The 230,686-nt window shown below is 70.1% G+C and carries 178 protein-coding genes, 3 rRNA genes, 1 other RNA gene and 3 pseudogenes (1 of these 185 running past the window's edge); 61 read left to right on the forward strand and 124 right to left on the reverse strand.

Translation table 11 applies throughout. The annotated features are described in order from the left end of the window. Positions 1–218 precede the first annotated feature (218 nt). Positions 219–2,597 (reverse strand): immune inhibitor A domain-containing protein, encoded by a 2,379-nt coding sequence (locus EV375_RS09395; protein ID WP_130299041.1) that lies wholly within the window; start codon positions 2,595–2,597, stop codon positions 219–221. Between the two features lie 311 nt (positions 2,598–2,908). Here EV375_RS09395 and EV375_RS09400 point away from each other — a divergent pair, with 311 nt between their 5' ends. Beyond that, positions 2,909–3,226: a hypothetical protein gene (locus tag EV375_RS09400; protein ID WP_130299042.1), complete on the forward strand. Its 318-nt coding sequence runs from the start codon at positions 2,909–2,911 to the stop codon at positions 3,224–3,226. 94 nt (positions 3,227–3,320) lie between these two features. Here EV375_RS09400 and EV375_RS09405 read toward each other — a convergent pair whose 3' ends face one another. Then, entirely contained in the window at positions 3,321–4,007 is a 687-nt protein-coding gene (locus EV375_RS09405) for an RDD family protein (protein WP_130299043.1), read from the reverse strand. 163 nt (positions 4,008–4,170) lie between these two features. Beyond that, positions 4,171–5,886, reverse strand: coding sequence for an RDD family protein (locus EV375_RS09410; RefSeq protein WP_130299044.1), 1,716 nt, complete (start codon positions 5,884–5,886; stop codon positions 4,171–4,173). A 265-nt stretch (positions 5,887–6,151) separates the two neighbouring features. Here EV375_RS09410 and EV375_RS09415 point away from each other — a divergent pair, with 265 nt between their 5' ends. After that, complete coding sequence (locus EV375_RS09415; protein WP_130299045.1) at positions 6,152–6,628, forward strand: SsgA family sporulation/cell division regulator; 477 nt, start codon at positions 6,152–6,154, stop codon at positions 6,626–6,628. A gap of 232 nt (positions 6,629–6,860) precedes the next feature. Here EV375_RS09415 and EV375_RS09420 read toward each other — a convergent pair whose 3' ends face one another. Both EV375_RS09420 and hppD read right to left on the reverse strand, forming a co-directional pair. Next, complete coding sequence (locus EV375_RS09420; RefSeq protein WP_130299046.1) at positions 6,861–8,228, reverse strand: FAD-linked oxidase C-terminal domain-containing protein; 1,368 nt, start codon at positions 8,226–8,228, stop codon at positions 6,861–6,863. Positions 8,229–8,428: 200 nt separating this feature from the next. Next, a complete protein-coding gene (hppD, locus tag EV375_RS09425; RefSeq protein ID WP_130299047.1) occupies positions 8,429–9,571 on the reverse strand; it encodes a 4-hydroxyphenylpyruvate dioxygenase in 1,143 nt (380 codons plus the stop codon). 134 nt (positions 9,572–9,705) lie between these two features. Between hppD and EV375_RS09430 the strand changes: the two genes are divergently transcribed. The 5 genes from EV375_RS09430 (at position 9,706) to EV375_RS09450 (ending at position 14,219) form a co-directional block, all read left to right on the forward strand. Next, positions 9,706–10,191: an Lrp/AsnC family transcriptional regulator gene (locus EV375_RS09430; RefSeq protein ID WP_130301724.1), complete on the forward strand. Its 486-nt coding sequence runs from the start codon at positions 9,706–9,708 to the stop codon at positions 10,189–10,191. A 129-nt stretch (positions 10,192–10,320) separates the two neighbouring features. Beyond that, positions 10,321–10,968: an ABC transporter permease gene (locus EV375_RS09435; protein WP_130299048.1), complete on the forward strand. Its 648-nt coding sequence runs from the start codon at positions 10,321–10,323 to the stop codon at positions 10,966–10,968. Further along, a complete protein-coding gene (locus tag EV375_RS09440; RefSeq protein ID WP_130299049.1) occupies positions 10,961–12,292 on the forward strand; it encodes a betaine/proline/choline family ABC transporter ATP-binding protein in 1,332 nt (443 codons plus the stop codon). Before EV375_RS09435 ends, EV375_RS09440 begins: the two co-directional genes overlap by 8 nt. Next, complete coding sequence (locus EV375_RS09445; RefSeq protein WP_130299050.1) at positions 12,289–13,212, forward strand: ABC transporter permease; 924 nt, start codon at positions 12,289–12,291, stop codon at positions 13,210–13,212. The genes EV375_RS09440 and EV375_RS09445 overlap by 4 nt, the downstream gene beginning before the upstream one ends. Then, the gene (locus EV375_RS09450; RefSeq protein ID WP_130299051.1) at positions 13,212–14,219 is read left to right on the forward strand and encodes a glycine betaine ABC transporter substrate-binding protein; all 1,008 of its coding nucleotides are present in this window, start codon (positions 13,212–13,214) and stop codon (positions 14,217–14,219) included. Before EV375_RS09445 ends, EV375_RS09450 begins: the two co-directional genes overlap by 1 nt. A 24-nt stretch (positions 14,220–14,243) precedes the next feature. On the opposite strand, the gene EV375_RS09455 is transcribed toward EV375_RS09450, so the two are convergent. The 4 genes from EV375_RS09455 to EV375_RS09470 form a co-directional block, all read right to left on the reverse strand. Then, on the reverse strand, positions 14,244–15,071 hold the full coding sequence (locus EV375_RS09455) for a S16 family serine protease (RefSeq protein ID WP_130301725.1): 828 nt from the start codon (positions 15,069–15,071) through the stop codon (positions 14,244–14,246). 127 nt (positions 15,072–15,198) lie between these two features. Continuing rightward, positions 15,199–15,843 (reverse strand): IclR family transcriptional regulator, encoded by a 645-nt coding sequence (locus tag EV375_RS09460; protein ID WP_055485181.1) that lies wholly within the window; start codon positions 15,841–15,843, stop codon positions 15,199–15,201. Between the two features lie 258 nt (positions 15,844–16,101). Next, a complete protein-coding gene (locus EV375_RS09465) occupies positions 16,102–17,142 on the reverse strand; it encodes a hemolysin family protein (RefSeq protein WP_130299052.1) in 1,041 nt (346 codons plus the stop codon). Continuing rightward, the gene (locus tag EV375_RS09470; protein WP_130299053.1) at positions 17,139–18,467 is read right to left on the reverse strand and encodes a hemolysin family protein; all 1,329 of its coding nucleotides are present in this window, start codon (positions 18,465–18,467) and stop codon (positions 17,139–17,141) included. The genes EV375_RS09465 and EV375_RS09470 overlap by 4 nt, the downstream gene beginning before the upstream one ends. Positions 18,468–18,878: 411 nt before the next feature. On the opposite strand from EV375_RS09470, the gene EV375_RS09475 reads away from it, so the two are divergent. Then, the gene (locus EV375_RS09475; protein WP_130301726.1) at positions 18,879–19,907 is read left to right on the forward strand and encodes a cation transporter; all 1,029 of its coding nucleotides are present in this window, start codon (positions 18,879–18,881) and stop codon (positions 19,905–19,907) included. 479 nt (positions 19,908–20,386) lie between these two features. Continuing rightward, positions 20,387–21,754 carry an MBL fold metallo-hydrolase gene (locus EV375_RS09480; protein ID WP_130299054.1) on the forward strand — a complete coding sequence of 456 codons (1,368 nt, stop codon included), beginning with the start codon at positions 20,387–20,389 and terminating at the stop codon, positions 21,752–21,754. Positions 21,755–22,066: 312 nt separating this feature from the next. On the opposite strand, the gene EV375_RS09485 is transcribed toward EV375_RS09480, so the two are convergent. From EV375_RS09485 to EV375_RS09515, 7 genes and pseudogenes are all read right to left on the reverse strand, one after another. Next, positions 22,067–23,860 (reverse strand): DEAD/DEAH box helicase, encoded by a 1,794-nt coding sequence (locus EV375_RS09485; RefSeq protein ID WP_130299055.1) that lies wholly within the window; start codon positions 23,858–23,860, stop codon positions 22,067–22,069. A 185-nt stretch (positions 23,861–24,045) separates the two neighbouring features. After that, positions 24,046–25,260, reverse strand: a complete 1,215-nt coding sequence (locus EV375_RS09490; RefSeq protein ID WP_130299056.1) for a putative sulfate exporter family transporter — start codon at positions 25,258–25,260, stop codon at positions 24,046–24,048. Further along, positions 25,260–25,862, reverse strand: coding sequence for a cysteine dioxygenase (locus EV375_RS09495; protein ID WP_130299057.1), 603 nt, complete (start codon positions 25,860–25,862; stop codon positions 25,260–25,262). Before EV375_RS09495 ends, EV375_RS09490 begins: the two co-directional genes overlap by 1 nt. A 138-nt stretch (positions 25,863–26,000) precedes the next feature. Beyond that, the gene (locus EV375_RS09500) at positions 26,001–26,906 is read right to left on the reverse strand and encodes a LysR family transcriptional regulator (protein WP_055485187.1); all 906 of its coding nucleotides are present in this window, start codon (positions 26,904–26,906) and stop codon (positions 26,001–26,003) included. A gap of 140 nt (positions 26,907–27,046) precedes the next feature. Further along, positions 27,047–27,419, reverse strand: a pseudogene (locus EV375_RS09505) (type II toxin-antitoxin system death-on-curing family toxin). 10 nt (positions 27,420–27,429) lie between these two features. Continuing rightward, a complete protein-coding gene (locus tag EV375_RS09510; RefSeq protein ID WP_130299058.1) occupies positions 27,430–27,630 on the reverse strand; it encodes a ribbon-helix-helix protein, CopG family in 201 nt (66 codons plus the stop codon). Positions 27,631–27,673: 43 nt separating this feature from the next. Further along, complete coding sequence (locus EV375_RS09515) at positions 27,674–29,296, reverse strand: MFS transporter (protein WP_486588379.1); 1,623 nt, start codon at positions 29,294–29,296, stop codon at positions 27,674–27,676. A 229-nt stretch (positions 29,297–29,525) separates the two neighbouring features. Between EV375_RS09515 and EV375_RS09520 the strand changes: the two genes are divergently transcribed. Further along, positions 29,526–30,401, forward strand: a complete 876-nt coding sequence (locus EV375_RS09520; protein ID WP_130299060.1) for an alpha/beta fold hydrolase — start codon at positions 29,526–29,528, stop codon at positions 30,399–30,401. 54 nt (positions 30,402–30,455) lie between these two features. On the opposite strand, the gene EV375_RS09525 is transcribed toward EV375_RS09520, so the two are convergent. The 3 genes from EV375_RS09525 to EV375_RS09535 all read right to left on the reverse strand — a co-directional run bounded on the left by EV375_RS09525 (position 30,456) and on the right by EV375_RS09535 (position 32,054). Continuing rightward, the gene (locus EV375_RS09525; RefSeq protein WP_486588380.1) at positions 30,456–30,698 is read right to left on the reverse strand and encodes a helix-turn-helix domain-containing protein; all 243 of its coding nucleotides are present in this window, start codon (positions 30,696–30,698) and stop codon (positions 30,456–30,458) included. Positions 30,699–30,700: 2 nt separating this feature from the next. Continuing rightward, positions 30,701–31,432: a DUF2975 domain-containing protein gene (locus EV375_RS09530; protein WP_130299062.1), complete on the reverse strand. Its 732-nt coding sequence runs from the start codon at positions 31,430–31,432 to the stop codon at positions 30,701–30,703. 175 nt (positions 31,433–31,607) lie between these two features. After that, complete coding sequence (locus EV375_RS09535; RefSeq protein WP_207228036.1) at positions 31,608–32,054, reverse strand: thioesterase family protein; 447 nt, start codon at positions 32,052–32,054, stop codon at positions 31,608–31,610. A gap of 252 nt (positions 32,055–32,306) precedes the next feature. Between EV375_RS09535 and EV375_RS09540 the strand changes: the two genes are divergently transcribed. The 5 genes from EV375_RS09540 (at position 32,307) to EV375_RS09560 (ending at position 35,401) form a co-directional block, all read left to right on the forward strand. Further along, complete coding sequence (locus tag EV375_RS09540; protein WP_486588381.1) at positions 32,307–33,131, forward strand: helix-turn-helix domain-containing protein; 825 nt, start codon at positions 32,307–32,309, stop codon at positions 33,129–33,131. Further along, a complete protein-coding gene (locus tag EV375_RS09545; RefSeq protein ID WP_055485195.1) occupies positions 33,128–33,379 on the forward strand; it encodes a DUF397 domain-containing protein in 252 nt (83 codons plus the stop codon). The genes EV375_RS09540 and EV375_RS09545 overlap by 4 nt, the downstream gene beginning before the upstream one ends. A gap of 72 nt (positions 33,380–33,451) precedes the next feature. Next, complete coding sequence (locus EV375_RS09550) at positions 33,452–34,144, forward strand: HAD family hydrolase (RefSeq protein ID WP_130299063.1); 693 nt, start codon at positions 33,452–33,454, stop codon at positions 34,142–34,144. A gap of 118 nt (positions 34,145–34,262) precedes the next feature. Beyond that, positions 34,263–34,715, forward strand: a complete 453-nt coding sequence (locus tag EV375_RS09555) for an NUDIX domain-containing protein (RefSeq protein WP_130299064.1) — start codon at positions 34,263–34,265, stop codon at positions 34,713–34,715. Positions 34,716–34,819: 104 nt separating this feature from the next. Then, positions 34,820–35,401, forward strand: a complete 582-nt coding sequence (locus tag EV375_RS09560; protein WP_130299065.1) for a GNAT family N-acetyltransferase — start codon at positions 34,820–34,822, stop codon at positions 35,399–35,401. Positions 35,402–35,479: 78 nt separating this feature from the next. Here the strand turns inward: EV375_RS09560 and EV375_RS09565 are convergent, their stop codons facing one another. Beyond that, positions 35,480–35,746, reverse strand: coding sequence for a hypothetical protein (locus EV375_RS09565; RefSeq protein WP_130299066.1), 267 nt, complete (start codon positions 35,744–35,746; stop codon positions 35,480–35,482). A gap of 169 nt (positions 35,747–35,915) precedes the next feature. On the opposite strand from EV375_RS09565, the gene EV375_RS09570 reads away from it, so the two are divergent. From EV375_RS09570 to EV375_RS09585, 4 genes are all read left to right on the forward strand, one after another. Continuing rightward, positions 35,916–36,206, forward strand: coding sequence for a hypothetical protein (locus EV375_RS09570; RefSeq protein WP_207228038.1), 291 nt, complete (start codon positions 35,916–35,918; stop codon positions 36,204–36,206). Positions 36,207–36,235: 29 nt separating this feature from the next. Continuing rightward, positions 36,236–37,471 (forward strand): WXG100 family type VII secretion target, encoded by a 1,236-nt coding sequence (locus tag EV375_RS09575; RefSeq protein ID WP_130299067.1) that lies wholly within the window; start codon positions 36,236–36,238, stop codon positions 37,469–37,471. A gap of 32 nt (positions 37,472–37,503) precedes the next feature. Then, positions 37,504–38,634, forward strand: a complete 1,131-nt coding sequence (locus EV375_RS09580; protein ID WP_130299068.1) for a hypothetical protein — start codon at positions 37,504–37,506, stop codon at positions 38,632–38,634. A gap of 65 nt (positions 38,635–38,699) precedes the next feature. Then, complete coding sequence (locus tag EV375_RS09585; protein ID WP_130299069.1) at positions 38,700–39,326, forward strand: type II toxin-antitoxin system HicA family toxin; 627 nt, start codon at positions 38,700–38,702, stop codon at positions 39,324–39,326. Between the two features lie 427 nt (positions 39,327–39,753). Here EV375_RS09585 and mycP (EV375_RS09590) read toward each other — a convergent pair whose 3' ends face one another. From mycP (EV375_RS09590) to EV375_RS09635, 10 genes are all read right to left on the reverse strand, one after another. Beyond that, complete coding sequence (gene mycP, locus EV375_RS09590) at positions 39,754–41,055, reverse strand: type VII secretion-associated serine protease mycosin (RefSeq protein ID WP_486588382.1); 1,302 nt, start codon at positions 41,053–41,055, stop codon at positions 39,754–39,756. Positions 41,056–41,141: 86 nt separating this feature from the next. Beyond that, complete coding sequence (locus tag EV375_RS09595; protein WP_130299070.1) at positions 41,142–42,539, reverse strand: hypothetical protein; 1,398 nt, start codon at positions 42,537–42,539, stop codon at positions 41,142–41,144. Between the two features lie 21 nt (positions 42,540–42,560). Beyond that, positions 42,561–42,884, reverse strand: a complete 324-nt coding sequence (locus EV375_RS09600; protein ID WP_486588717.1) for a hypothetical protein — start codon at positions 42,882–42,884, stop codon at positions 42,561–42,563. Positions 42,885–43,290: 406 nt separating this feature from the next. Next, on the reverse strand, positions 43,291–43,875 hold the full coding sequence (locus EV375_RS09605) for a hypothetical protein (RefSeq protein ID WP_130299072.1): 585 nt from the start codon (positions 43,873–43,875) through the stop codon (positions 43,291–43,293). Between the two features lie 151 nt (positions 43,876–44,026). Next, positions 44,027–46,360: a molybdopterin cofactor-binding domain-containing protein gene (locus EV375_RS09610; RefSeq protein WP_130299073.1), complete on the reverse strand. Its 2,334-nt coding sequence runs from the start codon at positions 46,358–46,360 to the stop codon at positions 44,027–44,029. Between the two features lie 175 nt (positions 46,361–46,535). Then, the gene (locus tag EV375_RS09615) at positions 46,536–48,566 is read right to left on the reverse strand and encodes a 2Fe-2S iron-sulfur cluster-binding protein (RefSeq protein WP_486588383.1); all 2,031 of its coding nucleotides are present in this window, start codon (positions 48,564–48,566) and stop codon (positions 46,536–46,538) included. Beyond that, positions 48,563–49,423: an FAD binding domain-containing protein gene (locus EV375_RS09620; RefSeq protein ID WP_055485309.1), complete on the reverse strand. Its 861-nt coding sequence runs from the start codon at positions 49,421–49,423 to the stop codon at positions 48,563–48,565. The genes EV375_RS09615 and EV375_RS09620 overlap by 4 nt, the downstream gene beginning before the upstream one ends. Before the next feature lie 334 nt (positions 49,424–49,757). Next, positions 49,758–51,530: a beta-N-acetylhexosaminidase gene (locus tag EV375_RS09625; RefSeq protein WP_130299074.1), complete on the reverse strand. Its 1,773-nt coding sequence runs from the start codon at positions 51,528–51,530 to the stop codon at positions 49,758–49,760. Between the two features lie 269 nt (positions 51,531–51,799). Further along, positions 51,800–52,096: a DUF3039 domain-containing protein gene (locus EV375_RS09630; protein WP_130299075.1), complete on the reverse strand. Its 297-nt coding sequence runs from the start codon at positions 52,094–52,096 to the stop codon at positions 51,800–51,802. 11 nt (positions 52,097–52,107) lie between these two features. Continuing rightward, entirely contained in the window at positions 52,108–52,755 is a 648-nt protein-coding gene (locus EV375_RS09635) for a YqgE/AlgH family protein (protein WP_130299076.1), read from the reverse strand. Between the two features lie 370 nt (positions 52,756–53,125). Between EV375_RS09635 and murA the strand changes: the two genes are divergently transcribed. Further along, positions 53,126–54,445, forward strand: coding sequence for a UDP-N-acetylglucosamine 1-carboxyvinyltransferase (gene murA / locus EV375_RS09640; protein WP_130299077.1), 1,320 nt, complete (start codon positions 53,126–53,128; stop codon positions 54,443–54,445). Positions 54,446–54,582: 137 nt separating this feature from the next. On the opposite strand, the gene EV375_RS09645 is transcribed toward murA, so the two are convergent. Together EV375_RS09645 and EV375_RS09655 are read right to left on the reverse strand one after the other, a co-directional pair. Next, entirely contained in the window at positions 54,583–54,864 is a 282-nt protein-coding gene (locus tag EV375_RS09645) for an HU family DNA-binding protein (RefSeq protein WP_028436141.1), read from the reverse strand. Positions 54,865–55,313: 449 nt separating this feature from the next. Continuing rightward, positions 55,314–56,789 (reverse strand): NAD-dependent malic enzyme, encoded by a 1,476-nt coding sequence (locus tag EV375_RS09655; RefSeq protein WP_130299078.1) that lies wholly within the window; start codon positions 56,787–56,789, stop codon positions 55,314–55,316. Between the two features lie 315 nt (positions 56,790–57,104). Between EV375_RS09655 and EV375_RS09660 the strand changes: the two genes are divergently transcribed. Beyond that, positions 57,105–57,311 (forward strand): cold-shock protein, encoded by a 207-nt coding sequence (locus EV375_RS09660; RefSeq protein WP_028433118.1) that lies wholly within the window; start codon positions 57,105–57,107, stop codon positions 57,309–57,311. 208 nt (positions 57,312–57,519) lie between these two features. Here EV375_RS09660 and EV375_RS09665 read toward each other — a convergent pair whose 3' ends face one another. The 6 genes from EV375_RS09665 to EV375_RS09695 form a co-directional block, all read right to left on the reverse strand. After that, positions 57,520–59,964: a UvrD-helicase domain-containing protein gene (locus EV375_RS09665; protein ID WP_130299079.1), complete on the reverse strand. Its 2,445-nt coding sequence runs from the start codon at positions 59,962–59,964 to the stop codon at positions 57,520–57,522. 233 nt (positions 59,965–60,197) lie between these two features. After that, on the reverse strand, positions 60,198–61,487 hold the full coding sequence (locus tag EV375_RS09675) for a uroporphyrinogen-III synthase (RefSeq protein ID WP_130299081.1): 1,290 nt from the start codon (positions 61,485–61,487) through the stop codon (positions 60,198–60,200). A gap of 109 nt (positions 61,488–61,596) precedes the next feature. Then, positions 61,597–63,021: an MFS transporter gene (locus tag EV375_RS09680; protein WP_130299082.1), complete on the reverse strand. Its 1,425-nt coding sequence runs from the start codon at positions 63,019–63,021 to the stop codon at positions 61,597–61,599. A 144-nt stretch (positions 63,022–63,165) separates the two neighbouring features. After that, a complete protein-coding gene (locus tag EV375_RS09685) occupies positions 63,166–64,581 on the reverse strand; it encodes an acyltransferase family protein (RefSeq protein ID WP_130299083.1) in 1,416 nt (471 codons plus the stop codon). Continuing rightward, positions 64,578–66,860, reverse strand: coding sequence for a bifunctional polysaccharide deacetylase/glycosyltransferase family 2 protein (locus EV375_RS09690; protein WP_486588384.1), 2,283 nt, complete (start codon positions 66,858–66,860; stop codon positions 64,578–64,580). The genes EV375_RS09685 and EV375_RS09690 overlap by 4 nt, the downstream gene beginning before the upstream one ends. Then, positions 66,857–67,516 carry a hypothetical protein gene (locus EV375_RS09695; RefSeq protein ID WP_130299084.1) on the reverse strand — a complete coding sequence of 220 codons (660 nt, stop codon included), beginning with the start codon at positions 67,514–67,516 and terminating at the stop codon, positions 66,857–66,859. The genes EV375_RS09690 and EV375_RS09695 overlap by 4 nt, the downstream gene beginning before the upstream one ends. Before the next feature lie 519 nt (positions 67,517–68,035). Here EV375_RS09695 and EV375_RS09700 point away from each other — a divergent pair. After that, the gene (locus EV375_RS09700) at positions 68,036–68,704 is read left to right on the forward strand and encodes a maltokinase N-terminal cap-like domain-containing protein (protein WP_130299085.1); all 669 of its coding nucleotides are present in this window, start codon (positions 68,036–68,038) and stop codon (positions 68,702–68,704) included. A gap of 77 nt (positions 68,705–68,781) precedes the next feature. Here EV375_RS09700 and EV375_RS09705 read toward each other — a convergent pair whose 3' ends face one another. The 7 genes from EV375_RS09705 to ftsE all read right to left on the reverse strand — a co-directional run bounded on the left by EV375_RS09705 (position 68,782) and on the right by ftsE (position 76,190). Then, entirely contained in the window at positions 68,782–69,747 is a 966-nt protein-coding gene (locus tag EV375_RS09705) for an oxygenase MpaB family protein (protein WP_130299086.1), read from the reverse strand. 24 nt (positions 69,748–69,771) lie between these two features. Next, a complete protein-coding gene (locus EV375_RS09710) occupies positions 69,772–70,452 on the reverse strand; it encodes a GOLPH3/VPS74 family protein (RefSeq protein WP_165434705.1) in 681 nt (226 codons plus the stop codon). Between the two features lie 1,273 nt (positions 70,453–71,725). Then, positions 71,726–72,096: a transfer-messenger RNA gene (ssrA, locus tag EV375_RS09715) on the reverse strand. A gap of 475 nt (positions 72,097–72,571) precedes the next feature. Further along, positions 72,572–73,099 carry an SsrA-binding protein SmpB gene (gene smpB, locus EV375_RS09720; protein ID WP_130299088.1) on the reverse strand — a complete coding sequence of 176 codons (528 nt, stop codon included), beginning with the start codon at positions 73,097–73,099 and terminating at the stop codon, positions 72,572–72,574. Between the two features lie 18 nt (positions 73,100–73,117). Continuing rightward, positions 73,118–74,416: a S41 family peptidase gene (locus EV375_RS09725; protein ID WP_130299089.1), complete on the reverse strand. Its 1,299-nt coding sequence runs from the start codon at positions 74,414–74,416 to the stop codon at positions 73,118–73,120. A 68-nt stretch (positions 74,417–74,484) separates the two neighbouring features. Next, positions 74,485–75,396: a permease-like cell division protein FtsX gene (gene ftsX / locus EV375_RS09730; RefSeq protein ID WP_130299090.1), complete on the reverse strand. Its 912-nt coding sequence runs from the start codon at positions 75,394–75,396 to the stop codon at positions 74,485–74,487. Between the two features lie 104 nt (positions 75,397–75,500). After that, positions 75,501–76,190, reverse strand: a complete 690-nt coding sequence (ftsE, locus tag EV375_RS09735; protein ID WP_055485218.1) for a cell division ATP-binding protein FtsE — start codon at positions 76,188–76,190, stop codon at positions 75,501–75,503. Between the two features lie 344 nt (positions 76,191–76,534). Here ftsE and EV375_RS09740 point away from each other — a divergent pair, with 344 nt between their 5' ends. Then, the gene (locus EV375_RS09740) at positions 76,535–76,729 is read left to right on the forward strand and encodes a hypothetical protein (protein ID WP_130299091.1); all 195 of its coding nucleotides are present in this window, start codon (positions 76,535–76,537) and stop codon (positions 76,727–76,729) included. Positions 76,730–76,894: 165 nt separating this feature from the next. Here EV375_RS09740 and EV375_RS09745 read toward each other — a convergent pair whose 3' ends face one another. The 4 genes from EV375_RS09745 to EV375_RS09760 form a co-directional block, all read right to left on the reverse strand. After that, positions 76,895–77,569 carry an LPXTG cell wall anchor domain-containing protein gene (locus EV375_RS09745; protein WP_207228040.1) on the reverse strand — a complete coding sequence of 225 codons (675 nt, stop codon included), beginning with the start codon at positions 77,567–77,569 and terminating at the stop codon, positions 76,895–76,897. A gap of 266 nt (positions 77,570–77,835) precedes the next feature. After that, complete coding sequence (gene prfB, locus EV375_RS09750; protein WP_130299092.1) at positions 77,836–78,954, reverse strand: peptide chain release factor 2; 1,119 nt, start codon at positions 78,952–78,954, stop codon at positions 77,836–77,838. Between the two features lie 321 nt (positions 78,955–79,275). Continuing rightward, a complete protein-coding gene (locus EV375_RS09755; RefSeq protein ID WP_130299093.1) occupies positions 79,276–80,652 on the reverse strand; it encodes a serine/threonine-protein kinase in 1,377 nt (458 codons plus the stop codon). A 120-nt stretch (positions 80,653–80,772) separates the two neighbouring features. Next, positions 80,773–82,476: a serine/threonine-protein kinase gene (locus EV375_RS09760; protein WP_130299094.1), complete on the reverse strand. Its 1,704-nt coding sequence runs from the start codon at positions 82,474–82,476 to the stop codon at positions 80,773–80,775. A gap of 507 nt (positions 82,477–82,983) precedes the next feature. Here EV375_RS09760 and EV375_RS09765 point away from each other — a divergent pair. From EV375_RS09765 to EV375_RS09780, 4 genes are all read left to right on the forward strand, one after another. Next, a complete protein-coding gene (locus EV375_RS09765; RefSeq protein WP_130299095.1) occupies positions 82,984–86,502 on the forward strand; it encodes an FHA domain-containing protein in 3,519 nt (1,172 codons plus the stop codon). 142 nt (positions 86,503–86,644) lie between these two features. Continuing rightward, a complete protein-coding gene (locus tag EV375_RS09770; RefSeq protein WP_130299096.1) occupies positions 86,645–88,069 on the forward strand; it encodes an extracellular solute-binding protein in 1,425 nt (474 codons plus the stop codon). 257 nt (positions 88,070–88,326) lie between these two features. Next, on the forward strand, positions 88,327–89,607 hold the full coding sequence (locus tag EV375_RS09775; RefSeq protein ID WP_130299097.1) for a carbohydrate ABC transporter permease: 1,281 nt from the start codon (positions 88,327–88,329) through the stop codon (positions 89,605–89,607). Next, positions 89,604–90,569, forward strand: coding sequence for a carbohydrate ABC transporter permease (locus tag EV375_RS09780; protein WP_130299098.1), 966 nt, complete (start codon positions 89,604–89,606; stop codon positions 90,567–90,569). The genes EV375_RS09775 and EV375_RS09780 overlap by 4 nt, the downstream gene beginning before the upstream one ends. Positions 90,570–90,705: 136 nt before the next feature. On the opposite strand, the gene EV375_RS09785 is transcribed toward EV375_RS09780, so the two are convergent. Next, positions 90,706–91,671, reverse strand: coding sequence for a class I SAM-dependent methyltransferase (locus EV375_RS09785; protein ID WP_130299099.1), 966 nt, complete (start codon positions 91,669–91,671; stop codon positions 90,706–90,708). Positions 91,672–92,018: 347 nt separating this feature from the next. Here EV375_RS09785 and EV375_RS09790 point away from each other — a divergent pair, with 347 nt between their 5' ends. Continuing rightward, positions 92,019–94,550, forward strand: coding sequence for a glycosyltransferase family 4 protein (locus EV375_RS09790; RefSeq protein WP_130299100.1), 2,532 nt, complete (start codon positions 92,019–92,021; stop codon positions 94,548–94,550). A gap of 2 nt (positions 94,551–94,552) precedes the next feature. Here the strand turns inward: EV375_RS09790 and EV375_RS09795 are convergent, their stop codons facing one another. From EV375_RS09795 to EV375_RS09810, 4 genes are all read right to left on the reverse strand, one after another. Beyond that, positions 94,553–96,658: a hypothetical protein gene (locus EV375_RS09795; protein WP_486588385.1), complete on the reverse strand. Its 2,106-nt coding sequence runs from the start codon at positions 96,656–96,658 to the stop codon at positions 94,553–94,555. A gap of 368 nt (positions 96,659–97,026) precedes the next feature. Next, positions 97,027–102,024, reverse strand: a complete 4,998-nt coding sequence (locus EV375_RS09800; RefSeq protein WP_130299101.1) for an NAD-glutamate dehydrogenase — start codon at positions 102,022–102,024, stop codon at positions 97,027–97,029. Positions 102,025–102,469: 445 nt separating this feature from the next. After that, complete coding sequence (locus EV375_RS09805) at positions 102,470–103,147, reverse strand: HAD family hydrolase (protein WP_130299102.1); 678 nt, start codon at positions 103,145–103,147, stop codon at positions 102,470–102,472. Positions 103,148–103,335: 188 nt separating this feature from the next. Continuing rightward, entirely contained in the window at positions 103,336–103,848 is a 513-nt protein-coding gene (locus tag EV375_RS09810; RefSeq protein ID WP_130299103.1) for a DUF6912 family protein, read from the reverse strand. 460 nt (positions 103,849–104,308) lie between these two features. On the opposite strand from EV375_RS09810, the gene EV375_RS09815 reads away from it, so the two are divergent. The 3 genes and pseudogenes from EV375_RS09815 to EV375_RS29660 form a co-directional block, all read left to right on the forward strand. Next, positions 104,309–104,719, forward strand: coding sequence for an Rv3235 family protein (locus EV375_RS09815; RefSeq protein WP_486588386.1), 411 nt, complete (start codon positions 104,309–104,311; stop codon positions 104,717–104,719). Positions 104,720–104,903: 184 nt separating this feature from the next. Further along, positions 104,904–105,167 (forward strand): annotated as a pseudogene (locus EV375_RS29655) (helix-turn-helix domain-containing protein); the annotation flags it as partial. Between the two features lie 12 nt (positions 105,168–105,179). After that, positions 105,180–105,632 (forward strand): annotated as a pseudogene (locus EV375_RS29660) (IS30 family transposase); the annotation flags it as partial. A gap of 83 nt (positions 105,633–105,715) precedes the next feature. Here EV375_RS29660 and secA read toward each other — a convergent pair. Then, positions 105,716–108,547: a preprotein translocase subunit SecA gene (secA, locus tag EV375_RS09825; protein ID WP_130299105.1), complete on the reverse strand. Its 2,832-nt coding sequence runs from the start codon at positions 108,545–108,547 to the stop codon at positions 105,716–105,718. Between the two features lie 199 nt (positions 108,548–108,746). Here secA and EV375_RS09830 point away from each other — a divergent pair, with 199 nt between their 5' ends. Both EV375_RS09830 and EV375_RS09835 read left to right on the forward strand, forming a co-directional pair. Then, positions 108,747–109,349, forward strand: a complete 603-nt coding sequence (locus EV375_RS09830; protein WP_130299106.1) for a GNAT family N-acetyltransferase — start codon at positions 108,747–108,749, stop codon at positions 109,347–109,349. A 170-nt stretch (positions 109,350–109,519) separates the two neighbouring features. Further along, positions 109,520–110,698, forward strand: a complete 1,179-nt coding sequence (locus EV375_RS09835) for a DNA glycosylase AlkZ-like family protein (RefSeq protein WP_130299107.1) — start codon at positions 109,520–109,522, stop codon at positions 110,696–110,698. 117 nt (positions 110,699–110,815) lie between these two features. Here the strand turns inward: EV375_RS09835 and EV375_RS09840 are convergent, their stop codons facing one another. From EV375_RS09840 to mtnA, 7 genes are all read right to left on the reverse strand, one after another. Further along, on the reverse strand, positions 110,816–111,571 hold the full coding sequence (locus EV375_RS09840) for a response regulator (RefSeq protein WP_055485234.1): 756 nt from the start codon (positions 111,569–111,571) through the stop codon (positions 110,816–110,818). A 140-nt stretch (positions 111,572–111,711) separates the two neighbouring features. After that, positions 111,712–112,413, reverse strand: a complete 702-nt coding sequence (hpf, locus tag EV375_RS09845; protein ID WP_130299108.1) for a ribosome hibernation-promoting factor, HPF/YfiA family — start codon at positions 112,411–112,413, stop codon at positions 111,712–111,714. Positions 112,414–112,674: 261 nt separating this feature from the next. Next, positions 112,675–113,220 carry a ComF family protein gene (locus EV375_RS09850; RefSeq protein WP_486588387.1) on the reverse strand — a complete coding sequence of 182 codons (546 nt, stop codon included), beginning with the start codon at positions 113,218–113,220 and terminating at the stop codon, positions 112,675–112,677. Between the two features lie 327 nt (positions 113,221–113,547). Beyond that, complete coding sequence (locus tag EV375_RS09855) at positions 113,548–115,380, reverse strand: LpqB family beta-propeller domain-containing protein (protein WP_130299110.1); 1,833 nt, start codon at positions 115,378–115,380, stop codon at positions 113,548–113,550. After that, complete coding sequence (gene mtrB / locus EV375_RS09860; RefSeq protein WP_207228042.1) at positions 115,380–117,353, reverse strand: MtrAB system histidine kinase MtrB; 1,974 nt, start codon at positions 117,351–117,353, stop codon at positions 115,380–115,382. The genes EV375_RS09855 and mtrB overlap by 1 nt, the downstream gene beginning before the upstream one ends. A 67-nt stretch (positions 117,354–117,420) precedes the next feature. Continuing rightward, positions 117,421–118,098 carry a two-component system response regulator MtrA gene (gene mtrA, locus EV375_RS09865; protein ID WP_130299112.1) on the reverse strand — a complete coding sequence of 226 codons (678 nt, stop codon included), beginning with the start codon at positions 118,096–118,098 and terminating at the stop codon, positions 117,421–117,423. After that, positions 118,095–119,252: an S-methyl-5-thioribose-1-phosphate isomerase gene (gene mtnA / locus EV375_RS09870; RefSeq protein WP_130299113.1), complete on the reverse strand. Its 1,158-nt coding sequence runs from the start codon at positions 119,250–119,252 to the stop codon at positions 118,095–118,097. The genes mtrA and mtnA overlap by 4 nt, the downstream gene beginning before the upstream one ends. 371 nt (positions 119,253–119,623) lie before the next feature. Between mtnA and EV375_RS09875 the strand changes: the two genes are divergently transcribed. The 5 genes from EV375_RS09875 to EV375_RS09895 are packed head-to-tail and all read left to right on the forward strand — an operon-like array spanning position 119,624 to position 124,991. Continuing rightward, on the forward strand, positions 119,624–120,619 hold the full coding sequence (locus EV375_RS09875) for a DUF7847 domain-containing protein (RefSeq protein WP_486588388.1): 996 nt from the start codon (positions 119,624–119,626) through the stop codon (positions 120,617–120,619). A 4-nt stretch (positions 120,620–120,623) separates the two neighbouring features. Next, on the forward strand, positions 120,624–121,400 hold the full coding sequence (locus EV375_RS09880) for a DUF4129 domain-containing protein (protein WP_207228044.1): 777 nt from the start codon (positions 120,624–120,626) through the stop codon (positions 121,398–121,400). Continuing rightward, positions 121,397–122,686 carry a DUF4350 domain-containing protein gene (locus tag EV375_RS09885; protein ID WP_130299115.1) on the forward strand — a complete coding sequence of 430 codons (1,290 nt, stop codon included), beginning with the start codon at positions 121,397–121,399 and terminating at the stop codon, positions 122,684–122,686. Before EV375_RS09880 ends, EV375_RS09885 begins: the two co-directional genes overlap by 4 nt. Continuing rightward, positions 122,683–123,648, forward strand: coding sequence for an AAA family ATPase (locus tag EV375_RS09890; protein ID WP_130299116.1), 966 nt, complete (start codon positions 122,683–122,685; stop codon positions 123,646–123,648). Before EV375_RS09885 ends, EV375_RS09890 begins: the two co-directional genes overlap by 4 nt. Positions 123,649–123,680: 32 nt before the next feature. Further along, positions 123,681–124,991 carry a DUF58 domain-containing protein gene (locus EV375_RS09895; RefSeq protein WP_130299117.1) on the forward strand — a complete coding sequence of 437 codons (1,311 nt, stop codon included), beginning with the start codon at positions 123,681–123,683 and terminating at the stop codon, positions 124,989–124,991. 99 nt (positions 124,992–125,090) lie between these two features. Here EV375_RS09895 and rrf read toward each other — a convergent pair. The 6 genes from rrf to thyX all read right to left on the reverse strand — a co-directional run bounded on the left by rrf (position 125,091) and on the right by thyX (position 134,434). Then, positions 125,091–125,207, reverse strand: a 5S ribosomal RNA gene (rrf, locus tag EV375_RS09900). Positions 125,208–125,329: 122 nt separating this feature from the next. Continuing rightward, positions 125,330–128,456: ribosomal RNA gene (locus tag EV375_RS09905) — 23S ribosomal RNA — on the reverse strand. A gap of 331 nt (positions 128,457–128,787) precedes the next feature. Continuing rightward, positions 128,788–130,317, reverse strand: a 16S ribosomal RNA gene (locus EV375_RS09910). The 16S, 23S and 5S rRNA genes sit together here, the layout of an rRNA operon. A gap of 391 nt (positions 130,318–130,708) precedes the next feature. Continuing rightward, positions 130,709–132,394 (reverse strand): ribonuclease J, encoded by a 1,686-nt coding sequence (locus EV375_RS09915; RefSeq protein WP_130299118.1) that lies wholly within the window; start codon positions 132,392–132,394, stop codon positions 130,709–130,711. Positions 132,395–132,589: 195 nt separating this feature from the next. Further along, entirely contained in the window at positions 132,590–133,489 is a 900-nt protein-coding gene (gene dapA, locus EV375_RS09920; RefSeq protein WP_130299119.1) for a 4-hydroxy-tetrahydrodipicolinate synthase, read from the reverse strand. Between the two features lie 204 nt (positions 133,490–133,693). Then, positions 133,694–134,434 (reverse strand): FAD-dependent thymidylate synthase, encoded by a 741-nt coding sequence (gene thyX / locus EV375_RS09925; RefSeq protein WP_130299120.1) that lies wholly within the window; start codon positions 134,432–134,434, stop codon positions 133,694–133,696. Between the two features lie 334 nt (positions 134,435–134,768). On the opposite strand from thyX, the gene EV375_RS09930 reads away from it, so the two are divergent. Then, entirely contained in the window at positions 134,769–135,005 is a 237-nt protein-coding gene (locus EV375_RS09930) for a hypothetical protein (protein ID WP_130299121.1), read from the forward strand. A gap of 172 nt (positions 135,006–135,177) precedes the next feature. Beyond that, complete coding sequence (locus tag EV375_RS09935) at positions 135,178–135,759, forward strand: hypothetical protein (protein WP_130299122.1); 582 nt, start codon at positions 135,178–135,180, stop codon at positions 135,757–135,759. A gap of 10 nt (positions 135,760–135,769) precedes the next feature. Here the strand turns inward: EV375_RS09935 and EV375_RS09940 are convergent, their stop codons facing one another. The 6 genes from EV375_RS09940 to eccD all read right to left on the reverse strand — a co-directional run bounded on the left by EV375_RS09940 (position 135,770) and on the right by eccD (position 143,027). Further along, positions 135,770–136,291 carry a tetratricopeptide repeat protein gene (locus tag EV375_RS09940; protein WP_486588389.1) on the reverse strand — a complete coding sequence of 174 codons (522 nt, stop codon included), beginning with the start codon at positions 136,289–136,291 and terminating at the stop codon, positions 135,770–135,772. A 4-nt stretch (positions 136,292–136,295) separates the two neighbouring features. Beyond that, complete coding sequence (dapB, locus tag EV375_RS09945; RefSeq protein WP_130299123.1) at positions 136,296–137,051, reverse strand: 4-hydroxy-tetrahydrodipicolinate reductase; 756 nt, start codon at positions 137,049–137,051, stop codon at positions 136,296–136,298. Between the two features lie 82 nt (positions 137,052–137,133). Then, positions 137,134–138,447 carry a M16 family metallopeptidase gene (locus EV375_RS09950; protein WP_130301737.1) on the reverse strand — a complete coding sequence of 438 codons (1,314 nt, stop codon included), beginning with the start codon at positions 138,445–138,447 and terminating at the stop codon, positions 137,134–137,136. Positions 138,448–138,527: 80 nt separating this feature from the next. Next, positions 138,528–140,780, reverse strand: coding sequence for a polyribonucleotide nucleotidyltransferase (locus tag EV375_RS09955; RefSeq protein ID WP_130299124.1), 2,253 nt, complete (start codon positions 140,778–140,780; stop codon positions 138,528–138,530). A 308-nt stretch (positions 140,781–141,088) separates the two neighbouring features. Then, complete coding sequence (gene rpsO / locus EV375_RS09960) at positions 141,089–141,379, reverse strand: 30S ribosomal protein S15 (RefSeq protein WP_055486267.1); 291 nt, start codon at positions 141,377–141,379, stop codon at positions 141,089–141,091. 178 nt (positions 141,380–141,557) lie between these two features. Further along, positions 141,558–143,027 carry a type VII secretion integral membrane protein EccD gene (gene eccD, locus EV375_RS09965; RefSeq protein WP_130299125.1) on the reverse strand — a complete coding sequence of 490 codons (1,470 nt, stop codon included), beginning with the start codon at positions 143,025–143,027 and terminating at the stop codon, positions 141,558–141,560. Positions 143,028–143,295: 268 nt separating this feature from the next. Here eccD and eccCa point away from each other — a divergent pair, with 268 nt between their 5' ends. Together eccCa and EV375_RS09975 are read left to right on the forward strand one after the other, a co-directional pair. Continuing rightward, complete coding sequence (eccCa, locus tag EV375_RS09970) at positions 143,296–147,237, forward strand: type VII secretion protein EccCa (RefSeq protein ID WP_130299126.1); 3,942 nt, start codon at positions 143,296–143,298, stop codon at positions 147,235–147,237. Positions 147,238–147,478: 241 nt separating this feature from the next. Continuing rightward, positions 147,479–147,733, forward strand: a complete 255-nt coding sequence (locus EV375_RS09975; RefSeq protein WP_130299127.1) for a DUF397 domain-containing protein — start codon at positions 147,479–147,481, stop codon at positions 147,731–147,733. Positions 147,734–147,890: 157 nt separating this feature from the next. Here EV375_RS09975 and EV375_RS09980 read toward each other — a convergent pair whose 3' ends face one another. Genes EV375_RS09980 through EV375_RS10000 form a run of 5 tightly spaced genes read right to left on the reverse strand, consistent with a single transcriptional unit; the run spans position 147,891 to position 151,753 of the window. Continuing rightward, complete coding sequence (locus EV375_RS09980; protein ID WP_130299128.1) at positions 147,891–148,574, reverse strand: hypothetical protein; 684 nt, start codon at positions 148,572–148,574, stop codon at positions 147,891–147,893. Between the two features lie 47 nt (positions 148,575–148,621). Continuing rightward, entirely contained in the window at positions 148,622–149,443 is an 822-nt protein-coding gene (locus tag EV375_RS09985; RefSeq protein ID WP_130299129.1) for a hypothetical protein, read from the reverse strand. Then, on the reverse strand, positions 149,440–150,147 hold the full coding sequence (locus tag EV375_RS09990) for a hypothetical protein (RefSeq protein WP_130299130.1): 708 nt from the start codon (positions 150,145–150,147) through the stop codon (positions 149,440–149,442). Before EV375_RS09990 ends, EV375_RS09985 begins: the two co-directional genes overlap by 4 nt. Continuing rightward, positions 150,144–151,430, reverse strand: coding sequence for a putative T7SS-secreted protein (locus EV375_RS09995; RefSeq protein ID WP_207228046.1), 1,287 nt, complete (start codon positions 151,428–151,430; stop codon positions 150,144–150,146). The genes EV375_RS09990 and EV375_RS09995 overlap by 4 nt, the downstream gene beginning before the upstream one ends. Further along, positions 151,430–151,753, reverse strand: a complete 324-nt coding sequence (locus tag EV375_RS10000; RefSeq protein WP_130299131.1) for a hypothetical protein — start codon at positions 151,751–151,753, stop codon at positions 151,430–151,432. The genes EV375_RS09995 and EV375_RS10000 overlap by 1 nt, the downstream gene beginning before the upstream one ends. 361 nt (positions 151,754–152,114) lie before the next feature. Between EV375_RS10000 and EV375_RS10005 the strand changes: the two genes are divergently transcribed. Continuing rightward, positions 152,115–152,516, forward strand: a complete 402-nt coding sequence (locus tag EV375_RS10005) for a hypothetical protein (RefSeq protein WP_130299132.1) — start codon at positions 152,115–152,117, stop codon at positions 152,514–152,516. A 287-nt stretch (positions 152,517–152,803) separates the two neighbouring features. Here EV375_RS10005 and EV375_RS10010 read toward each other — a convergent pair whose 3' ends face one another. From EV375_RS10010 to EV375_RS10020, 3 genes are all read right to left on the reverse strand, one after another. Further along, the gene (locus EV375_RS10010; RefSeq protein WP_130299133.1) at positions 152,804–153,445 is read right to left on the reverse strand and encodes a hypothetical protein; all 642 of its coding nucleotides are present in this window, start codon (positions 153,443–153,445) and stop codon (positions 152,804–152,806) included. Positions 153,446–153,507: 62 nt separating this feature from the next. Next, complete coding sequence (mycP, locus tag EV375_RS10015) at positions 153,508–154,755, reverse strand: type VII secretion-associated serine protease mycosin (RefSeq protein ID WP_486588390.1); 1,248 nt, start codon at positions 154,753–154,755, stop codon at positions 153,508–153,510. A gap of 164 nt (positions 154,756–154,919) precedes the next feature. Continuing rightward, positions 154,920–156,068: a S8 family serine peptidase gene (locus tag EV375_RS10020; RefSeq protein ID WP_486588391.1), complete on the reverse strand. Its 1,149-nt coding sequence runs from the start codon at positions 156,066–156,068 to the stop codon at positions 154,920–154,922. Positions 156,069–156,125: 57 nt separating this feature from the next. Here EV375_RS10020 and EV375_RS29665 point away from each other — a divergent pair, with 57 nt between their 5' ends. Next, the gene (locus tag EV375_RS29665) at positions 156,126–156,278 is read left to right on the forward strand and encodes a hypothetical protein (RefSeq protein ID WP_486588392.1); all 153 of its coding nucleotides are present in this window, start codon (positions 156,126–156,128) and stop codon (positions 156,276–156,278) included. 48 nt (positions 156,279–156,326) lie between these two features. On the opposite strand, the gene EV375_RS10025 is transcribed toward EV375_RS29665, so the two are convergent. From EV375_RS10025 to eccB, 6 genes are all read right to left on the reverse strand, one after another. Then, positions 156,327–157,820 carry a hypothetical protein gene (locus tag EV375_RS10025; RefSeq protein ID WP_130299136.1) on the reverse strand — a complete coding sequence of 498 codons (1,494 nt, stop codon included), beginning with the start codon at positions 157,818–157,820 and terminating at the stop codon, positions 156,327–156,329. A 40-nt stretch (positions 157,821–157,860) separates the two neighbouring features. Next, complete coding sequence (locus tag EV375_RS10030; protein WP_130299137.1) at positions 157,861–158,190, reverse strand: hypothetical protein; 330 nt, start codon at positions 158,188–158,190, stop codon at positions 157,861–157,863. A gap of 25 nt (positions 158,191–158,215) precedes the next feature. Then, positions 158,216–159,583 carry a type VII secretion-associated serine protease mycosin gene (gene mycP, locus EV375_RS10035; protein ID WP_130299138.1) on the reverse strand — a complete coding sequence of 456 codons (1,368 nt, stop codon included), beginning with the start codon at positions 159,581–159,583 and terminating at the stop codon, positions 158,216–158,218. Positions 159,584–159,722: 139 nt separating this feature from the next. Then, complete coding sequence (locus tag EV375_RS10040; protein ID WP_055486280.1) at positions 159,723–160,013, reverse strand: WXG100 family type VII secretion target; 291 nt, start codon at positions 160,011–160,013, stop codon at positions 159,723–159,725. Positions 160,014–160,104: 91 nt separating this feature from the next. Continuing rightward, positions 160,105–160,416, reverse strand: a complete 312-nt coding sequence (locus tag EV375_RS10045; RefSeq protein WP_055486281.1) for a WXG100 family type VII secretion target — start codon at positions 160,414–160,416, stop codon at positions 160,105–160,107. A gap of 351 nt (positions 160,417–160,767) precedes the next feature. Further along, entirely contained in the window at positions 160,768–162,303 is a 1,536-nt protein-coding gene (gene eccB / locus EV375_RS10050) for a type VII secretion protein EccB (protein ID WP_130299139.1), read from the reverse strand. A 531-nt stretch (positions 162,304–162,834) separates the two neighbouring features. On the opposite strand from eccB, the gene eccE reads away from it, so the two are divergent. The 3 genes from eccE (at position 162,835) to EV375_RS10065 (ending at position 168,778) form a co-directional block, all read left to right on the forward strand. Continuing rightward, entirely contained in the window at positions 162,835–164,160 is a 1,326-nt protein-coding gene (gene eccE, locus EV375_RS10055; RefSeq protein ID WP_130299140.1) for a type VII secretion protein EccE, read from the forward strand. Between the two features lie 32 nt (positions 164,161–164,192). Beyond that, positions 164,193–165,047 carry a hypothetical protein gene (locus EV375_RS10060; RefSeq protein WP_486588718.1) on the forward strand — a complete coding sequence of 285 codons (855 nt, stop codon included), beginning with the start codon at positions 164,193–164,195 and terminating at the stop codon, positions 165,045–165,047. A 407-nt stretch (positions 165,048–165,454) separates the two neighbouring features. Then, positions 165,455–168,778, forward strand: coding sequence for an SCO5717 family growth-regulating ATPase (locus tag EV375_RS10065; protein ID WP_486588393.1), 3,324 nt, complete (start codon positions 165,455–165,457; stop codon positions 168,776–168,778). 85 nt (positions 168,779–168,863) lie between these two features. Here EV375_RS10065 and EV375_RS10070 read toward each other — a convergent pair whose 3' ends face one another. From EV375_RS10070 to rimP, 13 genes are all read right to left on the reverse strand, one after another. Beyond that, positions 168,864–169,895 carry a bifunctional riboflavin kinase/FAD synthetase gene (locus EV375_RS10070; RefSeq protein ID WP_130299141.1) on the reverse strand — a complete coding sequence of 344 codons (1,032 nt, stop codon included), beginning with the start codon at positions 169,893–169,895 and terminating at the stop codon, positions 168,864–168,866. A 54-nt stretch (positions 169,896–169,949) separates the two neighbouring features. Beyond that, the gene (locus EV375_RS10075) at positions 169,950–173,666 is read right to left on the reverse strand and encodes a serine protease (RefSeq protein WP_486588719.1); all 3,717 of its coding nucleotides are present in this window, start codon (positions 173,664–173,666) and stop codon (positions 169,950–169,952) included. A gap of 183 nt (positions 173,667–173,849) precedes the next feature. After that, the gene (locus EV375_RS10080) at positions 173,850–174,638 is read right to left on the reverse strand and encodes a DeoR/GlpR family DNA-binding transcription regulator (protein WP_130299143.1); all 789 of its coding nucleotides are present in this window, start codon (positions 174,636–174,638) and stop codon (positions 173,850–173,852) included. Between the two features lie 4 nt (positions 174,639–174,642). After that, complete coding sequence (locus EV375_RS10085) at positions 174,643–174,915, reverse strand: MFS transporter (RefSeq protein ID WP_130299144.1); 273 nt, start codon at positions 174,913–174,915, stop codon at positions 174,643–174,645. A gap of 5 nt (positions 174,916–174,920) precedes the next feature. Next, positions 174,921–175,955, reverse strand: a complete 1,035-nt coding sequence (gene pdxA / locus EV375_RS10090; protein WP_130299145.1) for a 4-hydroxythreonine-4-phosphate dehydrogenase PdxA — start codon at positions 175,953–175,955, stop codon at positions 174,921–174,923. After that, complete coding sequence (locus tag EV375_RS10095) at positions 175,952–177,328, reverse strand: four-carbon acid sugar kinase family protein (protein ID WP_130299146.1); 1,377 nt, start codon at positions 177,326–177,328, stop codon at positions 175,952–175,954. The genes pdxA and EV375_RS10095 overlap by 4 nt, the downstream gene beginning before the upstream one ends. 187 nt (positions 177,329–177,515) lie before the next feature. Further along, positions 177,516–178,469 carry a tRNA pseudouridine(55) synthase TruB gene (truB, locus tag EV375_RS10100; RefSeq protein ID WP_130299147.1) on the reverse strand — a complete coding sequence of 318 codons (954 nt, stop codon included), beginning with the start codon at positions 178,467–178,469 and terminating at the stop codon, positions 177,516–177,518. Between the two features lie 3 nt (positions 178,470–178,472). Continuing rightward, entirely contained in the window at positions 178,473–178,919 is a 447-nt protein-coding gene (gene rbfA / locus EV375_RS10105; RefSeq protein WP_130299148.1) for a 30S ribosome-binding factor RbfA, read from the reverse strand. Between the two features lie 15 nt (positions 178,920–178,934). Then, positions 178,935–179,231, reverse strand: a complete 297-nt coding sequence (locus EV375_RS10110) for a DUF503 domain-containing protein (RefSeq protein ID WP_130299149.1) — start codon at positions 179,229–179,231, stop codon at positions 178,935–178,937. A 94-nt stretch (positions 179,232–179,325) separates the two neighbouring features. Continuing rightward, entirely contained in the window at positions 179,326–182,415 is a 3,090-nt protein-coding gene (gene infB / locus EV375_RS10115; protein ID WP_130299150.1) for a translation initiation factor IF-2, read from the reverse strand. Between the two features lie 157 nt (positions 182,416–182,572). Then, the gene (locus tag EV375_RS10120) at positions 182,573–182,860 is read right to left on the reverse strand and encodes a YlxR family protein (protein ID WP_130299151.1); all 288 of its coding nucleotides are present in this window, start codon (positions 182,858–182,860) and stop codon (positions 182,573–182,575) included. 60 nt (positions 182,861–182,920) lie between these two features. Then, positions 182,921–183,958, reverse strand: a complete 1,038-nt coding sequence (gene nusA / locus EV375_RS10125) for a transcription termination factor NusA (protein WP_130299152.1) — start codon at positions 183,956–183,958, stop codon at positions 182,921–182,923. A 2-nt stretch (positions 183,959–183,960) separates the two neighbouring features. Continuing rightward, positions 183,961–184,509 (reverse strand): ribosome maturation factor RimP, encoded by a 549-nt coding sequence (gene rimP / locus EV375_RS10130; protein ID WP_130299153.1) that lies wholly within the window; start codon positions 184,507–184,509, stop codon positions 183,961–183,963. Between the two features lie 356 nt (positions 184,510–184,865). On the opposite strand from rimP, the gene EV375_RS10135 reads away from it, so the two are divergent. The 3 genes from EV375_RS10135 (at position 184,866) to EV375_RS10145 (ending at position 187,092) form a co-directional block, all read left to right on the forward strand. Further along, entirely contained in the window at positions 184,866–185,432 is a 567-nt protein-coding gene (locus tag EV375_RS10135) for a hypothetical protein (protein WP_486588394.1), read from the forward strand. Then, positions 185,429–185,908, forward strand: a complete 480-nt coding sequence (locus EV375_RS10140) for a ferritin-like domain-containing protein (RefSeq protein ID WP_130299155.1) — start codon at positions 185,429–185,431, stop codon at positions 185,906–185,908. The genes EV375_RS10135 and EV375_RS10140 overlap by 4 nt, the downstream gene beginning before the upstream one ends. Positions 185,909–186,114: 206 nt before the next feature. Then, positions 186,115–187,092 carry an aminoglycoside phosphotransferase family protein gene (locus EV375_RS10145; protein ID WP_130299156.1) on the forward strand — a complete coding sequence of 326 codons (978 nt, stop codon included), beginning with the start codon at positions 186,115–186,117 and terminating at the stop codon, positions 187,090–187,092. Between the two features lie 76 nt (positions 187,093–187,168). Here the strand turns inward: EV375_RS10145 and EV375_RS10150 are convergent, their stop codons facing one another. Then, a complete protein-coding gene (locus EV375_RS10150) occupies positions 187,169–188,602 on the reverse strand; it encodes a citrate:proton symporter (RefSeq protein WP_130299157.1) in 1,434 nt (477 codons plus the stop codon). Positions 188,603–188,773: 171 nt separating this feature from the next. Here EV375_RS10150 and EV375_RS10155 point away from each other — a divergent pair, with 171 nt between their 5' ends. From EV375_RS10155 to EV375_RS10165, 3 genes are all read left to right on the forward strand, one after another. After that, entirely contained in the window at positions 188,774–189,694 is a 921-nt protein-coding gene (locus EV375_RS10155; protein WP_130299158.1) for a LysR family transcriptional regulator, read from the forward strand. A gap of 129 nt (positions 189,695–189,823) precedes the next feature. After that, on the forward strand, positions 189,824–191,041 hold the full coding sequence (locus EV375_RS10160; protein ID WP_130299159.1) for a CoA transferase: 1,218 nt from the start codon (positions 189,824–189,826) through the stop codon (positions 191,039–191,041). Then, positions 191,031–191,999 carry an HpcH/HpaI aldolase/citrate lyase family protein gene (locus EV375_RS10165; RefSeq protein ID WP_130299160.1) on the forward strand — a complete coding sequence of 323 codons (969 nt, stop codon included), beginning with the start codon at positions 191,031–191,033 and terminating at the stop codon, positions 191,997–191,999. Before EV375_RS10160 ends, EV375_RS10165 begins: the two co-directional genes overlap by 11 nt. 140 nt (positions 192,000–192,139) lie before the next feature. On the opposite strand, the gene EV375_RS10170 is transcribed toward EV375_RS10165, so the two are convergent. The 9 genes from EV375_RS10170 to EV375_RS10210 all read right to left on the reverse strand — a co-directional run bounded on the left by EV375_RS10170 (position 192,140) and on the right by EV375_RS10210 (position 203,716). Beyond that, entirely contained in the window at positions 192,140–193,852 is a 1,713-nt protein-coding gene (locus tag EV375_RS10170) for a proline--tRNA ligase (RefSeq protein WP_130299161.1), read from the reverse strand. Between the two features lie 98 nt (positions 193,853–193,950). Next, positions 193,951–194,523: a GNAT family N-acetyltransferase gene (locus EV375_RS10175; protein ID WP_055486302.1), complete on the reverse strand. Its 573-nt coding sequence runs from the start codon at positions 194,521–194,523 to the stop codon at positions 193,951–193,953. 64 nt (positions 194,524–194,587) lie between these two features. After that, a complete protein-coding gene (locus tag EV375_RS10180) occupies positions 194,588–195,433 on the reverse strand; it encodes a GNAT family N-acetyltransferase (RefSeq protein WP_130299162.1) in 846 nt (281 codons plus the stop codon). A 174-nt stretch (positions 195,434–195,607) separates the two neighbouring features. Further along, positions 195,608–196,771: a flavodoxin-dependent (E)-4-hydroxy-3-methylbut-2-enyl-diphosphate synthase gene (gene ispG, locus EV375_RS10185; protein WP_130299163.1), complete on the reverse strand. Its 1,164-nt coding sequence runs from the start codon at positions 196,769–196,771 to the stop codon at positions 195,608–195,610. Positions 196,772–197,012: 241 nt separating this feature from the next. Then, entirely contained in the window at positions 197,013–198,317 is a 1,305-nt protein-coding gene (locus EV375_RS10190; protein ID WP_130299164.1) for a site-2 protease family protein, read from the reverse strand. Further along, positions 198,314–199,564 carry a 1-deoxy-D-xylulose-5-phosphate reductoisomerase gene (dxr, locus tag EV375_RS10195; RefSeq protein WP_130299165.1) on the reverse strand — a complete coding sequence of 417 codons (1,251 nt, stop codon included), beginning with the start codon at positions 199,562–199,564 and terminating at the stop codon, positions 198,314–198,316. Before dxr ends, EV375_RS10190 begins: the two co-directional genes overlap by 4 nt. Positions 199,565–199,742: 178 nt before the next feature. After that, positions 199,743–201,656 (reverse strand): acyl-CoA dehydrogenase family protein, encoded by a 1,914-nt coding sequence (locus EV375_RS10200; RefSeq protein ID WP_130301740.1) that lies wholly within the window; start codon positions 201,654–201,656, stop codon positions 199,743–199,745. A 283-nt stretch (positions 201,657–201,939) separates the two neighbouring features. Further along, entirely contained in the window at positions 201,940–202,707 is a 768-nt protein-coding gene (locus EV375_RS10205; RefSeq protein WP_130299166.1) for a metallophosphoesterase, read from the reverse strand. Positions 202,708–202,711: 4 nt separating this feature from the next. Then, positions 202,712–203,716 carry a phosphotriesterase family protein gene (locus tag EV375_RS10210; protein WP_130299167.1) on the reverse strand — a complete coding sequence of 335 codons (1,005 nt, stop codon included), beginning with the start codon at positions 203,714–203,716 and terminating at the stop codon, positions 202,712–202,714. A gap of 76 nt (positions 203,717–203,792) precedes the next feature. Between EV375_RS10210 and EV375_RS10215 the strand changes: the two genes are divergently transcribed. Further along, positions 203,793–204,164: a nuclear transport factor 2 family protein gene (locus tag EV375_RS10215; protein WP_130299168.1), complete on the forward strand. Its 372-nt coding sequence runs from the start codon at positions 203,793–203,795 to the stop codon at positions 204,162–204,164. A 156-nt stretch (positions 204,165–204,320) separates the two neighbouring features. On the opposite strand, the gene EV375_RS10220 is transcribed toward EV375_RS10215, so the two are convergent. From EV375_RS10220 to EV375_RS10230, 3 genes are all read right to left on the reverse strand, one after another. After that, positions 204,321–205,775 carry an aldehyde dehydrogenase family protein gene (locus tag EV375_RS10220; RefSeq protein WP_486588395.1) on the reverse strand — a complete coding sequence of 485 codons (1,455 nt, stop codon included), beginning with the start codon at positions 205,773–205,775 and terminating at the stop codon, positions 204,321–204,323. Between the two features lie 375 nt (positions 205,776–206,150). Next, positions 206,151–207,932 (reverse strand): PucR family transcriptional regulator, encoded by a 1,782-nt coding sequence (locus tag EV375_RS10225; protein ID WP_130299170.1) that lies wholly within the window; start codon positions 207,930–207,932, stop codon positions 206,151–206,153. 49 nt (positions 207,933–207,981) lie between these two features. After that, entirely contained in the window at positions 207,982–210,303 is a 2,322-nt protein-coding gene (locus tag EV375_RS10230; protein WP_130299171.1) for an ATP-binding protein, read from the reverse strand. A gap of 303 nt (positions 210,304–210,606) precedes the next feature. Between EV375_RS10230 and gabT the strand changes: the two genes are divergently transcribed. Both gabT and EV375_RS10240 read left to right on the forward strand, forming a co-directional pair. After that, positions 210,607–211,956: a 4-aminobutyrate--2-oxoglutarate transaminase gene (gene gabT, locus EV375_RS10235; protein ID WP_130301741.1), complete on the forward strand. Its 1,350-nt coding sequence runs from the start codon at positions 210,607–210,609 to the stop codon at positions 211,954–211,956. 323 nt (positions 211,957–212,279) lie between these two features. Then, positions 212,280–212,867, forward strand: a complete 588-nt coding sequence (locus EV375_RS10240) for a phosphatase PAP2 family protein (protein WP_486588396.1) — start codon at positions 212,280–212,282, stop codon at positions 212,865–212,867. 162 nt (positions 212,868–213,029) lie between these two features. Here the strand turns inward: EV375_RS10240 and EV375_RS10245 are convergent, their stop codons facing one another. The 7 genes from EV375_RS10245 to EV375_RS10275 all read right to left on the reverse strand — a co-directional run bounded on the left by EV375_RS10245 (position 213,030) and on the right by EV375_RS10275 (position 221,245). Continuing rightward, the gene (locus EV375_RS10245) at positions 213,030–214,397 is read right to left on the reverse strand and encodes an NAD(P)/FAD-dependent oxidoreductase (RefSeq protein ID WP_486588720.1); all 1,368 of its coding nucleotides are present in this window, start codon (positions 214,395–214,397) and stop codon (positions 213,030–213,032) included. A 134-nt stretch (positions 214,398–214,531) separates the two neighbouring features. Beyond that, positions 214,532–215,323 carry an ABC transporter permease gene (locus tag EV375_RS10250; RefSeq protein WP_486588721.1) on the reverse strand — a complete coding sequence of 264 codons (792 nt, stop codon included), beginning with the start codon at positions 215,321–215,323 and terminating at the stop codon, positions 214,532–214,534. 98 nt (positions 215,324–215,421) lie between these two features. Further along, a complete protein-coding gene (locus EV375_RS10255) occupies positions 215,422–216,393 on the reverse strand; it encodes an ABC transporter permease subunit (RefSeq protein WP_130299173.1) in 972 nt (323 codons plus the stop codon). Further along, a complete protein-coding gene (locus EV375_RS10260; RefSeq protein WP_130299174.1) occupies positions 216,390–217,532 on the reverse strand; it encodes an ABC transporter ATP-binding protein in 1,143 nt (380 codons plus the stop codon). Before EV375_RS10260 ends, EV375_RS10255 begins: the two co-directional genes overlap by 4 nt. A 12-nt stretch (positions 217,533–217,544) precedes the next feature. Beyond that, positions 217,545–218,798, reverse strand: coding sequence for a polyamine ABC transporter substrate-binding protein (locus EV375_RS10265; protein WP_130299175.1), 1,254 nt, complete (start codon positions 218,796–218,798; stop codon positions 217,545–217,547). Between the two features lie 73 nt (positions 218,799–218,871). Then, on the reverse strand, positions 218,872–220,386 hold the full coding sequence (locus EV375_RS10270; protein WP_130299176.1) for a gamma-aminobutyraldehyde dehydrogenase: 1,515 nt from the start codon (positions 220,384–220,386) through the stop codon (positions 218,872–218,874). Positions 220,387–220,546: 160 nt separating this feature from the next. Then, the gene (locus tag EV375_RS10275) at positions 220,547–221,245 is read right to left on the reverse strand and encodes a DUF4190 domain-containing protein (RefSeq protein WP_130299177.1); all 699 of its coding nucleotides are present in this window, start codon (positions 221,243–221,245) and stop codon (positions 220,547–220,549) included. A 196-nt stretch (positions 221,246–221,441) separates the two neighbouring features. Here EV375_RS10275 and EV375_RS10280 point away from each other — a divergent pair, with 196 nt between their 5' ends. Continuing rightward, complete coding sequence (locus EV375_RS10280; protein ID WP_130299178.1) at positions 221,442–222,470, forward strand: adenosine deaminase; 1,029 nt, start codon at positions 221,442–221,444, stop codon at positions 222,468–222,470. A 99-nt stretch (positions 222,471–222,569) separates the two neighbouring features. Here the strand turns inward: EV375_RS10280 and EV375_RS10285 are convergent, their stop codons facing one another. Continuing rightward, positions 222,570–222,956 carry a zinc-ribbon domain-containing protein gene (locus tag EV375_RS10285; RefSeq protein WP_130299179.1) on the reverse strand — a complete coding sequence of 129 codons (387 nt, stop codon included), beginning with the start codon at positions 222,954–222,956 and terminating at the stop codon, positions 222,570–222,572. Positions 222,957–223,139: 183 nt separating this feature from the next. Further along, positions 223,140–224,573: a gamma-aminobutyraldehyde dehydrogenase gene (locus EV375_RS10290; RefSeq protein WP_130299180.1), complete on the reverse strand. Its 1,434-nt coding sequence runs from the start codon at positions 224,571–224,573 to the stop codon at positions 223,140–223,142. Positions 224,574–224,711: 138 nt separating this feature from the next. Between EV375_RS10290 and EV375_RS10295 the strand changes: the two genes are divergently transcribed. Both EV375_RS10295 and EV375_RS10300 read left to right on the forward strand, forming a co-directional pair. Continuing rightward, positions 224,712–225,233: an Lrp/AsnC family transcriptional regulator gene (locus EV375_RS10295; protein WP_074466794.1), complete on the forward strand. Its 522-nt coding sequence runs from the start codon at positions 224,712–224,714 to the stop codon at positions 225,231–225,233. Further along, a complete protein-coding gene (locus EV375_RS10300) occupies positions 225,218–226,597 on the forward strand; it encodes an aspartate aminotransferase family protein (RefSeq protein ID WP_130299181.1) in 1,380 nt (459 codons plus the stop codon). Before EV375_RS10295 ends, EV375_RS10300 begins: the two co-directional genes overlap by 16 nt. 64 nt (positions 226,598–226,661) lie before the next feature. Here EV375_RS10300 and EV375_RS10305 read toward each other — a convergent pair whose 3' ends face one another. Next, positions 226,662–228,221: a PucR family transcriptional regulator gene (locus tag EV375_RS10305; RefSeq protein WP_130299182.1), complete on the reverse strand. Its 1,560-nt coding sequence runs from the start codon at positions 228,219–228,221 to the stop codon at positions 226,662–226,664. A 290-nt stretch (positions 228,222–228,511) separates the two neighbouring features. On the opposite strand from EV375_RS10305, the gene EV375_RS10310 reads away from it, so the two are divergent. Both EV375_RS10310 and EV375_RS10315 read left to right on the forward strand, forming a co-directional pair. Further along, positions 228,512–230,002: a sodium:solute symporter family protein gene (locus EV375_RS10310; RefSeq protein ID WP_130299183.1), complete on the forward strand. Its 1,491-nt coding sequence runs from the start codon at positions 228,512–228,514 to the stop codon at positions 230,000–230,002. Between the two features lie 148 nt (positions 230,003–230,150). Beyond that, positions 230,151–230,686, forward strand: partial view of a thiamine pyrophosphate-binding protein gene (locus tag EV375_RS10315; protein ID WP_130299184.1) — the 5' portion only. 1,120 nt of this gene lie beyond the right edge of the window; the window shows 536 of its 1,656 coding nt (coding positions 1–536); it begins with the start codon at positions 230,151–230,153; its stop codon lies beyond the right edge, outside the window.

Raw genomic sequence — 230,686 nt, forward strand, 5'->3', positions numbered from 1 at the left:
CTGGCTGCACGCTGGGCCGGGACCGGAATCGTGAGCGCGACGATCACGCTCCCGTCCGGCAGCTGGACGAATCCGCCTCCAGCCATGATCAAAAACACCCCCGCGAGAACTGTTCCGGTGGGCCTCCGCAGAGGCCCGTCACAGGCATCTAAACGCGATCGGCCGCCGCCCGCCAGGGGGGCAACGGCCGATCATGTTTTGACCTGCAACGATGCAAATTAATTTGTGGAAGGTCTCACCTGGACGGTGATCGTCTCACCGGAACGGGGTTGCTTCACGACCATGATCCGGGTGTTGGTGTCCGGCACCTTGACCCCTTGCGTGGGGTTCGATTCGTACCAGTACGTCCCCTTGTGATCGTCGAAGACGCGAACGCCCTTCTTCGACTTGATCTTGACGGCCTTGCCGTCGTTGTGAAGAGTGATCCCCTTTGTCGCATACTTTCCGAAGGTCGAATCGTATGCCTGCATGCGGTTGCGCAGGGGCTTGCCGTCCGACCACTTCTCCGGTTTCGCGTGCGCGTCGACCGGCAGGATCAGACCCGTGCCGGGGTGCGCCGAGACGTTGTTGTCCAGCTGAGAGGTGTCCCAGAGCCAGACGAGCAGCCCCTTCTCATACGCGTAGCGCTCGACCCAGTCGGGCCGCGTCGAGACCCAACCGAAGTTGTACGGGCCGTAGTTGAGCGACTTGTCGTAGGAGACGTGGTTGCGGTTCTCGGCGATGTAGAACTGCGCGTAGGGCTTCGTGAAGGACTCCCCGATGCGCGAGAACCCCTTCGTCGCCCAGCCGTTGTCGTCGTCGCCCTCGGCGCCGTCCTCGAAGATCTTCTCGCCGTCCGCGGTGATGCTCAGAGCGTCCGCCGCGAACCCCTTCTGGGCGACTCCACCGTCCGTCAGATAACGGAAGCGAACATCAATCTTCTTACCCGCGAAGTCGTCGAGGGGGTAGGAGAGATCGCGGTACGACTCCGACACACCGTGCAGCGCCGGCTGGTCGCTGCCGTCGCGCGGGATGGGCTCGCCGTCGGCCGTCCCGTCGATCGGCGTCCAGCTCTCGCCGCCGTCCTCGGAGACCTCGGTGTAGAGGTAGTCGTAGTTCTCCTCGATGTCCCACCAGCCCTGAAGGTCCAGCGACGCCTCGGACTTGCCCGTCAGATCGACGCTGCGGGAGAGGGTGTTGCGCAGATCGTCACCACTGCCGCTCCACCACTGCTTCTCGCCCTCGGCCGGCTTGGTGATCGTCGTCGTGACGTCCTTCTCGGGCAGTTCGACGATGAGCGCCTGCTTGTTCTTCGTCTGGTACGAGTGCGTGCCCAGCTTGTGCTGCGACTTGGTGGCCGCCTTGGCCTTGTCGTAGTCCAGCCAGCCGAGTTGGAGCTTGTCCCACGCGTTCATGTCGCCGGCCGAGTCGCCGATGGCGTCCTTGCCCTTGTTGAGCCAGGAGCCCACGGACATGATCGACCAGAAGCCGACGGAGTTCTCTCCGCCCTGGGTGTCGTAGTGGTCCGGCAGACCCAGGTCGTGGCCGTACTCGTGGACGAAGACACCGAGTCCGCCGTTCTCCGGCTGCGCGGTGTAGTCGCCGACCCAGACGCCGCTGTCGCCGATCTGGGTGCCGCCGGCCTTGTTCTCCTCCGGGCCGGTCTTGCCCGCGTCGCTGCCGTACGCGTACCAGCGGTGCGCCCAGATGGCGTCCTCGCCCTGGGCTCCGCCGCCGGCCGACTCGTCCTCACCGGCGTGCACGAACTGGAAGTGGTCGATGTAGCCGTCGGACTCGTTGAAGTTGCCGTCCTCGTCGAAGTCGTAGCGGTCCCACTTGTCGTACTCCGCCACCTGCGCCGCGATCTCCGCGTCGCTCTTGCCGGCTGCCTTCTGGTCCTCCACCCACTTCTCGACGCCGTCCCGGATCGCGTCCCACACGGTCGGGCAGTTGCTGTCGCCGCAGTAGTTGGAGCCGTAACGCGCCTCGTTGTAGTCGACCTTGACCCAGTCGGAGACGGTGCCCTCGACGGAGTAGCGACCGGAGGACTGCTTCTCGTAGTAGCTCCTGACCGAGTCCTCGGTCTTGTCGGAGAAGTACGTCTTCTGGAAGTGCTCCCTGTTGAAGTCCTTCTTCCAGAAGGTGGAGTTGTCCTTCTTGCGGTCGGGCGCGGGGATCTTGTTGTGCAGAGGGCCCGGGTCGCCGCCGTACTTGTCGTCGATCTTGTCGCCGAACTCGACGAGGATGGTGAAGATCTTGTCCGTCTTCTCGCGCGCCAGCTCCACGTACTTGCCGTCGTCGAGCTTGACGACCTCGGAGCCCTTGCGCTGGACGGTCTTGGCGTCACCCTGTGCCAGCTTCTGCAGCGCCGCCTGACGCTGCTGGTTCTGCTCCTTGTCGAACGGGCCCTTGAGGTTGTCCTTGCTGTGCCCGTCCTGGCTCCCCCCGGGCGCCCCGGGCTGTGCTGCCGCGGACTGCGGTGCCGGATGTGCCGCCGGCGCCGGTATCTGCTGAGCCTGCGCCGCACTTGCGGGTATCAGTGCGGTGGCGCCGAGGGCCGCGACGGCTGTTGTCAGCGCGGCCACTCTGGATCTTTTGGATCTCCGTCTGCCGTTCACCTCTGAGGTGCCCTCCCCTGTGGAGTGTCATGGGACAGGAGGTATTGGACAGCAGAGGGGAGAGAAAAGACAGACCCTGATGCGTACATTCGTGCTGGGCACGCAAGCTTCCACGGCTGTCCGCCAATTGGGACGATCAGAGGTCGTGCGACCGTGCGCCCCCTGTGCGACTTCGACGTGGGTCAGGTCACGCTTACCGTGGTGTTCGTCCGGGAATCCCGGACCGTAGAGTCGTTCGACGGGCACCGCGTGCCTCCGTGCGGCTAGACCGACGGCCCCTCCCGACACGTCTTCTGAGGACGGATCACGCCATGCCGCGTCCGACCCCCGCACAGCTCGCATACGGTTCGGTCACCGTCGTCTGCTCGACCCTCGCGATGCTCCTGCTCTCCCGGACCCAGTCAGGGCCGGGAGTCGCACTGATCGCGGTCGTCGCACTGGCGGTCGGTGTACTGGTGGCACTCACAACTCCGGGAGTGCAGACGGTCCGTCGAGTGCGTACACGCTCACAGGCACGCGCGGTCGCGCTGCGGGCCCGGACCTCCTCGCCCTCCCGCGTCCACGCGCGGCACGACGCCGCCGCGGCGCGGGCCGCGAGGCGGGTGGCGGAGCCCTCCCTGCGTTCCTGACCGGGCAGCCGGACGTCGGTGTTCCCGGCCGGGCAGCCGGCGACCGCCCGGCCGCCGTCCGCGGCACGCAGCGCACGGCCCGTCGTTCCGCGGTTCACGCGGGCCGATCGGCGTCCACCACCACGGTCTTGGCCGCCTTGTCGTGCAGGCACTGCCGGTACGGCTTGTCCCACGTGCAGAACAGCACGTTCACGAGCCAGAAGATGAAGCCGATGCAGGGCACCAGCGGCGGCACGTGGTAGACCGCCGAACGGAGCCACCCCGGCACTCCGCTCGGCACCGTTCCGTCGGCGAGCACGGCGACCCTGATCCCCATCACCTTCTTGCCCAGCGTCTGCCCGGAGTGAGTGAGCATCAGCCCCTCGTAGACCAGATAGACGACTGTGTAGACGAGTTGCTGGCTCGCCGTACGACCGCTGTCGTCCGCGTTCCACCACCCTTGCGCCAATCCCATGACGACGAAGACCGGAATGCCGACGATGAGCGCGTCGATGATCCGCGCGAGAAGCCGCCTGCCGCGGGACGCCAGGGGCGCCATGCCCTCCAGGGGGTCGGCTGCTCCCGTCATGTCGCCGTACGGGTTGGAGGTGTAGGGACCTCCGCCGTACGGGCCTCCCGTGCCGCCTCCGTACGGGCCTCCCCCGGGGCCCTCGCCGCCGCCGGGCGGCGGGGGCGGACTGCCGTACGGATCCGCCGAATCGCCGTACCGGGGCGGCTCCTGCCCTTCCCCGGAGGGCTCCTGCTTGCGGAACGGGTCGTTGCCGGGCTGATCCGTACTCATGCGCCGAGTGGACCGCGCCCCGCTCCGCCTCGCACCCGGCGGGGCGTCATCGGAGTGACCGGCGCGACGACCGGGCGGGCACGGCGCACCGCCGGTCCGCGCCCGTGCCTCCTCGGCGGTCGGTCTGGTTCAGAGACGGATCTCGCTCAGGGACGGACCCCGCTCAGAGACGGATCTCGCCCGAGTCCTTGGAGACGAAGGTGCCCGCCAGCTTGTCGTGCCAGCACTGACGCCAGGGACGGTCGAAGAGGCACCACAGAACGTTGAGAACGCCGATCACCAGGAGCGACAGCACGCCGTACGTCAGCCAGCGCGTCAGGGCGCTGCCGAAGCCCGGCTTGTCCTGCTGCTCCATCGTCAGCACCCTCAGCCCGAACAGCTTCTTGCCCAGGGTCCGGCCCCATCGCCCCGTCGGAAGCACCTCGTACAGCAGGCCGAACAGGAGCAGAGCACCGAGGACCAGGGCGAGATAACCGCCGGTCGTGCCGTCGATCAGCCATACCGTTCTGGTCTCGCCCGCGTCCCGGACCGCCTGGATCTTCGCCTCGACATGGTCCACGGACGGGCCGATGAAGGGGAACGCGACGGCGGTTGCCACCGCCCCGGTGAGCAGGCCGTCGACCACGCGGGCGCCCAAGCGCTTGCCCAGGGCCGCGGGACGCGCCTCCCGCTGCGCCTGCGCGAAGGGGTCGGCGGCCGGAGGACGCCAGGCCATCGCGGCCTCGGCACCCGGAGCGGCCTGCGCGTCGGGGCTGCCGCCGGGGGCGCCGCCGGCCAGGTCGTGCACTTGCTGGGCCCAGGACGGCTGCGCGGGTGCGGGCGCGGCGCCCTGATGCGGCGCGCCCTGATGCGGCGCGCCCTGATGCGGCGCGCCCTGATGCGGCGCGCCCTGATGCGGCACGGCCGGAGGGGCCTGGGGTGCCGCGCCGGGGGCGGGCGACTGCGGCTGCGCAGGCGAGCCCTGACCGGGAACGGAGGGAGACTGCGGCGCGGCCGGGGAGGCCGGCTCGGCCGGGGAATACGGCGTCTGTCCGCCGCCGCCCGTGCCGTACTGCTGCACGTCCGCGCGGCGCAGCCCGACGGTGTGCTCGGGCACCTGCGCTCCGGCGGCGTAGCTGCCGGAACCGCGCGCCTCCTGCGCCTCCTGCCTGAACGCCTCGGGGCTCATCGCCCGCATCTGGAAGGTGCCGTCCCGGGGAGGCGACCCCGCGGCGTCCCCGCCGGTGGCGGGGGGCACGGGGGCACTGGGCGAAGCGGAAGATCCGGGGGCGGCGGCCGCGCCGCTGTCCGTGGGCCCCTCCGGGCCCGTTTCACCAGCGGGCCTTCCCCAGCCGCCGCGCGGGTCGGCGGCGGCGTCCGCGGGGGCTGCCGTTCCCTCGCCGCCCTCACTGCGGCCCCACGAGATGCGCTCGTCGCTCCGGCCCGCGAAGCCGCCCTGCCGAGCGGCGTCGGCCTGCCACGCCGACGCCGGTTCCGGGCGCTGCCCGTGGAGCCGGCTCGGATCGTCCCAGTCGATGGCCCCCGGGGCTGCGACCTCGCCGCGCGGGCGCACCTCGGGCAGATGCGAATCGTCGCCGGGGCGGGCGGCGGGCAGCTGCGACTCCGGGCCGGCACCAACGTCCGTCGCCTCGTCGAGGAAGACGGGGCCGGTCTCCTCCGCCGGCGCCGGCTCCTCCCGGGTGGGCGGGGCGACCGCCGACGACGCGGCGGCGGACGACGGCGGCGTGGGCATCGCCTCGCCCTCCTCGGGCTCGGGCCGGCTGGTGCCGGGCACCCACGAGGAGCCGTTCCAGTAGCGGATGTAGCCGGGGATGGACGGATCCGGATAGAAGCCGGGGGCAGGGCTTCCGCCGGCGGATCCTGAGAGGGGCGCGCTCATAGTGTCCAGGTCCCGTATCTGTTTCGACTGTTGTGTCGTCTTGTGACGTACGCACTCCGCGGTTGACCCGCGCGGCGCAACCGAGAAGCGTAGTGTCCACATCTACCAGACAGGGCCGACAACTTGCCCACCCGTGCTGGACGCACCTGCCCACTCTGAGGAGAGAATGACGCGAACACGCGTAACCGGCCACGGCCTGGGCCCTCTTCAGTGCACGCCAAGACAGGCAGCGCGACTGATCACAGGATCACGAAAGGGCGGTCCGATGAACCTCGTCGTCGAATGCGAGCTCGAGATCAGGCTTGTGCTCTCGCCCGAGCACAGCCTTCCCGTACAGGCGCGTCTGACCTACCTCGCGGAGGACCCCTACGCCGCGCACATCGCCTTCCACGTGGGCGCGGGTGCGCCCGTCACCTGGACGTTCGCGAGGGAACTGCTCGTCGAGGGCGTCTTCCGCCCGTGCGGAGAGGGGGACGTGCGGGTGTGGCCCGCGAAGGTTCAGGGGCGTGACGTGATCTGTATGGCGCTCTCCTCCCCCGACGGCGACGCCCTGCTGGAGACACCGTCCGGGGTCGTGTCCGGCTGGCTGGAGCGCACGCTGCGCGCCGTGCCGGCGGGCAGCGAGAGCGAAGTGCTGGGCGTGGACGCCGGGTTGGCCGAACTCTTGCGGGCGGGGCACGGCGACGGGGTGTGCCTGACCGACCAGTCACCGTCCGACGAGGCAGGCGACGCCGAGATGTGAGGGTGATTTTCCCTCAGACTTTCACTCGATCCGACGAATGTGCGTCGAGCCTGAACATCCCTCGCGCGGTGGGGAGTTCGACGGATCACCTCGTCGCCCGACCGGTCCGTCGGCCGGGAGCGCCGGCCGCCGCACGCCCGGTCGGTCCGGCAGGCGCACGGCCGGTCGGTCCGGACCGTTCGCCCCTGCCCGTCCTCCTCCGTCCCGTACGCCCGTTCCGTGACGGGGCGTCTCAGAAAAGCTTGCCGGGGTTCAGCAGGCCCAGCGGGTCGAGGACCTGCTTGATGCCGCGCTGCATCTCCAGCCCCACCGGGCCGAGTTCGCGCGCCAGCCACTCCTTCTTGAGGACGCCCACGCCGTGTTCGCCGGTGATGGTGCCGCCCAGCTCCAGGCCGAGCGCCATGATGGCGTCGAACGCCTCGTGCGCGCGGCGCGTCTCGTCCTCGTCGTCAGGGTCGAAGCAGACGGTCGGGTGGGTGTTGCCGTCCCCCGCGTGCGCGCAGACGCCGATCGTCAGCCCGTACTTCTCGCTGATGGCGGCGGTGCCGTCCAGCATGTCGGCCAGCTTCGTCCGGGGCACGCAGACGTCGTCGATCAGCGTCGTGCCCGGGAGGGCCTCCAGTGCCCAGTGCACGCTGCGCCGCGCCTGGAGGAGCAGCTCCGACTCGGCGGGGGTCTCCGCCGGTACGACCTGGCTCGCGTCGGCGGCCTCACACAGCTCGCCCACCGCTGCGAGGTCGGCGGCCGGGTCGTCCGTGTCGAACGCGACGAACAGCAGTGCCTCGGTCGACTCCGGAAGTCCCATGTCCTTCAGGGCGTTGACCGCCCGCAGCGTCGTGCGGTCCATCAGTTCCATCAGCGACGGGACGTGACCGCGCTCCATGATCCGGCCGACGGCGTCGCCCGCCGCGGCGGCGGAGGGGAACTCGGCGGCCAGCGCGAGCTGTTGAGGCGGCTGCGGCTTGAGTGCCAGCACGGCACGCACGACGACGCCGAGACTGCCCTCGGAGCCGACGAACAGCCGCGTCATGTCGTAGCCGGCGACGCCCTTCGCCGTGCGGCGCCCCGTCGACATCAGGCGTCCGTCGGCCAGGACGACGTCAAGGCCGAGGACGTACTCCGCCGTCACCCCGTACTTCACGCAGCACAGGCCGCCGGCTGCCGTGCCGATGTTGCCGCCGATCGTGCACTGCTCCCAGCTGCTGGGGTCCGGCGGGTAGTGCAGGCCGTGCTCGTTGACGGCGCGGGAGAGGGCGGCGTTGACGACGCCGGGCTCCACGACCGCGATGCGGTCGACCGGGTTGATCTCCAGGATGCGGTCCATGCGTATCAGGGACAGCACGATGCAGCCGTCGGAGGCGTTGGCCGCGCCCGACAGGCCGGTCCGGGCGCCCTGCGGCACGACGGGGACGCGCAGGGCGGTCGCCGTGCGCATCACGTGCTGCACCTCTTCGACGGTGCGGGGCAGCACGACGGCGGCCGGTGTGCCCGCTTCGCAGAAGTCGGCCATGTCACGGGAGTAGGAAGCGGTGACGTCGGGGTCGGTGACCACGGCGTCTCCGGGCAGGCCGTCCCTCAGCCGCTGGATCAACTCGCTCATCGACTCAGCGTCGCACCTGCCCGCACCGTCGGGAAGGCCGGGCTTCCGGAACAGGCGCGACGGCCGCGCGTGCGGCCCCGTCAGCAGCGGATGCGCGCGCCGTCGGGACGTCGGGACGTCGGGACGTCGGGACGCGGAGGGTGCCCGTCCCGGCGCGCGTCCCGGCAACCGGGGCCGCGCACCGGGCCGCAGGCGTACCGTCAGAGGTTGCCGCGCCGCTCCTGCTCGCGCTCGATCGCCTCGAAGAGGGCCTTGAAGTTGCCCTTGCCGAAGCCCATGGAGCCGTGCCGCTCGATCATCTCGAAGAAGACGGTCGGACGGTCCTGGACCGGCTTGGTGAAGATCTGCAGCAGATAGCCGTCCTCGTCGCGGTCGGCGAGGATCTTCAGCTCGCGCAGCGTCTCCAGCGGCACCCGCGTCTCGCCGACCCACTCGCCGAGGGTGTCGTAGTAGGAGTCCGGGGTGTCCAGGAACTGCACGCCCGCGGCCCGCATCGCCCGTACCGTCGCGACGATGTCGTTCGTGGCGAGCGCGATGTGCTGGACGCCGGCGCCGCCGTAGAACTCCAGGTACTCGTCGATCTGCGACTTCTTCTTGGCCACCGCGGGCTCGTTGAGCGGGAACTTCACCTTCCGGTGGCCGTCGGCGACGACCTTCGACATCAGGGCGCTGTACTCGGTCGCGATGTCGTCGCCCACGAACTCCTTCATGTTCGTGAAGCCCATGACCTTGTTGTAGAAGGCCACCCACTCGTTCATCCTGCCGAGTTCGACGTTGCCCACGCAGTGGTCGATGGCCTGGAAGTTCCGCTTGCCCGGCTCGACGACGGGCTCGGCGGCCACGTACCCGGGCAGATAGGCGCCGGAGTAGCCGGAGCGCTCGACGAGGGTGTGCCGGGTCTTGCCGTAGGTGGCGATGGCCGCCAGCACGACGGTGCCGTTCTCGTCCTTCTGCTCGTGGGGTTCGACGATGCCGGTGGCGCCCTGGGCGACCGCGTACTCGTACGCGGCGCGCGCGTCCGGCACCTCGATGGCCAGGTCGATGACCCCGTCGCCGTGCGCCGCGACGTGGTCCGTCAGGAAGCGGCCCCAGTCGGTGACGGGCTTGACGACGGAGGTGAGGACGAAGCGGGCGCCGCCCGATTCGAGGACGTAACTGGCGGTCTCGCGGCTGCCGTTCTCCGGTCCGGAGTAGGCGACGAGCTTCATGCCGAACGCCGTCGAGTAGTAGTGGGCCGCCTGCTTGGCGTTGCCGACGGCGAAGACGACCGCGTCCATCCCCTTCACCGGGAAGGGATCGGCCTGCCTGGCAGTGTCGGGGGCTGCGTGGGTGGTCTCAGTCATGCCTCAAGGCTCCCCCCGTTCCACAAGGTGCGCAATACTTCTCGTATTCACTGGACATCTTGAACAGCATGACCGCCCTGATGGCGGACGATCTGTACAAGATGCTCAGAAGTCTTGCTACTGAGAGGGAGCCCGTGGGTATCGACCGGCTCGACGGACGACTGCTCGAACTGCTCGCGGCGGAGCCCAGGATCGGCGTACTGGAGGCATCCCGGCGGCTCGGCGTCGCCCGCGGCACCGTGCAGGCCCGGATGGAACGCCTCCAGGCCACGGGAGTGATCCGCGGCTTCGGCCCCGACGTGGACCCGGCGGCGATCGGCTACCCCGTCACCGCCTTCGCCACCCTGGAGATCAAACAGGGCCAGGGCGCCGACGTACGGGCCCACTTGGACTCCGTACCGGAAGTGCTGGAGCTGCATACGACGACGGGGCACGGGGATATGCTCTGCCGCCTCGTCGCACGGTCCAACGCGGACCTGCAGCGGGTGATCGACCGCGTGGTGGGCTTCGAGGGCATCGTGCGGGCCTCGACGGCCATCGTCATGGAGAACCCGGTGCGGCTGCGGATCGTGCCTCTGGTCCGTCAGGCGGCAGACGGAGACGGAGCGCCGGTGACGTGAGGAACCCGTGATCGGTGCGTCATTCCGGCGTCGCCGGGCAGAAGAGGTCGCGGCACGACAGGGCAAGCCCGCACGTGAGCGGCGGGCAGGAACGGACGGAGCGGCTTTGAAGAGGCGAGGGACGCCGGAATGAGCTTCTGGGAGTATCTCGGCAACCGGCACATCCAGTTGCTCGCGGATTCGTTCCAGCACGCGAGCGCCGTGTTCCAGTGCATCGTGGTCGCGACCCTCCTGGGGGTCGCGATCGGTGTGCTGACCTACCGCAGCGAGTGGGCCGGCGACGTGGCCACCACCACCGGGTCCACGATCCTGACGGTGCCGTCGCTGGCGCTGATCGGTCTGCTGATCCCCCTCGTCGGGCTCGGGGTGGCGCCCACCGTGACCGCGCTGACGCTGTACGGGCTGCTGCCCATCGTCCGCAACACGATCGTCGGGCTCCGCGGCGTCGACCCCGCGCTGGTCGACGCGGCACGCGGCATCGGAATGTCACGCACGAGGCAGCTGCTGAGGGTCGAACTGCCGCTCGCCTGGCCGCCGATCCTCACCGGCATCCGCGTCTCCACGCAGATGCTCATGGGCATCGCTGCGATCGCCGCCTTCGCCTCCGGCCCCGGTCTGGGCAACACCATCTTCCGCGGCGTGGCCTCTCTCGGCAGCGCCAACGCCCTCAACCAAGTGCTCGCCGGGACTCTCGGCATCGTCGTGCTCGCCCTGCTCTTCGACGGCGCGTACGTCGTCGTCGGACGACTGACCACCCCGAGGGGGATACGTGCCTGAGACATCCGCAGCATCCGGCTCCGGGACCACACCGCGGACGGACGGAAGCAGCGGGGCGGACCCGCAGGCCGGCGTCGCCCCGCAGCCGGGCGCACCGGCCGCCGCTTCCGCCGCCAGCGGCGCGACCATCCGCCTCGAGGGCCTCACCAAGCGCTACTCCGGCTCGTCGGTGCCCGCCGTGGACGACGTCAGCCTGGAGATCAAGGCCGGTGAGACCGTCGTCCTGGTCGGCCCCTCCGGGTGCGGCAAGTCCACGCTGCTGAAGATGATCAACCGGCTGATCGAGCCCACCTCGGGCCGCATCCGCATCGACGACGAGGACGTCACCGGCATCGACGCGGTGAAGCTCCGCCGCAAGATCGGCTACGCGATCCAGTCGTCCGGTCTCTTCCCTCACATGACGGTCGCGCAGAACATCGCCCAGGTGCCGAAGATGGCCGGCTGGCCCAAGGCGAAGGTCACCGCGCGCGTCGAGGAGATGCTCGACCTCGTCGGGCTCGACGCCGCCGAGTTCCGGGGCCGCTACCCGCGCATGCTCTCCGGAGGACAGCAGCAACGCGTCGGCGTCGCCCGGGCGTTGGCCGCCGACCCGCCCGTGCTGCTGATGGACGAGCCCTTCGGGGCCGTCGACCCCATAACCCGCGACCATCTGCAGGACGAACTGATCCGTCTCCAGCACGAGTTGCGCAAGACCATCGTCTTCGTCACCCACGACTTCGACGAGGCCATCAAGCTCGGCGACCGCATCGTCGTACTGCGGGAACAGTCGCACATCGCCCAGTTCGACACCCCGGAAGCCATCCTCACCAACCCCGCCGACGACTTCGTCTCCGGCTTCGTCGGCGCCGGCGCGGCACTCAAGAGGCTCAACCTCACCCGCGTACGCGACGTGGAGATCGTCGACTTCCCCACCGCCACCGTCGAGGAGCCCCTGGAGGCGATCTCGGAGATGCTCGGCGCCGGCACGACGAACGAGGTGCTGCTCCTCGACCCCAAGCAGCGCCCGTACAAGTGGCTGCGGCGCGGCGACCTCACCCACGCCAAGGGCTCGCTGGCCCGGGCGGGCACGCTCGTGAACGACACCGTCACCCGCGACGCGACGCTGCGCGACGCGCTGGAGGCGGTGCTCACCGACAGCGGCGGCCGCGTCGCGGTCACCGGCCGGCGCGGCGAGTACACCGGGGTCGTCGACCTGGAGACGCTGATGAACTGCGTGCACGAACTCCTCGACGCAGACCGGCTGGAGGCCATCGAGCACCGCCACAGCCTGAGCGAGACGCAGGCCAAGCGCACGTACGCTGCGCAGGAAGGCCTCACGTCGTGAGCGGAACGACCAACGGAACGACCGACGGCACGGCCGACGGCGCGGCCCGCGCGGCGGCCACCGGAGCCGACCAGCCGCACACGGCCGCCCCTCAGGACCGACCCGCGGACCAGGACCAACAGGCCGCGCCCGGCGAGGAGTCGGCACCCGCGCCGGCCGCGCACGGCGGGGAACGGCTCCGCGACAGGCTCACCTGGCAGAAGCTGACGATCCTGCCCGGCGTGCTCGCCATAGTGCTGCTGGGCACCTGGCTGTGGTTCCGCGGCGCCGAACTCGACACGATCGCCCGCAACTCCCTCACCGGCGGGAATGTCACCCTCCGCCTGCGCCAGCACATCGAGATGACCGTCATCTCCACGTTCTTCGTGCTGATCATCGCCATACCGCTGGGTATCGCCCTGACCCGTAAGAAGCTGCGCAAGGCCACACCCGTCGCCATGGCGGCCGCGAACCTGGGCCAGGCCGTCCCCTCCCTCGGGCTGCTGGTGCTGCTGGTGTTCTGGCTCAACATCGGCCAGACCACCGCCGTCGTCGGCATGGTCGTCTACGCGGTGCTGCCGGTGCTGGCCAACACCATCACCGGGCTGCGCAACATCGACCCCGCACTGACGGAGGCCGCCAAGGGCATCGGGATGTCGCCGCTGGGGGTGCTGACGAAGGTCGAACTGCCCCTGGCCGTACCGCTGATCCTCGCCGGCGTGCGCAACGCCCTCGTCCTCAACGTCGGCACGGCCACGCTCGCCACCTTCATCGGCGGCGGCGGACTCGGCGACCTGATCTCCTCCGGCATCACCAACCAGCGGATGCCGGTGCTGATGCTCGGCTCGGTGCTCACCGTCGCACTGGCGCTGCTGGTCGACTGGCTCGCCTCACTCGTCGAACTGCTGCTGCGCCCGCGCGGCTTGGAGGGATCGTCCTGATGCGCACCCCGCGCGCCTCACGCGCCCCGCGCCCGCTGCGCACGCTCGCCGCCGGCCTGACGGCGCTCGCCCTCACCGGCACGCTCGGCGGCTGCGGCCTCGTCAGCGGCAGCCCGATGACCGACAAGGTCCGGCCCGGCGAAGTGGGAGGCGGCCGGCCCCTCGAAGGGGCACAACTGACCGTCACCTCCAAGGAGTTCACCGAACAGATCATCCTCGGCAAGATCATGGGGCTGATCTTCCGAGCCGCCGGCGCCGACGTCGTCGACCGCACCGCGGTCCAAGGCTCCATCGGCGCACGCTCGGCCGTCGAGACGGGCACCGCCGACGGCATGTACGAGTACACCGGCACGTCATGGATCACCTACCTCGGCCACACCAAGCCCGTGCCGGACCCCGTCGAGCAGTGGGAGGCCGTACGCAAGGAGGACCGGGCCAAAGGCGTCGAATGGCTGGAACCCTCCACCCTCGACAACACATACGCCCTCGTCGTCAGCGACAAGCTCCAGAAGCGGTACGGCACCAAGACGCTCTCGGACGTCGCCGAACTGTCCCGCAAGAACCCCGACGCGGCCAGCATCTGCGTCGAGAACGAGTTCGCCTCCCGGCAGGACGGGCTGAAGGGCATGGCGAAGAAGTACGGCATGCGCTTCCCCGCCGGGCAGGTGCACAAGATGGCCGGCGGCGTCGTCTACACGCAGACCGCCCACGGCAAACCGTGCGTCTTCGGTGCCATCGCCGCGACCGACGGCCGCATCCCCGCACTGAAGCTGAAGATCCTCGAGGACGACAGGAAGTTCTTCCCGAACTACAACGTCGCGCCCGAGATGAACAGCGAGACGATGAAGAAGTACCCGGAGATCGCCGGGCTGCTCGCCCCCGTCACCAAGGCGCTGAACAACAAGACGGCGCAGAAACTGAACGCCAAGGTGGACGTGGACGGCCAGGACCCCCACGACGTCGCCAAGGACTGGCTCGTACGGAAGGGCTTCATCAGGACGGGCTGAACCGACGGCGGCCGGGGCCGCAGATCAGCAACTCGGCACCCGGCCACCGTCCTTGAGCGCGTCGAGCGCCTTCAAGGCGCCCGCGAGAGTCTCCACCGGCACCAGACGCAGGCCCTTCGGCTGCTCCACCTTCGCGTCGGCGCACTCGGCACGCGGCACGAGGAAGACGCTCGCCCCGTCACGCTTCGCCGCCCTCGTCTTCAGCGGCACTCCGCCGACGGGCCCCACCTTGCCGTCCGCCTTGATCGTGCCCGTACCCGCCACGACGCGGCCGCCGGTCAGGCCACCACCCCGGCCGTCCCCGACGACCTTGTCGACGATGCCGAGCGAGAAGAACAACCCGGCGCTCGGCCCGCCCACGTCGGCGAGGCGCAACGAAACCCGCACGTCCCGCGGCGACTTGCGCATCTGCCTCAGCGCGGCCTTGACCGCCGCGTTCTGCGACGACCGCATCTCGTCCTGGTTGTGCTTCTCGACCTCCTTGAGGCTGTCACCCACCGGGTAGACCGCCTCGGTCGGCATGGCCGCCCTGTCCGTACGGAACCAGTTCTCCACGACCTGCGGCAGCCGTACCGTCGCCCCGGGCGGCGTCGCGGCGATCGTCGTCATCAGCAGCTTGCCGTCGTCGGCTCTCGCTTCGCCGCTCCCCGGGCCGGAAACCGTGATGACCGGCTTGTCCTTGCTGTCGCCGAGCACGTTCGCGGTGAGACCGGGCTGCGCCAGCACGAACGGCAGCGGCGCGAACGCCGCCACCGCGAACAGCGCGACAAGCGGCACAGCACATACGAGGATCGTGCGCTGCCGCACCGAGAGCCGTCGCGGGCGGAGGCGCGCGCCGAGCCGGGAGAACAGCGAGGAAGGCGGGGCGGGTGTGTTCACCCCGGCAACCTAACAACCGCGCGGGGGCGCGCCCGACGCGCGGGCGGTGGCCGCCGTCCGGTGGGCGGACGGGACACGGTGCCGGCCGTGGGCCCGAGGGTCAGCGCAGCGCGTCGGCGACTTCCTGCGCCGCACGCACCACGCGCTCGCCCACCTGCGGCGGGACCGCGTCCGTCAGCATCACCACACCCACGCTGCCCTCGATGCCCGTCACGCCCCGCACCGGAGCGGCGGCACCTCCGGCACCGGCCTCCAACTCGCCGTGTGTGAGGACGAATCCGGGGCCCAGCTCGCTGTCGGGCCCCCGCCCCGCGAGGATCGCGCGTCCCGCGGCGCCCTTGTCGAGAGGGTGGCGGAAACCGGTGCGGTACGCAACGTGGTAATCCGTCCAGCTCGGCTCCACGACCGCCACCGCGAGCGCCTCCGAACCGTCGACCAGCGTCAGGTGCGCGGTGGCGCCGATCTCCTCGGCCAGGGACCGCAGCGCGGGCAGCGCCGCCTCCCGTACGAGCGGATGCACCTGCCGCCCCAGCCGCAGCACCCCCAGCCCGACGCGGGCACGCCCGCCCAGGTCACGGCGTACGAGGGCGTGCTGCTCGAGCGTGGCGAGCAGCCTGTAGACGACGGTGCGGTTCACGCCGAGCTTGTTGGACAGCTCCGTCACGGTCAGGCCGTGATCGGTGTCGGCGAGCAGCTTGAGGACACGCAGTCCCCGGTCGAGCGTCTGAGAGGTCTCCGCAGTCACGACGCGCTCCTCATCGGGTCAGTGGGGGCGGCACCGGGTGGGGGCGTAGCGGTGGGGGGCTCAGCCGTGGCCGGGATCGCGCTGTGCGTTGAACCTAGCGACCCGCTCCGCTGACCGGAAGAGTGCGTCCAGAATCCGGTCACTTCTTCTTTGCGCTCGGGGTTCGCGGTGGGGTGTGTGGTCGGTTCGTGGTGAGATGGGCCGTCGGTGCGTGCATGGTGCGTGATCCCTGCAGGGCAGGGGGTTGCAGACGCCCGGCTACGAAACCGGATGTCCCGCGCTCTCGGTCGCGGGCGGACCGACCAGCTCACCGAGCACGTCGTCCATGGTGACGAAGCCGAGTACGGTGCCCTTCTCGCCGGTGACTGCTGCCAAGTGGGTGCCGGCAGCGCGCATCACGGTCAAGGCGTCGTCCAGGGGGGTGTCGATCTTCACGGGGATGACGGTGTGCAGCGCCTCCCGGGGGAACGGCTCCTCACGGTGGGTCGCACCGAGCGCGTCCTTGATGTGCAGATACCCCAGGACCGTCTCACCGGGCCCCGTCACCGGCAGCCGCGACAACCTCGCGGCGGCAGCCGCCCGTTCCAGCCCCCGCGGGCTGATCAGGTGGTCGACGGTGACCATCTGCGCCAGCGGAACCATGACCTCGCCCACGGGGCGACTGCCCAATTCGAGAGCGTCACGCAGCCGTTCGCCGTCTTCCGGCTCCAGCAGCCCGGCGGCGCTGGAGGCCATGACGAGGTCGATGAGCTCATCGTCCGTGAAGACCGACTCGACTTCGTCTTTCGGTTCGACTCGCAGCAGCCGAAGAAGGGCGTTGGCGAAGGCGTTGATCCCGAAGGTGACAGGCCGCAGTGCCTGGGTGAGGCCGACGAGTGCCGGACCCAGCACCAGCGCGGTGCGAGCCGGAGCAGCCAGCGCGATGTTCTTGGGCACCATCTCGCCGATGAGCATGTGCAGATACGTCGCGACGGTGAGTGCGAGCACGAACGCGATCGGGTGGGTCAGAGCGGCCGGCACACCGATCGCCTCGAACCCGGGTTCCAGCAGGTGGGCGATGGCCGGTTCGGCGACCGCACCCAGTACGAGGGAGGAGACGGTGATGCCCAACTGTGCTGTGGCCATGGCTGCGGAGACGTGCCTCAACCCCCACAGGACGGTCTTCGCCCGCTTCTCGCCTGCTTGTGCAAGCGGTTCGATCTGGCTGCGTCGTACGGAGATGAGGGCGAACTCGGCTCCCACGAAGAAAGCGTTCGTGACCAGGGTGAGCGCACCGATGATCAGTTGAAGGTTGGTCATCGGGCTTCCTCGTCGGACTGCTCGGCGGGCGCGGTGATGTGTATCCGGTCGGCACGGTGCCGGGCGGCGTGCACAACCGCGAAGGACCAGCCTCCTGCCTCGAGCCGGTCGCCCGCGACCGGAATACGCTCCAGGCGCGTGGCGACGAGACCGGCGAGGGTCTCGTAGGGCCCGGCGGGGGCGGAGAAGCCGAGCTCCTCGAGCTCGTCGAGGCGGACACTTCCATCCGCCTCCCACGCCCGGCGGCCGTCGCCGGAAGGAGTCAGCGGAGTCAGGTCGGGAAGATCCTCCGGGTCGTGCTCGTCCCGCACTTCACCGACGACCTCCTCGACGATGTCCTCCATGGTGGCGACACCGGCGGTACCGCCGTACTCGTCGACCACGACGGCCATGGTGTGAGCGCGGCGCAAAGGTGCCAGGAGCCGATCGACCGGAAGCGAGTCGGGCACCCGAAGCGGATCGGTGATCAGGTCGGTGATCCGTACGTGGGGGCGTGACTGCTCATCGAGGGCCAGAACGTCCCGGATGTGGACGGTGCCCACGACGTCGTCCAGGGTGTCCCGGTAGACGGGGAAGCAGGAGAGGCCCGTGGCCAGCGAGAGACCGGCTGCTTCCTCGGCAGTGGCGTGAGCCGCCAGAGCGTGTACGTCCACGCGCGGCGTCATGACGTTTTCAGCTGTCAGGTCTGCCAAGTGCATGGTGCGGACGAACAACTCGGCCGAGTCCTGTTCGATGGCTCCCTCTCGCGCCGAGTGGCGGACGAGGGCCACCAGTTCCTCCGGTGAACGCGCAGAGGCGAGCTCCTCGGCGGGTTCGAGACCGACACGGCGGAGCAGCCGGTTGGCCGTGTTGTTGAGGTGCCTGATGAGCGGGGTGAAAGCGGCCGTGAAACCCAGCTGAGGACCGGCGACGATGCGGGCCACGGCCAGGGGCCTGGAGATCGCCCAGTTCTTCGGGACGAGCTCACCGACCACCATGAGGAAGATGGTGGAGACCGTGACACCGAGCACCGTCGACGTGCCGGCCACGGCGCCCTCCGGCACGCCCGCCGCTGTGAGGGGACCTTTCAGCAAGGAGGCCAGTGACGGCTCGGCCAGCATGCCGATCACCAGTGACGTGACGGTGATCCCGAGCTGCGCGCCCGAGAGCTGGAAGGTCAGCCGCTGCACTGCTCGCAGGGCATGGGAGGCGCCACGTTCGCCTGCCCGCGCAGAACGTTGCAGCTCGTTCCGTTCCACCGTCGTGAGGGAGAACTCGGCCGCGACGAAGACGGCGCACGCGAGAGTCAGGGCGATCGCGGCCAGGAGGAGAAGCACTTCGGTCACCGTGCCACCCCCGTCCGCGTAGGCGTGGGCGCAGGGATGGCACGGCAGGGACTGGGAGGCTCACCCATTACGGGACCGCGGCTCCTTCTCCGAGTGGACGGTTCGCCGGCGGTCGGGCCCGCCGGTGCAGTAAAAGGATAGTAAAGTGTATCGGTCCGGCCGCGTCAGGGACTCTTCGCATCCCCCTCCGTCACGGGCGTCTGCTCGCAGGTTGTGTGCGGGCCTGCGGCGGAACGGACCGGCTCGGGCAGCTTCTTCCCACCGGAGATCACACGCAGCGGGCGCGGCCCGAACGGAGATTTGTTCCGGCCGCAGCGCGCCATGGCCCTCCACACGCCGGCGGATGTTCTTCTTCCGTGAGAACCACAGAGCAAACCCGTCGTAGCCGAGCAAGGGAGCGTCGTGCTCGCACTGCTGGACGGCCGGTGGCCGGTGACCTGGAGTGTGGTGGCGCTGCTGTCGGCGGGCCTGCTCACCGTTGTGTGCAGCATCCGCCTCGCCACTCTCGGCGACGTCCTGGCAGACCGGACCGGCTGGGGCGAGGCCATCTTCGGTGCCGTCCTGTTCGGGCTTGTGACGTCGCTTTCCGGGATCGTGATGACTGGCGTGAGCGCAGCGGACTCGGAGCCGCAACTTGCGTACAGCAACGCAGTCGGAGGCATCGCCGCCCAGACTCTCGCCGTCGTGATCGCAGACGTCTTCCACCGAAGAGCCAACCTGGAACACGCCACGGCTTCGCTGGAGAACATCCTGTTCGGCTGCCTCCTGACAGGGCTTCTCGGTATCGCCCTCATGGCCTCCTTCAGCCCCCAGGTCACCGTGCTCGGCGGACATCCGGCCTCGGCTGTGCTCGTCCTCTTCTATGCGGGCGGTCTGCGGCTCATGCACAGCAGTGAACTGCCCATGTGGCGACCGGTACGCACGCAGGAGACGGTGCCGGACACGCCACAGCCACCGGGGAAGGACAACGAACGCGCGACCGGGCTGCTGTGGGCCGAGTTCCTCGCAGTCGCCCTGATCGTGGTTCTCGGCGGCTGGGCCGTCACCCACGCAGCCGAAGGGATCGTCTCGGGCACGGGCCTCACCCCCGGCCTGGTCGGCGCGGGCATCATGGGCGTCATCAACGCCCTGCCGGAAACGGTGACCGCGATCGCGGCAGTGCGCCGCGGCGCAGTCACCCTTGCCATCGCGGCAATCCTCGGCGGGAACTGCCTGGACGTGCTGAACCTTGTCGTAGGCGACATCGTCTACCCGGGCGGATCGCTGTACCACGCCGCCGGCCGCGACGAACTCTTCCTCACCTGCGGAGCGTTGGTGATGACGACGATCGTGCTCGGCGGGCTCCTCGTACGTCAGCGGCGAGGCTGGTTCGGACTCGGCTTCGACGGCACCCTGCTCATCGGGATCTACGCGACGACGCTGGTCACGCTGGCCTTCTGATCTCACTGCCGACATCGCTGACACGCGGCAGGCAAGTTGAGCCTGCGCGAGTGACCCGAAGGGCCACCGACGGGGCAGCCGCCCTGAGGCCAACCGGACTCCCGGAGGGGAGAAGGGAACGAGAGCGGCAGACGCCAGACCGGCGGGAGGGGGCGGGACGTGCAGGCGGGGGGCACGGGGCTCAAACATGATTTGCGGACCGGCATATGGGAGGCAGCACGAAAACCCGAACCGGTCCAGGGAGGTAAATCATGCCGCCCCGGGACACCCGCCGGAACGGCCCGCCCCCGCACCACCACGAACCCCACGCGCACCCCCGCACCCCCGCACCCCCGCACGCGAACAACAGCCACCCCCCGGCACCCGCCGGCCGACGCCCAGCCCCCGCGGGCCCTCGCCCGACCGGAACCCCAATGATTGCCGCACCTCTGCCGGGTACCCGGAGGCTGATTCGGGACAAGCGAGCAGGAGTCGGAACCGTGTTCTTCGTCGACACCCTGGAGACCCAGGGACTGGGCAATCGCAGCTATCTCGCGGGCGGCCCCGTGGCCGCAATCGCGGTCGACCCGCCGCGGGACGTCGACCGGGTGGTCACCGCCGCGGCCCGCCGCGGCGTCCGCATCGCGTACGTGGCGGAGACCCACGTCCACAACGACTACGTCACCGGCGGCCTGGAACTGGCCCGTGTCACCGGTGCCCGCTACCTTGTGCCCGCCGGCGCGGACGTCTCGTTCGCCCGTACACCCGTCGCGGACGGCGACACCGTCACCGTCGACGGGCAACTGACCGTGCGCGCCCTGTCGACTCCCGGTCACACACCGCACCACATCTCGTACGTCCTGGAGGAGAACGGCCACGGCGTCGCCGCGTTCACCGGAGGGTCGCTGCTGATCGGAACGGTCGGGCGGCCGGACCTGGTGGAGCCGCGGCTGACGGAGTCGCTGGCCAGGGATCAGCACCGGTCCGCGCACCGGCTGGCCGGCTCGCTGGACGACGACGTTCAGGTGCTGCCGACCCACGGTTTCGGCAGCTTCTGCTCCAGCGAGCAGGCGGCCGGGGAGTCGACCACGATCGGCGCCGAGCGCAAGGAGAACGACGCGCTCACGCTCGACGTGGAGACCTTCGTGTCGAGGCTGCTCAAGGGCCTGGAGGACATCCCGGCCTATTACGTGCACATGGGCCCCGTCAACGCGGCGGGTCCCGATCCGGTGGATCTCACGCCGCCGCAGCAGGCCGGCCCGGAGCAGATCGCCGCCCGCCTGGCGGCCGGTGAGTGGGTCGTGGACCTGCGTGACCGCACGGCCTTCGCCGCCGGCCATCTCGCCGGTTCGTACAACTTCGAGGGCGACGGGCGGCTCGCGACCTATCTCGCGTGGCTGATCCCGTGGGGGAAGCCGGTGACGCTGCTGGGTGAGAGCCCGGAGCAAGTTGCAGAAGCGCAGCGTGAGTTGACCCGCGTGGGCATCGACCGCCCGGCGGCCGCCGCCAGCGGCGGCCCGTCCGACTGGGCGCGCGGCGCGGATGAGGTCGCCTCGTTCCCGCGTGCCGGTTTCGACGAGTTGAGTGCCGCCCTTGCCGGGGGCGAGGTGCCGGTGGTGCTGGATGTGCGCCGCGATTCCGAACGCGCCCGCGGATACGTCGGCGGGTCGGTCCACATCCCCGTGCACGAGCTCCACGGCCGGTTGGCGGAGGTGCCGCCCGGCGTGGTGTGGGTCCACTGTGCGACGGGGATGCGCGCGACCATCGCGGCTTCCGTGCTGGACGCCGCCGGACGCTCCGTGGTCGTGATCGACGACGAGTTCGCCTCACCGGCGGCGGAACGGCTCACCGTCGTCCCGGCGGGCTGAGTACCTGCGGTCGTAGGGCGCGGCACCGGCCAGCCGCGTCGGAACACCCGGAAAGCCCCCGGAAGCCGCCGGGAATCCGACCGAGAGCCGATCACCGGAACCGACCGGGGGCCGATCGCCGGAGCCGACCGCCGGAACCGACCGGGAGCCGATCACCGGAACCGACCGTCGGAGCCGCGAAAACCCCGGGCCCCGCTGATCACGGAGGCGGGCAGCCGCTGGCGCGCGGCGCTCGCCGGCCGCGGCCCCGGAGCCTCGCGCCGGCCGGAGCGCCGGCGCCGGCCCCGGGAATCCCCGTGCCGCACCGGACGCTCAGCGCATCCGCGTCGCCCACTCCCGCACCTTCGTGATGCGCTGTTCGATCTGGCCCGCCGTGGCCTCCGCGCTCGGCGGGCCCCCGCACACCCGGCGCAGCTCGTTGTGGATCACCCCGTGGGGCTTTCCGCTCTGGTGGACGTACGCCCCCACGAGCCCGTTCAACTGCTTGCGCAGTTCCAGCAGTTCCTTGTGCGTGACGACGGGGCGGCGGTCCGCGGGCAGTTCGATCAGGTCCGCCTCCGCGTCGGGCCTCTTCCTGCTGTGCGCGATCTGCCGCGCCTGCCGCTTCTGGAGGAGGGCCTGCACCTGGTCCGGTTCCAGGAGTCCGGGGATGCCGAGGTAGTCCTGCTCCTCGTCGCTGCCGGGGTGGGCCTGCATGCCGAATTCGGCGCCGTCGTACATGACCCGGTCGAAGACGGCGTCCGACTCCAGTGCCTCGAAGGGCAGTTGATCCTGCTCGCCGGTGTCCTCGTCCTGTTCGCGTTCGGCCTCCTCGAGGAGGTCCGCCTCTTCGGCGTAGGGGTCGTCGTCCGCGTCCTTCTTCGGCTTGTCGAGCACGTGGTCGCGCTCGACCTCCATCTCGTGCGCGAAGGTCATCAGCATCGGGATGGTCGGCAGGAAGACGGACGCGGTCTCGCCCCTCCGACGCGACCGCACGAAGCGGCCGACGGCCTGCGCGAAGAAGAGCGGCGTGGAGATCGTCGTGGCGTACACGCCGACCGTGAGGCGGGGGACGTCCACGCCCTCGGAGACCATCCGCACCGCGACCATCCACCGGTCGTCGGAGTTGCGGAAGTCCTCGATGCGCTGCGAGGCGCCGCTGTCGTCGGAGAGCACGACCGTGGCGGCGGTGCCGGTGACTTCGCGGAGCAGCTTCGCGTACGCACGGGCCGAGTCCTGGTCGCTGGCGATCACCAGGCCGCCCGCGTCGGGGACGGCCTTGCGCACTTCGCTCAGCCGCCGGTCGGCGGCGCCGAGGACGGACGGCATCCACTCGCCGTGCGGGTCGAGGGCCGTGCGCCACGCCTGTGAGACGGCGTCCTTCGTCATGGGTTCGCCGAGGCGTGCCTCGATCTCGTCGCCCGCCTTGGTCCGCCAGCGCATGTTGCCGCTGTAGGAGAGGAAGATGACGGGGCGCACGACGCCGTCGGCGAGCCCGTTGCCGTAGCCGTAGGTGTAGTCGGCGACGGAACGGCGCACCCCGTCGGCGTCCTCGGCGTAGTCGACGAACGGGATGGGGTTGGTGTCGGAGCGGAAGGGTGTGCCGGTGAGGGCGAGCCGACGCGTGGCCGGCTCGAACGCCTCCTGGCATGCCTCGCCCCATGAGCGGCTGTCGCCGGCGTGGTGGATCTCGTCGAGGATGACGAGCGTCTTGCGCTGCTCGACCCGGTTGCGGTGAAGCATCGGCCGCACGCCCACGCCCGCGTACGTCACCGCGACGCCGTGGTACTCCTTGCTGAGCGGTCCGGCGCTGTAGTCGGGGTCGAGCTTGATGCCGATGCGCGCGGCCGCCTCGGCCCACTGCTTCTTCAGGTGCTCGGTCGGCGCCACGACGGTCACCTGCTGCACGACGTGGTGGTGGAGCAGCCACGAGGCGAGGGTGAGCGCGAACGTCGTCTTGCCGGCGCCCGGCGTCGCCACGGCGAGGAAGTCCCGTGGCTGCTGCTGCAGATACGCGTCCATCGCCGCCTGCTGCCACGCGCGCAGCTTGCCGGCCGTGCCCCAGGGGGCGCGGCCGGGGAAGGCGGGCGACAGGTGGTGGCTGGTGGAGGAGGTGCTGGTAGTCACGGTCTCCGGGTGGGTCGGTGGCGTGGTCGTCCGCTGTGGTGCGAGGGCCGCTGTCGAGTGCTGCCGGACAGCACGGCGAGGCTGCTTCAGCCTACCGGCGGCCGCTGACGGTCTCCGTGGGGAGTCCGTTTCCGGCGGATCCCCGGGCGTGCACGGAAGTTGCGCGCGCAGCGCCGCCGGGCGCGTCACGCGGTCAGCAGCACGCCCCCGTACGAGACACCGGCGATGACGATCCACGAGCACAGCCCGAGCGCGGCGACCCTGCTTCCCGTGCGGGCGAGCGTGGGCAGATGGACGGCGCTGCCCAGCCCGAACAGGGCGGCGGCCAGCAGCAGTTCCTGCACGGTGGCGGCGGCGCCGAGGGCGTCCGCGGGGAGCCGTCCCGTCGTGCGGAGGAGGACCATGAGGAGGAAGCCGGCGACGAAGAGCGGCACGAGAGGCGGACGCCGGCCCGCCGTGCCGGTGCCGGTGCCGGTGCCCTTGCCGGTGCCGGCGCTCTTGCCGGTGCCCTTGCCGTCCTTGGCGCCGTCGGGCCGCACTTCGGCGCCGGCGTCCCGGGAGTGCGCGTGGCGTGCCCGCACGGACAGGACGACGGCCGCCACGAGCGGCGCGAGCAGCGCGACGCGCATCAGCTTCACCAGCACCGCCTGGCCGAGGGCGTGCTGCCCGGCGGTCTGGGCGGTCGCCACGACCTGGCCGACGTCGTGCACGCCCGCGCCGACCCAGCGTCCGAACTGACCCGCGTCCAGGCCCAACGGCTGGTGCAGCAGCGGCAGTACGGCGATGGCGAGCGTGCCGCAGAGCGTGACGAGGGCGACGGACGTGGCGACGTCGCGCTCCTCGCTCTCCCGCACCTCGCTGACGGCGCAGATCGCGGAGGCGCCGCAGATCGAGTAGCCGGTGGCGATCAGCAGCGGCTGGTCGCCGGGGAGGCCGAGCCTCCTGCCGAGCCACAGCGTCCCGGAGAAGGTCGCCGCGACCACGACGAGCACCATCGCGACGGTCGCCCAGCCGAGACCGGCGATGTCGCCGACGCTCAACTTCAGCCCGAGCAGCACCACTCCGACCCGCATGAGGCGCTTGCCCGCGAACGACAGACCGGGCCGGGCCGTGCCGCTCACCAGCGTCCGCGCACCGGGCAGGTGGGCGGCGAGGATGCCGAGGACGACGGCTGCCGTCAGCAGCGGCACGGCCGGCACCAGCAGATGCACGGATCCCGCGGCGGCGACGCCCAGCGCGGCCACCCCCAGGCCCGGCAGCGGGCCGGTGGTGAGCGGTCCCGCCGGGCGGGCGGTGCCGCCGCGACCGGCTTCCGTGCGGGAGGGCCGGACCGTGCCCGCGGCGGAACGCGCGGGCGAGGGGGCGGGGGACACCGGTGGCCGGTCCCCCAGCAGCGCCATCAGCGGTCCGCCGGCAACTCGTACACGCGGCGCACGCTGCTGCCCAGGCGTGAGATGTCGGCGCCGTAGACGTGCAGCGAAATCGCCTTCTCCCCGCAGCCGTTCCACACCTTGTGTATGTCGCCGGGCGGAGCGAATCCGCACACGGCGCCGACCGGGTTGACCACGTCCTCCGTCGCGACGAGCCGCGCGCTCCCGCCCGGTTCCTCCGCGGGCAGCAGCCGGTAGCGCCGCTCGTGCTCCTCGCCTTCGTGTACGCCGGTGACGCACCAGGAGACGTGGTCGTGCACCGGTGTGCACTGGCCGGGCAGCCACACCAGCGCGACGATCGAGAAGCTGCCGTCGTGCTCGGCGTGCAGCAGGTGCTGGCGGTAGCGGCCGGGGTCGCCCTCCTGCTGCTCCGGAGTGAGGAGGGCGCCCGCGTCACCGGTGCCGAGGTGCGGTGCGAGCTTCTCGCCGACGAGGTACGCGGTGACGTCCGGCGCCATTCCGCGGCCGACCACTTCGCGCACTTCTCCGACGAGGGCGTCGAGCCGTGCGGTGGTACGGGGCACGGTGCCGGCGGCGGTCTCCGCGGGGTGGTGCTGCGTCGAAGTGGCCATGTCCGCAGAGTGAGGCCCCGGAACCATCACGTCCAACGAGGGTTTCTTCACCCTTCCCCAACGAACGCTTATGGAAGGCGAGTCCGCCGGGCGGGTTCACAACTCACGCCGGGGCACCGCCCGGGACATGAGCGGCGTTCAGCACCCGACGCGGTTCGCGGCGGCCGTCCTCAGTTCGTCCAGCACGAGCGCGGTCGTGGGGATTTCGAGGTGCTCGCGCAGCACGTACGCGGAGACCTGCCGCCGCGAGGGCGGGTCCAGGGCCCGCCCGGTGACCTTGCGGTGCACGAGGAAGGAGAGCACCAGCCCCGGCATCATCGCGATGCCGAGCCCTTCGGCGACGAGGCTCTGCACCACGAGAATGTCGTCGGTGGTGAAGGCTATGTCCGGCGCGAAGCCCAACTCGGCGCACTCGTGCAGGAAGTTGGCGCGGCAGCGCAGGCAGCCCGCGATCCACCGCTCGTCCGCCAGCTCGGAGAGCCTGACCGCGCGGCGGCGCGCCATCGGGTGCCCCGTCGGCAGCAGCACGGTCAGCTGGTCCTCCATGAGCGGGATCTCGACCAGCTCATCAGGGACCTGGGCGTGGAGTCCGGGATAGGTGAAGGCCAAAGTGATGTCGCACTCGCCGTCGGCGACGCGCCGCATCGAATCGGGCGGCTCCGCCTCCTGCAACTCGACCCGCACGCCCGGGTGTCCGTCCGCCAGGCGCGCCAGCGCCTCCGGTACGAGCGTCGCACCCGCGCTGGGGAACGCGCACATCCGCACCCGCCCGGCACGCAGCCCTGTGATCGCCGACATCTGCTGCTGCGCGGCCGCGATCCGGTCGAGTATGACGCCCGCGTGCCGCTCCAGCGCCTCGCCCGCCTCCGTCAGCCGCATCTGCCGCCCCACCCGGACGAACAGCGGTGTGCCGACGGACCGTTCGAGGGCCTTCATCTGCTGCGTGATCGCGGGCTGCGTGTAGCCGAGCGTCCGCGCGGCCGCCGAGTACGAACCGACCCGCACCACTTCGTGGAACGTCCGGATGTGCCGCGAGTCGAACATGCCAGAACCATAAGCAGAATTTGGACCCGGGCGACACACCGGCACCGGAGCTTGGATTCACCGACGGGCAGGGCACGACCGCGCGCAGCAAGAGCAACGGGGGCGCCAGCCTCTCCGGCCACCCCCGCATCCACACCTGCTTACGCGTCGTCCCGCAGAGCGCGGAGTCCTTCTGTGGTGATCTTCACCTCGTCGCGATCCTGCCCGTCACGACTCCGATGACCAGCCTCTCGGCTGCATCGATGTCGGGCCGCAGGCTGACGCCGTTGAGCGTCAGGAAGGTGACGCAGGACAGCCATGCCGTGCGCTTGTTCCCGTCCACGAGCGGATGGTTGAGGGCAGCGACTGGAGAAGCGAAGCCGCGTTGTCCAGGAGGTCCGTGTAGGCCTCTTCGCCGAACATCGACGCGGAGGGGCGATGCACTGCCGACTCCAGGAGACCGGCGTCCCGCACCTCGACTTCCACACCACCGCATGCGGCACGAGCGACGGTCGAGACCTCCTCGGCGGCCAGTCAGAGGAGGTCACTTGAGCCGCTCCATCAGCTCGTGCCACTTGGCGGCTTCCTTGGTCGCGGTCTCCCGCACCATGGCTTCGCGCGCGTTCCGCGCCAGATAGCGCTCCACAGCCCTGAGCACTACTGCGTGCATACTGCGCCCTTCGAGCTCCGCCTGCTTCTTGAGTGCTTCGGTGAGCTCGTCGTCGAGACGAAGGTTCATAGCCATACCAAAACGGTGCGTACGACCTGGGGTCAAGGCGATACCGAGCTCATGCCCGCTCCCGCAGCCGCCCCGCGACGGCCACGCCCAGCGCGCAGACCGCTGCCGCGATCGCGTAGACCGCGACGAACGCCAGCGGGCGGCCCTCGGCCGCCGCGGCCCCCGCAGCACCGCTCCCCGCGACGCCCACGCTGACCGAACCGCCTCCGCACAGCGCGAACGCCGCACCCGTCGCCGCGAGCAGCACCACGTTGGAGAGGCTGTCGGACATCTGCAACGCGGCCGAGTTCTTCCCCGCCTCCTCCGGGGCGGACAGCTGCAGCAGCAGCACGCTCGTCGAGGAGATGACCAGGCCCATGCCGTAGCAGCCCACTGCCATCGCGACGGCCAGCGTCCACACGGGCACGCTCTGCGCCAGCGCCGCCGGCGAGTAAGCCACGCCCGCCGTCACCAGCACCATCCCGATCCGGGCCAGCCGTTCCCGGTACGGCGCCAGACGCTGCCGCGACTGCGTGAACGAACCCAGCGCCCAGGTCGCACCGCCCGCCGCCAGCGTCAGCCCCGCCATCGTGACGGACAGTCCGCGCTGGCTGACCAGCATCAGCGGCACGAAGCTCTCCGCCACCACGAATCCGCCCGCCGCGATACCGCGCAGCAGCACCACCGCGGGCAGCCCGCGCGCCGCCCGGTACGTGCCGCGCGGAAGCAGCCGCAGCGCCGCCGGCACGAGCAGCGCGGCCCCCGCGACGGCAGGGAGCACCGCGAAGAGGGTCAGCTCCTGTCCCGCGTACTGCAGCAGGCCCGCACCGGCGGCCAGCACCACGGCAAGCCTCAGGCGCCGGCGGTCGGCCGGTCTCTTGCCTCGGCGGTCGGCGGAGGCCGCGGAGTTTGTGGAGTCGGGGGCGGGATCACCGGGCGGCGGCCCCGACGCGGCGCGCCGCACTGCCGGCAGCATCACGGCGAGCGGCACCGCCACCAGGAGCGGAACGCCGAGGAACACCCAGCGCCAGCCGAGATGCTGCGTCACCGAACCGGCGATCAACGGCCCGACGACGGCGGGCACCACCCACGCCGCGGCGAAGCACGCCAGCACCGTGGGCCGCAGCTGCTCCGGGTAGGCGCGGCTGACGGTGACGTACAGCGCCACGATGACCAGCCCCCCGCCGATGCCCTGCACGGCGCGGCCCGCGACGAAGATCCCCATGGTGGCGGCCGTGCCCGACAGCAGCAGCCCCGCGGCGAACGACCCGATCCCCCACGCCAGCGGCGGCAGCGGCCCGCTCCGGTCGCTCCACTGTCCGGAGACGACCATGCCGAGCAGGGAGGTGGTGAAGAGCGCGGAGAAGGCGAAGGCGTAGACGGAGACACCGTCGAGTTCGTCGGCCGCCACGGGCATCGCCGTGCCGACGGCGGTCGCTTCGAAGGCGATGAGGAAGACGACCGACACGATGCCGAGCGTCAGTGCCAGATAGCCGCGTCCGAGGACGCTCTGCGTCCGAGGAAGACCGGCGCCGCTCTGCGTCCGAGGAAGACCGGCGCCGCTCTGCGTCCGAGGAAGACCGGCGCCGCTCGGCGGCCGTGGCAGTCCGGCAGCTGCGTCGGCTGCCTCGGCTGCGTCGGCCGGAACGGGCACGGGAACGGGGAGGTCCGACGACGGAGCGGTGGTCCTCACGGGTGCCGGGTCCTTCACACCTCCGGGCTCCCGGGCGCCATCCCCAGATGCAGTCATACGGGAACGGTAAGGGCCACGACTGACATTGGCACCTGTCAGTGGTCCCGGTGCCGTCGTCCGTTCGACCTAGGCCGGATCTGCCACGCCCCGGACCGGGGCGGACGGTCACGACCCGGACCGGGGCGGACGGTCACGGCTGTTCACCCCTCCTTGGGGCACGCTGAGGGGTATGCCGTACTTCACCTCGTACGACGGGACCGAACTCAGCTACCGCGTCCTCGGCGACGCTCCCACGAGCTGGGACCGTCCGCCCCTGGTCTGTCTTGCGGGCGGTCCGGCTCGCGACGCCGCCTATCTCGGCGACCTCGGCGGGCTGAGCGCGTACCGGCGCCTGATCGTTCCCGACTCGCGCGGCACCGGCGGTTCTCCGGCCGCCTTGGACCCCGAGGAGTACGCCTTCCCACGCCTCGCCGAGGACGTCGAAGCCCTGCGCCGGAAGCTGGGGTTCGACCGCTTCGCCCTGCTCGCGCACGACGCGGCGGCGGCCACCGCCCAGACGTACGCGGCGGCGCACCCTGCCCGTCTCAGCCATCTCGTACTGCTCAACCCCGGCTCGCGGCTGCAGGGCGAACTCCCCGACGACGCACGGGAGATCTTCGAGTCGCGGGCGGGGGAAGGGCCTTGGTGGGAGGAGGCGCGAGAGGCCGTACGGCTGCTGGAGAACGCCACGGATCTCACGCAGATCCGCGAACTGCTGCTGCGTGCCGCGCCGATGGGCTACGGACGCTGGGACGCACCGCAACGCGCGCACGCCGCCACCGAGAGCGACCAGCTCAACCCCGTGCCGCGGGCGGGCTTCTGGCAGGGCATCGACGAAGCATCGCGGCTGACGGTCCTGGAGGCGCTGGCCGACGTCGACGTCCCCGTCCTCGTCGTCACCGGCGATCTCGACGCGGTGACGGGCATGCGCGCGGGGGAAGCGGTGGCCGAGTCCCTTCCGAACGCGCGACTGCACACCCTCAAGGGCGTGGGGCACTTCCCCTGGATCGACGCCCCGGGCTCCCTCACGCGCCTGCTGAGGGACTTCCTCTCGGAAGGGTCGTGAACGGGACCGTCTCAACTGTCCGTGGACGCAGGTCCGTTCGGGCCCTGACCGGTCTCAGCCGGACGCAGCGTCCGGCGGGCGGACGATGAGGACGTCGCCCGGAGTGCAGTCCAGAACGTCGCAGATCGCCGTCAGCGTGGAGAACCGGACGGCCTTGGCGCGGCCGTTCTTCAGCACCGACAGATTGACCAGGGTCACCCCTACCCGGTCGGCCAGTTCGGTGAGCGTCATTCCCCGTTCGGCGAGCAACCGGTCGAGGTTGCAGGCGACGCGGTGCTGATCTGCGGGAACCGCCACGTTCAGACCAACCCGTCGACGTCCTGGGCCAGTTCGGTTCCCCTGCGAAACGCCTCGGCCAGTGCGAGGAGCAGCAGCGCGGCGAGCAGCGCGGGGAGGGGAGCCGAGAAGGCCGCGGCGGTGACGGGGCTGTCGGCGCCGTCCAGCCCGACCCGCTCCAGAACCAGGCCGGCAGCGAAGCCCGGGGCCAGAGCCGCACCACAGGACCCGACAGCGGTCAGGGCGGCGATACCCGCGATCCGGGCGGCATTCCCCTTGCGGAACGCCTCGCCCTCGGCGATGGAGAGCAGCAGACGCCGCAGCAGCAGGGCACTCCCACCGAAGCCGAGACCGAGCAAAGCGGAGTCCGCCCGGCTCAGCAGTTGCTCGGTGACGGTGGACCCCCAGGAGCGCAGCTTCAGCGAACCGGTCTCCGCCTCCAGCCGGTTGCCCTCGTCGAGGCCCGGGATGTAGAGCCTGATCTTGTCGTCCGCACCGCTGGGTTCGGCGAGCGGGACCTGCGTCGCGGAATCGCCCTGCACCGAGGCCGGCACCCTCAGTCCCTCCGTGGTGCGGGCCTTGACGTCCACAGTCACGTGGGCGTCGGCCTGGGTTGCTCCGTTGACGGCATAGGCGACACCGCCGCCGGCCGCGAACAGCCCCAGGAGCAGCATCAGCCCGGCCAGGAAGCGGATCAGCCGGGTACTCGCGAAGCGACGGGGCTCGCTCCTGCCTGTTCGTTCGGCTGTATCCATGAGGAATCCTGGGCTCGGGCCGCGGCTGTGGAGGTCCGCGAACGGTGTCGGACGGCGGTCGGGGACGACGCCGGGCAACCCAACTTATCGTTTGTCGATGTTATCGGCAAGCGATAACCGTGCGGCCGGTGGCGGACTCGGCGTCAGCCTGCCGCCGGGCCCGTCCGCCCCGAGGTCAGATGCCGGGGTCGAAGTCGGTCACGAGCGCCCTCGCCCTTGTCAGTTGCTCGTCAGGGAACGGGCAGGAGCGCCGCCGCTCCGTGTCGAAGTGGACGCCTGTCAGCACCGTGACGGCAGCCAGTTCCCCCGTGGCGGCGTTCTCCATCCGGTGACAGAAGCGGATCACCTTCTCCCGCACCTCCAGCACCGCCGAACGCACCACGACGATGTCCCGGGCCAGCAACTCCCGCCGGTACGAGATGCGTTGATCGACGGCGACCATGCCCCGGCCACCGGCCCGCAGATACTCGGGCGTGATGCCGAAACTCGCGAAGAGCTGCCAGGTGGCCTCGTCGAACTTCCCGACGTACCACATGACGTTCATGTGGCCCATCTGGTCGCAGTGCCAGGGATAGACCGTCCCGCGGTACATCACTTCGAGACCTGCGGCGTCGGTGGTCATGGACGTTTCTCCCTCGCTCAGTGGCGTGCCGGCCCGGCACGTTAGCCGACGTCGATCACTACATCAGCGTGACCGAGCAGCTCGGAACCGAGCCGCAGCTGCATCTCCTCCGCCGCGTCCGCCATCGCATCGATCAGTCCGTCGCCGCCGAGTTTCACCATCCATGCCTCAAAGGTGCTGACCTGCACATAAGCTCAACCAGTAACGGCAGCGTTGCACAGTGTGACGCATCGCAGGGGAACGGTGAGCACCATGACCATCGACGGCACGACCATGACCCAGCCACCCATCGCCTGGCGCTACTGCGGCAACCAGCTCAAGCGCTGGCGCAGCGAGACCGACGTCAGCCGCGAAGACCTCGCCCGCGAGGCGGGCTACAGCTACGAGGCCATCAAGTCCATGGAGCAGGGCCGCCGCAAACCCACGCGGCACGTTCTCGACATCGCGGACGACATGTGCGACGCGAGAGGCAAACTCCGGGCTGCGACGGACTACTTGGAGCCGGAGAAGTACCCGGCACGTACCCACGAGTTCATGCAGGCGGAAGCGTCGGCGATCGCGCTGCACTCGTACCAGCCGTTGCTCGTGCCCGGGCTGCTCCAGACCGAGGAGTACGCACGGGCTCTGCTCGACGGGCACTGCCCACCACTCGACGACGAGACGATCGAGCAGCGACTTACGGCGAGAATGCAGCGCCGGGAGAAGCTGGAGAGCAAGCCCACGTCGCTCTTCACGTTCGTCATCTACGAGGCAGCGCTGCGCACCTCGGTGGGCGGGCGGGAGACGATGCGCCGCCAGCTTGAACACGTGGCGGACATGGGTCAGTTGCGCAATGTCTCCGTCCAGGTGCTTCCGGCCGACACCGGTGCACATGCGGGTCTCAACGGGGCTTTCGTGCTCCTGGAGACCGAGGAGCGCGAGCACTATGCGTATGAGGAGAGTCACGAGATGCGGTTCCTCTACGGTGACCCGGAAAAGGTCCGGGTGCTCAGGGAGCGGCATGGAATGATCCGCATGCAGGCTCTGAACGCAGAGCAGTCGGCACGGTTTCTCAGAAGGGTGACAGCCGAGCTATGAGCAGCGAACCGACCTGGTTCAAGTCGAGCTACAGCGGTACGGAAGGCGGGGACTGCCTCGAAGTCGCCGTCACCTGGCGGAAGTCGAGCTACAGCGGCACCGAGGGCGGGAACTGCGTCGAGATCGCGCAGTGCCCCTCCACGGTCCACATCCGCGACTCCAAGCACGCGGACGGGCCCGTACTCAGCGTCGCCCCGGCCCGCTGGGCGGACTTCGTCGGATACGCCACTGCCACCCACCCCGCCTGAAAACCACTGGCAGGCAGGCCGCACCGCGATTACCGTCCGGCAGGGACAGTGGGGCGACTCGGGGAGGTCGGGGTGGGACACAGCCGCCAAGTACTCGTCTTCGACGCGGACGACACCCTCTGGGAGAACAATGTCCTCTTCGAGCGCGTCATCGAGGACTTCCTGGACTGGCTGGCCCATCCCACGCTGGACAGGCGCGAACTGCGGACCGTACTGGACGACATCGAGGCGGCCAACACCGTCACGCACGGATACGGCACCCAGTCGCTGCTGCGGAGCCTCACCGACTGCGTGGAGCGGCTGCGCAGCAGGCCGGCGACGGACCGGGAGCACGAGGAGATAAAAGAGCTGGCCGCGGCGCTCGTCGACCACCAGGTCGAGCTGATACCGGGAGTCGCCGAAACCCTCACCGCGCTCGGCGAACGCCACGACCTGCTCCTGCTCACCAAGGGCGACCCCGAGGAGCAGCAACGCAAGATCGACATGTCCGAACTGGCCCACCACTTCCGGGAGATCGGCATCGTCCCGGAGAAGAACGACGCGACCTACCGCCGGCTGATCCGCTCCCACGGACTCACACCCGCCACGAGCTGGATGATCGGCAACTCCCCCAGGTCAGACATCCTGCCGGCACGCCGGGCCGGCATGAACGCCGTCTTCATCCCCAACCAGCACACCTGGGTCCTGGAGCACGACGAACTCGACCACGCCGACGAACAGGTCCTGCACCTGGAGACGTTCCACGAGCTGACCCGTTACTTCTGACACACGAACCGCCGCCGGAGAAGCGCCGGCTCAGCAGGCACCGACGGCCTCCGACGAACCAACTGCCGCGCCGGCAGAACGAGGCACTTCCGAAGCAGCCGCCCGACGAGCAGGAGCCATGAGCGCGACACCACCGGCACTTCCCCGTGACAGGGCACTGACGGCACCCACCGTCTCCTGTGTCTTCGTCTGCCACGACGCGGCGGGCCGGGTGCTGCTGGCCCGTCGCAGCGCGGGCGCGCGGGACGAGCCGGGCACCTGGGACACCGGTGCCGGCGCCCTCGAACACGGCGAGACGTTCGAGGAGGCCGTGACCCGCGAGGTCCGCGAGGAGTACACGGCGACTCCCCTCGCGATCGAGACCGTCGGCGTCCGCAACATCCTCCGCGGCAACCCCGTCTCGCACTGGGTGGCCGTGATCTTCGCCGTGCACGTCGACCCCGGACACGTGGCCATCGGCGAACCCCACAAGTTCGACTCCCTGGGCTGGTTCACCCCGCGCGACCCGCCCCGGCCACACCACTCCCAGCTTCTGGAAACCCTCGCCCTTTTCCGTACGTACAGGACCTGAAGCAGGGCCGAGCACGGGGACAAGAACTACTGGCAGGACTCGAACTATGGGCGGCGGGACATGACTTCGCGCCGCCCACCGCCGTCATCGATCGTGGAGGAACCATGTACGCGGTACCGCTTGGCATCGACGGCGCCGAACTGCGGCTGCTCGAACCGTGGCACGCCGAGGAGTTCCTGCAACACATGGACCGGGGGCGGGAGTTCATCGGGCAGTACATCGGACTGCCCGACGTCGTCACGGACCTGGAATCCAGCCGCGCGCACCTCCAGCGCTACGCCGAGAAGGCCGCCACCGACACGGGCCGCATCCACGGCATCTGGCTGCACGGGACACTCGTCGGCGGAGTCCTCTTCCGGGTCATGGACGTCGCCCAGGGCACCGCGGAGGCGGGCTGCTGGCTGGAACCGTCGGCGGCGGGCAAAGGCCTGGTGACCAGGGCATCGCGCGTGATCATCGACTGGGCGGTCGAGGAACGCGGCATCCACCGGATCGAGTGGCTCGTATCGGTCGGAAACGAACCGAGCATCGCCGTGGCCCGCCGCCTCGGTATGACGAAGGAAGGCGTCCTCCGCGAGCTCTACGCGTACCGGGGCAAGCGCCACGACATTGAGGTCTGGTCGGTGCTGGCCCCCGAGTGGCGCAAGCACCGGGCGGCCGCCCCGCTGGAAGGCTCGACGGGCTGACAGTCCGGCGGCCGTGGGTGGGTGCCGGGCGGCTCGCCCAGCCTCAACTGGTAAGGCACTGGGCGCAGTTCAGCCGCATCAACCACTCACGTACCGGCTCAGCGCCAGCGCAGCCAGCAGCAAACCAAGTGCGGCGCCCGAGAAGACCACCTTCCGACGCCGCCATCCAAGGAACCCGAGCACGGCAGCGCCGGACACCAGCAGGGTCACGAGCAGACCGCCGAACGTGAAGCCGCCGGTGAGCAAAGCGGCGACCAGAGCCGCCCAGTACCCCATGGCGAACAGCGCCCCGGCGGCGAACCCGGTCAGAAAGAGGTACCGATAGGGGTCCTCGTCGCGGTTCATCTTCTGGCTCCTTCGGGTCCGGATCACCGGTCAAGGCCCGCGGCGCACCGCACCCTTCGGGCCAACTACTGGCGCATGAAGGGGCCTTGAGAGTACAGCTCCCCCCTCATGTAGCGTCTGGCCCGCAGAGGCCTCGACACACCGACGGCAACTAACGGGGAGAGCAGCGGTGAGCGCAGAGTTCCGGATCGACATCCCGCGCGTCCAGAAGATGGTCGACAAACTGGGTGAATCCACCGAGCGGATGCAGCAGGCGAGGACTCGGCTGAAGAAGGTCGGCCCCAAGACCCTTGGCACGGACGGCCTGGACGAGGCGTGCGACACCTTCCAATCGGAATGGGAGGACGGCATCAAGCGCATCGAGGACAGCGCCAAGGACATCAAGGACCGCCTGCAGACGACAGTCGACGCCTACAAGGCCGGCGAAGACAAAGAAACCAAGAGCTACGGGCAAGGCTAGAAACGGGGGAAGACATGTCCTGGCGCAGCATGTTCATCGAGGACGACGGTAGTTGGCCGGGCCTCGGGTTCAACCCGGCCAAAGGAGATGCCGAAGCGATCGACCTTCTCGCCTCTGACGTGAAAGCCGTCGGCGACGAACTCGAAGAGCTCAACAACCTGATCAAGTCGGTGGGCGAGCGCGGCGGCGCCTGGGAAGGCGAAGCCGCCGAGAAGTTCACCCAGAAGCTGGGAGAACTCCCCAAATACCTCAAGCAGGGCACCGATTCCATGCACGACTGCGCGAAGGCGCTGCGTACCTGGCACGGGCGGCTTCAGGACTTCCAGCGGCGGGCGGAACGCACAGAGGCTGACGCGGTCGAAGCGCGCAAGCAGGCCGACCGCGAGGCGGAGCAGTACAACGCGCTGAATCGCCGGTACGCGGGCGTGATGATGGAAGCCGACCAGGTCAAGCGCGTCAACGCCATGCTGGAGGACGCCAAGACAGAGACCGACCGCGCCAATGACCGCGTTGAAGAACTCATCCGTGAGGGCGAGAAGATCCTCGCGAGCTGGAAGGACCGTGCAGGGGAAGCCGAGCGCGCCATCCTCAAGGCGTCCGAGAACCACCCGCCGGACCTCGGCCTGTGGGACCGCATCACGGACGCACTCTCGGAGGGCTGGCGGGACTTCAAGGAATGGCTGATCGACAACGCAGACGCCTTGTCGAACTGGTCGGCAGGACTCGCAGCGGCGGCAATTGCGGTGAACGCCATTCCGGTCGTCGGGCAGGCCGCCTCCGTCGTCCTGGCGGCTGCGTCTTCAGTCTGTGCTGCCGGCGCCATGGCTGGTCACTGGATGGACAACGCACGTGGCGGGAAAAGCTCCGGATGGAAGATTGCCCTCGACGCAGCGGGGGTCATCCCCGTCGTGGGCGGGGCGGTCAAAGGAGTCACCGCAGGAGTCAAGGGAGCCTCCGGCGTAGCAGGCAAAGTCGCCGGAGGAGCACGAGGCCTGACCGGCCGTGAGGTACTGGAGAGCGGGCAGAAGATCAACCACATCTATCAAAAGGTGGAGAACCCGCTTACCACTCAGGCCATCAACGGGGGCCTCAAGAAGATGTTCGGCAAGACCGAAGACGTGCTGCCGGCCGGGCCGACCACGATGGTCATGAAGGGCGCTACGGCCGTGAAAGGTACATGGGACCAGTTTCAATCTTCCAAGGAAGATGCAACGTCCGTTGTCGCCCCGTCCAGCAGTCGGTTCCATCAAGCCCTCGCGGCTTGAGTCTTCAACTGGGCCAGCAGAGAGGCAGCGGAATGGAGTTCATGGAGACTTCACAGACACAGTCGGCCGCAGCTCAGTCGCCGCCCACTGTCAATGCAGCGCGTCCCGGCCGACTCCGCGCAGGGTGGATCACGCCTCCGTTTTTCCACGAACTGCCTGTAGACGCCCAGGATGCAGACGCCGCTGCAGAACGCCTCCACGCCATCGCCACGTCGGTACTGGCTGATCACACCACCGAGGACCAGTTCGCCTTTGCACTGACTCTCGGCGCTCAACTGGAGCCGATGATAGATGCGAACGTGGTCTACGCAGGCTTGTGTTTCTTGGAGGTAGAGGGTCAACCGACCGCTTCTACCATGATTGTCACGCGACTTCTGCACGACGGCAGCGACGAGAGTATTGTTCAAACCCTGTTGGACACACTGCGTGGCGCGTACCCGCGCGACGAGGTCGAGCGAACGGACTTGCACTGTGGCCCGGCAGTCTCCAGAATCGGGCCTTCCCCAATCGCCGTCGAGAACACATCGACCGGCGAACTCGACCCGGTGCAGCGGCACCTCATCCAAACTTACGTACCGCTGCCCGGAACCGCCGAGATGCTTGTGTTCGAACTCAGTGTGTTCTCGGCAGAAGGCTGGGGACTGCATTCCGAGGTGTTCGCGGAGATCCTCAAGACGATCGATTGGGCTACCGACCAGGAAGTCGAGGAGGCTGCGATGCTCGCCCAGCACAGCCGGCAGCCCAGAGCAGAGGTCGTGCTGGATCAAGCGGTGAAGGTCGAACTCCGCCGCATTTCCTCCGAATTGCTGAGCGCAAGCACAGGACGGGCACACTCCGTGCCGGAACAGGAGCGGTTTTCCTCGACGGTCTGTCCCGACTGCTGGCACAAGGGGCTGAGGTCACCTTGCCTACCACAGCACATATGGCGGCTCAACGATCTTCCCGACGAGGAACTGACCTCTGCTCTGCCACGCATCGGTGCACACTTCTCCCAGCTCGGTTGGCAGATAGAAGACCAGCACGCCCAAGAGGGCTTTCAGGCACAGAAGGACGGACATAGGATCATCGCCTCCGTCGTACCTGAGGACGCAGGACTGCTTGTTGAGGTCTCGTCGGTGTGTACTCGAACGTCCAACGACACCGTGGCAGACGACTTCGGCTGATCGTCTCAAGCTGCGCCAACGACCGAGAGTCAGACGGTCACGCGACCGGCAGGAAAGGACAGATCATGGCCCCGAAGAAGCTCTTGCAACGCGCCCACGAAGCCGTACCGCAGGCCGACGGCTTTTGGGCAGCCTTCGAGTCGGAGCCGTCGTACGACTCTCCCAGCAAGAAGAAGCCCATCGCCCCCAATGAGCACCGGCCTCATGTGTTTGATGGCATGACACAGCCCAGCGACACGTGGGGTGTCTTCCTGTCCGTACTCGCCAAAATCATCACCGCCGAGATCTCCCCCAGTGCGGCCCCAGTGTTCAGTGATCCAGCCCAACGCGAGGAGTGCAAACAAAAGGGCCGGTCGTTCTACGGAGGTTGGACAAGCCAGGCGGGCCAGTTCCTGGCCGCGCTTCAGCCCCGTTCCAAGACGGGGGTCATCAGTCTTCTCGCCCTGACGAGCAGCGGACTCCGAATCGTCTACATTCAGCGTCGCAGGGGAAGCACGTACCGGCTTCGGAGAGGCACGCAGCTGGGGTGGCAGCTGCCCTTCGAGGGGCTTTCGTGGGTACGTCAACGCGCCGGTAAAAACGTTCAGTTCGGCTTTCCTGACGGCTCCTGGGCGACTGTCGTCGTGCACACCAACGATGACCTCAAGCAGTACTTCCCCGACATGCTTCCCCAGACCGCGGCGATTCCTTGATCACGTAGAGGCGCCGGGCCTCGCGAGGCTGAATTGGGCGAGCACGGCGACAGTCTGACCTTCGGACTGGTGGGCCAGGGACTCCGCTCTGCCTGCCTGGGCCGATGCGCGTGGCGGATCAGTGGTGCGGCGGCCAAGGCGCTGGGCACCTCCCTGAAAAGCAGCACAGCACGCTACTGCGAACTCGGGTGGGTACGTCCAGCCGCTCGGACATCCACGTCTCCTCATCCTCGACGTGGTAATCCAAACGCTCGCCCTGGCTGCTGTCGCACTGCTTGCACCGGAAACCCCCGACCATACTTCGCCGGGCCGACGACGACGGCCCCAAGGGCTCCACGGTTTCGGACCGTTGTCCGGGCTGCTCGCACCCTCATTGCGGCGTGAGCAGCCCGAGCAGGCATTACCCGAGAAGGTCGCTATCAGTCCCTCAGTGGCGCGGCGGCTGCTGCGGCGGAGCCGTCGGCTGCGGGGCGTACGGCTGCTGTTGGTGCGGAGGCTGCCCGAAGCCGGGGGCCTGTCCCGGCGGAGACGGGTAGCCACCACCCGGACTACCGGGGCCACCAGGGCTGTTGCTCCGGCTCTTCTTCCGGCGAGACCTCACGATGAGTAGCGCGACGAGTGCGACCAGAAGTAGGGCCACGACGCCGATGACGGACCAGATGATGACGAACTTCTGGTCGGCCTGCTCCTGGAGCGCCTGCGACTCCTTCTCCTTCTCCGCTTCCTTCTGTTCGTTCTGGATCTGCCGAGGAAGGGAAAGCGGGCCGTACTTGGAACCCTTGGGAACGTCTTCCTGCAGCGCAGCGAGGGGACGAATAGCGCCGTAGCCATACCGCTCGTCCGGGAGCTTCGCCCCCTTGTCGACTGCGGGCATCTCGGCAGTCCTGGTCAGACGGTTGACAACCTGGCCAGCCGTCAAGTCAGGGTATTTAGCCTTCACGAGAGCAGCCGCAGCAGATGCGTAGGCTGTGGCATCAGAAGTTCCGTCACCGATCCCATAGCCGTTCAGGTTGCTCGGCCCGCCTGCAGTGACCACATCCGATGCTGGGGCGCTCAGCAGGGTTTGCTTGCCCCTGTTGGATTTCCTCCAGATCGTTCCGTCCTTCTGGAGACCGCCGACCGGCACAATTCCGGGGTATGCAGCCGGATATTCAACTGCCTTGCCTGAATTGCCTGTTGCGGCAAAAATGGGCACGTTCCTCTTCAGAGCATAGGCAACAGCCTCTTCCACATCAGTGGAATAATCTGAGCCACCTTGCGAAATGTTGACCACGGAAGCTCCCTGATCAACTGCGTACTTGATTGCTGGGATCAGTTGTTCCCGAGCAGAGGCATTAGCACGGATCGACAAGATTTTGGCTTCTGGGGCCAAGCCCATAACGCCGTCTTGGTTTCCCGCCCCGTGACCATGGCCTGCGATGATCCCTGCCATGCCCGTGCCATGGTCGTCGCCCTTTTTCGGGGCAGTGGAACCACCATCGATGAAGTCTTTGCCCTCCAGGACATTGCCCTTGAGGTCGGGATGGTTGACGTTGACACCGTCATCGATGACAGCGACCGTTTGGCCTTTGCCCTTCGTGGTCTGCCAGACGGACTCGGCATCCAAGGATTTCAGAGCCCACTGGTCGTCTCTGACCTGATCGGCTGCGGCGTTCGGTGCTGAGGTGATGACCATCGCCCCAGCCAGCACTGCGCCGCTGAATACGCGCACGATCCGCATGATGCCCATCTGTCGAGTCTCTTTTCCGGCGTAGGGGTGCGGCCGTGCGGCCGCACCCCTGAGCGTGTGGCACCTCGTAGGGTGCCGGTACTTCGTCAGCCGATCGTGGGCGGGGCTACGTCCCGCCGCTTAGGCATCCAGGTCTCCTCGTCCTCGACGAGGTAGTCCGGACGCTCTCCGTGGCTCTTCTCCTCCTCATTGCGCCGGGCGTTGTTGCCTGAGACGCCGCCGCCCATAAGGCTGGTGCCACGACCGCGCTCTCCGGCCATGTGGCCGCCGCGGCTGGAGTGCAGCCCTTGGCCACCCTGCCGTGCAGCACCCTTGCCCTGCTGTGGGGTGTCGAGAGTGCCGCCCCTCTGACGGGCCAGCGGTCCGCGACCAACGGCGGCGGCTGCGCCCTTTCCTCCGGCGCCACCTGCTCCGAGACCCCCGGGCACACGCCCGCCGGCACCCCTGCCCGCACCAACACCCTTACCGGCGACACCACCTCTGTTGCCAGACGCCTGACCGACATAACCCGGGCCACCGGGAACGCCACCAGTACCGCCGGCTGCTCCGGCAGCACCGCCGCCCGGAACAGGACCACCGGAAGGTGTGCCTGTGTTCGTGCCCCCGGGGCGCGGGGTGGTCGCAGTTCCACCCGAAACACCGTCCACCTTCGTGGCTGCTGCCGACGTGCCGGTACTGGGTGACGTCGACCTTGGTGCGCTCTTCCCGACTGCGCTGCCAGCTCGCGACGCGCCCGCTACTGCTCCCCCAGGCCCTCCGCCGTCAGGGGTTACTGCAACAGGGACGGGAGCCACGCCGCCTGGCTCACCCGGGTAGTCCTCACGTGGCTCCCCCCTTCGCGGCGGCTCCCGCCTGCTCCACGACCCCATCGTCTTCGTCTGCGACGAATACGCAATGGCCAGAGTCTCCATGTGGGCAGCGGCCTTGAGCTGCTCTTCCTTGCCAGCCGAGAGGTCGTCGTCGTGGTTGTCCAGGGCCTTTTGCGCGCCCTGATTACCCTGGATGTCGCCCTTCCACTTACTGTCGTCGCGAGAGAAGCCATCTCCAAGAGCGTTCATCGCACTTGAAAGTTTGCCGGGCTTCTCGATCGCGTCGACCTTCGGCTTGATCTCGCTCAGCTTCTGGCCGGCGTTGCGCATGGCGATCGATGTGTAGTTCGCATACGTGGCGCAGTCAGAGATCTGCTTGCTGATCCTCTTCGCCTTCTTGGCGAACTCGTCAGCGGACTCGCCCTCCCAGTGCTGCAGCACGTGCTCGACAGCCCTGTCGAAGTCGCTCTTCACGCTGTCGCCGCCGCTCACCAGGTGATCGTGGATGTTCTTCCACGCGTCGGCTACGTCGAGGACCTGCTCCGGCTTGGCATTCGCGAGCATCTCCTTCATCGAGTCGATGCTCTCCCCCGTCGCGAACGGCGTCTTCACCTCGCCCGCGTAGCACATGTTGCCGGTGTCGGTGTACTTGTCCAGCCCAGTTCCGTCGCCCATGTCGTCCTCGCCCCCTGACCGTTAGTTCCCGGATCCTGAACGGCCGGCGTCCATACCGTGCTTCGCGTCGTGCTCCGCATTCTGGTACTTGCCGTGCGCCTGCTTCGTCTTCGTGCCGAAGTCGTCAATCACATCGTTGATGACGCGGATGATCTCTTCGATGTGAGCCTTCATGTCCTTGTGCGCGGAGTTGAGTTCCGTCCCCTCGATGAACCGGTGGCTGCCGAGCGCTCCGTCGGGCAGGTAGGTGTTGTACTTGCTCTTGGTCACCGACTCGCCCATGGCGGTCGTCACGCGACCGAGCTTTCGTACCGTCTCCTCAAGTTCACTGAGGTCGACTCGCATCTCACCCACGGTTGCGCCTCCCCGTTCCTTCTCCGTCATGCGGCCGCCGCCGCTTCACCCTGCACACCGCCAGCATCTGTAAGGCCGCCCCTGTCGCCGCGAAGCGAACAGTCGTCCACCATCGTGCCTCACTTGCGTACCAGGTACACCCTAGTAACTGCCGCTGACAACACGTCATCGCCCCCGGCCTGATGCCGCTCGCACCCTCGGAATCCGGCCGTCGGGACGGTTCCGGCCTCACAGTGCGCAAACCAGCATGTCGTAGCGGAAGCGGACTACCGCCTCACTGTGGCAAGGGGTGCAACAGCGATGCTCCGCAGCCCGGTTGACCGCTCAGCGATACCCGATCGTGATGTGAACTGACGCCTTCCACGACAGCCGTCATCGGCAGCACCCCTCAGGCTCCTCACCTCACGATGCCCGCGACGAGCAGCCCAACCAGGCCGATACCCACCATGGGGAAGGTGATCCAGGAGAAGGCGGGGTGCATGGAGCGCAATGTGCCGGCAGCGCGCGGCCCCGGCCATCGGCCGACAAAGAGGCAGAAGAAGGCCGGGCCCAGAGCGCAGAACCCACCGAAGAGGTAGCGGAGTCCCGAGGCGACGGCGCTGACGACAGAAGTCCCGTAGGAGTCGCCACCGATCTGCAGGGCGTCAATGTGATGCCCCTCCGGATACGGGTCGTCGGTCGGGATGTCTGCGTACGGATCTTTGATCTTGCCGTCTGTCGAGGTGAAAACCCCTTCACACTCCTCCGGTGACCTCTTGCCGTCGTTGTGCGAGCAGTGCTCGACCGTAACCGTCCCGGGAGTCGCTTCTGCGAAGGGCTCGTAGAGCCCGGAGACCACGCCCGCGTATCCCAATCCGAGGCCGAGGGCCAGCAACAGCACCCCTACGAGCCGGACCCCGAAGGCGCGTGCACCACGGCCATGGTCCGACTGCATCCCGGAACTGCCGGGCACGGCCGCGTTCTTCTCGAGATCGGTTGCCACCGTCTTCTCATCTCCCCCGTGATACCGCTGGTTCGGACGTCCTCATCCCACGGCATGGCGTGCGCAACCATGCCACACCAGTGTGAGCCGGAATCACATCAGGCCGTGAGTACGCCGAATCGGCCATCGTCCGCGCCGACCAGGCGCCCCCTCATCCCCCCACAGCCGTCTGCGGCCTGATCGGAAGGCGGTTGACCGGCATGCCCGTGGCCGCGCGGACCGCCGCCGCCACCGCCGCCGGGGAGGTGACCACCGGTACCGCCGAGGCGGCCTTGGCTCCGAAGGGTGCCACCACGTCCTGTTCCTCGATGAGTTGGACGATGCGGATGTCCGGGGCGTCCAGGGCCGTCGGCAGGGCATAGCCCGTGAAGTCGGGCTGGCGTACGACGCCGCGGTTGATGCGGAGGTGTTCGGTGAGGGCCGCACCGACTCCCTGGGTGACGCCGGCCTCGATGCGGGCGTTGAGCTGGCGGGGGTTGAGGACGCGTCCCACGTCCTGCGCGATGGCCATCTCCACCACGCGGATCGAGCCGAGTTCGACGTCGACGTCGACGACCGCGCGTACGGCGGCGAACGCGAGCCCGACGAAGGCGTCGCCCTGCCCGGTGTCGTCGAGCGCCTCCGTGGGGTGCGGACGGCACTGGGCGGTGGCCCACAACTCCTTGTCCTCCAGGGCCTCCGCGACCGTCGTGGAGAGGACACCGTCGTAGGAGGTGATCTTTCCGTCGGCGATCGTCAGCAGCTCCGTGGACATCCCGAACTTCGCGGCCAGGGGCTGCAGCAGCTGCGTGCGCACCATCTTCGCCGCCCGTTCGACCGCGCCGCCCGAGACCCAGGTGTGCCTGCTGTGCGAACCGGCGCCCGCGGGCGGCTGGTCGGTGTCGACCGGCGCGACGTGCACCTCTTCGATGCCCAGCGTCTCCTGCACGATCTGACGGGCCAGCGTCGTGAAGCCCTGCCCGGTCTCGACGGCGGCGCACATCACCGTCGCAACGGGCCCGTCGACCTTGACCGTGGCCGTCGAGACCTCGTCGGCGCCCTCCGCGCCGAGCATGTGGACCATGCCGAGCGCGTAGCCGACTCCTCGGCGCACGGCGCCCGGTTCGCCCGCTCCCTCGGGGCCGCCCGGGAGCAGCCAGTCGCGTTCGGGGCTGTCCTTGGGCAGCGGCGGCAGCGGCGACTCCCGTACGGCGGTGAGGAGTTCGGCCACGGGTGCGGGGCAGGTGACGGTCTGGCCGGTGGGCAGCAGGTCGCCGGTGGCCAGTACGTTGCGCATGCGCAGGTCTGCCGGGTCAATCTGCAACTGGGCGGCCAGCTTGTCCATTTGGCCCTCGTACGCGGCACACACCTGCATCGCGCCCTCGCCGCGCACATGGCCGGACGGGGGGTTGTTGGTGCGCACGGCCCAGCCGTCGATGGTGGCGTGCGGCACGACGTACGGGCCGGCCGCGAAGGAGACGGCGGCTGCGAGCGCGTCGGCGCTGGTGTCCGCGTAGGCGCCGGCGTCGAGGAGGATCTGTGCCTCGACCTTCACCAACCGGCCCTCGCTGTCGGCGTGATGGCGGTAGCGCAGCAGGGTGGGGTGTCGGTGGGCGTGCCCGAGGAAGGACTCCTCGCGGGTGGCGGCGATCTTCACGGGGCTGCCGGTCTTCATCGCCAGCAGGCCCAACGGCACCTGAAGGCCGGTGTCTTCGCGGTCGCCCATCGCGCCGGGGACGCCCGTCACGACGACCTTGACCTGTTCGGGGGGCAGTCCGAAGCAGGCAGCGGCCAGGTCGCGGTCGGTGTGCGGGTCGGTGGACGCGGTGTAGATCTCCACGCCGCCGTCGGGACGCGGCACGGCGAGGCCCGCCTCGGCGCCGATGGGTGCCGGGTCCTGGCGGCCGATGCGGTAGAGGCCGTCGACGACGACGTCGCCGGTGATGTCCTGGTCGCCGAAGCGCAGCGGGATGTGACGGATCAAGTTGCCGTCGGGGTGCAGGGGTTCGGCCTCGAAGGACTTCTCCGGGTCGGTGACGGCCTCCAGCGGCTCGTACTCGACGGAGACCGCAGCGGCCGCCAGCCGTGCCGTGTCCGGGTGGTCGGCGGCGACGGCGGCGACGGGCTCGCCGAAGTAGCGCACGACGTCGCGGGCAAAGGCGGGCTGGTCCGCGACCTTGCGTCCGTGGCCCGCGTCGCCGGGGACGTCCTGGTGGGTGACGACGGCGTGCACTCCGGGGAGCTCGGCGGCCTGCGTGGTGTCGATGGACACGATCCGGGCGTGCGGGTGCGGCGACCGCAGGACCGCGGCCCACAGCAGGCCCTCGGCCCACAGGTCGGCGGCGTAGGGGAAGGTGCCCTCGGCCTTGGCGGGGGCTTCGGCCGAGGGGAGGGACGCGCCGATTCCGTGCGTGACCGGGCCGCTGTCGGCGGGTTCGTGCGAAAGCGGTGTGCCCTGTGCGGGAGTCGCTGTGACGGCGCCGGGGCCGTCGGCCGTGCTGGTCATGCCGCTGCTGCCTTTCCGCGCCGTCCCTGCACGCGGTGATCCTTTGCTCCTCGACCCGTTACGTGCCGCTCCCGTACCGGATGGTCCTGCATGGGCCGTCTCCATGGGCGGTGCCCGTTCCGCTGCCCGCTCACGCTGCACCCGTCAGGGAGGGCCGCCACGGACTCCCCGACCGTCATGCGCCGCCACCTCCCGGGTAGTACGCGCCGCCCGCGCCCGGGCCCGCCTGGTGCGGGATGCGCGCGGGCCCGCCCGCCAACTCCTGTTCGTACGCCTCCGCTTCGGCTTCCGCCTCCGCCTGCTCCCGTGCGGCCTGTTCGGCGCGCTCGGAGACGACGGTACGCACGGCGTCGAGCACCCCGCGGTAGCCGGAGCAGCGGCACAGGTTGCCGCAGATCGCCTTGCGGGTCTCGAGTTCGCTGGGCGCGTGGTTGCCCTCCAGCAGGTCGTGCACCGTCATTGCGAGGCCGGGCACGCAGAATCCGCACTGGACCGCGCCGGACTCGGTGAGCGCACGCTGCACGTCGGAGGGGACGCCGTCGACGGCAAGGCCCTCGACCGTGCGGATCTCGCTGCCCGCGGCGGTCGCCGCGGGGACGAGGCAGGAGGCGACGAGCCGGCCGTCGACCTGGACGGAGCAGGCGCCGCACTCGCCCTGCGAGCAGCCGTCCTTGGCGCCGGCGAGGCCGAGGCGCTCGCGCAGGACGTAGAGGAGGGATTCGCCGATCCAGGCGTCGGTGACGGGACGGTCGATGCCGTTGACGTGCAGCACGTAGGAGACGTGGGGGTGTTCGCCGCCGAGCTCGGGTGCGAGCTGCAACGGCGGTTCCTCGGAGACCTCGGAGTCGGTGGCCGCCTCCGCGTCGCCGCGGTCCGTGGACGTGGCGTCGTCGCGGCGCGGTCCGCCGCTGCCCGAGGGTGTCTCCTCCGCTGTTTCCCCGGACGTGGGGGCGGTTGCGCCTCCGGGGGCCGGAGGTACGGCCCAGCTGTCGCCTGCCGTGGCGGCGCCGTGGTCCGCGCCGTGGTCCGCGTCCGGCTGCTGCTCGGGCTCCGGGCCGCCGGTGCCGGGGCTGTCGGTGCCGGGGCTGTCGGTTCCGGGGGCGCTCGTCGCGACGGCGGGGCCCGACGAAGGCGTCCACGGCAGTCCGGAACGCACGGTCCCCATCGCGGGTCGCGCCTCGGTCTCCTCCGCCCCGGTCTCCTCCGCCTCGGCCCCGTCCTCGGTGGTTCCGGCGCCGACGTCGTCGGCGGTGTCACCGGCCGGTGGTGCCTCGCTCGTGTGCGGCGCGGCGGCCGCCTCGACCGGTGCGGCGCCCCCGGCGGAAACGTCCGGCACGGCCTCGTGACCGTCGAAGGGCACCTGCCTCCGTGCGTGCGCCTCTTCGTAGTGGGCATCGCCGGCGGTGTCCTGCTGACGCTGCCCGGGAGTCTGCCGCGGTGCCGCGGGGACGCTGAACTGCCTGCCGGTTCCTATCGGTTCCGCTTCGTCCGCGGTGACGCCGCCGCCCGTGCCGAGGGGACGTCGCTGCGTGCGGGCCTCGTGCGAGCCCGCGAGCGCCGCCGCCGCGCCCTGGCCCATGGCCGAGGCGGGGCCGGGGTCCTGCCGTTCGTGCTGACCGCCCGGCTCCGTGCCCGGTCCGCCGAAGGCCCCGTGCCCGCCGGGCTGTTGGCCCTGATAGTGCGGATACCGCCCCTCGTAGTGCTGACCGTACGAAGCGGGGTCGTACCCGTCCGGGGCACCTGCACCCTGCCCGAACGGCATCGCCCACTGACCGCCGGCGGTGTCGTCCGGCGCTCCAGGCTGCTCGGCCGGCTGCGGCCCGGTGACCTCGGCGGGGTCGAAGGGCGGCGGCGTGTAGCCCCCCTGCCCCGTGCCGGGCGCGGCCAGCGGCCCCCAGGCGTCCGCTCCGGCACCGGGACCCGGCAGCGGACCGGCGGGCAGCTGGACGAAGGCGGTGGCGTCCTGGTCGGACTCGCCGCCCCAGCCGTCCTGCGGATACGAGCCGTCCTGCGGATACGACGGATAGTGCTGCCGGCCCGACTGCTGTGCCTGCGGCGGCTGTTGGCCGTATTCGCCCCAGCCGCCCTCGTCGCCGTACTCGCCGTAGCCGGCGCCGTAACCGTCTCCGTACTGCTGCCCGTACCCCTGCCCGTATCCGTATCCCTCGCCCTGTGCGTCGGGATCGTGCGGGCTGCCGTTGCTCATGCGAGCGCCCTCCCGAGTCCTCGGCGGGCCAGTGTTGCCACCGTACGCCGCAAGTGGAAGGCCGCGGGCGGAAGTGCGGGAGCCTCACCGCCCTCTTCCGGCGGGGCGGGGTCGGGGATGCATGCCATGGCGACATAGTCGCCGAATGCCGCGAGTGCCTCGGGGGCGAGTCCGCGCTGCCCGTCCCAGTCGATGAGCGAGGCGATCCAGCGCTCCGCCTCCAGCGGACGCAGCGGCATGGGCGCCACCGCGCCGACGGCGCAGCGCACCCCGCGCCGCACCGGGTCGAGCACGACGGCGACGGAGGCCATCGCACGGCCCGGGCCGGTGCGGCCCGTGGCCTTCAGAAAGGTCTGCGGTGCGTGCAGCAGCGGCACGCGCACATGCCCGACGACCTCGCTGGGCCGCAGCATGTCCACGTTGGCGAGCAGATGGCTCACCGGGATCTCACGCCGCGCGCCCTCCGGGCCCGCGACAATCAGCGTGGCCTCCAGCGCCGCGAGCACCGGCAGGGTGTCGCCGGTCGGGTGGGCGCTGACGACGTTGCCGCCGAGCGTGCCCGCGTTGCGGACCTGCGGCGGTCCCGCGGCGCGGGCACTGGCCGCCAGCGCGGGAATGAGGGCTGCGAAGTCGGGCCGTCCCATGCGCGCGTGGGTGAGGCCGGCGCCGAGGAGCGCCTCTCCGTCCAGGTACTGCCAGCCGCGGATCTCGCTGATCCTTCCGAGGCCGACGAGGGCGGCGGGCCGTAGATGGCCGGCGTTGATGCCCGTCATCAGGTCCGTGCCGCCCGCCACGGGCACCGCCGCGGGCACCGCGGAGAGCGCGGCCACGGCCTCGTCGAGCGTGGTGGGCAGCATGACCGACGGCACAGCCTGTGGCGCATGGTGTTCATGCTGTGCTTGCGTGCTCAATCCAGCCGCCCCTTCCCCGGTCGACCCGGCTGCTGTGCCCGTACGGTACGTGCTCACCGGCCGGACGAGGCAACTCTGGCACATCTCGGCGGGCGGTCGGACCGGGGGCCCGGTATGGGCTGTTCCGTCAGCTGACATCACTCTCGTCCCTGTCCGGAACGCGGGCCCGTAATCCCCAGCTCACACGGGCAAGCGCGGAATTGCCACCCTCGGGGACTCTTGTGCGGATCTCCGATCCTGTGCGGACTTTCGTGCTACGGAGCACCCCCGTCCCGTGCGGTCACGCGGAGCGGCCCGGCCCGTCCTGCGGCCCGTCGAGCGGGCGGCCCGCGATGCCCGGGCGGCGCTGCCACGGATGCGGGCCGCCGGGCGGCCGGAAGTCGACGCCCATTGCCTCCAGGCGCGCGTAGTGCCCCTGTGTCATGCGCCGTTCGAAGCCGGCGAAGTCCCTCTCCCCGGCGGAGGCGGGCAGCGGCGACCAGGCGACCTCCGCGAACGCGGCGAGGCGGGGGAAGGTCTGGTAGTCGACGCGCTGCTGGTTCTCGGTGCACTCGGTCCACATGTTGGCCTGGGCGCCGAGCACGTGCCGCTCGTGCGGCGTCCCCGCCAGCTCCGGCGGTACGGGCTCGAACCGGTAGACGTCGCGGAGCGTGCGCACGTACCCGAGCGGCACCGGCTCGCTCGCGCCGGCATCCTGCCGGTGGTCCAGGTACAGCTCCTGCTCGGGGCACATCACGACGTCGTGTCCGGCACGCGCGGCTGCGACACCGCCGGCGCGGCCGCGCCAGGAGGAGACGGCTGCGCCCTCGGCGAGGCCCCCCTGAAGGATCTCGTCCCAGCCGATGAGGCGGCGGCCCCTTGCGGTGAGCCAGCGGTCGAAGTGCTTGAAGAACCACGCCTGAAGCGCTTCTCCGGCGGCTTCCGGGCTGCTTCCCTCACCGAGTCCCGGTCCGTGTCCCTGTTCACGCATGCGCGCCCGTGCGGCGGGCGATGCGAGCCACTGGTCCTTGGGGCACTCGTCGCCTCCGAGATGGATGAAGCGGGAGGGGAAGATCTCCAGGACCTCCTCCAGCACGCCCTCGTAGAAGCGCAGCACGTGATCGCCGGGGGCCAGCACGTTGGGGCTCACGCCCCAGTCGGTCCACACCCCGAGCGCCGACGTGTCGACGACGTCGCTGTTGCCGAGTTCCGGGTAGGCGGCGATCGCGGCCTGGGAGTGTCCGGGGATGTCGATCTCCGGCACGACGGTGATGTGGCGGTCCGCGGCGTACGCGACGATCTCCCGCAGGTCCTCCTGGCTGTACCAGCCGCCGTGCGCCCGCTCGTCCCACAGCTGCGGTGCCCCCGGCCGCCCGCCGCGCCCGACGCGGCTGCGGGCTCGGGTGCCGCCCACCTCGGTCAGCCGCGGCCGGCTCCGGATCTCGACGCGCCAGCCCTGGTCGTCGGTGAGGTGCAGATGCAGGACGTTGAGCTTGTGCGCGGCGAGCAGGTCCAGGGTGCGCAGGACTCCGTCCTTGGGAGTGAAGTGCCGTGCCACGTCGAGCATGTAGCCGCGCCACGCGAAGCGCGGACCGTCCTCGACGAGCAACGGCGGCACCCGCCAGGTCACCTCGCCGCGCGCCGTGCGGGCACGCCGGAACGCGGCGGGCCCGAGCAGTTGCCGCAGCGTCTGCGCACCCCGGAAGACACCGGCGGGTGCGCCCCCGGTGATGCGAAGGCTCCCGCCGCCCGCGCGGAGCACGTAGCCCTCCGGGCCGAACCGGGCGGCGACCGCCTCGTCCGTGCGCAGCACCAACTCCGCGCCCTCGCCGCCGCGTTCGGCCTCGCCCGCGCGGGCTCCAGCCGCGCCCGCTCCGCCGCTGCCGCCCGGCCCGCCGGGCGGCAGCGGCGCGCCCGTTGCGGGGGTGAGCGTGGCGCGCAGCCAGCGGGCCGTGTCGTGCGTGCCGGGCCCGGCGTCGAGCGTGGTGTGCGCGTCCAGGACGAAGTCCGGCCCACTGCCGTCGGGTTGGGGCGTGACGGAGCGGGGCGCGGGGAGCAGGTCCGTGTACGGCATGTGCGACGCCTCTCGTCGGTCGGCCGGTGGGTGGGTCCCCGGGTGACGTTCAGTCCTCCCGGCGCGCGCACGGAAGCACGCGGAGCGAGACCCGCCCCCGAACAACCCAGCGCGCCCCGTCCGTCCCGGAAAGCGGAACGGACGGGGCGCGCTGTGAGCCTTGCACGGAAAGCCGGAACACGGATCCGGCGGAGAGGCGAAGGACCGGACGGGCCGTGCGGTCCTGCCAGGAGGGCCGGCGCCGCCGCTCCCGCGTCGGCGCCGGGCGGCTACTTGTCGCCGCCCTTGCCGTCCTTGCCGCCGCCCTTGCCACCGCCGGAGCTCATCGTCTCGTAGATCTCCTTGCACATGGGACAGACCGGGTACTTCTTCGGGTCACGACCCGGAACCCAGACCTTGCCGCAGAGCGCCACCACGGGAGTGCCGTCCATGGCGCTCGCCATGATCTTGTCCTTCTGGACGTAATGGGCGAACCGTTCGTGGTCGCCGTCTCCGTGCGACGTCTGCGGGGTCGGCTCGACGAGCGTGCCGGTGCCCGTACCGCGCTCAGGCTCAAGAGTGCTCATGCGGACCAAGCCTAATTCAGCGACGCATCGTCCGGGTATGTGGCCACCATCGCCAGTTCGCTGCGCTGCCGCCGCAGGACGGACCGCCACAGACGCTCCGGCGACGGCGAGGAGACGTCACCCGGTTCGGACTCGACGACATACCACGCACCTTCGGACAATTCCTTCTCCAGCTGCCCGGGACCCCAGCCCGCGTACCCGGCGAAGATACGCAAGGAGCCCAGCTCCGCGGCGAGCAGCTCCGGCGGCGCCTCCAGGTCGACGAGGCCGATGGCACCGTGCACGCGGCGCCAGCCCAGCGGCCCGTCGCGCACTTCCCCGTCGGCCTCGCCCGGGGGCCCGTCGCCGTCCCGAGCAGCCCCGGGGCGCTCCCCGGCCGCGTGCCCGCGGCCCTGCGACGCGGGAACCACGGCCACGCCCAGCGCGGCGTCCAGTGAGACGGGGCCTCCCTGGAAGACGACGCCGGGCTCGCCGGCGAGCGCGGCCCAGGGCTCCAGGATGTCGACGACGTCGACGGGCGTCGGGCGGTTGAGCACCACACCGAGCGACCCCTCCGCGTCGTGGTCGAGCAGCAGCACCACGGCCCGGTCGAAGTTCGGGTCGGCGAGCACCGGGGTGGCGACCAGCAGCCGCCCGGTGAGCGAGGACACCTGGGTCATGCCGCAATGATCCCGCACGTCGGCCTTCCGTGGGAGCCAACGGCCGGATCAGGAACCCCGGGTGGGACGTCTGCCCTGGTCACGGCGCATTCACCGGATCCGCGCAGATTCCGCGCACCCGCTCCCGCAGACCCACGCACAATCCGGCCGGTATCGGCAACCGCGGTCACGTTCCGGGCACTTTCCCTGCACACACCGTGATACGGCCCATCCGGTGCTCGGCCGGCGCCCCCACGGTCCGTGCGCGCCGGTGAATCCGGACCATTACGATTGTCTTTCGCCTTCGCCCCAGAGCTGCTCCAGGGGCCGGCCCGGCCCACGAGGCCTCGAACCATCTGCCCCGAACCCGTCTTCAGGAACGCGGAGATCCATGACCGATGACGTCCTGCTCGTCCACGGCGGCACACCGCTCGATGGCGAGATCCGTGTCCGTGGCGCGAAGAACCTCGTTCCGAAGGCGATGGTCGCCGCGCTGCTGGGAAGCGAGCCGAGCCGGCTCCGCAACGTCCCCGACATCCGCGATGTGCGGGTGGTGCGGGGCCTTCTACAACTTCACGGCACGACCGTGACCGCCGGCGAGGAGACCGGCGAGCTGGTGCTCGACCCGTCGTACGTCGAGAGCGCGAACGTCGCCGACATCGACGCCCACGCGGGCTCCTCCCGCATCCCGATCCTCTTCTGCGGCCCGCTGCTGCACCGTCTGGGGCACGCCTTCATCCCGGGCCTGGGCGGCTGCGACATCGGCGGCCGTCCCGTCGACTTCCACTTCGACGTGCTGCGCCAGTTCGGCGCGACGATCGAGAAGCGCGCCGACGGCCAGTACCTGGAGGCACCGCAGCGGCTGCGCGGCACCAAGATCCGCCTGCCGTACCCGTCCGTCGGCTCCACCGAGCAGGTGCTGCTCACCGCGGTCCTCGCGGAGGGCTCCACGGAGCTGAGCAACGCCGCCGTCGAGCCCGAGATCGAGGACCTCATCTGCGTTCTGCAGAAGATGGGCGCGATCATCTCGATGGACACGGACCGCACGATCCGCATCACCGGCGTCGACAAGCTCGGCGGCTACACCCACAGCGCCCTCCCCGACCGCCTCGAGGCCGCCTCGTGGGCGAGCGCGGCGCTGGCCACTCAGGGCAGCGTCTTCGTGCACGGCGCCAGCCAGCGCGAGATGATGACCTTCCTCAACACGTTCCGCAAGGTCGGCGGCGCCTTCGAGGTCCTCGACGAGGGCATCCGCTTCTGGCACCCGGGCGGTCCGCTGAAGTCCATCGCGCTGGAGACGGACGTGCACCCCGGCTTCCAGACCGACTGGCAGCAGCCGCTGGTCGTCGCCCTCACCCAGGCCACGGGCCTGTCCATCGTCCACGAGACGGTCTACGAGTCCCGCCTGGGATTCACCTCCGCCCTGAACCAGATGGGCGCCCACATCCAGCTCTACCGCGAGTGCCTCGGCGGGTCCGCCTGCCGCTTCGGCCAGCGCAACTTCCTGCACTCCGCGGTGGTTTCCGGGCCGACGAAGCTGCAGGGCTCGGACCTGATCATCCCCGACCTGCGCGGCGGCTTCTCGTACCTGATCGCCGCGCTCGCCGCCCAGGGCACCTCCCGCGTCCACGGCATCGAGCTGATCAACCGCGGCTACGAGAACTTCATGAACAAGCTCGCGGATCTCGGCGCCAAGGCCGAGCTCCCGTAGCGCCTGCCCGGCCCGTACGGGGCGGCTCCGCGCCGTACGGGCCGCCCCGAGCGGACACACGAAGGGCGGTCACCCTCTGCGGGTGACCGCCCTCGTGCGTGGCCCGGGAGGGCCGTGAGCCGTCCCGGAAAGCGCCGTTACTTGCCCTTGGCGGCTTCCTTGAGCTTGGAGCCGGCCGACACCTTCACGCTGTACCCGGCCGGGATCTCGATCGGGTCGCCGGTCTGCGGGTTCCGCGCGGTCCGGGCCGCACGGTGCGTGCGCTCGAAGGTGAGGAAACCCGGGATGGTGACCTTCTCGTCGCCCTTGGAGACGACCTCGCCGATGGTCTCGGCGAGAGCTGCCAGAACGGCGTCGGCGTCCTTACGGGTCACCTCGGCGCGCTCGGAGAGAGCGGCCACCAGCTCACTGCGGTTCATAACTCGTTACTCCCGTGTTCTTCTTGCCGATGAGGCGTGAGATCGAAGCCGATGCTGCCAGGGCCCTCGGACAGTCCCCTGACCAGGGTCTGCTTTGAGACCCTCCCGCCCCTTTGGGGAATCCCCAGGACGAAGTCCCCCGGGAACGAATCCTGCCCCTACGTGCGGCGGGAAAGCCAATCCGGAACGTACTGACAGCTGCGGAGTCACACGAGCGGCGGCGATGTCCCCGCTGTGCTGACGCCCCACAGGCTTGTGTCTGCCGCAACCCTAGAGGGGGCGTCGTGACCCTGCACCTCGCGACGCGCCGTGCCGCCACGGGGTGAGCGCCGTCACCCCGGACCGCTCACGGTCCGAGCTCACCACGCCGCGCGTACCCTCCGAGGGCCCGGCAAACCACCGGAGGCGTGTGAGGTGGACCCCTGCCCGCCGCCGCGCGCCGGGTGTGCTCAGGCCACGGGACCCTCCGCCGCGGTGGCGGCGGTCGCCGTCGTCGTCGCCGGCGCGTGCGTGACGGCCGCCTCACCTGCGGCGCGTGCCGCGTCCCGGACCGCGCCCGCAACGGCTCCGGAGACCTTCTCGTTGAAGACGCTGGGGATGATGTAGTTCGGGTTCAGCTCGTCCTCGAGCACCACGTCGGCAAGCGCGCGCGCCGCCGCGATCATCATCTCGTCGTTGACGACCCGCGACTGTGCGTCCAGCAGGCCGCGGAAGACGCCGGGGAAGACCAGCACGTTGTTGATCTGGTTCGGGAAGTCGGAGCGCCCCGTGGCGACGACGGCGGCCGTCTCGCGCGCCACCGCCGGGTCGACCTCGGGGTCGGGGTTGGCGAGAGCGAACACGATCGCGCCGTCCGCCATTCGCGCCACGTCCTCGCCGCCCAGCACGTTGGGGGCGGAGACGCCGATGAAGACGTCCGTGCCTACCACGGCGTCCTTCAACGTGCCCGTGAAGCCTTCAGAGTTGGTGTTCTCCCCGATCCAGCGCAGCGGCGACCCCTCGGCCGCGTTCACGAGGTCCTCGCGGCCGTCGTGCACCACACCGTGGATGTCGGCGACGATCGCGTGCTTGACGCCCGCCTCCAGCAGCAGCTTCAGGATGGCCGTCCCGGCCGCTCCCGCGCCCGACATCACCACGCGGATGTCCTCGATGCGCTTGTCCACGACGCGCAGCGCGTTGTAGAGGGCGGCGAGCACGACGATGGCAGTGCCGTGCTGGTCGTCGTGGAAGACGGGGATGTCGACGAGTTCGCGCAGCCGCGCCTCGATCTCGAAGCAGCGGGGCGCGGAGATGTCCTCCAGGTTGATTCCGGCGAAGCCCGGAGCCAGCGCCCGCACGATCTCCACGATCGAGTCGGTGTCCTGGGTGTCGAGGCAGATCGGCCAGGCGTCGATCCCCGCGAAGCGCTTGAAGAGGGCGGCCTTGCCCTCCATCACCGGCAGGGCGGCCTGCGGGCCGATGTTGCCCAGGCCCAGGACCGCCGAGCCGTCCGTGACGACGGCGACGCTGTTCCGCTTGATCGTCAACCGCCGCGCGTCCTCGGGGTGTTCCGCGATCTGCGTGCACACACGGGCCACGCCCGGGGTGTAGACCATGGAGAGGTCGTCGCGATTGCGAATGGGGTGTTTCGACGACATCTCGATCTTGCCGCCGAGGTGCATCAGGAACGTACGGTCCGAGACCTTGCCGAGGGCGACGCCCTCGATACCCCGCAGCTCGGCGACGATCTCGTCGGCGTGAGCCGTGGACGAGGCGGCGATCGTGACGTCGATACGCAGCCGCTCGTGGCCCGAGGCGGTGACGTCGAGGCCGGTGACCGAACCGCCCGACGACTCCACGACCGTGGTGATCTGGCTGACCGCGGTCCCTCCGGCGGGGACCTCCAACCGGACAGTCATCGAGTAGGAGACGCTGGGCGCGCTCATTGCCGACTTCCCTCTGCTTTCCCTTGACGCGTTGGTGCCGCACCGAACCGCAGCGCCGAAGTATCGGCTCCCAGGTGTGGGGCACGTCAACAGATCGTCCCACCTACCACCCGGTACGGGGTAACCCGTGGACCACCCCGGCTTTGGGTGCGGAAAGAGCCTTCCACAGTACGAGATGCCCGTGATCGTCTTCCTTCGGCCCCTTCTTTCGGCACCGGCGCGAAACTCTGTGTCTACGCCCCAAATCACTTCAAAGCGCCCCATCTCAGCCTAGGATCGGCCCGCAAACCCCATATGCATACAGGGAGACCAGGAATGGCTCAGGGCACCGTCAAGTGGTTCAACGCCGAGAAGGGCTACGGCTTCATCGCCCAGGAAGACGGCGGACCGGACGTATTCGTCCACTACAGCTCGATCCACGGAGAGGGCTACCGCAGTCTGCAGGACACCCAGCGGGTCGAATTCGAGATCGCGGAGGGCCGCAAGGGCCCGCAGGCGGAAGGGGTCCGCATCATCGGCTGAAGGCCGAGGACACGAACCCCAACGGAGAGCTTCACCGAAGCGGAAGCTCGAGAAGTCTTTGGTGACACCGACCCGCCAGCTCGCCTCGCGGCAAGTGGTCGCTCGAAGCGACAATGGTTGGGCCCGGGGGCATGGATCGGGCCGGTGCCACATCCAGGCTAACAAACAGCCCCCACCGGGCGATTCCCTTCCCGGGGGGCGATTTCCTTCAGTCTCTGAGCAGTTCCGGTACACCGCCCGCATCGGGCCGGTCCGCCTCCGCCGACAGCACCGTCAGCCGCTGCGTCGCCCTCGTGAGCGCCACGTAGAGCACCCGCAGCCCGGCCGTGCCGGCACCGCCCTCCCCGTCCCGGGTGGTGCCGGCGATCCCGGCGGGCGAGACCACGAGCGTCGCGTCGTACTCAAGTCCCTTGGCCTCCAGGCTTCCCAGCGCCACCACCCGGTCGCCGAGCCCCGCCAGCCACTCGCGGGCCTCGTCCCTGCGGCCCATCGGGACGACGACGCCCACCGTGCCGTCCACCTCCGCCAGCGCACGCTCCGCCTCCTCACGCACCGCCGCACCCAACTCGCCCCGCACGGCGGCGAACCGGGGGCGCAGACCCGTGGAGCGGACCGCCTTCGGGGGCGCCGTGCCCGGCATCGCGAGCGCCAGCACGCGGTCCGCGAGCTCCGCGACCTCGGAGGGGTTGCGGTAGTTGACGGTCAGTTCGAAGCGGCTGCGGGGCCGGGAGCCCAGGGCTTCCGCGCGTGCCGCGTCCGCCTCCTCGGTGTCGGGCCAGGAGCTCTGGGCCGGGTCGCCGACGACCGTCCAGGTGGCGTGCCGGCCGCGGCGGCCGACCATCCGCCACTGCATGGGCGTCAGGTCCTGGGCCTCGTCGACGATGATGTGCGCGTAGTCGGTCCGCTGCTCCGCCTGCCGCTCCGCGCGATCACGCCGGGCGGTGGGATCGCGGTCGGCGGCCGTCGTCAACTCGTCCAGCCCGGTGAGCTGTTCCAGGGGGTCCGCCCAGGCGGACACGTCCCCGTACGGGGAGTCCGTCTCACGCCTGCGGGGCTTCGGAGGTGTGCCGAGTACGACGCGCAGCTCGTCCAGGAGCGCCACGTCGTGCACGGAGAGCGGGCCCTGACCGTCGGCGTCGAGGCGGCGCAACGAGGCGGCGACGGCCCTGGCCTCGTCCGCGTTCAGCAGGCGGCGGCCGCGGCCCCGGCCCGTCGATCCGCCCCCGTTCCGCGCCCGGGCCGACCGGGTGGATGTGCCCGCGGCGCGCGCGAGCGTCTCCTCGTCCGCGAGAGAGGCCAGCACCCGACGGGGCGTCAGCTCCGGCCACCACGCGTCGAGGAAGGCGATGAAGCCTTCCTCGGAGGAGATGTCCTCGTCGAACCCCTCGCGGGCCTCGGCCTCCAGCTCCGGATCGGTGTACCGGCGTCCGGCACCCGACTTCTCCCACAGCGCGTCCAGCAGGAACCTGCGGGCACGGGGACGCATGAGGTTGACGGGCGCCGTGCCACTGAGGACCTGCTGCCGTACGTGGCGCAGTTCGGCGGCGTCCAGTTCGACGCGGCTGCGGAAGGCCACCACCCGCAGCACGTCGGGCGCTTCGCCGGTCTCCAGCGCTGCGCGCGCCGCCCTGTGAAGGACCTTCGCCATGCGCGCCGAGCCCTTGACGCGGGCCACGTGCTGTTCGTCGTACGTCCCTGCTTCGGCGCCCTCGACGAGGCTCCCCAGCGCGCGGATTGCGACCTGGCCCTCCTCGCCGAGCGAGGGCAGCACGCCCTCCGTGTAGGAGACGAGGAGCGGCGTCGGGCTGACGACGAGGATGCCGCCCGCGTACCGCCGCCGGTCCTGGTAGAGGAGGTAGGCGGCGCGGTGCAGCGCCACGGCGGTCTTGCCGGTGCCCGGGCCGCCCTCGACCTCCGTGACGGAGGCGGCGGGCGCGCGGATGACGAGGTCCTGCTCGGCCTGGATGGAGGAGACGATGTCCCGCATCGCGTGGCCGCGGGCCCGCCCGAGCGCGGCCATCAGTGCGCCGTCGCCGATGACGGACAGCTCCCGGCCGTCGAGTCGTGCGGTGATCCCGGGGCGCAGGAGGTCGTCCTCGACACCGAGGACCTTGCGGCCCTTGCTGCGGATGACCCGGCGCCGTACGACGCGGCCGGGCGCGACCGGCGTCGCTCGGTAGAACGGCGCGGCGGCGGGTGCCCGCCAGTCGATGACGAGGGGCGTGTAGTCGGCGTCGAGCACGCCCATCCGTCCGACGTGCAGCGTCTCGGCGATGTCGGCCGTTCCGTCGGTGCGCACGGCGCCCTCGGCGGGTTCGACGGAGGTGTACGCGCCGTCCGGGCCCCTCTGGGCGTCCGCTCCGGGGAGCAGGTCGATGCGTCCGAAGAGGAAGTCCTCGAACTCGCGGTTCAGCCTGTTGAGGTGCACGCCGGCGCGGAAGACCTGCGCGTCACGCTCCGCCAGCGCTCCGGGGGTGCCGACCTGCGCCCTCTTGGAGGCGTCGTCCATCAGGAACTCGGCCTCGTGGATCTTCTCCTCGAGCCGGCGGTACACCCCGTCCAGGTGCTCCTGCTCCTCGCGGATCTCCCGCTCCCGGACGGAGTCGTGCTGCGCTGCCAACGACGCGGCCCCCTTCTGCTGATTCAGGCCCATGCGGGGCCCGGGGCGAGGACGGATGCCGCGCCTGACCGCGGCCTGCTTCGTCTTCTCGGGCTCGCCCAAGGGCAGCCGTCAACCGTACGCGAACGACCACCGGGACGCACCTGCCACGGCGCGCGGCAGCGGTAACAGGGCAGGGCAAGGGGCAGGGGCAGGGGCAGGGGCAGGGGCAGGAGGACGGGGCTCCGTCGACCGCGTCAGAACGCGGGGCCGTGGAGCTCCAGGGCTCAGGTACCGGACCCGGGCCCCGTGGCGGGCGGCGGTCCGTCGTACTTGCCGCTGTCCGAGGCGGCGTCGAGGGCGAGCCGGTAGCCCCGCTTGACGACGGTCTGGATCAGCTTCGGGGCGCCCAGCGCGACGCGCAGCCGCGCCATGGCGGTCTCCACCGCGTGCTCGTCCGTTCCGGAGCCGGGCAGGGCCCGCAGCAGCTCGGCCCGCGGGACGACCCAGCCCGGGCGGCGGGCCAGCGAGCGCAGCAGCGCCATCCCCGCGGGCTGCACAGTCCGCAGCTCGCCGTCAACGACGACACCCCGCCCGCGGATCTCGACCCGGTGCCCCGCTACGGGCAACGCCCTCTGCCGGCCCGGCAGTTCGGTGCACAGCAGCTGGACGAGGGGGCCCAGCCGGAAGCGTTCCGGCTGCACCGTCGGCACGTCGTGGGCCTCCAGCGGCGCCGCCGTCACGGGCCCCACGCACGCGGCGAGCACATCCGTGCGCATCGCCTCCAGCAGCGGCTCCCGTACGCCCCGGCGCCCGGCACGCTCCAGCAGCGACGCGGCGGCGGGTGCGCTGGTGAAGGCGAGGGCGTCGACGCCGCGGGCCAGGATCGCGTCGATGAGCCGGTCGACGGGGGCGATGTCCTCCGGCGGCATCCAGCGGTAGACGGGCACGCCGACGACCTCCGCGCCCGCCGCCCGCAGCGATTCCACGAAGCCGGGAAGCGGCTCGCCGTGCAGCTGGAGCGCGATGAGCCGTCCGTCCACGCCCTGTGCGAGCAGCCGGTCGAGCACTTCGGCCATCGACTCCGACTCCGGCGACCACGTCTCTTTCAGGCCCGCCGCGCGGATGGCGCCGCGCACCTTCGGGCCGCGGGCGAGCACCTCCACCTCTCCCAGGGACTTGAGCAGGTCCGTGCCGAAGCCCCAGCCCTCGGCGGCCTCGATCCAGCCGCGGAAGCCGATCGCCGTCGTCGCGATCACGGTGTCCGGGGTGCGCTCGACGAGGGCCCTGGTGGCTTCGAGGAGTTCGGTGTCGTCCGCGAGGGGAACGATGCGCAGCGCCGGTGCGTGCAGCACTTCCGCGCCGCGGCGCTCCAGCAGTGCGCCCAGTTCCTCGGCGCGGCGGGCGGCGGTGACGCCGACGGTGAACCCGGCGAGCGGCTGCGGCTTCGCGTGCGGGCCGGGCCGTGTGCCAGGGGTGCCGGGCCCTGACGCCCGTGGGCCACGGGTGTCCGGCCCGGGCGGCGTTTCCGGCCCGGGTGCGTCCCGTGCCGCGCCCCGCTCTGTCTGCTCCCGCATGTCCTTCTCGCTCCGCCCCTGCTCGTACGGAGCACCGAGCCTGTCAACAGTGGATGACGGGCCCGGTACTCCGGGGTTTCCCGGTTGTTACGCCGGGAGCTCACGCCCCTCACACCTCGGCGTAGGCGACGGGCCGGTTCTCCCGCCCCGCCGGCGGCGCGGCCGGGCCGTCGCCGTCCTGTCCGTCGTCCGGCACGGTCCGGCGCCGCAGATAGACGGCCCAGGTGACAGCGCAGCACACACCGTAGAACCCGAGGAAGGTGAGGTATGCCGCCGTTCCCGTTCCCACCGTCTCAAACGACTGCCGGAAGGCCAGGTTGATGCCCAGCCCGCCGAGGGCGCCGACCGCGCCGATCAGGCCCATCGCCGCGCCCGACAGCCGGCGGGCGGCGGTGGCGGCGGCCTCACCGCTCCTGCCGTCCGCCAGCGCCTTCGCGTGGAAGATCGCCGGGATCATCTTGTACGTCGAGCCGTTGCCGATGCCGCTCAGCACGAACAGCGCGGTGAAGCCGGCGAGGAAGGCGGGCAGCGACTCGCGCAGCGAGGCCGCCACGACCACGAGCGTCGCCGCGCCCATCGCGGCGAAGTTCCACAGCGTGATCCGGGCCCCGCCGAAGCGGTCGGCGAGCTGCCCGCCCAGCGGACGCACGAGCGACCCCAGCAGCGGTCCGAGGAAGGTGAGCGAGGCGGCCTGGAGCGGCGTGCGCGCGAACTGCGTCTGCAGCACGAGCCCGAAGGCGAAGCTGTAGCCGATGAAGGAGCCGAAGGTCCCGATGTACAGGAAGGACATGATCCAGGTGTGGGCGTCCCGCACCGCTTCCTTGGCGGCCCCGGCGTCGTTGCGCACGGGTGCCAGGTTGTCCATCCAGCGTGCGGAGCAGACGGCGGCGAGCACGATCAGCGGGATGTAGATGCCCAGCAGGACCCGCGGATGGCCGGCTCCGGCCGCGGCGATCACCCCGAGGCCCGCGAGCTGCACGACAGGCACGCCGATGTTGCCGCCGCCCGCGTTGACGCCGAGGGCCCAGCCCTTGCGGCGCAGCGGGAAGAAGGAGTTGATGTTGGTCATGGAGGAGGCGAAGTTGCCTCCTCCCACGCCGGTGAGCAGCGCGACGACCAGGAACGTCGTGTAGGACGTGCCGGGTTCCATCACGATCAGCGCCGCCACTGACGGCACCAGCAGCATCGCCGCGCTGACGACCGTCCAGTTGCGGCCGCCGAAGCGGGCGACGGCGAAGGTGTAGGGCACGCGGGCCACGGCGCCGACGAGCGTCGCCATGGAGATGAGCAGGAACTTCCCGGCCGGGTCGACTCCGTACTCGGGGCCCATGAACAGCACGAGCACCGACCACAGCGTCCACACGGAGAAGCCGATGTGCTCGGAGAAGACGGACAGCAGCAGGTTGCGGTGCGCGACGCGCTCGCCGCTCTCCCTCCAGAACGTCTCGTCCTCCGGGTCCCAGCGCTCGATCCAGCGGCCGCTCCTGCGCGGGGTGTCGGGTGTGCTGCCGGGCGGTGCGGTCGCAGCGGTCATGGCGCCTCCACAGGTTCCGGGTCGCGGACCGGCGGTGTCATGACCGGCGTCGCTGCCGGGCGTCACTGCCGGATGCTGCACCCGAAGCTATGAGCGGCACGTTTCGGTGCCGTGCCGCGAGGTGTCGTCCAGGAAACCTTGCGCTCACCTGCGGGAGCCGTCGCCGGTGAGAGGGGCCGCCGGGGGATACGGCGTCCCGGGTACGGGTTCCGGCCCGGGTCCCGCACCCGGGCCAGCACCCGGGTCCGGGGCCTGGGCCGGGGCCCGGCCGGGAGCTTTCGGGCCGGGCGCGTCCGGTGTCCTCGTACGCGGCCACAGCCGTGGCCGGCGCCGCGCGGCCACGTCCTCCGCCCATCCGAACGCCGCGATCAGCAGCGCCACCAGCGGCCACACGGTCAGGAACATCAGCGCCCCGGACCAGCTCTCCAGCGCGGCCGACAGCGCTTCCGAATCGCCGACCGCCGGTATGCGCCACAGCAGGTCCAGCAGCGGCACCGTCGCGACCAGCGCCGGCTGATGCCACAGATAGAGCGTGACGGCACGGGAGTTGGCCAGCGTCACCGGCCGCTCCAGGCGGCCCAGCGGCCCCGGCAGGCGGTGCCAGGAGGGGCTGACGCGAAGCAGCAGCAGACAGAAACCGAACGACCAGAGGGCCTGGCCGAGCGGGATGTCGTTCAGGTCCCAGCCGTCCTCGCCCGGGTGGGCGCCGGCCCACCACAGGCCTGCCGCCATCGCCACGGGAGCCGCGAGTGCCACGCCATACAGGGGAACGCGCCGGAGCAGCCCGTCGTGGTGGGCGAAGCCCAGCATCCAGCAGGAGCCGTAGACGGCGAAGTCCATGACGGCCTCGCCGGTCTCGCCGGGAACCGTCACGACACCGGTGCCGACGGCGGCGGTGAGCGCCAGCGGCGTGAGCAGCGTCGGCCACGGCAGCCGCCGGAAGGCGCGCAGCAGCAGCGGCGAGGCCAGCACGAACCACAGATACGCCCGCAGGTACCACAGCGGGCCCGCCGTCTCCACTGCCCAAGTGGCCTCCAGCAGACCGGCGTTGCCGCCGATCTTCTCGGGGTGCGGCGGGGTGCCCAGCGGTACGAGCCAGCACAGCATGCGCAGCCAGGTCCCCGCGCTGTGGCCGGGCCGCCACCCCTGCGCGAAGAGCACCGTGAGCAGCACGGCTCCGTACAGCCAGAGCGGCGGCAGCAGCCGGCGCGCCCTGCTGCGTACGACGGCTGCCGCGGGCCGTCCCAGTGACCGCGCCATCAGCGAACCCGCGAGGGCGAACATCACGCCCATGGACGGGAAAAGGAACGTCAGCCAGGCCCAGTTGAAGGTGTGGTAGACGACGACGCGCACCAGGGCGACCGCCCGCAGCAGGTCCAGGTAGCGGTCCCGTACGGGCGGTGCGGCCGCGGAGGCACCCGGCGCGGCGGCGGTGGCGGAGGAAGCGGCGGCCGGGGACGCCCCCGTGGCAGCGGCAGGCCCCGCGTCCGCGGAGACAGGCCCCGTGTCCGGGGGTGACCCCGTGTCCGGGGGCGACCCCGTGTCCGGGCGAGCGGTCATCCGACGGTGCTCTTCTCTCTGGTCTCCGTGGCGCCCCCGCCGGCCCGCAGGCCGGCCACGGACGCGGCCTTCGCACCGGGAGCGGCGTGGGGAGCGGCGTTCAGCAGGCCCGTACGGCGCAGCTTCTGCCAGCCCAGCCGCCCGCCCGTCAGCGCGGTGATCCACGACTGCATCAGCACCACGTACATCAACTGCCGGTAAAGCAGCTGCTGAAGGGGCAGCGTCAGCAGCGGCGCGAGCCGTTCGCGGTCCAGCCGGAAGGCGTACGCCGCGCATGCGCCCTGCACCAGCAGCACGGCCAGCCACGCGGCCGCCGTCCGCAGCGCCGGCCCGAAGAACAGGCCGTAGACGAGGAAGACGTCGATGAGCGGCGCGAGCATGGGTGCGAGCACCGTGAAAATCGTCACGAGCGGCAGCCCGACCCGTCCGAAGCGACCCGACGGTCCGCGGTCCAGTACGGCCCGGCGGTGCTTCCAGATCGCCTGCATGGTGCCGTAGCTCCAGCGGTAGCGCTGCGACCACAGTTGCTTGACGGTCCCGGGCGCCTCGGTCCAGGCCCGGGCGCGCTCCGCGTACACCACCTGCCAGCCGGCGCGGTGCAGAGCCATCGTCACGTCGGTGTCCTCGGCCAGCGTGTCGTCGCTCATGCCGCCGACGCTTCGCAGCGCGGTCCGCCGGAACGCGCCCACGGCGCCGGGGATCGTGGGCATGCAGCGCAGCACGTCGTACATGCGGCGGTCGAGGTTGAAGCCCACCACGTACTCGATGTGCTGCCACGCCCCGACCAGCCTGCGGCGGTTGCCGACCTTCGCGTTGCCGGCGACGGCGCCGACGCGCGGATCGGCGAAGGGCTGGACGAGTTCCCGCACCGTCGAGGGTTCGAAGACGGTGTCGCCGTCCATCATCGCGATCAGTTCGAACGTGGCATGCCGCAGGCCGTTGTTGAGGGCCGCGGCCTTGCCGGAGTTGCCCTGGCGCAGCACGCGCACGCCGGGCAGGCCGAGCGATTCGACGATCTCGGCGGTGCCGTCGGTCGATCCGTCGTCGATGACGATCACCTCGACCGGGTGGTCGCTCGCCGCGAGGGAACGCACGGTGCCGGCGATGCATTCGCGCTCGTTGTACGCGGGAACGAGCACGGTGACGGGCTCCGTGACAGGCACCCCGGAGACCGGCACCGGGGCCGCCCCCGCGTCCGGTCCCGCGTCCGGTCCCGCGATGGGCGCGGCCCGCGGTTTCCGTCTCCGCCTGCCGGGCCTGACGCGCCGCACGTGCACGGTCGACAGGACGAGCATCAGCACGAACCGCCCCAGCACAAGTGCGCCGGCCACGATCAGCGACACCGTGAGCACACCCATGACGCTTTCGGAGACGCCGACCGCGGCGACGAAGGCCCGGCTCTTCCACAGGTCGGGCCCGCGCACGGCGGTGTGCGGGCCCGACGAGCCCAACGCCTCGGTCAGCCCCGGGAATCGGTAACCCTGCGCCTGGAGCCGCGGCAGCATCCGGTCCAGTGCGGCCACCGTCTGCGAACGGTCGCCACCCGAGTCGTGCATCAGCACGATCGCGCCCTTGCCCGGCTGCGGCGTGGCGCGGCGCACGATCTCGTCCACGCCGGGACGCGCCCAGTCCTCGCTGTCGGTGTCGATGAACGCGGTGATGTAGCCGCGTTCGGCGATCTGACGCGTGACCGGCCACGACTTGTTGTCGAGCGCGTCGACGGTGGAGGAGTACGGCGGCCGGAACAGCGACGTGTGCACGCCCGCCGCACCGGCCAACGCAAGCTGGCCTTGCGCCAGTTCACGGTGGATGCGCGAGGACGACTGGAAGGAGAGATCCGGGTGGTTGAAGGTGTGCAACCCCACCTCGTGCCCCTCGTCGACCATCCGCCGCACCAGCTCCGGGTGGCGGGAGGTCATGGTGCCGGTGACGAAGAAGACGGCGTGCGCGTCGTGTTCGGCGAGCTTGTCCAGGATCTTCGGCGTCCACTCCGGGTCGGGGCCGTCGTCGAAGGTCAGCACGACGTTGCGGTCGGGCACGCGGTAGCTGGCGGGCTCGGCACCGCGTGCGTCGAGGACCGGGCCTCCCGAGAGGACCTTCCCGGGCACGGCGTCGGTGGCGGCCGGCGGCCGTACCCGGTGGTCGGCGAGGAACTCGCTGTGCACGTAGCCGCGCAGCAGCATCATCACCACGACGACGGCGAGCAGCACCGACGGGAGCAGGTAGCGCAGCGGCAGGCGCCGCCTGCTCCGGGCGGCGCCTGCATGCTTGTTCCTCACGCGGAACCCGTGCTGGTCGTGCCTCCGCCGAGCGCGCCGAGGAGCTCGTCCAGCAGTGAGGTCCCGGACGCCCCGGAGGACTCCGTCGGGTCGGGGTCCGGGTCGGCCGGCGTGCCGGGCGAGCCTGTGGCGCCGCCGGCGGGCTCGGTGGACGGGTCCGCGGGCACCGAGCCGCCGGTGCTGCCCGAACTGCTTGTCTTCCCGCCCTTGTTGACCGTTCCGGCGCCGCCGTCACCGGTGCTTCCCGGCTTCTTCGCCTTCGTGGCCCCCGTCCCCGCGGAGGCGCTTGCGGCAGGTGAGGGCCCGGACGAGGCCTCGGGCGTGCGCACGCTGCCCGCACCCGGCGCGTCCTGTGTGGCGGAGGCTTCGGGGCTCGGCTCGCCCAGGCGGGCTCCGTCGGACCAGGGGGACTTCGTCCGCGACCGGTCCTCGTCCGGAACGACTCGCGCCGCCCCGTCTTCCGCTCTCGGTATCAACACCCCCCAGGGCGCCTCGGCGTTCCCGCCGATCACACTCACCGCTACGACCAGCGCATATCCGCCGCCGGCGACCCCCATCGCCAGGCCGAGGCGGCGCCATCTGCGGCGCCGGCCTCCGCTGCTGTCCACAAAGACCGGAGCGCCGCTGTCCGGCTGTCCCTCCGAGTGTTCACCCATATCAATTCGCGCGCCCCCTCGTCGGCGAGCGCACCCCCTGCTCATCGAAGGAGAAAATGTAGCGTGAACGTGAAGATATAAATGTGACTAGTCGTTGTTTTTGCTGACTCATTGGACGGTGCTGTGACAACACGGTGACAACCAGGAGTCGGCCCCGACGGCTTCGTCCGGTTTCAGCCGGGCGTACCGCTCCCCGTCCACGACATCCCGTCCACGACCTTGCGCAAGGGGACCCGGCCCCAGCACGTGAACGTCTCCAACTCCCCCTCGACCCATAGGACTTACGAGGCCCGGCCTTCGCCGTCCACGCCCGTCCGGCGCTCGGTCGGCGATTGGGGGGCGGCGAACCGACCGGCGGCCAGGTGCCACCGCCGGTCACGGAAGTAGGCTTGCCGGTCACTGTGAGGGCGGCCGAGGAGCCATGACGGCTCGTTGTTCCATCGGACCGGGCCGCCCTCGCGGCCCACCACGAGGGGAAGTCGTGACGATCGCATCCGCTCGACGAAGGAGAACGTCCGCATGGCGATCATCCACCGCACCACCGTCAAGCCGACCAAGCTCGAACTCCTCACCTCCTGGCTCCCCTCCCGTCCGTGGTACCAAGGCAGCGCGGGCGCACCGCAGTTGGCCAAGGCCGGCGGCTTCCGGCTGGACGATCCGCAGGGCGAGGTGGGGATCGAATTCATGGTCGTCGCCGACACCTCCGGCCACGACCCGATCGCCTACCAGGTACCGCTGACCTATCGCGGTGCTCCGCTCGACGGGGCGGACCACGCCCTCATCGGCACGATGGAGCACGGGGTGCTCGGGCAGCGCTGGGCCTACGACGGCTGCCATGACCCGGTGATGGCGGAGCAGTTGCTCGCCCTGATCGAGGGCCGTGCGGAACCACAGGCCCAGAGCGTCAGCGACACCGTCGACCGGGAAGTCACCCGCTCCTTCACCGGCGACGTCCCGCCCCGCAGACACGTCACGCCCGCCGGCCCCACCGACCATCGGACGAGCACTGAGCTGCCCGGTCCGACCGGAGGAACCCTCCGCGTGCACCGGGTACTGCGGCCCGACGCGGACGGCGGGTCCCAGCGGCCACAGGGAGCATCAGGCCACGTCGCCGGGGCCTGGCAGCTGCCCGACGGCACGCGCACCGGGGGCCTGTTCGCCGTACTCCACGACGGAGTTCACATCTAGCGCGTCCACGGCCAGGGACCCCGCCGGCCGTCGCCTGCCCCCCGGTCAGGCCACGCCCGTGTCTCAGGGCGCAACGATCAGCGGGCGTCGTGCACGGCGGGCGGCACATAGTGCTTCGGCGAACCGCGCTCCTCCGGCGGCGGCGAGTTCCGTACGGGTGACTCCACGTGGGGAGCGCCGGCGGCCCGCAGCCCGGCCTCGCGCTCCCACCCGGCGCGTGCCCGCGGGTGGTAGCGGTATCTGAACGGGACAAGGCGCCACGCGTGATGGACGAGCCGCCCGATGCGCCGCAGTCTCCGCTCGTCCCGCACCGTCCAGCGGTGGCCGAGCCGCTCGCGCACCGGGGCGGGAAACAGCCCGACCGTGAACCACACGGTGAAGCGGGCCTGAGGCCCGCGCAGCGCACGCCACACGAAATGAGGCATCCACGAGAAGGCGGGCGGCCTGGCGATGAAACGGATGTCGAGCACGTCGCGGGCCGGCCGGTTGTCCTCCAGCACCTCACGGGCCATCCGGTCCCAGTACGCCTGGAAGTCGGACCAGCTCTCGGGCACCGGTCGCATGCTCATCCCGTACAGCCGCCACCAGCGCACATGTTCGTCGAAGAGCTGCCGCTTCTCGTCCTCGCTCAGGCCCGGCCCGAGGCGGTCCGCCACGAGAACCGTGAGCATGAAGAACGTCGAGTGCGCCCAGTAGAAGGTGTCCGGGTCCAGAGCGTGGTACGGGCGGCCCCGCTCGTCGACGCCCTTGATCATGTCGTGGTACCCCCGCACCTGGCATGCGGTCTCCGCCGCCCGCGGGCCGTCGTAGACGACGCCGCCGATCGGATACAGCGACCGGAAGAGCCGCTGCCACCGCTCCTCGAAGAACCGGGAGTGCTCGGCGACTCCGGCGCCCAGCCCGGGATGCATGTTCTGCATCACGCCCGCCCAGGGCGCGAGCAGCACCCCGCGCCAGTCGCCGAAGTACTTCCACGTGAGCGAATCAGGGCCCAGCGGCGTCCGGTCGGCGGGGCCGGGCCACGCGTGAGGCTGCTGTTCCATCCGCCGTTCCCCTCCCCGCCGCGGTCACTGGGTGCTGATGGTGGCCGCCGCTCCGATGGCCGTCGCGGTCGCGATCTGCATCTCCTGGAGCGCCTTTTTCAGGGCGGGACCGGCCTCACCGGCACGCTCCGTCAGCGCCTTGATGCGTTCTTTGTGCTCGCGCCTGTCCTTGCCGGAGGTGACGGTCGGCAGCCCGCCCACCGCGGCGAGCGCGGTCAACGCGGCCTGGCGGGTCGTGAACTGCTCGACGGGACGGCCTCCGGTCAGCGTCTCGACCGCCTCCCCGCGCAGCCGCCTCGCCAGGGCGGTGTCCTTCACGACCACTGTGTCCGGGAGCCACGTACGCCGCTCGATCCGGATCATCCGGGCCTTCTCCAGCTGCTGCTCCACAGCCTGGAAGGTGCGCTTGCGGTCCCGCTGCACCAGCACCTTCCACTTACGCGGGCGCCGCTCGTCGGCTATCCCCCGCAGCGCCTCGTCGAGCAGCGGATCGCCGGTGCGCCTGTCGCCGACGGTGCGTACCCTGCCGTCCTCGTCGGTGAGGCAGCCACGGTCGGTCAGCTCGACGAGCACCGCGGCACGCAGCACGCTGCCGAGCACGTCCCTCTTCGTAAGCCTCTGCTTCTCCGTGTCGCACGCCAGCAGGTACAACTCGGCGGGGAGGCTGAGCCGCCCGTCCCCCGGATTTTTGTCCATACGGTCCATGTCCCCATCACAGCACGGAAGCCAGGCGCGACCGAAGCCCCGGTAACCGCCTTTGTCAGGGCGACGAGGGGCCTGCACCCGGTGCCTCACCGCCTCCACCGAGGCGGCCACCGGACGGGTGGGGGCCGGGTGCGCCGGATTGCGCCGGATTGCGCCCGACGATGGCATCCGCCGAGGCCCCCGCCCCCGCCCCGACAGAGCCGGGGGCGCATCTCCGCTGGGACCACCGGACCACCGGACCACGCACCCGAGCCGGGCAGGGGTCGGAGGCGTGCGGGGTGCGGCTCGGGTGGGTGGTGGGTGCGCCTGGGGTGGGTGCGGGGTGCCGGGGGCGTGCCGCTCCGGGAGGCAAGTCCGGGCGGCATGATTTACCTCCCTGAACCGTCACGGGCCTTCGTGCTGCCTTCCATATGCCGGTCCGCAAATCATGTTTAAGCCCGTCCATGCCCCCCTGCGCGTCCCGCCCCCTCCCGCCGGTCCAGCGGCTCTCCCCCGGGGGCCACCAAGACCCCCCAGTTCTCCCGGGAGCTGTGGGCCCGTGCCCATCGTCCTGGATGAGCGCGGCCGATCGCGCCGCACGCGGCTCTCCCCCGGGGGTCCTTGAGCCCCCTCTTCCACACCGGGCTGTGGGCCCGTGCCCATCGTCCTGGATGAGCGCGGCCGATCGCGCCGCACAGGGGGGGACGGACACCGGGCCCGCTCGCACCACGTCCCGAGGCTCGGTGAACCCGTCCGCAGGGCAGGGGAGTTGAGCCATCGGACGAGCCTGCGCGAGTGGCTCAGAGGGCCGCCGGTGGGCGGGGCCCTCCATCCGGACCGCCCGGGAGACCGAGGAGGTCGGACGAGAACGGCAGACGCGAGACGGGCGGGAGGGGGCAGGGCGTGCAGGCGGGGGTAACGGGGCCATTGGGGTCTCCCCAGCGAAGCGTGGGGAAGTGATTTGCGGACCGGCATATGGGAGCCAGCACGAAGGCCCGAACCGGCACAGGGAGGTAAATCATGCCGCCCCGGGACACCCGCCGGAACGGCCCGGACCCGCACCCACCACGAACCCCAGGCGCACACCCGCCAACCCCGCCGGGCGGTTCCGAGAGCGCAGCCCCCGCCAACGGCCGCACCGGACCACGCACCCGAGCCACAACCGGGGGTGCCGGGGGCGCAGACCCCGCCGGGGGTGCGGGTGGCGGAGCCCCCGCTCCGCGAGGCGAAGCCTCGCAAAAACAACGAGGGCGACCCGGTCCGCGCTTTCCGCGGACACAGATCACCCTCGAACTCGTGGAGATGGCGGGAATCGAACCCGCGTCCAACGGAGCAGAAGAAGGGCTTCTCCGAGCGCAGTCCACTTCGATTTTCTCGGCCCCGGAGATCACGTGGACAAGTCTCCGACGGGCCCAGTCACTGTTGGATGTCCCGGCAGGCCCCGTGACCGGGCCTACGCGGTGAGTTCCCTAGCTGATGCCAGGATCCGGGGTGGGAACTTACCCGGGCTGACACTTCACACTCGCTGCTTAGGCAGCGAGGGCGAAGGAATCGCGCTTCTGATTGGCGATTATTTTTTTGCGGCACATGGTTAACGAGATCATTGCCGCGTTCCTCGGCTCGCTTCACCTGCTTCGACATCCGCTGTCGAAACCGATCATCCCCATGTTGAGTTGACAACCCACCGCCCTCGCGGACGGCGCTGCGACCATCGTACGTGACCTGGTCACACCAAGGCCAACTCTTTTGCTCCGCCGCGTATTCCCGGCCGGACGGCCGGGGCGGGAGCCTCGGCGGCGGACCCGGGAGGTCGCCGTCGCGGTCAGCCGTTTCACACAGACTGCTGGGGTTCCCTTGCGGTCCGTGTGCAACCGCTCGCGCCACCCGCTTCCCGCGGGCCGTGCTCTCGGCGAAGAGCCCAGGCGTCCGCCCCGGCCCCGGAACGGGACAGCCCCTGCGAGCCGGCCCCTCCACCCGCGGATTCCTCAACCAAGAGTGCCCGCACACGCACAATCGGTGTCCACACGCACACTCCGTGTCCACGCACGGGCCTCGCAACCCACCAGCCCCGGCAGCCCGCCCGCGTACGGCAGTCGTGCGTCCTGCGTGCGGCCTCTGCTCAGACCTGTGCGGCCTCCGCTCAGACCTTCGCCCGCTGCCGCCGCCGCGCCGCGGAGATCGCCCGGTCCGACTCGCGCCGGTCCTGCTTCTCCCGCAGCGCATGCCGCTTGTCGTACTCCTTCTTGCCCTTGGCCAGCGCGATCTCGACCTTCGCGCGGCCGTTCAGGAAGTACAGCTGGAGCGGAACCAGCGTGTGACCCGTCTCCTGGGTCTTGCCGATCAGCTTGTCGATCTCGTAGCGGTGCAGCAGCAGCTTCCGCTTCCGCCGGGCCGTGTGGTTCGTCCACGTGCCCTGTGCGTATTCGGGGATGTGCACGTTGTGCAGCCAGACCTCGCCGTCGTCCAGCTGGGCGAACCCGTCGACCAGCGAAGCGCGCCCCTCGCGCAGCGACTTGACCTCGGTGCCTGTGAGCGCGATGCCGCACTCGTAGGTGTCGAGGATGTGGTAGTCGTGCCGCGCCTTCTTGTTCTGCGCGATGAGCTTGCGCCCGCTCGCGTCCTTGGCCTTCTTGGCCTTGCTCTTGTTCTTGTCGTCCTTCTTCGCCATAGCCTGGTCATTCTCCCACTACGACCGGGCCTCCAGGCCACTCAATACTGTGCGTGCACGAGCGGCGGCGTCCCCCGGATCGTCGATCGGCAGGTCCGGCGTGATGCCCTCACCGTCCAGGGAACGACCCGAGGGGGTGGCGTAGTGCCCGACGGTCAGCTCCGCGACCGAGCCGTCCGGCAGCTTCCGCGGCATCTGCACCGACCCCTTGCCGAAGGTGCGGGAGCCCACGACGACGGCCCGCCCCCGGTCCTGGAGCGCGCCGGTCAGCAGCTCGGCGGCGCTCATCGTGCCGCCGTCCACGAGCACGACCAGCGGCTGCTCCGCCCTGCCGTCCGTCGCCGCACCGGGGTGGGCGTCCGCGTAGAGGGCGCGCTGGGTGCCGTGCTGCTCGTACGTGGCGACGAGGCCGCCCTTGAGGAAGACGGACGCGGCGGTGACCGCCTCGTTGACCAGTCCGCCCGAGTTGCCGCGCAGATCGAGCAGGAGGCCGGTGCCGGCCGGGACGCGGTCGACCGCTTCCCGTATCTGCCGCGCGGCGCCCTTGGTGAAGGAGGAGACCTTGATGCGGGTGACGGTGGGTCCCATGCGTTCCACGGTCACGGCGTCGGTGCTGAGCCGCGCCCTGCGCAGGGTCTCCTTCCACTGCCGCCCGTCGCGCTCCATTTCGAGGTCGACGGTGCTGCCCAGCGGTGAAGGCTCCGCGGAGCGGCCACCGGCCTCGGACCCGCGCAGCCGTGCCACCACGTCCGTGACGGGATGGCCGGAGACGTCCTCGCCGTCGACGGCGCGCAGCCGGTCGCCGCGCCGAACACCCGCACGGGCGGCGGGACTTCCGGGCGCGACCCGCGCCACGGACACGGACGGCGGGCCCTGCGCGTCGCGTTCGCGGCGTACGGAGATGCCGACGCCGACGTATTCGCCGTCCAGGGTCCGCCGGAGACCCTCGTACTCGCGCGCCGTGTACGCGGAGGACCACCGGTCGCCACTGCGGCTGACCAGTTCCTCGGCCGCTTCCCCGCCCGCCGTGGAGCCATCTTCGCGGGTGCGCTCCACGTCCTCGTGCAAGCCGGCTGCTCTGCTGCTCGCAGTGTCTCCGTAGGTGCCGCCGCCGAAGTTCGCGTCCATCGGGGACTGCCCGGCCGCCTGGTCACGTGAGCCCGCGAAGGCCCGAACGCCGTCGCCCCAGGCACCGGTTGCCGCTCCCGTCGCCAGTACGCTCGCGAAAACCAGTGCCAGACCCGCTCCTCGGCGCAGTTGCCGGGAGCTCCCCCTGTGTTTGTCGGGGGATGGGGCGGAATACCACGAGTCCGACATGATTCGGAGTCTAGGCCAGACGAGGGGCGCCGCACGGCCCGTTGACCGTACGGCGTCCGCGTCATGCGTCACACCTTCAAGTACTTGCGGAGCGTGAAGAACGCTGCCACCGCGGGCATCAGGACTCCCACCGCGACGAGCAGGGGCAGAACCTTGAACACCGCGTCCCAGCCGATGAAGTTGATGAGTGCGATCTTCTCCGCGAGCCAGCTGTCGATGAGGAAGAACTTGCCGCCGACGAGGAGCACGCACGCGAAGCCCGCCCCGATGAGGCCGGCGATCGCCGCCTCGAGGATGAACGGCATCTGGATGTAGAAGCTGGAGGCGCCGACCAGCCGCATGATGCCCGTCTCACGGCGGCGGCTGAACGCGGAGACCCTGACCGTGTTGACGATCAGGAGCAGCGCAACGATCAGCATCAGCCCCATCACGAACAGCGCTGCGATGTTCATGCCGTTGAGCAGGTTGAAGAGGTTCTCCAGCAGGTTCCGCTGGTCCTGGACCTCCTGCACCCCCGGCCTGCCGGAGAACGCCGTTTGCAGCACCCGGTACTTGGTCGGGTCCTTGAGCTTGACCCGGTAGGACTCCTGCATCTGGTCGGGAGTGAGGCTGTCGGCGAGCGGAGAGTCCTTGAACTGCTCCTGGTAGTGCTTGAACGCCTCGTCGGCGGACTCGTGGTAGACCTTGTCGACGACGCGCAGCTTCTTCAGCTCGGTGCGGATCTGCTCCTTCTGCTGCGAAGTCACAGCGCCCTTGGCGCAGTTCGGGTCGGAGTCCGCGTCGTTCTCGTTGCACAGGTAGACCGACACCTGAACCTTGTCGTACCAGTAGCCCTTCATGGTGCTGACCTGTTCGCGTGCGAGCAGGGAACCGCCGGCGAGGGCCAGAGACAGGGCTACCGACACGATCACCGCGAAGGTCATCGTGAGATTGCGGCGGAGACCGACGCTGATCTCCGACATTACGAACTGGGCGCGCATGGCGTCCTTTCAGTGTGTTGCCGTCTCAACTGCTCAGACTGCTCAGACTGTTCGCCTGCGGGTTCGCCGGCCGTCGCGGCGCCGGCGCTCGCCCGCCGGGCCGTTCAGTGCTGGTAGCCGTAGACACCGCGCGTCTGGTCACGCACGAGCCGGCCGCGCTCCAGCTCGATGACGCGCTTGCGCATCTGGTCGACGATCTGCTGATCGTGCGTGGCCATCACGACTGTCGTGCCGGTCCGGTTGATCCGGTCCAGCAGCTTCATGATTCCGACGGAGGTCTGCGGGTCCAGGTTGCCGGTCGGCTCGTCCGCGATCAGCAGCATGGGACGGTTGGCGAAGGCCCGGGCGATGGCCACCCGCTGCTGCTCACCTCCGGAGAGCTCACCCGGCATCCGGTCGTCCTTGCCGCCCAGGCCCACCAGGTCGAGCACTTCCGGGACGGTCTTGCGGATCTGCACACGGGACTTGCCGATGACTTCGAGCGCGAACGCGACGTTCTCGCCGACGGTCTTGTTCGCCAGCAGCCGGAAGTCCTGGAAGACGGTGCCCAGCTGGCGGCGCATCTGCGGCACCTTCCAGTTGGACAGCCGCGCGAGGTCCTTGCCCAGTACGTGCACCTGACCGTGGCTGGCGCGCTCCTCGCGGAGGATCAGCCGCAGGAAGGTGGACTTGCCGGAGCCGGACGATCCCACCAGGAACACGAACTCACCGCGCTCGATGTCCAGCGAGACATCGTGCAGCGCCGGGCGGTTCTGCTTGGGGTAGGACTTGGAGACGCTGTCGAATCGGATCACGGGTACACCACGTCGGCCTGGGGTAGGGGCAGCGGAAGCCGCGGTGCGGCTCCCTGAGGTCCTCCCGGCGTCAGCCGGGGACCGGTGTGGTGACCCTACGCGAACCGGCGCACGGTGCGCAGTCGGCGTCCGTTGTTGGTGGTCTTGGTCACGCACCCTTTCGGACAAAGCAGACTTCTGCGGTCCATTCCTCCCCGCTTCCGGACCGGACGGTCACGCCGGGCGACGGACAGGGACGAGCCTCTGCACGCGCGCGCGGATGCTGGCACAGTGGAGGGGAGGAACGCATCCTTCGGGGAACCGATCACTCCCCGGCGTCGTTTGGCAGACTGAGAGGAGTTCGCATGACATGCGACCGACTGGTGTGTGCCAACTGCGCCGGCCCCGTCAGTGAGGGCCGCTGCTCCGTCTGCCGTGCCCATCGTCAGCGTCTCCACCGTGAGTCGCCCTTCGCGAGCCTCTCCCCCACCGCGCTGTTCGCGCTGCTGCTGGCGCTGCTGACCGTGGCACTCGTGGCGCAGCGGATGGCGACGGCGTAACCGGGCGGGCACGCCTGGTGCACCTTGCCCGGCGGCCGCCGGGAGCTGATCACCTTCAGACGTACGGCCCGCCTTCGGGCATACGGCCTTCAGACATACGAGGGGCCCGGGAAGCGCTGTGCGCTGCCTCCCGGGCCCCTCGTCCGCCTACGTACGACCCGTGCCTCAGGCGGCCGTACGGCGGTTGATCATGCGCGGCATCATGCGGAACGCCACACCGCCGGCGATCATCGTCGCGGCACCGACCAGCAGGAAGGTCGTCTCGGCGGAACCGGTGTCGGCCAGCTCCTCCTTCGGACCCTGCGGCTGCTGCTCGACGGGCTGGCTGCCGGTGCTGTCGGGCTGGGTGCCACCCTCGCAGTCGACGCTGTCGTCGTTCAGGTCGCAGGTGTCGTCGCCGCCGCCGGAGCCACCGATGGTTGCGGGCTCCTCGCCACCGTCGTCGCCACCGGTGCCGCCGGTGTCGCCGCCGGTCGTGGTGGTGCTGCCGCCGTCGGTGCCCTCGGTGGTGTCACCGGTGTCACCACCAGTGGTGCCCTCGCTGGTGTCGCCGGTGCTGCCCTCGGTGTCGCCACCGATCGTGGTGGTGCCGCCGTCGGTCTCACCACCGGCGTCGCCACCGGTCGTGCCCTCGGTGCCACCCTCAGTGTCGCCACCGCCGTCGCCGCCACCGATGAGGCCACCGATGACGCCGCCGAGGAGGCCGCCCTCCTGCGTGGTGGCGGCAGTGTCGGCCTCGGCGGCCTGCGCAGCACCCGTAGCGGTGAGCGAGGCGCCGACGGCGAACACGGTGCCGGCAGCGACGCGCGCCACGCGCAGCCGCGTCTTGGATTTGATCATTGGCCAACTACCCCCAGTAGTTTCATTTTTCGATGGAGCAGCTGTGTGACGGGCTGCGGAGCCTCTTGCCGGGACACGGAACTGTCCGTTCACTCAACCCCCGCACGCGCCCCTGACACAGGCATGCGAGCGCACAGCTTTCCTAGTTTTCACACCTCAGTCAAGCGAGGATGGCGTGAATTGGCCGTGCAGCCCTGTGAGTTCGGGACAGTCAGCCGAATCGTTATGCGGGAACGGCTAGTTCAGCGGCTTCTCCGGCGACTTCTTCAGCCTTCGTCCTGCTGCTCCTGCTGCTTGCGCCAGCGGATGCCCGCTTCGAGAAAGCCGTCGATATCTCCGTCGAGAACGCTCTGGGGATTGCCGACTTCATGTTCTGTCCGCAAGTCCTTCACCATTTGATACGGGTGCAGGACGTACGAACGCATCTGACTGCCCCAGGAGTTGCCTCCGTCGCCCTTGAGCGCGTCCATCTTCGCCTGCTCCTCCTGACGGCGGTGGGCGAGCAGACGTGACTGCATCACGCGCATGGCGGCGGCGCGGTTCTGGATCTGCGACTTCTCGTTCTGGCAGGAGACGACGATGCCCGTCGGGATGTGCGTCATACGGACCGCGGAATCGGTGGTGTTGACCGACTGGCCGCCCGGGCCGGACGAACGGAACACGTCGATCCGCAGTTCGTTCTCCGGGATGTCGATGTGGTCGACCTGTTCCACGACGGGCAGCACCTCGACGCCCGCGAAGGACGTCTGGCGGCGGCCCTGGTTGTCGAACGGCGAGATGCGCACCATCCGGTGCGTGCCCTGCTCGACGGAGAGCGTGCCGTAGGCGTACGGCGCCTTGACCGCGAAGGTCGCGGACTTGATGCCCGCCTCCTCCGCGTAGCTGGTGTCGTAGACCTCCGTCGGATAGCCACGGCGCTCGCTCCAGCGCAGATACATGCGCATCAGCTGCTCGGCGAAGTCCGCGGCGTCGACGCCCCCGGCCTCCGCGCGCACGCTGACGACCGCCTCGCGCGGGTCGTACTCGCCGGAGAGCAGCGTGCGGACCTCCAGTTCGTCCACCGACTTGCGGAGAGACTGCAGTTCACGCTCCGCCTCGCCGCGCGCGTCGTCGTCGCTCTCGCTGACGGCGAGCTCGAAGAGCACCTCGACGTCGTCGATCCGCGAGCGCAGGTCCTCGACCTTCCGCAGCTGGCCCTGGAGATAGGACAGCTTGCTGGTGATCTTCTGCGCGTTCTCCACGTCGTCCCACAGATCGGGGGCCGCCGCCTGCTCCTCGAGGGAGGCGATGTCGGCCCTCATCCTGCCGAGGTCCATCACGGCCTCGATCGACTCCATGGTGGAGCGGAGGGACTTGAGCTCTTCAGGAAATTCGGGGATCGCCACACCTCCACCCTAACGGCTGGGCGATGAGGCCGTTCCGCGCCGGGGGACGGGCGGGCCGGCACGTGCGCGCAGTGCCTGTCGGCCGGGCTCCGCGCGGTGGCGCCGGGGCCCGCGGGTCAGGTGTCCGGGCCGATGGCGGGCGCCGGGTGGTGCCCCCGGAGAAGCCCCCGGGCCGGTCCGGGTCGGCTCTCCCGGTATCCCGGCCAGGTCTCCCGGTCAGGATTCCGGATCACGGTTCCGGATCAGGGTTCCAGATCACGGTTCCGGATCAGGGTTCCAGATCACGGTTCCGGATCAGGGTTCCAGATCACGGTTTCCGGATCAGGGTTCCGCGGGGTGCTCGACGGCGGGCGCCGGCTGCGTGGTGTCACCGTCGTCACCGGAAGCCGCGAGCCAGCCCCCCACGCCCGCCACCGCCGCGATCACCGCGGCCCCGGCACCCAGCTTGATGCGCCGCCGCCGCGCTGCGGCCGCCGACAGCCGGTTGCGCGCGGAGCCGGCGCGCGGCTCGCCCGCCGCGCGGGGAGTACGGGCCGTGCCGTGAGCCCCTCCGGCCAGCTCGTCGGCGCCGGGAACGCGCATGCTCGTGTGGGTGTCACGGTTGGAGTCGGGGCCCGCGCCGCTGTGCACCAGGGGCACCGCCGCGCGCCCGGAGCGCGTGGAGTGCCCGCCGCCGTCACCGCCGTGGGACGCGGCCGCCGGGCGGCCGTCCTGCCCGCCCGCAGCGGGCGCGCCCGCGTGCCTGCCCGCGGAGGCGTGCCCGCCGCTGCCGGGCTCGCCCGGCCCGTGGCTGCCGTACGAGCCGTCCTGTTCCCCGTACTCGTACGGCTCGTAGACCTCCTCGGGCTGTTCGTCGATGTCCAGCGTCGGCAGCCCCTCCAGGTCCGGCAGCAGCTCGCGCAGCCGCGCCGCCACCTCGACGGCGCGCAGGCGGGAGGCGGGGGCCTTGGCCAGGCACTGGTGGATCAGCAGCCACAGCTCGTCCGGGATGCCGGGCAGCGGAGCGACCGACTCCGTGACGTGGCGGCGCAGCACCGCCCCGGGATGTCCGCCGCCGAACGGCGTGAATCCCGCGAGGAGTTCGTAGAGGACGGTGGCCAGCGCGTATATGTCGACGGAGGCGCGGGGCGGCAGGCCCTCCACGATCTCCGGCGCCAGATAGTCGGGGGTGCCGATGATCGACGTGGCCCTCGTCGTGCGGGGGGAGTCGATCAGCTTGGCGACCCCGAAGTCGGTGAGCAGCGCGGGCGGCGCACCGCCGGGACCGGCCGGTGCCAGCGCGTCCAGCAGTACGTTCTCCGGCTTGACGTCCCTGTGCACGATGCCCGCCGCGTGGGCCGCCGCCAGTCCGTCCGCGACGTCCGCCGCGATCGCCACCGCGGGCTGCGGAGCGATGCGGCGGTCGTGCTCGAGGCGTGTACGCAGATCCGTGCCGCGGACCAACTGCATGACGAGCGCGAGGTCGTTGCCGTCCACGACGAGATCGCGGACGCCGACCACACTCGGGTGATCCAGGCAGAGCAGGGCGCTGCGTTCCTGCACGAAGCGCTCCACCAGATCGCTGTCCGAGGCGAGGTCCTCGCGCAGCAGCTTGACCGCGACGGGACCGTCGGGGCCTTCGCCGAGCCACACCGTGCCGGCGCTGCCGCGTCCAAGGATCTGGTGAATGCTGTACCGGCTGCCGATCTTCCGTGCCATAGCGACAAAACTACGCGGAAGAAGGGGCGTTGAGGCACCGGAGCGCGCCAACCGTCACTTTCGAGGGGGAATTCCCGCCGAGGAAGTCGACAAATCTCCGAACTCGCGTACAGGAATGAGCTATTGGGGAGCGCTGTCGATCAGATTCCCGATCTTGCCGAACAGGTTCTCGACCGACTCCCAGAAACTCTTGCCCTGCTCCCACCACTCGGGAAGCGGAGTGAGATTCCACACCAGCACGGCCGCGACGACCATGAGCACGATCATGAACAGACAGCCCTTGAGGCAGCCGAGCCCAGGAATCCGCATCGGGTTCGCGCTGCGCTGCCGCGGCTCCCGACGGGGCCGGGGCTCGCGTCGCGGCGGGGGCTCCGGTTCGTAACGCTGCGGAGGCGGCTGGGCCGGACGCCGCTGCTGCCGGCCGTAGTGCTCCGGCGGCGGAGCCTGACGGCGGCCGGGGGGCTGCTGCGGCTGGCGCTGCGGGCGGCGGCGCAGCGGGTCCATGCTCGGGTCGAGCGGCTGGACCTGCGTCTGCTCGTTCCGGTCGCGGGCCGCACGCATCTGGTTCTCCCAGGGATGCGGACCGTCGGGCCCTCCGACGTCGGGAGACTGCGAGGGCGGCCCTCCGGGGACGGGCGGCATGACCTGCGTCGGATCCGCGTTCGGGCCCTGACCGGCGCCCTGGCCGCCCTGGCCCCCGGACTGCGGCATATAGCTGGTGGCGGCGTTCGGGTCGTACTGGCTCCCGCCGGCGCCCTGGCCCTGCGCCTGGGCGGACGGGGAGTTCGGCAGCATCTGCGTGGGGTCCGCGCTTCCCGCGGCGGCACCGGCCGCCGCTCCGGCGACCGCTCCGCCGGCGGCCGCGGCGGCGGCACCGCCCGGGCCGCCGCCGGTCTCCGGCACGGACGCCGGAGCCGGGTCGGGCGCGAGCAGACCGGCGACACCCATCGCGGCGGCCGCCTGCTCCGGCGTTGCGCCGGCACCGATGCCGGAGGCGACCGTACGGAGCGCGTTCGCGAGGCTCACGGCGCTGGGCCGCTCCTCGGCACGCTTGCGCAGGCACCGCTCGACGACGGTCCACAGCGGGTCGGGCATGCTCGGCGGCCGCGCCGGCTCCTCACCCAGGTGGCGGTGGATCACCTCGAGCGCCGAGCCTCCGGCGAAGGGCGGCCGCCCGGTCGCCAGCTCGTACAGCAGGATGCCCGCGCCGTAGATGTCGACGGCGGAGGTCTGTGGGTGACCCTGGGCCGCCTCGGGCGCCACGTAGGAAGGCGTGCCGACGAACTCCTGGGTGCGTGTGAGCCCCGGCGAATCGGCGAGCCGCGCGATGCCGAAGTCGGTGAGCATCGGGCGCATGCCCTCGGGGCCGTTGGCCAGCAGCACGTTGGCCGGCTTGAGGTCCCGGTGCACGACACCGTCGGCGTGGCTCGCGGCGAGCGCGTCGGCGACCTGGGCCGTCACCAGTGCGGCGGCCACCGGCGCGAACGGTCCGTTCTCCCGCAGGTAGCGGTGGAGGTCGGGCCCGTCGATCAGGTCCATGACCAGGGCGAGCAGATCGCCCTCGACGACGAGGTCGCGGGTGCGGACGATGTTGTGATGCGTGAGGCGGAGCAGGACGGAGCGCTCCCGCAGAAAGCGCATGACCACATCGGGGTCGTTGGCCAGCTCCTCCTTGAGGACCTTGATCGCCACCGTCTCACCGGGCTGACCGGCGACGGCCGCTTCCGCGCCCGCTGTCTCCCGCTGCCTCGCCCGCCACACGGTTCCGGTGGCGCCGCGGCCCAGCGGTTCCTCGAGCAGGTACTTGCTGCCTACCGGCCGCACGTCATGCGCTCCCTGGTGTCGTACTGCAATCCCGCCCACAATAGTGCCGCCTCGCCACGGGTCGACGTCGAGTGCGAACTGACGGGCGACTTCCGGCAAGGACGCGCCGTGCGGCGAGGACGGTTGCGCGTCGCCGGCACACAGCAGCCGCGGGCGGGGCCCGTCCTCATGCGAGCCCCGTGCGAGGCCCCGGAACGGCACCCCGCCCCGGGGCGGGGATCGTATCCGGCGGAGTGTCCGGACGGGCCCTCTTGCGCACCACGGCGAAAAATCAAGATCATTGAGCGCCGCGAGCGGGACGCGATGTCGGTGACGGGTGCGAAGATGCTCACGGCATCGACAGCACTGTGCGCGGACGCGTGGATCGGCGGGGCCGCAGAGCCCCTTCCCGGACGGCGCATTCGCGGGTGCTGTGCCGTGTGACATGTGCGCCGGGCGCGGAAGCCGGCGAGGGTGACCGCCTCGCCGCGCGTGGTCGGCACACCGTGGTTGGGACCGGGAGGGCCGATGCAGATCCGGCTGACTGTCACCCTCGGGCCGCGCGCGAGCGGCCCGGGTGCGGCTGGCGCGGCGGGTGCGGCGGGTGCGCCGAGCGGCGGAGCAGCGTGCGACGTGCTCGTCACCGCCCCCTCGGGGACGCCGCTGTCAGCCGTGACGGGCGGTCTCGTCTCCGCTGCGGCGGCGGCGGGCGGCTCGGCCCCCGGCAGCGCCGGGGCGGGCGCTGCGCAGGGCAGCGGGACGGAGCCCGCGCCGGATTCGGCCGCGACGGTGTACGCGGGCACGGAACGGCTCGATCCGCACCGTCAGTTGCTGGGCGAGCCCCCGCTCCTGGACGGTGCCGTCATCTCCCTGCACGGCCCGGCGGCGATGCCCGCCCTTTCGGCCTACGGCTCGGCGAGGGCCCGGCTGCACGTGATCTCGGGTCCGGACGCGGGCGGCATACACCTCCTCCAGGGCGGCAAGGTCACGCTCGGCCGCTCCGCCGAGGCGGACGTGCCGCTGGACGACCCGGACGTCTCCCGGCGGCACTGCGCGGTGACGGTCTCCGACGGCGGCGCCGTGACGGTCGCCGATCTGGACTCCACGAACGGCACCATGCTCGACGGCGCTCCCGTCGGCGGCCGTCCGGTGCTCTTCCGCCCGGGTTCGACGCTGCGCGCCGGAGAGTCGGCGCTGCGCGTGGAGACCTCGGCGCTCGGCGTCGCCCCGGACTTCGAGCTGGCCGGCGGTCCCAAGGCCACCACGCCCCTGCCCGCATCCCTCCCCACGCAGCCGGACGGGAAGGGGCAGCTGCGCCTGACGGCCCCGGAGGGCGGCCCGGCGGGCTCACGCGACGACCGGGACAGCGCCACCCCCGACCGGGACGGCTCCGCCGCAGAGGCCCCGGGAACAGCCGCAGGGCACCCCGCGGACGGTTCGGCGGGGATCCCGCACGGGTACGCGCCGGGCGGACCGCTGCCCGACGGCAGCACCACACACGGTTCGGGCATCGCCCAGCACGCCCGCTACGCCCAGCAGTTCACCACCGGCCCGTCCGGTACGGACAGCGCGCCCCGCAGGCCGGGCGCCCCCGCCGAGGCGGAGCCGGGGCGTCCGCGCGCCCGCGGGCTGGGGGCGTGGGCGCGACGCTTCGCGGGCGGCCAGAACGAGGAACCCGCACGGCCGCTCGCGGGCACGCCGGGCACCGCCCCGGCTCCCGGGTCCGGCGGCACCGGTTCCGCCCGGACCCCGTCCGACGACGAACGCCGCCCCGACCCGGCCACGATCCTGCTCACCGCACTCGGCCCCGGTCCGCGCCTGTGGGAGCGCGAGCCGGGTCATCCGGAGGCGCTGACCGTACGGATCGGCACGGCGCACCGCGGCGACGGCCGTCCCGGCGCACCGGTCACCGTCGGCCTGCGCGAAGCGGGCGCGCTGGGCCTGGCAGGGCCTCGCCCGCGCCTGATGGGCCTGGCCCGTTCGGTGCTGGCGCAGCTCGCCGCCCTGCACGGTCCGAGCAGCCTGGAGATCGTGCTGATCTCGGCGGACCGCTCCCGTGACGTCGAGGCCCGCATCCGGGAGTGGTCCTGGCTGGGCTGGCTGCCTCATCTGCGTCCGGCGCACGGGCAGGACTGCCGTCTGCTCACCGCCTACGACCGGGACCAGGCGGCTGCGCGCGCCGCCGAGCTGACCCACCGCCTCGACGAGTCGCGTCAGCACGCCGGGCGCGGCGAAAGCCCGTCCGGTCCCGGCCCGTTCACCTTGCTCGTCGTCGACGGCGATCCCGGATCGGCCTCCCTGCGTGACGCGGTGGCGCGGCTGGCGGCCGAGGGGCCGCGGGCCGGCGTCCATCTGCTCTGCCTTGCGGAGACGCCCGCGGCGACGCCCTCCTCCCCCGTCTCCGAGACGGTGCGGGCCGCGTACGCCACGTCCGCCGCGTTCCGCGAGTGCGGTGCGCTCGCCCTGCTCAGCGGTGCGGTCGCGACGGCGGTCCGCGTGGTGCGCCGGGACAGCGCGGCGACGGGCGGCCCGGAGGCGGCGGGCCCGGAGGCGCCGGGCAACGCGACAGCGGGCACGCGGACGGAGTCGCCTGCTGTCGCGACGCCGGGCAATGCGACGGCAGGCACCCCGGGCACCGTCTGCACGCTGGACGCCGTCTCTGCCGCCTGGGCGGAACGCTTCGCCCGGGCCATGGCTCCGCTGCGCGAGTCCGAGGGCACGCCCCTGCGCACAGGCTCGGCGGCCCGCTCCGCCGTGACGCTCCCCCGCAGCTCCCGGCTCCTGGACGAACTGGGCCTTGCCCGCGCCACCCCCGCCGCACTGCTCGCACGCTGGGCCGGACCCCCCGCGGACGACGCGGCAGGCGACAAGGCCGGCCCGGCGGCAGCCCGTGCAGCCCTGGTCTTCGGCGCGGGGCCGCGCGGCCCTCTGGAGGCGGAGCTGGGCCCCGGCCGCGGGCACGCCCTCGTGACGGGGCCGCCCGGGTCCGGCAAGACCGAGTTGCTGTGCTCGCTCGCCGCCTCCCTGTCCGTCGGCAGTCCGCCCGACCGCCTCCGGCTCGTCCTCCTCGACGGCAACGGCGGATCGGGAGAGGGACTGCACACGTGCCTGGAGCTGCCGCACGCCAGGCATCACCTGGCGGCGAACGACGTAAGCCTGATGCGCGAGTTCGCCCAGTCGATCAGCGGGGAGCTCAAGCGCCGCGCGGAATTGATCGGCCCCGAGCGCACGTACGAAGGATTCGTGCGCCAAGTCGCCCGCGCGGGGCACCGGTTGGCCGCGCAGCAGCGTCGCCGGGCGCAGCCCGCGGGAGCGATCGACCCGGCTCCCGTCAGCGAGCAGCGGGACGAGCCGGGCACGCTCCGCCTCCGCACACAGACGGGCCCCGCACCGGGCGCGGGAGCGGACGGGACAGCCGGCGCCACGACCAGCAACAGCGAGGCGATCGTTCAACACTTGGACGCACAGCCTGTTTCTCTCCCCAGAATCGTCATCCTTGTCGACGATTTCGACACACTCGTCGATCCCTCGCTCGGCAACCCTGGACGCCCCGCGGCGGGTTCGGTCATGCGCGCCCTGGAGAGCGTGGCGAAGGACGGGGCCCGTCTCGGGATGCACGTCGTCGCGGCGAGCGGCCGGCCCGACCGCACGGCGGCGACGGCGGTCGCCCAGGCGGCCGCGCTGCACGCCGAGCTGACCTTCCGGAGCGGCGGTGAAAGGCCGGGCGGCGAGGACCCGGTCCCCGGCCGCGGCATGCTCATCGACGCTGACGGCACGGCCACGGCCTTTCAGGCGGGCCGCATCACGGGCCGTATCCCGCGCACGGCGACGCAGCGTCCGACGGTCGTCCCGCTGGACTGGACGCGCGCGGGCGACCCGCCGGCGAGGCGCCCCGTACGGGAGCTGGGCAACGGCCCGACGGACCTCGCTCTGCTGGCGAGCGCGGTCGGCCGGGCGGCGCAGTCTCTCGGGGTGGACCGACAGGAATCGGGCACGCCCGCTTCGAACACATCACGGAGTGGTCAAGATGAGGTTCTTGAAAGCTGACAACGTATTGCGGGCTCTCCGCGTTCAGGCGTAGGACTTTGCCACGGGACTGAGGGCGTGGACCAGAAGCCCTCTGCCTTGTGACCACCACGGCGCGGTGACCGGGATCCGGGGCCGCGCCTCCGATGGGACGGCGGGAGCTATGCGTAATACGGTCCGTGCGACTGGTGCAGCAGGCACTGGGAACAACGGCATCTTCAGCAAGACCGGCACCAGGTCGGCCGCACGTGGCGCGGTAGCGCTGTGCGCCGTCGCCGCGCTGTCGCTCACGGCCGCCTGCGGTGGCGGCGGCAGCGAGGACAAGGGGGAGGGCGGTGGCTCTGCCCAGGCGGAGAAGAACACGGTGAAGCTCCCCGATCTCAAGGGTGAGAAGCTTCAGGTCGCCGCGGTCTGGACGGGCGACGAGGGCAAGAACTTCACCAAGGTCATCGAGGCGTTCGAGGAGCGCACCGGTGCCGACGTGAAGGTCACGCCCACGGGTGACAACGTCGCGACGTACCTCGGCTCGAAGATCGAGGGCGGATCGCCGCCCGACGTCGCGATGCTGCCGCAGGTCGGTGTGCTGAACCAGTTCGCCGAGAAGGGCTGGCTCAAGCCCCTCGACGACGCCACCAAGAAGGAGCTCGGCAAGAACTTCTCCAAGGGCTGGCAGGACCTCGGCGCCAACAAGGGCAAGCAGTACGGCGTCTACTTCAAGGCCGCCAGCAAGTCCCTGATCTGGTACAACGCCGGTGCGTACAAGAACGCGGGCGTGGGCGAGGCGAAGACCTGGCCGGAATTCGTCAAGAACGCGCAGACGATCGCCGACTCCGGTGTCGAGCCGGTCTCCGTCGGCGGCGCCGACGGCTGGGTCCTCACCGACTGGTTCGAGAACGTCTACCTCTCGCAGGCGGGCCCTGAGAAGTACGACAAGCTCGCCAAGCACGAGATCAAGTGGACCGACCCCTCGGTGAAGAAGGCGCTGACCACTCTCGCCGAGCTGTTCGGGAAGAAGGAGCTGCTCGCCGGCGGCAACAAGGGCGCGCTGCAGACCGACTTCCCCACGTCCGTGACCAAGGCCTTCGACTCCACGGACACCCCGAGCGCCGCGAGCGTCTTCGAGGGTGACTTCGTCGGCATCAACGTCGCGAACGACACCAAGGCGAAGATCGGCAAGGACGCGAAGGTCTACCCGTTCCCGGCGGTGGACGGCGACGCCCCGGTGGTCACCGGTGGCGACGCGGCCGTCGCGCTGAAGGACAACAAGGCCGCTCACGCCCTGCTGACCTTCCTCGCCTCCCCCGAGGCCGCGGCTGTCTGGGCCCAGGAGGGCGGCTTCGTCTCGCCGAACAAGAACCTGGACGGCGAGGCGTACCCGAACGATGTCCAGCGCAAGATCGCCAAGGCCCTGGTCGCAGCGGGTGACGACTTCCGCTTCGACATGTCCGACCAGGCCCCGGCGGCGTTCGGCGGCACCAAGGGCAAGGGTGAATGGAAGGCTCTCCAGGACTTCCTGAAGAACCCCAAGGACGTGGCCGGCGCCCAGAGCGCGCTCGAGGCGGCTGCCACGAAGGCGTACGAGAACTGACGTCCGCGCCGGCTCTCAGCACGCTCTGAGAGCCGGCGACTCGTCGAACGGTGCCGGGTACGTCGATGCGGACGGGCCCGGCACCGGCGGCTCCGCGCCACCCGGCCCACCCCCACCACGACTTCCGGCCCCGGACAAGGGACACCACTGTCATGCCCACCCCTACTGCGCCACCGCCGACGCCCCCTGAAGGGGCGGCCACTTCCGCGGCTCCGGCCGCCTCGGCGGCCAAACCAAAGAGCGCCTCCGTCTCCGTGATGCGTTCACGGCCCTGGATCGCCTTCACGTTCCTGATGCCGGCGTTGGTGCTGCTGAGCGCCCTCGTCATCTACCCGATCTTGTACTCGGTCTTCAGGAGCACCCTCGACGCCTCGGGATCGGGTTTCGTCGGACTCGGCAACTACGTCGAGGTCTTCACGGACGACGACATCCTGACCGCGTTCAAGAACAACATCATCTGGGTCATCGTCGTCCCGTCGGTGTGCACGGCGCTGGGTCTGATCTTCGCCGTCCTCACCGAACGGGTCCGCTGGGGAACGGCGTTCAAGCTCATCATCTTCATGCCGATGGCCATCTCGATGCTCGCCGCGGGCATCATCTTCCGGCTCGTCTACGAGCAGGACCCGCAGCAGGGCGTCGCGAACGCCGTCTGGGTGGGCGTGCACGACACGTTCGCCGAGTCCTCGGCCTGGCCAGGCGCACGTCCCCGGCCCAACGCGGATCTGGCCGAGTCGGGCAAGGGGGCCTTCACGACCAAGTCGGCCGTCTCCTCGTCCGATCCGGCCAACCTCGCGCTCGTCGGCGTCCCTCCGAAGGACGTGGCCGGCGCGGCCCCCGCGGAGTCGGCGCCGCCCGCCAAGGCCGGCGGCATCAGCGGCACCGTCTGGCTGGACTTCTCGCCGGGGGGCGGCGGCAAGCCGGACGTCGTCGACCCGAAGGAGAAGGCTCTCAAGGGCATCAAGATCGAGGCAGTCAAGGGCGGAAAGGTCGTCGGCACGGCGGAGACCGCGAAGGACGGCACGTTCACACTGCCGTCCAAGGCCGACGGCGCAAAACTCCGCCTGCCGGCCTCGAACTTCGCGGAGCCCTACAACGGCATCGACTGGCTCGGCTCGACCCTGGTGACGCCCTCGATCATCGGCTCCTACGTGTGGATGTGGGCCGGCTTCGCCATGGTGCTGATCGCGGCCGGACTGGCGGGCGTGCCACGCGAGTTGCTGGAGGCCGCGAGGGTCGACGGCGCCAACGAGTGGCAGGTCTTCCGCAAGATCACCGTGCCGGTGCTCGCCCCGGTCCTTGGAGTCGTCGTCGTCACGTTGATGATCAACGTGCTGAAGATCTTCGACCTCGTCTACATCATCGCCCCCAGCGCCAGCCAGAGCGAGGCCAACGTACTCGCCCTCCAGCTGTATCTGTCGTCCTTCGGCGCCGGATCGAACCAGGGCATCGGCAGCGCGATCGCTGTCATTCTGCTCCTGCTCGTCCTCCCGGTGATGGTCGTCAACATCCGTCGCCTGCGAAGGGAGACCCGCCGATGACCGCCGTCAGCGCGGCCCAGCCCGAACCGACTTCCGCCGTCGCCCCGCCGGGGGCGAACACGCCGCCGCCGTCCGAGGGGAAGAAGACCTCGGTCGCCGGCCGGCTGGTGAGCCTCACCGGCCACTGGGCGGTACGTCTCGGCCTCGTCGTCATCGCCCTGGTGTGGCTCATGCCGACCGTCGGACTGCTGAGCTCGTCCCTCCGCAACCCGGAGGACATCGGCGTCTCCGGCTGGTGGACGGTCTTCGAGCTCAACTCCAGCTTCCCGTGGGTGATCGACGCGGGTCAGCTCACCGGCGAGAACTACGACGCCCTGCTCTCCAACGACCTGGTGACGGGCTCGCTCTTCACGACCCTGCTCATCACGATCCCCTCCACGCTCACCGTCGTGATCATCGGCGCGCTCGCGGGTTATGCCTTCGCCTGGCTGGACTTCCCCGGCCGCGACTGGTTCTTCCTGGTGGTCGTGGGGCTGCTCGTCGTTCCGGTGCAGGTGGCCCTCATTCCGGTCGCGAAGCTCTTCGGTGCCATCGGGCTGTTCAACACCACACCCGGCGTCGTCCTGTTCCACACGGCGTTCGGTCTGCCGTTCGCGGTCTTCCTGCTGCGCAACTTCTTCGCGGAGATCCCCCGCGAACTGCTGGAGGCCGCGCGACTCGACGGTGCGGGCGAAGTACGCCTCTTCACCCGCGTGGTGATGCCGCTGGGCGGGCCGGCCATCGCGTCGCTCGGCATCTTCCAGTTCCTGTGGGTGTGGAACGACATGCTCGTCGCGCTGATCTTCGCGGACAACAGCAATCCGCCGATCACGGTGGCTCTGCAGCAGCAGGTCCGCCAGTTCGGCAACAACATCGACGTGCTGGCGCCGGGCGCCTTCGTGTCGATGATCATCCCGCTGATCGTCTTCTTCGCGTTCCAGCGTCAGTTCGTCACGGGAATGATGGCCGGCGCCGTGAAGTAGCGGCGGCGGTAAGGCCGGACAGTGCCGTGCAGCGGCGACGGCACCGCAACGGCTCGCCGGCACGGGAGCCGGACAGCACAACGAGCACGGCAGAGCACAACAGCACAGCGGACGACGCGGGGAGTGTCCCTCCCCGTCACCGGTCCCGGGCGCCGCGCAGCACCCGGGCCAGGTGCCGGGACACCACGGGGGGCAGCACCTCGCGGGCGGTGCGGCGGGACAGCGCGGAGAGCGCCGCGCCCCTGCCGCCCCGCGCACCGCCACCTCCGGAATCCCGGGCTCCGGCCCGGGATTCCGCATGTCGGGAGTGCGGCAGCCGCGGCGGCGTCGCCTTGTCCGCGCCCACCAGCAGCAGCCGGTGCCCGGCCACCTCCTGCCACTGCAGCCAGCAGTCGCCGCGCTCCCGGAGGGCCGCGTGCAGCTCGTCCTGTACGGGGCCGGGGTCGCCCCAAGTGCCGTAGAACTTCTGAGCGCTGACACAGACCGGCCGCAGTCCGTCCTCCAGCACGGCCTGCCACGTCGCACACGCCACCCCGGGCGTGTGCGAGGAGCGGTAGTCGTCCAGGACGACCAGGCCGTCGGGCCCGAGCGCGGTACGGGCGGCCGCTATGTCGGGGCGCACATGCTCGTAGAGGTGGGACGCGTCGACGTGGACGAACCGGCAGCTGGCCGCCTCGACTTCGCCGGGGACGACGGATGTCGGTGCGTGCAGCACGCGCGGCAGTTCGTCGTGGAAGGAGAGGAAGTTGCTCTCGAACCCCCGCCGCGTCAGCGTCGAGTACGAGCCGCGCATCTCGCGTTCGTTGCCCTCGCTCGGCGCCTCCGAGCCGAACAGGTCGCAGACCGTGAATGTCTCGCCGGGCCTCAGGTACGACTGGAGCATGATGGCGCTCTTGCCGAGGTAGGCGCCCATCTCCAGCAGATCGCCGCCCTGTTCGAGCCTCTCCTGCCGCGACAGCAGCCAGTCGAACAGAACGATGTCGGTGTTGTAGAACCAGCCGCGTACTTCGCGGAAGGAGCGGGGCCGCGGCAGCTTTTCCTGCCCGCCCTCCGCTTCGGTGTCGTGTGCGTCCGTGGCGCGGGGCGTGGAGGCGGAGGTCATAGGAGCGCTTCTCCTCGTGCTGCGGAAGGGCTGAACAAGGCGCCCCGGACCGACGAAGATCGGCGGGTTCCGCGGCACCCACCGCCCTGTATACGAGCCCGCCACCCCCGTGTGCACGCCCTGAAGGCACGTGTGAACAGGGCTTCCGCCGACCGACGTCCCTCGTCCACCGATGGTTCAGCCGATGTTGGGAGCAGACCACGGCCGGTGCCGCCGGCAGGCATCGTCCGTCTGAACACGTCGACTTCGCCCCTGCTGGCTATTTTCACATCACATATGGACAATACTGCCGATATGGTGCATTTCGGATGTCAATTTTCGAGCGGCGGCTGTGAGGAACGGGCCAGATGAAAATCGCTTTTCTGCTGGACAACGCCTACGGAATCGGGGGAACGATCCGCTCCACGGTGAATCTCTCCCGAGCTCTCGCCGATCGCCACTCGGTGGAGGTCGTCAGCCTCCGCCGTACGGTCCGTGACACCTCCCTCAACTTCGACCCCCGGGTCACCATGACCCACCTCCTGGAACTGCGCCGCAGCGAGCGCGGCTACGACGGCGACGACCCCCGCTTCCGCGAACCCAGCCACCGCTTCACCGAGGGCGCCGACCACCTGGAGCGCGGAGTCGCCACGCACCTCGGGGACGTACGCATCGAGGAGTTCCTGCGCGGCACCGACGCCGACGTCGTCATCGCCACCCGCCCCAAGATCAACGACTACCTGGCGGCCTACGGAAGCGACCGGTACCTGCGCATCGGTCAGGAACACCTCACCCACTCCATGCACAGCGACCATGTGCGCTCGCACCAGGACGCCGCGATTCCGCTCCTCGACGCCTTCGTCACCGTCTCCTACGCCGACGCCGAGAACTACCGCGCCGCCATCACCGGTTCCGGCACCGAGACGGCCGACGGTGACGCCCTCATCACCTGCATCCCGAACGCCGTACCGGCCGTGGACGTCGAGCCGTCCGACGGAGAGAGCAAACTGATCGTCGCCGCCGGGCGGCTGATCAAGGTGAAGCGCTACGACCGTCTCCTCAAGGCGTTCGCCCTCGTCGCCGAGAAGCACCCGGACTGGCGGCTGCGGCTGTACGGACGGGGGCGGCAACAGGCCGCGCTGCGGGCGAGGATCGACAGGCTCGGCCTCTACGACCGGGCGTTCCTCATGGGCCCGCACGCCCCCATCGAGGCCGAGTGGGCGAAGGGGGCCATCGCCGCCGTCTCCTCCGACGCCGAGTCCTTCGGGATGACTCTCGTCGAGGCCATGCACTGCGGAGTTCCGGTCGTCAGCACGGACTGCCCCTACGGTCCCGGGGAGATCATCGACAACGGGCAGGACGGCCTGCTCTCACCGCTCGGCCCGACGGAGAAGGACAGCGTCCGTGCCTTCGCGGACGCGCTGATCCAGCTGATCGAGAACCCCGAACTGCGGTACCGGATGAGCCAGGCCGCGCTGGCGAAGGCCGCCCGCTACTCACCGGAGCGCATCGCCGGCGAGTACGAGCAGCTGATCGAGAAACTGCTGGAACAGCGACGGAACAGAGGCGCACACCCGGATCGGGTCCTGGCGGGGAGCCAGGTCGCCTCGCGGCCCGGCGCCGAAGCCGCCACCGAGGCAGACATCGAAGCCGGCACCGAGGCAGGCACCGAGGCAGGCGCGGGAGTGGTGGCCCCGGCTCCGGCCGCCGCGTCCGGACCCGAGCTCTCCCCCGGTGCGGCGGAGGCTCCCGCGCAGGGCTCACCGCCGGGCAGGGCACCCTCCCCCACGTCCGCACCCTCGGCCTCCGCTCCGTCCTCCCTCCAACCGCCGCAGCCCGCAGCGAAGAAGAGCCCGAAGCCGGCCGCTGCCGCCCCGGCCCCGGCCCCGTCCCGTCCCTTCCGCCGCTTGGCGCTGCGCGTCGCAGGGCCCGTGCTGCGTCCCGCCGTACGAGCCTGGCGCAGCCGCCGCGACGCGAACCGTCCGGCCGCCAAACTGCGCCGCCCCATCGCTCGCACCCGCGTCGCCAATGACGGTTCGCTCGTGATCCGCCTGCTCGCCAAGCGGCTGCCGAAGACGCGGTCCGTGCTGCTCGTCCGCTCGCGGCGCGACAGCGGAACGCCGCACCGCATCCCGATCCCGCCGCGCGCCGAGGCCGTCGACGGCTGGGTCGAGGTACGGCTCGAACGCACCGAGCACCCGCTGACGGAGGACCGCTGGGACACGTACGTCGAACGGGTCGCGGACCGCAAGCGCAAACGGGTCCAGTCCGAACTCGTCGAGACGGCCCGGCTGCTGTCGATGCCCGCGCCCGTCGACAAGGACGGCGTGCTCACGCCCCGCGTGCCGTACACGACCCTGGACGGCTACCTGGCCGTACGGGCCTGGCACCGGCACGGGCACGCCGAGGTCACCTCCGTCGAACTCGGCAAGGAGGGCTGCACCCTACGCGCCGAGTTGTACGGGCTCGCCGCTCAGGCAGCGGACGAGGACGGCGGCTCCATCGTCGGCGTCTCCCGCTCTGCGACGGAGCCCGGGTTCGAGCTTCCCTTCGAGCTCACCCCCGGGCTGGTGCCGTCGATCTCCTTCGAGCTTCCGTACGAACTGCCGGCCGCTCTGGACTCCGGGGACCTGAAGGGCGTGTGGGATCTGTGGATGCGGATCGGCGCCGCGAAGGACGGGCGGCGCGTACGCCTCGGACGGCTGCTCGGCGACCTTGCCGACCGCAAGAAGACCGACCTGGTGCCCCGCGTCCGGCTCGGTGAGACGGAGACAGGGGTGTGGTTCTACTTCTCTCTGGTCAACGACCTGGTGGTGGCCCTCCAGCCGTTGCCGCTGGAGAAGCCGCTGGAGCCCGCGGCGACGAAGGGAACCGCGCCCTCCGCGGCAGCCGGGACCTAGAGTCAGAGCGCCTCGTCGTCGCCGACCGCGTCGCCCGGTCCGTCGGCCGACCCGTCCGCCGACGCGTCCGCCGGGGGCCGGCCGGTACGCCCGCGCCGGGCCGACGGGCCGGCCGGCTCCGTCGGCCCGGCCGTCACATCCGCCGTTGGCAGCCCGGAGCCGCGCGCCTGATGGGCCCGCGCCTCGGCTCGCAGCGCATCCACTGCCCTGCCGAAGCGGACGGCTGACGGCGGCTCGTCCGGGCCCAGCAGATACGCCTTGAGTTCCGCACGCACCGGCCGCAGCACATCGCGGGCAGGCTCGCGTACCGACTCCAGCAGGGCGGGAACCCCCTCCGCCTCCGGCGTCAGGACGGTGGCCGCGCGCACGGTCGGGAAGCCGGCCCGGAACTCCTCCTCCGTCAGCCCTGTCGTGTTCACGACGGCATACGGCTTCTCGCTGCTCAGATAGTCCGACACCACACTGGAGACATCGGAGACGAGCAGGTCGGCCTGGTTGAAGCACGAGTGGATGCCCGGCCGCCCGCCCGCGAGCACCAGGTGCTCCGCCGGGTCGCAGGCCCGCCAGTAGCACTCCTCCCACGCCTCCACGGCGTCGAGCACCGTCGCGGCGGACGGCCATGCTCCGGCGTGCTGCCGAAGCATGCGCTCCGCCTCGTCCCAACGGTTCCGGGACGCCTCCTTCTCGAGTGCGGTCAGTTCCGCCTCGTGCTCCTCCAGCTCCGCCGCAGCCTCCGCATTGCCGGCATGAACGACGCGACGGGACGTGTTGGCTGCGGCGATCTGCGCGCGGATGCGCACGTCCGCTTCCTTCATCGCCGGGTCGACCGAACCCGTCATCGGATGCGGCTTGTAGAGCAGCCGGACCCGCTCGTCCGCGAGCAGCGCGGCCACGATCCGCTCACCCGCCGGCAACAGCGACGTGTTGCCCGGCTCGTCGGTCCACCCCTCCCAGGTGGGGGCGTACAGGACGGTCGTGTACTTCCCCGCCGGAGGACCCGCGTACGGGCGGATGGCCTCCAGCTGCGGGCGGCCGACCTCGATCACGTCCTCGTCGCGTACGCCGATGCCGGCCAGGCGGTAGCGCTCGCGGGCGGCGGGCCCGGCGACCCAGACCTGGTCGTAGGCCTTGGCGTAAGGGTTGCAGGAGGAGAGCTTGTCGCTCTCGCCGTGGTTGATGAAGGCGTGCTTGATGGTGGGGATGCGCAGCACGTGGGAGGTCTTGCCGGAGTTCGCCGGATGCAGCAGCACGGGAAGGCCGGACTGTTCCAGGCGCATCAGGTGGGCGACCTTCGGGATGCACACGATGGGGACGTCGGTCGCGTCGATGCGCCGCACCATGAACCGCTCGCGCAGCACGATCAGCGGGCGTCCCTCCAGCCGGGCGAGCATCGGAAGCCACATGTTCGCCTGGTACGCGGAGGACGTGCCACCGGAGAAGTACATTCCGACCGTGGGCCGGTACGCCGCCAGCCAACCGTCGAGCCAGGCCAGGACCTCCTCCTCACCGGCCGGACGCCGTCCAGGCAGCAGTCGGCAGGCCAGGTGCACCACGCCGGTCAGCAGCACCGCCCAGCACAGCAGAGCCGTCAGGGCGCCCCAGCGTGCGTTGCCCGTCATCGCCGTGGCCGCTGCCCCGACGGTGACGAGCGCACTGCACAGCAGCAGCCGGAGCGTACCGTTCCGGCCGAAGAGCACCGGCGGAGTGGGACCGATACGCAAGGCGGAGACGTCGATGTTCCGAGTGACCACGGGCAGCCTGCGTGAGCGCCGTACGCGTGCGGCCACCGCCTGGCACAGGAAGTGCGCCGCCCAGCAGCCGAGCACCGCGATCAGGAGCCAGGCCGCGTAGTGGGCGGGGCGCAGCACATCGAGCCGTGCCAGGCCGCCGAGGAGAAGCGCGTCCCGCAGCAGCTGCCGCACGGGGTGGTGAAGCTGGGCGCCGCCGAGGCTGCGGGCCAGGGCCGGTCTGCGGCCGAGCAGCCACGACTCGGCCGCGATGCCGAGGGCGGCGCCCGAGACGACGAGGGTCGTCCCCGCCAGCAGCAGGCCCAGCAGCTGAAGCACATATCCGGCAGCCAGCGGAACCAGCCCGGTGGCAGCGGCCACCAGAGACCCCGGGAGCCGGCGGCCGGCCGGTGCGGGGGCGGGCCCGGCAACGGCGGGCGGCGAGGGGGCTGCCGAGGGCCCGGAATCGCGCGGGTCCGGGCCCGGGGCTGATCCGGACACTGAAGCGGAAGCGGCGTTCGGCTCGGTACGCATGGGCCTCCCCTGCGGTCCTCTCCAGTGAAGACCGGCAGGGCGCACGGTGCGCCCTGGGTACGGCCGAACGCGTGCCCCATGTCCGCCCCCGGACAGGGGGCACGGGGCCTGACGGGAGCGGGCACGCATGCGGCGGTCCCCGTACGGGTGACCGCACGGGGACCGCCGGGCCCTCCGGGGCTTCCCCGGCCTGGGCCTTCAGCTCTCCGGGGTGCTCACCGGTTGCTGCGCAGCAGCGTGCGCATCGTCCGCATGGCGACCGAGAGGTTGGCCAGGTCGAAGGTCTCCGAGGCCTGGATCTCGTCGAGGGTGGCACGGGCACGCGAGAGGATCGTCGCGTTCTTCTCCTCCCACTTCTCGTACCGCTGCTCGGGCGTCGCCGTCCCGTCGCCCTCCGAGAGCACGTCCGCGGCGATCAACTGGTGTGCCGCGTACAGGTCTTCGCGGATCGCCGAGCGGGCCATGGACTGCCACCTGTCGGCACGCGGCAGTTCACTGACCCGCTCCTGGAGCTGTGTGATGCCGAGCCGGTCCGCCAAGTCGTAGTAGACGGCGGCGACGTCGAGCAGCTGCACGCCCGTACGGTCGGCGACGGCCACCACGTCCAGGCCGGAGAAGGCCGCGGAGAACCCGGCCACCCGCATGGCCAGTTCGGACGGGACGCCGGCCTCGGCGAGCCTGTCCAGGATCGCCTGGTGCCAGACGCGGTCGTCGCCCTTGAGGAGCTTGGGCAGCTCGTCCCACACGGCCGCCACCCGGTCGCTGAACAGCTCGATCGTCTCGGCGAGTTGCAGCGGCTGCGGCCGGTTGTTGAGCAGCCACCGCGTGCCGCGCTCGACGAGGCGGCGCGACTGGAGCCTGATGCTGGTGAGCACATCCGCGGCGACGACATTGTCGAGCGCCTCCGCCTCGTCCCAGATCTCGCCCAGCCGGAAGATGGCGCGGGCGGCGGTGTGCGCGCGCACGACCTCCTCGGTCGACGCTCCCGTCTCCTCCTTCATGCGGTGGGCGAAGCTGGAACCGCCGGTGTTGACCGTGTCGTTGACCAGCAGCGTCGTGACGATCTCGCGGCGCAGCGCATGCCCGATGATCTCCTCGGGGAACTGCTCGCGCAGCTGCCGCGGGAAGTAGGCGTGAGCCAGCTGCTGGAGGTACGGATCGTCGGGGAGCTGGGTGCCGATCAGGTCGTCCGACAGCGTGATCTTGGTGTACGCGAGCAGCACCGCCAACTCCGGCTGCGTCAGGCCCTCTCCGGCCGCGAGCCGGTCACGGACCTGCTTGTCGCTGGGCAGGAACTCCAGCTCCCTGTTGAGCCGGCCCTCCTTGGTCAGGCGGCGCATGTGCCGGTGGTGCGCCTGAAGCAGCCCCGGTGCGACCTCGATCGAGTTGGCCAGCGCGACGTTCTGCGCGTAGTTGTTGCGCAGGACCAGCTCGCACACCTCGTCGGTCATGTCCGACAGCAGGCTGTTGCGCTGCTTGACGGTCATGTCCCCGTTCGCCACGACGGCGTTGAGCAGGATCTTGATGTTCACCTCGTGGTCGGAGGTGTCCACGCCCGCACTGTTGTCGATGGCGTCCGTGTTGACACGGCCGCCGTTCAGGGCGAACTCGATGCGGCCCCGCTGGGTGAGGCCCAGGTTGCCGCCCTCGCCGACGACCTTCACGCGCAGGTCCTGGCCGTCGATGCGGATGGCGTCGTTGGCCTTGTCGCCGGCGTCCGCGTCGGACTCCGTCGACGCCTTGACGTACGTGCCGATGCCGCCGTTCCACAGCAGGTCGACCGGGGCACCGAGGATGGCCCGCATCAGCTCGGCCGGAGTGACCTTGCCGGCCTTCGACTCGATGCCGAGCGCCGATCGCACCTGCGGAGTGACCGGCACCGACTTCGCGGTGCGCGGATAGACGCCGCCGCCCGCGGAGATCAGCGAGGTGTCGTAGTCCTCCCAGGAGGAGCGCGGCAGGTCGTACAGCCGCCGGCGCTCCGCGTACGAGGTGGCCGCGTCCGGATCGGGGTCGAGGAAGATGTGCCGGTGGTCGAAGGCCGCGATCAGCCTGATGTGTTCGGACAGCAGCATGCCGTTGCCGAAGACGTCGCCCGACATGTCGCCGACGCCTACGACCGTGAAGTCCTGCGTCTGGGTGTCGTGATCCAGCTCGCGGAAGTGCCGCTTGACGGACTCCCAGGCACCGCGGGCGGTGATGCCCATGCCCTTGTGGTCGTAGCCGGCGGAACCGCCCGAGGCGAAGGCGTCGCCGAGCCAGAAGCCGTACTCCTGCGCGACCTCGTTGGCGATGTCGGAGAACGTGGCGGTGCCCTTGTCGGCGGCGACGACGAGGTAGGTGTCGTCCTCGTCGTGACGGACCACGTCCTCGGGGTGCACCACATCTCCCGCGACGAGGTTGTCCGTGATGTCGAGCAGACCCGAGATGAAGGTCTTGTAGCAGGCGATGCCCTCGGCCAGCCACGCGTCCCTGTCCTCCGCCGGGTCGGGGAGCTGCTTGCAGACGAAACCGCCCTTGGCCCCGACCGGCACGATGACCGTGTTCTTGACCTCCTGCGCCTTGACCAGGCCGAGGATCTCCGTTCGGAAGTCCTCACGCCTGTCCGACCAGCGCAGACCGCCGCGCGCGACCTTGCCGAAGCGCAGGTGCACACCCTCGACGCGAGGCGAGTACACCCAGATCTCGTACTCGGGGCGCGGCGCCGGGAGATCGGGGATGGCCTGCGGGTCGAGCTTGACGGACAGGTACTCGTGCGGGCCGGCCGACGGGTCCTTCACGCCTCCCGCCCTGCTGCCCGCACCGGCACTCTGGAAGTAGTTGGTACGCAGGGTGGCCCTGATGACGGTGAGGAACGAGCGCAGAATGCGGTCCTCGTCGAGGCTCGCGACCTGGTCCAGCGCGCCGTCGAGCTCCTCCAGCAGGCCGTCCGTCAGCTCGTGCCCGGCTTGTGAGCGGCTGGGGTCGAGCCGGGCCTCGAAGAGGTTCACCAGCAGCCGGGTCGTGTGCACGTTGTGCCGGAGGGTGTCCTCCATGTACGTCGGGCTGAAGGTGGCACCGGCCTGCCGCAGATACTTCGCGTAGGAACGCAGCACCATCGCCTGCCGCCACGTCAGACCGGCGGAGAGCACAAGGGAGTTGAGCCCGTCGTTCTCCGCGCGGCCCGTCCATACGGCGGTGAAGGCGTCCTGAAAGCGTTCGCGTGCGTCCTCACCGAGGCCGTGCGCGTGGGAGACGGGCATGCGCAGGCCGAAGTCGTAGATCCACGCCCTGCTCTTGTCGCTGCAGCGCAGCTCGTACGGACGCTCGTCGACGACCTCGACGCCCATGGCCTGGAGCGCCGGGAGGACGGCCGAGAGCGAGACGGGCTCACCGATGCGGAAGATCTTGAATCTGCGCTCGCCCGGACCGGCGCCGACCGGTTCGTACAGGCTGAGTGAGAAGTCGGCGGTGCCCTCGCCTCGCGCGAGTCTGTTCAGATGCTGAAGATCCGCGACGGCGGCACGCGGCGGGAAGTCGGCCTTGTACCCCTCGGGGAAGGAGTTGGCGCTGTAGAGATGACCCAGCTCCGCGGCCTGCTCCTCACCGAACTCGGCCGTCAGCGCCTCCGCGTAGCCGTCGGCCCAGGAGCGCGCGGCCTCCACCAGGCGGCTCTCGATCCGGGTCACCTCGGCGTCGGTCAGCTCGGGCAGCCGTGAGCCCGGCTTGAGCCGGATCACGAAGTGCAGCCTGGTCAGCACCGATTCGGTGTTCCAGACGCTGAAGTCGACGTTGGTGCCGCCCAGTTCCTCGGTGAGGATCTCCGTCAGCCGAAGCCGGACCGTCGTCGTGTAGCGGTCGCGGGGCAGGTAGACGAGCGCCGAGTAGTACCGCCCGTACTCGTCCTTGCGCAGATACAGCCGCAGCTGGCGGCGCTCCTGCAGATAGAGCACAGAGGTGGCGATGGAGCGCAGCTGGTCGACAGGGATCTGGAACAGCTCGTCGCGCGGATAGGTCTCCAGGATCTGGAGCAGGTCCCGGCCGGCGTGGCTGTCCGGAGCGAACCCCGCGGAGCTGAGCACCTCGGCGACCTTGCGTCGGATGACGGGCACACGGCGCACCGACTCCGTGTACGCGGCGGAGGAGAAGAGACCGAGGAAGCGCCGCTCCCCCACGACGTTGCCCTCGGCGTCGAACTTCTTCACACCCACGTAGTCGAGGTACGACGAACGGTGCACGGTGGCCCGGCTGTTGGCCTTCGTCAGCACCAGCAGGCGGTGCTCACGGGCCTTGGCGCGGGCGTCCGCGGGAAGGCGGCTGAAGGACGGGGAGACCGGATGGCCCTCGTCGCCGGAGGTCTGGTGCGGGTCGGACCGCAGGATGCCCAGCCCCGTGCCCGGCACCGGGGTGAGCGTCAACTCCTGGTCCCCGTCGGGAACTTCCTCCGTCAGCTCGTACTCGCGGAAGCCGAGGAAGGTGAAGTGGTCGTCGGCGAGCCAGCGCAGCAGCTCCCGCGCCTCCTCCACTTCCTGGTCGGGCAGGTCGGGGGCGGTGGGCTCGGAGTCCAGCTCATCGGCGATGCCGAGCGCCGCGCTGCGCATCTTGCGCCAGTCCTCGACGGCTTCGCGCACGTCGGAGAGGACGCGCAGCAGATCGTCCGTGATCTGCTTGAGGTCGTCACGCTCGGTCTCACGGTCGACCTCGACGTGGATCCAGGACTCGGTGAGGGCGTCGTGCGGCAACTCCCGCACCGGCGGGTGACCGAGCTTGTTGCGCCCGGCGTCCATCACCTCGAGCAGCTTCCCCGCAACGTCGCGGCGCACGATCACCTGGGGGTGGATCACGACGTGAATGCCACGGTGCTGCCGGGACAGCTCGTTCGTGACGGAGTCCACGAGGAAGGGCATGTCGTCGGTGACGACTTCGATGACTGTGTGCGTGCAGGTCCAGCCGTTCTCGTCCACCGACGGGGTGTGCACACGCACGCTGGCCGTGCCCTGGGGCCGCTCCTGCGCCAGACGGTAGTGCGAGAACGCCGCACCGAGGATGTCGACCGGGTCACGGTCCTTGAGGTCCTCCGGCGCGGTGTGCAGGTAGTAGCGCTGGAGGAACGCCCTGAGCGCTCCGTTCTCGAGACCCCGCGCCGGGTGCTGTCCCCCGGCCGGGCTCTCCTCAGCTACCCGGGCGGCTTCTTCCAGCCGCTCGGCCTTTGCTTCGTCCAGCTTGGTCTGCATGTCCTGTGGCTCCTGTCGCGCGCCGTTGCGTGACGTGAAATGGCGTGGGCTTGTCCGGACACGGCATCGGAACGCGGGCGGTTGCCCGGGGCTCGACGCGTGCCGTGAAGAACGACCAGCGGCGGCCCTCGGCGCTGTCGCGCAACGGGCACCGGGCGGGGGCCTCGCGGCCCCCGGGAGATATCGCGCTGATCACGCCCCGTAGGCTACAGCCACCGCACCGGGGGCCGTCATAGACCTTATGTGTACAAAATCGGGGGTTGGTCTTGGACGGAGTGGACAGCGACGAGAACCGCCCGCCCCGTGTGAAGCGGCCTTACGGCCGCCCCTTCTGTGCCGTTTCCTCACCCGCCCGGCTCCCGGTTCCCTCCCCGCCCGTTGCCGCACCGGCCGCTCCGACTGCCGTACCGGCGGACCCTGTTGGCGCCGACCGCCCCGACCGCGGCTATGCGGTTATCTGTTCGGCCGTCTCGACGGCCTCGGCCAAGGTGTCCACCACGGGCACGCCGGCCGTCTCCAGGCTCGCCCGGCTGTGCGAACCGCCCGTGTAGAGCACGGCACGGGCGCCCACGTGCGCCGCGGCCTTCGCATCGTCCACGGCGTCCCCGATGACCACCGTTCGTTCCGCCCGTACGCCGTGCAGGGACAGCAGATGGCGCGCCATCTGCTCGGCCTTGCCGCTTCCGTTGGGCCCCCTCGCGCCGTCGACACGGACGAAGTGCCCGTCGATCCCGTGTGTCCGCAGGAGCGGGACGAGCCGGTCGTGCGGAGCGAGCGAGCACAGCGACTGCGTGTGCCCGGCCGCAGCGAGGTTCGTGAGCAGTTCCGCCGCGCCGTCGGCCAGGCCCGCGTGCTCCGCCTGCCGCCAGTAGTGCCGGTGAAAGGTCTCGTCCATCACCTCCCATTCCTCCGCGCTGGGCAGCCGCCCCATCAGCCGCTCGTAGAACCGCGGGACGGGAACGCAGTACAGCTCGCGATAGCGCTCCAGCGTGATGGAAGGGTGCCCGAGCTCGGCGAAGGCGGCGTTCGTCGCAGCGATGACGGCGTGAATGTCGTGCAGCAGCGTGCCGTTCCAGTCCCAGACGATGTGAGCGGACCGTCTGTGTTTTTGTCCCAGACCCATGCATACGACGGTACGTCCGGGGTGTGACAACGCGATACCGGATTCGGCCGTCCTGACGCTTCGCCGCGTTCCACCGCCGGCCTACCGTCGTGGCACCGGCCCGGTTGCGATGCACCGGCGGCGTCCGGTTGCGGCCGGTCCCACCGACTCGCGTGAACCGTGGCTCTCAGTGATCCACGCCGCCCTCGTCAGTCGGTCAGGTGCGGGATCTCCTGTGTGGCGAACCAGAGAAGCTCGTGGTCCTCGGCCCCGTCCACCGTGAACCGGGCGTCGTCGTCGCCCATGTCCGCCGCGCCGAGCGCATCGGCTGCAGCGGCCACGTCCGCCTCGGCCTCGCCGGAGTCCATGTGCACGGCCGCCGCCTTCGACAGCGGTACAGGGCCCTCGATGCGCACCTCCCCGAGGGATTCACGGTCCAGGCCGCGGCCGGGGTCGAAGGAGACCGCGGCGTCCGCGACGTCGAGGGCCAGCACTACGCGGCGGCGGGACACCTCCGGCCTCACCGCCAGCAGCCGCAGCGAGGCCTGGGCCGCGCGGTTGAGCGCCGCGTACTCCAACTCCTCGCTGTCGTCGGAGAGATACCACTCACGCAGGCCCGGCGTGACCGCGTACGCGACGGTGCCGCCACGCTCCGGCGCCAGCTCACCGGCCCGGTGGGCGTCACGCAGCGCTGGGAAGGTCAGAGGCACGTAGACACGCATGGGCTGCCGCTTTCGTGTATCGCCGGAGGGTGTGCCACGCCAGGATACGGGCCGCAGGCCTCCTGCCCGCCCTCCGGCTTCCACGCAAAGCCGCAGGTGAGAGGGGCCGCGTGTCAACCCTGCCCCGCTGGCCGTCCTGATAGGTGAATCGCACGGGCGGCCCGCCGCACGCTTCGTCACGCATTGCGACCAAACGGTCACCCAGATACAACCGTGAGTGAAGCTACCGCTCGGTAGACACCGGCGCCCGGCGGCCCTCCCATGGCCGTCCACCGCTGCTTCTCATGACCGCTCACCGCATCTCGCCACTCGTCGGGGGACCCCAATGGACACCACACCCACACCACCCGCGGCCGCCTCGCCCCGGAGCCGCCGGGCCGCCGCCCGCAAGGCCCCGCCCGGCCGCCGGGACTCGCGCCGCCCGGAGGCCCGGCGCCCGGGGCCCGTCACGGCCCGCCCCGTGAGCGACCGCACCGCCGCTTCCCCGTCGGCATCCGCGCTGCGGGCCGCCGCCGCCAGGGAGCGGGAACGACAGCCGCCCTTCTGGTTCGCCAGCCGGCTGGTCCTCGTACTCAGCGGACAGCGGCCCGTCCACTCGCTCCTGGGGCACATCCGCAGCTCCGCCTATGAAGAGCTCTCCGGCCTCGCCTCCCACGCTCCGCTGCGCCCACGCGGAACGGACCGCACGAGCCCGGCCGTGCTGGATGCCCGCGGTACCCGCCCCCGCGACGGAGTCATCGAGGCGTTCGCGCGGATCGTCACGGGCAACCGGCAGCGGGCCATGGCCTTCCGCCTGGAACTCTGCCCGGACCGCCGCTGGCGCTGCGCGGCGGTGGAACTGGACGGGCAGTCGCCCTCGGACCGGCCCTGACGCAGCGCCCGCGGGCCGCCGGTTCCGAGCCACAGCGCTGCGCCCCGCCGGAAGATCCTTGGGTTCCAGTGGTCGTCGCAACACCCCAGCTCAAAGGGGTGCGATGGACTTCGAGATCCGCAAGGACAGAAGTGGTGGGGCCGGCCGTCGCCTGACTCGTGAGCGGGAGGTATATCTCCAGCTCATGAGTCAGGGCTACGGCAACGCGGAAGCATGCAGGATCGTGGGGGTCAACCGGCGGACCGGCAAGAGATGGCGCAACGGCTACCACTCACCGACCTACGGCAGGCCGAAGCCACCGATCTCGGCCGGCTCCCCGGCTGCTGGCCCCTCCCGCTACCTCCGGGAAGCGGACCGCATCCACATCGCCGACCGGCTGCGGGAGAAGGCATCCGTCCGGCAGATCGCCGCTGAGCTGGGCCGCAGCCCCTCGACCATCAGCAGGGAGATACGCCGCAACGGCGCGCTCTGGCGAGGCAAGGACAGTCGCTCCGCCATAGGCACCCTGGTGGAGCGGGCCACCCGCTACGTGATGCTCGTGCACCTGCCGAACGGCCGGAACACCGAACTGGTCCGCGACGCGCTCGTGGAGACCGTGAAGACCCTGCCGGCCCACCTGAAGCGGTCCCTGACCTGGGACCAAGGCAGCGAGATGGGCCGCCATCACGAATTCACGCTCGCTACGGACATCCCCGTCTACTTCTGTGATCCGGCCAGCCCCTGGCAACGCGGCTCGAACGAGAACACCAACGGCCTGTTGCGGCAGTACTTCCCCAAAGGCACCGACCTCTCCCGTCACCCGCGCGAGCACCTGGACGCCGTGGCCACCGAACTCAACGGCCGCCCACGCAAAACACTCGGCTGGGAAACCCCAGCCGAGCGCCTCGCTAAGCTCCTGGCAACAGCCAGTTGATCAACTTGTGTTGCAACGACTCCTAGAATCCGCCATCTCCGGCGGGGCGCAGCACAGGACCGCCCTCGGTCAGCGGGCGCGGCTCACTTCTTGCGCCGCTTGCCCTTCTGCGCCTTGCGGCGCTCCGCCCGGGTCATGCCGTCGGCCTCCGAACGGACGGGGCCGCCGTTCCCGGTCTCCAACTCGCCCTCCTCGACACCGCCTTCGGCGGTCGGCGCGGAGTAGTGCAGCCGGTCCGGACGCTGCGGTGCGTCCAGACCCTTGGCCCGGATGGCAGGAGCGCCGCCCGCCGCCGCACCCGCGGGAACCACCTCTTGCGGTTCCTTCTCCAGCGAGGCCTTCTCATCGGGACGCTTCTCCTGGACGGGGACCTCCTCGACCTGCTGCTCCACCTGGACCTCCAGGTTGAACAGGTAGCCGACGGACTCCTCCTTGATCCCGTCCATCATGGCCTGGAACATGTCGAAGCCCTCGCGCTGGTACTCGACCAGCGGGTCCTTCTGCGCCATGGCGCGCAGGCCGATGCCCTCCTGGAGGTAGTCCATCTCGTAGAGGTGCTCACGCCACTTGCGGTCGAGCACCGAGAGGACCACGCGCCGCTCGAGCTCACGCATGATCTCGCTGCCGAGCTCCGCCTCACGCGCGTCGTACTGCTCGTGGATGTCGTCCTTGACGGAATCGACGATGAACTCGGCGGTGATGCCCTCGCGTTCCCCGGCGGCCTCTTCCAGTTCCTCGATGGTCACCCGCACCGGGTAGAGCTGCTTGAACGCGCTCCACAGCCGGTCCAGGTCCCACTCCTCGGCGAAGCCTTCGACCGTCTCGGCCTGCACGTACGCCTCGATCGTGTCGTCCATGAAGTGCCGCACCTGCTCGTGCAGGTCCTCGCCTTCCAGGACGCGGCGGCGCTCGCCGTAGATGACCTCGCGCTGCCGGTTGAGCACCTCGTCGTACTTCAGGACGTTCTTGCGGATCTCGAAGTTCTGCTGCTCGACCTGGGACTGCGCGGAAGCGATCGCCCTGGTCACCATCTTGTTCTCGATGGGGACGTCGTCCGGCACGTTCGCCATCGCCATCACGCGCTCCACCATCTGCGCCTTGAACAGGCGCATCAGGTCGTCGCCCAGCGACAGGTAGAAGCGGGACTCGCCCGGGTCGCCCTGACGGCCCGAGCGGCCACGCAGCTGGTTGTCGATGCGGCGGGACTCGTGCCGCTCGGTGCCCAGCACGTACAGACCGCCGAGTTCCTTGACCTCGTCGACCGCGTCCTTGACGGAGCGCTCCGCCTTCTCAAGGGCGGCCGGCAGGGACGCCGCCCACTCCTCTGCGTTCTCGACCGGGTCCAGCCCGCGGTCGCGCAGCTCCTTCTCCGCCATGCCCTCGGCGTTGCCGCCGAGTTTGATGTCGGTGCCGCGGCCGGCCATGTTCGTGGCGACCGTGACGGAGCCCTTGCGGCCCGCCTCGGCGACGATCGCGGCCTCACGCTCGTGGTTCTTCGCGTTGAGGACCTGGTGGCGTACGCCGCGCTTGTTGAGCTGCTCAGAGAGGTACTCGGACTTCTCCACCGAGGTCGTGCCGACCAGCACGGGCTGGCCCTTCTCGTACTTCTCCGCGATGTCGTCGACGACCGCGTCGAACTTGGAGACCTCGGTGCGGTAGATCAGGTCGGCCTGGTCGGCGCGGGCGAGGGGGCGGTGCGTGGGGATCGGGACGACACCCAGCTTGTAGATCTGGTAGAACTCGGCGGCCTCCGTCATGGCCGTACCGGTCATGCCCGAGAGCTTGTCGTAGAGACGGAAGAAGTTCTGCAGGGTGATCGTGGCGAGAGTCTGGTTCTCGTCCTTGATCTCCACGCCTTCCTTGGCCTCGATCGCCTGGTGCATGCCCTCGTTGTAGCGGCGGCCGGCGAGGATCCGGCCCGTGTGCTCGTCCACGATCATGACCTCGCCGTCCATGACGACGTAGTCCTTGTCCTTGTGGTAGAGCTCCTTGGCCTTGATGGCGTTGTTCAGATAGCCGACGAGGGGCGTGTTGACCGACTCGTAGAGGTTGTCGATCCCCAGCCAGTCCTCGACCTTGACGACGCCCTGCTCGTGGATGCCGACAGTGCGCTTCTTCTCCTCGACCTCGTAGTCGCCGGTCTCGGGCTTCTGCGTGCGGGGGTCGCCGGCCTCGCCCTTCTCCAGGCGCTTCACGAGCTTGGCGAAGTCGCTGTACCACTTCGTGGCCTGGTCGGCGGGCCCCGAAATGATCAGCGGCGTGCGCGCCTCGTCGATGAGGATGGAGTCGACCTCGTCCACGATCGCGAAGCTGTGGCCGCGCTGGACAAGTTCGTCCTTCGACCAGGCCATGTTGTCGCGCAGGTAGTCGAAGCCGAACTCGTTGTTGGTGCCGTAGGTGATGTCGCAGTTGTACTGCTCGCGGCGCTCCGCCGGCGTCATGTGCGCCACGATGCAGCCGACGCTCAGGCCGAGGAAGCGGTGGACGCGGCCCATCCACTCCGAGTCCCGCTGGGCGAGGTAGTCGTTCACCGTGATGATGTGGACGCCCTTGCCCGATACGGCGTTCAGGTACGCGGGCAGCGTGCCGACCAGGGTCTTGCCCTCACCGGTCTTCATCTCCGCGACGTACCCGAGGTGCAGCGCCGCACCGCCCATGATCTGGACGTCGTAGTGACGCTCGCCGAGTACGCGCTTCGCGGCCTCCCGCACGGTCGCGAAGGCCTCCGGCATCAGGTCGTCGAGGCTTTCGCCGTCCGCGTACCGCTCCTTGTACTCATCCGTGAGGGCCCGGAGCTCGGCATCGGACAGGTCCACGAAGTCCTCTTCGATGGAATTCACCTGCCGCGCGATGCGGTCCAGCCTGCGCAGGATCTTCCCTTCACCTGCGCGCATGAGCTTGCCGAAGACGGACACTTAGGGTGGCTCCTTGCCGGTCGAACCTGGCACGGTCAGTGCGCGGACACGGCGATACCGTCGCGGCCGCACCGGCCATCGTATGCGAGGGACGTACGCCCCTGTACCCCTAACGGTCCGGAGTGCTGGAAGGTGCCGCGGCAGGCGGCCGGCCGGGTATCGCCCGCCCGGCCAAAGGGCCCGGAGGCACAATCACCCCATGGAGCCCACCACCCTCACCACCGAACGCCTGCTGCTGCGTCCCTTCGACGAGAGAGACGTGGAGCCGGTCCGGGCAGCCTGCCAGGATCCGGAGATCGTGCGCTGGATACCGGTGCCTGATCCCTACAGGCTCAAGGACGCGCAGGACTTCGTGTTCGGCGTCAGCCGGGCGGGTTGGCGGGAGGACACGATGTACAACTTCGGCGTCTTCACGAAATCGGGTGTCCTCGTCGGCTCGATGGGCCTGGTCCGGCTGGCCCAGCTGCGCACCCCGGAACGGCAGGCGGAGCTGGGCTTCTGGGCGGTGAAGGAGCACCGGGGCAAGGGCTACACGGTGGAGGCGGGGCGCGCCGTGATCAGCTGGGCGTTCTCGGAGCTCAAGGCCGAACGCCTGGAGTGGGTGGCGGAGGCCGGGAACGTCGCGTCGCGGGCGGTTGCCCTGCGGCTGGGTTTCGTGATGGAGGGGACGCAGCGCGCGCGGATCGTCCAGCGAGGCACGAGGCGGGATGCGTGGGTGGCGACGCTGCTGCCCGTCGATCTGGGGCGGCAGATGGAGACGCCGTATCTGCCCGCGGCCGGCCGGTCGGCCGCCGGCGGCTGACCGGCCGGCCGCGGGCACGTGAGCGCGGGGCGCGGGCGGGTACGGGTGCCGGTGACCGGCGGTCCGCATCGGGTACCGGCTTCTGCCGGGGATGCGGGGGCTCTGATCCCGGAGGAAGGTTCCGTTCCGCCGTCCCGGCGTGTCAGTGGGTGCGTCTATGGTTCTGCGGCATGACGACTGTGGATGTGTCGCTCTCCGCCGACGAGGCCCGCAGGGTGGCCCTCTCCGCGCAGGGGCTGCTGGGCGCGCCGGACCGGCGTGCCGGGGTGCGCGGTGTGCTGCGGAGGCTGGGCGCCGTCCAGTTGGACACGATCTCTGTCCTGGCCCGCTCGCACGAGCTCGTTCCGTACGCACGCCTGGGCGCCGTCGGCCGGTCCGCCGTCGAATCCGCGTACTGGACGGGCGGCCACAGCTTCGAATACTGGTCGCACGCCGCGTGCATCCTGCCCGTCGAGGAGTGGCCTCACTTCGCTTTCAGGCGCCGTGAGCGGCGTGCCCGCGGGCACCGCTGGCACATCCTGGAGGACCGGGAAGCGGCCTGTGCATTGGTGCGGGACAGGCTCAAGACCGACGGGCCGCTGACCACGACCGAGCTGGGCGGCGGGAAGAACGGCGGCGAGTGGTTCGACTGGTCCGAGACGAAGATCGCCGTGGAGTGGATGCTCGATACGGGCGAGGTGGTCTGCACCGAACGGCGCGGCTGGAAGCGGGTCTACGACCTCGCCGAGCGCGCCATCCCGGACGAGTTGCTGCACGACGACATCGACGACCGCGAGTGCATGCGGCGTCTCGTCGCGCAGGCGGGGGTGGCGATGGGCGTCGCGACACGCGCCGACCTCGCCGACTACCACCGGCTCAAGGGAGAGCAGGTGGACGCGGTGCTTCCGGACACGGATCTGGTTCCGGTGGAGGTCGAGGGCTGGGGGAAGCCTGCCTGGGCCGACCCGGTCGCCCTCGATGCCTCGCCCCGGGGGCGGCACCGTACGACGCTGCTCTCGCCCTTCGACTCCCTGGTCTGGGACAGGCCGCGTACGCAGCGGATATTCGGCTTCACGCACAGGCTCGAGGCGTACGTGCCCAAACCCAAGCGGATACACGGCTACTTCGCGATGCCGCTGCTCTCGGGGGGCAGGTTGCTGGGCCGGGTCGACCCGGGGCGGGAGGGCAGGACCCTGCTTGCCCGCCAGGTCTCCATGGCCGGCCGCAAGGCTGTCGCGCCGATGGCCAAGGCCCTGTGGGAAGCGGCCTCTTGGGTCGGTTGCGAAGAGGTGCGCGTGGAGCGCTGCGACGACGCGAAGCTCGCGGAAGCACTGGCTCATGCCCTGACGGAAGGGCCAGAGGGAGTGTGAAGGAGGCCCGGTCGGCGCGGCCGGGCTTCTCGGGACACTCCTCACGCGGTCCCCGGTCCGCGGTCCGCGGTCCGCGGTCCGCGAACGCTGCCCGCTGGGCTCCCGCGCCTGCTCCGGTCAGCGGATCTCCAGGATCTTCTCCCGCATCGCGTAGACCACGGCCTCCATGCGTGAGTGGAGCTGGAGCTTCTCCAGGATGTTGCGCACGTGGTTCTTGACGGTGTTCTCGCTGATGAAGAGCTCTTTCGCGATGTCTCGGTTGTTCATGCCGGTCGCCACGAGCTTGAGCACTTCCAGCTCGCGGTCGGTCAGTTTCGGGGCCGGTACCAGCTTGCTCTCATCGGTGCGCTGGATCATCGACTTGAACTCGGTGAGCAGCTTCGCGGCCATCGACGGGCTGATCTGGGACTGGCCGTCGGCCACTGCGCGGATCGCCGCCGACACCTCGTCCGTGGAGATCTCCTTGAGGAGATAGCCGGTGGCTCCGGCCTTGATGGCGTCGTAGAGGTCGGCTTCCTCGTCGCTGATCGTCAGCATGATGATCTTCGCGCTGGGTGCCACCTCCTTGATGGAGGTGCAGGCCTCGATGCCGCCGCGCTTGGGCATCCGTACATCCATCAGCACGATGTCGGGCAGCAGGTCGGCGGCCTTCTCGACGGCTTCTGCCCCGTCTCCCGCCTCGCCGACGACCTGGATGTCCTCCTCCTGGGCGAGGACGATCTCCAGTCCGCGCCGGAAGAGTTCGTGGTCATCCACGACGAGCACTCGGATCGGCTCCGGCTGCTGCCGCTCATGCGGGGCGCCGTCCTCCAACGCGCCCCGTACCGGGCGCGCTTCCGCCATGGGCATCACAGGCCCGAAGCTTTCCGCCATCAATCCTCCCCCTGCAGGCTATGCCGCGCCAACCGCGCTGCACAGGGCACAGGTTGACGAGTGAGGCCATAATTCCACGTTCGCGCCCCCGGCCGGGTTCTCGGCCCGGCCGGGGGCGTGGTCTCAACGGTTCCGGACGGTCAGCCACCAAGTGCGCCGCCGGCTTCAGGAGGCGGATCCACGGCGAACGGATCCGGGTCCAGATGGATCACGCCGTAGTCGTAGCCGTGCCGGCGGTAGACGACGCTCGGCTGCTTGGTCTCGGAGTCGACGAAGAGGTAGAAGTCGTGGCCGACCAACTCCATTTCGTAAAGAGCCTGATCCAAAGCCATCGGCGCGGCAGCGTGGGTCTTCTCGCGGACGACGAGCGGTCCGTCGCCCTGGACTTCCAGCGGGCCCACCCTGGTGGTCATCGGCTTCTCTTCGGCCTGCGCCGGTGCGGAGGCCGCCGCCGCCGCGGCGTCGAGCTGTCCGTTGAGTTCTGCCGCGAGGTGTGCGGTGGCTGCAGCCACACTGATCGGCGCGCGGCTCCCTCCACGGTGTACCCGGCGCTTGTCGTGCTGTTTGCGCAGCCGTGCCTCGAGCTTTGCTGCTGCCAGGTCGAGTGCAGCGTAGGGGTCGGAGGCCGCTGCCTCCGCACGAATGACCGGCCCGCGAGTGCGGAGGGTGATCTCCACCCTCTCGGAACGGTCCGCCTGCCGGGGATTGTGTTCCTTGCACACCTCGACATCCAGGTTGATCACCTTTCCGTCGAGCTTCTGGATCTTCGCCAGCTTCTCGGCCACGTGCTTCCGGAACCTCTCAGGCACCTCTGTCTTGCGGCCCTTGACGACGATGTCCACGCAGAACTCCGTTCCCGAAGCACTCCGCCTTAGCTAAACGGAGTGCCTCCTTTGTGCACTGACACCGGAGGCGGGACCGGCCTTTGCCGCCAGCCTCCGGAACCTCGGCTTGCGACTTTCACCTCCTTCTCCCCCTTGGGGAAGATCGTCACCCCACCTCGAACGTACCTCCACGGGAGGATGCTGGGCACCCCCTACTGGCACGTACCTACGTTCAGGTATCAATTTGCGACAACGACCCGCGAAAGCACTTGACGCCTGCTAATTGTTCGCGGCATTCCAAGGCGGTTTTTCAGCTTTTCGTCTGAACGCGACAACGGCCGCCGCGCTCACCGTCCGTGCTCCCTCCGCGAGGGCGCGAGCCGCCTCGGCGAGAGACGAACCTGTTGTCATCACATCGTCGACCAGCAGCGTCTCCTCTCCGGTCAGCAGCTTCGCGCTGCCCGGCACCAACTCCAGCGCGCCACTGAGGTTCACCGCCCGCTCCCGCGCCGTCAGCCCCGCCTGATCGGCCACCGTGCGTCTCTGCCTGAGCACAGTCAGCACGCGCGCGGGCAGCCCTTCCCTGCGCAGCTCACGGGCGGCCGCCAAGGCGACGCGCCGCACCGGATCATGGCCGCGGCCCGCAACCGCGAGCCGCGCCGACGGCACCGGCACGAGCGTCAGCGGCCTTTTCTGTTCTTCCCCCACCCCTTTCCCGGGTGCTCTCCGAGCATGTATGCGGGCTTCGCGCACCGCCGTTGCCAGCAGTCCACCGAGCGGACGCGCCAAGCGCAGCGCCCCGCGCTCCTTGTGAGCAAGCAGCACGGCCCGAGCAGCTCCGTCGTACGGCACCGCCGCGTACACGCGGGGAAGCCAGGGCGGAACGGGCCAGGGACGCACCCGACTCGGCCGAGCACCGGCAAGCGCTCCACCGCACCGCGCGCACAATTCCCCGCGCACCCGCGGCAGTCCGCACCCGGCGCACTCGGACGGAAGCACCAGACCTGCGAGTTCCTGGTTGAGTCCTTGCCACAACTCCCGCACGGCGACCACTTTCCCAGCGGCAGCATTGGCCCGCCAGGCCTGTGGAAAGCTCGCGGACCAGCGCGGACGGATGTCCGGGGCTGTGGCCGGGAAGGTCCGGCCACAGCCCTAGCCGGGGTAGGCGGGGCTGGTACCGCTGTCGGTCAGCGTCTTCCAGTTGGCGTCGGGAGGCAGCCGCAGGATGCCGTCCTCCGAGTCGGCCAGCAGAGGCTTGCTCTCGTCCTCCGAAGCGGCAACGCCCGTCACGTCGTTGATGCCGGGAAGGGTTGGCTGGTCCGAGGTCGAGCCGTCGGTCTCGATGTACTGCATCTGCTGCACACTGCCGGATTCGCGCCCGACGACCACGAGTCGGCTGCCCCCCGCCCAGGACATCGCCGCGACGTCCTCGAACTGCGGTGCGAGAGGCCGCAGCGCGGTCACCCTCACACGCGAACCGTCGGCCGTCCTCTGGCGCTGGACGCGGCCGAGCCGCAGATCCCGCGAACCGTCCTTCTGCCGTATGTGCAGCGCTATGCGTACACCGTCCGAAGCGATCCGGAGCGAATCGATCCGCTCCCCCTCGCGCAGACCCGGCACATCGACATCTTCGGGCTTCTCCTTGCCTCCTGCCAGACGCAGCAGGCGCGGGTGGTCCGGGTCGCGGTCCGCGATCCACAGGTCGCCCAGGCCGTCCCAACTGGGTGCCGTCAGCCGTTCGTTCTCGCGCTTCGCCTTGCTCGTCAGCACGGGCTCGCCCAGGTCGGCGCCCTCCCTGAGACGCGTGACGTACAGAGACCGGCGCGCGCGGGAGACCGCCGCGCCCTCCTGCTCGGCGCGGTTGACGGAGACGGCGCCCATCTCCGTCTCGCCCTTGCCCAGCGCCCCCGCGACCGGCCGCGGATCCTCGCTGTCCTCGTCGAAGAACGAGACACGGTGATCGCCGTCGACGAAGTACTGGTGCGACGCACGGCCGTTGAGCCGCCCCGGCTCGTTGTCCTCGGCCTGTTCGCGAGTGCGCTCGCACCGCGTGCGGCCCTCGGGGCCGGCGAGCACCACCTTGCTGACCTTCGCCGACGCCTGGTCCTGCACCGTGTGCAGAACCTGCGTCGCCATGCGCACACAGCGCCGCTCGCCCACGCCGGCGCCCTTCGAGTTGAGCCGTACCGTCAACGCTCCGGCGTCGTCCAGGGACAGACGCTGCCCCCGGGCGAGCCGCGTGCCCCGGGGGAAGGCCGAGCGCACCACCGGGTCGATCCAGCCGGTCGGGCCTGCCAGCAGTGCGTCGACCGTCGCCGTGACGGGATCTATCCGGCGGCGCAGGAACACCGGATCGGCCACCAGTACGTCCCTGCCGCCAGTGATCGACTCGGCGTCGCTGCCCAGTTCCGCGTAGTAGTAGTTGTTGATCGGACGGTAGATGCGCTGGAAGTCGGACTCGCCGAGCACCAGCCCGTCCGGGAGGTGGTTGATCCGCCACTCCCCGTGGTCCTTGGAAAGGTGGAAGGCCTCCGCGTATTCGCCCTCGTCGGGCGAGTACGCGTGAGCGGCGTCGACCTCGGCGACGCGCGTGCCGGTCACCCGGACGGTGAAGCCGCTGCCGCCGCTCGTGTCCTTCCGCGCGGTGCCCGGGCTCGGCCCGCCCGAGACGACGCTCGTACCGGCGAAGGGATCCCAGTCGTCCGCCGCTCCGTCGGTGAGGTATTCCTTCGCCGTCGAGAAGGCCGCCTCGTCGCTCGTCGTCGCCTCGAGGAAGCCGCGGACGATCTGCTGCGGCTTCTCGCCCTTCTGCGGGCTCACGCCGAAGACGCGCACCTGCGAGTCGGGGTCGGCGCGGCGCGAGGAGTCGACGTGATCGACGGTGCCGTCGTCCGGCATGGAAGCGCAGCCCGACAGCAGCAGCGCGACCGCGGTCAGCTGTACAGCCGCGGCCCTTGGGCCGCGCCTTCGCCGCTCAGCACCCATCAACGTTTCCCGTCCTCGCTCCTCGGCTCGTCCTCGGCACCCGAAGCGGCGGCGCGCTGCGCGGCGAGCGCTGACGCGGGCCGCCCGGCAGCCGCTCCGGCCGCCGGGGCCGGCTTCGGAACCGGCACCGGAGCCGGTGCCTCCGCCCCGTCCGCCCGGGACGGAGCCGCCGCTTCCTGCCGTCCCTGGGCCGGTACCGAGCCCTTACGGCCACGCCGCCCGCCAGCAGACCGCTTCCGGCGGGCATCCGCGGGCTGGAGCGGGATCGGCGAGGAGCGCAGCGTCTCCCCTGCCGTACGGGGCAGCGTGAGGCGGAACTGCGAACCGCCTCCCGGAGCGCCCCACACCTGGAGCCAGCCGCCGTGCAGCCGGGCGTCCTCGAGCGCGATGGACAGGCCGAGGCCGGAGCCTCCTGTCGTACGGGCCCGCGCCGGGTCCGCCCGCCAGAAGCGGTTGAAGACCCGCTCCGCCTCGCCGCTGCTGAGCCCGACGCCGTAGTCCCGTACCGCGACCGCGACCGCTCCGCCTCCGGATGCCAGCCTGACCACCACGTCGTGGCCTTCGCCGTGCTCTATGGCGTTGTCGACGAGGTTGCGCAGCACCCGCTCGATCCGGCGTCCGTCCGCCTCCGCGACCACGGGGTGCTCGTCGCCGCGCACCAGGATGCGGCTTCCCTTCCGGTCGGCGAGCGGTTCGCACCCGTCGACGACGCGGCGCACGATGTCGCGCAGGTCGATCGGGTCGGCCTCGAGATTGGCGGCTCCGGCGTCGAACCGGCTGATCTCCAGCAGATCGCCCAGCAGGGACTCGAACCGGTCGAGCTGCCCAAGCAGCAGCTCCGAGGAACGCGCGGTGACGGGATCGAACTCGTCCCGCGCCTCGTGGATCACGTCCGCGGCCATGCGGACCGTGGTGAGCGGTGTGCGCAACTCGTGGGAGACGTCGGAGACGAAGCGGCGCTGCATGCGCGAGAGCTCCTCCAGCTGCTGGATCTTCACCTGGAGGTTCTGCGCCATCTTGTTGAAGGACTCGCCGAGCCGGGCGATGTCGTCCTCGCCCGTGACCTTCATCCGCTCCTGGAGCCGACCGGCCGCCAGCCGCTCGGAGATTCCCGCGGCCATCCGTACGGGTGTGACGACCTGGCGCACCACCAGCCATGCGATCGCGCCCAGCAGCACGACCACGAACACCCCGGCCGTTGCCAGAGTGCCCTTCACGAGGTTGAGCGACTCCTCCTCCAGCGTGAAGGGGAAGACGTAGTACATCTGGTACGGAGCTCCGCCGGCGTCGTTGAGCCGCTTGCCGACGATGAGTCCGGCGGTGCTGCTCCCGTCCTGTCGGACGACCTTCGCGTAGCGCTGATGGGTGCCGGGCTGTTTGTCCAGAGCCCTGCGCAGGTCCGCGGGGATGCTCTCCTCGGGACGGATGTCGCCGGAGGCACGCGGTCCGCGTGTGGTGGACCGGCCGTTCCCCAGGAACGGCGATTCGTCGTTCTGGGAGCCGAGCGCAACGACGGAGTAGACCCCCTGGCCGCCGCTCGCGAGCTGTTCCACCAGGTTGTTCAGCCAGGTGCCCGTGTTCTGCGTGCTGCGGCCTCCGCTGCCCGGGCGGCCCTGTCCCGCGCCGCTGCGTCCGCTGCCTGCGCTGTCGGCCATTTCCTGGGCGGCCGCGAAGCCGCCCGCGGCCTGGCTCTGGGCCGTCTTCTCCTTGGCGTCCAGCAGGCCGTTGCGCACCTGGCCGATGACGACGATGCCGAGCAGCAGCACCACACCGAGTGACATGAGAAGCGTCGCGGCGACGACGCGCAGCTGGATGTTCCGCCGCCACAGCCGGAGCACGGGCAGCAGGGGACGACGGACCCAGCGGATGAAGAAACGGACCGCGGGATGCGCACGCGGCCCGGTCGTGCCCTCGGGGAGCAGGCCCTCCGAAAAGAGCGCTCCGCTTCGCCACAAGCGCCGGAATTTGGACATTTCGGACTCGTGTGGTGCGGCTCCGTCCACACCGGCGCGCTGCTGGGCGGAGCCGTCCCGCGTCATCTCAGCCGGGCCCGGCCTTGTAACCCACTCCGCGCACCGTCACGACGATCTCGGGCCGTTCCGGATCACGCTCGACCTTGGACCGCAGCCGCTGCACGTGAACATTGACCAGGCGCGTATCAGCAGCATGCCGGTAGCCCCACACCTGCTCCAGCAGCACCTCACGCGTGAAGACCTGCCAGGGCTTGCGGGCCAGCGCCACAAGAAGATCGAACTCGAGGGGCGTGAGCGCTATGGACACCCCGTCCCGCTTCACGGAGTGCCCGGCGACGTCGATCACCAGGTCGCCGATGGTCAGCTGCTCGGGCGCGGGGTCGTCCGACCGCCGCAGCCGAGCGCGGATTCTCGCCACCAGCTCCTTCGGCTTGAACGGCTTGACGATGTAGTCGTCGGCACCCGACTCCAGTCCCACCACGACGTCCACCGTGTCGGTCTTGGCGGTCAGCATGACCACCGGGACCCCGGATTCCGCACGGATCAGGCGGCACACCTCGATGCCGTCCCTGCCCGGGAGCATCAGATCAAGCAGCACCAGGTCCGGCTTGGTCTCGCGGAACGCGGCAAGAGCCTTGTCACCGTCCGACACGAACGACGGTTCAAAGCCTTCGCCGCGCAGCACAATCCCGAGCATCTCCGCCAGTGCGGTGTCGTCGTCGACGACAAGGACGCGTCCCTTCATGCGTTCATCATCCCACTACCCCATCGTGACTTCGTCGTTCGTGACGGGGAACACAGCCCCGCGACAGTTTCGCTGGTGACGGGCGAGATCACACCCCGCTCCGTGACGATGGCCGTCACCAGCTCCGGCGGGGTCACATCGAAGGCCGGGTTGTAGGCATCGGCCCCCGTCGGGGCCACGGGAATGCCACCGCCGCCTCCGCCGCGCTCCCCCTGTGTCTCCGGATGGTACGGCGCGTACGGCGAAGAGACATGCGTCACCTCCTCCGCCGGCCGCTGCTCGACGACGATGTCAGCGCCCCGATTCGTCGCCAGGTCGACGGTGGTCACCGGAGCCACGACCACGAACGGCACCCCGTGGTGCCGTGCAAGCACAGCGAGCGGATAGCTGCCCACCTTGTTGGCCACGGAGCCGTCCGCCGCGATCCGGTCCGCGCCGATCAGCACCGCATCCACCTCGCCGGCCAGAAACAGCGACCCCGCCGCACCGTCCGCGAGGACGCTGAAGGGCATCCCCTCCCGGGTGGCCTCGTACGCGGTCAGCCGTGCCCCCTGCAGCAGCGGCCGGGTCTCGTCGACCCACAGCCTGCGCAGCTCCCCGGCGGCGTGCACCTGCGAGACGACCGCGAAGGCCGTGCCCCGGCCGCCGGAGACCAGGATTCCTGTGTTGCAGTGCGTGAGCAGGCGCATCGGCGTCCCGCGAACCAGGTCACCGAGCAAGCCGTGCCCCAGCTGTGCCATCCGCTCACTGGCCTCGGCGTCTTCCATGTGCAGCGCCCTGGCTTCGGAGAGGGCGGCGGCCGCCGCGTGCTCGGCACCCCCTCCCTCGTCGACCGCATCCCGGTACGCACGCTCCACCCTGCGGACCCCGGATGCGAGATTCACCGCTGTCGGCCGGGCTGACGCCAACCGGTCCGCGGCGTCGGCCACATCGTGACCCCGTGCCGCTGCGAGAGCGACGCCGTAACCACCGGCCACACCAAGCAGCGGCGCCCCCCGCACAGACAGTGCCCGGATCGCCACCACCAGGTCCTGTGCGTTCCGGCACGCGAGTTCGGTCTCCTCGGCGGGCAGCCTCGTCTGGTCGAGAAGCGCAAGAACCGGCCCCTCGGGGGTATCGGCCCAGCGCACCACCGGGACACCATGATCTGCCATTCGCACAGTCTGCCTCGTCCGGCATCGACTTCTGAAGGTGATCCGAGAAAGCCGGGGGCCGCCCGCCGGCCCTTCGAAGCGTGGGACGATGGAACGCAGTCAGGCGACGAGCGACCGAGACCTCGAGGTGACGACAAGTGAACGACTCTCCGGGCTGGACCTCGCCCGGATCTCCTTCCCCCGATCGCTCGCCTGACGGCGAGAAGTCCGCTCAGGTGCCCGGGAGCACACCGGATCCGGCACCCGCGAACGATCCGCCGAGGAACTGGTCCGCGCAGCAACCGCCTGCCCAGCAGGGCCCGGGCTGGGGCGCTCCTCCTCCCGGCCGCCCCGGCTGGGACAACTGGGGCGGTCATTGGAACCAGCCGCCCGTGGCGAAACCGGGGATCATCCCGCTGAGGCCGCTGGGCGTCGGGGAGATACTGGACGGCGCCGTGACCACGATGCGGGCACATTGGCGCACCGTCCTCGGTATCTCTCTCGCCGTCGCCGTGGTCGTCCAGTTCGTGGCCACCGTCGTCAACGGTCTGTGGCTGGAGAACGCAGCCGACCTCAGCGCACTGTCCAGGGACCCGCAGCCCAGCGCTCAGGAGTTCTTGGATGCCATGGGCGGATCGGTGCAGCTCACCGGAGTACGCGCGCTCGTCGAGACCCTCGGCACAGTGTTCGCCACCGCCATGCTGACGATCGTGATCAGCCGCGCCGTGCTGGGCCGTTCCGTCACCACCGGCGAGGCATGGCGGGAGTCGCGCCCTCAACTGCTGCGTCTGCTCGGCCTGTTGTTCCTCCTTCCCCTGCTCGTCGGCCTGGCCATGTTCGTCGGCGCCGCTCCTGGGGGCGTGCTCCTGGCGGCCGGTTTCCGCGCTCTGGGCATCGCCCTGCTGCTCGTCGGCCTGCTGGGGGGCCTCGTCGCAGCGGTGTGGATCTGGGTGCGGTTCAGCCTCGCCGCTCCTGCGCTGATGCTGGAGAAGCAAGGTGTCATCACGGCGATGCGCCGCTCCGCGAAGCTCGTCCGAGGCAGCTGGTGGCGTGTCTTCGGCGTGCAGGTGCTCGCGACGGTCCTGGTCGTCATCGTCGCATCGGTGCTCCAGATGCCGGCGACGCTCGTCGGAATGTTCGCCAGCGGCCAGGGCCTCTCCGCCTTCGCCGAAGGAACGCCGCCCACGGGCTGGTCCTACCTGATCGCCGTTGGTATCGGCGCTGTCATCGCATCGACCGTCACCTTCCCGATCCGTGCAGGAGTCACCGCCCTGCTCTACCTCGACCAGCGCATCCGCCGCGAGGCCCTCGACCTCGAACTCGCCCGCGCCGCAGGTCTCCCGGGTTACGGCGACCCGAAGTCCGACCGCCCGACTCCCGGGGGCTGAGCCGATGCCGGGGGATGTGGCAACCGCGGCAGCGGCCGTGGCCGCCGGCCCGCTCTTCGCGGCTCCTGCTGACGACGGCGGCCCGCCGGTGACCACCCCGCGCATCCCCGCACGTGAAGCAGCCGAGCGGGAGCTGTCCAGGGGCGAATACCACAGGGACGACCCCGGTCTGCTCAACCGCATCCTCAACTGGCTGTGGGACCACATCAGTTCCCTGCTGAACTCGGCGGCACAGGCGTCACCCGGGGGCTGGGTGGGCCTCACCGTCATCGCCCTGCTTCTGGTGCTCCTGGCCGTCGCCGTCCGGCTGCGGCTGGGCGCACTTCGGCCAGGACCTTCCTCCGAGGGCGGGACTCTCTTCGACAAGGGCCCCCGCAGCGCGGCCGAACACCGCACGGCAGCAGAGACACATGCCTCTGCCGAACGGTGGAACCAGGCGCTCCAGGAACGGATGCGGGCCGTGGTCCGGTCACTCGAGGAACGCGCCCTGCTCGACCACCGCCCAGGCCGCACCGCGGACGAAGCCGCCGTCGAGGCCGGGCGGGCGCTTCCAGGGCATGCGGACGAACTGCGGTCCGCCGCCCGGGCCTTCGACGAGGTGACGTACGCGAACAGAGACGTGTCCGCCTCCGCGTACGAGGCCGTCCGCGAGCTCGACTCCGCCCTCCAGCGTGCTGAACCCCTCCTCCCGGGAGCGGGCCAGGAGCAGGCCACGGGCACCCTGGTCGCACGGGGAGCACGGAGCAGCGAAGCCACCGCCTCGGAGGGAGGGAGCAGTTGAGCGAACCGTCCGGCACATCTGTCTCGCCCACCGCCCGGCAGCTGTGGACGCGCGCCCGTGGACTTCTGCTCGCCGGGGCGATTCTCGCCATTGCAGGGGTCGCCATCGCAGCGGTGCGCTCCTCGGACGAGTACGGACTTCTCGATCCGCGTTCCACGTCCGCCAACGGCAGCAAGGCCATCGCGCAGTTGCTCGGGGACCGAGGCGTGGACACCAAGATCGTCACGACAGCGGCCGATGCTGAGAAGGCCGCCGGCCCCGGCACGACCCTCCTCGTCAGCGACCCGGATACCCTCACCCGGCACCAGACGGCCGAGCTGCGTGGAGCGCTGGGGCGCGGCGGGCGGACCGTCCTCGTTTCCCCCGGCCCCTCTCCGACGAAGGCCCTGGTCCGCGGAGCAAAGGCAGCGGCGCCCGCCAACACACAGCCCACGCCCCCTGATTGCGACTTTCCAACCGCCGAACGGGCGGGAGACGCCGAGATCGGCGGCCTCCGCTACGCGGTCGCCGACGACCAGGCCGACCTCTGCTACCTGCACCAGGGGCTGCCCTCCCTGCTGAGGATCCCGGACGAGCCGGACGACGACCCCGGGCGGGCCCGCGCCCAGGGCGACACAGTGCTGCTCGGCACGCCCGAACCCCTCTACAACCAGCGACTCGACAAGCACGGCAACGCCTCCCTGATGCTGCAGCTCCTCGGTTCCCGCCCGCATCTCGTCTGGTACATGCCCTCCTCCGCCGACACCTCCGCTCAACAGGGCGGGCAGCGAAGCTTCCTCGACCTCGCACCGGCAGGCTGGACCTGGGCCACCCTCCAGCTGTCGATCGCGGCCGTACTCGCCGCCCTGTGGCGTGCACGCCGTCTGGGGCCCCTGGTGCCCGAGCAACTCCCCGTCTCGGTACGCGCATCCGAGACCACCGAGGGCAGAGCTCGCCTGTACCGGCAGGCCAATGCACGGGACCGCGCCGCCGATGCCCTGCGCTCCGCCACGCGCGGACGCCTCGCCTCTCTGGCCGGCGTCAGCCCCGCGGAGGCCGACTCCCCGCAGGCTCTGCTCCCCGCCCTGTCGACAACGGCCCGTCCGGGCACCCGTCCGGATGCGACTGCCACGACCGGTACGGATTTCAGTGCCACCGCACGCCTTCACTCCCTCCTCTTCGGCGCAGCCCCCACGACCGACTCGGAATTGATCCAGCTCGCCGACGAACTCGATCACCTGGAACGTCGCCTCAGCGACGCCGCTGCCTTCACCCGCCTACCGACAGAGAAGGAACGCACCCAGTGAGCGCCCCCTCGCCAGACAGCGCCCGCAGTGCCCTCGAGGCCCTGAGGCTTGAGATCTCGAAGGCGGTCGTCGGCCAGGACGCCGCCGTGACCGGACTGGTCGTAGCGCTGCTCTGCCGCGGCCACGTGCTGCTCGAAGGCGTGCCCGGCGTAGCCAAGACACTGCTCGTGCGCACGCTCGCCGCGACCCTCGAACTCGAGACCAAGCGCCTGCAGTTCACCCCCGATCTGATGCCCAGCGACGTCACCGGGTCACTCATCTACGACGCCCGAACCGCTGAGTTCTCGTTCCAGCCCGGCCCCGTCTTCACCAATCTCCTCCTCGCCGACGAGATCAACCGGACGCCTCCCAAGACGCAGGCGTCCCTTCTCGAAGCCATGGAGGAGCGCCAGGTTTCCGTCGACGGCACCCCCCGTGCCCTGCCGGACCCCTTCCTGGTCGCAGCCACCCAGAACCCGATCGAGTACGAAGGGACCTACCCCCTGCCGGAAGCTCAGCTGGACCGCTTCCTGCTCAAGCTGAACCTGCCGCTGCCCTCGCGAGACGACGAAGTCAACGTCCTTACCAGGCATGTCGAGGGCTTCGACCCCAGGAACCTCGACTCTGTTGGCGTCAGCGCGGTCGCGGGACCGGCAGAGCTCGAGGCGGCACGGAAAGCTGTCGCTGAAACCGCTGTCGCGCCCGAAGTCATGGGCTACGTCGTCGATATCTGCCGTGCCACTCGCGATTCCCCCTCGTTCATGCTCGGCGTCTCACCCCGTGGCGCCACCGCTCTACTCGCCAGCGCCCGCGCCTGGGCCTGGCTCACGGGACGCGACTATGTGATCCCCGACGACGTCAAGTCCTTCGCCCTGCCGACCCTTCGCCACCGCGTACAGCTCCGTCCTGAAGCGGAGATGGAAGGCGTCACAGCCGACAGCGTGATCAATTCGATCCTTGCCCATGTCCCCGTCCCCCGTTGAATCTCAGTGAGCTGATTGGCGAGCCCTGATTCATGGCACTCACCGGCCGTACAGCCCTCTGCGCCGCCCTCGGCGCCATCCTCGTCGGGCTGCTGCTTCCCAGCTGGACCGGCGTGCTCGTCGTCGAACTCCCGCTGCTGATGGCGATCCTCTACGACCTCGCCCTCGCGGCGCCAGTGAATCAGCTTCGCTTCACACGTTCCGGTGATACGTCAGTTCGGCTCGGCGAACACGCGTACGTGAACGTCCTCGTGGCCAACCCGACGCGACGCACGTCCCGCCTCCAGGTGCGGGACGCATGGCCCCCGAGTAGTTGGGCGGAGGGCTCGGCGGAAGCGGCAAGCCGCCACCGGGTGCGCATCGGCTCCGGTGAACAGCGCATGCTGACCACGGTGCTTCATCCCACCCGCCGCGGCGACCGGCACTCCGAAGGCATCACGGTCCGCTCGTCCGGCCCACTGGGCCTGGCCGCCCGCCAAGGAAGCCACTCCGTCCCCTGGACGGTGCGTGTACTCCCAGCCTTCAACAGCCGCAAGCACCTGCCGGCCAAGCTGGCCAGGCTCCGCGAACTCGACGGCCGCACAAGCATTCTCACCCGCGGCGAAGGCACCGAATTCGACAGCCTCCGCGATTACATCCCCGGAGACGACACCCGGTCCATCGACTGGCGTGCCACCGCCCGGCAGTCGACAGTCGCCGTCCGCACCTGGCGTCCCGAACGCGACCGCCACATCCTCGTCGTGCTCGACACAGGCCGCACGTCAGCGGGCCGCGTGGGTGACGCCCCCCGGTTGGACACCGCGATGGACGCGGCCCTTCTCCTTGCGACGCTGGCCTCGCGCGCCGGAGACCGCATCGACCTCCTTGCCTATGACCGCGCGCCACGAGCAACGGTCAAGGGACGTGCGGCACATGAGGTCCTGCCGGCCTTCGTGTCAGCGATGGCCCCGATCGAGCCCGCCCTCGTCGAGTCCGACACTCGCGCCCTGGCATCGACAGCACTCCGCATGGCCCGGCACCAGTCGCTTCTGATTCTGCTCACCGGTCTGGAAGCCTCTCCGGTCGAGAACGGCCTGCTTCCGGTGCTTCCCCTTCTCACAGAGCGCCACACGGTCCTTGTCGCATCGATCGCCGACCCCCATATCTCGGAAATGGCAGGTTCACGGGGCGACGTCGATGCCGTCTATCGAGCCGCGGCGGCAGCACGAACGCAATTGGAGCGCAAGCAGACGGCTGACCGGCTCCGCCGGCACGGTGTCGTCGTTGTCGATGCTCTGCCCTCCGAACTCGCGCCCGCTCTCGCCGACGCCTATCTCGCACTCAAATCAACAGGCCGCCTCTGACAGCGGGTTCGAAGAACTCGCCGTCCGTCATGTGGGCATGAAGAAGCCCCGTTGGTGTGGTGGCTGTGCCACCCTCCAACGGGGCTTCTCCTACAAAGAGTTCGGCGGTGTCCTACTCTCCCACACGCTCCCGCATGCAGTACCATCGGCGCAGTAAGGCTTAGCTTCCGGGTTCGGAAAGTAACCGGGCGTTTCCCTCACGCTATGACCACCGAAACACACCCCCCACCACAGCGGGGGAAACCTGTGTACCAGTACACACTGTTCAATTCAGGATTCTCAAACAACCATGGTTGTTGTTTCAGATACCGCACAGTGGACGCGAGCAAAAAGAATCTGTGGTCAAGCCCTCGGCTTATTAGTACCGGTCAACTCCAACCCTCACGGGTCTTCCATATCCGGCCTATCAACCCGGTCATCTCCCGGGAGCCTTAACCCCACACAGGGGGTGGGAGTCCTCATCTCGAAGCAGGCTTCCCGCTTAGATGCTTTCAGCGGTTATCCCTCCCGAACGTAGCCAACCAGCCATGCCCTTGGCAGGACAACTGGCACACCAGAGGTCCGTCCGTCCCGGTCCTCTCGTACTAGGGACAGCCCTTCTCAAGACTCCTACGCGCGCAGCGGATAGGGACCGAACTGTCTCACGACGTTCTAAACCCAGCTCGCGTACCGCTTTAATGGGCGAACAGCCCAACCCTTGGGACCGACTCCAGCCCCAGGATGCGACGAGCCGACATCGAGGTGCCAAACCATCCCGTCGATATGGACTCTTGGGGAAGATCAGCCTGTTATCCCCGGGGTACCTTTTATCCGTTGAGCGACGGCGCTTCCACAAGCCACCGCCGGATCACTAGTCCCGACTTTCGTCCCTGCTCGACCCGTCAGTCTCACAGTCAAGCTCCCTTGTGCACTTACACTCACCACCTGATGACCAACCAGGCTGAGGGAACCTTTGGGCGCCTCCGTTACATTTTAGGAGGCAACCGCCCCAGTTAAACTACCCACCAGACACTGTCCCTGATCCGGATCACGGACCCAGGTTAGACATCCAGCACGATCAGAGTGGTATTTCAACAACGACTCCACCCACACTGGCGTGCGAGTATCACAGTCTCCCACCTATCCTACACAAACCGAACCGAACACCAATATCAAGCTGTAGTAAAGGTCCCGGGGTCTTTCCGTCCTGCTGCGCGAAACGAGCATCTTTACTCGTAGTGCAATTTCACCGGGCCTATGGTTGAGACAGTCAAGAAGTCGTTACGCCATTCGTGCAGGTCGGAACTTACCCGACAAGGAATTTCGCTACCTTAGGATGGTTATAGTTACCACCGCCGTTTACTGGCGCTTAAGTTCTCAGCTTCGCCACACCGAAATGTGACTAACCGGTCCCCTTAACGTTCCAGCACCGGGCAGGCGTCAGTCCGTATACATCGCCTTACGGCTTCGCACGGACCTGTGTTTTTAGTAAACAGTCGCTTCTCGCTGGTCTCTGCGGCCACCACCAGCTCCCCCAGCACGTGGGATCACCAGCCGTGGCCCCCCTTCTCCCGAAGTTACGGGGGCATTTTGCCGAGTTCCTTAACCATAGTTCACCCGAACGCCTCGGTATTCTCTACCAGACCACCTGAGTCGGTTTAGGGTACGGGCCGCAACAGCACTCGCTAGAGGCTTTTCTCGACAGCATAGGATCATCCACTTCACCACAATCGGCTCGGCATCAGGTCTCAGGCACATGCCGTGCGGATTTACCTGCACGACGCCCTACACCCTTACCCCGGGACAACCACCGCCCGGGCTGGACTACCTTCCTGCGTCACCCCATCACTCACCTACTACAGGATCGGACCGCCGGCTCCACCACACCCACGGGCATCCGAAGACACACCACGGGGGGCTTCACGGGCTTAGCATCACCTGATTCAGCGCTGGCGCACTGCCACGGGTACCGGAATATCAACCGGTTATCCATCGACTACGCCTGTCGGCCTCGCCTTAGGACCCGACTTACCCTGGGCAGATCAGCTTGACCCAGGAACCCTTAGTCAATCGGCGCACACGTTTCTCACGTATGTATCGCTACTCATGCCTGCATTCTCACTCGCATACCGTCCACAACTCGTTTCCACGGCTGCTTCACCCGGCACACGACGCTCCCCTACCCACCCACACACCCGTTAAGGCACATATGTGAGTGACACGACGTCGGCGGTGTGCTTGAGCCCCGCTACATTGTCGGCGCGGAATCACTTGACCAGTGAGCTATTACGCACTCTTTCAAGGATGGCTGCTTCTAAGCCAACCTCCTGGTTGTCTCTGCGACTCCACATCCTTTCCCACTTAGCACACGCTTAGGGGCCTTAGTCGATGCTCTGGGCTGTTTCCCTCTCGACCATGGAGCTTATCCCCCACAGTCTCACTGCCGCGCTCTCACTTACCGGCATTCGGAGTTTGGCTAAGGTCAGTAACCCGGTAGGGCCCATCGCCTATCCAGTGCTCTACCTCCGGCAAGAAACACACGACGCTGCACCTAAATGCATTTCGGGGAGAACCAGCTATCACGGAGTTTGATTGGCCTTTCACCCCTAACCACAGGTCATCCCCCAGGTTTTCAACCCTGGTGGGTTCGGGCCTCCACGAAGTCTTACCTCCGCTTCACCCTGCCCATGGCTAGATCACTCCGCTTCGGGTCTTGAACACGCTACTCAAACGCCCTCTTCGGACTCGCTTTCGCTACGGCTCCCCCACACGGGTTAACCTCGCAACATGCCGCAAACTCGCAGGCTCATTCTTCAAAAGGCACGCAGTCACGACACGCCAAGCAAGCTTGACGTGCGACGCTCCCACGGCTTGTAGGCACACGGTTTCAGGTACTCTTTCACTCCGCTCCCGCGGTACTTTTCACCATTCCCTCACGGTACTATCCGCTATCGGTCACCAGGGAATATTTAGGCTTGACGGGTGGTCCCGCCAGATTCACACAGGATTTCTCGGGCCCCATGCTACTCGGGTGATCCTCAAACGAGTTGCTGACATTTCAGCTACGGGGGTCTTACCCTCTACGCCGGGCCTTTCGCATACCCTTCGCCTACATCAACAATTTCTCACTCGCCGACCGGCCGGCAGACCGATCAAGAGAACTCCCACAACCCCGTACATGCAACCCCTGCCGGGTCTCACACACATACGGTTTAGCCTCATCCAGTTTCGCTCGCCACTACTCCCGGAATCACGGTTGTTTTCTCTTCCTGCGGGTACTGAGATGTTTCACTTCCCCGCGTTCCCTCCACACACCCTATACATTCAGATGCGGGTGACAGCCCATGACGACTGCCGGGTTTCCCCATTCGGACACCCCCGGATCACAGCTCGGTTGACAACTCCCCGGGGCCTATCGCGGCCTCCCACGTCCTTCATCGGTTCCTGGTGCCAAGGCATCCACCGTGCGCCCTTAAAAACTTGGCCACAGATGCTCGCGTCCACTGTGCAGTTCTCAAACAACAACCAGCCACCCACCACCCCGAACACACAGTCCGAGTACACCAGGGCCGGCAACCAAGAGACACAACCCAACGGCCGCACTCTCAGACACCCAACAGCGCGCCCAACACCACCCCGCAAAACCAGTTGCTTTCCACGCCGAAGCAGTACTCACAACCGTCCACGAAGACGGCACTGAATAGTCAACGTTCCACCCATGAGCAACCAGCACCGGACATCCGCCGGTGTACTGGCCTCTGCAGCCGCCCTCCCGCACCACCAACGGTGGAGAGTGACAACTGAAGATGCTCCTTAGAAAGGAGGTGATCCAGCCGCACCTTCCGGTACGGCTACCTTGTTACGACTTCGTCCCAATCGCCAGTCCCACCTTCGACGGCTCCCTCCCCGCAAGGGGGTTGGGCCACCGGCTTCGGGTGTTACCGACTTTCGTGACGTGACGGGCGGTGTGTACAAGGCCCGGGAACGTATTCACCGCAGCAATGCTGATCTGCGATTACTAGCGACTCCGACTTCATGGGGTCGAGTTGCAGACCCCAATCCGAACTGAGACCGGCTTTTTGAGATTCGCTCCACCTCACGGCATCGCAACTCATTGTACCGGCCATTGTAGCACGTGTGCAGCCCAAGACATAAGGGGCATGATGACTTGACGTCGTCCCCACCTTCCTCCGAGTTGACCCCGGCAGTCTCCCGTGAGTCCCCAGCACCACAAGGGCCTGCTGGCAACACGAGACAAGGGTTGCGCTCGTTGCGGGACTTAACCCAACATCTCACGACACGAGCTGACGACAGCCATGCACCACCTGTACACCGACCCAAAGGGAAACCACATCTCTGCGGCGATCCGGCGTATGTCAAGCCTTGGTAAGGTTCTTCGCGTTGCGTCGAATTAAGCCACATGCTCCGCCGCTTGTGCGGGCCCCCGTCAATTCCTTTGAGTTTTAGCCTTGCGGCCGTACTCCCCAGGCGGGGCACTTAATGCGTTAGCTGCGGCACGGACAACGTGGAATGTCGCCCACACCTAGTGCCCAACGTTTACGGCATGGACTACCAGGGTATCTAATCCTGTTCGCTCCCCATGCTTTCGCTCCTCAGCGTCAGTATCGGCCCAGAGATCCGCCTTCGCCACCGGTGTTCCTCCTGATATCTGCGCATTTCACCGCTACACCAGGAATTCCGATCTCCCCTACCGAACTCTAGCCTGCCCGTATCGAATGCAGACCCAGGGTTAAGCCCCGGGCTTTCACATCCGACGTGACAGGCCGCCTACGAGCTCTTTACGCCCAATAATTCCGGACAACGCTCGCACCCTACGTATTACCGCGGCTGCTGGCACGTAGTTAGCCGGTGCTTCTTCTGCAGGTACCGTCACAAAAGCTTCTTCCCTGCTGAAAGAGGTTTACAACCCGAAGGCCGTCATCCCTCACGCGGCGTCGCTGCATCAGGCTTCCGCCCATTGTGCAATATTCCCCACTGCTGCCTCCCGTAGGAGTCTGGGCCGTGTCTCAGTCCCAGTGTGGCCGGTCGCCCTCTCAGGCCGGCTACCCGTCGTCGCCTTGGTAGGCCATCACCCCACCAACAAGCTGATAGGCCGCGGGCTCATCCTGCACCGCCGAAGCTTTCCACCCGGTAGAGATGCCTCCCCGAGTCGTATCCGGTATTAGACCCCGTTTCCAGGGCTTGTCCCGAAGTGCAGGGCAGATTGCCCACGTGTTACTCACCCGTTCGCCACTAATCCACCCCCGAAAGGGCTTCATCGTTCGACTTGCATGTGTTAAGCACGCCGCCAGCGTTCGTCCTGAGCCAGGATCAAACTCTCCGTGAATGCACTAGACACCACGAAAGAGCGGCACAACCAGGAGGAATAATCCCGGCGTGCACAGCATCCTCGCTGTCAATCAAAGAAATCCCACGCCTCCACAAAACGTGAAGACACGAGGGTATCAACATATCTGGCGTTGACTTTTGGCACGCTGTTGAGTTCTCAAAGAACGGACGCTTCCATCACGACCCTCACAGGCCGCTCCGGGCGCTTCCCTCTCGGTGATTCCAACCCTACCAGGGAACTTTCCGAATCCGTTTACCGGACCGTCGAGTTGGATCTGGTTGCGGATGCTGCGGCCGAAGATCGGCCGGTACCCGCTGAGTTGGAGATGTAAACGTACTGGAGCGGAGCGCCTGGACGCAAATCGAGGCGCTCCGCCCTGCGTTGGGGCTCAGACCTCGACGACCACGGGGAGGATCATCGGGCGGCGGCGGTAGGTGTCGGAGACCCACTTGCCCACGGTCCGCCGCACCAGCTGCTGGAGTTGGTGAGGTTCGGCGACGCCGTCCTGTGCCGCCTTGCCCAGCGCCTCGTCGATCTTCGGGACGACCTGCTCGAAGTCGGCCTCGTCGATACCCGAACCGCGCGACTGGACATGCGGTCCACCGACGATCTTGCCCGTGCTGCTGTCGACGACGACGAAGACCGAGATGATTCCCTCGTCGCCGAGAATGCGGCGGTCCTTGAGGGAGGACTCCGTCACATCGCCGACGGACAGGCCGTCCACGTACACGTAACCGGCGTGCACCTTCCCCGCGATGGTGGCCTTGCCGTCGACCAGGTCGACGACCACGCCGTCCTCGGCGATGACCACCCGCTCACGCGGAATGCCGGTCTGCGCCCCCAGTTCGGCGTTGGCCCGCAGGTGCCGCCACTCACCGTGGACGGGCATGAGGTTCTTGGGCCGGCAGATGTTGTAGAAGTACAGCAGTTCGCCGGCGGAGGCGTGCCCGGAGACGTGGACCCGGGCGTTGCCCTTGTGCACGACGTTGGCGCCCCAGCGGGTGAGGCCGTTGATGACGCGGTACACCGCGTTCTCGTTGCCCGGGATGAGGGACGAGGCAAGGATCACCGTGTCGCCCTGGACGATGCGGATCTGATGGTCGCGGTTGGCCATGCGGGACAGCGCCGCCATCGGCTCACCCTGCGAACCGGTGCACACGAGCACCACTTCCTCGTCCGGAAGGTCGTCGAGCGCCTTCACATCGACGACGAGACCGGCGGGGACATTGAGATAGCCGAGGTCGCGGGCGATGCCCATGTTGCGGACCATCGAGCGGCCGACGAAGGCGACTCGCCGTCCGAACTCATGGGCCGCGTCGAGGATTTGCTGGATACGGTGCACGTGGCTGGCGAAGCTCGCCACGATGATGCGTTTCTGCGCGCTCCCGAAGACCTGGCGGAGGACGTCGGAGATCTCCCGCTCGGGCGGGACGAAGCCAGGCACCTCGGCGTTCGTCGAGTCGCTCAGCAGGAGGTCGATGCCCTCCTCGCCGAGGCGTGCAAAGGCGCGCAGGTCCGTGAGGCGCCCGTCCAGCGGAAGCTGGTCCATCTTGAAGTCGCCGGTGTGCACGACCAGGCCCGCGGGCGTACGCAGGGCGACGGCGAGCGCGTCGGGAATGGAGTGGTTGACCGCGACGAACTCGCAGTCGAAGGGGCCGATGCGCTCGCGGTGGCCTTCCTCGACCTCCAGCGTGTACGGCCGGATGCGGTGCTCCTGAAGTTTCGCCTCGATCAGCGCGAGGGTCAGCTTGGACCCGATGAGCGGGATGTCGGCCTTCTCACGCAGCAGGAACGGTACGGCGCCGATGTGGTCCTCGTGCCCGTGCGTCAGGACGATGCCGTCGATGTCGTCGAGGCGGTCCCTCAGGCTTGTGAAGTCGGGAAGGATCAGGTCGATCCCGGGCTGCTCCTCCTCCGGGAAGAGGACGCCACAGTCGATGATCAGCAGCCGGCCGCCGTATTCGATGACCGTCATGTTGCGGCCGATCTCGCCGAGCCCGCCGAGGGGCGTGACGCGCAGGCCGCCTGCGGCCAGCTTCGGCGGCGAGCCGAGTTCGGGATGCGGATGACTCAAAAGACTCTCCTCACCACGCGCGCGCCACGCTCCCCGTGCCTCCGGCATGGGGAACCCCACTGGCCTCCGGGTGAGGGGCCCCGTGGGACACGTGGCGCGCGCGATATTCGTGAATGGGTTTGAATGCTTTTCGCTCGTACTGACTATGTCTGGGTATTTCCGATGGTGCCCTTTATGCAGTTATGGCGTCGGTGTTCAGATCTCCACGCCGCCGTGGGCCAGGTCGTGCCGCAGCTGCTGGGTCTCCTCCGGGGAGAGCTCCACGAGCGGCATGCGCAGCGGTCCGCCCGGCAGTCCGCGAAGGGTGAGGGCGGCCTTCGTCGTGATGACACCCTGCGTGCGGAACATGCCCGTGAAGACGGGCAGCAGCTTCTGGTGGATCTCGGTGGCCTTCGTCACATCACCGCTCAGATGCGCCTCGAGCATCGAACGCAGCTCGGGCGTGACCAGGTGCCCGACCACCGAGACGTAGCCGATGGCGCCGACGGAGAGCAGCGGCAGGTTGAGCATGTCGTCGCCGCTGTACCAGGCGAGCCCGCTGGTGGCGATGGCCCAGCTGGCACGTCCCAGGTCGCCCTTGGCGTCCTTGTTGGCGACGATGCGCGGGTGCTCGGCGAGCCGGACGATCGTCTCGGTGTTGATCGGTACGCCGGAGCGGCCGGGGATGTCGTAGAGCATCACCGGGAGTTCGGTGGCGTCGGCGATCGCGGTGAAGTGCCGGAAGAGGCCTTCCTGCGGCGGCTTGCTGTAGTACGGCGTCACCGCGAGGAGACCGTGCGCTCCGGCCTTGGCCGCGTCGCGGGCGAGCTCGAGGCTGTGCGCGGTGTCGTTCGTACCGGCTCCGGCGACGACGTGGGCGCGGTCTCCGACCGCCTCGACAACTGCCCGCACGAGCTGGGCTTTCTCGACATCGCTGGTCGTCGGGGACTCGCCGGTGGTGCCGTTGACGATCAGGCCGTCGTTGCCGGAGTCCACGAGGTGAACGGCGAGCTGCTGCGCGCCGTCGAGGTCGAGTGCGCCGTCTGCGGTGAACGGCGAGACCATCGCTGTGAGGACCCGCCCGAAGGGCGTGTGCGGTGTGGAGGTCGGAGCCATGAGGTCCACGCTACTCGCAGGCCGGGCCGTCGTGCTCCCTCGGGGCCATGGTCATGGTCATCCGGGAGGGGAACAAGGCGGTGTCCAAGCCCGTCGAGGGTCGCTGGGCGAGGGAGACCCGGCACTGCCTGCTCGGGGGTTCAAGCAGTGCCGGGCCGTGATTTCAGCGTAGACGCACTACGCGAAAGCGTGCAATCCGGGCACTTACGGCGCGACCCGGCCGTTGGCGTTGAACGCCTCGTAGGTCAGCGGCATGAGCTTCGCCCACTGCTCCTCCATCAGTTCCCCCACCATCTCGATCTCCCGCTGCGGAAAGGACGGCACCTTCGCGTTCTCGTGCTGGGTGCGCAGCCCGAGAAAGTGCATGAGGGAGCGGGCGTTGCACGTCGCGTACATCGAGGAGTACAGGCCGACGGGGAGGACGGCGCGGGCCACCTCGCGGGCGACTCCGGCGTCCAGCAGACGCTGGTAGGTCTCGTACGCCTGGCGGTAGGAGTCCTCCATCGCGGAGACCGTCAGCTCGTGCTGCTCAGGAGAGCCCTCGACGAACTCGTACTTCCCCGGCCGGCCCTGCTGCACGAGCTTGCGGGTGGGGCCGGGGGTGTAGAAGACGGGCTCGAGACGGCGGTAGCGGCCCGATTCCTCGTTGTAGGACCAGCCGACGCGGTGACGGTGGAACTCCCGGAAGACGAAGAGCGGAGCACTGACGAAGAAGGTCATCGAGTTGTGCTCGAAGGGACTCCCGTGACGGTCGCGCATCAGGTAATTGATCAGGCCCCTGGAGCGTGCGGGGTCCTTGTGCAGCTCCTCCAGGGATTTCTCGCCCCCGGTGGAGACCCGGGCCGCCCACAGCACGTCGGTGTCGGCAGCGCTGTGCTTGACCAGCTCGACGGTCATGTCTCCGCGGAAGCTCGGGGCTGCGGAGTTGTCTGGGGTGTCGGTCACGGAGGTCCTCCGGGTCGTGCGGCTGCCGGGCGCGCCCAGCCTACGGCTCACCACCGACAGCTCCTGTCCCGTGCCCCGGGGGTGCCCGGACTGTTCCGGCGTGCGGGGCAGCCCCCTGCACGTGCTGACTCCGTGCGCCCGCTTTGCCTGGCAGACGGCTTCTGTCCGGACAAAAGAGGGTGTCTGGCCCGATAAGTGGGGTCGGTGCGTGAAGGCGCCCGCCCGCTTGATATTTTTTGAGGCACGTCCCCATTCACCCGGCACTTCTCAGCCGTCAGGGGCGTTCTACCTACGAAACCCTTTCAGAAACGATCTCGACAGGAGCCTCCTGCCCATGTTCCGCCGCGGAGAGTCTGTACCGTTCGCGTTCCTCGCCGACGCCGACCGGTTCCGCAGCAATGTCACGCCCCCGCCTCGTGCCCAGCGCAGTGTCGCCGAGAAGGCAGGCGGCGCGCTGTTCGGCCTGACTGTGGTGGCCGGGCTGGCCGGATCGCTGATCCTGGGCGTACCCGCGCTCGATCCCGAGCGTCAGTCGCAGAACCACGGGCCCGCCGCGGCCGAGAGCCGCTGACGCTTCCGCTCTCCTCCGGCCGGGCCCTGCTGTCCGGCCGGTCCTCGGTTCCCCTTCCTCCCCCGACGCGCCGCGCTCACCTGCCGGGCTGGCCGCGTCCCGCACACCTCGCTAGTGTCCACGCGCATCACCCGATCCACCCGATCGAGACCGTTCAGAGCGAGGACCACCAGTGCCCCTGCCCTTCATGACGGCCGCAGGACGACCCGGCGCGGCCGAGCACCCGGAGCCCGCCCCGCTTCCGTACGACGTCCGCGAGCACTGGCGCCGCCCGTACCGTCCCGGCCCCTGGAGGGTCGGTGGCGCCGCGGTGATGCTGCTGCTCGCCTCGTACATGCTCTTCTCCGCCCTGATCATCGCCCTCGCCGGAGCTGTGCCGGGCGCCCTGATGTGCCTGGGCGCCGCGCTGGCCGTGATCGCGCTCGCGCTGCGGCTGCTGCGCGTGGGGGTGTGGGTCTCGGCGCACGGGCTGCGACGGGTCGGTCTGCTGAACACGGTGACGCTGAGCTGGACCGAAGTGGCCGCAGTACGCACGGTTCAGCAGCCCGTGCGGTGGCTCGGGCTCCCGCGCACCGTGCAGGGGCAGGCGCTGGACGTCGTACGGGCCGGTGGCGGGGAGCCGCTGCGCACGCTGCTCACCGACCACAACGCCGACTTCCTGGCGCGGCCCGAGGCGTTCGACCGAGCCGCGGACGTCATAGAGGGGTGGGCGGCCGAGTCACAGCCCGCCGGCCACGGAACTGCGCGCCAGTAGGGGCCTGCCGTCAGGGAGCGCCGTCGCCGCTGGATCCCTTCGGGGCCCGGTCGTCAGGGGGGTCCCCGGCGTGTTGCTCGTCTCGCCCCTGCAGGTCCCGGCTGTGCAGCGTGATGGCGTGCTGCATGGCCTTGCGCGCGCGAGGGGTGTCACGGGCGTCGCGGTAGGCGACCGCCAGACGGAACCAGGACCGCCAGTCGTCGGGAGCGCGTTCGGTCTCGGCCTTTCTGCGGGCGAACACCTCGTCCGCGGAGTCCCGGTCGATGCGGCCCGAAGGCGTGCGCCGCAGCTCGTCGTGCGGCAGGCCGCCCTCCGCTTCCAGCTGCCGCGCCAGCCGCTCCGCGTTCCGGGCGAAGCGGGTCGTATGCCACAGGAACCAGAGGCCGATCAGCGGCAGGACGAAGACCGCGAGACCGAGGGCCACGGTGACCGGCGTGCCGTGGCGGACCAGCAGCACTCCGCGGCTGCCGACCAGCACGAAGTAGACGACCAGCACGCCGGCCAGCGTGAAGTACGTGATCTTCGCCCGCACGCCGTCACCCGTCCAGGTCGAGGAAGTGCTCCAGACCGTAGGTGAGTCCCGGAGTGGAGCCGACGCGGCGTACTCCGAGGAGCACACCGGGCATGAACGAGCTGCGGTGAAGCGAGTCGTGCCGGATGGTGAGGGTCTCTCCCTCGCCTCCGAACAGCACTTCCTGGTGGGCGACGAGACCGCGCAGCCGGACGGCGTGCACCGGGACGCCGTCGACGTCGGCGCCGCGCGCACCGTCCAGGGAAGTGGTCGTGGCGTCGGGCTGGCCGGGCAGGTCCGCCTCCTCGCGTGCGGAGGCGATGAGCTGTGCGGTGCGCACGGCCGTGCCGCTGGGTGCGTCGGCCTTGTTGGGATGGTGCAGCTCGACGACCTCGACGGATTCGAAGAACCGGGCGGCCTGCTGCGCGAACTGCATGGTCAGGACCGCGCCGATGCCGAAGTTCGGGGCGATGAGGACGCCGGTCCCCGGCGAGGCGGCGAGCCAGCCCCGTACGGCTTCCAGCCGTACGTCGGTCCAGCCGGTTGTGCCGACGACGGCGTGGATGCCGGACGCGACGCAGTGCTCCAGGTTGCCCATCACCGCGTCGGGGTGCGTCAGGTCGATGACGACCTCGGCTCCGGCGCGGGTGAGGTCCGCGAGGTCACCGTCGCGGTCGAGGGCGACGGCGAGTTCCATGTCCTCGGCGGCTTCGACGGCCCGTACGGCCTCGGAGCCCATGCGTCCTTCGGAGCCGAGGACGGCCACGCGCAGCTTTCTCATTGTTCGTTCCTTCGGGACTGACCGGACCGGTGGTGCCGCCGGGTCCTGGCGGGGGACGTGGGACGGGAGTGCGGGGCGGCTGTCAGGCGACCGCCTCGTGGAGCTGGGTCGTCTGACGGTCGGTGAGGGGTCCGATGACGGCGAGCGAGGGACGCCGGCCGAGCACGTCCCGTGCGACCTCGCGTACGTCGTCGGGCGAGACCGCGGAGATTCTGGCCAGCATCTCGTCGACCGACAGCTGTTCACCCCAGCACAGTTCGCTCTTGCCGAGACGGTGCATGAGTGCCCCGGTGTCCTCCAGACCGAGGACAGTGGCGCCCGACAACTGGCCGATGGCGCGGCGCAGTTCGTCGTCGGGGAGACCGTGGGTGGCGGCCTGGTCCAGCTCGTCGCGGCAGATCTTGAGCACATCCGACAGCTGCCCGGGCCGGCAGCCCGCGTAGACGCCGAACAGGCCGCAGTCGGCGAACCCGGAGGTGTAGGAGTACGTGCTGTAGGCCAGGCCGCGCTTCTCGCGGATCTCCTGGAAGAGCCGGGAACTCATTCCGCCGCCGAGTGCCGCGCTGAGCACACCGAGCGCCCAGCGCCGGTCGTCGTTGCGCGAGTAGCCCGGCATTCCCAGGACGAGGTGAGCCTGTTCCGTGCTGCGGTCGGCGATCTCCACGCGGCCGCGAGCACGCAAGGGGCGTGTTCCGGTGCGCGGGCCGACAGGCTCCCGGCCGTCGGCACGTTCGAGCGCGCCGGCCCTGTCGAAGGCCGCACGCACCTGGGTCACGACGGTGTCGTGGTCGAGGTTGCCCGCGGCGGCCACCACCAGGTGCGGGGGGTCGTAGTGCTTGCGGTAGAAGCGTGCCAGACGGTCGCGTGTGAAGCCGTTGACGGTCTCGACGGTGCCCAGCACGGGGCGGCCCAGCGGCGAATCGCCCAGCAGGGCGCGGGCGAAGAGGTCGTGCACGCAGTCGCCGGGATCGTCCTCGGTCATCGCGATCTCTTCGAGGATGACGCCTCGCTCGGCCTCCACCTCGGCCGCATCGAGGACCGAACCGGTGAGCATGTCACCGAGAACGTCGATGGCCAGCGGCAGGTCGGAGTCGAGGACCCGTGCGTAGTAGCAGGTGAACTCCTTGGCGGTGAAGGCGTTCATCTCGCCGCCGACGGCGTCCAGCTCGGCCGAGATGTCGAGGGCGCTGCGCCGCCTGGTGCCCTTGAAGAGCAGATGCTCCAGATAGTGCGTGGCGCCGCCCAGCGCCGGCGTCTCGTCACGGGAACCGACGTGCGCCCAGATCCCGAGGGTCGCCGAGCGGACGGTGGGCACCGTCTCGGTGACGACGCGCAGCCCGCCCGGCAGGACCGTCTTGCGGACCTCGCCGCCTGTCTCCGGGCGGCCGCCTGACATCGCCTTCACTCCCGATGGTGTACGGGCGACGGCCCGCCCCACCGCGGTGGTGGGGCGGGCCGTCGCACGGTGAGCATGTGTCACTTGTCACCCGCGGCGGCCTCGGCCGACGCGGAGTCCTTCTGGTCGGAGTCGCCGGAGCCCTCGGACTCCTCGTCCTCAAGGACGGGGATCAGCGAGAGCTTGCCCCGCTGGTCGATCTCGGCGATCTCGACCTGGACCTTCTGGCCGACGCCGAGCACGTCCTCGACGTTCTCCACCCGCTTGCCGCCGGCGAGCTTGCGGATCTGCGAGATGTGCAGCAGTCCGTCCTTGCCGGGGAGCAGCGAGACGAAGGCGCCGAAGGTGGTCGTCTTCACGACGGTGCCCAGGTAGCGCTCGCCGACCTCGGGCATCGTCGGGTTGGCGATGCCGTTGATCGTGGTGCGGGCGGCCTCGGCGGCGGGGCCGTCGGCGGCACCGATGTAGATGGTGCCGTCGTCCTCGATGGTGATGTCGGCGCCCGTGTCCTCCTGGATCTGGTTGATCATCTTGCCCTTGGGGCCGATGACTTCGCCGATCTTGTCCACGGGGATCTTCACGGTGATGATCCGCGGGGCGTTGGGGGACATCTCGTCCGGCACGTCGATGGCCTCGTTCATCACGTCCAGGATGTGCAGACGTGCGTCACGGGCCTGCTTGAGCGCCGCGGCGAGAACCGATGCCGGGATGCCGTCCAGCTTGGTGTCGAGCTGGAGGGCCGTCACGAACTGCCTGGTGCCGGCGACCTTGAAGTCCATGTCGCCGAAGGCGTCCTCCGCACCGAGGATGTCGGTGAGGGTGACGTAGTGGGTCTCGCCCTCGATCTCCTTGGAGATCAGGCCCATGGCGATGCCCGCGACCGGCGCCTTGAGCGGCACACCGGCGTTCAGCAGCGACATGGTGGAGGCGCAGACCGAGCCCATCGACGTCGATCCGTTGGAGCCGAGGGCCTCGGAGACCTGGCGGATCGCGTACGGGAACTCCTCGCGCGTCGGCAGCACCGGCACGAGCGCACGCTCGGCGAGCGCACCGTGGCCGATCTCGCGGCGCTTCGGGGAGCCGACGCGGCCCGTCTCACCCGTGGAGTAGGGCGGGAAGTTGTAGTTGTGCATGTAGCGCTTGCGGGTCACCGGCGAGAGGGTGTCCAGCTGCTGCTCCATGCGCAGCATGTTCAGCGTCGTCACACCGAGGATCTGCGTCTCACCGCGCTCGAAGAGCGCCGAGCCGTGGACCCGCGGGATCGCCTCGACCTCGGCGGCGAGCGTACGGATGTCCGTGACGCCGCGGCCGTCGATGCGCTTCTTCTCCTTGATGACGCGTTCGCGGACCAGTTCCTTGGTCAGCGTCCGGTACGCGGCGGAGATCTCCTTCTCGCGGCCCTCGAACTGCGGGATGAGCTTCTCGGCGGCCAGACCCTTCACGCGGTCCAGCTCGACCTCGCGCTCCTGCTTGCCGGGGATCGTGAGGGCCTGGGCGAGCTCGTCACGGACCGCTGCGGTGAGGGCCTCGAGAACGTCGTCCTGGTGGTCCAGGAAGACCGGGAACTCGGCGACCGGCTTCGCCGCCTTGGCGGCGAGGTCGGACTGGGCCTTGCACAGCACCTTGATGAAGGGCTTGGCGGCCTCCAGGCCGGCGGCGACGACCTCCTCCGTGGGGGCCTCGGCACCGCCCTTGACCAGCTCGACGGTCTTCTCGGTGGCCTCGGCCTCGACCATCATCACCGCGACGTCACCGTCGGGGAGGGTGCGGCCGGCGACGACCATGTCGAAGACGGCGTCCTCGAGCTCCGTGTGGGTCGGGAACGCGACCCACTGACCGCGGATGAGAGCGACGCGCGTGGCACCGATGGGGCCCGAGAAGGGCAGGCCCGACAGCTGCGTGGAGCAGGAGGCGGCGTTGATGGCGACCACGTCGTAGAGGTGGTCGGGGTTGAGCGCCATGATCGTCTCAACGATCTGGATCTCGTTGCGCAGGCCCTTCTTGAACGAGGGGCGCAGCGGGCGGTCGATCAGCCGGCAGGTGAGGATCGCGTCCTCGGACGGACGGCCCTCACGGCGGAAGAAGGAGCCGGGGATCTTGCCGGCCGCGTACATCCGCTCCTCGACGTCCACCGTGAGCGGGAAGAAGTCGAGCTGGTCCTTGGGCTGCTTGGATGCGGTCGTGGCCGACAGCACCATGGTGTCGTCGTCCAGGTACGCCACTGCGGAGCCGGCTGCCTGCCTGGCCAGCCGGCCCGTCTCGAATCGGATGGTGCGGGTGCCGAAGGTGCCGTTGTCGATGACGGCTTCGGCGTAGTGGGTCTCGTTCTCCACCAGGGATATCTCCTCGTATGCGTCCGGCACCCGTGTGGTGCGGACCGGCTGCGGAGGAGCGCTCCGTGTGCGGGCCGGTCTTCGATCGAAGCACCCGGAACGTCTGTCCGGGGGCCACTACCGAGGACCGGCTACGGGCGGGGCGCTCCTGCCGCGTCTGTTGCCTGTGTCTGTGTCCGACCGCGTTCCAGTGATGGCGGTCTTCGTGTTGTACGTCGTGCAGGGACCAGCCTACAAACCAACCGGTCCCTTCAGGTACGGCGAAGGGAGCGGCCCCCTGAGATGGGAACCGCTCCCTTCATCACATGTCAGCGGGCGCCCGCCGCGCCGCGGCGGATGCCGAGGCGTTCGACGAGGGCGCGGAAGCGCTGGATGTCCTTCTTCGCCAGGTACTGCAGCAGGCGGCGGCGCTGGCCGACCAGCAGCAGCAGACCACGGCGGGAGTGGTGGTCGTGCTTGTGGGTCTTCAGGTGCTCGGTCAGGTCCGAGATACGGCGGGAAAGCAGTGCCACCTGGACCTCGGGGGAGCCGGTGTCACCTTCCTTGGTGGCGAACTCGGAAATGATCTTCTTCTTGGTCGCGACATCGAGAGACGACACGCGTACTCCTCATGGGTTCTGCCCGCGAGCGCCCCTGGTCTTCGCCTCAGGGGATGCTTCGATTACTCGGAGGGCCGGCCCAGCCTACCAGCGCCGCCGCATGCCTCCGCCCGCCCCCTGTGCAGCTGTTGGGGACGGGCGGAGACGGAACCGGCGCGGGGGCGGTGGCGGGGCCGGGTCAGCCCCCGATGGACCCGCGGACGCGGGCGTAGACCTCGAGAACCGCGAGGCAGAGCGGGATCAGCGAGAGCAGCACGAAGGTCTCCGTCAGCTCCATGAACCGGCCCCAGAACGGGGTCAGCCCCGTCCGCGGCACGATCAGGCCGATCGCTGTGACCAGCGCCGCCGCCACCGCGATCGATGCCGCGATCCAGACCGTGCGGATGTCGAGCCCGGCGCTGTCGCCGGTGGCGAACTCCCGGACGAGCTGCGCCGGCGGGTTGAGCGACAGCCCCAGCGCGAGCAGCGTGAGAGCGCCGAGGCCCGCGACGAGCGCGCAGGAGACCTGCGCGGTGTAGCGGAAGAGCCGTGCCCGCAGCAGCATGGCGATGCCCGTCGCGAGAGCGAGCAGCTGGCCCCAGCCGCTGTCGGAGAAGCCCAGCACCGCCGCGGAGCCCACCACGGCTGCGCACCAGCCGCCGACGAGGCCGACGAGCATCTCGTGACCCCGGCGGGCCTGGGCCGCGATGCGTTCGGCGTCGACGGGACCCTGGGCACCACGGGAGCCCTCCTGACCGTCGTCGTAGCCGCCGGGACCGCCCGCGCGGGGCTCGAAGCCTATGGGCAGCCGGGCGAAGCGGGCGGAGAGACCCGGCAGGAAGGCGATGGTGCCGACGGAGACGGGGGCGGCGACGGCGGCCGCGTCGACCGGGCCGATGTCGGCGATGACGGCGATGAAGGTGAAGACCGTGCCGACGGCCGAGACGATGGCGGAGGCGACGAACGGACCGTCACCCCTCGGCGTGATCGCGATCAGCACCGCGGAGGCCAGCAGCACCGCGACGCAGCCCAGCAGGAACTGGAGGCGGCCGACGCCCTGGCCGTCGGGGAGCGGGAGCACCCCGGACCCGGCGATCATGATGTGCGGCATCGCGCCGAGGCCGAGGGCGATGGACGAGGCCCTGTCGTCGTACACGCGGGCGCGGACGCACGCGAGAGCGACGAGCAGGAGCCCGGCCGCTGCGGCGATGATGCCGGGCAGTCCGTGCATGTCGTGTTCGACCGGGTCGGCGAACCACAGCGCGAAGGCCATGAGCACCAACAGCACGCCGCCGCCGACGAGTCCGGCCACTCGCATCCGCTGTTCGTTCCACAGGGCGCGGTCGCGCCGTACCGACGCGGCGACCGCGTCGCTGACGTCGTCGAAGACCGCCGAGGGCAGCGAATCGGCGAACGGCCGCAGAAGCAGGACCTCGCCGTCACGGATGGCGTTGCCCGCCAGCGAGAGCCCCGACTCGAGGACCCGCCCGTCCCGGCGCACCAGGTGATAGCCCGACAGGGAGCCCTCTCCGGGGCTGCCTCCGGAGAGCCGGGCGATCTCCGGATAGACGTCGGACAGGGGCACGTCCTCGGGAAGCGCGACGTCGATCCGCCCCCCAGGAGCAACTACCGTGACGCGGCAGAAGCCGGTCGCTGCGGTCGTGGCCACCTTGTTGTTCCCCCTTGCTCACTGCTCGGACTCGGCGTCACGATGGAATACAGACATCTCGGGCTGATGGATTGCCCCAAGCTTCCTGACTACGGAAGCAGTTGGGAAGATTGCGGGTCACCTTACCGTCCGCGGCGGACAGTCGGTCCTCCCGGATCCCGGAGACTCTCATACCTACTAGGATCAGCGTCTGCATGACCGGTAGCTGTTGCGATGGCGGGGGCGTCGGTGCGTAATTGCGAATTTATCGTGAAGGACTGATGAAACGGTGAGTGTGGTCATCGTGAAGCGGCAGCCACGGGTCATGCCGCCGACCGTGCCCGAGGGGGAAGTCAAGCTCGAATCCCCACCAGAACTGCCGCGCGACGGTGACAGCGACATCTGGATGAATCTCCTGCCCGTGATGGGCATGGGAGGTTCGGTCGCATTCTTCTTCATGCCGGGCTCGCAGCCCTACATGAAGGTCGTCGGCGGCCTGATGGCCGTGTCCACGGTCGCCATGGCGATCGCACAGGTCGTCAAGGCACGGCGCGGAGGCCGTGCCCAGATGGGACAGGCGCGGAGGGACTACTTCCGCTATCTCGACCAGATCCGGAAGGACGTGCGGAAGACTTCCGAGGCACAGCGGAGCGCGCAGCTCTATCAGCATCCGAGTCCGGACCAGTTGTGGGCGATCGCCGGTGATCCGAAAAGACTGTGGGAACGGCGACCGTCCGACAACGACTTCTCGTCCGTGCGAATCGGCACGGGCTGGCAGCAGTTGAGCACTCCGCTCGTCGCACCGGAAACGGCACCCAAGGACGAACTCGAGCCGCTCACCGCGGAAGCGATGAAGTCCTTCCTGAACATTCACCGTTCACTTCCGGACCTCCCCATCGCGGTGAGCCTGCGGGCCTTTTACCACGTGGTCGTCACCGGAAGCACGGACGAGGTGTACGGCAATGTACGTGCCGCCGTCGGTCAGCTCTCCTCGCTGCACTCCCCCGAGGAGTTGATGATCGCGGTCGTCGCCCACCCCGGCTCGATGGCCGAATGGGACTGGACGAAGTGGCTGCCGCACGCCCAGCACCCCTCGCAGTCCGACGGCGCCGGCCAGGCGCGGCTGTTCTACGACGACCTGGGCCAGCTGGAGGAGGCGCTCACCAGCCAGCTCGACGGACGCGCCCGCTGGAACCGCGACGGCACGCCCGTGGCCGACCAGCCGCACATCGTCGTCATCCTCGACGGCGGTTCGATACCGCCCGACTCCCAACTCGCGGGCGCCGAGGGCCTGCAGGGCGTCACCTTCATCGAGGTCGCTCCGGGCACGCTGGACGACCAGATGTCCGGCGGCCTGACCGTCCACGTACGGGAGAACGCCCTCGAGCTGTACGTCGGCCGGGAGTCGGCCTACTCCGGCAGGCCCGACCTGCTGAGCTACGAGCAGGCCGAGGCGCTGGCCCGCCAGCTCTCCCCGATGCGGATGGGCAGCGGAGAAGAAGGCGAACCGCTGCTGTCCAACCTGGACTTCACCGACCTCATGGGCATCGGCGACGCGGGTTCCGTCGACGTGGCGCGCACCTGGCGGCCGCGTTCGCTGCACGAGCGGCTGCGTGTGCCGATCGGGATCGGCGGCGAGGGCGAACCGGTCATGCTCGACATCAAGGAGGCGTCGCAGGAGGGCATGGGCCCGCACGGCCTCTGCGTCGGTGCGACCGGTTCCGGCAAGTCGGAGCTGCTGCGCACGCTCGTGCTCGGCCTGGCCGTCACCCACTCGTCCGAGACGCTCAACTTCATCCTCGCCGACTTCAAGGGCGGTGCGACCTTCACCGGCATGGCCGACATGCCGCACACCGCGGCGGTCATCACCAACCTCGCCGACGAGCTCACCCTCGTCGACCGCATGCGGGACGCGATCACCGGTGAGCTGAACCGCCGTCAGGAGACGCTGCGCAGGGCGGGCAACTACGCCAACATCACCGACTACGAGAAGGCCCGCGCGGCAGGCGCCGCCCTGGACCCGCTGCCGTCCCTCGTCCTGATCATCGACGAGTTCAGCGAACTCCTCACCGCCAAGCCCGACTTCATCGACATGTTCATCCAGATCGGCCGCATCGGCCGTTCCCTGGGCGTGCACATGCTGCTGGCGTCGCAGCGCCTGGAGGAGGGCAAGCTGCGCGGTCTGGACACTTTCCTCTCGTACCGGATCGGTCTGCGTACGTTCTCGGCCGCCGAGTCCCGCACCGCGATCGGCGTCCCGGACGCCTACCACCTGCCGAACGTCCCGGGTGCCGGCTTCCTCAAGTACGACACCGAGACGATGGTGCAGTTCAAGGCCGCCTACGTCTCCGGTGCCTACCGCACGGCCGGCCCGACGCGGGTCAGCCAGTCCACGCAGACGCGTCCCGTGATGTTCACCGCCACGCCGGTGGCATTGCCGGCCATGCCGGAGCCGGAGGCGCCGGAGACCGAAACGGTCGACGACGCTCTCGCCGACACCGTGCTCGACGTGATCGTGCAGAAGATGGTGGGCCAGGGCCCGTCCGCACACCAGGTGTGGCTGCCGCCGCTGGAGGAGCCGCCGTCCATCGACCAGCTGCTGCCCGCGCTCGCCGCCACCCCGGAGCGCGGCCTGACGGCACCGGAGTACACGGCCCTCGGCCGCCTGGCGGTGCCGGTCGCCCTGCTGGACAAGCCGTTCGAGCAGCGGCGCGACGTGCTGTACCGGGACTTCTCCGGCGCGGCCGGTCACGGCTTCGTCATCGGCGGACCCCAGTCCGGCAAGTCGACGCTGCTGCGCACGCTGATGACGTCGTTCGCCCTCACGCACACGCCGTCCGAAGTGCAGTTCTACTGCCTGGACTTCGGCGGCGGCTCGCTGCTGTCGATGGAGGAGCTGCACCACGTCGGCGGCGTCGCCAACCGTCTCGACGGTGAGAAGGTGCGACGCACGGTCAGCGAGGTCATGTCGATCCTCAACGAACGTGAGGAGTACTTCCGGACGCACAACGTCGACTCCATCGCCACGTTCCGGCAGCGCCGCGCCGCCGGGCAGATGCCGGACCAGAAGTGGGGCGACGTCTTCCTCGTCATCGACGGCTGGGCGACCTTCAAGAACGACTACGAGATGCTCGAGAGCGACGTCACCGACATCGCGACCCGAGGACTCGGCTTCGGCATCCACCTCATCCTCACCGCCTCGCGGTACACGGAAGTGCGTCCAGCGCTCAAGGACCTCCTGCAGAACCGCGTGGAGCTGCGGCTGGGCGACCCGTCCGAGTCCGAGATCGACCGCAAGGTCGCGGCGAACGTCCCGGTGGCCATGCCGGGCCGCGGCCTCAGCCCGGACAAGCTGCACCTGATGACGGCGCTGCCGCGCATCGACGGCTCCGCCACGCTGGAGGACCTGCCGGACGCGACCCGGCAGACGATCAGCGCGATCAACGAACACTGGAAGGGCGAGCCGGCACCCGCGGTCCGGCTGCTGCCGACCCTGCTCGAGGCGTCCAGGCTGCCCAAGGGCTCCGACTACCCAGAGCACGGGCTGGCGTTCGGCATCGACGAGAGTTCGCTGCGGCCGGTCTTTGTCAACTTCGAGACCGACCCGCTGTTCGTGATCTTCGGTGAGAGCGAGTCCGGCAAGAGCGCCCTGCTCCGGCTCCTCATGCACCAGATCACAGAGCGCTACACGCCGGACAAGGCCAAGATCGTCGTCGGTGACTACCGGCGTGCGCACCTCCAGGGCGTTCCTGAGGCGCACCTGTCGCGGTACTGCGCCGCGTCACCCGCGCTGCAGGAGACGCTCGAGGGCCTGGCCGGCTCCATGTCGCGGCGCATGCCGGGGCCGGACGTCACACCGGAGCAGCTGCGCAACCGCAGTTGGTACAACAGCCCGGACGCATTCGTCGTCATCGACGACTACGACCTGGTGGCCACCGGGCAGAACCCGCTGATGCCGCTGCTGGAGTACCTGCCCTTCGCACGGGACGTGGGGCTGCGCGTGATCCTCGCACGCTCGTCCGGCGGCGCCAGCCGCGCGCTGTACGAGCCGGTGATGCAGCGGATCAAGGAGCTGGGCGCGCAGGGCGTCGTCCTCTCGGGCGACAAGTCCGAGGGCGCGCTACTGGGCAACATCTCCCCGACCCAACTCCCGCCGGGCCGTGGCTACTTCCAGACGCGGCGCCGGGGCGGGCAGCTCGTCCAGACGGGGTGGCTGCCGGCGAACAACTGACGGGCTTCCCTACGTGGGAGAACCGAATGAACGAAGCCCGTGCAGGGAGTTGGAACCCTGCACGGGCTTCGTTCATTCACAAGCGACTGGATGCCCGCACGGGGCTGACTCGATCCGGTCTGCGCGGTCAGGGGTGCGTGGGAGGATGACGGGGCGGCGGCGGGAGGGGCCGGACCGGTGGGGGTTCGCGGCCACGTCGACGTACATTCACGCCGCGGTGCGAAGAAGGGAGCATGCGCCCATGGGGACGCAGCAGGAGAAGGACGAGCTGTACGCGATGGACATCTCCGACGCCGTCTGGGAGTCCGCGCCCGGCGACCCGGAGGAGGAGAAGGTCGAAATCGCGCACCTCCCCGGCGGCGCCGTCGCGATGCGCAACTCCAAGGACCCCGGCACGGTGCTGCGTTACACCGCAGCGGAATGGCGTGCCTTCGTACTGGGCGCGCGGGACGGCGAGTTCGACCTGGAGCCGACGCCGGAGAACGGCGGAAAGTGAGACGGCGGGCCGGGGGGAAGTGAGACGGCGCGGACGGGGCGCCGAGACCGCGGCCGGAGGGGTCGCCGTCAACGGCGTCCGGGGCGGGGGGTGTTGCCGGACGGAGGGCCCGGGGGCCGGGGGCCGGGGCCCTCTTGGAGCTCAGCCGCGCCCGGGGTCAGCCCCGTCCAGGCGCGGCGGCGAGGATGCGCGCGTGGTCGGCCTTGGCCGAGCTGTGTTCCATCGTGAGCACCTGCGTCCTGCGCCGTACGGTCATCAGGCCCCTGCCGCCGGGCAGTGCGAGGACACCCCCGATCTCGACATCTCCGGCGTACCAGGCACCCCGCTCCATCGATGCGTCCCAGCGGTTCCAACGCAGCGGATTGCGGGCGGACATGGTCTGGGACCAGACCGAACCGTCGTCGTCCACGTATGCGTTCTCATCCGCAGCTTCCGCCCCCGCATCGTCGGGGAGCCGGAACTGCACGGGCACTCCTGTCGCTTCCTTCGTGCCGGACAGCTTCCGCACCGCCGGGAAGGACCGCCACGGGTACGCCTCCAGAATGCTGCGGGCCTTGCGCAACCGGGAGAGCGCGCCACAGCAGGTGTACAGGGCGAACGGGTAGGTCAGGAGAGCCAATCCGCCGATGAGACCGCCCACGCTGTTGTCGCCCCGGGCGTTGTCGTCGTCCCACCGCACCTCCGCGAGCACACCGCTCAGCGCCAGGGCGGCGAGGAACAGCACGCTCCACAGCGACAGCTTGAGCACGACCCGGCGACGCGTCGACTTCCACGTCGCCTGTGTGGCCGGATCGTCGAACGCCACTCGGGCCAGGGGCAGTCGGGGCTCGGTGTCTCCCACTTGCGAAGGTCCTCTCCTTGTTCCTGCGGTCCCGTTCCGTGAACGCTCTACAGCGAACGCCGGATGAGACCGGCGCGCGCGGCTTTCTCACGGCGCTCGGCGTCGGCTCGTCCCCGCTCTGTGGCAAGTTCGTCCCACTGAAGCGGTTGTACACGCATCAGCTCGCCGGAGCCGGGGACCATGAGGACCCCTCCGAAGATCTCATCCCCGGCGAACCACACGCCGTCCTCGATGTTCTTCGGCCACAGCTTGCCCAGGGGCTGGTGGGCCGCAAGTTTCAGGGACCGGCCATCGCCGCCTTCCCCGCCGCCGAGGCGCAGCGAACGCTTGCCGGAGGCCCGCAGGTTGAGCTTCTCCACGGGGGCGCGGAAGGTGAAGTCGTACCCGTCGAGCACTCGGGCGGCGAGCCGCACCGACCGCATCTGCTGGCCCCAGAAGGCCGTCCCCAGCGTGAAGGCCACCACTGCCGTGGGAGCAGCCATGACCGCATAATCTGACTTGGTCACGAACACAAGCGCCACCATCGCGGCGACGAAACACAGAAGCAGCCCGTACCGCCGCAGCAGGACGTTGCGGTGGAAACGCACCACTCCCCGACGGTCCGATCCGTCTGTGGCGTACGGGGCATCGCCACGGACGGGTTCGTAGAGCAACAAGAGCACCGCGGTAGAGGTCAGTGCCAGCAGGCCGATCAGTCCCGGAACAGCCAGGACCACGAGGTAGTCGGTCAGCACCGTGAGGGAGAGCCCATAGGCGACGGCGAAGGCCAGAGCCCACTTCGCCAACATCGCCGACCGGGATGGAGGTTTCGACTTGCCTGACTTCGCCGCTGCCTCGGGCCCGCCGCCGACCGGCTTCTCCGCGCTCAACCGAAATCGCTCCTCACTGCTTCAGCCGCGGAGCCCGGCTCCGGCGACTCATCACCCGTGCGGTCAGCGAGCGCGGGGTCGGTGAAGCTCACCGTGCGGCCGATGCCAACGAGCACGCCTCGGTAGTCGTCAGCAAGATGCACTGACGGCGAAACGAGCTGTATGGCGATGATTGCCGACGCACGGGTGTCCGGGATCGCCAGCAGGCCACGCCAGACCGGCGCCTCGTCGACGCCGCCGTCTTCCTCCGTCGGCGGCACACCGGGCGGCACGGGCCGCTCCACGGACTGTGTCAGGAAGGCGGGCCCACACGGCAGTTCGACGGGAACGATGCCGCTCTCCTGGGTCTCCCCTGCTCCGGAGCTCAGCAACGCCGCCAGCACCGCCTTGGGGTTGACGCCCGGTGAGTCCACACTGGACACGGTGAGCACGGACATCGCCGCGCCGTAACGCTCATCCGGGTGCAGGCCGAGCGCGCAGCCCTGTACGCGATGTTTCTGCATCTCGTACATCACGAGGGCATACAGGCGAAACACCTGATCCGCACGCTCCCGGACGTCCTCCGGGAGGGCGAGAACCTCCCGCGCCAGCGCCTCCATCCGCTCGGCGGAGGGGTATACCTCCAACTGGGCGTAGCCGTAGGGGATTTCGTACCAGAACTGCGGCCGCAGCTTGACCGCGGCATCTTCCTGAACGCTGCTCACAACCGCAGCCCGGCGACCAGTTCAGTGATGCCGTGAGCAGCATCCCCGATATTTCCGGGAGCCCCCGTACCCGCGATGGTGGCCTTGGCCCCCTCCGCGCCGTAATGTCCGGCGCCGTCGTCGGGCAGCACATTCATCGTCTCCAAGGAAGAGACCGTGTTCGCAGCGACGTTGGCGCCCTGGAGTCCGTAGTCGAACAAGCCGGTGGCCGGGTCCGTGGCCGTGTCCAGCGCCTTGAAGTTGAACGCCTCGACGGTCTCCCGTCCAAACGTGGCGGCCTTGGAGCCGACAGACATAGCCTCACCGCCCTCCCTGGCGGCACCCGCCAACATGGCTGTCTCTCCGCCGCCCTTGGCAAGCGCGCCCACGCCGGGCACCATGCCCAAGGTGTCGCCTGCCACGGAGCCCCAGGCGGTGAGGCCCTGGCCCCATCCGTACTTGCCCGTCAGCGAATCTCGGAAGTCCTCACTGGCAAGGTTCTTGCTCAGCGAGGCAGCGCTCGCGACCACCGCGATACCGGCGAAAAGCGGAGCCAGCGGCGTCGGGAAGAGGGCCAGCAGGCCGGCGATCGCGCCGATGGTGCCCGCGTGGTCGAGCAGGAACTGGCCGGCCGCCGCGAGGCCGTCGCCGATCGCACTGAGGGTCTTGCTGAACCAGCCGGGTTCCTCAGGAGCGAGATCGTCGTCAGCCTTGTCGAGCTCTTCCGCGACTTTGTTGGCCTCGCGTTCGTGCTCCTGCTCCAGCTTCTTCGCCTTCTCGATGACGTCGTTGTACGCCTCGTTGGCCTTCTCCAGGCTGGCCGAGGCCTCCTTCAGACGGCCTTCGGCCGCCCGGAGCCGCGACGTGGCCGCGTCCGCCTCTGCCTGACTCGGATACTCCTTGCCGCCGAGGTTGAGATCCGGGTCCTTCTGGGCGGTGTCCTGACGCTCCTTGGCAGTGCCCGCGGCTTCCTTCTTCTCTTTGGCCTCGTCGTCGTACTTCTTGGCGAGCTCTCGGTTCGAGGTCAAGTCGCTGTCCCACTTGGCAAGTTGGGCGGCGGCCTTCTCCATGGAGGTAGCGGCGTCCTTCATGTACTTGGGCAGATCACCGTCGAGCTTGTCGCGGAAGGCGTCCGCGGCGTCACCCTCCCAGTGGCTGCTCTCACCCAGCAGGCGCTCGATCTGCGTGTGGCAACTGCGCAGCGCGGACGCCGCCTTGGTGACCTTGGTCTTGAGGGACTGGACTTCGGAGGGGATGCCGGGAACCGGGTTCCAGCCGAGGTGCGGATAAGGATTCGCCGCCATCACTTGCCCCCGCCGGCCGAAGTGCCCTGCTGTTCCATCTGCTTGAGCGCCTTCTCCAGGTTCGTTTCCATCTCCTGGTAGCTCAGCTTGTTCGCCTTCACGCCCTCCTTGATACCGCCGATCATCTCGCTCATCTGCTCGGAGCCGTACTTCCAGTGGTCCTGAAACTCGTCGCAGGCTTTGTCGAGCCGGGATGTGCCGATCTGGTCGCCTCGGACGTGCGACAGCGCCGACCGGGCCTCATCAAGATCCTTGACGCTGCTGTCCAACGTCTTCACGAACTGATCAAGCTGATCGACATCCGTCTTGAAGTGGTCCCCCATGAAATGTCTCTCCTCGGTGGTGAAGGGAGCGAACAAGCCGGACGAGAAGGGCGCCAGCCGGGGCAATTCACCTCTGGTGGTGATGGCACCTCTCTCAGCAGCGGAGATTATATGGCAGCAGCGGCTCCTCAGAACCTGGTCGCCCCAGGCTCCGGGCCCCGGAAGCCGATTGCGCGCCGGACTGCGACTGCCGTACGCCGACAGGGAGTTATGGAGGCCGTTGAGGAGTTGCAGGCAATCGCCACCCTTGGCATGACCCATCGGGAAGCTCCACAGGAAATCCACACAGCCCTGTGGCGCAATGTCCGAGCCCCCGTACCGTATGGGTGGGGCGAACCGCCTCCCAGGACTTCCGGCAGCAATGCAGAAGGGCTCCCGCGTGATGAACCACCCCCGGAACGGGCGCACCACCGATGGACGTTCGCTCAAGAAGCTCGAACTGATCTGGTTCGTCTCGCTTCTCGCCGGAGGAGTGGCTGTAGTCCTTCTGCTTTCCCTCACCGACACGACGACCCCCGAAACGGCGATCAACATCGTGGCGTGGACCTTCCTCCCCCTCGCTGCGGTGGTCGGCATCTGGGTCCGCCGCCAGAGGCAACGCACAAATTCGATGTCTCTCGACGACGTGCGCGATCGCATCGACGCCGATGCCGTGCGCTCGGCGAGGGCCAGCAAGGGCGAGGTCCATGCCGTGAAGGTGCTGCGCCGTCAGGAGCCGCGGCTTTCGCTGAAGGACGCGGTGGAACTGGTCAGGAGCCTCTGAGCCGCGTCGCTGGGCTACAGCCCTCACCCAGTCCTTGAGACGGCCGCCGGGTCGGTTCAGGTCGCCCAACCGGCGGCGTCAAGGGGGTTTGAAGGCCTCATGGATGCTCAATGCGACCCCACGCGCTGACGGCGCTGGACCTCGGCATTGGACTATACGGCCGGACTTGGCCTCCTTGTGAGCATGGGGTGCGATCTCGGCCCTGGTGACGAACGGGATGAACTGAGAACTCCCAACTGCTGGACTGCCGGGCCGCTCAGTTGCCAGTCTTGCCGACTGCCGTGCCCCTACCGTGGCTTGTCTGCAGTCGGACGGACATCGGCCAGAGCTTTCCACTGAGGGCCGGCAGCGAACACGTCCACCCAGGAGCCGTCCCGGAAGTGCCAGCGAAGCGTCGCTCCGCGAGCATCCGCGCTCCTCCACGTCGCCATTTCCACATGAGACACGTCGGTAAGGGGCCGCTCCCATGCGACCTCCGAGTCGTCCTCACCCGCGTACACCAGCGTCGCGTTCCGCTCGCCCACGACGAGCACCTTGTCACCGGCGATGCACAGGCAGGCGTTGAGACCGCCCGCGAGGCTTTTCCAGCCGCCCTTCAGCTGCGTCATCCGCAGACGCGTCTTCCGCCTCCGGAAGATCCAGCGCATCAGCGAGTCGAAAGCCTCACCGACGAAGTTCAGCGGGTCAGTCGCCCACGCGACGAAGCCCAGGACCCCGTCCCGCAACTTGTGGCGCCACGGCTTCCGCTGACCCTGCGGCGCCCGCAACACGGTGGAGCGAGGGCGGTAACGCCTCGGGCATGTCTTGGCGTGCGCCCCTGGCCTCACCCGACAGAAGGCAACGACTTTGTCCGAGCCCTGCAGCAATGAGGCGATCAGCAGCGCGAGTTCGTCGTCCCGCCGCGGCTCCAGCTGCCCTTCAGTGGCCACAACTCCCCCCTTTTTCCTGCGAGCCCTGGACACAGGGCTGTCGAAGGACCAAGTTCCGCTGCTCATCGCCATGGAGGTGGAGTCTGATTCGGCGGCGGGGGCGGCGTGGTGGGAGGCCCACCGAACTGCCCTGCCGGCGCGTGGGGTTGCTGACCCGGGTACTGCGGCGGCACGCCCGGGGCGTTGCCCGAACCCCACGGGTCACTGACCCGGTCCCGGCGGTCCTTCCTCTTCACCAGGACGACAACCAGAACCGCGACACCGATCAGGACGACGAAGATCAGCCCAAACAGTACGATCGGCGGACCCAAAATAAACATCCAGCCCCTTGAGTCCTCGGAGGAAGACGAACCGGAGTCGGCCTCACCCGCGGCGGTTCCCGAGGGCTTGTCCGACTGAGCCAGCGGGCCGGCCTTGGGGCCAGCTGGAATGTCGTAGGTCACGGCTCGGTAGGGCCTGACGACGCCGTAGCCGAACTTCTCATCCGGCAGTTTCGGGTTGCTCGCTTCTTCAGGTCCAGGCACCTTCGCAGTCTTGATCAAGCGGTTGATCACTTGGCCTGCGGTGAGCTCAGGATGTTTCTCACGCACCAGGGCCGCGGACGCAGAAACGTATGCCGTGGCATCAGAAGTTCCGGTCGTCATGGCATAACCAGAAGCGGACGTGGTGTCAGCACCGACATTCTTAGTCGCAGGAGCGATCAATGTTGTGTTCGACCCCCACGATGAGTTCTCCCAGACGGCCCCCGTGTCATCCACCCCCCCAACCGAAACGACGCCGGGATACGCGGCCGGATAGTTTGTCTTCTCCTTCCCATAATTACCGGCTCCCGCAACAACGACCACATCTTTCTTTATGGCATACTCGATTGCCTGTTGTTCAGCAGCACTCTTCGTCGTCACGATCGAGAGATTGATGACGTCTGCTCCGTGATCGACCGCGTAACGCACGCCGTCCGCCCAGGAAATGCCCAACTCGCCATCTTCGTGTTTGAATCTGATGGGGAGAATTTTTGCCCTTGGCGCAAGCCCCATGACCCCAGCGCTACCCCCCGGGCCATGTCCTCGACCAGCGATCAAGCCAGCCATACTGGTTCCATGCCCGTCTGTGTCCTCCTGGGCACTTCCACCTTCCTTGGTGAAGTCTTTCCCCTTGAGGACCTGCCCTTTGAGATCTGGATGCGAAGCATCGACGCCCGCGTCAACTACGGCGACCGTGACGCCCTTGCCTGTGGACTTTTCCCAAATCTTGTCCGCATCGAATGCAGACAAGGCCCACTGGCGGTCGCGAATGTCGTCCGCCAAAGCCACGGGAGCGGATCCAAGGAGCAGGGCTCCCGTCAACACCCCTACGCCAGTGGCACACAGTGCTCTTCGAAGATGCATTTCCCCTGATTACCCGTCAACAGGACGTGCCCCGGCGGCTCCGTATGGGACCTGAAGCCGCCGGGGCACAAGCGTTTCGTTCTCTTACCTCACCGCGGCGGCTGGTTGGGTGGCGGGGGCGGCGTGGTGGGAGGCCCACCGAACTGCCCTGCCGGCGCGTGGGGTTGCTGACCCGGGTACTGCGGCGGCACGCCCGGGGCGTTGCCCGAACCCCACGGGTCACTGACCCGGTCCCGACGGTCCTTCCTCTTCACCAGGACGACAACGAGAACCGCGACACCGATCAGGACGACGAAGATCAACCCGAACAGCACGATCGGCGGACCCAGCGCAAACATCCACCCCCCAGAGTCCCCAGAGGACGACGATCCCGAATCGGAACCGGGACTGGTGTCACCCGCCGCCGAACCTGACGACTTCTCCGGCTGCGCCAAGGGGCCTGCCTTGGGACCGGCCGCGTAGTCATACGTCACCGCCCGGAACGGGCGAACCACGCCGTAACCGAACTTCTCATCCGGCAACTTCGGCGAATTGCCCTTGGCGTCCGCCAGCGGCTTGGCCGACTTGATCAGCCGATTGATCACCTGTCCAGCCGTGAGGTCAGGGTGCATCTCCCGCACCAGAGCCGCAGCGGCAGACACGTAAGCGGCAGCGTCCGAAGTGCCCGCCGTGTATCCATAACCGGACTCATACTTCTTGTTCGGAGTAACGTTCTTCTCGCCCGGGGCCACCAGTGTGGTGTTCGAACCCCAAGACGACCCCTCCCACAACGTCCCGTCACGCCCCAACGCGCCTACGGACACCACGCCGGGATAGGCGGCTGGGTACTCCTTGTGCTTTCCCGGCACGTTCCCAGTGGCCGCCACAACGACGACATCCTTGGAGATGGCGTAGCGGACGGCCTCTCGCTCACCCTGATCCGCAGGGCCCCCGTAAGAAAGATTGATCACTTTGGCGCCGTGATCAACCGCGTACCGGATTCCCTGTGCCTCGGCAGACTTCGCCGAACCAATCTGCGTCGTGATGGGCATGATCTTCGCACCAGGTGCGAGACCCTTCATGCCCGACCCGTTAGCCGCGCCGTGCCCTCGTGCGGCGATCAAACTGGCCATGGCCGTGCCGTGGCGTCCCTTGTCCGAGGTTCCCTTTCCTTGCGTGAAGTCCTTGCCCGGGACAAGGGACTGTTTCAGGTCAGGTTGCGAAGAGTCCACTCCGGTGTCGACTACTGCAACGGTCACGCCTTTCCCAGTAGCGTGTTCCCAAATGTCTTCTGCGGCAAAGAAGTTTAGGGCCCATTGCCGATCGCGGATATCGTCTGCGGAAGCCACGGGAGCGGATCCGAGGAGCAGGGCTCCCGTCAACGCTCCGGTGCCCACCAGGTGCAGCACTCGTCGGAGGCTCAACTCCTGCTCCTCTTCGTACTCTCGACGATGGCCCTCGCGAAGTAGCATCCGCGAGGGCCATCTGTGATCTTCAGTGGCTACCCGCCACCGTTCCTACTCGATTGTCTTCGGAACGCTCCGGCCGTCCTCCGGCGTCCAGGTCTCTTCATCCTCGACCAGATAGTCGGGGCGGCTTCCCTGGTCGCGTTCCTCGTCGCCCGGTCGCTGGCTCGTGCCTCGAGCCCCGCCGCCGAGCATTCCGCCGCGTCCAGCAGCGCCCGGCTCGCCGCCACGGCCCCTGCCAAGCCCCGTGCCGCCAGGAGTAGCGGGGCTGCCGCCACTGATTCCCTTGGGAGCTCCGGCGACGCCGCCCCTCGCCTTGGCAAGAGCCCCACGACCGGCAGCACCGGCCGCTCCCCTGCCTCCTGCGGCCGCACCGCCGCCTCCTCGGCCGCCCATCGCACCGGCACCGCCGATGCCAGCACGACCGGCGGCGCCACGAGCAGCGCCTGCTCCGCCAGCCATCAGGCCGCCACCAGGGACGCCGGCAGTAGCGCCGGCGTTACCTGCTCCGATACCGCCGCCCGTGCCGGGACCGGAAACGCCACCGCTGCCGGGAACGCCGCTCGTCCCGCCGCCAGAGATTCCAGACGGCAGGCTGTCCACCTTCGTCTGGCTGGCAGGTACTTGTTGACCGCCGGAGATACCGGGGTCACGGGGCCCGGTCGTCTCCGGCACCTTGGTGGTACCTGCCAAGCCTGCCGAGGTCCTCGCCCTGCCGCCTGCCGACGGAACTGATGCAGAACCAGAGGGAGCCGGGATCGGGGTCGGCATCGGAGTCTCCGGGTTGGAAGGGGGCACCCCTCCATCGTCCTCGTTGTGCGGGGCCCGGATCCTCCGCGAATACCCGACGTAACTCCGCCCCAGGTTCTCCATGATGGCGACGGCCTTGAGCTGCTCTTCCTTCTCAGCGCCGATGTAGCCTTCGTTGGCCTCCGCGATCAGGTCCTTCGGGATATTGCCGCTTTTTACGTCCGCTTCCGTGTACTTGTCATCACGCCCGGAGTCGGTGACGAGGTCCCACGCCTTGCCGAACCAACTGGGCTTCTCGATCTTGCTGATCGCATCCCGCTGTGTGCGGAGGTCGTCCGCGGCCTGAGTCATCACTTGGGACACGTTCGAGGCATGCGCTGCGCTGTTGGCGATCTGCTGAAGAATCTTCTCAGCCTTGGCCTTGAACTGGTTGGCGCTTTCTCCCTCCCAGTGCTCCAGGACGTCATCGACAGCCTTCTTCAGCTGGCCGTAGGCACTGTCGCCGGAGGGAGATCCGCCTCCTTCGCCCACGAGCCTGTCGTGAACCCGCTTCCAGTTCTTGCCGATCCCGTCCACGCCATCGGGGTTGGCGTGTTCGATCATGCCCTTCAGCTGATCGATGTCATGAGCCGTGAAGTTCGTCTGGAGGGGGAACTGCTCGTTGGCCTTCTTGTAGTCCGAGATCTCCTTCTCGTGACCCTCGAGACCCTCGTCGTGCGACTCCTTCTTGGCACGCTCCATCGCTTGCCGCTGAGCCTCGATCTGCTCAGGTGACTGGTAAGCCGGATACCCCATCAGCTGCCACTCCCCACCGTTGAGTCCTGGTCCACACGCATCACTTGCCGCCGCCGGCTTCCGTTGAGACTCCGTGCTTGGTCTTCTGCTCCTGGTCGTCGTAATTACGGCGGACCTGGGACGTGTTGGAGCTGAACTGGGTGATCAATTTCTGCAACTGCTTGATGTAACCCTCGATCGCGTCCTTCATCCCTTCGTGCGCCCCGCGGAAGCCCTGCTCCTCGCTGAAGCCCTTGCCCAGCCACCCGGGCGGGAGGTACGTCTCGTACTTGGCGCACGTGTGCGGGCCGCCCATGTCGTCGACGACCCGGTTCAGCTTCTTGATGACCTCGTCCAGGGCGCTCAGATCGACCTTGTATCCGCTGCTCATGCCCCGTCTCCTCTCCCCCTGCTGCCTATTGCCTCGTTGAAGTTGTGGTCTCCGCCGGGCTGCCCGCCGTCGAGCGCTTGCGGCGGTGGTCGCGGGCTGCGACAGCGGTGCCACCGATGAGAATCGTCAGTACGGTGCCTGCGGCCATGACGTAGACCGAGAGGCGCTGCGTGCGTTCGGTGTCGCTCTCGCCGACCGTGAGGGACATCGGAGTGACGCGGCGACTCTGCTGCGCCTGGTCACGCCTGGGCTGGTCCTGAGGCTTGCCGTCACCCGAGAGGGCCGCGACTGGGTCGACGACGCCCCAGCCGAGTTGCGGGTCGGGGCCGGCGCCGGGCCTGTTGGCCGTCTGCTGAAGGCGCGCGGTGATCTGCTGGGCGTTCCAGTTCGGGTACCTCTCGTACATCAGCGCGGCGACGCCGGCGACGTACGGCGCCGAGAAGGAGGTTCCGTCGGCGGAGCACTGTCCGCCCTTGGGCACGGTGGAGACCATGCCGACGCCGGGGGCCGCCACATCGACGAAGTCCCCGGACTGGGAGAAGAAGGCACGCTCGTTGTTGCGGTCCGAGGCGCCGACGGCGAGGACACCCTCGTAGGCGGCCGGGTAGGTGTTCTCGAGCTTGCCGTCCGCGCCGTCGTTACCGGCGGCGGCCACCACCAGGATGTCCTTGGCGACCGCAGCGTTGACGGCGGCCTCGAGCCCGGGGTTGGGCTTCTTCGCGACCGTGTCGGAAGAGATGTTGATGACGTCCACGCCCTTGGACACCGCGTAACGGATGGCCTTGGACATCGTCTCGGAGTTGCCCTGCTTGTTCTCGGCACCCGTGTACCGGAGCGGCAGAATCTCCGCGCCCGGCGCGATGCCCGAGAACCCGCTGCCGGGGACCTTCTCGGCGGCGATGATCCCGGCCACGCGTGTCCCGTGGCCGTTGACGTCGGTCGTGCCGTTCGTCTTGCCGACGAAGTCGTCACCGCCCGGGCTGAGCGCGGGACGGATCTGCGAGTTGCCCTTGTCGACACCCGTGTCGATCACTGCGACCGTGACGCCCTTGCCGGTCGCCTTGCTCCACAGCTCGTCCAGGAGTACGCGCTGGAGCGACCACGGGGTGCTCTTGATGTTCTTGCCGCCGAACTTGCACTCGCTGCTGCTGTCCAGCCCCTGGTCCTGGCCGGCCCTGCCGGGCGAGTGGCCGGAGGAGGAACTTCCGCCCTGCGAGGGAGACATGGGGGCCGCGGCGGCGGGTACCGCGGAGCCGGCGGCGCTGAGACTCAGCGCCGCGAGCAGGACGAAGGCCCGCTGGGCACAGCGGGTGCTCCGGGGCCGTTGCGCGTCGCGCTCGTCGGCCCCAGAGGTCAGGACTTCGGCGTTGGATCCAGTGACAGCCTTGGACATTTGTGTTTCTCCCCCGGGGACGCCGGTCCGTGCCGACGTGCCTGCCCCGGCCCGGCCGGACGCCCTTGACGCAACGGCAGGAGCGGGCCGGCCGGTGAGAGGCCGGGCCCACTCCTCGTACGGGCGTTGCCGGTTGTGTTCAGCCGCCCCAGACGTTCGCGTTGCTCTTCTCGGTGGACTGGTAGTTGTCAGCCGAGTTCTGCAGCGCGGTCGAGATCTTGAGCAGAACCTGGTGCAGGTGGTCCGCCGTCTGGTCCCACTGGCGCTGCTTGGCCTGGTAACCCTCCTGGGCGGAACCTTCCCAGGTGTTGGCCACGCGCTTGACCATGGCCTCAAGGTCGTCGAGCTGGCTCTTGATGCGGCCGGCCGTGGACCTCACGTCCTGCGAGGCCTGCGACACAGTCTGGAAGTTTACGAGAATTCCGGACACTTACGACTCCTCCTTCAGCGATTCTTCGGTAGTAGTAGCTGTGAACTCAGGGGTTGAACGGACGAGTGCCGATCGGGCAACTGGCCCTGGATCAGCCGAAGTCCGACATGATCTTGCTGACCTCGGAGTTCTGCTGCTCTTCCGTCGCCGAGTAGTTCTGACGGGTGGAGTCGACCGCTTCCTTGATGTCGGTGAGGATGTTGTTCATCTTGCGCGCATCCTCGTTCCACTGCTGCTGCAGCCGGTGGTAAGCGCTGGCCGCCTGGCCCTGCCAGCCGCCGGCGATCTGGCTGATCACACCGTCGAGGCGCTTGACCTCGCCCTGGACGGAGCTGTTGACCTCGCTGATCTTCGACGACAGAGCGCGGAGCTCGTCCTCTGTTACCCGAAACTGTCCTGCCATGGCGCACCTTCCCCCATGCTATTCCTGTGAACGTCTCAGCAGCCCGGATCGGGCTGGTGGGTCACCCTATGCCACGCGCAGAACGGGCCGTCAGCTGACACCGTGAGAACACTACCTTGCCCCACCGACACAGCCGTTCGCATGCCATTACCGTCACGTGGTCAACACACCGCTGCGACCAATCCGTGATCCCCGCGGTCGGCGCCTCGCGCACCGAAGTCACCCTGCCCCCCGTCGCCCCCCTGAAACGCCCGGAACCCCGAACCGGGAAATACGTAACTCCCGCCCTGTGGACGGGAGTTACGTTCTACCCGGGATTCGGCCCAGCGATGCGTGCGGAGTATCCGGCCGTCACAGCCCCTGTTCCTGCGAGGCGCTCCTGGTGTCGAGCGTGGGGCCCTTGGGCAGCAGCGACGACCAAGTCTGCGGCACCGGGGCGATCTTGGCCTTCTCGTAGCCGAGGCGCGCAGTCGGGCTCTTCTCGCTCGCGCCCGCCGCCTGCTGTTCGTCTCCGCCGCCCTTGGGCAGGGCGTAGCGCAGACCCGAGTCGGTCAGCAGGAACTGGGCGCCGCCGCCGCCCCTGCCGCTGAACTCCCGGTAGAGCAGACCGGATCCGGGACTGACGTATGCGTTGGCGGCACCGTCGACGATATTCGCCGGGTAGTCGGGCCCGGCCCAAGCGGCCAGTTTCGGTGCGCCGTTGGCCATCTTGCCCGTGTAGACGCTGCAGGAGACCTGACGTGAGGTGGAACCGAACTCCTCGGGCGGGCGGTTGACGTGCTTCAGGACGTTCTCGGGCCAGCCCTTGCCTCCGGTGTCCATCTCGTCCGACGCTCCCGCGCCGGCCACCTCGACGTTGCTGACCGACACGAGCTTCTCGCCCTGTTGCACCAGGTACAGCCGCGCCACCAGTGGAGTCACACGCTGCACCCTCTCCTTGAGCACCATGTAGTAGTACGTGACACCGCCGGAGCTGGACTTCAGCACCTTCCCGACTGAGCGGGCCTCGGCGGGCAGCGAATCGACGCCCTGGAACGCGGGGTCAGTGCCCTGCGGGGCGTCCAGCTTCGGGAAGACGATGTCGGCACCGCTGTTCAAGGTCTTCAGCCACTGGCCGGAGACCTTCTGCGGCTCCCCGGGGTCGCGGAGCACCTGCTTGGTCAGCACGTTGCGTTCGGCGAGCTTGGCCTGGGTCTTGCCCTGCGGCCCGTCGAGGAGGAGTTTCGTGCCGGTGCCGTCGATCACGTAACGGTCGCCCGTCCGGGCGTCCTCGACATACATGCCCTCGCCCCGGTCGAGCCGGTACTTGTTCTTGAGGGTGTTCTTGTCACGGCCGCCGAGTACGAAGACGCCCTGCTGCGGCTCGCCTTCACCGCTGGGGCCGGGCTTTTCGCAGACCGCCCACTCCTTGGCCGATTCGGCGTCGGCGTCGGCCGGCAGCCGGTCGGGGGCGTACGGGATGCCGATGGTGGCGCCGCGCGGGATGGGGCTCGCGTCGATGTCCTTGCCGGAGACCTCTATGACCTCGCCCTTGCCCTTGTCCAGGACGAGCTTGGCGGAGGCGAAGTTCAGCACAGGGTGGAGCTGCTTGGTCTTCTTGCCGGTCTTCGTCTTGTGCGGCAGGACGACGTACCGCGTCGTCGAATCGCTGTCGACGATGATGTGTTCGCCCGGCTTGTCCCAACCGGGCGGCGCGCTGGGGGCGATGGCGCCCCATGCGATGCTTCCGGCGATCAGCACCACGCCCACGACGATGCTGGGCATCATCGCGCGCACGGGACGCGGGGCCTCCTCGTCGGAGACTCTCGAATCCGGCTGCAGAAAGGCCGCAAGCGTGCGCTTCCGCGCGAAGGTGTGGGCGCTGAGCTCGTCCCGCCGCGTCGACATCGGTCCCCGTCTCTTCCGTTCCCGTGCTGATGAAGTAACCGGTGAGGGTGGTGCCTTGGTGGCGCCGGGCGGTCACGAAGACCGGTGTCACATGCTCCGCGTCGCCCTTTCCGGTACGGCGCCGGCCCCCAGGTCCGCCTCCCCCGGCGGCACTACTATGCCGCCCCACGGTGCGTGCGCAAACGCCCGGGTGGGAGCAGAGGTCGCGGTATCCGCACAATGCCCTCACTCACCCTGCTGTCGGCCGCCTGCGGGACCGAGTCCGCGGTGAGTATCCTGACGTCCGGCCGGCATCCGTCGCGGTGCAGGCCGGTCCGGCTCCCCGTCCCGCACGGGGCCGGCGAAACGACGGCACAGCAGGGGGCGACCGCAGACGCCGGAGGGGCGAGGCCGAACCGGCGGAACCACCGAAGGCATTGCGCAGAAACCACCCGTGCGGCGCGGCCCTGTCCGGTGACGCGCACCGCACTCGGAATCGGCGACTGTGGTCAGCAGCCGTGCAGATGACACCTCGAAGGGGAATTACGGGGGATGACGAGCGCCACCCGCAGCCGGTCCCGGAACCAGCGCGTCCCGTCTCAGCGGAATGACGGGCAACAGGCCCCGGCCGCCTCTCAGGCACCCACCACAGCCACTCTCCGGCTGAGCAGCAAGCCCGGCAGTTTCGGCCCGGTGCGGCTTCAGCAGCTGATCCTGATCGAAGTCGCGGCAGGGCTCGTGCTGGTCGCCTGGATCGCGCAGAAGTGGCTGGTGCTTCCGGCCGCCGTGGTGGCCGGACTGCTGACGCTGTTCGCGCTGGTGCGCCGGCGGCAGCACCCGCTGTCCGAGTGGTACGAGTTGAAGCGTTCGCTGCGGCGACGCAAACGCGGGGCGAAGTACCCGGTGCCCGCCGGAACCGATCCCAGTCTCGCGCCGGTCGTGGAGTGCGACGAGGCGGTGCAGACGTCCACCTATGTGACGCGTGAGGACCGTGCTGTCGGCATGGTCGGCGACGGCACGTTCCTCACGGCCCTGATCGCCGTGGAGGGCAAGGACGCCCCGCTGCGCCCTGGGCGCACGGGCCGCGTCGAGCGCCCCGTGCCCCTCGATGTGCTGCACAGCGCGCTGACGACCGACGACATCCGGCTGGAGTCCGTCCAGATCGTCCAGCACACGCAGGCCGCTCCGGCGCCGCATCTGCCGGAGCAGTCGGTGGTGGCCCGTTCGTACGGCTCGCTCCAGGAGGCCTCGGGCATCCCGTCGCTGCGGATGACCTGGGTGGCGCTGAAGCTCACACCCGAACTGACGCCGGAGGCCATCGAGGCGCGCGGAGGCGGGCTCGGGGGCGCGCAGCGTTCCCTGGTGCGCGCCGCGGACCAGCTCGCCAGCCGGCTCGAGGGCGCGGGGTTCAGCGCCTCGGTGCTCAACGAGACGGAGGTCATCCAGGCGCTCGCCACCTCAACATGCCTCAACCCCCGTGCCAGCAACGCCACTTCCCATGACGGCCGTCAGCCGCAGCGGCGCACCGAGGAGTCGGTGCGCGGCTGGCGCTGCGACGACCGCTGGCACGCGACGTACTGGATCAGCCGGTGGCCGCAGGTGGGCCCGAACGCCGTGAGTTCGGCGCACCTCGCGTCGATCCTCACCTCGCTGCGGGTGTTCACCTCCGTCTTCAGCATGACCATCGGCCCGGGCGACGGGCGTTCCGCCTCCATCGCGGGGCACGTGCGCATCGTCACCCGGAGCGAGAACGACCTGTCCACCGCACGGCGCGAACTGCAGCGCACGGCGAGCCGGGCGAAGACGGGGCTCGTCCCGCTGGACCGGGAGCAAGTGCCCGGCGTGCTTGCCACTCTGCCCCTCGGAGGCACCAGCTGATGTCCACTCCGATGATGCCGAGACAGACCGGCATGCCCGGTGCCGGCCTGGGCCGTCAGCAGCCGCAGGGCGGCCTCGGCCAGGACGGCGAACCGGCGCAGCCGCGTCACGTGGCGACCGCGACCGACACCGGGGTCATTCCGGTCTTCGGGCGCGACGACGAGTCGCAGCAGCAGGCCGCACGGCCGCGCCGCCCGGGGTTCGGCCTGCGCGGTCCGCGCCATCTGCGTCACAGGGTCGCGGTGGAGCAGCTCGCCGCGATAGGTGTTCCGCTCGGCGACGACGGTGTCGTCATCGGCACCGACGCCCAGCGGCAGCCCGCCGTTCTCGGGCTCAGCCGGCGCACGGCGTACGACGTCCTGCTGATCGGCGGTCTGTGGACGGCGCAGGTGCTCGCGCTGCGTGCGGCGGGCACGGGGGCGCGCGTCGCGGTGGAGACGGGCCGTGCGCACGTGTGGACGGCGCTGGTGCGGGCGGCCGGTGCCGAGCAGCAGTGCATGACGCTCTACGACGTCGGCCATGTGCCCTCGCTCGGTCCGTCCGTGAGCAGTCCCGTGGTCATCATCCGCGACTGCGGCATGAAGCCGCCGCGCGGGCGGGTGTCTTCGGCGCCGTGGCAGTCCGTGGTGACGCTGCTCCCCTACCTCAGCCCGGCCGCGCCGAGGCTGCTGCAGACCTCGTCCCTCGTGGGCATTCAGCGGGTCTCGCCGGACGAGGCGGCGCACCTGTCGCGGACGATGCGGCTGCCGCGCGAGGAGACCGAGGCGCTCTCGACGCTGGGTGACGGCGTCACCCTGTGGTGCACGCGCAAGGACAGGTACTACTCGCTGACGCAGCCGACGGACGCCGAGACGGGGCTGCTCGGCAATCCCCGGCGCCTGGACTGACAGCGGCGCGAGGCAGTCGTGTCCGGCGGGGCCGAGTCCTGCCGAAGTCCTGCCGGACACATGCCGGTTCGGGGCGTTCCGGGACGGTTCGCGGCGTCGGTGCGGTGACTGCCCGGTCGGCGCGTTCTCCTGGCGCTCGTCCGTCCGCCCGTCCCGCCACGGGTCAACGCACCTGGGTACAGCACCGACAGCAGTCGTGAACCGGGGAGAAGTTGACCGCCCGGCAGTGCGCTCCGAGACTGGAGCGAGACCTTCGACTGGTTGAGTCGGGTCGTTCGAACAGAAGCGGCCCCCCGGGCTATCGCACCGGGCGCGAACGGGCCCGCAGTGCCGTGCCTTGAGGCGCCGAGATTAGGCTGGGGCACTGCGCCACAAACGGGGTGTGCGACCACACAGCAGGAGGCATTGTGAGCAGCGATCGGGACGAGATCCGCTGGGGCAGGACGGCGCCCGATGCCGATCGAGGCGACGCGGATTCGGCGCCCGAGAACGACACGGAGTCGACGGGGCAGTTCACCATCGACTACACGCCCCCTGCCTGGTACACGCAGGACGCCGACAGTGCCGCCGCCCCCAACACCCCTGGCGTGGGGGGCAATCCGAGCGGTCCGACGACCCCGCCTCCGTTCCAGGCGACGACTCCGCCGCAGCCGCTGCCGGGGCCGCCGCAGGAGCAGCCTCCCGGGCCGGGCCCGGCCGTTCCGGAGCCGCCGCAGAACCCTCCCGCGCAGCCGGGGCAGTTCTCGCAGCCTCCCTCTTCCGGCGACGCGTACGCCGACCCCCGGAGCGCGTCCACCGGGGGCCACGAGTGGCAGAGCGACGGGTTGGGCCGTCCCTCTCCCGCGCCCGCAGATGCCACGCATGTGTTCCCGTCGCTGCGGCAGTGGGACGCACAGGGCCGTCCCGCCCAGCAGGACCAGCAGGACCAGCGGGACGAGCAGGAACAGCAGTCCCGCACCGGGGAGTTCGACGAGGCACAGGGCGACTCCGGGCAGCGGCCGGACTGGAGCGACGGGGCCGGCACCTCCACACCCGGGCCGGCGGCGGACGAGACGGGTGCCGGGGCGTCGGACACCTCCGCGGCCTCGACGCCCTCGTTCCCGTCCTTCCCCTCTTTCCCGTCCGTTCCGGAGCCGGAGCCCGCCGACGGCGCCTCGGCGCGTGCGGAGGGGGCCGGGGACTCGGAGCCGGAACTGCCGGACGACGAAGGCCCCTCCTCCGTCGCCGCCGACGCGCCGCATGCCACCGACGACGACGCACAGCAGGAGGCCGTCGAGGGAGCCGCCACTGACGGCGCCGGACCGGAGTCGGCCGAGGAGCCCCGCGCCTTCGGCACCTCGTCGGACGGTGATGGAACGGACGTGCGTGACGCGGGCGACGGTGACACGGCCGACCGCGAGGACACGGCGGAGCCCGGGACGTCCGGGCAGCCGGCTCCGGAGGTTTCCGCCACCGCGGACGACGACAATGCCGCCGACATCACCGGCGCCGCCGACCCCAGGACCGAGGAAAGCACCGCTTCCGCGGCGACGCCGCTCCCCCAGCAGGGCGCCCCCTGGACGCCTCAGGGCAGCGGCACCGGCACCGGCACCGGCCAGTCGGAACAGTCCGGTGAACTTCCGCCGCTCCCACCGGACTTCCAGCCCGCGGCGTCGGGATCGGGCACCTCACCCGTTGCGGGGAATCCCCCCGCCGTACCATCTCAGGAGACCTCTGCCCCGGGTACGCCCGCGGCCGGTACGCCGGCGCAGGTCCCGCAGCAAGGCGGCTACGGATACCCGCAGCAGGCGGGAGGGCAGCAGCCCGGTTACGGCTACCCCCAGCCGGGACAGCAGCAGCCCGGTTACGGCTACCCCCAACCGGGAAACCAGCAGCCCGGGCAACAGCCGCCCCAACAGCAGCCGCAGGGCTACGGATACCCCCAGCCGGGACAGCCCCAGCCCCCGCAGGCGCAACCACCCCACCAGCAGCCCGGGCCCAACCAGCAGACGCCGCAACCCGGTTACGGCTACCCCCAACCCGGACAACAGCAGCAGCCGGGCGAGATGCCGCCCGCGGCGGCGGGCGGGCAGGCGCCGACGCCCGGTTACGGCTACCCGCAGCCCGGGCAACAGCCGCAGCAAGCACAGTGGCCCCCGCAGGCGCAGCCTCCGCAGCAGCAGCCCGGGCCCAACCAGCAGGCAGCGCAGCCCGGTTACGGCTACCCGCAACCCGGCCAGCAGCAGCCCGGGCAACAGCCGCCCCAGCACCAGCCGCAGGGCTACGGATACCCCCAGCCGGGACAGCCCCACCCCCCGCAGGCGCAACCACCCCACCAGCAGCCCGGGCCCAACCAGCAGACACCGCAACCCGGTTACGGCTACCCCCAACCCGGACAACAGCAGCCACAGCCCGGCCAGCCACAGCAGCCACAGGGCTACGGCTACCCCCAGGGGTGGCAGTCCGGCCAGCCTGCGCAGCAGGACCAGCCGCCATACCAGGCCTATCAGCCGCCGCAGCCCGGCCCCGCCGGGCAGGGTGCGCCGCAGGGCCCGCAGCCCGGAGCCGGTGACCCGGGTGCCATGGGGCCCGGTCAGTCTCCGGCCGAAGATGCGCGGCGCCAGGGTCACGGCGGCAATCCGCTCGGCTACACGGCCGCGGTCGAACTCTCCTCGGACCGGCTGGTCAACAACCGGAAGAAGCCGCGTTCCCAGAACCCGGCTCTCGGCGGCAAGTTCCGCTTGGGCGGCAAGAAGGAGGAGGCGGAGCGGGAGCGCAAGCTGAACCTGATCCGTACGCCGGTGCTCTCCTGCTACCGCATCGCCGTCATCAGCCTCAAGGGCGGCGTGGGCAAGACGACGACCACGACGGCGCTCGGCTCGACGCTGGCGACGGAGCGGCAGGACAAGGTCATCGCGATCGACGCGAACCCGGACGCGGGCACCCTGGGACGCCGCGTGCGGCGTGAGACGGGCGCGACGATCCGTGACCTCGTGACGGCGATCCCGTACCTCAACAGCTACATGGACATCCGCCGCTTCACGTCGCAGGCGGCGTCGGGCCTGGAGATCCTGGCGAACGACGTCGACCCGGCCGTCTCCACCACGTTCAACGACGATGACTACCGCCGCGTCATCGACATCCTCGGACGGCAGTACCCGATCATCCTCACCGACTCGGGCACGGGGCTTCTGTACTCGGCGATGCGCGGAGTGCTCGATCTGGCCGACCAGTTGGTCATCATCTCCACCCCGTCCGTGGACGGCGCGAGCAGTGCAAGCACCACACTGGACTGGCTCTCGGCGCACGGCTACGGGGATCTGGTGCAGCGGAGCATCACGGTGATCTCCGGCGTCCGCGAGACCGGAAAGATGATCAAGGTCGAGGACATCGTGGCGCACTTCCAGACGCGCTGCCGCGGGGTGGTGACCATCCCGTTCGACGAACACCTGTCGGCGGGCGCCGAGTTGGACCTGGACATGATGCGTCCCAAGACCCGTCAGGAGTACTTCAACCTCGCCGCTCTCATCGCCGAGGACTTCGCGCGTCAGCAGCAGGAGCAGGGCCTCTGGTCCGGGAACGGCAACAACCCGCCCGCGCAGATGGCACCGCCGCTGCCGGGCCAGCCGGGCTACGGGCAGCAGCCACCGTTCCCCCAGCAGCAACCGCCTCAGCCGGGGCAGCAGCCGTATCCGCAGCAGGACGGCGGCTGGCCGCAGCAGCCTCCCGGGCAGGTGCCGCCCCAGCGGTAGCGGGCGCGGCGGGACGATCACAAGGCCGGCCCGGGGATCACCACCCCGGGTCGGCCTTCGTCATGTCCGCTGACGCCCTGCCGTTTCAGGACGTGCCGGTCTCCCCGGACCCTGCCGTCTCCACGTCACCCTCCGCGTCGCCGTTCCCGTGGGCCTCTGCCGCTGCCTCTGCCTCTGCCTCTGCCACGAGGGCACGGCACCGCTCGACGTCGTGCCCCATCCGCGCCAGCAGGGCGTCCAAGGTGTCGAACTTCTCCTGTCCGCGGATGTACTTAAGGAAGTCGACGGAGACATGCTTGCCGTACAGGTCCAGATCGACGCGGTCGATCGCGTAGCCCTCGACGGTTCGTTCCGTGCCGTCGAACTGCGGGTTCGTGCCCACGGAGATCGCCGCGGGCATCCGCTCGCCGTCGGCGTTCAGCCACCCCGCGTAGACCCCGTCGGCGGGCACCGCCGTGTGCGGGACCGTCTCCACGTTGGCCGTGGGGTAGCCCAGTTGGCGACCGCGCTGCGCGCCGCGCACGACCACGCCTTCGACGCGGTGCGGCCTCCCCAGCACTTCGGCGGCCCCGCCCACGTCCCCGTCGGCGACCAGGCCCCGGACCAGCGTGGACGAGAAGGGCTCTCCGCCGCCGGCGGAGCCGCGCTCGTAGAGATCGACGACGATGACCTCGTAGTCGTACGTCCGGCCGAGTTCGGTGAGGAAGGTGACGTCACCCGCGGCCTTGTGCCCGAAGCGGAAGTTCGGCCCCTCCACCACGCTGACCGCGTGCAGCTTGTCGGCCAGAACCTTCGCCACGAAGTCGGCGGGCATGAGTTTCGAGAAGTCCGCGGTGAAGGGCAGCACCAGTACGGCGTCCACGCCGAGCTCCCCCATGATCTCCGCGCGCCGCGGGTGCGGAGCGAGCAGCGGCGGGTGGCTTCCGGGGCGCACGACTTCGCTCGGATGGGGATCGAAGGTGACGACGACGGCGGGCACTCCCAGTTCGCGGGCGCGTGCCACCGTCCTGTTGATGATCAGCTGGTGCCCGCGGTGCACCCCGTCGTACGAGCCGATGGTGACGACGCTGCGCCCCCAGCCCTCCGGGATGTCCTCCAAGCCACGCCAGCGTTGCACGTCCCTGCTCCTCGCCGATGCCGATGGTCCGCCGGTCCAAGGGTGCCATGGTGCTCAACGGCTCACGCAGGGGACCCGCGCCTGAGCAGCGCCCGTCGACGCCCGTCCGTCGCCGGGGGCACCGACGGGGCCCGGGCCCAGTACGGCCGGCTGTACCGGCGGCTGCTCCGGTGGCCGTGCTTCCGCGCCGCGCTCGCCCACCGCTCCGGTGTCTCCCGCGTCTCCCGTTGCGTGCCCCTCCGTACGGCGCTCGTTCCGTGTCCCGTGCGGCATGTCGTCCTGCGCCGCCGCCAGCACGGCAGGGTCACGCTCGCCGAGCAGCAGCACGCCCAGCAGTTCCCGGGGCACCGGCCCGCCGAGCCCGCGGAGGACGCGGGCCAGGCCGGCCCTGAGGGGCGCGCAGGGCGTGCGCTGCAGCGCGCCGACCAGCATCTGGACGCCCTCGCAGCCCTGTGGGCGGTACGCGAGCCGGCGCCGTACGAACGCGGCCAGTGCCTCGCCGGCGGTCTCCGGCCGCATCTCGGCGTAGTGGCGCATCACTTCGGCGGTCGGTACGGCGAGCTTCGCGACGGGCACGGCGGCGAGCGCTTCTGCGAGGTGGTGCGCTCCACCGCCGGGCTGTTCGCACAGGTGCGCCCGGAAGGCGGCGAGTGCGGGGGCGGGCCGGTCGGCGAACTCTGTGACGAGTGCGTCCGACAGCTCTGCCGATCCCGTCGTGGCGAGGAGGCCGACGGCGGCTTCGAGATGCCGGTCCCGCTGTGTGCAGGCAACCGGCGCACCGGCGTCCGGGGCCGTTCCGGACGTTCCGGACGTTCCGGATGGGCCGTGCGACAGTCGCAGCAGCATGGCCAGTGCTGCCGGGCCGTGCAGGGAGGAGCCGCCGGGGATGCGCAGCAGGGCGTGCGCCGCGTGCCGCAGACGTGCACGGTCGGAGTCCGAACGCACGTGCCGCGCCATCACAGGCCCGTACTCGGCGGCCGCGATCTGCCGCAGGGTCCGGTCGTCGTGCGCCCAGCGTTCGACCGCGCGGCACAGCGCGGAGGGCTCCTCCTGCGCGAGTTCACCGAGGAGCTCGTCGGCGCGCGGGTGACAGGCGTCTGTCAGCAGGTCCAGCATCATGTCGACCGACTGCCCTCGGTGCGTGTACAGCAGGGCCTGCGCGGCCGACGCGACCGTCGGCCGGGGCAGCTCGCGGTCGTCGTGACTGCCGGTGTCCGCCGGCTCGGCGAGTCTCCTCCGGTCGGTGAACCATCCGCACAGCAGGGGCTGTACGGCATGCGGCTCCGCGGCCAGTACCTCGGCGACGACGTGGAGGTACCGCTCCTCTCCCCGATCCTCCGTCGCCGAGTGCGGCGCGTCGGCCGGAAGCAGGAGGCGCAGCAACCCGACCCGCTGGGCGGTCGGCAGGACCAGCCGGCGCCAGAACGACGGCCCGAACATGCCCGCGCCGTCGCGTCCTTCGGCCCCCAAGCGCTCCGCGAGCCCACGCAGAAGGCCGTAGTACGGGCGGACGTCGGGCACGCGCAGCAGGGTCTCCCGCAGCAGACGGCCTGCCCACCACACGGTTTCGTCCTCCTCGCCGGAGGAGACCGCGTCCGCGAGCGGCCGCAGCCGCCTCTCCAGCGCGTCCGCTCCCTCGAGCCTGCCGCACAGCACCAGGGCGTGCACCACCGGGCCGATCCGGTGCCGGGGCACGAGAGCTGCTCCGTGAGCCTCGTGGGGCCTGTCACCGGACTGCCGCGGATGTACGAGAGCCTCCAGGGCGGCGTCGACGTCGAGATGGCGGCCTTGCATCCACTCGCCGAACTCCTCGTCTGCGAAACGGAATTCCTCCCCAGCCGCCTCCAGCACGCCGTCGGCGAGCACCGCTTGCGCCCAGCCGGCCGAGGTCGGGAAGATCTCCTCGAAGTCGCCCCGGCTCAGGGCGCCCTGTCCCGGCCCGAGGCTGCGCCGCGCGGCTTCGTGCAGCGCACCTGCCGTACGCGTCGCAAGCCGTCGTACCGCACCGGCTGCACCTCCGGGGTCGAGCATGCGCGCGATCCGCAGGGCGACGAGGGCGAGATACGCGGAGAAGATCCCGTCCCGGGTCGGTGGCAGGGGAGACGGCCCCGCGACCCGGTCCCGTCCCGCCCGTCCCTCTCGTTCCTCCTGCTCCGCGTGCCCGGGCTCCTGAGCGGCGCGGATCTCCGACAGCATGCGCAGGGCCAGTGGATGCGCGGCGTCCGCCGGGGCGAGGTCTTCGGGGCCGAGACCGTACAGCTCACGCGCCCGCGCGGCGTGCGGGGCGGACAGGTCGCCGAGCCGCACGTGCGGGGGCGCATCGGACGGGCAGGGCCGGCCGCCCTCGCCGAACAGCATGTCGCGGGGGAACAACTCCCCCAGTTCCGCCCACTGTTCGGGCCCGCCGGCGATCAGCAGCCTTGCACCTGCCGCTCGGAGCCAGCCCGACGTGCCCGCCGCCCAGCGGCGCAGGTCCCGGGCGAGCCCGGCGGGCATTTCCTCGGGCCCGTCAAGCAGCACGAGCAGCGGACGCCGGGCATCGCGCGCCAGCCGGGCGACGACGTCCGCGCAGGAAGCGTCGGCTCTCCCCGCGGCGGGGCCGTGCGCCTCCGCCACCGGGCCGAGCACCCGTCCCAGAGCTTCCCTGAGGCTGCCGTCGCCCTCGCGCAGGTGCGCGCCGCGCAGGCGGACCGTGGGCGCGGGCGCCGCTCCGCCGGCTCGTACGGCTGCGAACGCGGCGAGTTCCGTCGTCCGTCCTGACCCGGCGCGCCCGACCAGGGCCGCCACCGAGGCTCCGCTCGCGCAGAACTCCCGCAGGGCTTTGGTGACTTCGGGGCGTTCCACCCGGCGGGACGCGGACATGGCGCCCGGCTCGCCGCCGGGGGGCCGGGTCGCCGCGGCCAGCCGCAGTGCACCGGCGAGGTTGAGGTCCGGGCCGAACCCGGGGACGGTCGCACTGTTCCGCGCGAGCAGCGACCCCAACTGCCCCTCCGCGTCCCACAGTCCGGCCGTGTGCAGCGGTACGGCGAATGCCGCGCCGCGGCCCGCGTGCGGCGCGTGAAGCGCGGTGCCCAGTACGGCCAGCACCGCGCCGGTCGCTTTGTCGAGGACCGGTGAGCCGGAGGCCGGACCGTTCAGGCGGAGGCGGGCCGCGGCCGCCTCGGGCAGCGTCAACTCCAGTGCCCCTTCCAGGTCGTGGAAGCGGTCGGTGGAGGTGTAGGTGACGGTGGTCGGCCGCCCGGACAGTTCGGCCGCGGTCCAGCAGCCCCGCTCCCGCAGCCGAGGCACGGCGACGGCGCCTTCGGCGTCGCCGGTCGCGTCTCTTCCGCCGAAGTCCCCGCCGAGGTCACCGCCGAAGTCCCCGCCGAGGTCACCGCCGAAGTCCCCACCGAGGTCACCGCTTTCGCCGGCGTCCCCGCCATGACGGTGCGCGCCGCAGTCACCCTCGCGGTCCCCCGTGAACAGCCGGACGTGCGTGCTTCCGGCGGCCGGTCTTCCGGCGCCGATGAGTAGGGGAGCCACGCCGAGTCCCGTCGTACGGATCAGGGCGAGGTCCCATTCGGGGAGCCGGGTGACCGCGTCGGATTCGGCGAGGTGGCTGCGTTCGCGGCCTGCGCCGCCCGCGTGCACGACGACGCGGCCGAGCCCGTCCACCGCCTCATGGCTGGTGATCACGGTGCCCGTGCCGTCGGCGACGAATCCGGTTCCGCGCACCCGTCCCGCCAGATCGCAGATCCGCACCAGCGCCTGCTCCGCGAGCACCGCTCCCATCACGCACCGTTCCACCTCGCCCGACCGAACGGCCCGACGGTAGAGGGAAGTTGATCAGCGGCGACAGTGCCTGCGGGAAAAGCGCCCCCGCCTGCGCCGCCGACTCACCCCGAGCGCCCGGCCGTTGGAGTGAATACCGCGACGTGCGGGAATGAGCGCAGGGCGGTGCGGCAGCGCGACCGGTTACGCGGTCAGCACTTCGCACTCGCCGCCCGCGGTGAACTCCGTCAGTCGCCCGGGGGCGGCGCCGGCGTCCGTGACGAGCGTCCACGGGCCGCGGTGACGGGCGTGGTACGGGAACGGGCTGCGGCCCAGTTTGGAGGCGTCCGCCAGCACGAACACCTCGCGCCCGCGTTCCGTCATCAGCTCCTTCGAATGTGCCTGTTCGAGCGTGGGGCAGGAGAGGCCGTCGCTTGCGTGCAGCCCGTCCGCCCCGAGGAAGACCACGTCGGGGGTGAGCCGTCGCAGGGTCTCTTCCCCCTCGGGGCCGAGGATCGCGCCGTTCGGACGGCGCACGCGGCCGCCGAGGACGATCAGTTCGATCCCCTGCGCCTCGGCGAGATGCCCCAGGGCGATGGTCGAGTTGGTGACGACGGTCAGCGCGGTGCGCGCCCGCAGGAGACGAGCCAGCCGCCCCGTCGTCGTGCCCGCGTCGAGGAGGATCACGTCGCCGTCGTGCACGTGCTCTGCCGCCGCCCGCGCGATGGCCTCCTTCTGCGCGGTGTTGCCGGACTCCTTCTCGTTCAGGGTGCGTTCGGCTGCGTGACCGCCCGCGACTGCGCCGCCGTAGGTGCGGTGGATGTGCCCGTCCCCTGCCAGCTGCTGCAGGTCACGGCGGACCGTGGAGACGGAGATCCCGAAGCGGGCGGCGAGTTCGGCTATCTCTCCGTTGCCCGCGAGCACCTCCCGCAGGATGTCGTCGCGGCGCCGCGCGGTGCCACGGCGGGGTGCGCGCGGACGGGCAGCAGTCATCGGGTCATCGACCTCCGTCCGCAACGGACTTCACCTTGCGAGCCTCGTCGCTCGTCCAGTCGCCCGGCCCCTCCCCCGGCGCGTCACTCGCGACCGGGACGGCGGCCGGCGCCGCCGTGGCCGCCTCGGCGGACGGACGCAGCCCGGCGGCCACGGCGAGGCATCCGGCGGGCACCCCGAATCCGGTCGCCCTCGTCTCCGAGCTGTCCGTGGGCCGGCCCACCAGGTACGGGCCGACATGACCCCCCGGGTTCCCGAGCGCATTGATGAGGCCCATGGACGTCAGGCCCCTGCGCCGCCGTAGGTCTCCCTGATCCGTGCGGCCGAGCCGCTGAAGTCGACTCCGGCTCGGAAGGCGGCCGCCATGGTGCCCGGCGACGCCTTGCCGGTCCCGGCGATGTCGAAGGCCGTGCCGTGGTCGACGGACGTACGGAGAATCGGCAGGCCGACCGTGACCGAGACCGTTCCGTCGAAGTCGACGGTCTTGGCGGGGATGTGGCCCTGGTCGTGGAAGTGCGAGAGCACCCCGTCGAAGCGGCCCTGAAGCCCCTGGTGGAAGACGGAGTCCGCCGGGATCGGGCCGACGACGTCGAGCCCCTCGGCCGCTGTCCTCTCCACCGCGGGGCGCAGCGCGGTGATCTCCTCGTCCCCGAAGTGGCCGTTCTCGCCGCCGTGCGGATTGATGGCGGCGACGCCGAGACGCGGCTCGTCGTGGCCGAAGACCCGCAGCGCGGTGACGGCGTGGCGGATGCTGGCCGCCACGCGCTCCTCGTCGATCTGGTCGAGCGCCTTGCGCAGGGAGACGTGCCGCGTCGTGAAGAAGATCTTCAGCCCGCGGACGACGAACATCGTGTCGAAGTGTGCTGCGCCGGTCAGTTCGCCCAGCATCTCGGTGTGACCGAGGTGTTCGGCACCCGCGGCCCAGACCGCCTCCTTGTTGATGGGCGCGGTGACGATTCCGTCGACCTCGCGCGCCATCGCGGCAGCGGTGGCCGCCTCGATGGCGGCCACCGCCGAACGGCCCGCCACGGCACTGACCTTGCCCCATTCCAGGTCGTCGCCGGCGATGCCCAGGTCGAGGATGTCGATGGTGCCCGGCGCGAAGCGGGCCTCCGCGACCGAACCGACCGCGTTCACCCCGACGTCCAGACCGCACACCTTGACGGCCCTGCGCAGCACGGCGGCGTCTCCGACGGCGATGCCGCGCCCGAGTTCCGCGGTCCGTGGGTCGGCGAGGGTACGGGCGGTGATCTCCGGACCGATGCCGGCGGGGTCGCCGAGGGTGACGGCGAGAACGGGAAGCGGGCGGCTGGTCATGGGGAAACCCCTTCTGCTCTGCGGTGGTTGGAACCCGGTGTGGAGTCGTGGGCGGTGCCGGGGCCGGCCGGGCCGGTGTCCGCGCCGCCGGGAGGACCGGGGTGACCGGGAGCTCCCTGGCCCGGGGGCTGGCCGCGCGTGTGCATGGCGCGCAACCGCTCCAGGCAGGCCACGGCGGCATCGGGGCCGCCGATCAGTCCGCCCTTGGTGGCGAAGGGCAGGCCGCTGTGGGGGCCGCCGACGAGATGACCCGCCACCGCCAGCGGCAGGACCTCCGCCTCGATCGCGAAGCCCTCGGCGCCGAGCGCGCCGGTGACGGCTGCGGCCACGTCGCCCCCGGAGGTGTACAGACCGCCCGGCTCCAGGACGTCGACGGCCTGCGCTGCGACCTCGGCAAGGCAGCGCAGGATGCGCTCCGCCGCGGCGGGATCGCGTACGGAACTCGGCGCCACCCGTACGCCGAGCACGGCGGTCCCGGCGTCGGCCGCGGTCCGCAGTTCGCCGACGATCCGCTGCGGAGCGGGAGCGGGGTCGTCCGGGTCGATCCGAACGTAGTGCGCGCCGAGCGCCTTCTCGGTCCTGGCGAGCTGCTCGTGCGTGGCCTCGGTGACGCTGCCGACGATCGCCAGGATCCGGTGTGCGTTCCCGGCCGTACGGACGCCCAGCTCCGCGGCGAGGGCCGCCCCGAACGGGCCGGAGTCCAGAGAGACCCAGCGTGTGCCGTCCTCGGCGGTGAGGCGGGCCGCCGCGGCTGCGACGGTACGCAGGTGCTCGTTGTCGGTGGCGTCGCAGACCAGGACAGCGGCCGGCTGCCGCAGCGCGTCGAGCACGCTGCCGGCGCCGTCCTCGACGACGTCGAGCGGCACTTCGGCGGTGGTCAGCGCGCTCTGCTCACCGATGACGGAGGCGACCCGGGAGTACCGCACCGCGCTGAACAGGTCCTGGGCGACGGGCGTCCGGGTCAGCGGCACGCCGTCCACGAGGTGGATGCCCCCCACCGTCGTGCGCCCGGCGTCGGGGAAGGCGGGAACTGCCAGTACTCGCACGGGCGTTGAGACGTCGCGAGCTGTGACCGCGTCGACGACTGCGTCCAGTTCACGGCCGGGGTTGCCGCGCAGCGTGGTGTCGACGCGCTTGACGACGAGGCCGTCGCCCGCCGCCGCGGCGGCCGCGGCGTGTACGACGTCGTAGCTCTCCGCGGGCGGGAAGCGGCGGGACCCGGTGTTGACCACGAGGACGTCGACGGCCCCGGCGTACCGCGGCACTTGCGCGGGTTCGCTGACGGTGACGGTGTGCAGGCCCAGCCGCGCGAAGAGAGCGCCCGTGGCGTTGCTGCCGGTGAGGTCGTCGGCGATCACGAGTATCTGCGCCACGACGCCCCTTCCGCCCTGCCCGCCCGCTACATGACCGATCCACGCAACAATTCCTGCGCGTTCCGCTCAACGAAGCCTCGTTGTCGCGCATCGCGGCTGTCAAGGGACGCAAAGAGCAGAATCGGGTGGAGCTCTCGCGCGAACCGTGCAACTTGACGCGTCGCCGGTGCTGTTGCTGGACGAAGAACTACTGCCGGGCGAACACGGCGAGGCTCTTCGCCCTGCCCTGACGCTCCTCGACGAGCGCCACCAGGTCGCCCCCGGGGCCGAACACGGCGACAGGCGCCGGGCCTTCGCTTCCCGTGGACGCGGACTGCGGTGCCGGCATGCGCAGTTGCACGCCGTTGCCGATCATCCGTGCCTGTTCCTCGTCGACGTCCCAGCGGGGGAAGGCCACGGCGGCGGCCTCCGCCAGCGGCACCGACGACAGGCCTTCGCCGCTGTCCGCCTCGCTCTGCAGCGCCTCCAGGGAACGGGCCTGCGCCAGCCGGTAGGGACCGACGCGGGTGCGGCGCAGCGCCGTCAAGTGCCCGCCGGTACCGAGGGATTCGCCCAGGTCGCGCGCCAGCGCCCGTACATAAGTGCCGGAGGAGCACACGACCGAGACCACCAGATCGGTGACTTCGGTGCCGTCCTCGGCCCTCTCCCCGCGGCGCATCTCGTGCACGTCGAACGTGGAGACGGTGATGTCGCGGGCGGCGAGTTCGACGTCTTCGCCCTCGCGCACGCGCTGGTAGGAGCGCTTGCCGTCGACCTTCACCGCGCTCACCTTCGACGGCACCTGCCGGATGCGCCCGGTGAGCTTGCCGACGGCCGCCCCGACGGCCTCGTCCGTGAGGCCGGAGGCTCCTTGCGCCTCGGTCACCTCACCCTCCGCGTCGTCGGTGACGGTGCTCTGCCCGAGCCGGACCGTCGCGACGTACTCCTTCTCCGTCAGGGCGAGATGACCGAGCAGCCGTGTGGTCTTCCCGGTGCCGACGACGAGCACGCCGGTGGCCATCGGGTCCAGCGTTCCGGCGTGTCCGACGCGCCGGGTGCGGGCCATGCCGCGCAGCTTCGCCACGACGTCGTGCGACGTGAAGCCGGCGGGCTTGTCGACGATGACGAGCCCTCCGGGATCCTGGTCCTTCTTACGCGCCACGGCTCATTCGTCCTCGGCCTGCTCGCCCTCGCCCGGCTTGCGGTAAGGGTCCGCTCCGCCCGCGTAGTCCGCACCGGAGGAGGCCTTGCGGACCTCCTCGTCGGACGCCTTCGCACGCGCGAGCAGATCGTCGATCGTGCGGGCGTTCTCCGGGAGGGCGTCCGCGACGAAGCTCAGGCTGGGGGTGTGCTTCACACCCGCCGCAGCACCGACCGCGGTGCGCAGCACGCCCTTCGCGCTCTCCAGCCCGGCGGCCGCCGCCTTGCGGTCCTCGTCGTCGCCGTAGACGGTGTAGAAGACCGTCGCCTCCCGCAGGTCACCGGTGACTCGGGTGTCCGTGACGGTCACATGTGTGCCGAGCCGCGGGTCCTTGATCCCCCGGTGCAGCTTCTCCGCGACCACCTCACGGATGAGGTCGGCAAGCCTCTTAGCCCGTGCATTGTCGGCCACTGGTCCGTCTCCTCGCTAATCGTCTTCTTCTCCGTGGAAGCGCCGCCGCACCGACAGCAGCTCCACCTCCGGGCGGGCGGCGACGAGCCGCTCGCACCGGTCCAGCACGTCCGTCACGTGCGCCGCGTCCCCCGAGACCGCCGCCAGACCGATCCTGGTACGGCGGTAGAGATCCTGCTCCGCGACCTCCGCCACGCTCACCGCATACTTGCGCTGCAGTTCGGCGACGATGGGGCGGACGACGGAGCGCTTCTGCTTCAGCGAACGGACGTCGCCCAGCAGCAGGTCGATGGAAAGAGTCCCCACATACACCCGGAGATCGTAGAAGATGCCGCCGGGGCCGATCGACGGAGTTCCTCCGCCGACCGGCCCCGGAACGGCTCAACCCGCGTACTGCGGCGCCGCGTCAGGCGCGGGGCTTCTCCCGCATCTCGTACGTCGCGATGACGTCGTCGACCTTGATGTCGTTGAAGTTGCCGAGGTTGATACCACCCTCGAAGCCTTCACGGATCTCGGTGACGTCGTCCTTGAAGCGGCGCAGCCCCTGAATGCTGAGGTTCTCCGCGACGACCTTGCCGTCGCGCAGCAGGCGGGCCTTGGTGTTCCGCCGCACCTCACCGGAGCGGATGAGGACACCCGCGATGTTGCCGAGCTTGGAGGAGCGGAAGACCTCTCGGATCTCCGCCGTGCCGAGCTCGACCTCTTCGTACTCCGGCTTGAGCATGCCCTTCAGGGCCGCCTCGATCTCCTCGATGACCTGGTAGATCACCGAGTAGTAGCGCACGTCCACGCCCTCACGCTCGGCCATCTGCGTCGCACGCCCCTCGGCGCGGACGTTGAAGCCGATGACGATGGCGTCGGAACCGGTCGCCAGGTCGATGTCGGTCTCGGTGACCGCACCCACACCGCGGTGCAGGATGCGCAGATCGACCTCTTCGCCGACGTCCAGCTGCAGCAGCGAGGACTCCAGGGCCTCGACCGAACCGGACGCGTCGCCCTTGATGATGAGGTTGAGCTGCTGCACCTCGCCCGCCTTGAGCACCTTGTCCAGGTCCTCCAGGGAGACCCTGCGGGTGCGCTTGGCGAACGCGGCGTTGCGCTCACGGGCGGCACGCTTCTCGGCGATCTGACGGGCCGTGCGGTCCTCCTCGACAACAAGGAAGTTGTCGCCGGCACCGGGAACGTTCGTCAGACCCAGGACGAGGACGGGAGTCGCGGGACCCGCTTCCTTGATGTTCTCGCCCTTGTCGTCGAGCATCGCGCGGACCCTGCCGTAGGCGTCGCCCACGACCATGGTGTCGCCGACGCGGAGCGTGCCCCGCTGGACCAGCACGGTTGCCACGGCGCCACGGCCGCGGTCGAGGTGCGCCTCGATCGCGATGCCCTGTGCGTCCTGCTCCGGGTTGGCCCGCAGGTCGAGCGCGGCGTCAGCGGTCAGCACGACCGCTTCGAGCAGCGCTTCGATGTTCTCGCCCTGCTTGGCGGAGATGTCGACGAACATCGTGTCGCCGCCGTACTCCTCGGCCACCAGGCCGTACTCGGTCAGCTGACCGCGTACCTTCGTCGGGTCCGCGCCCTCGACGTCGATCTTGTTGACCGCGACCACGATCGGCACCTCGGCCGCCTTGGCGTGGTTCAGCGCCTCGATCGTCTGGGGCATCACGCCGTCGTTCGCCGCGACCACCAGGATCGCGATGTCCGTCGACTTGGCACCACGGGCACGCATGGCGGTGAACGCCTCGTGACCGGGGGTGTCGATGAAGGTGAGCCTGCGCTCCTCGTCGTTGACCTCGGTCGCGGCCTGGTAGGCACCGATGTGCTGGGTGATGCCACCGGCCTCACCCGCGATGACGTTGGTCTTGCGGATCGCGTCCAGAAGGCGCGTCTTGCCGTGGTCGACGTGACCCATGACGGTCACGACCGGCGGACGCGGCATGAGCGCCCTCTCGCCGCCCTCGTCCTCGCCGAACTCGATGTCGAAGGACTCGAGAAGCTCGCGGTCCTCCTCCTCCGGGCTGACGATCTGGACGACGTAGTTCATCTCCTCGCCGAGCAGGCCCAGCGTCTCGTCGGAGACGGACTGCGTCGCGGTGACCATCTCGCCCAGGTTGAACATCACCTGGACCAGCGACGCCGGGTTGGCGTTGATCTTCTCCGCGAAGTCGGTGAGCGAGGCGCCGCGCGAGAGCCGTACGGTCTCGCCCTTGCCGCGCGGGAGCATCACGCCGCCGACCGACGGCGCCTGCATCTGCTCGTACTCCTGGCGGCGCTGCCGCTTCGACTTGCGGCCACGCCGGGCCGGACCGCCGGGGCGTCCGAACGCGCCCTGCGTGCCGCCGCGGCCACCCGGACCACCGGGACGTCCGGCGAAACCGGGACGGCCACCGCCGCCGGGACGGCCGCCGAAGCCGCCGCCACCGCCACCGCCACCGGGACGGCCACCGCCGCCACCGCCGGGACGACCGCCGAAGCCGCCGCCACCGCCACCGCCACCGGGACGGCCACCGCCGCCACCGCCGGGACGCGGACCGCCGCCCGGGCCTCCGCGGCCAGGCCCCGGACGCGGAGCGGCAGCGGGACGCTGCGGCATCATGCCCGGGTTCGGCCGGTTACCACCGCCGCCGCCGGGACGCGGACCGCCGGCCTGGCCGCCGCCCTGCGGGCGCGGCATGTTGCCGGGAGTGGCACGGCCACCCGGCGCCTGCGGACGCGGGCCGCCGCCCTGGCCCTGACCGGGCTTCGGAGCGCCCTGGCCGGGCTTGGGGGCACCACCGGGACGGGGCGCCTGCGGGCGCGCCATGCCGGTCGAACCACCGGACGTGAAGGGGTTGTTGCCCGGACGCGGACCGGACGGACGGCCACCCGGCTTGGGTGCGCCCTGGCCCGGACGTGCGCCCTGGCCGCCGCGGCCGCCCTGACCCTGACCCTGACCGGGCTTCGGAGCGCTCTGGCCGGGCTTGGGACCCTGGCCGGGCTTCGGAGCGGTCGCGCCGGGCTTGGGTGCGGCGTCCGCCGAACTGGGCGCCGAGAACTCCGGCTTCGCCGGGCCGGGCTTGGGTGCACCCGGCTTGGGGGCCTGCGTACTGCCGGACGCCGGTGCCGCCGGGGTGACCGGGCCGCCGGTCTCTCCCTCTGCCGCAGGAGCGGGCGAGACGGGGGCTTCCGGTGCCGGCTTGGGGGCGCCCGGCTTGGGCGCATTGGACTGGCTCGCGGCTCCCGCACCCGGCTTGGGTGCGGCCGCACCGCCCGGCTTGGGGGCGGCGGGCTTGGCGGCTGCCTTCTTCGGCGCCGCCGGCTTCGCCGCGGACTTCTTGGCGCCGGAAGCGCCGGCACCGCCGTCCGCGTCGAACGCGTCGGTCAACTTGCGTACTACGGGCGCCTCGATCGTCGAGGACGCCGAGCGGACGAATTCGCCCAGTTCGTTGAGCTTGGCCATGACGACCTTGCTCTCGACTCCGAGCTCCTTCGCGAGCTCATAAACCCGGACCTTAGCCACTTCGCTCCTTACGGTCCGGGGGGCTCATCCGCCGCCGGACCTTCGCTACTTATGCATGGGCGTACTCATCGCGTACTCATCGAGTGCTCATCGCAATCTCGACCTACTTCCGACTCGCGAGGTACCTCTCCGAACGGAGGGTTCCGAACGGACTGTCTTACGGTTCCGCCTGATCGATCTGCTCCAGCTGACGCCGGACCTCTGTCACGTCGAACGGCCCCGGGCCGCGGAAGGCCCTGTTGAACGCCCGCCGCCGGACGGCCTGGTCGAGGCAGAACGACGTGGGATGCACGTACGCGCCCCGGCCGGGCAGCGTACCGCGAAGATCAGGGACGCAGTGGCCCCCGCTCTGCACCACACGCAGCAGATCGGGTTTGTCCGAGCGCTTCCGACAGCCCACGCAAGTGCGCTGCGGGCATGCTCGGACTCGCGTCCGGCCAGACACGTTAAGTCTACCTCCCCGTACTGTCACACCCCTTCGGGGGTAACAGGCACCCTCATGGTTTCAGCCCTGCTCGGCAGCGTCTCCGGGCGCCCTCTCCGGCTCGGCCGAGACGGCTTCGCCGGCGTCCGCGGTGTCGGGACGGATGTCGATGCGCCAGCCCGTGAGCCGTGCGGCGAGGCGGGCGTTCTGACCTTCCTTGCCGATCGCGAGGGAGAGCTGGTAGTCGGGCACCGTCACGCGCGCGGAGCGCGCCGCGAGATCGACGATCTCGACCTGATTCACACGTGCCGGGGAGAGCGCGTGCGCGACCAGATCCGCAGGGTCGTCGGACCAGTCGACGATGTCGATCTTCTCGCCGTGCAGCTCCGCCATGACATTGCGCACACGGCCGCCCATCGGGCCGATGCAGGCGCCCTTGGCGTTGAGACCGGAGCGCGTCGAACGCACGGCGATCTTCGTGCGGTGACCCGCCTCGCGTGCGATGGCGGCGATCTCGACCGATCCGTCCGCGATCTCCGGAACCTCCAGCTCGAAGAGCTTCCTGACCAGGTTGGGGTGGGTGCGCGAGAGCGTCACCGAAGGGCCGCGGACACCCTTGGCGACCCGCACGACATACGTGCGCAGCCGGGTGCCGTGCGCGTAGTCCTCCCCCGGGACCTGCTCCTGCGGCGGAAGGATCGCCTCCAGCTTGCCGATGTCGACCAGCACGCTCTTCGGGTCCTTGCCCTGCTGGACCACACCGGCGACGACGTCGCCCTCCCGCCCCGCGTACTCGCCGAACGTGACCTCTTCCTCGGCGTCACGCAGCCGCTGGAGGATGACCTGCTTCGCGGTGGTCGCGGCGATGCGCCCGAAGCCGGTCGGGGTGTCGTCGAACTCGCGCGGTTCGGCTCCCTCCGGCAGCTCGGTCGGGCTCTCCTTGGCCCACACCGTCACGTGCCCGGTCTTGCGGTCCAGCTCGACGCGGGCGTCGCGGTAGCTGCCCTCCGTGCGGTGGTAGGCGATGAGGAGGGCCGATTCGATCGCCTCCACGAGGAGATCGAGGGAGATCTCCTTCTCCCTCACCAGCCCCCGCAGGGCACTCATGTCGATGTCCACGGCTACGCCTCCTCCTTGCCTTCGTCGTCAGCGGCCGCGGACCCGTGCTGCGCTCGCTTCTCGGCGGCCTTGCGGTTGAACTCGATCTCCACGCGGGCCTTCGCGATGTCGCCGAAGGCGAGCCGGCGGGTGGTGGGCCTGCGTCCCTTCACGCCCGCGACCTCCAGGTCGATGCCCTGGTCGTCCGCTCCCGTGATGCGTGCGGTCACTTCGCCGCCGCCGGCGGCCTCCGTGAGATTCGCCTTGACCAGCCGGCCCAGGGCACGGCGGTAGTGACGCGGCTCGGTCAGCGGGCGGTCCGCCCCGGGTGAGGTCACTTCCAGCACGTACGGGTTGCCGCCCATGGCGTCGGATTCGTCCAGCACTTCGGAGAGAGCACGGCTCAACTCGGCGCACATGTCGAGCTCGACCCCGTCGTCGGAATCGACCACCACGCGCAGGACCCGCCGTCTCCCGGCGGGTGTCACCTCGATCTCTTCGAGATCCAGCCCCTTCTTGCTCGCGAGTGGCTCGAGCAGTGCGCGCAGCCTCTCGCTCTGGGTGGTGCTCATCCGGGTGACTCCTCGGCCGCGTGTGCTGTTGTGGGGGTGCCTGTAACAGGGGAGGTGAACTGGGTCGTGTACCGGTCCAAGCCTAACGTCTGCCACGGGCGGCGCCGACCAGACGGGCGATCCGGGCGGGATGTCAGGGACGTACGGGTACTCATGCGATAGCGAGGGTGGCCCGTCGATGCGTTCGAATGGACGCGGGTACGCTCTCGGGGCGGTGATCACCGTAAGTGGTGTCCGCCGCAGAGATTCCAGCGATGTGCCGACGCCGCTCAGGGAGCCCGATGCCGCCCACGCCTCCCCCAGATCCTCCGGCCCGGGGGCGCCCCCACCCGCCGGCGGGCCCGCGCAGAAGGTCGATGGTCGCGGGGACTCTGAGCACTCTGGCCCCTCTCGGGGCTCTGACGACGCTCGTCGCAGGTTGTTCGGGGGGCGGGAGCGGCACGGACGCCGAGCAGAACACCGGCGAGGACAAGCGCCTGCGGCGCGAAGCCACCAAGCAGAGCCTCGAGTTGCTGGCCCGCTACGACGCCACCGCCGACGCGCACTCGGGCCTCGCGGACCGGCTGCGTCCGCTTCGCGCGGCGACGATGCGGCACGCGGAGGTGCTCAGCGGCGAGGACGACGGCAAGAGCGGCAAGAGCGCCGACGGCCGTGGCGGCAACGGCGACAGGAGCGGCGGCGACGCCACCGGAGAGGCCGGTGCCGGGAAGAACGGCAGGCACGGCAGGCCGCGGGTTCCGGGTGACGAGAAGGCGGCGCTGACGGAGCTGGGCGACGCGGAGCGCCGCACGGCCCGTGCCCGCACCGAAGCGCTGGTGAAGGCACCGCCGGAGACCGCCCGGCTGCTGGCGTCCCTCGCGGCGGCGGGCGCGGCACACGCCTATCTGCTCGGGGCCGAGGACGGGAAGGACGGTGGCTCATGAAGAAGCTGGTCGACGCCGTGCAGGCGGCCCTCGCGGCTGAGCACGCCACTGTCTACGGCTACGGCGTCGTCGGCGGTCGCATCGATTCGTCCCGTCAGGACGAGGCGCGCAACGCCTACGACGCGCACCGGGCACGCCGCGACGCGCTGCGCCGGGAGGTGCGCGACCTGGGCGGCGAACCGGAACCGGCCGCCGCGGCGTACTCGCTGCCCTTCGCGGTGCCGGACAGCGCCGCCGCGGTGCGGCTGGCGGCCGAACTCGAGGACCGGCTGGCCGGGGTGTACGCGGACCTCGTGCGGGTCGGTGAAGGTGCCCGCAGGCGGGAGGCGGCCGCGCTGCTGAGCGAGGCTGCGGTCCGGTCGGTGCGGTGGCGGCGCACAGGCGTAGCCTTCCCTGGTCTCTCCGAGCGCTCCGGCTCCGACGGCCCGGTGCCTTCGGGGTCGCCGTCGCCCGGTGGGACATCCGGTTCGCTCTGACCGTCCCTGCGGGGGTTCAGGCGAACCGGAACCGAGCACCAGACACCGGGCACGGGCAGTCGTTCGCACGCACACCAGCACGCACACCCGCACGCGCACTGACCGACCCGTGCCGCACCGGCACGGCACAGCACTGCACGCCCCGCTGCCCGCTGCCCGCTGCCTGCCGTCCGCCGTCCGCCGTCCGGAAAGGTCCACGTCACCGCATGCCTTCTGCACTGCCTCTCGATGCCCCGCAGCGGCTTGTGCGCACCCTCGCCTCTCAGCACGGCCACGCCGGTGAGGAGTTGGGCCGGGCCGGCGAGGAGTGGCTCGAGGAGTTGCCGGCGACTCTGGAGCGGATGCTCCAGAAATGGGAGCTGACGCCCGACCGCGTGGTCTCGCCGGGTGGCCGCAGCAGCCTGGTGACCCTCGTGCGTCAGGCCGACGGCACTCCGGCGGCGCTGAAGCTGCTCGCCCCTTACGTCTACGGGGCACGGGAGCGCACCGAGCGGGAGGGGGCCGCTCTGGCGCAGTGGGACGGGCGGGGCGCCGTGCGGCTGCTGCGTCGCGACGCCGCGGAGGGCGCGCTGCTGCTGGAGCGGCTGCACGGGGAGATGTCGCTGCGGTCGCTCCCGGAGGCGAAGGCGACGCTGGAAGCCGCTTCGGCGGCACGCCGGCTGTGGGTTCCGGCCGCGGCAGTCCGCGACGGCACGGAACCCGGGGTGGACTGCCTGCGCACGGTCGCCGAGCACACGGCCGCGAGCTGCGCCTTCCTGCGTTCACCCGCGACGCCGCCGGAGGTGCGGCCGCTCCGCGACGAGGCGCTGGAGCTGCGGGACGCGCTGCTCTCCGACCCTCCCGAACAGGTGCTGCTCCACGGCGACTTCAGACAGGGCGCGGTCCTCGCCGCGGACGCCGGCCGGGCGCCCTGGCTCGTGACCGGCCCGGATCCGCTGCTGGGCGAGCGCACGTACGACCTGGCGCGGCTGGTGCGCGACCGGCTGCACGATCTGCTCGCCTCCCCCGGCGCCGCCTCGGCGACCAGGCGCCGCCTCAACAAGCTCGCCGACTCCCTCGAGGTGGACCGCGAGCGGCTGCGGGGCTGGTCGCTCTACCGAGCGGTGGAGTCCGGCGTACGGCACGTGAGCAGCGGAAACCGGGAGGACGGGGAGCTGCTGCTGGAGTTCGCGGGCTGGCTCTGACCGCGTGATGCCGGGCGGAGCGCCTGCCGGGGGCGCTCCCCGGCACGTGCTCCGCCCGGCATGACCTGCTGCTTGCTCAGAGAGGTACGGCACCCGTCAGCATCGCCGCTGCCGTCATCACGAGGGTGGTCGCGAACGCCCAGCCGAAGATGAAGCGCTGGTGCTCACCGAGCTGGACGCCGGTCATTCCCACGAGGATGAACGTCGCGGCCGTGAGCGGGCTGAGCGGAAAGCCCGTCGTCATCTGGCCGAGGATTGCGGCCCGGGCGATCTCGGCCTCTCCGGTGCCGAACCCCTGCGCGGTCTCCGAGAGCACCGGCAGCACGCCGAAGTAGTACGCGTCGGGGGTCAGGGCGAGGCTCAGCGGCATGCCCGTGACGGCCACGGCTCCGGGGAGGTGGCCGCCCAGCGATGCGGGGATGACGGAGACGAGCGCCTGGGCCATCTCGTCGATCATCTTGGTGCCGGTGAGGATCCCCGCGAGCACCCCGGACGCGAAGATCATGGTGGTCACCAGGACGACGTTCTTGCCGTGCCGGTCGAGCAGCGCTTGCTGATCCTCCCACCTGGGGTGGTTGACGAGCAGGGCGAGGGCGAACCCGACGACGAACAGCACCGGCAGCGGCAACAGTTGCAGCACAAGACAGACCAGCAAGGTCAGGGTGAGCACCAGGTTGAAGACCGTCAGCCATGTCCGGGGACGGGCGGGTGCGTCCAGGCCCGAGGCCGCAGCGGTGGACGGGGTGGCTGCGGCCGAGGTGGCGGTGGCCGCCGTGGCCGGGGATTCCGCCGTGGCGGTGGGCCCGCTCTCCGGCCGTGCGGCATGCGCCGCGTCGACGGCGCCCTCGCCGGGGCCTTCGCCGGCACCGGCTGCGGGCTCCTTCTCCGCGGACAGCTCCCCGAGACGCTTCCGCTCGCGCCGGCCGATGAGGTACGAGGCCAGCAGAACCCATGCGATTCCGCAGCCCATCGCGGGGAGGACGGGCACGAAGATCTCGGAGGTGTCGAGCTTCAGCGCGGCGGCGGCCCGCGCGGTCGGACCTCCCCAGGGGACCATGTTCATCACGCCGGCACCCAGACAGATGATTCCGCTGAGGACGAGCGGCCGCATGCCCAGTCGCCGATAGACAGGCAGCAGTGCGGAGACGGTGATGAGGAAGGTGGAGGCTCCGTCGCCGTCGAGTGACACGCACATCGTCAGCACGGCGGTGCCGACGCAGATCCGCAGCGGGTCCCCGCGGGCGATCCGGAGGATGCCGCGTATCAGCGGGTCGAAGAGACCGGCGTCCACCATGAGGCTGAAGTAGAGGACCGCGAAGGCGATCATGATCCCGGTCGGCGCCACCGTGGCCAGGCCGTCGAGGACCATGGCGCCGAGCTTGTCCCCGAATCCTCCGGCCAGGGCCGCCAGCACAGGGAGCAGGACCAGTGCGACAAGCACGGACAGCCGCCTGGTCATGGTGAGCAGTAGGAAGAGTCCGATCGTGGTAAAGCCCAGTGCTGCCAGCATGATCTCTCGCTCTCGTGTCCCGGGCCTGGCGGCGGGCGACTCATGGACGTGGGGGCGTCGCGTTGCCCGAGAGTTTCCGAGCCGGATCGAATGGGTGTCCAGCATTGAACGGGGATCCACTCATGCGATCTGTGCATGAGTTCGCGCTGCTCGCGCCTATGCTCACCGCCCATGGACGCCACACTCCGCCAGCTTTCCGCGTACGCCGCCGTGGCCCGGGCGGCGAGCTTCACCGCCGCCGCCTCACAGCTTCACGTCTCGCAGTCGTCGCTGAGCCGGGCGGTCGCCGACCTCGAACGGCTGCTGGGAGCCCAGCTGCTGGAGCGCGACACCCGCAACGTGCAGCTGACCGCGGCCGGTACGGAGGCGCTGCGGATCGCGGACCAGATCCTCGGTGCGCACCGGGCGGGGATGAAGGAGATGGAGCGCTTCCTGCTCGGCGAGTCCGGGACGGTCGCCGTGGCGACACTGCCGTCGGTCGCCGCTGTGCTGCTCCCGCAGGTCATCTCCCAGTTCCGCAGACAGCGGCCCCACGCGTCCGTACGGATCATGGACGGACCGGAGCGCACCGTACTGGCCCACGTCACCTCCGGCGACGCGGACTTCGCGATCACGACGGGTGAGCCGTCGGCGCAGCTGGAACACCGGCCCCTGGTCCGCGACCGGTTCGTAGCAGTGCTGCCGCCCGAGCACGAACTGGTGGAACGGGACGAGGTGACCTGGGAAGATCTCGCGCGGCACCCGTATCTCGCCATCGGCCGGGACTCCAGCGTGCGGCGGCTGGCCGATGCCACCTTCGCGCAGATCGACGCCCGGGTCGCACCGGCGGCGGAGGCGGGGAGCGTGGCGACGGTCGGGGGTCTGGTCGCCGCCGGACTGGGGGTCTCGGCGATGCCTGCCCTCGTCCTTCCGCTTCTGGGGAGCGGCCCCTTCGCCACCAGGCCGCTCTCCCGGCCCGTGGTCCACCGGCGTCTCGACGTCGCCATGCGGACCAGGCGGACGGTGCCTCTCGCGGCCCACCGCTTCCTGGAGACTCTCGACGCGTTGCGCGAAGAGGGCAGCGGCCTCCCGGACGGCGTCTCGTGGGCGTGAGGCGGCTCATGGAACAGCCATGCGAAAAGCGCATCGATTGATGGTCCTTTCTTGCTGGACAGGCATTTCTCGCTCAGAGACGCTGAAGCGGAAGACACCCGCGACCAGGCCGAACGAGGGAGCCGCTCCGTGATCGACGACCACCACACCTCCGGACGCCGCGGCCAGCTGTGCGACCTGAAGGTGGTCGAGTTCGCCCATGTCGTCGCCGGACCGCTGGCCGGCTCGATGCTGGCGGACCAGGGCGCGGACGTCGTACACGTCGAACCCCCGGGCTCCGGTGACGCGGCCCGGGCCATGGGGCCCCGGCGCGACGGCACGCCCCTGTGGTTCAAGGTCGCCGGACGCAACAAGCGGTCCGTCACCCTCGACCTGCACCAGGAGGACGGACGCCGGCTCGCACACCGCCTCGTCGCCTGGGCCGACGTCGTGATCGTCACGCTGCGGGCGGGACGCCTGCGCGAGTGGGGTCTCGACTGGGAGTCGGTGCACCGGCTGAACCCGAAGGCGGTGCTGCTGCAGATATCGGGCTACGGCGCGACATCGTCACTGGCCGACAGCCCCGGTTTCGGCAAGATGGGCGAGGCGCGCAGCGGAGTCGTTCATCTGACCGGCTTTCCGGACGGCCCTCCGGTCCACACCGGCTTCTCACACGGCGACGCGGTCAACGGGCTGATGGGTGCCTACGCCGTGCTGGCCGCCCTGCACCGCCGCGAACGTGACCCGGACTTCGACGGGGAATGGATCGACCTCGCCCTCTTCGAGCCCCTCTTCCGCCTCGTCGAATGGCAGGTCATCGTGCACGACCAGCTGGGCACGGTGCCCGAGCGGTCGGGCAACCAGCTCGCTGTCGCGCCCGCTGCGGTGATCAACACCTACCGGTCCGGCGACGGCGAGTGGATCACGGTCACCTCCGCGACACTGCGTTCGGTACGCAACGTCGCTGTCCTTCTCGGCCTGCCCGAGGAGGAGTTCGCCACCGCCGAGGCGCAGCAGGCCAGGCGCGACCAGCTCGACGCGGGGCTGCGTGAGTGGGTCGCGCAGCGCTCCACGGACGAGTGCCTGGAGCTGTTCGCCCGCAACGAGGTGGTGGCCTCCCGCGTGTTCGACGCCGCGGACATCGCGGCCGACCCTGTCTACGCGGAGCGGGAGGACATCGTGACCGTCGAGGACCCGGAACTCGGCCCCGTTCGGATGCAGGCCGTCATTCCTCACTTCCGGCAGAACCCGGGGCGGGTGTGGCGCACCGGGCCGGCGCTCGGCGAGGACAACCGCACCGTCTACCAGCACTGGCTCGGCATCGGGGACGAGGAACTCGCGGAGCTGGAGCGGCACGGTGTCGTCTGAGCCGGACGGTCCGTCCGGGGTCAGGCGGGCACCGCTGCGCTCGCTGCTGTTCGTCCCCGGCACGAAGACGGAATGGCTGGCCAAGGCCGAGGCGTCAGGCGCCGACGCGGCGATCCTCGACCTGGAGGACGCGGTGGCAGGCCAGGACAAGCAGACCGCCCGTGCGCGCGTGGCCGAGGCCGTCGCTCGGCACGCCGCGCCCGGTGACCGCGGAGACGGCGGGATGGAACTCTTCGTGAGGATCAATCCGCTCAGCGAATGGTCCGCCGCCGAGGAACTCCGGGCCGCCGCCCGGCCCGGCCTCGCCGGAATCGTCCTGCCGAAGGTGTGCTCCGAGGAGGACATGAGGATCACCGACCGCCTGCTGACGTGGTGCGAACACGAGCACGGCCTGCGGGCGGGCACCTTCGCGGTTGTCCCTCTGCTGGAGACGGCGCGGGCCCTGCGCAACGCGCACGACATCGCAGCCGCCTCCGCCCGCGTGGCCTACGCGGGCGCGCTCACCGCCCCCGGCGGCGACGTCGAACGGGCGGTCGGTTACCGCTGGAGCCCCGAGGGCAGCGAGACACACGCCCTGCGTTCGCGCGTCCTGCTGGACGTGCGTGCCGCCGGCGCCGAACACCCCGTCGGCGGTCTGTGGACGGACATCGGCGACCTGGTAGGCCTGCGGCGCTTCGCCGAACAGAACCGGGCACTCGGCTACACCGGCATGATGGCGATCCACCCCTCGCACGTTCCCGTGATCAACGAGGTCTTCTCCCTCGGCGCGGACGAACTCGCCCGCGCCGAGCGCCTGATCGCCGCCGTACGCGACGGGCAGGCACGGGGCGCGGGTGCCGTGACCTTCGAGGGCCGGATGGTGGACGAGGCGATGGCCGCCAACGCGGAGCAGGTTCTCCTGCGGCACGGGCGGCGTGAGCCGGGTCCGGATGCCGTGGAGGGCACGCCTGGGCGCTGAGCACGGCTGGGGCAGCGACCCGGCCCCGGAGCACGGCCGGCACGGCGCGTGGCGGCGCAGGGCGTCGCGGAGCAAAGGGGGGCGGCGGCCCTCGCTGCCCGGCACCCGGGCGCGCGGGCCGCCGCCCCTCGCTGCCCGTGTCAGGCGGCGGACGAGAGACGGGCGACGGCGTCCGCCACCGTCAGCTCCTCGCGCTCGCCGGTGCGGCGGTCCTTCAGCTCGACCAGGCCGTCCTTCGCGCCACGGCCCACGATCAGGATCGTGGGGACGCCGATCAGCTCCGCGTCGGTGAACTTCACACCCGGCGACACTCCCGCGCGGTCGTCCACGATCACGCGCACACCGGCCGCACCGAGCTTCTCCGCGACGTCGACCGCGAGCTCCGTCTGCAGCGCCTTGCCCGCCGCGACGACGTGGACGTCGGCGGGCGCGATCTCCCGCGGCCAGCACAACCCCTGCTCGTCCGCGGTCTGTTCGGCCAGCGCCGCCACGGCGCGCGTCACGCCGATGCCGTACGAGCCCATCGTCACGCGCACCGGCTTGCCGTCCTGGCCGAGCACGTCCAGCTCGAAGGCGTCGGTGTACTTGCGGCCGAGCTGGAAGATGTGGCCGATTTCGATCGCCCTGTCGAGGACGATGCCGGAGCCGCAGTTCGGGCAGGGGTCTCCGGGCTCGACGACGACCACGTCGAGGTAGTCGTCCACCTCGAAGTCGCGTCCGCAGACCACGTGCCGCGCGTGCTTGTCCGGCTTGTTCGCACCCGTGACCCACTCGGTGCCGGGCGCGACGCGGGGGTCGGTGATGTACCGGAAGGCCTTGCCGGCCATGCCGTCCTGCGGGCCGACGTAGCCGCGCACCAGGTCGGGCCGGCCGACGAAGTCCTCCGCGGTGACCAACTCGACCTCGGCGGGGGCGAGATGCTCGCCGAGCTTGCCGAGATCCACGTCGCGGTCGCCGGGGACGCCGACGGCGGCGATCTCACCGTCGATCTTCACCAGCAGGTTCTTCAGCGTGGCCGAGGCCGGGATGCCCAGGTGCTCGGCGAGCGTCTCGATCGTCGGGGTGTCCGGGGTGTCGAGTTCCTCGATCGCGGGATGCCCGGCCGTCTCCGCGGGCACCACGGGGACCGACAGCGCCTCGGTGTTGGCCGCGAACCCGCACGAGGGGCACTGCGCGTACGTGTCCTCACCCGCGGCTGCCGGCGCGAGGAACTCCTCCGAGGCCGAGCCGCCCATGGCGCCCGAGACGGCGGAGACGATGCGGTAGTCGAGGCCGAGGCGCTCGAAGATGCGCTGGTACGCCTCGCGTTCGCGCGCGTAGGACTCGGCCAGGCCCTCGTCGGAGACGTCGAAGGAGTAGGCGTCCTTCATCGTGAACTCACGTCCGCGCAGGATGCCGGACCGGGGACGCGCCTCGTCCCGGTACTTCGTCTGGATCTGGTAGAGCGTGACCGGCAGGTCCTTGTACGAGGTGCACTGGTCCTTGACGACCTGGGTGAAGATCTCCTCGTGCGTCGGCCCGAGCAGATATCCGGCGCCCTTGCGGTCCTCCAGGCGGAAGAGCAGGTCGCCGTACTGGTCGTAGCGTCCGGAGATCTCGTAGGGCTCCTTGGGCAGCAGCGCGGGAAGCAGCACCTCCTGGGCGCCGATGGCGTCCATCTCCTCGCGTACGACCCGGGTGACGTTCTCCAGCACCGTGAGCCCGAGCGGCAGCCACGTCCAGATGCCGGCGGCCGCCCGCCGCACATATCCGGCGCGCACCAGCAGCTTGTGGCTGGTGGTCTCGGCATCGGCCGGGTCGTCGCGCAGCGTCTTCAGCATCGACCGGGACAAACGCTGGACTCGGGCTGCCATGGAATTCTCCGTGCGGTGGTTGAAAGGAGTCGGAAACAACTGAGGAGGAGGGTATCCGGCCCCGTACACGGCACGGAAATGCGATTCCCCCGCAACCGTCAGGAACGCCTCAGCGGCAGCCACGCCCCCATCACCGCGTACGGGCTGGGCGCGCTCGGGAAGTGCACGTTGCGGGCCAGGTCCCGGTAGCCGAGCCGGTGGTAGAGGTGGCGGGCGGGGCTGTCGGTGTCGATCGCGGAGAGCAGGGAGCGCGGCTCCGCGGCGGTGTCGGTGAGCATGGTGATCAGACGTCGTCCCAGGCCCCGCCGCTGGTGGAGGGGGAGGACGTGGAGTTCGGTGATGACGAACGAGTCGTCCAGCCAGTCGCCGCAGCCCGCCGCGCGCAGATATCCGGCGACGACGGTGGACCACCACTGGGTGCGGTCGTTGGGCATTCCGTAGACGAAGCCGATCAGCCGGCCTTCCGGTGTGCGCGCGCCGAGCGCCCGCGCTCCCGGGGACTTCATGTGCCGCAGCACGATGTGGCGCCGCACTGCGATCTCCTCGTCGCTCAGCCCGAAGGCGACGGCCTGCACGGCGAGCGCATCGTCGACGTCCGCCTCCAGGTCGAGCGGTCCGACGAGGGGTTCGCGGGGGTCCTGGGGTGATGGTCCCCCGGCAGAATGCAGCATGCCCGGGAGGCTACTAGGAGCTACTGGCAGTCAACGCCCCCACCGACCGCCGTGGACACCGGTCTCAGAAGAGGACGCTCATGAACGCGCCGGTCTCGCGGAAGCCGACACGTCTGTACGCGGCACGCGCCGCCAGGTTGTAGTCGTTGACGTAGAGGCTCGCCAGGGGCGCCACTTCGTTCAGCGCGTAGCGCAGCACCGCCGCCATGCCGCAGACGGAGAGGCCTTCGCCGCGCCGCTCGGGGGTGACCCAGACGCCCTGGATCTGGCAGGCATGGGGCGTGGCAGCGCCGATCTCGGCCTTGAAGACGATCCGGCCGTCCTCGACGCGGGCGAACGAGCGTCCGGAGCCGACGAGTTCGGCGACCCTCGACTGGTAGACCAGGCCGCCGTCACCCGCGAGCGGTGAGACACCCACCTCCTCGGTGAACATCTCCACACAGGCGGGGAGCACCAGTTCCATCTCGTCCTTGCGGATGCGGCGCACCCGAGGATCGGGGCGCACGTCCCGCGGGACCTCCTCGGTGATCATGAGCGGCTGCCGGCGGCGGACCTCGCGGGCGGGGCCCCAGTGCGGTTCGAGGTAGGACCACAGGCCGGCGGTGGAGTCCGCCGGGCCGACGATGGAGGAGCAGCGGCGCCCCTGCCGGCGTGCCCTTTCGGCGAAGGCGCGGACGGCCTCCGGTCCCGCGCACAGCGGCACGAGGTTGGCCCCGGCGTAGCAGAGGGACTTCAGCCGGCCCCGCTGGTACCAGCCCCACATCTCACCGCCGAGACGCAGCGCGTCGAGCCCGGCGGCGTGGACGCGGGAGGCGATGAAGGCGTTGTTGACAGGCTCACGGCGCAGCACGGCGAGCACGTCGTCGAGTTCGGCGGGGTCGACAACCCTGGTGGAGGTGGTGGTCAACAACGTGTCGGCTGCCTCACCGTGACATGCCCCTGAGGACGGAAGGGAGGAGTGGGGGCTTCTCCGACTGTACCTGCCACGCGGTCGGCTCGACTGCGGCACCGGGCCCCGTCAGCCATCGGCGACGGGGCCCGGTTCCAGGCGCTTGCGCGGACGTCCGTAGACGTCCGCGGCGGTTCAGCCGCTGACGGCGACCTCGGGTTCACCGGAGGCGACGCCGTCCTTCTCCATCTTCTCGGCGATCTTCATCGCCTCGTCGATGAGCGTCTCGACGATCTTGGACTCGGGGACGGTCTTGATGACCTCGCCCTTGACGAAGATCTGCCCCTTGCCGTTGCCCGACGCGACTCCGAGGTCCGCCTCGCGGGCCTCCCCCGGGCCGTTGACGACGCATCCCATGACGGCGACGCGGAGCGGAACCTCCATGCCCTCCAGGCCCGCGGTGACCTCGTCGGCCAGCTTGTAGACGTCCACCTGCGCACGTCCGCAGGACGGGCAGGAGACGATCTCGAGACGGCGCTGGCGCAGGCCGAGCGACTCCAGGATGGAGATGCCGACCTTGCACTCCTCGGCGGGCGGCGCCGACAGCGAGACCCGGATCGTGTCGCCGATGCCCTCGGCCAGCAGGGCGCCGAAGGCGACGGAGGACTTGATGGTGCCCTGGAAGGCGGGACCGGCCTCGGTGACGCCCAGGTGCAGCGGGTAGTCGCACTGGGCGGCGAGCTGCCGGTAGGCGTTGATCATCACGACCGGGTCGTTGTGCTTGACCGAGATCTTGATGTCGCGGAAGCCGTGCTCCTCGAAGAGGGAGCATTCCCACAGCGCCGACTCGACGAGCGCCTCGGGGGTGGCCTTCCCGTACTTCTGCAGCAGCCGCTTGTCGAGGGAGCCCGCGTTGACGCCGATGCGGATGGGCGTCCCCGCGGCGGAGGCCGCCCGCGCGATCTCCTTGACCTTGTCGTCGAACTGCTTGATGTTGCCCGGGTTGACGCGGACGGCGGCGCAGCCCGCGTCGATCGCGGCGAAGACGTACTTCGGCTGGAAGTGGATGTCGGCGATCACCGGGATCTGCGACTTGCTCGCGATGGTGGACAGCGCGTCCGCGTCGTCCTGCGTGGGGCAGGCGACCCGCACGATCTGGCAGCCGGACGCGGTCAGTTCGGCGATCTGCTGGAGAGTCGAGCCGATGTCGGCCGTGCGGGTCGTGGTCATCGACTGTACGGACACCGGTGCGTCACCGCCGACCGCGACCGGACCGACGTGGATCTTCCGGCTCTTGCGGCGGTCGGTGAGCTTGGTCGGTACGTCCGGCATTCCGAGCGAAATCGCTGTCGCTGTCATCAGGCGTGCAACCCCAAGGTGTGGATCGAGAAGCCCCGGGAGATCGACGGGCTCCGGCCCCCGAGATTACGGCACCCCCACCCCTGGGAGCACATCCCTCTCCCGCGAAGCGGGTGAAGCGTACATACGGAGCAAAGGCCTCGCGGGCGGGACCGGCCGCCGCGTTTCCGGCGGCGGCGACGGCCCTGCCCCCGCCTCTCCGTGCCCGTCCTTGCCGCCTGCTCTCCCCCGCTATCCCGCGCTATCCCGCGAGTCTCACCGGGTTGACCACGTCGGCCACCAGCACCAGGAGGGTGAAGCAGATGAAGATCCCGGCGACCACGTACGCGACGGGCATCAGCTTCGCCACGTCGAACGGTCCGGGGTCTGGTCGCCGGAAGACCTTGGCGAAGGCCCGCCGCACCGACTCCCACACGGCGCCCGCGATGTGGCCCCCGTCCAGGGGCAGCAGCGGCAGCATGTTGAAGAGGAAGAGCGACAGGTTGAAGCCCGCGACGAGGAACAGCATCGTCGCCACGCGCTGCGTCGGCGGGATGTCGAGCGAGAAGACCTCGCCGCCGACGCGGGCCGCGCCCACGACTCCCATCGGCGAGTCCTGCTTGCGCTCGGCGCCGCCGAACGCGGCGTTCCACAGGTCGGGGACCTTCGAGGGGAGGGCGACCAGCGCCTGCACGCCGGAGACCATCATGTCGCTCATCCGGTCGACGGACTGCGGGAAGGTCTGCGGGACCACGCCGCTGGCCGGCGTGAAGCCGAGGAAACCGGCCGTCACGTACTCGCCCTCGACGTAGCCGCCGCGGCCGTCGGACTTGGCGACCTTGTTCGGGATCAGATCGGCCTGGAGCGTCTTGCGGCCGCCGTCGCGCGCGACGGTGATGGTGGCGGGCCCCGTGGTGTCCCGGATCTGCTGCTGGAGAGTGCCCCACTCGGTGACGCGCTTGCCGTCGAAGGCCACGATCTTGTCACCCGGCAGCAGACCGGCCGCCTTTGCCGGCGAGTCCTTCGCGCCCGCCGGGCACTTGTCGGACTTCGACGACGCCGGGATGACGCACTTGGACACGGAAGAGACCGTCGTGGTCTGGGTGTTGATACCGAAGGACATCAGCACGACCAGGAAGATCACGACGGCCAGGATCAGGTTCATGAACGGCCCGGCGAACATCACGATGACGCGCTTCCAGGGCGCCCGCGTGTAGAACAGGCGCTTCTCGTCGCCCGGCTTCAGCTCCTCGAAGGCCGCGGCACGCGCGTCCTCGATCATGCCCCGGAACGGCGAGGTCGAGCGCTGGCGCAGCGCCCCGTCCTCGCCGGGCGGGAACATGCCGATCATGCGGATGTAGCCGCCGAGGGGCACCGCCTTCAGGCCGTACTCCGTCTCGCCCCTGCGGCGGGAGAAGATCGTAGGGCCGAAGCCGACCATGTACTGCGGCACGCGGATGCCGAACATCTTCGCCGTCGAAAGGTGCCCCAGCTCGTGCCAGGCGATGGAGAAGAGCAGCCCCACGATGAAGACGACTATGCCGAGAATCGTCATGAAGGTGATCACGCGCGGGCCTCCGCTGCTGCCGTCGCCAGTTCACGGGCGCGTGCGCGCGCCCACGTCTCCGCGTCGAGGACATCGTCGAGCGTGAGCGCCGCCTCGGCAGGCGTCCCGTGCTCCTCGACCACAGCGGCAACCGTATCCACGATGCCGGGGAACGGCAGCCTTCCGCTCAAGAACGCCTCGACGCATTCCTCGTTCGCTGCGTTGTACACGGCCGGTGCGGTTCCTCCGTACCGGCCCACCTGGAAGGCGAGCGGCACGGCCGGGAACGCCTCGGCGTCCAGCGGGAAGAAGTCCCACGACATCGCACGCGACCAGTCGAAGACCGGGCCCGCGTCCGGAACCCTTTCGGGCCAGCCGATCCCGAGCGCGATCGGCAGCCGCATGTCCGGCGGCCCGCACTGGGCGAGTGTCGAGCCGTCGGTGAACTCGACCATGGAGTGCACGGCCGACTGGGGGTGCACGACCACCTGGATACGGTCGAAGGGCAGGTCGTAGAGGAGGTGGGCCTCGATCACCTCCAGGCCCTTGTTGACGAGCGTCGCCGAGTTGACGGTGATCACCGGGCCCATGTCCCAGGTGGGGTGGGCGAGCGCCTCCTTCGGTGTGACGTCGGCGAGTTGGGCCTTCGTACGGCCGCGGAAGGGCCCGCCTGACGCGGTGATCAGCAGCTTGCGCACCTCCTCGTGCGTGCCGCTCATCAGGGCCTGGAAGAGGGCGGAGTGCTCGGAGTCGACGGGCACGATCTGGCCGGGTGCCGCCAGCGCCCTCACCAGGGGGCCGCCGACGATCAGCGACTCCTTGTTGGCCAGGGCCAGCGACCGGCCCGCCTTCAGGGCCGCGAGTGTGGGGGCCAGCCCGATGGAGCCGGTGATGCCGTTGAGCACCGTGTGGCACTCGCTCGCCGCCAGCTCGGTCGCCGCGTCCGGCCCGGCGAGCACCTCGGGAATCGCCTTCCCCGGCCCGTACTCGGCGCGCAACGTCTCCCTCAGCTGCACGGCCTTGTCCTCGCGGGCGACGGCCACCGTCCGCACCTGGAGCCGGTGCGCCTGCCCGGCCAGCAGCTCCAGCCGGCCTCCGGCGGCCGACAGTCCGGTGACCCGGAACCGGCCGGGATTGCTCAGTACGACATCGACCGCCTGGGTGCCGATGGAGCCGGTCGATCCGAGGATGACGATGTCGCGCGGCCCTTCCGGCACGTCCGGCGGCACGGAGGACCGAAGGTGCGGATCAGCAAGGGATTGGGTCATGGCCCCATTCTGACGGTTCCTCTGCCTGTCGCATTCACCGCCTGCTGCCCCCGGCCCACCGGATGTCCGCCGGCAGGCCGCGACTTCGCTGCGGGTCCGCCGTGCGCATCGGCGCGGGCGCCCGGCGCGCGTGCCCGCGCCGGGCGCCCACCCCCTCCCACGCCGGATCAGCGGTGCTTCAGCCGATCCGCCTGTGCACGTCCTTCTTCTTCGAGGGCCCCGGCACGGCCTCGGCGATCCACGGGCCGTCCGACGAGGAGTCGATGACGCCCTCCTCCAGCCACGTGTAGGCGCCGTCGAGGATGCCGTTGACGACCTTGCGGTCCAGGTCGTCCGTGTTGTGCCACAGCCTTCCGAACAGCTCCTCCACCCGGATCCGCGACTGCCTGCAGAACGCGTCGGCCAGCTGGTACGGCGCCTTGCCGTCGGGGCCGCTGCTCAACGCGTCGCGCCGCAGCTTCTCCGCGCGTACGCACGCCGCGCTCTGCGCGAACAGCTCGGCGCCGATGTCCACGACCCGTCCGAGGAAGCCCTGCTTGGTCTCCATACGGCCCTGCCAGCGCGACATGGCGTAGAAGGTGGAGCGAGCGAGCTTGCGCGAGGTGCGCTCCACGTAGCGAAGATGCCCGGCGAGTTCACCGAAGTCCGAGTACGTGCCGGGCAACTGGCCGGGCCCCGCGACGAGTTTGGGCAGCCAGCGGGCGTAGAAGCCGCCGGCGGCCACGGCCGCGCGTCCCTTGTCGGAGATCGTCTTGTCCGGGTCGATCAGATCGCCCGCGACCGCCAGGTGTGCGTCGACGGCCTCGCGAGCGATGAGGAGATGCATGATCTCCGTCGAGCCCTCGAAGATGCGGTTGATGCGCAGGTCCCGCAGCAGCTGCTCGGCGGGGACGCCCCGCTCGCCGCGCGCCGCGAGCGACTCGGCCGTCTCGAAGCCGCGTCCGCCGCGGATCTGGACGAGTTCGTCCGCCATCAGCCACGCCATCTCGCTGCCGAACAGCTTGGCCAGCGCGGCCTCGATCCGGATGTCGTTGCGCTCCTCGTCGGCCATCTGGCTGGAGAGGTCGACCACGGCCTCCAGCGCGAACGTCGTCGCGGCGATGAACGACATCTTGCTGCCGACGGCCTCGTGCCTGGCGACGGGCCGCCCCCACTGCACGCGCGCCTCGCTCCACTCGCGGGCGACCTTCAGGCACCACTTGCCGGCGCCAACGCACGTCGCCGGCAGGGACAGGCGCCCCGTGTTGAGGGTCGTCAGGGCGATCTTGAGCCCTTCACCCTCCTTGCCGATGCGGTTGGCCGCGGGGACGCGGACCTGGTGGAGGCGGGTGACGCCGTTCTCCAGACCGCGCAGGCCCATGAAGGAGTTGCGGTTCTCGACGGTGACACCCTCCGATTCGCCCTCGACGACGAACGCGGTGATGCCGCCCCTGTGGCCCTCGGACTTCGGCACGCGGGCCATGACGACGAGGAGGTCGGCGACGACGCCGTTCGTCGTCCAGAGCTTCACGCCGTCGAGGACGTAGTCGTCCCCGTCGGGCACGGCCGTCGTCGCAAGCCGCGCCGGGTCGGAGCCCACGTCCGGCTCGGTGAGCAGGAAGGCGGAGATGTCCGTACGGGCACAGCGCGGCAGGAAGGTGTCCTTCTGCTCCTGGGTGCCGAACATCTTCAGCGGCTGCGGCACCCCGATCGACTGGTGCGCGGAGAGCAGCGCGCCGACGGCCGGGCTGGCGCTGCTGACCATGGCGAGCGCCTTGTTGTAGTAGACCTGCGTCAGGCCGAGGCCCCCGTATTCGGGGCCGACCTTCATCCCGAGCGCGCCGAGGTCCTTCAGGCCGGCGACGACCTCGTCGGGGATGCGGTCCTCGCGTTCGATCCGGGCGCCGTCGATCGTCGTCTCGCAGAAGTCGCGCAGCTTCGTCAGGAACTCCTCGCCGCGGCGCACCTCCTCGGCGGACGGCTCGGGGTGGGGATGGATCAGATCCAGCCGGAAGCGGCCCAGGAACATTTCCTTGGCGAAGCTGGGCTTGCGCCAGTCCTGTTCGCGTGCGGCCTCGGCTACTTCTCGGGCTTCGCGCTCGGAGACAGTCATCTCACTCATCTCGCCGCGTGGTAGGGACAGTGAACGCCGTGCGGCGCCGTGCGGCGCCGCGCACTACCGGCCGGTGCTACTCGCTCGTATGTACCCGATTCATCCCGTGCGTACCAGACTTTCCGCACGCGGTGTCCTGGATGCGCCGCGGCGCGTGACGACGCGGTCGCACGCCCTTCTGCCCCGTGGGCCGGCGGTCATGCCGCCCGGCGCGGCGCGGCCCCGGGCCCGCGCCCGGGCAGGCCGCACTCGGACGGCGTCACAGCAGGCCCGGTTCCGATGGTCAGGGCACCACCCGGAAGTGCGTCGTCAGGCGGCCCTCGTCGTCGTGGACGTGGTAGGCGAGCATCGGCGGCAGCGCGTAGTCGAGCGGCCCTCCGGCCTCGCCCTCGCAGGGCATCTTCAGCGTGGAGACGACGCCGGGCGCCGCGACCAGCGGAAGGCCCGCGAACGTCGTGACGGCGGGCGTGTGGCTGTGTCCGCACAGCAGCGCCGCCACATGTGCGTGACCTTCGACCACGGCGGCGAGCCGGTGCTCCCCGAACTGGCGTATGGGATCGACGTATTGACCATGCAGCGGCACAGGCGGGTGGTGGAAGCAGACGAACGCGGGCCTGTCGTGCGGCGCTCCGGCGAGTGCGCTGTCGAGCCAGGCGAGAGTGCCGTCGTCGAGGTAGCCGTCGCCGCGGCCCGGGATGCTGGAGTCGCACATCGCGAAGGTGGCCCCGGGCAGCACGACCAGACGGTTGACGGGCGAGATGTCGTCCGGGTCGGCGTCCAGCAGGCCGGCGCGGTACGGGCCGCGAGAGTCGTGGTTGCCCGGGCAGTGCACCGAAAGATGTCTGGAGCCCTCGAGCAGCTTCGCGGCCTCCGCGTACTCCTCCGGGGTGCCGTGATCGGTGACGTCGCCGGTGAGGACCACGGCGTCCAGGTCGCCCGGCAGCTCCTCCAGGTACCGCAGCACACGCTCCGTGCGTTCCCGTGCGCGGACACCCCCGTCCCCGCGGTCCTGTCCGATGTGCGTGTCACTTATGTGTGCGAAGACGAACAACCGCTCAGTCCTTCCACTCGGCCGCGAGAGCGCGGGCAGGGTTGTGCAGGAATATCCGCTCGGCGGCCTCCGTGCCCAACTCCCGGGCGAGGCGCGGCCGCAGCACCGCCGGCAGGTAGTGCATACCCGGAGCGCCGCGGGCTTCGGCATGCGTGATGTCGGAGCCGAGCATGATCCGGTCGCCGTGCCCGTGCTCGACGAGCGACGCGAGGCACTCCGTCAGCCGCGCGTCCGTCGCCCGGTGGTCGCGGGAGGGGCCGTCGAAGACGAGCCAGGCACCGCGTCGCGCGACCTCGCGGTGGAGCGCGCGATCGGGGAAGCGGCCGACGTGGCCCAGCAGCACACGGTTCGGCGGCACTCCGCACCCTTCGCAGAGCAGGTCGAGCACCTCGTGTGCGGCGGTGCCGCCTTCGAGGTGCACCGCGACGGGTGCGCCCGTGGCGTGGTGTGCCTCGGCCGCAGCATGCATCACGCGCGTCGCGTGTGCGTCCAGGCCATGGAAGCCGCCGGCCGCCCTGATCAGCCCGGCTCGCGGACCCTCGCCGCAGACGCTGCCGCGGACGCCCCGGGTCAGCTCCTCGACGAAGAGCTGTGCGAGGCCGGCCGCCCCGGCGTCGAGCGGGCCCGGCCGTCCGGGACGGCCCGCCTCGTAGTGTGCCGCCTTGCGGTGCAAGGGCTTGTAGTGCACCGCCTGGTGCAGGCCCGTCGCGGCGACCAGATGCAGTCCGGTGCGGCGGGCGAGTTCCGCGAGGGCGCCCGTGCACCGTCCCATGCCGTAGGGCGTCCACTGCACGGCCGACTGCCCGCCCGCATCCGCGAAGGCGACCGACTCGGCCTCGGCCGCGTCGGCGTCGTCCAGCTCCCGGCCGGGAAGCGCCGGAGTGCGGAGGAAGAGATGGGCGTGCGCGTCGCACAGCCCGAGCCGGTCGCCCGGGACATCACCGAGGACGGTGCGGACGGCACCCACGGGCGGCGGCCCGGCCCCTTCGATCCCACTGGTCACGGGCATGGGGCGAACCTACCCCGCGCGGCGAGCGAAGAGCTGGGGCCTTTACCGCGGGCGTGCTTCTGATAGGACAGAGGGCATGCAGGTCGAACCCGGCGAAGACGCTGTAGACACCTTCCTTGCCGCCTTCAACGCCCCGAACCAGGCCTATGTGACCGAGTTGCTCTCGCGCGCGCTCACGCAGGACGTCGTCTTCTGGGGGCCGCTGGGGCGCAGCACCGGGGTGGAGGCGGTGGAGAACTTCATCAACGAACTCCGCGCGCACCCCGACGGCCCGGGAAAGGTGACACGGACCACGGTGGTCGACGCCCCCGGCGAGTGGGCGCGCTACAGCTGGAGTTACCACGACGGAGCGGGTCAACTGCTGCTGACGGGAACCGACATGGTGCACCTGCGTGACGAACGCATCGACCAGATGGTCGTCTTCGCCGGGGACCTCGCGGCGATCTGAGCGACCTCGTCCCGCCGGCCGGTCCTTTCCCGTCCCGCACAGGGGCCCCCGGCACGCACGACGCAGCGGACCCGGACCGCGCACACACGCGCGGTCCGGGTCCGTCCGTCTCCGTCGGGTCCGCCGTTCCGGAAGCCCCCCGGGAAGCGGCGAGGGCTACAGCTCCAGACCGGTCAGCACCATCACGCGCTCGTAGGTGTAGTCCTCCATCGCGAAACGGACGCCCTCACGGCCCACGCCCGACTGCTTCGCACCGCCGTAGGGCATCTGGTCGGCACGGTAGGAGGGGACGTCCCCGACGATCACGCCGCCCATCTCCAGCGCCCGGTGGGCGCGGAAGGCCGCCTGGATGTCGTGCGTGAACAGGCCTGCCTGGAGGCCGTACTTGGAGTTGTTGGCCACGGCGAACGCCTCCTCCTCGCCGTCCACCTTCGTCAGCGACATGACCGGACCGAAGACCTCCTCGCAGCCGATCTGCGTGTCGGGGCCCACGCCCTCCAGCACGGTCGGGGCGTATGTGGCGCCCTCGCGCTTGCCGCCCGCGAGCAGCTTCGCGCCTGCCGAGACGGCCTCCTCGACCCACGACTCCACGCGCTTGGCCGCGTCCTCGCTCACCAGCGGCCCGACATCGGTGGCCGGGTCGGAGGGGTCTCCGGTGCGCAGGGCCTCGACGGCGGTGACGATCCTGGGCACGAGACGGTCGTAGACGGAGGAGTCGGCGATCACGCGCTGCACCGAGATGCAGGACTGGCCCGCCTGGTAGTTGGAGAACGTCGCGATGCGCTGCGCCGCCCAGTCGAGGTCCTCCTCGGAGGAGAAGTCGCCCAGCACGATCGCCGCGCCGTTGCCGCCGAGTTCGAGCGTGACGCGCTTGCGCGGGGCGGAGTCGAGGATGGACCAGCCGACGGGCGCCGAGCCGGTGAAGGAGATGATCGGCAGCCTCTCGTCCTGCACCAGCTCCGGCATCCGGTCGTTGGGCACGGGCAGCACGGACCACGAGCCGGCGGGCAGGTCCGTCTCCGCGAGCAGTTCGCCGATCAGCAGGCCTGACAGCGGTGTGGCCGGTGCGGGCTTGAGGATGATCGGGGTGCCGACGGCCAGCGCCGGCGCGACCTTGTGGGCGCACAGATTGAGCGGGAAGTTGAAGGGCGCGATGCCGAGCACCGGCCCGAACGGGAAGCGCCGGGTGTAGGCGAGGCGTCCCGCGCCGCCCGCGTCCGAGTCGAGCCGCTGCGCCTCGCCGCTGTTGAAGCGGCGTGCCTCGTCGGCGGCCCAGCGGAAGACGGAGACGCACCGGCCGACCTCGCCGCGCGCCCACTTCATGGGCTTGCCGTTCTCCGCCGAGATCAGCGTCGCGATCTCCTCGGACCGCTCGCGGACGCGGGCCGTGACGTGGTCCAGAGCGGCGGCACGCACGTGCGCGGGAGTCGCGGAGAACTCGTCGGCGACGGCGGCAGCGGCGGCCACGGCCTCCTCGACCTGGTCGGCCGTGGGAAGACTGATGCTTCCCACGTGCCTGCCGTCCCAGGGCGAGGTGACATCGAGCGTGTCGTCGCCCGTGGCCTCACGGCCGGCGAGCCAGAACGCGTGCGGGGAAGTCGCTGTCGTCACTGCGGGGCCGCCCTTCCGGTGTGGTGGTGTGAGAGCAATGCGATGTGAGCGTGCAAGACGGCGAACCACGGTGAAAGTGGCCCCTGCCGTGCCGGCGCCGCGGTGACGAGCGCCGGACGGCATTCATCCGTCTCTTCTGCCAACGGTAGGGCCTGCGGATGACCACGTTTCTTGTCCGGCGCGGCACACTTGCCCCTCGCCACACGCCGGTTTGGCACGGACACCGAGCGTGGCCCTCGGTCCGCCGCAGCGCCGGGGCTGCGACCGCGGACCGCCGCGCACCGCGTGGGCGCCGGCGCCGTCGGCTGCGGTCCCCTCAGAGGTACGGCGGCGCGCATGCCGCCCACCCGCGTTCCGCGGTGGTCACCGGGCCGCTCACCCCGTGGCCTTCAGGGCGAGCCACAGCTCCATACGTACGTCCGGGTCGTCCAGGGAACGGCCGAGGATCTCCTCGACGCGGCGCATCCGGTAGCGCAGCGTGTGCCGGTGCACGCCCAGATCGGCGGCCGCCGCGTCCCACTGGCCGTGCCGCGAGAGCCAGGCGCGCAGCGACGCGACGAGGTCGCCGCGCCCGTTCGCGTCGTGGTCCCGGAGCGAGCGCAGCAGACCGTCGGCGAAGGCCCGCACCGCGTCGTCGGCGAGCAGTGGCAGCACCGACCCGGCGGCGACGTCCTCGTGCTCGACGAGCGGGGCACCGCGGCGGCGGGCCACCGAGAGCGCCTGGTCCGCCTGCTTGAACGCGACGGTCGCGGCGGCGAGACCGGCGGGAGCGGAGACCCCGACGGCGAGCGCGTCCTCCGGTACGGTTGCCGGCCCTCCGGAGCGGTGCGCACCGCCGGAGCCGGACGATTCGACGGCCTTGGCGCACGCGGCCGCGTACTGGGCGCACGCCGCGACGGCGGCGCCCCCGTCGGCGGCGAGCACCACGAGACGGTTGCCGTCCGGCACGACGAGGACGGCTTCCCCGTTGCGTGCCGCGGCGGTCTCGACGAGGTCCGCGAGCTGTTCCAGAGGTCCCGTCAGGCCGTCCGCGACGCCCTCGGGAACGGGGACCGGCACGGCCGAGGACTCGGTGACCGTCACGACGGGCAGGTTGCCCCCGGACCCGCCGCCGACTGCCGCGGCGGCAGCCCCGCCGCCGGCCGGGCCGTCCCCGTTGACGGCCGCCTGCCCGTCGGCGCTTCGCCGCCCGCGGGACGCCGAGCCCGCCGCGGGCTCGGCCACCAGAACCCGCATCGGCGCGTCCAGCAGCCCGCCGTAGAGCGCACCGGCGACGGCACGCGCGTGGTCGGGCTCGCCGGAGAGCAGCATCCTCATCACCGCGGCGCCGAGGCGCTGTTCGGCCTCCTGGAGTGCCCTCGACCGTTCCATCGTGAGCGTCAGCAGCGCGATGGCGGAGTGCACCGCGTAGCGTTCCGCGGTGCCCAGCGGAGCGGCCGTCCCGACGGCGAGCACGGCCTTCGCGCGGCGCCCGCTGCCGACCGTCTGCAGCTCGACCCGGTCGTCACCGGCGTCCGATCCGCTGACGACGGCGCTCGCCGGGGCCGGCCTGTCGCGCAGCCGTTCCGCGTCCGTGACGAACCGGGCGGCACGGCGCACCGCCCAGGCCGGCGCGGTGGCGACCATGGCACCGGAGACGTCGTAGAGCGCGGCCCAACCGGCCACCTCCGAGGCGAGTTTGGTGAGCAGGGCAGAGGGGCCCTCCTGCGACAGTGCCGCCCGTGTCATCTCCCGCTGTGCCTCGAAACCCGCCGTGACCGCCCGGTACTGCTCGGCGGCTATGGCGGCGGAGACAGCCTTGCTGATGGCGATGAAGGGGGTGCGGCGCGGAACTTCGAGCAGCGGCAGGCCCGCCTCACGGCATGCCTCGACGATCGCGTCCGGCACCTTCTCGTAGTTGACCCCCGAGGCGAAGCCCAGGCCCACCACGCCCTTTTCGGTGAGGCGCCGCACGTAGGCGCGCATCGCCTCCGGGTCCTCGGCGTCCAGCTTGAGGGCCGTGACGAGGAGCAGTTCACCGCCGTCCAGATACGGGGTCGGGTCCGCCAGCTCGCTGGCGTGCGCCCAGCGCACACCGGTCTCCAACCTGTCCTGCCCGGTGAGCACGGCCAGTCGGAGCGCGGAGTGCTGCACGAGCGAGGCAAGAGTGGGTGGCATAACAAGGCTCACCGTACAGGCGCCCAGCTCATTTCGGTCATTCCCGAACTCATTCCCCCAACTCCGTGAGGATCGGCGGCGTCCGCTCTCCACGGACAGTGGTCATCGACAGCACAGCGTGACCGGGAGGCAGGTCGTTCGCCAGGTCGGAGGCGGACCAGCGCTCGCGCTGCACCCTGCGAACGGTGACGGACTCGGCCGTCACGTGCCTGCCCGTGGCGAGCCTGCGCACCGCGTGCATCATCTTGGTCAGCGGCTCGTCGGAGACGAGCTGACGGTTCGTCACGTCGCGGGTCTCGACCCACTCGGTGCCCCACACCTCGGCGAAGTGCTCCGCGTCCCAAGGGGTCACGCCCGCGCACACCATGCGGCAGCCGACCGCGCCCAGCAGCGGGCCGCGCAGCTGCGCCGGCACCTCGTCCAGCGCGCGCAGCGTCATCAGGACGCCGCCGTGCGCGGACCGCACGCGCTGCAGACCGCGCAGCGACTGCGGGGTGACGGTCTGAGCCGCGTCGTCGAGTACGAGCCCCGCGAAGAGGGACTGGTCCTCGCGTGCGCTCGCGCACTCGGTGAACTGCGCGAGGACGAGCCGCGCGAGGATGCGCGACGCCTCGGCGTGGCCCCGCTCGGGCAGGTCGATGCGCACGCGCAGCGGCTTCTCCAGGGCGCGCAGCGAGAACGGCCTCGGCGACGCCCCGGCACCGGCGGCACCGGCAGGGCCGTTGCCGCCCTCGGGCACGAAGAAGCCGGAGAACGCGGGCCTGTCCAGCAGCGCGATGCGGTCCGCGAGGAGCGCAGGCGCGTCGGCGGGGCGGCCCGACTGCCTTCCGTACGCGTCGAGTTCACGAAGCTGGGCGTGGAGGCCGGCGTCGTCGAGCGCGGTGCGCAGCTCATCGAGGGCGGAGGCGGACCCGTCCAGCAGTTCACGCAGCTCCGGTACGGCGGGGAAGCGGCCGTGGGCGGCGCGGAAGGGCCCGATGAGCTGGGCGAGTGCCGTCGCCGCGCGGCGGCTGTCGCCGCCGGGGAGGGAGTCGGCCAGGTCCCCGACGAGGGCCTCGGCGAGCATGCCCGCGGCCTCGTCCGGGTCGTGCGCGCCGCCGTAGAGGTCGAGGTCGTGCGTGGAGTCGGGGTGGCCGACGCGGACGACGACGTCGAAGGCCTCGTCGCGCGCCAGCCGGTCGCCGTTCGCCGTCACCGCGACGACGGCGGCCTGCCCTGCGAGTGCCTGGAGGCAGAGCGATTCGGTGACGGGCCGGGCAACCCGCGTCGTCTTCCCCGACCCGGGGGGTCCGACGGCGAGCGCCGAGGTGCCCAGCAGCGACGGCTCCAAGGCAACGCCGGCACCCCGGTAGTTGAGCGGGTTGCGCTCGCTGTCGGCGGCGGTGCCGATACGCACCTGGTTCACGCTCAGGTCGTGCCGTGCCGCCCGGCCGTGCGGCAGGTCGCGGCGTCCCGAGGGATGTGCGCAGGCCCCCGCGCCCTTCGCCTCGACGGCCTCGACGAACGCGGAGAGCCGTCCCGGGCGTGAGCGTACGGACTCCCAGGCGCGGTGGAGGCGGGCGTGGTCGACGTCGTTCATGCGGCCGCCGCGCACCTCGGCGGCGAGGAGGTCTGCGGCGCGGGCGGCGCCGTGACCACGCAGGTCGGGCCACTCGACGGGGTCCGCCTGCGGCGGGGGCGCCGGCACGGGAGGCCCCTCCGAGGCGTCGTGCCGTTCCCTCGCGGGCCGGTGCGCGCTGCTGCCGGAGAGGCGCGCCCACGCGCGGCGGGCCAGCTCCGGCCAGTGGCCCAGCCGTCCGAAGACGACGGCGAGGGCGGCGACGACGAGGCCGTAGTAGATGTACGAGGCGACGACGTACTCCATGTGCCCGAGCCAGGAGTCCGGCGTGAGGACCTGCAACGGCCAGAGCCAGTAGCCGCCCAGGTAGTTGTTGTAGAGCAGCGACCAGACCAGCCACGCGATCAGGAACGCGACCAGTGCGCCGCCGAGCAGCTGACGCGTCGGCGTGCGGTCCGGGTCGACGGGCGGCAGGGGACGGTACCCGTACCGCCAGATTCCCGGTTCGGCCTCGGGGCGCGGCATCCGCAGCCAGTCGGCGAGCCGGGTACCGGATCCGGGCGCATGCGTGGGCTTCGGCGGCGCCGAGGCCCGCGACTCCTGAACCGGCGGCCGGGGCCGGCCCTCGGGACGCGGGGGCACCTGCTCCGCGGGCGGTGCCTGCTTCGCGGGCCGTGCCCGTTCCGCCGGCGGCGGAACGGCCGCCCGCCGGCCCTGCCCGCTCCCCTGCGGTGGCGGCCCCGTGCCGGGCTCCCTCTGCGAACCGTGTGCGCTGCCCGCACCCTGCCCCCCGTGCGGAGACTCCATGTCCATGTACTGCCTCTACCCTTGCCCGGCCGGTGGGTTCCCGCCCCGTCACGGCGCCCTGGTCCCTGGTCCCTGCTCCCGGTCCCAATCTAGCCGCCGGAGGGGAGAGTTGACCCATGCAGGTCGGCCCGCCGGATCCTCCGGGGACGGTGGACGCGGTACGGCGCATCGCCCCCGTGCCTATAGCCGTGACGGCCAACACGACACGGGGACTTCTCCGCACCGGTGCATGTCCCGCCCTCCTCCGGGCCTCTAGCCTTCGAGGGACGTGCAGACCCCTTCGTCCTGAGAGAGAGCGCTATGAGCACGATGACGGAAATGTCCGGCGGCCCTGCCCTCCCCCAGGAGCGCCGCGTCGTCACGTCCGTCCCGGGCCCGAAGTCCCAGGAGCTGATGGCCCGCAAGCAGGCCGCGGTCGCCGACGGCATCGGCACCGTCATGCCTGTCTTCGCCAAGCGCGCGGGCGGCGGCGTCCTCGAGGACGTCGACGGCAACTCCTTCATCGACTTCGGTTCCGGCATCGCCGTGACCGGTGTCGGCAACAGCGCCGACGCAGTGGTGCGCCGCGCTTCCGCGCAGCTCGCCCAGTACACGCACACCTGCGTGATGGTGACGCCGTACGAGCCGTACGTGGAGGTCTGCGAGGAACTGGCGAGGCTCACGCCCGGCGACCACGCGAAGAAGAGCGCCCTGTTCAACTCGGGCGCCGAGGCCGTGGAGAACGCCGTCAAGATCGCGCGCTCGTACACCAAGCGCCAGGCCGTCGTCGTCTTCGACCACGGCTACCACGGCCGCACGAACCTGACGATGGCGCTGACCTCGAAGAACATGCCGTACAAGCACAGCTTCGGGCCGTTCGCGCCCGAGGTGTACCGGGTGCCCGTCGCCTACCCGTTCCGCTGGCTGACCGGGCCCGAGAACTGCGCCGAGGAGGCCGCGGCCCAGGCCATCGACCAGATCAACAAGCAGGTCGGCGCTGAGAACGTCGCCGCGATCCTGATCGAGCCGCTGCTCGGCGAGGGCGGCTTCATCGAGCCGGCGAAGGGCTTCCTGCCGCGCCTCGCGCAGTTCGCGAAGGAGAACGGGATCGTCTTCGTCGCGGACGAGATCCAGTCCGGCTTCTGCCGCACGGGCCAGTGGTTCGCCTGCGAGGACGAGGGCATCGTCCCGGACCTGATCACCACCGCCAAGGGCATCGCCGGCGGAATGCCGCTGGCCGCCGTCACCGGCCGCGCCGAGATCATGGACGCACCGCACGTCGGCGGGCTCGGCGGCACCTACGGCGGAAACCCGGTGGCCTGCGCCGCGGCGCTCGGCTCCATCGAGACGATGCGCGAGATGGACCTGCCGGCCAGGGCCAAGCGCATCGAGGAGGTCATGAAGCCGCGGCTGCGGAAGCTGGCCGAGCAGTACGACGTCATCGGCGACGTCCGCGGGCGCGGCGCCATGCTCGCCATCGAGCTGGTCAAGCCCGGCGGCAAGGAGCCGGACGCGCAGGTCACCGCGGCCCTCGCCAAGGCGTGCCACGAGAACGGTCTGCTGGTTCTGACCACCGGGACATACGGCAACGTGATGCGTTTCCTGCCCCCGATGGTGATCGGCGAGGACCTGCTCGACGAGGGCCTGAACGTGCTGGAAGGCGCCCTGGCCGACCTGTGAGCAGACCCGGGGATCCGTACGGCGTGAAGAATCTGTGCGAGGCCGATGGCCGGTCCGTAATCCGGCTGTCCGGCCCCGCTGACCTGCCGTACGGTTCCCGTATTCGGGTACTTCGGAACTCCACTCCGGACTCCCGGCCTGAGCCGGCCTCTCCCCAAGACCGGCTCGGAAGTGCCCTGGCGCACGCTCCTCACCGATCGGGGGACCGTCGGCCCCACACCCCCCGGGGCTTGCGGAACGCCGGTCGCTACGGCCGCTCCGGAACTCTCCCCCCTGTTCCGGGGCGGTCGATCTTTCACCTCGCTCTCTGCGCGCTCTGTTGCGTGCTCTTCGCCCTGATCACCTGGCAGGTCGCCCTCGGCGGTCCGCTCGTCGGAGCCGACATGTGGCTGGGGAACGCTCTCCAGCGCACCTCCCCTCCCGACGCCGTGGCCGAGGCCTGCGCGGACCTGGGCAACCTTGCCGTGGCCGTCCCGGTGCTCGTCGCGGCGATGACGTACGCCCTGGTGACCGGGGGTGCGCGCAGCTGGCTGCCGCCGCTGTGCCTGGCGCTGGCGCTGGCCTTCACCGCTCTTGCCGTCACGGCCGTGAAGGTGTGGCTGGGCAGGCCCGGACCGCCGGGCGGCACCAACTACTACCCCTCGGGCCACACCGCCACGGCGGCCGTCGCCTTCGGCGGCGCGGCCCTACTCTTCTCGCTGACGGTCCGCCGCCCCCCGTACTGGCCGCTGCCCGCCACAGCCGCGCTGCTCACGCTGGCGTGCAGCGCGGGCCTGGTGTGGCGTGGCTACCACTGGCCGCTGGATGTGGTGGCGAGCTGGTGCCTGAGCTGGGTGGTGCTCACGTCGGCCGCGTTCACGCTGCGCCGGCTGCTGCGTCCCGGCAACGGAAGTGCCCCGCAGAGGAGTTGAGGGCCTCGTCACCACGCCCGGGAGGTGCGGGTTCCGGTGACGCGCCGGACGCGGAGCCGTACGCAGGACCGCAACCGCGGCCGCAGGGGGAAGAGGCCGCGCGGGAGGGACGGTCCGGCGTACGGGGTCTTCGGGGCCTGCCGGTGTCAGGCCGGTCAGGGGTCAGCTGTCGAAGCCCATCCCCGACGCGTCCATGGCCTTCAGCCACAGGTTGCGGCGGCCTCCCCGCGCGTCCGCTCGCGAGAGCGACCACTGCGTCAGCGCGATCCCGGCCCAGCGCACCGGCTCCGGCGGGAACGGCAGCGGCTTCTTGCGTACCAGCGTCAGCTCCGTGCGCACCGTCGGCGCACCTCCGAGCAGGTCGAGCATCACCTCTGCTCCGAAGCGGGTCGCCCCCACGCCCAGGCCGGTGTAGCCGGCGGCGTACGCGACGCGCCCGCCGTGCGCCGTGCCGAAGAAGGGCGAGAAGCGTGAGCAGGTGTCGATGACGCCGCCCCAGGCGTGGGTGAAGCGCAGCCCCCTCAACTGCGGGAACGTGTCGAAGAAGTGGCCTGCCAGCTTGCGGAACGTCTCGGGCCGCTGGTCGTACTCTGCGGCGATCCTGCTGCCGTAGTGGTACAGGACGTCGTAACCGCCCCACAGGACGCGGTTGTCGGCGGTGAGCCGGAAGTAGTGGAAGTGGTTGGCGCTGTCCGCGAGTCCCTGCCGCCCCTGCCAGCCGACGGCGGCCCGCTGCCGCTCGTCCATCGGCTCGGTCATCAGCGCGTAGTCGTAGACGGGGACGATGTAGGGGCGCAGCCTCCGCAGCAGCGAGGGAAAGGCGTTGGTGGCGAGGGCGGCCTGCCGGGCACGCACGCGACCGTAGGGGGTGCCCATGGTCACCGCGGCGTCGCCGGCGGTCAGGCCGCGCACCGGTGTGTGCTCGTAGATGCGTACGCCCGCCTCCAGGCATGCCCGCTTGAGGCCCCAGGCGAGCTTCGCCGGGTTGAGCATGGCCACGCTCCGGCGGAACCACAGGCCGGCGAGGAAGGAGGGCGAGTCGACCTGTTCGCGTACGGCCTCGCGGTCCAGGAAGGTCACGCGGTCCCCGAATCCGTGCCGCCGTGCCTGAGCCGCCGACTCCTGAAGCTCGGCCACCTGGTGCGGCCGGGTCGCCAGTTCGATCTCCCCGGTGCGTTCGAAGTCGCAGTCGATGCCGTGGCGCCGCGCGGCTCCCTCGATGGCGTCGAGGTTGGCGAGCCCGAGGCGCTCCAGCTTCTCGATCTCGGCCGGCCAGCGGGCGAGCCCGTTCGCGAAGCCGTGGGTGAGGGAGGCGTCGCAGAATCCCCCGTTGCGTCCGGAGGCTGCCCATCCGGTCTCCTTGCCCTCCAGCAGCACCACGTCGCGGGACGGGTCGCGATCCTTCGCGATCAGCGCGGTCCACAGGCCGCCGTAGCCGCCGCCGACGACGGCCAGGTCGCACTTCGTCTCCCCGGTCAGCGAGGGCAGCGCTGCGGGGCGGTGCTCCGCGTCGTCCAGCCAGAAGGGCACGGGCCGCGCACCGGCGAGCGCCCGGGCGGCCTCGGCCTCCGCCGCGCCGGCCGCGGCGCCCGCGCCGGCCGCACGGGAGCCCGCACCGCGCGCACCGTCGGCCGCCGTCCGGCGGGATCTGCGCGGCAGTGCTGTCACGCCTGCCTCCTGCGCCGGCCGGCGGCGATCTGGCCGCCGAGGACGATCGCGACCGCGATCAGGAACATGGCCGTACCGATGACGTTCACCTGCACGGGGACGCCGCGCTGCGCCGCCCCCCATACGAACATCGGGAAAGTGACCGTCGAGGGACCGGCGTTGAACTGCGTGATGATGAAGTCGTCGAAGGAGAGCGCGAAGCTGAGCATCGCGCCGGCCGCGATGCCCGGCGCCGCGAGCGGCAGCGTGACCCGCAGGAACGTCTGCAGCGGCCCCGCGTACAGATCGCGTGCCGCTTCCTCCAGGCGCGGGTCCATGCTCATCACGCGCGCCTTCACGGCGACCACCACGAAGCTCAGGCAGAACATGATGTGGGCGATGAGGATCGTGACGAAGCCGAACGCGACCCGGGTGTTGAGGAAGAGCGTGCCGAGCGAGGCACCCATGACGACCTCGGGCATCGCCATCGGCAGGAAGATCAGCGCGTTGCCGGTGCCCTTGCCGCGGAACCGGTGGCGGGCGAGGGCGAAGGCGGCGAGCGTGCCGAACGCGGTGGCCACCACCGTGGACAGCAGGGCGATCTGGAGGCTCAGCCCGAGGGACCCGCACATGTCGGCGACGCCGCAGGGGTCGGTCCAGGCGTCGGCGGAGAAGGCGCGCCACTCGTAGTTGAAGCGTCCCGCCGGCTTGTTGAAGGAGAACAGCATCACCACCACGTTCGGCAGCAGCAGATACACCAGTGATGCCGCGCCGGCGAGGACGACGGCGTGGCGGCGCAGCCAGCGCAGCGGCGCGAGGGCCGCGGAGCGCCCGGCGGGAGCCGGTGAGCCCTTCGGTGAACCGCCCCTGTTCCGGGGGGAGTCGGCGAGGTGCGTCGCGTCGGCCATCACACCAGTTCCTCCGTTCCGGCCTTGCGCATGTAGACGCTCACCACGATCAGGATGATCGCCATGAGGATGAACGACATGGCGGCCGCCGCGGGGTAGTCGAGGACGTTGAGGAACTGCTTCTGGATGGCGTTGCCGACCATCTGCGTGTTCGGCGAACCCAGCAGCTGGGCGTTGATGTAGTCGCCCGACGCGGGGATGAAGGTCAGCAGCGTGCCGGCCACCACTCCGGGGAGGGAGAGCGGGAAGGTCACCTTGCGGAAGACGGTCGCCGGCTTCGCGTACAGGTCGCGGGCCGCCTCGTGCAGCGAGGTGTCGATCCTCTCCAGGGAGCTGTACAGCGGCAGGATCATGAACGGCAGGAAGTTGTACGTCAGTCCGCACACCACCGCCAGCGGGGTCGCGAGGAGCCTGTCGTCCCCGGTCAGGCCCAACTGGCTTGTCACGTCGAGGACATGCACGGACTTCAGCACGCTCACGACCGGACCGGCGTCCGAGAGGATCGTCTTCCAGGCGAGCGTGCGGATGAGGAAGCTGGTGAAGAAGGGCGCGATCACCATCACCAGCAGCAGCCCGCGCCACCGCCCCGCACGGAAGGCGATCATGTACGCGAGGGGGTAGCCGATGAGCAGGCACAGCAGCGTGGCCGTGGCGGCGTAGAGGAACGAGCGCGCGAAGTGCGGCGCGTAAGTCGCAAGCGCGTCGGTGTAGTTGGTGAAGTCCCAGGTGACGCGGAAGCCCTCCTCCAGGCTGCCGCTCTGCACGGACGTGGAGGCCTGGTAGAAGAACGGCGCGACGAAGAAGACGGCGAGCCACAGCCCGGCCGGAAGCAGCAGCCAGTACGGCGTGAGGCGGCGCCGGGAGCGGGCGGACGCGCCGGGATCGCCGCCGGACGGCCCGGAGGGGGCCGCCTCTCCGGCGGGCCCGGGCGGCGGGGAGGCGCCCGCGGACGCCGGGAGGGTGGTCGTCACAGTGCCTCCTCCACCGTGCCGGCGTCGGCGTCCTGTGCGGCGTCGAGCGCGAAGGTGTGTGCGGGCCGCCAGCGCAGTACGACTTCGGTGCCGGGTGTGAGGCGTGCGTCCCGCTCCACGTTCTGTTCGTAGACGCTGAACTCGGGGCACACCGGGCTGTCGACGACGTACTGGAGGGACACGCCGAGATAGCCGGCGTCGCGTATGCGCCCGGTGAGCAGGTTGTCGGCGCCGCCCGCGTCCGCGTCGGCTTCCGCGTCCTCGGCGTGTGTGAGGGAGATCTTCTCGGGGCGTACGCCCACGAGCACCTTGCCGCCCGCCTGCGGGTCGTCGACGGCGCACCGGTCCGCGGGCAGGCGCATCACGGTGTCGGAGGCGACGGCCTTCAGCACCAGTTCCTCGCCCTTCGCCTCGGTGATCTCCGCCTCGATGAGGTTGGACGTGCCGAGGAAGTTGGCGACGAAGGTGGAGCGGGGCCGCTCGTAGAGCTCGTCGGGCGGACCGAGTTGCTCGACGCGTCCCGCGTTCATGACGGCCACGGTGTCGGCCATCGTCATGGCCTCCTCCTGGTCGTGCGTGACGTGGACGAAGGTGATGCCGACCTCCGTCTGGATGCGTTTGAGTTCCAGCTGCATCTGCCGGCGCAGCTTGAGGTCGAGGGCTCCGAGGGGCTCGTCCAGCAGGAGCACCTTCGGCCGGTTGATCAACGCGCGGGCGAGCGCGACGCGTTGCTGCTGCCCGCCGGAGAGCTGGCGCGGCTTGCGCTTGGCGAGCGGTCCCAGCTCGACGAGTTCCAGCATCTCCTCGACCTGCTTGCGCACGGAGGTGATCCCCCGGCGGCGCAGCCCGAAGGCGACGTTCTCCGACACGTCGAGGTGCGGGAAGAGGGCGTAGTTCTGGAAGACGGTGTTCACGGGCCGCTTGTGCGGCGGCAGCGCGGTGATGTCCTCGTCGCCGAGGAGGACGCCGCCGCCGGTCGGCTCCTCGAGTCCGGCGATCATGCGCAGGGTGGTGGTCTTGCCGCAGCCGGATGCGCCGAGGAGGGCGAAGAAGGAACCCTCGGGGATGGTGAGGTCCAGCGGGTGCACGGCGGTGAAGTCGCCGAAGACCTTGCTGATTCCGGTGAGCGTGATCGTCATGGCCGATGCCCCCTAGGCGCCGATGAGTTTGGCGAACTTGTTCTCGTAGCGGGCCTGTTCCTTGTCGGACATCGGCCGGAAGGCCTTTCCGCGCCCCGCGGTCTTGGCATCGGGGAAGATCAGCGGATCCTCTGCGAGGTCCTTGTCGATCTTCTCCATCTCGGCCTTGGCTCCGGAGACCGGGCAGATGTAATTGACCCAGGCAGTCAGTTCTGCGGCCACCTTGGGGTCGTAGTAGTAGTTGATCAACTCCTCGGCGTTCGCCCGGTGCCGTGCCTTGACGGGTACGAGCAGGTCGTCCGTAGCGAAGCGGTAGCCGCTCTCCGGGATGGCGAACTCGATGTCCGGGTTGTCGAGCTTCAGCTGCACGATGTCGCCCGCCCAGGCCAGACATGCGGCGATGTCGCCCGAATTCAGCTCGTCGATGTAGTCGTTGCCGCTGAAGCGTCGCAACTGCTTACGGTCCACGGCCTTCTGTATCCGGGCGACGGCCCTGTCGAAGTCGTCGCCGTCGAACTTCTCCGGATCGATGCCGAGGTCCAGCATCGTCATCCCGACGGTGTCCGTCATCTCGGTGAGCATGGACACCTTGCCCTTGAGCGACTCGTCCTCCAGCAGCTGGCTGACGCTGGTGACCTCCTTCCCACCCGTGGCCTTCTTGTTGTACGCGACGACGCAGGCGATGCCCGCCCACGGGTAGCTGTACTGCCGTCCCGGGTCCTGCGCGGCCGTACGGAAGCGGTCCTCCAGGTTGGCCACCGCGTTGGGCATACGAGCGGGGTCCAGACGCTGCGCCCAGCCCTGGCGGATCAGGCGCCCGGCCATCCAGTCAGTGAGGCAGACCAGGTCGCGGCCTGTGTCCTGGCCGGCAGCGAGCTGAGGCTTGATCTTGCCGTAGAACTCGTTGTTGTCGTTGATGTCCTCGACGTACTTGACCTTGATGCCGTGCTGCCGCTCGAAGCGGTCCAGCGTGGGGCGCTTCTTCTTGTCCTTGTCGTCGACGTCTATGTAGAGCGGCCAGTTGGCGAAGTTGAGGACCCGCTCCTTCTTCGAGTAGTCGGGGTTGTCCTCGGGGTCGTTGCCGCCGCGGCTGCCCTCCGCGGGCGGGATGCCGCACGCGGCGAGCGCCGCGCCGCCCACGGCCAGGGAGCCGAGGCGCAGCAGCCGGCGGCGGCTCATGGCCGCGCGTCCGCTGGTCAGGCTCCGTTCCCAGGCCTTGCGCACGGGGTCGGGCAGGCCTTCGTACAGCTGTGGGTCCAGGTCCATCGGGGCTGCCTTCCGGTTCGATGGGGCGGGGAAGGGAGTTCGGGTGGGTGCGAGGCCGGGGGGCCCGGTGGTCTCAGCGGTCGCCGAAGACCGTGCGGTGCCAGTCCTTGCGGGGCTGTGCGGTGGTGTCCTGCATGACGTGCTTGAGCTGCGTGTACTCCTCGAAGGAGTAGGCGGACATGTCCTTGCCGTAGCCGGAGGCCTTGTAGCCGCCGTGCGGCATCTCGCTGATGATCGGGATGTGGTCGTTGATCCAGACGCAGCCCGCCCGGATCTGGCGTGCCGCGCTGCCCGTACGGAAGACGTCGCGGCTCCAGGCCGAGGCGGCCAGCCCGTACGGGGTGTCGTTGGCAAGGGCGATGCCCTGGTCGTCGGCGTCGAAGGGCAGGACCGTCAGCACGGGCCCGAAGACCTCCTGCTGGACGATCTCGCTGTCCTGCGGCGCGTCCGTGATCAGGGTCGGCAGGTAGTAGGCGCCCTTCGCCCGCTCGCCTCCCGGCGCCTCGCCTCCCGTGACGACGGTGGCGTAGGCACGGGCCCGCTCCACGAACCCGGCGACGCGGTCGCGGTGCGCGGAGGAGACGAGTGGCCCCAGGTCGGTACCGGGATCGAAGGGGTCCCCCACCCGCACCTCACGCATCAGGTCGGCGACCCCCGCGACGAACTCCTCGTAGAGCGGCCGCTGTACGTAGGCGCGGGTCGCGGCGGTGCAGTCCTGACCGGAGTTGATCAGGGCGCCGGCCACCGCCCCGTGCACAGCGGCCGCCAGGTCGGCGTCGTCGAAGACGACGAACGGCGCCTTGCCTCCCAGCTCCAAATGGAGCCGCTTGACGCTGCCGGTCGCGATCTCGGCCACGCGCCTGCCGACGGCGGTCGACCCGGTGAAGGAGACCATGGCTACGGACGGATGCCCCACCAGCGTCTCCCCCGCGTCGGGACCGACGCCGGAGACGATGTTGACCACTCCGTCCGGGATGCCCGCCTCACAGGCGGCCTCGGCGAACATCAGCGAGGTCAGCGGCGTCAGTTCGGACGGCTTGAGGACGATCGCGTTACCTGCGGCGACGGCCGGGAGGATCTTCCAGGCGGCCATCTGCAGCGGGTAGTTCCAGGGCGCGACGGAACCGATGACGCCGAGCGGCTCGCGGCGTACGTACGAGGTGTGGTCGCCGCTGTACTCGGCGGCCGCGACCCCCGGCAACTGCCGGGCGGCGCCCGCGAAAAAGGCGACGTTGTCGAAGGAGCCCGGCACGTCGAACTCCTCGGAGAGCTTCAGCGGCTTGCCGCACTGGAGCGACTCCGCGTACACGAACTCCCCTGTGCGCTCCCGCAGTACGGCGGCCCAGCGGTGCATCGCGTCGGAGCGCTCGCCCGGTGTCGCGCCCGCCCACTCCGGCAGTGCGCGCCCCGCCGCCTTGACGGCGGCGTCGACGTCGTCCGGACCCGCGAGTTCGTAGGTGAGGACGCTTTCGCCCGTGGCCGGGTCGAGGACGGTGTGTGTCCGCCCCGAGGTTCCGGACCCGTACCGGCCTCCGGTGAACTGCGCGCCCGCTGCGAACCGTGAGGACACGTCGAAGCGCTGGACCATCGGGCTCTCCTGCCAGGGCGGGGCGTCAGCTGCTGTTGGACGCCGATCCTGACAGGACCCTTCCGATTCAACAAGGGATTCCGTCGTTACCTTTTGATTGCGCTACGGAATCTGCATCCTCTACGTGCTTCGAGCCTCACGATCCGCAGCCCTGCCGCCCTCAGGCCCCACCATCCGCGGCCCCCGGCAGCACCCGCGCCGCCGTGCCGCCCCCGCGCGCGTCGAGCGAGGAACCGTCCCCGCCGGTGCCGGGACCGGAGTCGTCCGGCCCCTCGTTGTAGAAGATCAGCATCACAAGGAGGAACGCCACGCAGATCACGGCCAGGACGGTCCCGACGATCCCCATCACGAAGCCCGCGACCGCCTGACCCCGGCCGCCCAGCTCCCCCCTGTCGACGGCCCGCTTCGCGGAGAGGCCGAGCCCGAGCGCGACGGGGCTGATGAAGATCCCGACGAAGCTCCCCCAGCAGGTGGAGACCGCGACGAGCCCGATGATGCCGGTCACCATCGCCGCGACCGACTTCCCGTTGGACGGCGGAGGGCCGTGCCAGCCGTAGCCGCCGGGGACGTGCGCCGCTCCATATCCGTACGGCTGCGGACCCGGCGCCGGATACCCGTACGCGGCACCGCCCTTGCCGTACTGCTGGTGGGCCTGCTGCCCGTACGGTGCCGGGGAACCGTACGGCGCCGGCGCACCGTACGGCGAAGCCCCGTAACCGGCGCCCGCGCCCCCGCCCGCGCCCCCCGCCGGCCCGCCCGGTGCCGGAGGGACCGGGGGCGGCGCGGCGCCGGGGCCCGACGTGATCGTCGGCTGCTCGGCCACCGAACGGCGCTTCCGGTCCTCTTCGTTCTGGTCCATGCTCCCCCTGCCCGGTGCGACCCCGTCCCGAGGAGGCGCCCACGGATTGTGCGGTTCCTCGCCGGGCCGACCCGGCTGCCCGGTGTCGTCTTCCATGTCCCCTCCCGGGGTTCTCCGTCCGGCAGCCATGCTATTCGTCCGCCGGAACTCCCCGCATACGATGATCCGGTTCGCTTTTCCCCACTGGAGGCCTCACTTGTCCGACCTCAACGCATTCATCGCCGGGCTGCCCAAGGCCGAGCTGCATGTGCACCACGTCGGTTCGGCCTCACCCCGCATCGTCGCCGAACTGGCCGCCCGGCATCCCGACTCGAGCGTCCCGCACGACCCGGAGGCGTTGAGGGACTTCTTCACCTTCACGGACTTCGCGCACTTCATCGAGGTCTATCTTTCGGTCGTCGACCTGCTGCGGGACGCCGAGGACGTCCGGCTGCTCACTTTCGAGATCGCCCGCGACATGGCTCGCCAGCAGGTGCGCTACGCCGAGTTGACCGTCACCCCGTTCAGCTCCACCAGCCGCGGCATACCCGCGGAGGCCTTCCTGGAGGCCATCGAGGACGCCCGCGTCGCGGCGGAGAAGGAACTGGGCGTCGTCATGCGCTGGACCTTCGACATCCCCGGTGAGGCCGGCCTGCCCGCGGCCGAGGAGACCACCCGCATCGCCACGGAGATGGGCCCCGACGGCCTGATCTCCTTCGGGCTCGGCGGTCCCGAAATCGGCGTCCCCCGCCCGCAGTTCAAGCCGCACTTCGACCGGGCGACCGCCGCCGGGCTGCACAGCGTGCCGCACGCGGGCGAGACGACGGGACCGGAGACGATCTGGGACGCCCTCACCTCGCTGAAGGCCGAGCGCATCGGGCACGGCACGAGCTCCGTGCGGGACCCGCGGCTCCTGGATCACCTCGCCGAGCACGGCATCCCGCTGGAGGTCTGCCCGACCTCCAACGTCGCCACCCGCGCGGTCGAGGACCTGGACGACCACCCGGTACGGGAGATGGTCGACGCCGGCGTCCTCGTGACGGTCAACAGCGACGATCCGCCGATGTTCAGCACGGACCTCAACACCGAGTACGCCATCGCGGCCCGGCTGCTGAGCCTCGACGCGGCGGGCATCGCGGACCTGGCGAAGAACGCGGTGCGGGCCTCCTTCATGGACGGGCCCGGCAAGGCCCGGCTGAACGGCGAGATCGACGAGTACCTCACCGACTGGGGCCGGCGGCACTGACGCCGCACACCTGCACCACGCGCAACGCCGGAGGCGCAGGCGGCCCGTGGCTTCCTGCCCCTCCGGCGCGGCGTCGGCGCGTTCGCGCAACGACCGGCGTCAGGACTGGTACGGGTTCTGCGGCGGCTGCCCGCCCTGCGGGTTCTGACCGGCGAACGGGTTCCCCTGCGGCGGGATGTGGGCCTGCCCCGGCTGCGGAGCGCCGTACCCGGGCTGCGGGCCCCCGGTGCCGCCGGGCTGGGGAGCACCTCCGCCGTGTGCCAGCAGCTGCTCCGCGTTCTCCTTCGTCGTCTCGCTCGCACCGCCGCAGAAGGTGCACTGCAGATAGTGCTTCGCCGGCGCTATCGGGAACAGCGGAATGAAGAAGAGCGAGAACTTCATGACGCGCTTGCGCAGCGAATGGGCCGCCGGATTGCCGCAGAAGCCGCACAGCAGATTCAGCATGGCCAGCTGATGCATCTTGGTCGAGGTGCCGAATATGAGCACGCGATCCCCGTTTCTGAGTGTGTTCAGGTGTCCGGTGGTAGCCAACCACCCGGCGCGTGCCCGCCGTCAAGCGGCCCGTGTCACGAGAAGGGCCCGACCGGGCAGGGCCCCGGCGTGGCCGCGTACCACTCCGGGGCCCCGAGAAGCGGGTGGCCCGTGCTCGCCGGGCCGTCACTCAGCGGGTCACAGCGCCGTCATGACGTGCTTGACGCGGGTGTAGTCCTCCAGGCCGTAGGCCGAGAGGTCCTTGCCGTAGCCGGACTTCTTGAAGCCGCCGTGCGGCATCTCCGCGACGAGCGGGATGTGGGTGTTGATCCACACACATCCGAAGTCCAGCGCACGGGACAGGCGCATGGCACGGCCGTGGTCCTTCGTCCACACCGACGAAGCCAGCGCGTATTCGACGTCGTTGGCCCATTCCACGGCCTGGTCCTCGTCGGTGAACTTCTGAATCGTGATCACCGGTCCGAAGACCTCGTTCTGGATGATCTCGTCGTCCTGGCGCAGCCCGGAGACGACCGTCGGGGCGAAGAACCAGCCCTTGTCCCCGACCCGTTCACCGCCCGACTCGACCTTGGCGTGCGCGGGGAGCCGGTCGATGAAGCCGCTCACCTTCTCCAGGTGGGTGGGGTTGTTGAGCGGGCCGTAGAAGCAGTCCGGGTCGCTGAGGTCGCCGGTCTTCACCTCGCCGGCGGCCTTGGTCAGCGCGGTGACGAACTGCTCGTACACGCCTTCCTGTACGAGCACGCGCGTGGCGGCGGTGCAGTCCTGCCCGGCGTTGAAGAAGCCGCCGTCGCGGATGCCCTCGACCGCGGCCTGGACGTCGGCGTCGTCGAAGACGACACAGGGCGCCTTGCCGCCCAGCTCCAGGTGCACGCGCTTGACGTCCTTGGCCGCACTTCCGGCGACCTCCATGCCCGCGCGCACGGAGCCGGTGATCGAGGCCATCGCGGGCGTGTTGTGCTCGACCATCAGGCGTCCTGTGTCGCGGTCGCCGCACACGACGTTGAAGACGCCCTTGGGCAGGATCTCGCCCATCACCTCGGCCATGAAGACCGCCGAGGCGGGCGTGGTGTCGGACGGCTTGAGCACGACCGTGTTGCCCGCGGCGAGAGCCGGGGCGAACTTCCAGACGGCCATCATCGCCGGGTAGTTCCAGGGAGCGACCTGCGCGCAGACGCCGACGGGCTCACGGCGCACGTAGGAGGTGAGCCCCTCCATGTACTCGCCCGCGGACTTGCCCTCCAGCATCCGGGCGGCACCCGCGAAGAACCGGATCTGGTCGAGCATCATGGGCAGTTCTTCCTGCCGGGTCAGCTCCAGCGGCTTGCCGCAGTTCTGGCACTCGACGGCGAGGAACTCGTCCGCGCGGGCCTCGAGGGCGTCCGCGATCTTCAGGATCGCCTTCTGCCTCGCGGCCGGAGTGGCATCGCGCCAGGCCGGGAAGGCCTTCTCGGCTGCGGCCATCGCGGCGTCGACATCGGCGGCGGCGGAAAGCGGGGCGGTGGCGTACACCTCGCCCGTGGCCGGATCGACCACGTCCGTGGTCCGGCCGTCAGCGGCGTCCCGGAACTCCCCGTCGATGTAGTTGCGCAGCCGACGCAGCTCGGTGGTCACTTCGCACCCCTCCTGCTCCGTTGTCCATTGGGTGAGACCGCCACCCTAACCAGCAGCGCAACGCTTTCGATACACCACCACACCAGCAACGACGGATTCTGTTCTTGCAGGCGCGTATTGCTTCGAATTACATTGCTTATGGGTTGCTATTCGGAGGAGGTCTCATGCACAGTGTCGTGCGTGGCCCGAGACGCGAAGAAGACAAACGGCATCCGTTCGCTTGACGATGTATCGCTGGCGATCATCGAACAGCTGCAGGAGGACGGCCGCCGGCCGTACGCCGCCATCGGCAAGGCCGTCGGACTGTCGGAAGCCGCCGTACGCCAACGGGTCCAGAAGCTCCAGGACCAGGGTGTCATGCAGATCGTCGCCGTCACCGACCCCCTGACCGTCGGCTTCCTGCGGCAGGCGATGGTCGGCATCAACGTCGAGGGTGACCTCGAGGCCGTCGCGGACGCTCTCGCGGAGATCGACGAGGTCGACTACGTGGTCATCACCGCCGGTTCGTTCGACCTCCTCGTCGAGATCGTCTGCCAGGACGACGAACACCTTCTCGAAATGATCACCAAGCGGATCCGCTCGCTTCCCGGCGTGCGCTCCACCGAGAGTTTCGTCTATCTCAAGCTGCGAAAGCAGACCTACACGTGGGGAACCCGATAACCGTGAGCAAGGATCTCTCCAAGACCGCCCACGACCACCTGTGGATGCACTTCACACGCATGTCGACGTACGAGAAGACGCCCGTCCCGACGATCGTCCGCGGCGAGGGCACCCACGTATACGACACCGACGGCAAGCGCTACCTCGACGGCCTCGCCGGACTCTTCGTCGTACAGGCGGGGCACGGCCGCGCGGAACTGGCCGAAGCCGCCGCCAAGCAGGCGCAGGAGCTCGGATTCTTCCCCATCTGGTCCTACGCCCACCCCAAGGCGGTCGAACTCGCCGAGCGGCTCGCCCACCACGCGCCCGGCGACCTGAACAAGGTCTTCTTCACCACGGGAGGCGGCGAGGCCGTCGAGACCGCGTGGAAGCTGGCCAAGCAGTTCCACAAGCTCACCGGCAACCCCGGCAAGTACAAGGTCATCTCCCGCAACGTCGCCTACCACGGGACACCTCACGGCGCCCTGTCGATAACCGGCCTCCCCGGTCTCAAGGCCCCGTACGAGCCGCTGGTGCCGGGTGCGCACAAGGTCCCGAACACGAACATCTACCGGGCGCCCGCACACGGCGACGACCCCGAGGCGTTCGGCCGCTGGGCCGCCGACCAGATCGAGCAGCAGATCCTCTTCGAGGGCCCGGAAACGGTGGCGGCCGTCTTCCTCGAGCCCGTCCAGAACGCCGGCGGCTGCTTCCCGCCGCCTCCCGGCTACTTCCGGCGCGTCCGCGAGATCTGCGACCAGTACGACGTACTGCTCGTCTCCGACGAGGTCATCTGCGCCTTCGGACGCCTGGGCACCCTCTTCGGCTGCGACAAGTTCGGCTACGTGCCGGACATCATCACCTGCGCGAAGGGCATGACCTCCGGGTACTCGCCGATCGGTGCCGCGATCGTCTCCGACCGCGTGGCCGAACCGTTCTGGAAGGCTGACAACACCTTCCTGCACGGCTACACCTTCGGCGGCCACCCGGTCTCCGCGGCGGTGGCGCTGGCCAACCTCGACATCTTCGAGCGCGAAGGGCTCAACCAGCACGTCCTGGACAACGAGGAGGCCTTCCTCGCCACTCTGCGCAAGCTGCTCGATCTGCCGATCGTCGGCGACGTGCGCGGCAACGGCTACTTCTGCGGCATCGAACTCGTCAAGGACAAGGCCACCAAGGAGACCCTCACCGAGGAGGAGTCCGAGCGGATCCTCTACGGCTTCCTCTCCAAGGCCCTCTTCGACGCCGGGCTGTACTGCCGCGCCGACGACCGCGGAGACCCGGTCATCCAGCTCGCACCGCCGCTCATCGCCGGCCAGAGCATCTTCGACGAGGCCGAAACGATCCTCCGCTCCGTGCTGACGGAGGCGTGGACGAAGCTCTGACAGAGCCGTCCCGGCGAACTCCCGGCGGCGCGCCGGCCGGCCCGCCCCCACAACACCCGCCGGATCAGCACCACTTGAGCGCGAACCACAGCTCCATGCGTACGTCCTGCTCGGCCAGGTCCTGCCCGAGCAGGACACCGACGCGGGCGATGCGCTGCCGCACCGTGTTGCGGTGGACCTCCAGCGCCACCGCCGTACGGTCCCAACTGCCGTTCAGCGACAGCCACATGCGAAGCGTCTCCACGAGCTCGGGACGGCCGTCCAGCGGTGCGAGCCGCGCCTTCGCCAGCGCCCTGCCCTCCTCCGGCGCCACCAGCGAGGCCACGTCCGCGACTTCGCCCTCACCGGCCGGCGCCTCACGTACCAAAGGGCGCCTTTCCGCGAGCGCACGCCGCAGCGCACGCCGGGCTTCCCTGTCCCCGCGGTCGAGCCCGCCGGCCGGCACCGGGCGGCTCACGCCGAGCGTCCAGCCCTGCTGGGGGCCCACCGGAACATGCCCGTGGACACCCCGTTCTCCGTCCGCTCCGGCACCCACCGGTACGAGGGCGCGCAGCTCCCCGGCGTCGAGGTCGATGAGAGTGGTGCCCAGCCCGGCCGCCAGCGCCGCCGCCGCAAACGGGTCCTCCTCACCAGCAGCCACGGCACGACCGTCCACGCGGGCGGCACCGCGCCCGCGACGGCGGCGCCCGTGCACCACGGCCCATCGCTGGGCGCCGCCACCGAGCAGCGGCGCCGCCTCCTCGGCCGAGGCGCCCAGCATCAGCCGTACGAGCGCGGCGGAGCGCCGTTCGCCGGCCGCCGCCGCGCGCCGCTCCGTGAGCAGCGTGAGCAGGACCACGGCAACTGCCGCGATGGCTCCGTCGATGCCGTCCCTGTGAGGTGCGCACAGGCCGAGCGCGAGGGGCCGGCGCCGTCCCCCGCCGCTCAACCCGTAAACGCTGAGGTGGAGTTCACCGGCCGTGCCCGCGGCCGACGACGGCCCCGAGCGCAACAGGCCGGTGAGCGAGGCGAGTTCGGCACGCGCCTCCTCCGGGGGAGCCGTGCCCGCGGATGCGAGCTCGGCTCCGTCCGGAGACAGCAGCACGGCCCAGCCGTCGAGGCGCTGGGCCAGCTGCCCGAGCACCGCAGGTACGGGATGCGGCCCGGCCGCCGCGGCGGCCAGCGTCTGCTGCGATTCGCTCAGCCTCCGCAGCGCCTGGTGCCGGCGCTGAGTGATCGCCTGCCAGACGGACCGCGCGACCGCGGTGAAGGGGGTGTCCCGCGGCACCTCGACCAGCGGGAGGCCGTACCGGTCGCACGCGTCCGCGAGTTGTGCGGGCACCTCGTCGTGCACGGGAGCGATGCCGAATCCGAGCGCGGCCGCACCGGCCTCGACGGACCGCTCCACATAGCGCTCCCAGTGCGCGCCCTGCTCCGGGCCGGGCGGGCAGTGGACGCCCGCGCTGAGCAGCAGCTCACCGCCGAGCAGATACGGCAGCGGGTCCGCCATCTCGCTGGTGTGCACCGAGTACACGGGCGTCTCGCGCGCACCGTCGGGGCCCGCGATCTGCCGCAGTCCGAGCTCGGCGTCGTCCGTGAGTACGGACAGCGGGACGGGCACGGTGGGCGGGACCAGTTCCTGCACGGCCGGCACCTCCCGTCGGCGGTCATGAGGCCGCCGGGGCGGTCAAGAACCCCGCGCGGCCATGGACGATTCATACAGCCGAAGCCGCCTTGATGGAGGAAACGTACACTTCCTGGCTCCCTTGACGACACCTAGGCTCCGGTCGAACGTTTCGCACGATCCCGTCCCCCACCGGGCTCGCCTCCCCGCTTCTCCCTCCCCGCTTCTCCCTCTCACCTTCGCCTTCTCCCCGTCCCCGCTCTCTCCACCTCCCTCGACTTCCCCTCCCCGCCCGGCCCCAGGAGCGCTCCATGGCTGTCGACTACGCAGTGATCATCATCTATCTCGTGGGCATGCTCGCGGTCGGCTGGTGGGGCATGCGCCGCGCCAAGTCCAAGAGCGACTTCCTCGTCGCCGGCCGCCGGCTCGGCCCGGCCATGTACTCCGGCACGATGGCCGCGATCGTGCTCGGCGGCGCCTCGACCATCGGCGGGGTCGGCCTGGGATACCAGTACGGACTCTCCGGCGCCTGGCTGGTGTTCACGATCGGCTTCGGGCTGCTGGCCCTGAGCATCTTCTTCTCGGCGCGCATCTCGCGGCTGAAGGTCTACACGGTCAGCCAGATGCTCGACCTGCGCTACGGCGGCTCGTCCTCCGTCATCTCCGGGCTGGTGATGTGGGCGTACACGCTGATGCTCGCCGTCACCTCGACGATCGCCTACGCGACCATCTTCGACGTCATCTTCGGCCTGGACCGCACACTGGCGATCATGCTGGGCGGCGGCATCGTCATTGCGTACTCGACGCTCGGCGGCATGTGGTCGATCACGCTGACGGACATGGCGCAGTTCGTCGTCAAGTCGGTGGGTGTGCTGCTCCTGCTCCTGCCCATCGCGGTCTGGAAGGCGGGCGGCATCGACGGCATGCGGGAGCAGCTGCCCGACGACTACTTCTCCCCCATGAACATCGGCGTCCAGACGGTGTTCACGTACGTGCTCATCTACTCGTTCGGCATGCTGATCGGTCAGGACATCTGGCAGCGCGTCTTCACCGCGCGCAGCGACACAGTGGCCCGCAGCGGCGGTTCCGTCGCGGGTGTCTACTGCCTCGTCTACGCGATCGCGGGTGCCGTGATCGGCACCGCCACCAAGGCGCTCTACCCGAAGCTCGACAGTCCCGACACCGCCTTCGCCACCATCGTCGGCGAGGCGCTTCCCATCGGGGTGAAGGGCCTGGTGCTGGCGGCGGCGCTCTCGGCGGTCATGTCGACCTCGTCCGGCGCGCTCATCGCCTGCGCCACCGTCGCAAACAACGACATCTGGAAGCGGCTGCGCCGCACCGCCTCGGGCAGCCCCGCCGAGGACGAGGCGAACGCGGCGCCCCACGACGAGATCCGCGGCAACCGTGTCTTCATCCTGATCATGGGCGCGGCGGTCGTGGTGATATCCATCGCGCTCAACGACGTCGTCGAGGCCCTGACCGTGGCGTACAACCTGCTGGTCGGCGGACTGCTGGTGCCGATCCTGGGCGGCCTGGTCTGGAAGCGCGGCACGGCCAACGGTGCGCTGGCGGCCGTGGCGGTGGGCGGCGTGACCGTCGTCGCGATGATGCTCTGGAAGGGAGTGCTCGCCAACGAGGCCATCTACTACGGGCTTCTGGCCTCGCTGATCGCCCACGTCGTCGTGAGCCTGGCCGGCAAGCCCACCGACCCGGCGGTACTGGCCGAGTGGCGGGCACGCCTCGCGGGCGAGTCCTCGCACAACGGCGAGAAGCCCGCGGCCGACGCGCCCGCCGGAGTCTGACGCGGCACAGCCACCCTGCGACGCCCCGGCACGGCCGTCCGTGACGGACGTGCCGGGGCCGGGCCCGGCAGACACGTCCCTGCCCGCGCCGGCCCCTCGCCCCCGGGCACCCGACCGCACCCGCACCACGGAAGGCGCAACCCCCCGCATGGCATCCGCACCGGCAGTCCGCACAGGCAGCGACCTCGTCACCGAATCCCTCACCGCCCTCGGTGCACACACCGTCTTCGGACTGCCGGGCCAGCACGCGCTGGGCGCCTTCGACGCCGTACGCCGCTCCGGACTGTCGTACGTCGGGCTGCGGGTGGAGAACAACGCGGGCTTCGCCGCCGACGCGTACGCGCGCATCACCGGCACGGTCACGCCGCTGCTGATCTCCACCGGCCCCGGCGCTCTGATGTCTCTGGCCGCGCTCCAGGAGTCCGCAGCCGCGTCCGCCCCCGTGCTGGGCATCAGCAGCCAGGTGCCCACGGCCGGCCTCGGCGGCGGCCGCAAGGGGTACCTGCACGAACTCCGCGACCAGAAGGCGTCGTTCCGCGACGTCGTGAAGTCCGTCCACACGGTGCGGGCCGCCTCGCAGATTCCCACGGTGCTCGCCTCGGCGTGGGCCGAGGCGGCCGAGGCGCCCTGCGGTCCCACCTGGGTCGAGATACCGCAGGACGTCCTCGTCGCGCCCACGGACGT

The sequence above is a fragment of the Streptomyces sp. CNZ301 genome (assembly GCF_004217425.1).

Bases quoted from the DNA above. Each gene is read 5' to 3' on its own strand.
- mycP (WP_130299138.1), bottom strand. From the start codon at position 159,583: ATGTCCAAGGCTGTCACTGGATCCAACGCCGAAGTCCTGACCTCTGGG.
- EV375_RS09545 (WP_055485195.1), top strand. From the start codon at position 33,128: ATGAGCAGCGAACCGACCTGGTTCAAGTCGAGCTACAGCGGTACGGAA.
- hppD (WP_130299047.1), bottom strand. From the start codon at position 9,571: ATGACTGAGACCACCCACGCAGCCCCCGACACTGCCAGGCAGGCCGAT.
- EV375_RS09675 (WP_130299081.1), bottom strand. From the start codon at position 61,487: ATGCGGGAGCAGACAGAGCGGGGCGCGGCACGGGACGCACCCGGGCCG.
- EV375_RS09585 (WP_130299069.1), top strand. From the start codon at position 38,700: ATGGCCCCGAAGAAGCTCTTGCAACGCGCCCACGAAGCCGTACCGCAG.
- EV375_RS10075 (WP_486588719.1), bottom strand. From the start codon at position 173,666: ATGGGAGCGGTGCTCGCGGAGCAGGCGCTGGTGCGGATCTGCGATCTG.
- EV375_RS09630 (WP_130299075.1), bottom strand. From the start codon at position 52,096: ATGAGCACTCTTGAGCCTGAGCGCGGTACGGGCACCGGCACGCTCGTC.
- EV375_RS09840 (WP_055485234.1), bottom strand. From the start codon at position 111,571: ATGGCGGAAAGCTTCGGGCCTGTGATGCCCATGGCGGAAGCGCGCCCG.
- EV375_RS09765 (WP_130299095.1), top strand. From the start codon at position 82,984: ATGCAGATCCGGCTGACTGTCACCCTCGGGCCGCGCGCGAGCGGCCCG.
- EV375_RS10150 (WP_130299157.1), bottom strand. From the start codon at position 188,602: ATGCTGGCAGCACTGGGCTTTACCACGATCGGACTCTTCCTACTGCTC.
- EV375_RS09740 (WP_130299091.1), top strand. From the start codon at position 76,535: ATGACATGCGACCGACTGGTGTGTGCCAACTGCGCCGGCCCCGTCAGT.
- mycP (WP_486588382.1), bottom strand. From the start codon at position 41,055: ATGGGCATCATGCGGATCGTGCGCGTATTCAGCGGCGCAGTGCTGGCT.
- EV375_RS10140 (WP_130299155.1), top strand. From the start codon at position 185,429: ATGAAGAAGCTGGTCGACGCCGTGCAGGCGGCCCTCGCGGCTGAGCAC.
- EV375_RS10225 (WP_130299170.1), bottom strand. From the start codon at position 207,932: ATGCCACCCACTCTTGCCTCGCTCGTGCAGCACTCCGCGCTCCGACTG.
- EV375_RS09420 (WP_130299046.1), bottom strand. From the start codon at position 8,228: ATGAGCGAGTTGATCCAGCGGCTGAGGGACGGCCTGCCCGGAGACGCC.
- EV375_RS09895 (WP_130299117.1), top strand. From the start codon at position 123,681: ATGGCACTCACCGGCCGTACAGCCCTCTGCGCCGCCCTCGGCGCCATC.
- EV375_RS10060 (WP_486588718.1), top strand. From the start codon at position 164,193: ATGCCCGGTGCCGGCCTGGGCCGTCAGCAGCCGCAGGGCGGCCTCGGC.
- eccB (WP_130299139.1), bottom strand. From the start codon at position 162,303: ATGTCGACGCGGCGGGACGAGCTCAGCGCCCACACCTTCGCGCGGAAG.
- EV375_RS10230 (WP_130299171.1), bottom strand. From the start codon at position 210,303: ATGGACATGGAGTCTCCGCACGGGGGGCAGGGTGCGGGCAGCGCACAC.
- EV375_RS10295 (WP_074466794.1), top strand. From the start codon at position 224,712: ATGGGTTGCTATTCGGAGGAGGTCTCATGCACAGTGTCGTGCGTGGCC.
- EV375_RS09620 (WP_055485309.1), bottom strand. From the start codon at position 49,423: ATGCTGCCCACCACGCTCGACGAGGCCGTGGCCGCGCTCTCCGCGGTG.
- EV375_RS10310 (WP_130299183.1), top strand. From the start codon at position 228,512: ATGGCTGTCGACTACGCAGTGATCATCATCTATCTCGTGGGCATGCTC.
- EV375_RS09435 (WP_130299048.1), top strand. From the start codon at position 10,321: ATGAGCTTCTGGGAGTATCTCGGCAACCGGCACATCCAGTTGCTCGCG.
- ispG (WP_130299163.1), bottom strand. From the start codon at position 196,771: ATGACAGCGACAGCGATTTCGCTCGGAATGCCGGACGTACCGACCAAG.
- EV375_RS09745 (WP_207228040.1), bottom strand. From the start codon at position 77,569: ATGATCAAATCCAAGACGCGGCTGCGCGTGGCGCGCGTCGCTGCCGGC.
- EV375_RS09830 (WP_130299106.1), top strand. From the start codon at position 108,747: ATGGAGCCCACCACCCTCACCACCGAACGCCTGCTGCTGCGTCCCTTC.
- EV375_RS09800 (WP_130299101.1), bottom strand. From the start codon at position 102,024: ATGCAGACCAAGCTGGACGAAGCAAAGGCCGAGCGGCTGGAAGAAGCC.
- EV375_RS09775 (WP_130299097.1), top strand. From the start codon at position 88,327: ATGCGTTCACGGCCCTGGATCGCCTTCACGTTCCTGATGCCGGCGTTG.
- EV375_RS10145 (WP_130299156.1), top strand. From the start codon at position 186,115: ATGCCTTCTGCACTGCCTCTCGATGCCCCGCAGCGGCTTGTGCGCACC.
- EV375_RS10005 (WP_130299132.1), top strand. From the start codon at position 152,115: ATGCAGAAGGGCTCCCGCGTGATGAACCACCCCCGGAACGGGCGCACC.
- EV375_RS09725 (WP_130299089.1), bottom strand. From the start codon at position 74,416: ATGTCGGACTCGTGGTATTCCGCCCCATCCCCCGACAAACACAGGGGG.
- mtnA (WP_130299113.1), bottom strand. From the start codon at position 119,252: ATGGCAGATCATGGTGTCCCGGTGGTGCGCTGGGCCGATACCCCCGAG.
- EV375_RS09555 (WP_130299064.1), top strand. From the start codon at position 34,263: ATGAGCGCGACACCACCGGCACTTCCCCGTGACAGGGCACTGACGGCA.
- EV375_RS10275 (WP_130299177.1), bottom strand. From the start codon at position 221,245: ATGGACCAGAACGAAGAGGACCGGAAGCGCCGTTCGGTGGCCGAGCAG.
- EV375_RS09600 (WP_486588717.1), bottom strand. From the start codon at position 42,884: ATGCGAGTCGACCTCAGTGAACTTGAGGAGACGGTACGAAAGCTCGGT.
- dxr (WP_130299165.1), bottom strand. From the start codon at position 199,564: ATGACCCAATCCCTTGCTGATCCGCACCTTCGGTCCTCCGTGCCGCCG.
- EV375_RS10080 (WP_130299143.1), bottom strand. From the start codon at position 174,638: ATGACTGCTGCCCGTCCGCGCGCACCCCGCCGTGGCACCGCGCGGCGC.
- EV375_RS09575 (WP_130299067.1), top strand. From the start codon at position 36,236: ATGTTCATCGAGGACGACGGTAGTTGGCCGGGCCTCGGGTTCAACCCG.
- EV375_RS09520 (WP_130299060.1), top strand. From the start codon at position 29,526: ATGCCGTACTTCACCTCGTACGACGGGACCGAACTCAGCTACCGCGTC.
- EV375_RS09495 (WP_130299057.1), bottom strand. From the start codon at position 25,862: ATGGCCACTTCGACGCAGCACCACCCCGCGGAGACCGCCGCCGGCACC.
- EV375_RS09880 (WP_207228044.1), top strand. From the start codon at position 120,624: ATGCCGGGGGATGTGGCAACCGCGGCAGCGGCCGTGGCCGCCGGCCCG.
- EV375_RS09810 (WP_130299103.1), bottom strand. From the start codon at position 103,848: ATGCGTGTCTACGTGCCTCTGACCTTCCCAGCGCTGCGTGACGCCCAC.
- EV375_RS10155 (WP_130299158.1), top strand. From the start codon at position 188,774: ATGGACGCCACACTCCGCCAGCTTTCCGCGTACGCCGCCGTGGCCCGG.
- EV375_RS10270 (WP_130299176.1), bottom strand. From the start codon at position 220,386: ATGGTCCAGCGCTTCGACGTGTCCTCACGGTTCGCAGCGGGCGCGCAG.
- mtrB (WP_207228042.1), bottom strand. From the start codon at position 117,353: ATGTCCAAATTCCGGCGCTTGTGGCGAAGCGGAGCGCTCTTTTCGGAG.
- EV375_RS09790 (WP_130299100.1), top strand. From the start codon at position 92,019: ATGAAAATCGCTTTTCTGCTGGACAACGCCTACGGAATCGGGGGAACG.
- EV375_RS10085 (WP_130299144.1), bottom strand. From the start codon at position 174,915: ATGGGCCTCATCAATGCGCTCGGGAACCCGGGGGGTCATGTCGGCCCG.
- EV375_RS09625 (WP_130299074.1), bottom strand. From the start codon at position 51,530: ATGCCGTACACGGACCTGCTCCCCGCGCCCCGCTCCGTCACGCCCCAA.
- EV375_RS09595 (WP_130299070.1), bottom strand. From the start codon at position 42,539: ATGGGCGACGGAACTGGGCTGGACAAGTACACCGACACCGGCAACATG.
- EV375_RS09530 (WP_130299062.1), bottom strand. From the start codon at position 31,432: ATGGATACAGCCGAACGAACAGGCAGGAGCGAGCCCCGTCGCTTCGCG.
- EV375_RS09465 (WP_130299052.1), bottom strand. From the start codon at position 17,142: ATGACCAACCTTCAACTGATCATCGGTGCGCTCACCCTGGTCACGAAC.
- EV375_RS10135 (WP_486588394.1), top strand. From the start codon at position 184,866: ATGGTCGCGGGGACTCTGAGCACTCTGGCCCCTCTCGGGGCTCTGACG.
- EV375_RS09565 (WP_130299066.1), bottom strand. From the start codon at position 35,746: ATGAACCGCGACGAGGACCCCTATCGGTACCTCTTTCTGACCGGGTTC.
- EV375_RS09450 (WP_130299051.1), top strand. From the start codon at position 13,212: ATGCGCACCCCGCGCGCCTCACGCGCCCCGCGCCCGCTGCGCACGCTC.
- gabT (WP_130301741.1), top strand. From the start codon at position 210,607: ATGACGGAAATGTCCGGCGGCCCTGCCCTCCCCCAGGAGCGCCGCGTC.
- EV375_RS09930 (WP_130299121.1), top strand. From the start codon at position 134,769: ATGTTCCGCCGCGGAGAGTCTGTACCGTTCGCGTTCCTCGCCGACGCC.
- EV375_RS10260 (WP_130299174.1), bottom strand. From the start codon at position 217,532: ATGACGATCACGCTCACCGGAATCAGCAAGGTCTTCGGCGACTTCACC.
- EV375_RS09615 (WP_486588383.1), bottom strand. From the start codon at position 48,566: ATGAGCAACGGCAGCCCGCACGATCCCGACGCACAGGGCGAGGGATAC.
- EV375_RS09490 (WP_130299056.1), bottom strand. From the start codon at position 25,260: ATGGCGCTGCTGGGGGACCGGCCACCGGTGTCCCCCGCCCCCTCGCCC.
- EV375_RS09975 (WP_130299127.1), top strand. From the start codon at position 147,479: ATGGGGACGCAGCAGGAGAAGGACGAGCTGTACGCGATGGACATCTCC.
- EV375_RS10210 (WP_130299167.1), bottom strand. From the start codon at position 203,716: ATGCCCGTGACCAGTGGGATCGAAGGGGCCGGGCCGCCGCCCGTGGGT.
- EV375_RS09560 (WP_130299065.1), top strand. From the start codon at position 34,820: ATGTACGCGGTACCGCTTGGCATCGACGGCGCCGAACTGCGGCTGCTC.
- mtrA (WP_130299112.1), bottom strand. From the start codon at position 118,098: ATGAAGGGACGCGTCCTTGTCGTCGACGACGACACCGCACTGGCGGAG.
- EV375_RS09645 (WP_028436141.1), bottom strand. From the start codon at position 54,864: ATGAACCGCAGTGAGCTGGTGGCCGCTCTCTCCGAGCGCGCCGAGGTG.
- EV375_RS09405 (WP_130299043.1), bottom strand. From the start codon at position 4,007: ATGAGTACGGATCAGCCCGGCAACGACCCGTTCCGCAAGCAGGAGCCC.
- EV375_RS09610 (WP_130299073.1), bottom strand. From the start codon at position 46,360: ATGACCAGCACGGCCGACGGCCCCGGCGCCGTCACAGCGACTCCCGCA.
- EV375_RS09770 (WP_130299096.1), top strand. From the start codon at position 86,645: ATGCGTAATACGGTCCGTGCGACTGGTGCAGCAGGCACTGGGAACAAC.
- EV375_RS09665 (WP_130299079.1), bottom strand. From the start codon at position 59,964: ATGGGCCTGAATCAGCAGAAGGGGGCCGCGTCGTTGGCAGCGCAGCAC.
- EV375_RS10045 (WP_055486281.1), bottom strand. From the start codon at position 160,416: ATGGCAGGACAGTTTCGGGTAACAGAGGACGAGCTCCGCGCTCTGTCG.
- eccE (WP_130299140.1), top strand. From the start codon at position 162,835: ATGACGAGCGCCACCCGCAGCCGGTCCCGGAACCAGCGCGTCCCGTCT.
- dapB (WP_130299123.1), bottom strand. From the start codon at position 137,051: ATGAGAAAGCTGCGCGTGGCCGTCCTCGGCTCCGAAGGACGCATGGGC.
- EV375_RS09995 (WP_207228046.1), bottom strand. From the start codon at position 151,430: ATGGCGGCGAATCCTTATCCGCACCTCGGCTGGAACCCGGTTCCCGGC.
- EV375_RS09410 (WP_130299044.1), bottom strand. From the start codon at position 5,886: ATGAGCGCGCCCCTCTCAGGATCCGCCGGCGGAAGCCCTGCCCCCGGC.
- dapA (WP_130299119.1), bottom strand. From the start codon at position 133,489: ATGGCTCCGACCTCCACACCGCACACGCCCTTCGGGCGGGTCCTCACA.
- EV375_RS10000 (WP_130299131.1), bottom strand. From the start codon at position 151,753: ATGGGGGACCACTTCAAGACGGATGTCGATCAGCTTGATCAGTTCGTG.
- EV375_RS09780 (WP_130299098.1), top strand. From the start codon at position 89,604: ATGACCGCCGTCAGCGCGGCCCAGCCCGAACCGACTTCCGCCGTCGCC.
- EV375_RS09785 (WP_130299099.1), bottom strand. From the start codon at position 91,671: ATGACCTCCGCCTCCACGCCCCGCGCCACGGACGCACACGACACCGAA.
- EV375_RS09705 (WP_130299086.1), bottom strand. From the start codon at position 69,747: ATGGAACAGCAGCCTCACGCGTGGCCCGGCCCCGCCGACCGGACGCCG.
- EV375_RS10170 (WP_130299161.1), bottom strand. From the start codon at position 193,852: ATGGCAGCCCGAGTCCAGCGTTTGTCCCGGTCGATGCTGAAGACGCTG.
- EV375_RS09500 (WP_055485187.1), bottom strand. From the start codon at position 26,906: ATGTTCGACTCGCGGCACATCCGGACGTTCCACGAAGTGGTGCGGGTC.
- EV375_RS09805 (WP_130299102.1), bottom strand. From the start codon at position 103,147: ATGGGTCTGGGACAAAAACACAGACGGTCCGCTCACATCGTCTGGGAC.
- pdxA (WP_130299145.1), bottom strand. From the start codon at position 175,955: ATGACCAGCCGCCCGCTTCCCGTTCTCGCCGTCACCCTCGGCGACCCC.
- EV375_RS09415 (WP_130299045.1), top strand. From the start codon at position 6,152: ATGAACCTCGTCGTCGAATGCGAGCTCGAGATCAGGCTTGTGCTCTCG.
- EV375_RS09950 (WP_130301737.1), bottom strand. From the start codon at position 138,447: ATGTCAGGCGGCCGCCCGGAGACAGGCGGCGAGGTCCGCAAGACGGTC.
- rimP (WP_130299153.1), bottom strand. From the start codon at position 184,509: ATGAGCACCACCCAGAGCGAGAGGCTGCGCGCACTGCTCGAGCCACTC.
- EV375_RS09655 (WP_130299078.1), bottom strand. From the start codon at position 56,789: ATGAGCGCGCCCAGCGTCTCCTACTCGATGACTGTCCGGTTGGAGGTC.
- EV375_RS09540 (WP_486588381.1), top strand. From the start codon at position 32,307: ATGACCATCGACGGCACGACCATGACCCAGCCACCCATCGCCTGGCGC.
- EV375_RS09755 (WP_130299093.1), bottom strand. From the start codon at position 80,652: ATGGCACGGAAGATCGGCAGCCGGTACAGCATTCACCAGATCCTTGGA.
- EV375_RS09695 (WP_130299084.1), bottom strand. From the start codon at position 67,516: ATGGGTGAACACTCGGAGGGACAGCCGGACAGCGGCGCTCCGGTCTTT.
- EV375_RS09535 (WP_207228036.1), bottom strand. From the start codon at position 32,054: ATGACCACCGACGCCGCAGGTCTCGAAGTGATGTACCGCGGGACGGTC.
- EV375_RS09700 (WP_130299085.1), top strand. From the start codon at position 68,036: ATGGCGATCATCCACCGCACCACCGTCAAGCCGACCAAGCTCGAACTC.
- EV375_RS09685 (WP_130299083.1), bottom strand. From the start codon at position 64,581: ATGACCGCTCGCCCGGACACGGGGTCGCCCCCGGACACGGGGTCACCC.
- EV375_RS09680 (WP_130299082.1), bottom strand. From the start codon at position 63,021: ATGACCGCTGCGACCGCACCGCCCGGCAGCACACCCGACACCCCGCGC.
- EV375_RS09580 (WP_130299068.1), top strand. From the start codon at position 37,504: ATGGAGTTCATGGAGACTTCACAGACACAGTCGGCCGCAGCTCAGTCG.
- EV375_RS10265 (WP_130299175.1), bottom strand. From the start codon at position 218,798: ATGGACCTGGACCCACAGCTGTACGAAGGCCTGCCCGACCCCGTGCGC.
- EV375_RS10215 (WP_130299168.1), top strand. From the start codon at position 203,793: ATGCAGGTCGAACCCGGCGAAGACGCTGTAGACACCTTCCTTGCCGCC.
- EV375_RS09660 (WP_028433118.1), top strand. From the start codon at position 57,105: ATGGCTCAGGGCACCGTCAAGTGGTTCAACGCCGAGAAGGGCTACGGC.
- EV375_RS10200 (WP_130301740.1), bottom strand. From the start codon at position 201,656: ATGACTGTCTCCGAGCGCGAAGCCCGAGAAGTAGCCGAGGCCGCACGC.
- EV375_RS09855 (WP_130299110.1), bottom strand. From the start codon at position 115,380: ATGGGTGCTGAGCGGCGAAGGCGCGGCCCAAGGGCCGCGGCTGTACAG.
- EV375_RS10030 (WP_130299137.1), bottom strand. From the start codon at position 158,190: ATGAGCAGCGGATACAAGGTCGATCTGAGCGCCCTGGACGAGGTCATC.
- EV375_RS09635 (WP_130299076.1), bottom strand. From the start codon at position 52,755: ATGACCCAGGTGTCCTCGCTCACCGGGCGGCTGCTGGTCGCCACCCCG.
- EV375_RS09710 (WP_165434705.1), bottom strand. From the start codon at position 70,452: ATGGACCGTATGGACAAAAATCCGGGGGACGGGCGGCTCAGCCTCCCC.
- EV375_RS10025 (WP_130299136.1), bottom strand. From the start codon at position 157,820: ATGGGGTATCCGGCTTACCAGTCACCTGAGCAGATCGAGGCTCAGCGG.
- EV375_RS09400 (WP_130299042.1), top strand. From the start codon at position 2,909: ATGCCGCGTCCGACCCCCGCACAGCTCGCATACGGTTCGGTCACCGTC.
- EV375_RS10175 (WP_055486302.1), bottom strand. From the start codon at position 194,523: ATGCTGCATTCTGCCGGGGGACCATCACCCCAGGACCCCCGCGAACCC.
- EV375_RS09510 (WP_130299058.1), bottom strand. From the start codon at position 27,630: ATGGCTATGAACCTTCGTCTCGACGACGAGCTCACCGAAGCACTCAAG.
- EV375_RS09835 (WP_130299107.1), top strand. From the start codon at position 109,520: ATGACGACTGTGGATGTGTCGCTCTCCGCCGACGAGGCCCGCAGGGTG.
- smpB (WP_130299088.1), bottom strand. From the start codon at position 73,099: ATGGCGAAGAAGGACGACAAGAACAAGAGCAAGGCCAAGAAGGCCAAG.
- ftsX (WP_130299090.1), bottom strand. From the start codon at position 75,396: ATGCGCGCCCAGTTCGTAATGTCGGAGATCAGCGTCGGTCTCCGCCGC.
- murA (WP_130299077.1), top strand. From the start codon at position 53,126: ATGACCGATGACGTCCTGCTCGTCCACGGCGGCACACCGCTCGATGGC.